The sequence below is a fragment of the Pedobacter suwonensis genome (assembly GCF_007833675.1).
GTDB lineage: Bacteria > Bacteroidota > Bacteroidia > Sphingobacteriales > Sphingobacteriaceae > Pedobacter > Pedobacter suwonensis.
The window spans coordinates 1441555-1672240 of the sequence record NZ_CP031708.1; the positions used below are offsets into that span (position 1 = coordinate 1441555).

Genomic DNA, 230686 nt, shown 5'->3' on the forward strand with positions numbered 1-230686 from the left:
AAAGACAAACAGTTCGCTATCGAGGTCGATGTTACCCCTGCTGTACTCAGCCAGTATATTAACAATCACCGAAAGCCCAAAGATGAATTTGTGATCAGACTCGAATTACATTCAGGAGGCATGATTCCTGCAATCAGCTGGTTTAAAGTTTTACAAAAAGATAAGGAACATGATATCATCACCAATCAAAAATTAAGGCTGGAAGAAAGTAAACATGTAAAAAACAGACTCGAATTCGCCTATTGATTTTAAAGATAAAGGAATCAAATCTGATTTGGATCTTACTCCCTTACTAGTCATTACTAGCAAATAATTATTTTCTAGGCTAGCGGGGGTACTAAAAAATTACCGAAATAGTTTGTAATGCTAAACTTTGATTAGAATCTATTCAAAAAAAGTAAAATTATTCCTAACCCTCTCTAATGACAACCGACTAACTAACCATTGAAGTTTTAGCAGACAGAGCCTTATCTCAATTTGATAGCAAGAAACTGGTAACATGGGCAGTTAATGTTTTAGAGTTGGGTTACGAAACCGAGAATTTACTTATCCTTGCAGGCTTAGACTTTGATTCTACAGCAGAACGGGAATATTATTTTTGGAAAAGTATTGAAGATTTAAAAATCAATGTTGAAAAAACCGAAGAGGAATTGCTTGAAAAATATGCACTGGCAATTGCCAATAGCGCAATAGATAAAAAGATCAGTATTGAATATGCCTTTCAGCAAATGAATAAAATAGTTTCGGCAAGCGGATATAACAGTAAATACATGGCCTTTTACGAAATAAATGAGGATTTAGATTACTTGAAGTACGAGAATAAGACAATATTTAACCCAGGGCTAACTATTGAAAATGCAAACGACTTTATCTTTGAACAGTTCAGGATTTTTACCATAATAGAAGATTTAAAAATTCCACAAGAATTAAGAAGTAAGTGTTATTGTGAACGATGCAAAAAGCTTAATACTCCAGTACGAGGAATAAGTTCCAATTAAAAAGACCTTTTAGATATGCAGCCTGGGCTTGTAGCATTTGTGGATCTGAAAAACTTAAATACAGCAATGATCACGAAGTGAAATGGCTCATAATCGATGAGTATAAAAAAAGCAGTTTAAATACCTAAAAATAAAACATCACGTCTCATTTATCGCAATACTAAAACCATAAAACTGCACAAATGATCTCAACAAAAAATCTCAGTTTACTACCAGACAGAAAAACACTCGAAGCTATTTGTAAAGCCATTTCAGTTTTAGACGCAATAATCTGTCAGGAATGGCAGTACCGCTATTATTCATTCAATTCGGAATGGGATACCAATGAACAGTGTTTGCAAATGCGAAATGGTTTTATCAATTGTTGAGGAACTGGAAGATTGGCAACAACTTGAAACTGATCTGAAAGAAATCAACTACCCTTATCACTTTGAATAGCAATAAAACCTTATAAATGAGAGAAGAGGAAAAAAAATTATACTTTGAGAATGTAGACAACAATATTGAAACACATGGCTATCATATCACCTATATTCCCGAAGAACAAGAGGTTACTCCTTATGGTTATTCAAGCGGACTATATAAAAGTTTTGGGATACCAGAAGCTTTTGTTTCCGGCCTACCAAATGGGTTAACCAATACGCTGATAACCAACTATGCCCAGGCATTCAGGAACCAGAAAATACCTTTGAATGAAAAATTAGATAATCTGATTGATCGTTTTACTGTATATATTATTCCGGTAAAAAATGAATCCTTAGATAAAAAAATCTTGAGTACGTTAAGGCTGTATGAAAACGGCTACTTCAAATCAGTTCAAATCATTTTTCCCGATTTAGATGGCAAGTTTCCCGGAGAAACTGGTTATGATTATGATCAGGAAATTTTTGGAGACTACAAATCAAAATCAAAGCAATCCTAAATAATCACAAATCAAGCCAATACCCGAGGCTATGCACACTGAGACTTGCGCTAGAATGGTATAACACCTAATCTGCCCGTAGAATTCCGAAGGGCTCTACGGATTAATAATCGCAAAGAATCTGTGACTCGTTTTAGTTGAGTTTATACACTCAATTTATTATTGTATACTTAAAGACGCTATGCTTAACGCTACGGATACCGGGGCAAATTGTATACATTTAATAATATTATATATTTGCTTTACATCTAGATCATCAATATGTTGAAGCTGAAATACCTCATTCTCACAATAGCTGTATTGTTCTTTTTCAATAGAGTTAAAGGATAAACCTCTGACTGTCTAAAATTCAAACAGGGAAAGTTTAAAATGATTTATAACGGGAAGTTGTTAATAATAAAACGCAACGCAAACCATCAATATGAATATTACGATAATGCTACCGTTCCGACTTCCTACAACATTAAATGGATTAGCAATTGCTCTTACACCTTAAAGCCTGAAACTAATAACTTTAAAAAATTTCCTAATACGCCTCAAAATGCCCTAATCACGGTTAATATAATTAGTTACAGTGGAAATACTTATAAGATAAAGGCGACATCAAATTTTAGCCCCATGATACTAAAAAGTGAAATTACTAAAATCAATTAAGGAACATTTTACAAATCTTACGTCTAGAACATTACGTTTTTGCCCGTAGAGTTCTACGAATTAATAATTGCAAAGAATCTGTGACTCGTTTTAATTGAGTTTTTAAACTCAATTTTATTCTTGTATCCTTAGAAACGCTATGCTTAACGCTACGGACAGCGCGGGAGTAAAAGTGAAGCCTCCGGACTTGTTACTGATATTGTTAAGAAAGTAAGCCACTACCTGTATTTAAGGAATAAGCAGCCTTGCTTAGAACCTACCAGGTGTAATTTTAGAAATTGGCAAATTAATGGGATGGGTAATCTTAACAATTTAAGTTAAGGTTACCCATTGTTTTGTTATAGAATTTGCAACATCCAGCCAGGCAGATCAGAGCAGCAGTTTTAGCCGGCAGCTTTTGTATTCAAACCAAAATCTGAATTAGCCTTAAGCTGAAGCCGCAAAAAATAAATTCTGTGCTGCATTTTATATCTTAATTTTATAACGGAATAAAAACAAAAATTTTCTTCAACTTCTAAAATGATAAAAGAATTTTCATACAAACAATTTGGCAATATAGCGTTCAGTAAAGCATCAATGCAAAGCGATTCCCTAAACCTGATACATGAACACATCAAAATCTTGTTTATTCCTCAAAAAGCAATTATCCAGGTTGATTTTCAGGAAATAGAAATGAAAACAGATGCCTTATTATTCATTAACCCCAATGTTATTTTAAAACCTTGTGAAACTATCGGTGGTCAGCTGCTGCATTTTAACATAGATTTTTACTGTATAGAAATTCACGACCAGGAAGTTGCCTGTGATGGTATTTTATATAATAATGTATTTGAAATACCCTTTATTAATTTAAACGCAGAGCAGTCGAATGATATTCAAAAACTGATTAAAGACATCCAGTCTGAAATGGAAAATGAAGATTCCAGCACTGAAGAAATGTTAAGAATACTCTTAAAGATGATTATTCTGAAATCAACACGAATTTGGAAACAGCAGCATCAGTTAACGGAAAAAGAACAACACGCTGACGTACAATTTTTGAGAAAATTCAGCAAACTTGTAGAGGTGCATTATAAAACGCTACATACTGTTGCAGATTATGCAGACCTGCTTTGCATTACGCCAAAGAATTTAAGTAAAAAAATAGGCCTGTTAAGTAAAGAAACCCCAAACGAAATTATTAAAAACCGAATTATCCTGGAGAGTAAGCGCCTCTTAGCCCATACTACAATGTCAGTGAAAGAGATTGCTTACACCCTGAACTACGAAGACGACGCTTATTTTATTCGTTTTTTCACTAAAAATACCGGCCTCTCGCCTATCACTTTCAGAAAACAGTTCTAAAAGATTCGGTTACTCCACGATTAAAAAAGCGCAATCTGCAGATTGTGCTTTTTTTGTTTAAAACACATTCAGCGACTGGTAAAACAACCAAACAGATCCAAAAAATAACATCTACCCTCTCAAAGGAGAAAAAAGTGCAATTCAAAGCGGAAACCATCCATTGTGGAGGGCGTAAAATTGGGGCAACTTTGTACTATCAAAACAACGATAACAATTAAATAATAAAGACATGAACAAATTCACAGTAAAAGACGGAACAGAAATTTATTTCAAAGATTTAGGAACAGGACAGCCAATTTTCTTTCACCATGGATGGCCACTATCTTCAGACGATTGGGACGCACAAATGATGTTTTTCCTGGAAAAAGGATTTAGGGTAATTGCCCACGACAGAAGAGGACACGGAAGATCTACCCAGACATATAAAGGCAACGACATGGACACTTACGCAGCTAACGTAGCAGAATTGGTTGAATTCCTGGATCTTAAAGATGCCATTCACATCGGCCACTCTACCGGTGGTGGTGAAGCAATAAGATACGCCGCAAAATATGGTAAAGACCGGGTTGCCAAAGTGGTTTTGATCAGTGCCATTACACCTTACATGATTGCTGATGAAAATAACCCTGAAGGCGTTCCTCTGGCAGTGTTCGACGATATCAGACATAATACACTTCACAACAGACAGCAATTCTATCAGGATTTAACCATACCATTTTACGGCTACAACAGAGAAAATGCTATCGTAAAAAAAGGAATACAAGACAATTGGTGGAGACAGGGAATGATGGGAGGCATAAAAGCACAGTACGATTGTATAAAAGTATTTTCGGAGACAGATTTTACGGAGGATCTAAAAAGTGTGGAAATGCCAGTACTGGTACTACATGGAGACGACGACCAAATTGTTCCTTACCGCACAACCGCCGTTAAAGCAGCAGAACTTTTGAAAAATGGCAAGCTGATCATTTATCCGGGTTTCTCGCACGGCATGCCAACTGTTAATGCAGAAGTCATCAATGAAGACATTTTAGCTTTCATTAACGCATAAAAATACCGGGGTAAAAAATGCAGTTCAAAGCGAAAGCCATCCATTGTAGTGCTTTCCGGATTACCCCAACTTTGTAATACAAAAAATAACAACAATATAATATTAGCAATCATGAAAAATTTAATTTTAGCAATCACATTCTTTACCACAATAATTTCTGGCGCAGCATTTTCACAAACCAAAAGAACTCCGGCATCATTAGGCCGGGAAGAATATATAGAAGTAGAGAAAAATGTTCGGCTCCATGTAACCGACCTTGGAGAGGGACAGCCCATCGTTCTAATTCACGGCTGGCCTTTAAGTGATGCCATGTACGAATACCAATATGCCGATTTTATACAAAAAGGATTCCGTGTAATCGGTATCACCTTGAGAGGGTTTGGACTTTCGGATAAACCTGCAGGAAAATATAATTATGATGTTTTTGCAGATGACATCAAAGTAGTTCTGGATAAACTGAACATCGAAAATGCAACTATAGGGGGCTTCTCCATGGGTGGTGCAACAGTTATCCACTATGTGGCCAAATACAATGCAGCCCACGTTTCTAAAATGGCACTGTTCGGAGCTGCTGCACCTATCTGGACAAAACGTGCAGACTTTAACTATGGTTTTTGGACAAAACAGGATGTTGACGGACTAATTAACCTTAATAACACCAACCGCCCGGCACTATTTGATACCTTTGGTAAAATTTTTCCGGCCAATGAAAACAGCGTATCTCCGGGGCTTGGTGCCTGGTTAGGCACTATTCAAGCTCAGGCTTCCCCTTACGCAATGGCTGAAGGACTTAAAACTTTGCGTGATACTGATCTGCGCGGTGATTTGAAAAAAATCACACTACCTACACTTATCCTCCATGGTAAACTAGACAAAATCTGTTCTTATGATCTTGCTGAACAAATGAAAGCGATGCTTAAAAATGCAACCTTGGTACCATTCGAAAAAAGTGGCCATGCACTCTTCATTGAGGAACTGGAAAAATTTAATACCGAACTGCTGAACTTCATTAAAAAATAAGAAAAAAACTACAGGAAGGTTGCTTTAAAAAGGCAACCTTCTTTATTTTAAAATAAACCAAAATGAATAAAATTGCTTTCTTTCTGCTTTGTGTAACACTGGTTTCGTGTGGTATAAAAAAAGAAATCGTTACTGTAAATCATTCTAATTTACCGAAACCGGTAGGACCTTATAATCATTCAACACGTTATGGGAATTTGATATTTGTATCAGGTCAATTAGGTCTGGATCCGAAAACAAACAGTTTAAAGTCTGCTATTGAAGAACAAACGGTACAGATTTTCGAAAACTTAAAAGCTATCCTTGAGAACAATCACTCTGATTTTGATCATATAACGAAGACAACCATTTTCATTACAGATATGAAACAGTTTGAGATCGTTAATAAAATATACGGACGTTATTTTGATAAGCATTTTCCAGCCCGGAGTACAATTGAAGTGACCTCTTTACCCAGAAATGCAGTGGTAGAAATAGAATGTATTGCGGTGAAGAGAAATTGAGATATGTTTAGCTAAAATTGGCCCGAAAATAAAATCGCATTATTTTAATAACCAAATTGCTAGTTTGGAAGATTGAAATATCTATTCTTATTCTGTTTCTTAGGTTTTTATGTAACCCCTACGGCTCAAAACAAGCCAAATGCTATTATCAATTGGAACAAAGTTAACCCTTGATTACAGGTTAGTTTTGCCTCCTCAAATGTCCGTTTTGCAAAGGAAGCGCTTTTGATAAAGCAATTAATTGAGCGTCTTCTTTAAAACTAATTGGTTCTTAACTTTTGGCTTGGGCGCTGAGATTTGAATCAGATTAAGAAGTGAAAACTTGACCCCTAAAAAATCTGGTTTGAAATTTACGCTCGTATTAGCGCAAATCTTAGCGTCTAGGCTAGCGGGCTGGATGACTTATGCTTTGAATGATGTAATTAATCAAGAATCTTTTTTTAACACAATTGAGGCCAATGCTCGAGGCCACGCGCTAAGACTTTCACTAGATTGGAAATCCGCACTATATCGTATTAACGAATTCCAGTCTTAACCCCTCAGCCTACCCGGCGTTACTGCAAACTTCTTTCTAAATTCGTTAATGCCGCATATTTTAGCCAGTTCTGCAACCGATGGTGGCTGGTGGATATTCTGGATCAGGTAATCTCTGGCCTGATAAATGCATTCCCGATCATAATTAGAAGATAAAGCCGCTGGCTGCTTTTGGCGAATGCTCCGTTCAAAAGCTTCGGCCTGGAGTACCAGTAACTCAATACATTTCGACTCGATAAACAGATGCTTCAATCCTTCAGGATAATCACAATCAAGAATATCTCTGATGCATTGCTGCATAGGCCATGAAATAGGCAGGTTATGGTCGCCTAGCTGCATGTAATATCCGGTATCAATATGATCCGCCAAAACCTGTAATGCTTTGGTAGAGTGCTCTGCCAGTTGCAAAAACTTTTCTTTAGCAAAATGAACCTCAAAAAAGCGATAACATTGGCCGGTATCATATTGGCCTATCCCATCCAGCTCAGGCATGTAAATAATATTTTGTTGGTTGGAATTAAAGATGTACTCTTGCTTGTTAATGCGGTTAAAAATAGTACCACTGCCAGACAGCGTAAAGCGCATCTTAATCATATCAGGTACTTCATTGGTTGGGCTAAAGTACATCTGCTGCTGTTTAAACATGATATCGCCGTACACCATGTAAATACCCGGAATATTGATCTGTATAAATTCGGCTTCGCTTAGAAAAACTGTATTTATTCTTTTTTTTTGTAACCAATCCGTTCTGAACACGAAGATCATCAAAACTACCCCCTACGTTTTTCCAGGCACCATAATTCTTACCAACATTGATTCCCATAAGCGCAATAATTACAAAAAAAGCCGAGATAACATGCTGGGATTATCCACATTTCGGTTTTTTGTAAAAGAAAATCCTTTTTGTGTAAAAGCATGAAGCAGGTATTTTTCAATTTTGCCCGAATTGCGAAATGCACCGCAAGAGATTAATTATGATATTATGGAAGAGCAAGAAGACCCGATTACCTTAACGCTTGATGAAAAAATTGATGTTCTCCCACCTAAAAACACGCTAATTTTTAAACTTTTACAGGATTTACCTTTAAAAAAGGAAGAAAACATATTGGAAATCGGTCCTGCAGATACCGAACACCTATCGTATCTATTGCAGAAAGCAAAAAATATCACTTACACTGGAACTTATTTCTCAGATGCTGGAATAAAAAATGTCTTTTCCGCTTATAAAACCGATGGCAACAATGTAGAGTTTGCTAAAATAACGGATAATGAACTCGATTTACAGGATAATTCCTTCGATTGGTGTTTTACAGCCAATATCATATATTTCTGGCCGGATCCTTTAAAATACTTATCTGAAAGCTACCGCGTACTAAAATCAGGCGGAAAACTGAATCTTGCCTTTGTTGAAAAAAACTTTGGCGTCCACCTACCCTGGACACAGCTCGACTTTACATTTTACGAAGTTGACGAAGTAAAAACATTTTTCAAAAAATCGGGATTTGTAAATATTGAAGTCAAGACGATGACAGAAACGATTATTGATCAAACCGGAAAGGAGATCACCAGACCTTTTATCATCGTATCAGGCCAGAAAAAATAGTTGAACTGGTTAAATTTACATCCTGGTGGAAGCCCAATATCATTAAGTTGAGGGATAAATCGCAAGAAGATTCGTTCGACTAAAGCTGTCAATGAAAGATTTACAAAATTACCGTCATTTCGACTGAAGCGCAGTCCCGAACGTTCGGGAGAGAAATCTTTGAACTGGAATTGCAATAAATCCTTAAACTATTTCAAAAGATTTCTCCACTGCGGTCGAAATGACGATATTTCGAGACCATTTCCTGTATGTCCGTAGCGCTCCGAAGAGCGCTACGGATTAATGATAGAAAAGTCTGTTACTCATTTTAATTAAGTTTATAAACTTAATTTTATTCTTATATACATAGAAATGCTATGCCTAATGCTACACAGAGCAGGATAAAAAAAATCCGGACCGCCCTTATTGTTTCTTCAATGGAGCCGCTCCGACACAATTATACATCAACAATACTTTAAGATAACTTCCACTTTACCTTTTATTCGGTTATTATTAACCTGCCGATCTAAAGCGAGTCAAATCTTTGATCTACCTGATCTCCAACAGCGGTATCACTCAACCAAAGCAAGGGTTAAGCAGTGTGCAGGCAGGTGTAAGGCAAGCCTGGGCGAAAGGTGGCTAAAACGTGGGGTAAAGGTGGCGTAAAGGTGGACTTTGGAATATTTTTCCTGGAGATTTTTAATCAGACAGATTGATTTGGGTTATCATCGCTTTTGATTAACCTAATATAAAAAATTATGGTGAAGCGGGCAAAAAAAGAGCTTCGTAATTGTAGGTATGGGCATCATAAATGCAATTGTTCGTGTCTGTCCATAGCGTTCCGAAGGGCTCTACATATTAATAATAGAAAGAGTCTGTGACTCGTTTTAGTTGAATGTTAAACTCAATTTTATTCTTGTATCCGTAGGAGATGCTATACTTAACTCTACGAACAGAATGGGATAATTTATTTTATAAAAATCAATATAAATGACGTAACAGATTTTTTATGCCATACAGCTCAGTCTTGACTCGGCTCGCCGCCGCCGAAAGGCTCTTACTTTTTGACATCAAAAAGTAACAAAACCGAGGCATTGCCGAGCTCATTAATACAAATAAAACAATAGACAACAACCATTAATAAAATGCCGGCTGAAAATTTATTCATTTGTTGTTTATAACTTTCAGCTGCATTCATGAGGGCTTCGCCGTTTTCTTTCAAAGACAGTGTTATGGCTAGAACAGTGCAGCCCGAAAAATTTATTAGGCCGGTTTTAAGTAGAACGGTGATACGGTGCTATGGCCTAGCTATACGGAAATGCATGATACTAAAATCTACTCATTAACAATTAATTATAAAATAACGTCAATAGTTGCGACAGACTCGAAAAAAGTCGTCATTGCAAGGAGGAACGACGAAGCAATCTTTCTTGCTAATGTAGAATTACAATGGTGATACTTGCTGTAAAGATTGCTTGCCCGAAAGTAGGGACAGGCCGTTGGCTGAAAAAGACTTCTTACAATGACAATCTCTCGAGGGGGCTTAGTGCCAAAGCGATAATTGGAGAACTTAAAAAAGCAGATTAAGCGCTAAATCAGCACCCAATCTGCTTAAAATTAAATTGGTTAAACCCGAATATTATTTCACCACCTTAATCTGCCCTTTCATCACCATATAATGGCCCGGATAGGTACAAATAAAAGGATATACACCAGGTTTGTTAGGCACAATAAAATAAATCGTATCCGATTTTCCGGGCTGTAACAAAGACGTATAAACCAATACCTTAGGTGTTGCCGGAACAAAATCAGACTTTTCACCATCAAGGCCCATTTTCAAAGCCATTTCTCCTACTGCATTACCCGATGCTGGCATAGTGAGCACGAAATTGTGCAACATATCATCCACATTTTTAAAGGTTAGTTTTACTTTGGTACCAGCCTTAAGAGTAATATTGGTGAGGTCGAATTTCAAACCTGGCTTGGTACCCAGTATAATGGTTTCTTCAGGTCCCTTAGTCCAGGCTTCGGGCTGTTGCGTAACGTGTTTTGTCACATCGGTATTGCCTTTAACTGCGCCACCCGCTGCAGGTATATTGCCCATTTGGTGATGCTCCATCCCTTCCATATGGTGTGCTGCCTGTGCATTGCCTGTAGGTTTATTTTCTGCAGTTAGTGCCAGCTTTTCGCCATCCGGAATTTTTTTCACTGTATAATATCCGTAATTGTGCAACAAAGGAATACTGCCATTTTCAGCCCGCAATCCTTCCATTTTGATTTCGTGGATATACCCCTCTTTCAAACTATCCAACACCAACCGTACCTTTTTATGATCAGGAGAAACCACTATCGCTTTGATGCTACGTGCCGATTGATTAATTACCGGACTACCATAAATGTGGTGGTATTTATAAATAAAAGTAGAAAGTTGATAAGCACCGGCATCGCGCGCAGTTTTTTCATCAACCGGCATGGTAAACTCCAGTTCGAAACCATCGGGCTGGGCCTTTACCGTTTGCACCTCGAATGGCATAATACCCGACCAGGTTAAACGCTGCAGCCCGTACTCGGCTTTGCCTGTCGATGACCATCCTCTTGAAGTCATCCCCACCAGCATACTGCCGTCCGATCCCCAGTTCATCCGGAGGATCCCTGAAGAAAATCCCCGGCGGAATGGAAATACCACACCTTGATACACGCCTTTAACTTTCTCTAAAAATACCCTGTTGATATTACTCTGCGATTGGTCGCCCACAAAAAGCTGCCCTTTAAAAGGCCCCATATTCCCATTATTGGTATAGTTAAGAATACCCGATGTGGAGTTACCCATAATAGAATGCGGAATCCATACCGAAGGTGTTTTAAGCCCAGGTACTCTTTTGGCCACCTCGAATTCAGGTTTTCCGGTATCAGGAATATCCTTTTTGTGAAGCTTAACTGGTGAGCCAGGCTCATTTGACCATATTAAGCCGGCAGGATTACCTACAAAATCGCCTTCTTCTACGTGGGTAATGCTGCCCGAGCCTACCCAGTCGCCCTGATTTTCGGCATAAAATATTTCTCCGTCGTTATTCAGCGCCATTGCTGCAGGCGAGCGGAAACCGGCTGCAAAAGGTTTTAACTTAAAATCGGGTGTAAATTTGAGCATCCAGCCATGCCATTTAGATAAACTGGCGCCGTAACCGATCCAACCCAGGTTCAATGTAACCACCATGTTGCCATCTTTATCCAATATCGGACCATAAGCATATTCGTGGTAATTGCCCGATAAAGGCCAGGAATACATGGTGCGGTATTCATCGGCTTCGCCATCACCATCCAGATCGCGTAGCCTCGTAATTTCAGCGCGTTGGGTAAGGTAAATATCTCCTTTGATGTAATTTAAGCCCAATATTTCGTGCATGCCATGCGCAAATAAACGATATTTGGGCTGTTGTCCGTCTTTCATATACGGATTGGTGATCATCCAAACTTCACCTTTACGGGTAGCTACTACCAGCTCATCGTTAGGTAAGAAAGTCATTCCACCCACTTCAAGTGCAATTTCTTTTGGAATGGGAACGGTTACGATGGGATAAATCTGTTTTTCTGTTTGTGGTTGTGTTTGTGCTTTTAACGTCACCAGACCAGTGCCCAGCAACAAAAGAGACAATAAGTATGTTGATTTTTTCATGTTTTGATTACCAGGTGATGGAATAGGTTAACGAATCGGCAGTATTGGCCAGTTGTACCAGCAGTTCTTTGCCACTTTGGGTTTTCCTGATGAAAGCTTTTGCACCATCAGCTACTTTGATGGTATAAGCTTTATCGCCAACCACATAACTGTTGTTTTTATGCGATTCTATATTTGCCCCAGCCGCAATACGACAATAAAGCGGCTGCTTGCCATTGCTAATGCTAATGGTGCGGCTAAGTCCTGCGCCGCCATCTAAAACGGCTATTTTATCAGTTATATCGGCACCGTTAGCCGTATATAAAAATGCAGGCATTTTGCTTTTATCTAAAACATAACCCTGGGTTTGCAGATCGTCAAATGCGATGGAATCTGGCCAGGCCGCGTCTTTATCTGCCAATATCGCAAGAGTCGGTGCCGCAGAAAGTGGTAAAACGGTACCCAGAGGTTTAGCCAGTTGAGGTTCTCCCCTATCTTCCCACATTTCTCTGGCATCTATAAAATCTCCACGCCATACTTCCAGCAAAGCGCCCTGTTTTAAATCGTAAGCATAGTTTACCTTTTCTGGAGTACCTACAGAAATCACGTGAGTACGTTTTTTGCCTTCAAACATCAGGAAGCTTCGCAATAAATATGGTTTAGTTGTTGCATTGATGATATAAGGGTTGGCGTTTTGGGCCATAGAATAAGCTGCGCAGCTGGTCAAGAGTGCCAGGCAGCACATCACTCGTTTGTAGATCATAATTTTGATTTGGTTAAAGTACAACAAAACAATCGGTTGCATAACAAATATATCATTAGCAGATCAGTTTACAAAAACAATCGCCCATAAAGCATACAATTAGTTAATTTACAACCAGATAAAGTTAAATTTTAATCAGACAAACGATAGCATAATCAGGTGGTAGAATAATAAAACCTTTTACTAAACGTATAGATTTAACCTACTGATCCGTTTGTTTTGCTTTTATGTGAGGACAAGCTCATCATTTCACATTTAGCCGAAAAAGCAAGGTCAATTACCAGGATTGAGGGCAGAAAGATGCGCTGTAATTTTTGAAAGTTTAATTAATGAACAATCTTAAACACCAGTTCTTTTAAGAGTTCACCATCATCAACATTCCCGGTACTATCCAAGCCTTTGCTTTTTAAATCGTATTCGCGAAGTAAGCTGATTACCTGGAAAACTTTCCCTGTATTGTAATTTCTTGCTGCTACCTCATAATCTTTGATAAAAAACGGAGGCACGCCCAACGCGGATGCCGCATCGGCTTTATTGGGGATATAATGATATTTGAGGAGCTTGGTAAAATAACCACCTAAATTGGCCAAAACCATTACAGTTGGGTTTGCTTTAGGATTGCTGGCGAAGTAATTGATGATTTTATTACATTTTAACACATCGCGGATGGCCAGGGCTTTCTGTAATTCGAAAACATTATATTCTTTACTAATGCCGATGTTTTTCTGAACCAGATCGGTATTGATGGTTACTTCCTTCGAAACATTGAGCATCAGCTTTTCGATCTCGTTGGCAATTTTGGAAAGATCTGTACCTAAATACTCAGCCATTAGCGCCGATGCCTGCTGATCGATCTTATACCCTTTCTCTTTAACAAATTCTTCAATCCAGGGTACCAGTTTATAATCGCGAACAGGATCAGACTGAAAAATCAGTCCGCTTTTATTGATGGCTTTGTAGATTTTTTTACGCTTATCGAAATTGGCATATTTATAAGCCAGCACTAAAATGGTACTCGGTAGTGGTTTTTCAAAATAATTGAGTACGAATTCGCCCTCTTTAGAACTGTCTTCCTTACCCCACTTTAAATCCTGCGCTTCTTTAACAATTACGACCTGATACTCAGACATCATGGGATAACGCTTTGCAGCTCCCAAAACCGTTGCCATATCGGTATCTTTCCCGTACAAAACCGTTTGGTTGAAGCCTTTTTCGGCATCGTTCAGCAGCTTATCTTCAATATAATCCGTTATTTGATCGATATAGTAAGATTCTTCACCATGCAATAAATACACAGGTTTGAACTTTCGGGCTTTGATATCTTTAATAATTTCGGCAGCAGTCATTGCCTGTAAAATTACAATTTAGGTTTAAGGATTTGGTAAATGTTTTTAAATTAAGAGATGTGAGAGGTTAGATGTGAGATTTGAGACTGGATTTGAAAAAGTAGATATGAGATTTGAGACACGAGATTTGAGACATTAAGCAGGAGACTGCTTTAGCATCATTCAGAATTAATTAACTTTGAGGCTTCAAATTGATAAATTGTTGTATTGTTAATTGCAAACTGACAATTGCGAACTGCCAACTGAAAACTGCAAACCGAAAACTGCCAACTGAAATGTTCACTCCTACTCCGCTTAACCTGCCACCTTATCCATTTAAAATAACCAAAAAAGATGATGTGGTTTTTATTTTCGATGAGTTGAGGAAGAAACACCTGGTGCTTACACCCGAGGAATGGGTGCGTCAGCATTTTATTCAAAGTTTGATCCTGGAAAAGAAATTTCCGCGTACTTTGATCCAGATTGAAGGTGGTTTGATCTTAAACCAACTGCAAAAGCGAAGCGATATTTTAGTCTACAATACTGCCGGCGAAAAACTGATGCTGATTGAATGTAAGGCACCAAAAGTAAAAATTACCCCATCGGTTTTTGATCAGGCCTCGCGGTACAATTCGATACATCAGGCGAAATGGATCGTGTTAACCAATGGTCTGCAGCATGTTTACGCCAAAATGGATCTGGAGAAAGGCAGCTTTAACTTTGTAGAAGAAATGCCGGATTATTTGAAGTTGTAGTTCAAATTGTTAAAAACTGGAGAATAAAATCCGTCATTCCCAGCATGACTGGGAATCGTAATGCTGTAGCTAAATCTGCAAATAAGATTCTTCCTGATCACGTGCTCTATGTTTTCACAGATCACTTTAAATATTCCATTTCGTGCTTCGCGAATACAATTGATTATCGTAAAAGTATTTTTATTATAGGGAGCGCAGGGTTAATGCAAAACACTAAATTTCTTCCCGTTTTCCGCTATACGCTTCGCTGCCTCGTACCTCGTTGCTGCGGGGTATCGCTGCAAGCGGGGCTATATGGCAAAAATATTATTCATTTTTTAAGCTGGAATATGCAAAAAACCTTTGTTCCTGAACCCGATCCGATGGCTATTGGATGCAATGGAAAGCCCGGAGCGTAGCGAGGACTTGTAATGGAAAGCGGGGCTGCAGACCGCCAAGAACTACTGTATGCTCATTTCCAAATACCAAACAAGAACCAAATCAGGAATACTCCACATGATAAGCTCACCTGATTGGCAGAATTTAACTTTTTGTGTTCCCATACCTGATAAAAAAATTAAATGCTTTTACCATATCAGTTTTTGCTGTTTAAATTATATTCTTCAATGCGCCGATTGTAGAATTAATAAATAAAACACCAACAGAAGAAAAAAATAAATGTACATATAACGTTTATTATGTTAAATATTTTACTTTTACTTTTAGAATCTTCCAGATATAAAACCGTATGAAATTAAATTACCCAATAAAAAGTATTTTCTCTGCATGTATAGCTTACGCTGCCATCGGAGCTGGATACACAACAACAGCGCAGGCACAAACTGCAAAAGTAATTAAAGTTAAAACAGACCAGCCTATTGCTAAAGTGCAACCTAATATGTGGGGTGTGTTTTTTGAGGATATTAACTTTGGTGCCGACGGTGGTATTTATGCCGAACTGATTAAAAACCGCTCTTTCGAATTTACAAAACCGCTGATGGGCTGGAGCATCCAGCGTAAAAATCCAAAGGAAGGAGAAATATTGGTGGTAAACCGCAAAGAGGTAAATACCGCCAACCCCAGATATTTACAGGTAAAAAAACAAACTGACGATTTTGAACTTATAAACGAAGGATTTAAAGGTATCGGCGTTAAAAAAGGATTGCGTTATGATTTTTCATTGATGTACCGCCAGTTAACTCCAGGGGTTAAACTGGTACTGATGTTAAAAGATGCGAACAATAAAATCATCGGACAAGGCACTTTGACTCCTGATCAAACAGGAAACGACTGGAAAAAACAATCAGCAAGTTTTATCGCTACTGAAGCCGATCCTAAAGCTAAATTTTCCATTCTGTTTCAGGGAAATGGAAATATTGACGTGGATATGATCAGTCTTTTCCCAGGCGATACCTGGAAAAACCGTCCGCAGGGATTAAGGGCAGATATGGTGCAGTTATTGGCCGATATGAAACCTGGTTTTATCCGCTTTCCGGGCGGCTGTATCGTAGAAGGCACCGACCTGGCAAACCGTTACCAGTGGAAAAAAACCATTGGCCCGATTGAAAACAGACAGCTGATTATCAACCGCTGGAATACCGAGTTTCCTTACCGTGCCGCACCAGATTATTTTCAAAGTTTTGGCCTGGGCTTTTTTGAGTATTTCCAACTGGCTGAAGATATCGGCTCAGATGCCCTGCCGATATTAAATTGCGGTATGGCCTGCCAGTTCAACTCTGCTGAAGTTGCTTCGCTTGATGAACTGGATCCTTATGTACAGGATGCTTTAGACCTGATTGAATTTGCCAATGGCGATGTAACAACCAAATGGGGCAAAATGCGTGCTGATTTAGGTCATCCAAAACCCTTTAACCTAAAAATGATGGGTGTGGGAAATGAGAACTGGGGTCCGCAGTATTTAGAAAGACTTGCAATTTTTACCAAAGCCATCAAAGCAAAATACCCTGATTTTAAAATCATTAACAGCTCCGGAACGGATCCGGAAGGCGACCGTTTTAACCTGCTTAACACCACATTAAGAAATAATCATGCTGATTTTATAGATGAACATTATTACCGTCCGGCTGATTGGTTCTTAAAAAATGCAGGCCGGTATGACAATTACCCGCGCAACGGCTCGAAAGTTTTTGTGGGTGAATATGCGGTGCACGCCGATAGTAAAATTGAAGGCAGCAATAGAAATAATTGGGAAAGTGCATTGGCTTCGGCTTCGTTAATGACCGGCCTGGAACGTAATGCCGATGTGGTTCAGATGGCTTCATACGCACCACTTTTTGCGAATATCGACGCCTGGCAATGGGCGCCGGATATGATCTGGGTAGATAATTTAAAATCGTATGGCACACCAGATTATTATGTTCAGAAACAGTTTTCTACCAACAAGGGAACGGATGTGGTTTCGATTACACTTGATAATAAAAACATTATCGGACAGGATGGACTTTACGCTTCTGCCGTAACCGATCAGGTAAAAAAAGAACTCATCATTAAAATTGCCAATAACGCTAATCAACCGCAGCAGATCGATTTCGACCTTGAAGGAAAATTGAAATTAAAAAGCAAGGGCACCAATGAGGAAATAGCAAACAGCAACCTTAAACAGGTTAACTCATTCGAAAATCCTGAAGCGGTAAGTCCGAAAAAAAGCACGATTAACCTAAAAGGCAAGAAATTAAATATTTCGTTAAAACCTTATTCTTTTAACGTCATCAAAATTCCATTTACCACATAGATTTAACGAGATCAACATGAAAAAATTTGTATTATCTGCGGCTTTATTCTGTAGTTCTATTTTAGCACAAGCCCAAAACGAAACCCAGCTCACCATTAAACCTGCAGGCGACCAAGTAGTGAGCAAACACATTTATGGCCATTTTTCAGAACATCTGGGCCGTTGTATTTACGATGGTTTTTGGGTAGATGAAAATTCGACCATTCCAAATAAAGGTAGAATAAGATTAGACATTGTAGAGGCATTAAAAAAAATAAAAGTTCCGAACCTGCGCTGGCCCGGTGGTTGTTTTGCTGATGAATACCACTGGAGAGATGGCATTGGTCCCAGAAACCAGCGCCCGAAAATGGTCAACACCAACTGGGGCGGCGTAACTGAAGACAATAGCTTTGGTACACACGAGTTTTTAGACCTTTGCCAGATGCTTGATTGTGAACCGTATATTGCCGGGAATGTGGGCAGCGGAACCGTTGAGGAAATGGCTAAATGGGTTGAATACCTAAATTTTGACGGCGTAAGCCCGATGACAGCCATCCGCAGCCAAAATGGAAGAGAAAAACCATGGAAAGTTTCGTTTTGGGGGGTTGGTAACGAAAGCTGGGGATGTGGAGGCAACATGACACCGGCCTATTATTCTGATTTGTACCGTAGATATGCCACCTATGCCCGCAATTATCCGGGCGCTCCGTTAAAAAGAATTGCCAGTGGCGCTAATGCGGGAGATTATAACTGGACTGAAACCTGTATGAAAAATATTGGCGACCAAATGTGGGGATTAACCTTGCATTATTATACGCTTCCAACCGGAAATTGGAACGCAAAAGGGTCTGCCACTAAGTTTGATGAAGCTCAATACTTTTCGACCATGAAAAATTGCCTGCACATGGGAGAACTGGTAAGCAAGCACGCTGCAATAATGGATAAATACGATCCTAAAAAGAAAGTTGCTTTGGTGGTTGATGAATGGGGAATATGGACTGATGTGGAGCCCGGAACCAATCCTGGTTTCCTGTATCAACAGAATAGTTTACGCGATGCTTTAATTGCAGGCACTACCTTAAATATCTTCAATAACCATTCTGATCGTGTTAAAATGGCTAATCTGGCCCAAACTGTGAATGTTCTACAGGCTTTAATCTTAACCGAGAAAGATAAAATGATCCTCACCCCTACTTATCATGTTTTTGATCTTTACAAGGTACACCAGGATGCCAAATATTTACCAATTGCTTTTACCAGCCCTGATTATGTAGTAGGAGACCAAAAAATACCAGCGCTGAATGTTTCTGCTTCGCAGGATGCCAGCGGCGCGATCCATATTTCGTTGGTTAATTTAGATCCAAATAAAAAAATTGCAATCAGTACGGTGTTAGATGGTTTGAAATGGAATTCGGTTACCGGGCAGATTTTAACCTCTGCTAAACTTACTGACGTAAACACTTTTAACGATTTGAACAAAGTACATAATGCTAAATTTACAGGCGCCAAAAAATCGGGTAATTCACTAAAAGTAGAGTTACCGGCGCAATCTGTTGTGGTTCTGGAATTGAAATAATTTTATAAGAAAGATCAAATTTTCTGCCTGAAGTGAAGTTTTTGAACGGCATGCGATCGTTGTTAAATAAATTAAAAATCATGAAAAAACTAGGATGCCTTTTTGTATGGTTGATATCAGCATGTTTAAATGCTGAGGCGCAATCTGAAAAAGGGCCATACCTTTTTGCTTATTTTAAAGATAATGGCCAGGATGGCTTGCACCTTGCTTATAGTAACGATGCCTACAAATGGACAGCACTGAAGAATGATCAATCATTCTTAACCCCAACAGTAAGCCAAGATAAGCTGATGAGAGATCCTTGTATTATACGAGGCGCCGACGGCCTATTCCATATGGTCTGGACGGTGAGCTGGAATGATAAAGGAATTGGTTATGCCAGTTCGAAAGACCTCATTAGCTGGAGCGAACAACAGTTTATACCTGTAATGCGTAAAGAAGATGGTGCCAGAAATACCTGGGCTCCTGAAATCACCTATGATAGCGCGACCAAAACCTATATGATTTATTGGGCTACAACCATTAAAAATAAGTTTAATGAAACGGCCTCAACGGAGGAAAACGGATATAACCACAGAATTTATTACGTTACGACAAAAGATTTCAAAACTTATTCGGAGACCAAGTTGCTTTACGATCCGGGATTTAACGTAATTGATGCCACTATAGTAAAAGATGGTAAAAGGTTTATCATGTTTTTAAAAGATGAAACCCGCCAACCTGTCCAAAAAAACATTAAAATAGCGTATGCCGATCAGTTGACCGGTCCGTATAGCCAAGCAGGAAATCCGATTACCGGCAATTACTGGGCTGAAGGCCCAACCACCTTAAAAATCGGCGATAAGTGGTTGGTGTATTTCGATAAGTACGTCGACCATAAATATGGGGCGATAGAATCTGCAGATTTAAAAAACTGGACTGATGTTTCAGACCAGATCTCCCTGCCAAAAGGCTTAAGGCATGGCACCATATTAACCATTAAAGAAAAAGAACTGGAAGTCTTATTAAGGCAATAAATAAGGCTAAAGCAGTATAAAATTTCTCCAACAAGATCCTGAACCATGTTCAGGAGGACGATTGCATTTAAATAGCGCTAGTGAGCTGCGAGGACACAAACCACGGAATAGTACATACCATTTAAATCAACATTCCATGGTCTGTGTCCGCACAGACCATTAAGATAAATCTCCATCAAGCACCATGCTGAACTTATTTTACGGTGCAGCTTTCTGATTAGCTACGACAGAAGATTTTATCGTTGGTGCAATTCGCTTCAAAAACCTTCCTCATAGATCCTGAAAAAAGTTACCATTCACTGAATTTAAAAGAAAAACCATTATTGCAATTACGATCATTGGAGTTAATTTATTTCTTTAAATCCTGTCACTCATATTTATTTTATATAACAAATTAGTGCTCAGGATGAAAAATCGCATTTGAAAATGCCAGTGGTCTGTGAGGATACAGAACATGGAACAAGAATGTCGTACTCTCGACCGGAGCAATGCGAAGTGGAGAGGTCTTTGGATCAGATTATAAGATTAGATCTGATCTGATCCGTGGTCTGTGAGGACACAGACCATGGAACAAGTTAAAGAAAAACCATTATTGCAATGACGATCATTGGAGGTAATTTATTCCTTTAAATCCTGTCACTCATATTTATTTTATATAACAAATTAGTGCTCAGGATGAACAATCGCATTTGAAAATGCCAGTGGTCTGTGAGGATACAGAACATGGAACAAGAATGTCGTCCGACCGAGCAATGCGAAGTAGAGAGATCTTTAGATCAAATTGTAAGAATTAGATTTAATCTTAATCCGTGGTCTGTGAGGGCACAGACCACGGGAGTGAAAATTTACTTCACCAACCTGACTTCATAAATATTGGCAATCGCTGATCCCTGATCGGCAACAAATTTCACTTCTAAGTCTGCTTTCAATAGCGCTTTTGGAATCTGATATTGCTGGGTGTAAAAAACAGCTCCCTTACTTCCATCTAACTTTACATTTTCAATTTTAACTCCATTGATCAGGATAGCGAAGCTTTTATCCTTTTCTTTTCCAAAATAAGTTAAACTCAGCTTATTTCCAGATAAATCTTTGTTTTTAAGCATATAACTAAACCATGCTTTCCCATTTCTAAAATGCCTTTCCTGGTAGGTTCCGTTATCCGTTTGTTCACCTTTAAAATTATGATCAGATTCTGGTTGTTGTTCACCAGGATTAACCAGATCAACTGTTTGCTGTTCAATCTTCATCTTTTCTTCTTCGGCCAGTTTAATCGCCTTTGCACGTTCCGGCAAAGCCTGTTCACTGCTGTAAGGAAAGTAAACGACATAACGCTTTTCGGCAAGGGTGTAAAAAGGAACCAATTTTAAGGATTTGTATCTGGGCTGATAGACCGCATTACGGGCACTAAAGGTTAAAGTTTTTTTATCGGTCAGCGTAATTTCATCAGCAAGCGTATTTTTCGGCCCGGTAACCAGGGGCGCATCACTAATCGGCAATAAAGCACCGGAGGCAATATGTCCCATCCGGCTGCCATCAGCGGTTAAATTAGGTTGATTCAAAGTATCCATCTCTGCAGCAAGTACAATTGGTCCACGCAGAAAGGCAACCCAATCAGAACCATCAGGCATAAATTCTGTTGAGGTACGCATCGGTAAGGCTATATCAACTACATCGCCCGTACTCCAGGTGCGATCGATACTGGCATAACCATTTGCTTCACTTTTAGCCATTGCCTTTTTTCCGTTTACCATTACAACCAATTTCCCTTGTCCTACCCAGGAAGGCTGACGGAAATGTAAGGCAAAACGCTGTTTTTGCTTTAGCTGAAGTTTGATCGTTGTTTTCTCTGCATCTGGAAAAAGCGTTTGCTGTGTAAGCTGAATACCTTTTTCTTTCCAGTTTAGGGTTGAAGGGATAAAAAGATTCACAAATACATCATTCGCACGGTGTGCATAAATCAGTTCCCCATATTTGCCATGGTTTTCCAATCCCGAACCTACACAGCACCAGAAACTTTCCTGCGGATTCGAATAGGTACGGTAATGCCCTGGACGCATCGGCGTAAAATATACAAAACCACCTTCCGGCCTTTGCGATGAAAGAATATGATTATACAGTGTACGTTCATAATAATCGAGATAAGTGTTTGAAGGATCTGCAAGAAACAGTTGCTTAGTCAACTTCAACATGTTGTAAGAATTGCAGGTTTCAGGTCCCTCCCGCGATTCTGTCATCGAAGAAAAATCATTTGCAGGATGAAAATGCTCTCTAACGCTATTTCCTCCGATGGCTACTGTTCTGCGATCGACTACTGTTTTCCAAAAGAAAGCAGCGGCATCAGCCCAGGCCGGATTTTTATCCAACAGCGCAATCTGCTCAAAACCAATTACTTTCGGAATCTGTGTATTGGCATGTAAGCCATTTAAGGCATCGGTATTTTTTAAAAGTGGATTGAGAAGAGATTGATCTGAAAACCGTTTGGCCAATTGAAGATACTTTTTATCGCCTGTTATTGCATAAACATGGGCAAAAGCTTCATTTAATCCACCATGTTCGCTCTTTAATAATTCCTGTACCTGTTGATCGGACAAATTGGAAACCAGATCTACGCACCAATCTGTTAATTTGATCAGCATTTGCTTCGCTTTTGCATTGCCGGCAACTGCATAGGCATCGTACAGGCCTGCATAAATTTTATGAATATTGTACAAGGGTACCCATTTTCCATTGAGCGAAAAACTGGATGATCTGATGTTACCGGCTTTAATCTCTTTCCAGATTTCCTTACCTCCGGGGATTCCGGCAAGATAACCATCACCATTTTGACGCTGGCATTTGTCCAACTCGGTAATCATATAATCTATCCGCTCCTTCACCTTTGCATCGCCGGTAGCAGCATACATCAACGAAAGGGCCGATAGGTAATGTCCGCCGATATGCCCGTCTAAACCTGTGTTTTCCCAATTACCGTAGGATTCAGCTTTAGGTTTTAACCCTGCTTCTCTTAAATAGGGCGCCAAAAGCCGATCTGCATCCAGCGATAGCATATACTTTTTATCAGTTTCCTGTGCCTGTTTAAAAGGCCCATCAAGCAGGCGGACTTCCGTTAAACTAAATGGCTGCAAGACAGTTTGCCCAAAAACAGTTCCGCATAAAGCGGATAACAAAACGGCGGTAATTATTTTTTTCATTTTTAAAAACTTCTTCATAACAAAGATGATTGATCGTAGTGGGTAAAGTTTTGGTAGACCGTTAATAACCTTTGGCGATAAAATAATCTGTTTTACGTGCCTTCTATTGATGATTAAACCCAGGATAAAAAACGGCCTGGTATAATTGATTGCTCATAAAATTAAAGGTTTAGTAAACCATTGGCTAGCGGATTATACCGTCCAAAAGCAGTATTTATAAAATTTGGTTAAAATAAACGTCTTAAAGACATTTATAAAACGAAGATATAAAAAAGAATTGCCAATTAGGTTATGATTGAAACAAATCATTTAGCGCCCGGGAATTTTTTATCAATTTCAGGAACATTAAAAAGAACGTTTGAATGCCTGCCAACAGCTTACCCCAGTGCATTTTGTTCATTTTTTATTTTTCCATAAAAAAACCGTTACATTCCATAACTTAATGAGGAATTTTAAAATCAAACACTTTGCATCCAATACTCATCAGAAATAATGTAAAAATACTTGGCGAAGGCAGCCAGGTACTTCTGTTTGCTCATGGCTTCGGCTGTGCGCAAAATTCATGGAAATATATTACAGATGCTTTCCTGGGAAATTACAAAGTGATCTTATTTGATTACGTAGGCACTGGTGATTCGGACCTTAGCCAATACAACCAAAAGAAATATGCTACATTAGAAGGATATGCCTGTGATATAATTGACATCATACAGGTACTTGACCTCAAGAATATTATATTTATTGGACATTCGGTTAGCAGCATGATTGGCATGATTGCCGCCCTGCAGCTTCCGGATGTATTTAAAAAACTGGTTTTTATCGGTCCATCACCAAGATATTTAAACGATGGTGATTATATCGGCGGATTTAACACCGGAGATATAGAAACCATCTTTACCCACATCGCCCAGGATTATGTAGCCTGGAGTAAACAATTGGTGCCACGAGTGATGGACAGCCTTTGTAAACCTGAACTATGTGATTTTTTACAGGAATGTTTTGAAGCCACTGAGCCAAGTGTGGCCCTTGCTTTTGCAATGGCAACCTTTAAAGCCGATTACAGAGACCAATTGAAAAACCTCGAAGTACCAAGCCTAACGCTGCAATGTACAGATGATGAAATAACCCCAAAATCAGTTGGAGAATACATTCACAAAAATACGCCTGACAATTTCCTGGTTGTAATGAAAGCTACCGGGCATTTCCCACACATCAGTGCGCCCGACGAAACCATCAGGGAAATCAAAGACTTTATCGAAAATGCCGGTTCGAAATCAGCATCAGATCACCTCTATACTTCAGGAGATTTTGCACACCAATAACCTATTTTTAGCTTAAAATGTAAACATTGAGCACAAAAATGCTTTTTCAACCGCCAATCGGCATGAAACAGCGCTGACCGCGCAACAATATTTTATTTCATGAAAAGTAAAGGAAAGTTAAATGTTAAGTTGATAACCATTAAAAACGCGCCATGTCATTTATGACTAACAAGCCATAAAATAACCCAAAAGGCAGATAATTTTGAAAAAAACTTATTTATGATATATATTAAGCGGTACAACCTGTGAAAGAAAGCTAAGACATGAAAAACGCATCCGTTATTGCATCACCTATTGGCCAGATTACCATCCTTGCCGATGATGAGTTTGTACACGCCGTAACTTTTGCTGAAACAGATATTACAGGACTTACTGAAAATCCGCTCACACTAATAGTTGCTCAACAATTAGGTGATTATTTTAATGGCAGGTTACAGCAATTCAATTTTCCAATTAAACAAAATGGCACCGAATTTCAGCAGGAGGTTTGGCGGAATTTATTAGCCATACCTTTTGGCGAAACCATTTCGTATGCTAAATTTTCTGCCCACCATCCATTAGCGATACGGGCTATTGCTGCCGCAAACGGAAAAAACAATATCGCCATTGTTGTGCCTTGCCATAGGGTTATTGGCAGTAATGGCAAGCTGGTGGGTTATGCCGGCGGTTTATGGCGTAAACAATGGTTACTGCAGCACGAACGCGAAATTGCCTGGAGAGGACAGACTGAATTAAAATTTTAATCCATATTTTTGAAGATGAATAGAGATCAAGCCGTAACACCAAAAAATTACCTTAAAGCGATCCGTTTAATTAATATTGAAGGCGACAAATGTGCTTTCGAAATTGGCAAAGTCCCTATCCGCCAGCACATCAATGCCAATTACTTTTTCGCCCAAACAGATGTATCTAGTTTAGAGCGCATCCCACACCCCGCACCGCGCCGTCAATATGTAATTACTCTAAAAGGGAAACTCCGTTTCACCGTGAGCAATGGCGAAACCTTTATCATTGAGCCGGGGATTATACTCATTGCCAATGATACCGCCGGAGAAGGCCATACCTGGGAAGTTGTGGATGGCGATGAATGGGAAAGAATTTATATTCCGCTGGAAGATAGTGTTGAGGATTATTTTATAGCTGAATACTAGTATTTAAATTTGATTTCTAATACGTACTTTGAAAATACTTTTTTAATTTTGAAAGATACCAAACGCTCAATGACCTATACCCCTGGATTACACATTTTAGCTGAATTTTCTTCTAAAAAAGCTGAACAACTTTGTTCTTATCAGGCTTGTAAAGCTATTTTTAACCAGCTAATTAACCAAAAAAACCTTGAAAAAGTTGGCGAAGTTTACCATAACTTTCCCAATGGAGGTTTTACAGCCGTTATCTGCCTAACAGAATCTCATTTATCCATCCATACCTGGCCAGAATTTAAACTGGCTACTTTCGACATTTTTTTATCTAATTACAAGAAAGACAATACCCAAAAAGTTAGGGAGATCTATGAAGCCGTACTTCACTTTTTTGAAGGCGAAGAGATACAGAAGACTGAAATTGTACGTTAATGAAAAAACCGGCTCAATCATTTTTCAAATCAAAAACAATTCCCTGCTCAGTATGCAAACAAAATATTGTTCTTTACGATTCAGCTAAGAGTGAGTACATCGCTTGTTCTTCATGTTATTCCTATTTACATATTGTTAACCGGGTAGAATGCAGGTTAAATAAAAAATTAAATCAGCCAGAAAAGGTTATTGTATTGAAACTGGGTTCAACGGCAAACATACATGGTACTGACTTTCAGGTTATCGCCTATTTAGAAAAAAAGGAATCGAATACGATTTATGCCTGGCGGGAGTATATTTTAAACAGCCTTGAAAAAGGCTACGTTACTTTATCCGAATTTAACGGCCATTGGAATTTTATTGCAGGTAAGGAGTTTCTGCCTGATTACAAACAGCCTACCAACTGCGGTCAAAATGTCAATTATAAAGACATTGAATACAAACTTTTTAACAAATACAGCCCCATAGTAACGGCTATGCTTGGCGAAGTGGATTGGGATGTTGTTAATGAGCGGGTCAAAGCTACCGAATATATTGCGCCACCATTTATGATTGTAAAGGAGGTGATGAATAAACCTAAACACCATACTGATTACTACATTGGCGAATACCTTAGCAGCGATGAAATTGCTACCGCATTCAATCTTGATAAAAGTAGTCTTCCGGAACAGATTGGTATAGGCGCCAACCAGCCATCTCAAGCTTATGACCGATGGATATCCTCTTTAAAAGCAACTTGTATTGCCACAATTGTAGTCTTACTTTTGCATGTGCTCTTTAGCGTAGTAAAACCAGAAAAGGAATTAATAAATGATAATTTTTTAATTACATACGATGCCAAGGCGGGTGCCGATGCTTTCAAACCCTTCATCACACCTTCATTTGTTATGGAAGATGAATCATCAAATATTGAATTTGACATTGCTTCTGGTGTTGACAACAACTGGCTGGAAACGACCATTGTATTGGTCAATGAGGCTAATAACCAAACCTGGGAAGTAAGCAAGGGAATAGAATATTACCATGGCATAGAAGATGGCGAAAGCTGGCAGGAAGGCTCAACCGAAGAATCGATTCTTCTATCCGATATACCCAAAGGCAAGTACCACTTAAATGTATATCCGTCATCCGGGGATACATACCGAAATAACTTGTTTATCAGGGCAACTGCAAACGTAAGCATGCTGCGCAATACATTGATTACAATAATGATACTTTGCCTATTCCCGGCAATTTGCTGGTATCTGATGCGGAATTATGAAAAAAGAAGATGGGATAACAGTGATTTTTCACCTTTTGTAAAAGCAGATTAAATGGATTTAAAACCAATTAAATATTACCTCATTCTGCTACTCATTATTTTGGGTTTTTATGGCTATAGTGGCCTCCACGGGCATGCCTATTACCAAGACAAAGTAGAAAAAAACACCGAGTTCAATGAAAACAAAAGCCATGGCGGCCATGTAAACAGATTTTACCATAAATAAAAAATTATGAGCTTAAACGAATTAATCAACATCAAGTACATTATTGCATCTTTGGTTTACTCTATATTGGGTATTGTTGTTCTTTTTATCGCCTTTTGGGTTATCGAGAAAATTACGCCCGAAAACCTCTGGAAAGAAATTCTGGAAAAACAAAATTTAGCCTTAGCCATTGTTTTTGCAGCCTTTATTATTGCTATCGCGATTATTATAAGTTCAGCCATTCACAGCTAGCATGAACAAAAAGTTACCAGCACTTTTATTGATTTCAGTTTTTGTTGTAGCAACTTGTGGCTTAATTTACGAGTTAATAGCAGGCACACTGGCCAGCTACCTGCTTGGAGATTCGGTAACACAGTTTTCTACCATAATTGGAGTTTACCTATTTTCGATGGGTATAGGATCCTGGGTTTCTAAATATTTTAACAAAAATATCCTTTCCTGGTTTATACAGATTGAAATTCTGGTTGGATTGGTCGGCGGTTTTAGTTCAACTGTTTTATTCCTGGTTTTCGAGAGCATTGCCTCCTTCAGGATTGTGCTGTATGGCTTTGTAAGCTTAACCGGTATTCTTGTAGGTTTAGAAATCCCTTTACTGATGCGCATCCTCAAAGATCGGTATGACTTTAAAGACCTGGTCTCTAAAGTTTTTACTTTTGATTATATTGGTGCATTACTGGCTTCTTTAATTTTCCCATTGCTGCTCATTCCACATCTGGGCTTAGTAAAAACTGCCTATTTGTTTGGAATGCTCAATGTTGCTGTAGCATTGATTGTCTGCCTGAGCTTTAAAAGAGAGATTAAGGCTGCAAAATACCTGCAAGGCGGTTCTTTTATCAGTATGATCGCTTTACTTGCAGGTTTTATCTATGCCGACAAAATAACGAGTTTCTCAGAAAGTCAAACCTATAGTGATACCATTATTTACTCGAAAAGTACACCTTACCAGCGCATTATCCTGACCAAAAAAAATAAGGTTATTAGGCTTTTCCTAAACGGAAACCTTCAGTTTAGCTCTGACGATGAATACCGCTATCATGAAGCTTTGGTACATCCCGGATTACAGGCATTACCTTTTGCAAAACAAGTTTTGGTAATGGGAGGTGGGGATGGACTGGCTGTTAGAGAGATTTTAAGATATCCAAATGTGGATTCTGTAACCCTCGTTGATTTAGATAAGGGAATGACACGCCTCTTTCAGTCGAACAAAATTTTGCTGGGACTCAATAAAAATGCACTTCTATCGCCAAAGGTTAAAGTGATTAATGCTGATGCATTTAGTTGGGTGAAAGCGCAACGCAAGAAGTTTGATTTTATCGTGATCGATTTTCCCGACCCATCTAATTATGCTGTTGGGAAACTCTACACCAATGCATTTTATAAACTGGTTAAAGGCATCCTTGCTCCAAAAGGCTTAATCGTAGTCCAGTCTACCTCGCCCTTCGTTGCACCAAAGTCTTTTTGGACGGTAAACAAAACTTTGGAAAGTGTGGGTTTGAAAACCATCCCTTATCATAATTATGTGCCTTCATTTGGCGAATGGGGCTATATTATGGCTACAGAGCCTGATAATTTATATAAAAAGCCGCTACAATACTTGCCAGACCTAAGATTTATTTCCAAAGAAAGCTTAGATTTAATGCTCTATTTTCCGAAAGATATGGGTAAGGTAGAAACTGAAGTAAATAAGCTTAATAACCAGATTCTGGTTAAGTATTTTGAAGATGAGTGGGCAAATGTTTTATAAGGATGAGTTCTCGGCCTATCTGAAGCGTCGCTCTTTTTTATTGAGGATCGGATTAATTACGGGCGGCATTTTTCTAAATAGCTGCTACAAAAAAATCAGGTCGGCTAAATATAACATCCAGGGTGCTTTGCAGGGCCCTGACGCCAACGCAGGTCATCTGTTACGTGATAAGCTTAAACTACCTTCGGCAAAGAATACAAGAAAAGTAAAAACGCTGATTGTTGGCAGCGGTATTTCAGGACTATCGGCCGGAAGATGGCTAAAAAAGAATGGCGAAACTGATTTCGAAATTCTGGAGCTCGAAAAACACATCGGCGGCAACTCCTATTTCGGAAGCAACAAAATAGCTTCATATCCCTTAGGTGCACATTATATCACCATAGCCAATAACGACGATGCTTTATTGATTGATTTTTTAAAGGAAATTGATGTGATCACGCATTTTGAGGGGCAGTTACCCTACTACAACGATTACTATTTAACTTTTGATCCTGAAGAAAGGTTATTAATAAACGGCGCATGGCAGGAAGGTTTAATTCCGGATTTTGGTGTACCCGTTGTCGATAAAAAGGAAATCAGGCGTTTTTTAGCAGAGGCAGATCAGCTAAAAAACACCAGGGGTAACGATGGTAAATTTCTATTCAATATACCTTTAAATTCTTCTTCTACTGATGAAAACTACAGAAAACTGGATAAAATAACTTTTGAGGCTTATCTGAAAGAAAAGGGGTACCGTTCCAAATATCTGCTGTGGTATTTAAATTATGCCTGTAAAGATGATTATGGTCAAAAAATCAGTCATGTATCGGCTTGGGCCGGCCTACATTATTTTGCATCACGCAGAGGCATGGCAGCAAATGCAGCGCAAAATGCGATTTTAACATGGCCAGAAGGCAATGGCTGGATCATGAAAAAGCTTGCTCAACAGCTCAAAGCGCATATAAAAACCTCAAACCTGTGTTACGAATTAAAACCGATAAGCAATGGCAATACTTTAGTAACGGTATGGAATACGAAAACGCAGCTTACCGAAAATATTGAGGTTGAAAAAATTATTTTATGTGCTCCACAGTTTGTAAACAACCGCTTGCTGGAAAATTTTAACCGCAATATTGATTACAAAGCTTTTAATTATTCTCCATGGCTCATTGCAAATATTACTACCAACGAATTACCGGAATCGAAAGGAGTAAGCCTTTGCTGGGATAATGTGGCCTACAATACCCCATCTGTTGGCTACGTAAATGCTGCGCAACAACATTTAAATCTTTCAGAAGATAAAAAGGTAATTACCTATTATCTCCCACTCTGCGATTTTGAACCTGCAATTGCCCGTTTAGCCGCATATTCCAGAAATTACGAACAGTGGCTTGATATCGTTATTCCAGAACTGGAAGTGATACATCCGGGAATTACCAAAGCCATTGAGACTATCGATTTTTGGGTATGGGGGCATGGTATGATCACTCCTGCTAAAGATTTTATCTGGAGTAAAAATCTGGAAAAAGCAAAGTTGCCCATCGATAATAAAATTTTCTTTGCCCATAGCGATTTAAGTGGAGTTTCAATTTTTGAAGAAGCTTTTCATCAAGGCATCAACGCCGCAAAACAAGTAATAAATGCCACATCATAATCAAAATCAGCCATGGTTAAATTCGCGGGTTAGCGATACTGTTTTCATCCTGTCACCTTCGTTTGTTTCTTTGCTGCTGGTGTTCCTTTTTCCATCACAATTTCAAAATACCGAAGGAATTCCTATAACCTATTGGGTATTTTTAATTGTTTTTATTGATGTTGCCCATGTCTACAGCACTTTGTACCGCACCTATTTTAACCCTGTTAATTTTAAAAAACAATATGCTTTACTCACTGCCATACCCCTATCCTGTTATATCGTAGGCGTAATAATTTACCGCTTTGATGGCCTATGGTTTTGGAGAATTCTGGCCTATCTGGCCGTTTATCATTTCATCAGGCAACAATACGGATTTATGCGTTTATATTCCCGCAATGAAAAGGTTTCCCCTGTTGAGCGACTCGTCGATAAAGTAGCCATTTATACCGCAACCTTGTACCCACTACTATTCTGGCATCTTAGCACGGCAAGAAATTTCAATTGGTTTATAGAAGGCGACTTTTTTTCATTTAAAAATGATGCATTGCTTAAAAGGTTCGGAGATTGTATATATGGCCATCATTGCAATCTACCTTGTTAAAGAGCTACTGACTACAATCAAGCGAAAATGGATGAATATCCCGCGAAATTTAATTGTAATCGGCACATTCCTGTCTTGGTATTTTGGTATTGTTTATTTTAATGGCGACATGGCCTTCACCACACTTAATGTAATTTCGCACGGTATTCCATACATGGCCTTGATCTGGTTTTTTGAAAAGATAAAAATAAACAAAACCACTATTAAATCTAAGATTATGACGCTCAGCTTTACGAAATGGGGAATATGTTACTTTCTGATCATTCTGATATCTTTGGCTTATTTAGAAGAAGGGTTGTGGGATGGACTAGTTTGGAGAGAACACCTGTCTGTATTTAAACCATTTTCTACTTTACCGCAAATTGGCAGTAGCGAACTGCTTTCCCTCATAGTTCCATTATTGGCATTACCACAGGCTACGCATTATGTGTTGGATGGTTTTATCTGGAAAGCGAAAAATAAATTCTGACAATCTGTTTTCCGGGTGCTTTCGTAAATCAAAACAAACCCTGTTGAGATGAAAACAATCTGCTCCATACTCTTTATTCTTTTCGCCCTTTTACCTATAGAAAAAAATGTCCCTATAGCCAAATTAGACTTAAAAAAATATGCAGGAACATGGTATTCATTATATTCTATCCCTACGATTTTTGATAAAGGCAGCAGGGAGACTACTACAAATTATACCTTAAATCAAAATGGCTATTATAACGTTGTAACCACTTACAAAAAGCCTGGGGATGAAAAGGTTTATTCCAGAACATCGAAGATGTTCCCATCAGAAAACGGTAGTAAAGGAGCATTACAGGTGCAATTTATCTGGCCGATCAAGGTAGACTATTGGATTATCGAGCTTGCAGATGATTATTCCTATGTGGTAGTAGGTCATCCCGATCATCGATTTTTATTCATCATGGGCCGTAATCCGGAAATGCCGAAGAAAACCCACGATGAAATTGTGGCCAGGTGCAAAGCTAAAGGATACGATGTAGCTAAATTAACATCGCAATTGCATTAAAAAACCTAAGCTGTTATTTTTTCTCCACGTTTAACACTGAAGAGCATCAATATAACACCTACTAAAAGTACAATCCATCCCCACTGGAAATGGACCACTTTGCCGATCAGTTTATTCGCAAAACCATATTTAGTATAATTATGAGCGGTAAAATAAACAGCAATAACGGCTAAAATATACCAGATAGCCATGATGAAACTCAAAAACCGGAATGCCCCAACTTTTCTGATAAAAAGGAATAACACCGAAATAGCGATGATGGCATATGTGATCAAAAATAAACGTGCATCAGATTGATATAAGTTCCAATTACCCTTGATTGGCACTTTCAACATTGGGCAGAAACCAGCAATAACGCATAACAAAATGCCTAACCAAGCCATGAATTTATTTAATACTAACATAGTTTTAAGATGATTAATTTAATTTTAATAATTGAAAGGTTTACGAAATAAGGCAATGATTGATTACTAGCTTGCATGGCAATTTTTCAATGACCAATGACCAATGACCAAAAAACCAATGACCAATGACCAAAAAACCAATAACCAGCCTACTGTCCTTCAATAATACCCATCTTATCAGCAAAGTGGGCGCAATAGTCGCGCAAGTCTTCTACAATCAGCGTTTCGCCTGTTGCCTTCAAAAAACTATCGCCCATGGTTTGCAGGGTTTCATAAAAAAAACGCTTCATCTCATCTACAGGCATGTCTTTTGTCCAAAGATCTATTTTTAACGTATTTTTATAATTATGATCCCAAACGGATAAAAACAAAGCCTTTGCAGGCACTTTATCAGCATTTCCTGAATCTGTACTTTCCCAAAGTATGTTCTCCGGATTGTTACCTTCATCTAACTCAACGGTTAATTTTATTTCTGCTTTTTTCATATTTTCAAAATGGGTTTCACCGATAAACGGAATTCACCAATTTACCGGTATTTTATTCGGGGCAAAGATGATGATTTTACCAAATACTTTGCTTTGATATTATACTAGTTTTTGTAATATTAACATCAATATTGCCGCAATAACTATGAATAACAGTTCTACCATCCAGATCCGTTTAATATCTTTTAAAGTAAAGCGAAAGATAAGATCTGTAACGAAAGTAACCAAAACCAGGCACCCCAGAATAAGCAAATAAAAGCCACTGAAGTTAATCTCCCCTGGTGCCGTACTTTTTTCAGAAAAAAAACCAGTAACCATTAAACCTAAGCCAATTGCACCAACAATGTTTAATGGCGTAACGCGAAGTTTAATCATTACTTTTTCTTATCAAAACGTTTACCCTTTTTAAAACTTTTAACTGCCTTACCCGCCTTTGCCTTAGCCTTATCCCTGGCCTTCTGTTCTATGGCTTTTGCGTTTTTCTTTTCATGGAAAGCCCCCTTAAAGTCAGGATCTTCCTTGCGTTTCTGCAGATCAATCTCTTTTGCGATCTGCTGGCGCTCTTCATAGGAGGTTTCCTCTATAAAAACCCCCTGCGGGATGGCTGCAACCGGTATGGACTGGCGGATGAGCTTTTCAATTTTACGTACGTAGTATTTTTCGCCTTCGGTAGCAAAAGTTATGGCGTCGCCCTTGGCAAAAGCCCTGCCGGTACGGCCAATACGGTGTACATAATCCTCAATGATAATGGGTACATCAAAATTGATCACATGACTTACATCACTTACATCAATCCCCCTACTGGCTACATCTGTGGCGACCAGAAACCTTACATTTCCTTCTTTAAAGCTATTGATGGAATTGATTCTGGTATTTTGACCTTTATTGGCGTGGATTACACGAACATGATCAGCACCATATTTACGTTCAATAAAACTAAAAATATTATCGGCAACTGTTTTGGTTTTACAGAAAATGATTAAACGTGTAAATGCCTCATCATTCTTCAGTAAATGTTGCAATAAATTCAATTTCGTTTTAAAATTCGGAACATCATACAGGGTTTGGCTTACATTAGCTGCAGGAGTTGCCTGTTGTGCCGTTTCGACAACAGTTGGATTTTTCAGGAAATCGCCGGCAATTTTTTGAACCAAATCGCTCATGGTTGCCGAAAACAGTAAATTTTGGCGCTTTCGCGGTACAACTTCCAAAATGCGATGTATAGAGCCAATAAAACCCATGTCCATCATTTTATCGGCCTCATCCAGCACCAGAAATTTTAAGCTTTGCGTATTGATATCGCCGGCCAGGTATAACTCAAGGAAACGGCCAGGCGTAGCGATCAGAATATCTACACCTTTTGCCAATTGTTCTTTTTGTGTTTTAGGGCCTATACCACCAAAAATTACTAATGAACGCAGATCGGTATAAGTAGAAAACAGTTTTACCTGTTCTTCAATCTGCATAGCCAGTTCGCGGGTTGGCGATAGGATTAAAGCACGTATATTTTCACCCTGCGCATATTTAAGCTGCATTAAAATCGGCAACACGAACGCAGCAGTTTTTCCGGTTCCGGTTTCGGCAATACCAAAAATATCCTGACCGGACAATATAGGTGCAATTGCTTTTTCCTGTATCGGCGTTGCAACGAGGTAACCCGCATCGGCCACAGCATTTAAAATCTGCCTGTTTAACTTAAATTCTTCGAACGGTTTCGCCATAGCGTACAAAGATAGTGATTAAGGTTGAGGGTTTGAAGGTGTAAGGCAGAAGGTTTAAATCAAACCTGACTGAAAGCGCAGATCTAAAAGATAAGGAGGTTAGTTTATTAACCGTGTTGACATATAAACCTGTCCTAATTTCTCAAATCTCCTATTTAACTTCTCAAATCTATTTTTACCTTTGAAACCATGAATACTTACCTGATAAAGGCTGCCACCATTGTAAATGAAGGACAAAAAATTGTAGCCGATGTTTTAATTAAAGATGGATTGATCGATAAAATCGGACAGAATCTTGCTGCGCCCGGTGCACAGGAAATTAATGCCGAAGGTCAGTATCTTTTGCCAGGTATGATTGATGACCAGGTGCATTTCCGCGAGCCTGGACTTACGCACAAAGCCGATATTTTTACCGAAAGCATGGCTGCCGTTGCCGGAGGGATTACTTCTTTTATGGAAATGCCCAACACCGTACCCAATACCTTAACGCAGGAATTGCTTGCAGATAAATATAACATTGCCGCGCAAACTTCTCTGGCCAATTATTCTTTTTACATGGGCGCCAGTAACGATAATATTGAGGAGGTTTTAAAAACCGATCCGAAAAATGTTTGCGGAATTAAGGTTTTCATGGGTTCATCTACCGGGAATATGCTGGTTGATAATGAAAAAACATTAGAAAACATCTTTAGCAAAGCACCGATATTGGTGGCAACACACTGTGAGGATGAGGCAACTATCCGTCATAACTTAGCGGAGTATAAAGCCAAGTACGGTGATGACTTAACCATTGACATGCACCCGTTGATCCGTAGTGCAGAAGCCTGCTATAAATCGTCTTCGCTGGCCGTAGAGCTGGCTAAACGCTACCAAACACGTTTACACATCCTTCATATTTCGACCGCTAAAGAAATTGCGTTATTCGACAATACCATTCCATTAAAAGATAAAAAAATTACCGCCGAAGCCTGCGTTCACCACCTTTGGTTTAATGATAAAGATTATGCTTCAAAAGGAAATTTCATCAAATGGAATCCTGCAGTAAAAACCGAAGATGATCAGAAAGGAGTTTTAGCTGGTGTTTTGAATGATCACATCGATGTTATTGCTACTGATCATGCTCCGCACACTTTGGCTGAGAAGCAACAGGCTTATGCGCAGGCCCCTTCGGGTGGCCCGTTGGTACAACATGCTTTACCGGCTTTATTGGAAATGCATTTACAGGGTAAGATCTCTTTAGAAAAAATTGTCGAAAAAACGGCGCACAGCCTGGCCATTTGCTTTGATATCGAAAAGCGGGGCTTTATCCGTGAAGGTTACTGGGCTGATTTGGTGCTGGTTGACCTGAATGATCCCTGGAAAGTAACCAAACTGAATAATTTCTACAAATGCGGCTGGAGCCCTTTTGATGGCGATACTTTTAAAGCCAGTATTACGCACACTTTTGTATCTGGTAACCTCGCTTATGTTAAAGGCAAATTCACTACCGACCAGATTGGCAAGCGTTTAACATTTACCAGATAGATTTGTTATATTTGTTTAGATTAACAAATTTGCAATGACGGATGCACAGTTATTTTCTGAAATTTCAGCCCTTCCTGCTAACATGAAGCAGGAGGTGATAAACTTTGTTGCGAGCTTAAAAAGCAAGAATAAAAAAAATAATTCGATAGCTATTGCTGAGGAACCTACTGTAAAATATGGCATAAAATTTTCAGATTTACTTCTAAATGGACCTGTTTTTTCTGATACGCAAATTCAAAAGATCGAAGAAACAAGAAAATCATTAAATGAATGGCGAACCAAGTAATAATGGTTGATACATCTATTTTAATTGACTATTTCAGAAAAAAGGATAAATCAAAAACAAGATTATATGTTTTGTCTCAGCAATCAATAATCTTATGCATTTCTACCATAACTGAATTCGAAATTTACACAGGTGCAAAAGGTGAGCAAATAAATTTCTGGAAAGCCATGCTATCAAACTTTATTGTATTCCCATTCAATAGTGAAACCGCTTTGATGGCTGTAGAAATACAAAACAAACTCAAAAGACATCGCAAAAGTATTGATAAAGCAGACCTGTTTATTGCAGCTACCGCTATTGCCCATGATGTACATTTCGATACGCTTAACCATAAGCACTTTGAACATATTGAAGACTTAAAGATGACTAAGAGTGGTACCACTAACTAAAGAAGTCTTAATTTACTTCTGCCATAAGACCGTTTCAGAAAGTTATGACTAAATCTATAATTATTAAATCAACGGTACTTCTGGGTTTAGCTGTCCTGATGTACGCTTTCGGCTTCTTCCCTTCCCTTGTCCAAAAATATTTCTCAACAGGTTTTTATCCTTACATCTCTTCAGCTTTAAGGTTTATATCAGGTATTTTCCCTTTTGCTATCGGCGACCTAATTTATATTTTACTTATTGGCTTTATACTGTATAAAATTATTAGATTTTACAAAAGGCGTCAATCCTTAAAAAAACGCGATATAATTATTATTTCCTTACAGATTTCAAACTTTTGTTTAATACTTTATATCGTTTTCAAAATAGTTTGGGGTTTAAACTATAGCCGGCCAAGCATAAGCGAAGAATTGGGAATTGGCAACGAAAAGTATAATGCTAAAGAACTGGTCGTTCTGGGCAATTATTTCGTTGATAAAACCAACAGCTTAAAATTGATGCAAGTTAAATTGCCTGCTTACACAATTAATGAGCTCGAATCTAAATCTGCAGCAGCGTATTCAATTATGACGAAAAGAAACAAGGTATTCAGGTATAATAATCCTTGTTTAAAGGCCGTTTTAAATTCTTGGATAATCAGTAAAATTGGCATAGAGGGTTATTATGCCCCCCTTTCAGGTGAAGCCAATATGAACATGAACTTGCCTGATTTTGTTAAACCTTACGTTTCCTGCCATGAAATTGCTCACCAGCTTGGTATTGCTTACGAAGATGAAGCCAATCTTTTAGGCTACCTAACGGCAAGCAATAGCCCTGATTTGAATTACCAGTATTCAGCCAATTATGAAATGCTCAGGTATATTCTTTTCGAAATCAGAATGAAATCGGCAGATGACTACAAAATATTACATGATAGGCTCTTGCCGCAGGTTTTAGCCGATTTTAAGACAGAAAAAGAATTCTGGCGCAAATACAACGGTGATATGTTCGGTTATATGGACGCCGCTTTCGATCGTTTCTTAAAATTGAATAACCAGCAGAAAGGCATTGATAGCTATCAGGACATTGTAATTTGGTTATGGAATATTTATAAGTCAGAAAGTCTGAGGTCCGAAAGTCGGAAGATTGAGCGGTAAAAGGCATTCCATTTTTATTTATAAAATTCAGTTAGCGGTTATAAATAACAGTTGTCTGTTTAATATAGCCCACTCTAAAACTGAAAATGAGTAGTTAACATTAAGCATAGCCAATTGAAAATTGTTTAACTACCAACTGAAAACTGATCTAGCCGTGTATCGCCTCCCTTGTACCAAAACTCTGAATCAGTTCGCCTTCAAAATCAAGCCACTCTTTCCAGCGTTTATCCACATCTACATCGGTACTATATTTACGGGCAAAGTTTAAGAATGTGGTGTAATGGCCTGCTTCCGAAACCATCAATTCATGGTAAAACTTGGCCAGTTCTTTATCCTGAATGTTTAAAGAAAGTACGCGGAAACGTTCGCAACTTCGGGCTTCAATCATGGCCGCAAAGAAAAGCCTGTCGATAAAAGCCTGGTTACGGCTGCCGTCTTTTTTACTGAATTTCACCAGTCTGCCTACATAATCATCTTTACGTTCGCGGCTTAACGTATAGCCACGTTCTTTAATGATATTGATCACCATTTGAAAGTGCTGCATTTCTTCAATGGCAATAGCCGTTAACTCATCAACCAGTTCCTGATGCTCTGAATTTTGTGTAATTAATGTAATGGCATTACTCGCGGCTTTTTGTTCGCACCAGGCATGGTCAGATAAAATCTCTTCTAAATTCGATTCCGCAATATTTGCCCAACGCGGGTCTGTCAATAATTTTAATCCTAACATCCGATGCTTTGTAATTGAGCTGCAAAATTAGAAATAATCGGCACGGTTTTAAAATTGTGAGCTAAAAACCATTTATTTTGCAGAAAATTAAATCATGACCACAAAGAAATTATTAATTATTGGAATGGTTTGGCCCGAACCCGGATCGTCGGCAGCAGGCACAAGAATGGTCCAATTGGTTGATTTATTTCTGGCTAATGGCTATCAGGTCACTTTTGCTTCGGCAGCATCAAAAAGCGAATTCAGTTATGATTTTAGCCATACAACAGTTACTGAACAGGAAATTAAGTTAAACGACGAAAGCTTCAATACTATTTTAAAAGCGCTTAACCCTGATATTGTGCTGTTCGATCGTTTTATGATTGAAGAACAATACGGCTGGCGCGTACAGCAGGAATGCCCGGGTGCCTTGCACATTTTAGATACCGAAGACCTTCATTTTTTACGGCAGGCCCGACAACAAAGCACCAAAAAGCAGGAAATAATAAACCTGTTTTCAGATATTGCCAAACGCGAAATTGCAGCCATCCTCCGCTGTGATCTGTCTTTGATTATTTCGGAAGCGGAGATAAAGCTGCTCCAGGAAAAGTTTAAAATTGATCCGGGCTTACTGTATTATCTGCCTTTTTTGGAGCAGCAAATTACTGCAGACATGACCCGAAAATGGATTCCATTTGCAGACAGGGCCGATTTTGTTTTCATTGGAAATTTTCTACATGAGCCCAACTGGCACACCGTGCAAACCTTAAAAACCAAAGTATGGCCTTTGCTTCGGAAAAAACTGCCCGAAGCCAGCTTGAACATTTACGGAGCCTATCCTACACAAAAGGTATGGCAGCTCGAAAATAAAGCAGAACGTTTTTTCATTAGAGGTAGAGCCGCAAACGCAAAGGAAACTATTGCAAAACACAAAATTTTGCTTGCACCGATCCAGTTTGGTGCTGGGGTTAAAGGCAAATTTATTGATGCCATGTTAACCGGTACGCCATCCGTTACCACAACTATTGGCGCCGAAGCAATGAAAGGCAATCTACCATGGAATGGCATTATTGAAGATGATTTAACTGCTTTTGCCGGGCAGGCTGCTCAACTGTACCAGCGCCAATCCGAATGGCAGTCTGCACAGCAACATGGCATCCAAATTATCAACCAACGTTATGCCTCCACTGCTTTTACGGATGCTTTTCTGTTGAAAATAACCGAACTTTTATTGTCCTTAACGAAACACCGCCAAAACAACTTCATTGGCCAGATTTTAAACCACCATACCCTTCAAAGTACAAAGTACATGAGCCTTTGGATTGAAGAGAAAAATAAATAAGTTGGAAGTCTGGAAGTCGGAGGTCCAATGATATAGCAACTGAAAATATTGACATTTTAAATCCTTTTATGTTCTTAAATGGTAAACACAGCTAGGCCCGGAAGTTAAAGGTCAGAGGTCCATAGATATAACGGTACAAAACCTCAATTCACAACTGAAAACTCCGAACTCCCAACCAATAACACGCCTAGCCTTCCGACTTCGTCTCCAAACTCCTGACTAAAAAACTATTGACTTTTAAAAAACATTCAGGTTCTGAAACCTAGGAACAATATTGTAAATTTGCGGCTATGGCAAAAATATCGATTAACCTTGCTACAGGTTCGTTTCAAAAGGAAGAAATTATCGTCGGAATAGATTTAGGTACCACCAACAGTTTGGTTGCGTTTATTAACCCTGATAAAAATCCTCAGGTGATTAACGATTCGGGCAAGGGCGTATTGGTGCCATCAGTAGTTTATTTCAATAATCAGAACGAAGCCGTTGTAGGTAACGAGGCAAAGGAATTTTTAACCACTGACCCTTCTAACACCATATTTTCTGTTAAAAGACTACTAGGACGTTCGTATAAAGATGTAGCCGATCACGCCGCTACTTTTTCTTACAAAATTATTGATGATGATACCGATGCATTGGTAAAAATTCAGGCCGGAAACCGTTTCTATACCCCGATTGAATTATCTGCCGAAATATTAAAAGAGCTAAAAGCCAGGGCCGAACATGCGCTAAAAACACCAGTGAACAGGGCTGTAATCACTGTTCCGGCTTATTTTAACGATAGCCAGCGCCAGGCCACCCGCGATGCCGGAAAACTGGCAGGTTTAGATGTGATGCGCATTGTTAACGAACCCACTGCGGCCAGCTTGGCTTATGGGATTGGTTTAGACCCTACACAGCAGAAAACTATTGCCGTTTACGATTTAGGAGGAGGTACTTTTGATGTTTCCATCCTGCAGATTCAAAACGGTATTTTTGAAGTGTTGGCTACCAACGGAAATACCTATTTGGGCGGCGATGATTTTGACCGGGCCATTTTAGATTACTGGCTCGCCCAGAATAAACTTGATGTAACGGCGCTGGCTCAGAATAACATTTTGATGCAAACACTAAGGCTACAGGCCGAGGCAGCAAAAAAAGCATTATCGAACCAAAATTTATATAATGAACAGGTAGGCGAAATCTGGTGTACACTTGATAAGCAAACTTTTGAGCAATTGATTGCTGCGAAAGTAGAGGAAACGATTACAGCCTGTAAAAATGCATTAAAAGATGCAGATTTGTCTGCTACCGATATAGATGAAGTAATTTTAGTAGGAGGTTCTACCCGTACACCCTATGTAAAACAGGCAGTCGAAAATTTCTTCGGCAAAAAACCTCAGGATGACATTAACCCCGATGAAGTAGTAGCCTTGGGTGCGGCCATCCAGGCTGATGTATTGGCCGGAAACCGCTCAGATATCTTACTGCTTGATGTAACCCCGCTTTCTTTAGGTATCGAAACCATGGGTGGGTTAATGGATGTCATTATTGCACGCAATAGCAAAGTGCCAACCAAAGCTGGCAGGCAGTATACCACTTCAGTTGATGGCCAGGTAAACATGAAAATTTCCGTTTACCAGGGCGAACGCGATCTGGTTAAAGAAAACCGTAAACTTGCTGAGTTCGATTTAAAGGGAATTCCGGCTATGCCCGCAGGTTTACCTAAAGTAAATATCAATTTCCTTCTTAACGCAGATGGAATTTTAACCGTACAGGCAATTGAATTACGTTCTGGTGTAAAACAAGAGATTGAAATAACGCCAAGCTACGGCTTAAGTGACGACACCGTTGAGAAAATGCTTTTAGACAGCATTGAGCACGCACAAAGCGATGTACAGCAAAGGATGTTGATTGAAGCCAGAAGTGAGGGTGAGCAATTGCAGTATACAGCTGAGCGCTTCATCGAAAAACATGCGGAGCATTTAACCGAAGCAGAAATAGCTGAAACGAAAACACATATCGAAGCGCTTAAAACGGCTTTGACCACTCAGGATAAGGATACAATCCTTAAAAAAGCAGATGAACTGAATGAATTTACCCGTCCTTTTGCCGAGCGTGTAATGGATGCTGCTATTTCCACCGCGATGAAAGGCAAGAAGATAGAGTAGTTTTCAGCTCGCGGTTGGCAGTTTTCAGTTTTTAATTAGCAGTTGGCAATTTCGATACGTCATTCTGAACTCGTTTCAGAATCTTTTTGGGTATAAGTTGATATTGATCTTATGTTCCTTAATGGCTTAAACCTGCGAAGATTCTCACACGATGGAATCCTGGATTTTTTGAAAACAAGCAAAGTAATTGATGAAGTTTATAGTGGATTGAGTTCTTTGAAGTTGCAATAAATATTGTTGGATATGGTTAAATCGATCAAAGTTAAAGATAATGGAAACATATTTATGATGATTTATATCTTCAGCATTTTTCCATTGTTCTTTGTTGCACCAATATTTATGTTTGATCTGAGTTATGTTCAATCAGCTATAATTTCAATGTCCATATTAACTATATTCTTTATTTTCTACTTTAAAAACCTAATCGCCAGGCAGGATGAATACGCCATTATTGCGGATGAGAATGAAATCACCTTACTAAACCAGGGAACCTTTAAATGGAGTGAAGTTAAGCTTATAAAAGCATTTGAAGAGTCGTTTGGACGCAGAAGCTATTCTTACCTCAATATCGTTTTGGAAAATGGAAAAAAATTTAAGATAGAATCCACAAATTTTGATTATCCCAATCAAGAGCTCGAAACCATTTTAAATGCTTTGGGCAAATTGACCGTTTAATATTCAATTCAACTTTTTTCTTACCATACATCAAAAAGCGACAAACACAAACACCTTACTTTTGTTAAAATTATTTAACAATATGGAATTAGGTATCGGAATGTTTGGCGATTTGCAGATCAATGCCAAAGGAGAAATTCAACCCGCACAGCAAAGGCTTCAGGAAATTATAGCAGAAATAAAACTAATGGACGAAGTTGGTTTGGATTTCTACGGCATTGGCGAACATCATCGCCCTGATTATGCAGTATCCAGTCCAGAAATTATACTCGCCGCTGCAGCTACGGTAACCAAAAATATCAAATTAAGCAGTGCCGTTTCCGTTTTGAGTTCATCTGATCCGGTTAAATTATACCAAAACTTTGCAACCATCGATTTAATTTCAAACGGAAGAGCCGAATTAATGGCTGGTCGTGGAAGTTTTATTGAATCTTTTCCGCTATTCGGCTATAACCTGCAAGATTATGATGAACTTTATGAAGAAAAGCTCGAATTGCTTCTTAAAATAAACAAGGAACCTAAAATCAGCTGGAAAGGTAAATTCAGGCCAGAATTGAATAACCAGGAAGTTTTACCAAGAGCGGTAAATAACAATTTAAAGATTTGGGTAGCCGTTGGTGGAACGCCAGAATCAGTAGAACGTGCCGGCAGATTGGGACTACCCGTAATGTTTGCCATTATCGGAGGCCAGCCCATACAGTTTAAACCACTTTTTGATTATTACAAAAAAGTTTATCAGGCCTATGGGCATGATATGAACAAGTTTGAAGTGGGCGTGCATATGCATTCGCTATTTGGCGAAAACAGTAATGAAATTGCAGATTATTATTACCCGCTTTATTCAGCACAGATGAACCGCATTGGCCGGTCGCGTGGTTGGGCACCTTACCAACGCAAACAGTTTGATGGCGGCCGAGGCAGTAGCGGAGCGCTAATTATTGGCGATGCAAATGAATCGGTAGATAAAATTCTCGCCATGGAAGAAACCTTTGGTTTAACCCGTTTCTCTGCACATATGGATGTTGGCGGACCATCTCATAACGCAATGATGAAGTCAATAGAAATTTTTGGGACAAAAATTGCCCCGGAAGTGAGAAAAGCGCTGAACAGATAAAGCTGATGATTAGCAGTAGAATATCCTCACTAAACTTAGCAGATTAAAAATGAAAGATACTGCTGAAATTAGTTTTAAAAAAAGCAATATCATCATTAGTATTCTTTTATGTGTGCTAGGTTTAGGGGCTTCTATATTTTTACTTTTTCACACTTATTTGCCAGCTAAAATAATATGCCTTGCAGGCATAATTCTGCTTTTAGTTATTCTTTCTGAACGAATTTTACAGTTAAAAAAGTCGATAAAGGGAGAGGTAGCTTTAAAGCTGAGTAAGGAGGGATTAATAAATTTTACACTTGTACAAACTGTAAGCATTCCATGGAACGAAATTGAAGATTTTCATACAGGCTTTTACAGAACCAATTCAATTTTAGTAAATGTAAGTAACCCTGCTCAATACAAAACCACAGCAATTAAAGATTATGTTTCCTTAATCTCATACCTCAATGATATGTTCAGTTCAAAACCATATTTATTATGGATAGATGCGGATGTGCTAGACATTAAAAAGGCCGAGCTAATGTCAATTTTGCAGCAGTGGAAACTGCATTCTGCTTAAAAATCAAAGCACTTAAACTTACTTTACGTGATTAAAGTCGAATCTGAAGAGCTGGTTTGTGAAGCGATTAGAAGCCATTTTAAAAACAAATACCCCCCCAGCCCCTCCTTGATAAGGAGGGGAGCTGACTCACCCAGTAAATTACATACAGAAAATGCATACCAAAAATTAAACAGTACATACATCTGATCAAGAAAATAACTAATTCATCATACAGAAACATAGCCAGTGTCTCCCAACTACAAACCTTAACATTCCCAACCAATTTGGCCAAAGCAATTCCTACTCACCTTCTATTTTAGGAGGTGTAAGGGGTGGTAAACTGAATAAAATAAATTTCGAACAGTTAAAAAATTAATACAGCCACCTGGAAAATAATGTTAACCGAGAGAAGAACTACTTCATCTAATAAAAATATAGCCAGCGCCTACTGATTACAAACTTAAGCACTCTAAACTTACTTTGACCACCCCCGGCCCCTCCTTATCAAGGAGGGGAGCTGACTCACCCAGTAAATTACATACAGAAAATGCATACCAAAAATTAAACAGTACATACATCTGATCAAGAAAATAACTAATTCATCATACAGAAACATAGCCAGTGTCTCCCAACTACAAACCTTAACATTCCCAACCAATTTGGCCAAAGCAGTTCCTACTCCCCTCCTATTTTAGGAGGGGTAAGGGGTGGTAAACTGAATAAAATAAATTTCGAAACAGTTAAAAAATTAATACAGCCACCTGGCAAATAATGTTAACCGAGAGAAGAACTACTTCATCATACAGAAACATAGCCAGTCCCTCCAACTACAAACCTTAACACTCCCAACCAATTTGGCCAAAGCAGTTCCTAATCCCCTCCTATTTTAGGAGGGGTAAGGGGTGGTAAACTGAATAAAATTAATTTAAAAATATTTATATTGAACTATGGTAATCCATAATCTCAAGTATCTAAAAGAAAAAAGAAGGGAATTGAGAAATAACCTCACCCCAGCTGAGGCGACCATGTGGAGGTACCTCCAAAACTCAAAACTTGACGGCAGAAAATTCAGGAGACAACATAGTGTTGGAAATTATATTTTAGATTTTTACTGCCCCTCTGAAAAATTAGCTATTGAAGTTGATGGAAGCAGTCATGATGATTATTCAGCGGAAATATATGACAAGGAAAGAACTGATTTTTTAGAGAGCAAAGGAATTAGGATGATCCGGTTTGACAATATTGACGTTTTTGAATCTGAAGAGCTGGTTTGTGAAGAGATTAGAAAGCATTTCAAAAACAAATAACCACCCCCAACCCCTCCTTGATAAGGAGGGGAGCTAATTTATCCAGTAGATACAACTAGTAGCCCCCAATTACAAATCTTAACACATTTTTCCCGATTTTATTTATTAACTTAAATTGATAATTTTAAACATAATTGATCATTAAATACAGATCTAAAAGTAACCCTCCCAAATGAAAATCAAAAATAAGTTAATCGTATCCCTAACTATTCTGGTGTTTGGTTTTGCTTCATGTAAAAGCAAAACCAAACAGATTGAAATAATGCAACAAGCCAATTTTGATCAGGCTGTAATTAATGACTTAACTGCATACAAAAAACTAAACAATCTTGTGGTTGAACACATGGATACAATCATTAATTTTAGGAAAGCTCAAGTTGATCACCCCGAAGAGATTGAAGAGTTTGCCTTTTTACATGATGATGAGAAGGAAAACCATTTTATCCAAAAAGAGATTAACTTCAATAATGTCCCTGAATTTATTTTACCTAAACTCGATAGTGCTTTTTATGCTATAAAAAGAGGTAAAATTACCGGTTTTAGCATAAACAGAAACGGAATGATTGAGATGTCTGTGGGACATAGTTTTGATGAGAAAAACAATTCTGATATTTACGAAAGCCTTGTTTGGAATGCTCCGGAAAATTTGCCACTAAAATCAACAGCGAAAGATACCTTGATAGATGATGAATGGAGGTATATTATTCATGTAATGCGACGTGGAAATCCTTAAATATTCGTATTCAATCTCGGAAAGCCATTTCTTTTTCAAGAATCTTAATGTTTAAAAGCCTATTTCAAATAATATAGCTGATATCTATTTTGATAACATAAAAAACAAATTAAATTCTTTTTTTTATATTTGAGTATGAAAAGATTAACGATTTTAGCCGCGTTAATCATCCCTATATTTCTTTGTACCTCCTGGGGCTTCTTTGCACACCAAAGGATAAACAACCTTGCTGTCTTTACTTTACCGGCAGAAATGATCGGTTTCTATAAAAAGAATATTAAATACATTACCGAACATGCCGTTGATGCCGACAAACGCAGATATGCGGATACCCTGGAAGCGCCACGGCATTACCTTGATGTGGAGAACTATGAACAAAACATTGATAGCATTCCGGAAAAGTGGGATGATGCCCTGGCTAAATACGGACTGAAAAAGCTGAATACTGATGGTATCGTTCCATGGCAGATACAGCGAAGCTATTATGGTTTAGTTAAAGCCTTCAAAACGCGTGACTCGATAAAAATCCTAAAATATTCTGCAGATCTGGGGCATTACATTGCCGATGCACATGTACCCTTACACACTACCGCCAACCATAACGGGCAACTCACCAACCAGGTAGGCATCCATGCCTTTTGGGAAAGCCGTTTGCCCGAATTATTTTCAACTCAATACAATTTTGTGGTAGGCCGGGCTCATTATATCGAAAACCCATTGCAGGAAATCTGGAAAGTACTTAAACATACCCATGGTTTGGTTGATACGGTACTTAGCTTTGAAGCAACTTTAAATGCATCATTTCCCGCTAGCGAAAAGTATAGCTTTTCAGAACGAAACCATACCGTACTTAAACAATACTCCAGAGAATATGCAAAAGCCTATCACAATAAGATGAACAATATGGTCGAAAAACAAATGCGTGCTTCCATATTAACCACAGGTTCGTTTTGGTACTCTGCCTGGGTAGATGCCGGACAGCCAGTACTTAAAAACCTGATCAAAACCGAACTATTGCCTGATGAACAAAGCGCAGAAAAAGAGATTGAGAAGCAATATCAAAAAGGAATACTGATCGGAAGAGAACTTTAGTTAAGCGTTCGGCTCCTCTCCTTCAATCATTTTTTCCACCTTTTTAGGCTGTAAGCGACTTCTGATAGCAGCCCAAATGGCAGGAACAAATGTAACTACCGCAATAAAGATGATAACCAATTCGAAGTTATTTTTAATTGCCGGAATCTGTCCCAACAGATAACCACCGATTAACAGGGCAAAAATCCAGGCAACCCCACCAATAATATTGTAATAGGTAAAGCGGCCGAAAGGCATTTTAGCTATACCGGCAACAAAAGGAGCAATTGTCCTGAAAATTGGTAAAAAACGGCTCAGCATAATGGCTTTACCGCCATGTTTTTCGAAAAATTCGTGAGATTGATGGTAATATTTGAGTTTTAAAATTTTGTTTTTTTCTTTAAATACTCCCGCCCCCAAAACGCTTCCTAATTTATAATTAACGGTATTTCCTAGAATCGCAGCTACAATTAATATCAGGAGCATAATCCAGATATTTAAACCTGTTTCATGTTCGCCCGCAATTAAAGCACCCATGGCAAAAAGCAAAGAATCACCAGGAAGGAATGGAGTTACCACAAAACCGGTTTCGGCAAAAATGATCAGGAATAAAATAAGATAAGTCCAGGTACGATATTCGTTAACAATCTGTGCCAAATGAACATCAATGTGGAGAATAAAATCTAAAAGCTGCTGTAGTAATTCCAATTTATTTGATTTTGGGCAAAAGTAAGCATAGTAAAAGAATAATATGCTTTAAATTTTAATAAATAATTAGTTTGCCGAAATGATGCGATTTTTAAGTTCTCCCTTTTTATCACCATCAAATAAAATCAGATAAACCCTTCCCCTATTAATCGTAAGCGAATCTAGACGGGTTACCGAAGGCGGTGGATTTGTTGCGGTGGGGTTAGCTAACTTAAACGCATACTTCATTACCTTATTAACCTTTACCTTAAAAGTTTTGGTTTCACCATAGCCAAGTAACGATTCAATTGGTTTAGCTGTATTTGTACTATCTGTAATTACTACTTTAGAACCTAGTGTATAACCCAGATTTAAAAATGTCAGCTTAGCGGAATCCAGGTCGGGCTTTACATCATCCTGATAAACTTTCAACTTTGCAGGCTTATCAATTGCTTCTTTCAGATAAAAAACCGAATAATTTTGACCGATTTTAAATTTTTGTTCTGTCAGAGATGCCGCATCTACGCCAGTTCCAATATTTTTGCTTGTGATATTAATAATAGAATCGCCAGGTATAACTACATAACTTGTATTGCTATTATAAGCTACAGAAGCGCCGATCTGCCTGCCGTTTAAATAAAAATTTTGAGTGGTATCGGTAGAAGCTGCCTGAAAAAAGCGGATTTTAGCATCACCTTTAATGAAATTATTGTTTTTGATGCAGGAGCTAATTAAAAAGACGCACACCACAAGAAAGAATATTCTGGAAAACAATACTGTATTTTTCATATAAATTACCAATGCTACTAAAACGTAAAGATAGCAGAAAGCGCAAAAACTGCGAAATTAATTATCGGTAATGATATGTGCCGTCAAAGTTGCAGCGGCAGCACCACTAAACCAAATGGTATAAATTTTCCCTGCCTCCAGGCTTTTGGCATCAATGGTTTTGATACTGCCTGAACCAACCACTGAATACCTCAGGTTTACTTCAGGATCAACCGTAAAATAATTCGATGCTTCTTTAAAAGCCAGGCCATTAACAAATTGTGTGCCGCCCTGTACCGTCACATTTATCCCTGTGGCAAAAGCAGGGGTAAGATTTATTAATTTAATCTTTGCTTTGGTTGATTCTGTATTGCTCAGGTTATCTTCATAATTGACAATTTCCAGTTCACCTTTTTTATTGGTAACCAAAAAAGCAGTATAGGTAATAGATGGCGTAAAGTTTAGCGAAGTATCTGTAGCCGTACTATTCGTTCCCGTGTAAGAAACACTTCTATTACCTGAAGGAATTTTCACATAATCACTGGTTTCACCAAAAGCCAGAGCCGAAGTGGTGAGTTTTTCATTATCGAGATAGAAATCCTGATGAACATCGGCAGTCGAAGCATTAACCATTTTTAACTTGGCTTGCCCCTTTGCTACTTCAGCCGGATTATCCTTTTTGCATGATGATAGACTTATGCTGCAAACAGCAATGAGCAAAATCAATACTGTAGAGCGTTGGTTATAGATTTTCATTGGTTTTGGTTGGTTGATATAAAACAAAAATGGCTCGGTCAAAAACCAAGCCATTTCCTTATTAAAACTAATAAACTAGTTTTTTTTTAATAACTGTTATTCAGCATCACCGGCATTACCAACATTAGAACGTCTTCATTTTCGTCATTGGTTTGCGGAATTAAAAGCCCTGCCCTGTTCGGAGTAGAAAGTTCTAAAGTAACCTCATCACCACTTAAATTGCTCAACATTTCAATTAGAAAACGGGCATTAAAGCCAATTTCAAGGTCTTCACCATCATATTGGCAACTTAAGCGTTCATGTGCCTCGTTCGCAAAATCCAAATCCTCGGAAGAAATATTTAATTCGCTTCCGCTGATTTTTAACCTTACCTGATGCGTCGTTTTGTTGGCAAAAATTACAACCCTACGGAGCGTATTTAAAAACAAGCCCCTGTCAATAACCAGTTTATTAGGATTATTGGTTGGAATAACTGCCTCATAATCTGGATAGCGCTCGTCTATTAAACGACACACTAAGTTTATATTTTCGAACTTGAAGAAAGCACTTGTAGCATTATAATCTACTGATACATTTATATCAGTTGAAGGCAAGGCAGCTTTCAAAAGTGTTAAAGCTTTTTTGGGAAGAATAAATGAGGTGGCTTTATCAGCTTTGCTATCCATACGGCGGTATCTTACCAGTTTATGTGCATCGGTGGCCACAAAAGTGATGTGCTGAGGAGACAGCTGACAAAATACCCCTGTCATTGCCGGGCGCAGCTCATCGTTACTTACCGCAAAAATAGTTTTGGTAATGGCTTCGGTTAAAACCGATGCGGGTAAATTTACAGAAGATGCATTTTCAACTACGGGAATCTTCGGAAAGTCATCGCCATTTTCACCACTTAATTTATATTTACCATCACCCGCACTGATCTCAATGGCAAAGGTACTATCATCAATATTAAATGCAATCGGTTGATCTGGTAACGTTTTTAACGTATCTAATAAAATTTTAGACGGAACGGCTACTTTACCTTCTTCCTTTGATTCTACAGCCAAAGCGGTTGTCATACTGGTTTGCAGATCGGTAGCAGAGATCGTTAAGTTTCCATCTTTAATTTCGAAGAGAAAATTTTCTAATATAGGCAAAACCGTACTGCTGCTTGATGCACCATTTACGGTTTGTAAGTGTTTTAACAGCGTTGATGTGGATACAATAAATCTCATGATATTATTTAGTATTCTTCAAAAATATAAAAATTATTTAGCGTACTTGTATTTGCGGTAATAATGTTGAAAAATCGCAAAGAATATTAACAATAGCAATGGCGCCAGAACATTTATAAATTGCCATTTCGTTTTTTCAAGCTTAATTTTGGCTTTATCCAGTAATCTGATTTTTACTTCTTTATTCCGCAGCGCAATTAAGTTATCATTATCCGTAAAATAATCAACGATGTTAAGTAACAAGGCTTTATTACCAAAGGTGCGCTGCGAATATCGGTCAAAACCCAGGGGGAAGGGTGATCCGTTCTGTTCAGATACCTGGTTTTTAAAGATATCGCCGTCGCCTATCACAATCATTTTAGCGGGTTTTCCTACACTGGCTGAGGTATAGGGTTGCTTAATCGTTGCGGGTAAGGGGCGCCCGGCAAAAACAGACGGAAAATTACCTTCCAACATCAAACCAACATGCTGTGGTTTACTTTGAAAAGAACGTGGATCCAACTGCTCGCTTAACATTTGCAAGCTGAACAGCTTCGGCACATTAAATACTTTGTTATAAGGAGAAGTACTTAAAATGTACGATTTCTTTACTCCTTTAACTCCGATCGTATCTACCGTGCTCGGAAATTCAGATTTTACTCCATCCAGCTTCTTCACCACACTTTCAGCCGTATCGGGCAATAAAATCGGGTAATAAATCCATGGAACCAGCTGCATCTGGTTTTGTCCACCTACCACTCCCGTTGAGACCGGAATTTCGGCACTGTTCGCAGGATCAGCTATGATATTATAATTAACCCTTGAGCCATACATAAATAGCATATCGTCCAGGTTAAGGTTGTTATTAATGGCCATTTGCCCGCTTTTACCACGCAAACTATCCAGTTCGGCATTTACCTGATCGATACTCCACAACACCCGCCCGCCATTCATTACAAAATAGTTGATTTTGTATTTCTCCGCTTCAGTAAAAGGTTTCCTGGGCTTGGCTATGATGAGCATTTTCAATTTATCCAGTCCTGCTTTGTCGATACTATTTAAATCGATACGGCCCACCAAATAACTGTTTGACAGGGTATGGATCGCATCTGCCAGCTGCAGATCAGAAAGCTCACCATTTGACTCAGAGAACCCAATCCTGGGGTTATCACCCAATATCACCTTTTTTAAACCTGAAGTAAATATATATTCCAGATTTTCAATCGCACGGTTGATATTGTCTTCATAATTCCCCCGGGTATCTAAATTCTGGAAAAGTTTAATCGGGAATTCCTTACCTCCGCTTTCCATCATGGCCATCGGAAATACAAGCTTCTGCGTTAAGCCACTTTCTGTTTTAACACTTAAATTGGTGGCTTCTATGCCTCTTTCATACAAATTATTGATCACCGTATCCTGATCGGCCTGGTTAAGACCGGCTAAGGGGTCGACAAAAACCACCTTTACGTCTTTTTTGGCATAGGCTTGATAGTCAGATAAGATATCAGAAACTGCAGCCTGGAGACGCTTAAACGCGGGTGGCAGTTCTCCGGCTAAAAAAACGGTAATCATTACCGGCTTTTCGTTATCCTCCAGCAAGGCTTTTGTTTTTTCGCTTAGTGTGAAACGTTTATCGGCCGTAAAATCAAAACGATAAAAAGCGTATTGACCTACAATTAAAATGATCAATGCCGCTATAACGATGATGAAGTTACCCCATTTATGCTTTAGTTTCATTACCTTTTCCCTCCTATCATCAATTTAGTGATTAATAAAAACAGAACGGAAAACGTAATAAAGTAAATCAGATCCCTGGTATCTAAAACACCACGGCTTATCGAAGTATAATGTTGATTGATCCCTAAATTCCTAATGATATTCCCGATACTTTGAAATGCAGCCAGCTGACTGCTATAATCAAAGCCTAAAAAAGCGAATGCACATAAGGCCGCGCTGATTACAAAGGCAATAACCTGATTTTTAGTTAATGCAGAGGAGAAAATCCCCATTGATGTAAAGGCAGCGCCTAATAAAAACAGGCCAATGTATGAGCCAATAACCGATCCCGAATCGATATTTCCTTCAGGAAAACCCAGCTTTGAAATACTATAATAATAAATTAAGGTTGGGATCAGGGCAAATAACACCAAAACCAGGCTCGCTAAATATTTTGCCACAACGATCTGCCAAATGTGGATGGGGCGGGTAATTAAAAGTTCAAAAGTGCCCTCTTTCCTTTCTTCAGCAAAAGCGCGCATCGTAATGGCCGGAATGAGAAACATAAAAAGATAAGGCACTAAACTAAAAAAGCCATCGAGTTCGGCATAACCATAATCGAGTATCGAAGTATCAGGAAAAAACCAAAGTAACAGGCCAGAAACCAACAGAAAAATGCCAATGGTGATGTAAGCCACCATCGAACTTAAAAAACTGAATAACTCGCGTTTAAAAACTGCGTACATAGTTAAATTTAAATACCGAAGTTAAGAAATATTTTTTCGTTAGGCTATCCGGGGCAACATCGCTCAACTTTACTTAGATGCTAAATAAATAGGCAAACCTAATGCCTACAAACCCTTTGGTATTGGTTTTACTAAGGCCAAAAATATCGCTTTTACCCGTCCAGCCTTCGTATCTGATGCCAAGATCGAGTTTATTACCTCCTGATAATTTAAACTGGTTACCAATGCCAGGCGACCAAATGAACAGTTTTTTTTGTTCGTTATTTAAAGGCAGTGCGGCACCCAGTTGACCTTCTGCATAAAAGCTTTCGCTCAACTGATATTTTAATCCGGCTTTTGCAGGAATATAGGTTAAATCCTGTACATTAAACAATTGATTTCTTTTGCCAAAGAAATTCATAAAACCTGCATTTAATGTTACTGCGAGATTTTCTGCAACCGGCAGATCAGCTTTTACCGAAACGCCCAGGCCAATACCGGATAGGTTAGAGAAATTGCCTGATGGTAAACCAATTTCTGCCGCAATACCAATGCTGGCGTTATTTTGAGCCTTTAAAAATGATGGGCTTAAGAATAAAAAGCCAATAAGTATGGTTATGATGTTGATGCTACGCATGAATTTAAGCGGTAAGTTTTCTGAAAATATCTTCTAATGATTGTTGTTGGTGCATTTTTTTAAGTCCCTCTAACGAATCGTTTGCTACCATTTTACCTTTGTTCATAATAATAATATCATCACAAATGGCTTCAACCTCTTGCATAATGTGGGTAGAAATCACAACCGTTTTAGCTGTACCAAGCGTTTTGATAAGCTGCCTGATATCCACAAGCTGGTTAGGATCTAATCCGGAAGTAGGTTCATCTAAAATTAGAACCGACGGGTTATGGATGATCGCCTGGGCCAGGCCTACCCTTTGGCGATACCCTTTCGATAACATCCCTATCTTTTTATGCTGCTCTGGCGTTAACCCCACCATTTTAACAACTTCATCAATCCGGGCAGGTAAATTGACAATTTTATAGGTCTGTCCAACAAAACTTAAAAATTCCTTTACATACATATCGGGATAAAGAGGCGTATTTTCAGGAAGGTAGCCAATGTGCTTCTTGGCTTCAATGGCATCAGAAAAAATGCTTTTACCAGCAATTTCAGCCTCGCCTGATGTAGGTTCCAGATAACCGGTAAGCATACGCATCGTGGTCGATTTACCAGCGCCATTTGGTCCTAAAAAGCCAAGAATACGTCCCGGCCTAGCTTCAAAACTAATCGCATCTACTGCTTTTTGCTTATCGTAATGTTTAGAAAGATTTTTAACTGAAATACTCATTTTGCATGTTTAAAATCAAATTTTCTACAAGTTATTGAAGTTAAATTAAGAAATATCGTCATTGCGGGAGGAACGACAAAGCAATCTTATAATGACGAACAAACTAATTAATATGCGCTGAACTTAACTTTTTATTATACCTGAACTTATCCAGCTCTTCTGCTGCCTGCGGCAAATTATCGCCAGATAATATATCTGCACCATTATTAACCAAATGATAATAAATATTTTTTACCGGACTGGCTATGGCACTTTTATCAATATTACCCATGGTACCTAAAATAGTAGTAATGCCTTTATTGTGTAAGTATTGATATAATTCTTTGTCTGGTGCGGAAACACCGACAAAAGCTACAATGCGGTTATTCGGGATCCCCAGTCCATTTAACCGTTTCAATTCTGCTTTTTTCTGAACAGATGCCGAAATCATTAATTCTGGCGCCAACTGATGCACCTCCTTTGCCTGATCTGCTGTGTAGGTGATGATAATGGAGTTACTTTCCGCTTTATACTGCCTAACTTTTTCAATCACTTTTGCATAAGAAACGCCTTTTTTCAAATCAATAGTCAAGAGCACTTTTCCTTTGCTCCAGCTGAGTACGCTATCTAAAGTGGGAATTTTAAATTTTGTTTCTTTGCCTTCATTATCTTTAAGGTTAAAGGCTTTCAGCTCTTCATGAGTATAACTGCCAATCGGCCCTTTCCCTGTAGAAGTACGGTCGAGCAGATCATCGTGCATAATCACCATTACGGAATCTTTACTGTAAGCAATATCAAATTCGATTACGACCGGATTATAAGTAGTGGCATTATCGAATGTTTCGATGCAGTTTTCGGGATAACCTGGCATTGGCCCTCCGCGGTGCGCGCTAATTAGCGGAAAACGGTTCTCTGGCGTCCACTTCAATAATTGATATAACTCCGTAATGGTATTGAATTTAATATAGTGATGCTTTTTCTCCTTTGGCGTGCATGAGGTAAACAGTATAACAATAACCAGTAATAACAAATGATGGAATTTCATGATTCAAAAGTAGGAAAAAATGAAAGATAGAAGCGGTAAAATAGCATGTTAAATATCTACTGGGTTAAATGAATAGCTATTAAAGGGTTAATGGGTTAATTGTTGAAATCGGTTAATTGGATTACCCTCTAACCCATTGATAAAATTAGCATTGCATTTGATGATAACTATCCTTTTGTAATTAATATTTAAAAAATTATGGCCACAAATTGGCCATCTAAACCTGATTGCAGCGGACACGATCCCGATTTTTCATCAACAGAAATAAAGCAGAAAACAGGGCATCTGAAACCCATTAGCACTGACCCTGCTTTTCAAAATGCCTAAACCATATAAATGATTTAAGAAAATATGAGCTGATTGGCCAAGCATCTGATTCTTTAAAAAGATGCGGGAAGAATTCTGATAGTGATTAAACCAACACAACGATAGCATTGCCTTTGCGTTGGATCAAAAACCTTCAACCTTATACCTTTAAACCCTCCGCCTTTTTATTATCTTTGCTGCATTATGGCTCAAAAGAATAACGACGAACAATTTAAAAATGTAATATCACATGCTAAAGAATACGGTTTCGTATTTCAGAGCAGCGAAATATATGATGGCTTAAGTGCTGTTTATGATTACGGCCAATTGGGTGCCGAGTTAAAAAACAACATAAAAACCTATTGGTGGAAAGCCATGGTGCAAATGCACGAGAACATTGTAGGGATTGACTCTGCAATTTTTATGCACCCAAAGGTTTGGAAGGCCAGCGGACACGTGGACGGCTTTAACGATCCGATGATTGACAATAAAGATTCGAAAAAACGTTACCGCGCCGATCAGTTACTGGAAAACAAAATTGATGAACTATATTCGGAATTAGCCAGCTTCAGTGCGGAAAACAAAGCCAAATTTGAATCGTTTCAACAGGAGATATTGGGTTTAAGTGACGAAGGACAAGCTGCCTGGATCCCTGGTTTTAAAGATGAAGAAACGATTTTAGATAATACAAAATATCCATTTGTTGATGAGGCCAGCTGGAGATTTGTTAGAAAGGGTTTGGCGCTTGAAGTAGAAATGAACCTTGCACTTAAATCTGAAAACCTAGCACAGTTAAAAGATCTAATCGTAAACTATAAAGTAATCTGCCCGATTTCTAAAACTTCAAACTGGACCGACGTGCGTCAGTTTAACCTGATGTTCAGCACCCAATTTGGTGCTATGGCCGAAGGCAGTGATGAGGTTTATCTTCGTCCGGAAACCGCCCAGGGAATTTTTGTAAACTTTTTGAATGTTCAGAAGTCAGGCAGGATGAAAATTCCTTTCGGTATTGCGCAGATTGGTAAAGCTTTCAGAAATGAGGTAATTGCCCGCCAGTTTATTATGCGTATGCGTGAGTTTGAACAAATGGAAATGCAGTTTTTTGTTCGCCCGGGTGAAGACAAAAAATGGTTCGAATACTGGAAAGAAGCACGTTTAAAATGGCATAAGGCTTTAGGCGTAAACCCAGAAAAATACCGTTACCACGACCACGTTAAACTGGCGCACTATGCCAATGCCGCTACCGATATTGAATTCGAATTCCCATTCGGGTTTAAAGAAGTTGAGGGTATCCACAGTCGTACAGATTTCGATTTGAAGCAGCACCAGGAATACTCCGGCAAAAAAATGCAGTATTTCGATAATGATTTAAATGAAGATGGTAAACCTTACGGCAATTATATCCCATATGTAATCGAAACGTCTATCGGTTTAGACCGTATGTTCTTGTTAACGATGATCAATGCGTTTGAAGAGCAGGATTTAAGCACTGAAGATAAGCAAGACAGCCGTACTTTATTGCGTTTACACCCTGCTTTGGCACCATACAAAGTAGCTATTTTCCCATTGACCAAAAAAGACGGTTTACCGGAAAAAGCACGCGAAATTATGGATGAACTGAAATTCGATTTCAACTGTATTTACGAAGAGAAAGATGCCATTGGTAAACGTTACCGCCGTCAGGATGCAGTAGGTACGCCTTTCTGTATCACAGTTGACCACCAGAGTTTAGAAGACAATACGGTTACGATTCGCCACCGCGATAGCATGGAGCAGGAACGTGTAGCCATTGCCGATTTAACTGGTATTATTGGTAAAGCAACCAGCTGGAAGGCATTGTTGGCTTAAAAGTATAAATTCGTCATATAAAACGGAGTTCAACAAAGCCGAGAACCAAGTAAGTACGCCGCGAAGCTAGATCTGCATTGAATAGATCTCTCCACTCCGCGATGCTTCGGTCGAGATGACGATCATTTTATTCAGTCGCAGGTTTTACCCCTGCGACTTTTTTTATTCGAAGTAAACTGGTTGAGCTGTTTATAACTATTATACGAGCGGGAAAAACATGTGAAAAAGCTCTATACCTTTTTATTAGCAGTTGACTAAATTCATTCTACTTACACCAATATTGAATAAATCACTTAAAGGAATGATATATTTGTTTAGCGATCAACAGCATTGATATGAAAATTCCACAGAAGTTTTTTGCCCGTCGACATGAAATTGCGGCAGATTATTTAAAAGAATTAGACAAACACCTTGACGACATTGTATCTGGCCGTGCCACAGAAATGTTTGAGGTAAGAGATTTTGCTGAGCTTATTCATGTTCACCCTACACATTTAAGCAATACCATAAAAGCCGCTACCGGGCACTCGCCCTGTTATTTTTTCGAAGAGCGCTTAATGGAAATATCCAAATCGATGTTACATCATGTAAGCATGCCTATTGCCGAAATTGCCAGGATATTAACTTACGATCCATCTAACTTTACCAAATTTTTTAAACACTTCGCTGGCCAGACGCCAAAACAGTATCGCGAGGCTTATTTCGAATCTTTAGCTACCAGTAAGGAAATCGCCACCACATAAAACTTAAACAGTCACCATTTTTACTTAAGCTGTCACCATTTTTGCAGCCGATTTCCATCTAATTTTGTTAACAAATAAAAAGAAAATGGAAACACAAAATAAAATTGCCCTGGTAACCGGCGGTAGCCGTGGATTGGGAAAAAACGCAGCCATAAAAATCGCCTTAAAAGGAATCGGTGTAATTTTAACCTATCAATCTAAAAAAGAGGAAGCAGATGCTACCGTAAACGAAATTAAAGCACTGGGTGTACCGGCAGCAGCAATTCAGTTAAATGTTGGCGATGCCAAAACTTTTGACGCTTTTTTCAGTGAGGCTAAAAGTGTATTAAAATCTGTCTTCAATGCCGAAAAATTCGACTTCCTGATCAATAATGCAGGGATTGGCATCCACGCTTCATTTGCTGATACTACGGAGGAACAATTTGATGCCCTGGTAAATATCCATTACAAAGGCGCTTTCTTTTTAACCCAGAAAGCCTTGCCCTTATTAAATGATGGCAGTGGAATCATTAATATTTCATCGGGACTGGCTCGTTTTGCAACCCCGGGCTATGCCGCTTATGCTGCTATGAAAGGTGCGATAGAAACCTTAACCAGATACCAGGCCAAAGAGTTAGGTGCAAGAGGAATCAGATCGAACGTTGTGGCTCCTGGTGCAATTGAAACTGATTTTGGTGGTGGAATGGTACGGGACAATGATCAGATTAATGCCGCAATCGCCGCCAACACTGCTTTAGGCCGTGTGGGCTTGCCAGATGATATTGGGGGTGTAGTTGCATTTCTATGTACCGAAGAGGCAAGATGGATTAACGCCCAGCGTATTGAAGCATCAGGCGGTATGTTTTTATAGACTTTTCGCTATTTTTAACCACCGAGGCAAAAAGACCACACAGAAATTAACTTTTGTGAACTGGTGTCTTGGTGGTTATTTTTTCGATATAGCTTGTAAAGGCCGAACATTGCTTCAAATCCCTCATCAGAAAATAATCTGCATCAAACGGCGTTATTCATGAAAACCATCTGATGCGTAAAATAATTTTACCTATTCTTTTATCCTTATTCTTCGTTACCGGCGTAAATGCCCAAAAGTGGACAGATGCCGAGTTCCGAAGGGCCAATACCGCAGTAAATGCTAATTATTTAACTAACGAGGAAAAAAATGTAGTGATGTATATGAACCTGATCCGCATTGATGGCGAAAAGTTTTATTGTACTTTTTTAGAAGATTACATTAACAACTATAACGCTAAGGTAAAGCAATATAGAAATTTCAACCAACTGCGGATTGCCCGCAACAACAGTTATTATACCTCTTTATTAAAGCACTTGAAGGGCATAAAAAATCTACCGGTATTTTACCCCAACGGTAAATTGACTGATTTGAGCCGTAGTCATGCGCAGGATCTTAACCGAAACAACCTCAGCACACATGAAAGCAGCAACGGGGATCGGTTTTCGAAGCGTATATCCAAATATTTCCCAAACAAAGCCATGAGCGAAAATATCGACTTTGGTTTCTCAAACAGTTTGGACATAGTATGTCATTTATTGTTGGATTGTGGCGTACCTTCCCTTGGTCACCGGTTCACCCTGATCGATCAGAAATACAAACTAAATACTGTTGGTATAAGTATCCAGCCCCATCCGTCTTACACATGGTGTGCAGTAATTGATTTTGTGGCCCTACCCTCTGCTGATGTTGAGGAGGAGTAACACATCAATGATCTTTTACCCGGGCAATAAAAATTTAATTGTAAATTGCGCCTAAAAATAATAACGAATAATTTAAGTAATGCGCAAAGCAATTTTAGCCATAATTGATTTTTTTTACCCCCCTTTTAAAAAGTTTATTTCCCTCCATAATTTCAGGTATATGGCCACTGGCGGCGGCACCTTGCTACTGGGTATCCTGAGTTATTATTTTGCCTATTTTGTTATTTTTAAAACAGAGGAAGTAAATTTTGGGACATTTGTGCTTCAAAGAGAAACTGCCTCATTATTAATAGACTACGTTGTTGCCATTCCAACCAGCTTTTTGCTCAACAAATACGTTATATTTACACATAGCGAATTAAAAGGAAGGGTGCAGCTTTTCAGGTTTTTGAATCTTCAGTTTATCAATATACTGGCCACTTATGTTTTTCTGAAATTTTTATTGGAACTTTTAAGAGATTATCCAACTTTATCCATTTTATCAAGAATACTTGTTTCAGTATCAATGGCTCTTTTCAGTTACCTGTATCAACATTATTTCACTTTCAGTGTGAAGAAAATCGGAGATAAAACAGGCAAGCAGGATTAATCAACCGCAGCAATTATTGGCCACGGAAGCGCAGAAAGCACGGAATTAATGTTGCCAAAAAATAAAGCTCAGGGGATAAGCACAGGCCTTCGTAACTAAACGGGATGGAAGCGACATCCTCCGATTTTTTCATCGGGGATATTGTGAACAGCCCGGCCGGAGCCTACCGATAAATTACTATAGCACCTTTCCAAATCATCAATCTATTTACTCTTTTTGAAAAGCAGTTGCACAAGCATTTGGGTTTCTTCAGTCCCGCCTTCGCTTCAAGTCCTCACTCGTGCCTCGCTCCGGGCTTTATGCACCAGTCGGGTTTAGGTAGGCATGATAGTACGGCTATTTTCGTTTTATAGCTAATCGCAGAGAAACCCGGTTTCATATGCATAAGCACCTGTAAATAAACGGGATGGAAGCGACATCTTCCGATTTAAGCACTATTTTTTGTCTTTTTTTGGAGTACTTGGTTGTTTCACAGGTTTCATTGGAGATATAGCGAACAGCCCGGCCGGAGCTTCCAGATAAAACGCTACAGCACCTTTCCAAATCATCAATCCCTCATTTTAGTCACCAGAAAACCTTTATTACCTTAACCTGTTAATTTATGCAGCTGCTTTCTTGTTAAGATAAAAACAACATCCTAACTTAGCTGCCGACCAACTTATTTCATAAACAAAGCATGAGCCATTTTAATGATTTTAATAATGCGCAGGTAGCTAAATTGCCCAATCACTTAAAGCAGTTTATTGTTGCACAAAATTACGAGAAATACACACCTGTAGACCAGGCCGTATGGCGGTACGTAATGCGCCAAAATTATAGTTATCTTAAAAATGTAGCTTATTACCCTTATATAAAAGGCTTACAACGAGCCGGTTTGAGCATCGAATACATTCCTGATCTGCAAACGATGAATGATAATCTGGGTAAGATTGGCTGGGGTGCCGTAACGGTTGATGGATTTATTCCACCCGCAGCTTTTATGGAATACCAGGCCTATCGGGTATTGGTAATTGCTGCCGATATCCGCCAGATTAACCACATCGAATACACCCCGGCACCAGATATTATACACGAAAGTGCCGGCCATGCACCCATTATCGCCGATACCGATTACAACAATTATTTAAGTTATTTTGGTTCTATTGGTGCAAAAGCCATGTTTTCGGCAAAAGATTTTGAGCTTTACGAGGCCATCAGAAAATTATCCATTCTGAAAGAAGCGGTAGATGCGGATGAATTACAGATTGCCCGGGCAGAAAAGGAACTGCGCTATATTAGCGAAAATATGGGCGAGCCCTCTGAAATGGCATTACTGGGCCGCTTACACTGGTGGACAGTTGAATATGGCTTGATTGGCACTTTAGAAAACCCGAAAATTTATGGTGCCGGCTTACTTTCATCTATTGGAGAAAGTGCAACCTGCATGAAAAATGATGTAAAAAAACTTTGGTACAATATTGATACGGTTAACTATGCTTACGATATTACCAAGCCGCAACCGCAGCTTTTTGTAACGGAAACATTTCAAAACCTGATTGATGTTTTGGAAACCTTTGCCAATACCATGGCCTTTAGAAAAGGTGGCGCTGAAAGTATAATGAAAGCCATTGCCTGTAAAAATGTAGCCACTGCTGTTTACAGTTCCGGCTTACAGGTTAGTGGGATTTTTACCGATATGGGCATTAACCCTAATGATGAAGTAACCTTTATTAAAACTACAGGACCATCTTCACTGGCCTTTAGTAATAAACAACTTACCGGACATGGAAAAGATTACCACGCAGATGGCTTTTCATCACCTGTTGGCCGTTTGAGGGGATCAGAAAAACCATTAGAGGATTACAGTCTACCGGAACTACAATCACTGAACATCATCAAAGGTGAGAAAACCGCATTAACATTTGAAAGCGGCATCAGCGTAAGGGGTACGGTTAAAGATATGATTATAGAAAACAATAAGCTCCTTTTAATTGCCTTTGACGATTGTACGGTTACCGAAAGTAACGGAAATATATTATTTAAACCAGAATGGGGTACTTACGACATGGCTGTTGGGGAAAAAATCGTATCTGTTTTTAATGGCGCTGCAGATAAAGATGCTTATGAAGAGATTACCTTAATCAGTAAAGAAAAAACGCATCATATTACTTATGATGATAAAACGCTAAAACTGCATGGTTTATACCGGGCAGTCAGGGCGATTAGGGAAAGTGGTGAAAACCTGGATCAGCTTGGCGAAATCTTCTTTAAACTAAAAACAAGCCACAGGCAAGACTGGCTTTGCGCACTGGAAATTCTGGAGATTATTTACCATAAAGAGATTTATCCTCAGCTGGAAAAGGAAATCCAGGTCTACCTTGAAATTAAGGCCGGTAAAGAACCAGATCACACCAAATTAATCAATGATGGTTTACATGTGATTAAAAATCCGGTAAGTCAGCTGCTTGTGGAAGATTGATTTATAGCAATTCTTTTATGATAAGCATGAAGTAAAAATCACAGGTAATGTGATTAACACCATTTAAAAAGTATTTTTTAATTACTAATTGGCGATAAAATCGCCAGTTTCAATAATCCTCGTTACAAACGAGGACTATGACAAAGAACCTTTTAACTTTACAACAATTTTTAACATTTCTTAATGAACATTATAATTACAGGTGCCAGCAGCGGAATCGGTTTCGAAACCGCTTTAGAGTTTAGCTTACAGAAAGAAAACAAGATTGTTGCTATTGCCCGTTCGGCAGATAAGCTGCGTAAACTGCTGGAGATTGCCCGCGGCATTAATCCCGACTGTACCCTTTTACCGGTAGAGTTTGACATTGTAAACGATGACTATGCCGCACTGATTCCTTTTTTGAAAGAGCGTTTAGGCACGGTAGATATCCTGATCAACAATGCAGGAGCTCTAATCAACAAACCGTTTTTAGAAACTACGGAAATTGATCTGGGCGAGATGTTACAGAGCAATGTGATTTCCCATTTCAGAATGATACAAAATATTTTGCCTTTAATGCAAAGTGGAAGCCACATTGTAAACATTGGCAGTATGGGTGGTTTTCAAGGGAGTGTTAAATTCCCCGGACTTTCAGCATATTCAGCTAGTAAGGCAGCCTTACACACCCTAACAGAATGTCTGGCTTTTGAATTGGCAGAAACCGGAATCAAAGTGAATTGCCTTGCCCTGGGATCTGCACAGACAGAAATGCTGGAAGCAGCTTTTCCCGGATACCAAAGCCCTGTGATGGCTTTTGAAATGGGAAAATATGTTGCTGATTTTGCCAAAACCGGGCATAAATTTTTTAATGGAAAAATTTTACCTGTAGCAGTTACCACACCGTAATCTTATATTTTTTAGTAATTTGCAATATCGAAAAACTAAAAAACCTATGGAAACAAATTCTCCTTTTAAAACAGCAGATAGCGGCAAGAATGCGGCAATAGTAAGCTACTTTTGGTTTATTGGCTGGTTAATTGCCTATTTTGCCATGTATAAAGACAACCAGACTGAACTAAGCAGGTACCATTTAAAACAAACACTGTTGTTCCATCTGGTGTCAACCGTATTGAGCTGGGCATTAAGTCTACTGTTAATTCCATTAATTTTTTCAACAGGCTTTGGAGGCAGTTATTATATTCTGCGTATCGTTCAGATCGGACTTTTCGTATTGTGGATAATCGGATTAATTGCCGCCATCCAGGGAGAAAAGAAACCAATTCCTTTAATTGGCGACAAAGCTCAAACCATGTTCCCAAATATTTAATCGAAGCTAAATATTTAATTTAAGTCCGGGTTAATGCAACCGGACTTTTTTGTTTTAACTGGTTTTCAACATTTTAATGCACTTTATATATTTTTCATATCTTTGGTTCCAACATATGAAGAAAATAATAGTCCCGATTTTGTTTTTCATTTTGTCTGCCACAGCAGGAAAAGCCCAAACAATCTTACCCGCACAGTACCAGGAACTGGTAAAGAAATTAGTGGCCAGTCTTCCAAAAAATACTACGGTAACAGAGAAAAGTTCTTCCACAAATTCGACTACGCTTATCGATTTTGCCAAAAGTATGCTGGGTATACCCTATCGTTATGCCACAAGCAACCCAAAAGTTGGTTTTGATTGTTCCGGCTTCGTGAGTTATGTATTTAGTAATTTCGGTTTCAAAGTTCCACGTTCTTCCAGAGAGTTTAGCTATGCGGGTAAGGAAACCAGTTTAGAAAATGCAAAAGTGGGCGATGTGCTGATTTTTACCGGCACTAATTCAAGAATAAGAAGGATCGGTCACGTAGGGATTGTTTATTCGATTGACGAGAACGGGATCAAATTTATCCATGCTTCCTCGGGTAAAGCACATCAGGTAACCATTACCGATCTGAACGGCCATTATAAAGATCGTTTCATGAAAATTGTAAGTATCCTTTAATTACTTTTTATACTTCCACATTCTTGTCTTGCCCTCTGCAAGCCATGCTAAAGTGGTTTCCAATCTTTTTAATCTGGTCGCTTCGGTTTTGGCTTCTTCAAGCCATAATATATAATCTTTTTTATTGGAAGGACTAAAATTCTGGAATACCGCTAACGCTGTGGGATCTTCTTGTAAAGCCTCCATAAAATATTGCGGTATAATAATTTCTTTTTTCTCTGTAGATTTTGGTTTTGAAGGCCGCTTTATATTATCCTCATTTAATTGAATAGCCTGCTGAATGTAAGCGATCAGGATTTCATCTGAAGGCAGGTCGTCAAAAGATTTTATTTTGCCCAGTAAGCCCATGGATTCAGACCGTTCTTTAAAAATACCGTACTCATCATTTATTAAAGCTCCTTTCCAGAAACCAAAGGCGCAATGATGTTTGAAGGAAGCCATGTGGCAAACCGTACCTTTATAATCAAAGAACGGCATCCCCCATTTAATTTTTTCTTCAATCCGCGCATCAGCTTTATGTACCAGATTCCTTAAATGATCTAAAATAGGAATAGCAAATTCTGCCGAATTGATAATGTATTGATCTACTTGAACACTGGTATGCATAGCCGAAAATTTAGTTCATAAATCTACAGCAAAACAACCTTTAAAGCAAGATCCACATCCCCCGTATGCAGAAATTTCTTCGCCAGTTCATGCAATTCCCTTTCGCGGTTGGTGCTGTCGCCAATAGTAGCATCGAGTATTTCTTTTACTCCCGGATTTGTGCTGATCAGATCAATTTCTTCATCAGTTGGTAATTGCTCCACGTTGCCGAGCATACCCAAATCGTTTCCGGTTAATACTTTCGAAAAACGGACTGCTTGTGGTAAACGGTCTACACCAATACCCAGTTTAGCTAAAGGTTTAGCCACCTTAAACAAATTATCACTGGTTACCCGGCAATACCAATCGCCACCCAAACGGGCAACGAGGTCCATTTTATGCTGATCTATTTTGCCATTTTCATCTAAAACCGCCTCATTAATATGAATCACTTTTATTTCAGCCAGTACGAGGTTTCCGGCACCGTGGTGATCACCTAAAGCAATCACTTCATTCACCACACACTCAAACTGCACTGGCGCTTCTGCAACTCTTGGTGGCCGAACCAGATCAGATTTTAACATCGTAAATCCCGCCTTCTCAAACTCATTTACGCCTTTGGCATATTCAGTACTGGCCAAACTCATCTGCTGCACCATATCGTAATTTACAATATTGATCACGCATTCTTTAACCTCCAGAACATTTTCCAGGCTATGTTTAGTGGTATTATCGCGCACTCTCCTTGATGGCGAAAAAATACAGATCGGTGGATTGGTGCTGAACATATTAAAGAAACTGAAAGGGCTTAAATTTATATTTCCTTCAGCATCAATAGTAGAGGCAAAGCAGATCGGCCGCGGGGCGATAGCATATTGCAGGTAGTTTTGTAGTTCTACCGGGGTTAAATCGGATATATTTAAAGTTAGCAAGAGTATTTTGTTAAATGTTGATAAAAGGTTAAAAACTGAGATTACAATAAAGAGTGTCCGTCATTTCGAGCGAAGTGCAACGAAGTCGAGAAATCTATCTCTAGGAAGATCTCTCCGTTGCGCTACGCTTCAGTCGAGATGACGATCCTTTCATTAAACTGTTATTCTGTTTATTTTACTTTTTCTTCAAAGCCAGGATAGAAAAATCTGTATCGGCCTTTGTAATCGTATTGGTTAATGCACCCAAACCCGTTATCTCCATCTCTACCACATCACCCGGCTGCAGCCATTGCACTTTATAATTCGGATCGTTAAGTAAACCGGTACCGTTTAACTCCAGGAAACAACCTGTCCCAACTGTTCCTGAACCAATTACATCTCCGGGCAGAATATCTACACCGTAGGCACAACGCTCTATAATTTCGGCAAAAGTCCAGTCCATATCGGCAGCGTTTCCTTTTGATACCTCAATGCCGTTTACCCTGCAGGTCATTTTAAGGTCGTAAGCGTTACCCACATGTCCTTCTTTAGGTGCAACTTTATACTGCAGCAATTCATCTGGTGTTACCAGCCATGGACCAATTACGGTAGAAAAATCTTTTCCTTTTGCAGGGCCTAAATTCAACAACATCTCTTCCATTTGCAAAGTACGGGCACTCATATCGTTCATTACCATGTAACCTGCAATATATTCATCTGCTTCGGCAGCTTTAATGTTTCTACCTTTTTTACCAATAACAACGGCGAGTTCCAGCTCGAAATCCAGCTTGTCAAAATGATCTGGCATGCATTCAATTTCACCTGTTCCCTGAATAGCATTATGATTGGTAAAATAAAAGATCGGATACTCATCAAATTGAGGAATCATATCTACTTTTCTGTTTCTGCGTGCCGCAGCAACATGCTGCCTGAAAGCGTAACCATCACGGCAACTGGTAGGATGCGGAACAGGTGCTAAAATCTCGTAAAAAATTTCTTCTTTAGCGGCTAAACTACCCTCTTTTATCTGGTCATCTATCCTTTTTGCTCTTTCCATTAACACTTCGCCACCTTGTAAGAACATATTCATATTATCCGGAAGCAATTTATCGCAGCTATTTAAATTATAAATATGCCCCTCGATAAATATGCCCAGATGCTCCCTGTCTTCGGTTTTATAAGATACTAATTTCATATATGATTTGGTTAAATACGCGGTAAAGCTAAGCAATTAGCCCATTCAAAATAAAACTTAAGCGTGATTATTTTAATAAGGTATTCTTGTGAAGATGTAACTAAAGATAATTAAAATTTTAACTTTTAAATAAAATACTTACCTTGGTACCATTAAAACCATGATCTTAAAAGCATTACATATTAATTTGGTAAACGACGCCATTGCAGCCCGTCGCTACAGTATGCTATCCAAGCTGATCATGGCTCAGTATTCACTGTAACTTTCATCTACCTTTCTTTTTATTTGAAACGCATTGCCGTTTTAATTGTTCAATTATTAGGATTTTTCTTTCTAACCATAACATCATTTAATTATGCCTGTTTATCATAAAATGGGGCAGATTCCAGCTAAACGTCACACGGTTTTTCGTAAGCCTGATGGGAATCTTTATGCCGAAGAACTGGTATCAACCGAGGGTTTTTCCAGTTTATATTCATTGGTTTATCATTGCCATCCGCCAACCATTGTAAAACACTTAGGCGAGCCATATAGTGTTGAGCCAAAAATAGCGCGCGAAAAGCACTTGAAACACACCAGTTTAATCGGTTTTAACATTAAACCGGAAGATGATTTTCTACAAAGCAGAAAAGCTGTTCTGGTAAATAGTGATCTGCATATCGTTCTGGCTGCGCCAAGAAAGTCAATGACCGATTATTTTTATAAAAATAGTCAGGCCGATGAGATGATTTTCGTACACGAAGGTTCCGGAAAACTGAAAACAGGATTCGGAGAAATTAAATTCGCTTATGGCGATTATCTGATTATCCCCAGGGGCACTATTTATCAGATGGAATTTGATGCGGAACAAAACAGGTTGTTCATTGTAGAAAGTTTTAGTCCGCTAAGGCCGCCAAAAAGATATTTAAATCAATATGGGCAGTTAATGGAGCATGCGCCTTATTGTGAACGCGATTTGAGACTGCCAGAAAACCTGCAGACACATGATGAGTATGGTGATTTTAAAGTACTCATTAAAAAGCAGGGCTTAATATATCCTTATACGTATGGCACACATCCTTTTGATTATGTAGGCTGGGATGGTTATCATTATCCCTATGCTTTTTCTATACACGATTTTGAACCGATTACAGGCCGGTTACACCAGCCACCTCCGGTCCATCAAACTTTCGAAGGGCACAATTTTGTGGTTTGCTCTTTTGTTCCACGTAAATACGATTACCATCCTGATTCGATTCCTGCGCCTTACAACCATAGCAATGTAGATAGTGATGAAGTGCTTTATTACGTTGATGGTGATTTTATGAGCCGCAAAAGCGTGGTTAAAGGACAGATTACGCTACACCCGGGCGGTATCCCGCATGGGCCACATCCGGGTACAGTGGAAAAATCAATCGGAAAGGAAAAAACCGATGAGCTGGCGGTAATGATCGATCCTTTTAAGCCTTTAATGCTTACGCAGGAAGCCTTGGATATTGAAGATGAAAGCTATCATAAAAGCTGGCAGGAAGGATAGCCAGGAGTCTTGAGTCCTTAGTCTTCAGTCGGAAGTCTGGAAACCGAAGATAGAGTTCATTTAAATAGTCAGAAGTCGGGATAAGACCAAATTCCGAAGATAAAATGCATAGAAATATTCAGGAGGAACATAGACCGAGGATAAAGTGCAAAGGGAATAAATGGTGAGCAATTATCCAACATTTAAACTTTACAACATTCAACCTTATAACATTTAACAACAACATATCATATCCGACTTCGGACCTCCGACATCGGACTTAAATAATAAACAAATGGAAACACAAACATTCGCAGAAAAAATATCAAAAGCACCAGATTTTCTGCCTATTAACGGAACAGATTATATCGAATTTTACGTGGGTAACGCCAAACAGGCCGCTCACTATTATAAAACCGCATTTGGTTTTCAAAGCTTAGCCTATGCAGGGCCAGAAACAGGCGTACGCGATCGTGCATCTTATGTATTGCAACAGGGTAAAATCAGGCTGATCTTAACCACAGCACTAAAATCAGATCATCCAATATCAGAACATGTAAAAAAGCACGGAGATGGTGTAAAAGTACTGGCGCTTTGGGTTGATGATGCTTATAGTGCTTTCGAAGAAACCACAAAACGTGGTGCCAAACCTTACATGGAGCCAAAAACCTTAACAGATGAACATGGTGAGGTGAAAATGAGCGGCATTTATACATACGGCGAAACGGTACACATGTTTATTGAGCGCAAAAATTATAATGGCACTTTTATGCCAGGTTACCGTGTATGGGAAAGCGATTATCAACCCACAGATACCGGCCTGTTATATATTGATCATTGTGTAGGAAATGTGGGTTGGAACCGCATGAACGAAGCCGTACAATGGTATGAGGATGTGATGGGCTTTGTAAATATTCTTTCTTTTGATGATAAGCAGATCAATACAGAATATTCTGCCTTGATGAGTAAAGTGATGAGCAACGGGAATGGATATTCGAAATTCCCGATCAATGAGCCGGCAGAAGGTAAAAAGAAATCGCAGATTGAAGAATACCTGCAATACTATGAAGGAGAAGGCGTTCAGCATATTGCCGTAGCTACAAAAGACATCGTTAAAACAGTTAAAGAACTAAAATCACGTGGTGTTGAATTTTTAAGTGCGCCACCAGAAGCTTATTACGACATGATGCCGCAGCGTGTAGGCAAAATTGACGAAGAAATATCTTTATTAGAGAGTCTGGGCATTTTAGTCGATTGTGATGAGGAAGGTTACCTATTGCAGATTTTTACTAAACCGGTTGAAGACCGCCCTACCCTTTTCTTCGAGATTATTCAACGTAAAGGTGCACAAAGCTTTGGCGCAGGTAATTTTAAAGCACTATTCGAATCGTTGGAGCGCGAGCAGGAATTAAGGGGTAATTTATAGTGTAATAGTAATTCCGTCATCTCGAGCGGAGTGCAACGTAGTCGAGAGATCTGCTCATATAAATCTCTCCATTTCGCTTTGCTTCAGTCGAGATGACGGCTAATTATCACTATAACACCTCTCCCAAATGCTTGTAATTCGATTTTATCGTATCCAGAACCTCACTCATTTTCCCACCCAGCATTAATTTCGCCATCGATTCTGTCATGCCTTTTATTTGCTCCCATTCTATTTTTGGTGGCATTGCCAAAGCATTCGGATTGGTCATGATATTTAACAAAACAGGCCCGTTTTCATTCAGCGCATAACTAATTGCAGTTTCCACTTCTTCGGGTTTGGTTACGCTCATTCCTTTAAATCCCATAGCCTGTGCTACCAATGCAAAGTCTGGATTAACCATATCAGTTTCATTATCTGGCAAACCATCAACCTCCATCTCCAGTTTCACCATTCCCAGGGCCATATTGTTAAAAACAATCAGTTTTACAGGCAGGTTATATTGTTTGATAGTAGCCAGATCGCCTAAGAGCATGGATAAGCCGCCATCACCACACATGGCAATGACCTGTTGTTCAGGATGTGCCAATGCAGCACCAATGGCCATTGGCATGGCATTCGCCATAGAGCCATGGTTGAAGGAACCCAGCATTTTACGTTTGCCTGTTCCATCAATAAAACGTGCTCCCCAAACGCAGCACATACCGGTATCAACAGTAAAAATGGCATCATCAGCCGCTAAACGGTTTATCGTTTCGGCTACAAATTCGGGCTGGATTTTATTTTCCTCACCCTGATCTTTAACATAAACCTGCTGCCTTTCCTTAACCTTCTGATAGAATTCTAATTGAGATTGCAGGAAACTATCGTCTTTTTTCTCGGAGATGATTGGTAATAAAGCTTTTATGGAATCACTGATGTTTCCACATAAACCCATGGTCAGTTTAGCCCTTCTGCCCAATCGTTCAGGCTTTTCATCAATCTGCACAATTTTGTTCTTAACCGGCATAAAATTAACATAGGGAAAATCTGTTCCCAATAAAAGCACTACATCAGCATCGTGCATGGCATGGTACCCTGATGGCTGTCCTAAAAGACCTGTCATCCCCACTTCATAAGGATTATTGTATTGTATACCCATTTTCCCTCTGAAAGAAAATCCCACCGGTGCCTTTAATTTGGCTGCTAATGCTACTACTTCATCATGTGCTTCGGCTGCACCGATACCGCAATAAATCATAATTTTCTTTTCACCATTAAGCAGGTCTGATAAATCTCTCAACTCCTGATCAGATGGACGGATCATCGGTTTATTGTTGAATAGTTGCATAGAAGTTACACTTTCCACCGCATCCAGTTGTGCCACATCGCCGGGCAAGCCAAAAACGGCAACGCCTTTTTTATGAATGGCATGCTGAACAGCCGTTTGAAACATCCTGGGCACCTGCTCGGCAGTGGTGGCTATCTGGTTATAGTAACTACAATCGTCAAATAATTTTATGGTATTCGTTTCCTGGAAAAAGTCCATTCCAAATTCGCCTGTTGGAATGGTTGATGCTATGGCAATAACCGGAACATGACTTCGGTGTGCATCATAAAGACCGTTAATTAAGTGTACATGACCGGGACCACAGCTACCCGCACAACACGCGATTCCGTCAAGTTCGGCCTCGGCGGCGGCAGCAAAAGCCCCCACTTCTTCATTGCGTACGTGGATCCACTTTATCTTGCCATTTCTTCTTACAGCGTCGTTGAAATAATTCAAACTGTCTCCGGTAACGGCGTAAACTCTTTTTACGCCAACCTCAACCAGCATGTCTACCAGTTGTTCTGCAACATTTTTACCCATGAAAATACTTTTTAATGATGGATTTGATATACCTAATAAATAGTAGAAGCTGGTGGATTGTTTTAGGCTAAAAGCAAAAAGAACCAATCTGACCCTGAAAAGACTTTAGATCGATGGTAACATCTGTAAGCAACAACAGCTGAATGAAGTTTCTTCACTAAAACTTCATAAATGAAGTGCACCTTTGAAATAACAAAACACGAAGCGATTTCAATTTTGTTAAATTCTAAAAACTCATAATTAGTTTTTTAGTTTTCCGGTTACCCTTATCTGATACCTCATGTATTGCAAAATACATGAGGTTTTTTTGTTAAATTATTCAATAATGCTCCATTTAGAATTATGAAATATCTGAAGGTTTTTTATAGATCTTTTTAACAGTATTCGTCACCCTGAACCGAGCCTCGCGAGTTCACCGATGGTAATTTATTTCAGGGTCTATCTAACAAAAAGATGCTGACCACGAAGTAGCTACAAGGCAATTGAAAATACTATTTCCACTTGTAAAACAAGTTCAGCATGGCGACCTCATTAAGACCAGAAGTTAATACGAATAAATATTAATCGAGCCTAAGTAAATTTCTGCTATCTAATTTTTATAAAAAGTGGACTAAGCCACCTACTCATGCTGATTTCACTGATATTAATTGCATTACAAGGGCAAAAATCAGATATGCCCAAGCTGTTTTTTGAAAAAGAAAGAGATTCATCTCTGAAAAAGAGAGGTCAACTTTAAAAACCGGAGTTCTCTAAATCACCCCGCACTTTCTTTAAGCATCTGGTACAAATCGGTTGCACCGCCGTCAAACTTGGTTCCGTTAACATAAAATGAAGGCGTTCCGTTTACGCCACTTCGTACGCCGCTATCAAAATCATCTTCTATTTTTTGTTTAATCTCTTCTGAAGCACTGTCTCGCTGAAACTGCTCCAAGTCTAAACCAATCGTTTCTGCCAATTCGTCAAACAGCTCAACATTTAGGCGGTATTGATTTTCATAAAGTGCATCGTGCATCTCCCAAAACTTGCCTTGTAATCCAGCCGCTTCTGCAGCTACAGCAGCCGGAAATGCGAACTCGTGTGCATTTGCTAAAGGAAAGTGGCGAAAAACAAATCTGATCTGATGGCCAAAAGTCTCCTCAATTTCTTTCATAATCGGGTAGGCATCACCGCAATACGGACACTGATAATCGCCAAACTCCACAATGGTAATACTTGCCGTATCATCCCCTTGAGTATGATCCAGATTGCTTATTTCAGGTTTTAATGTACTCATCGCTTTTATTTCTTGCTTAATTCTTCCAATGCATCCAAAATACCATCCGCACCAGGATTAACGGCTACGGGTGATAAATAGCTCCATGCAATTTTACCTTCTTTATCAATCACAAACAGTGCCCTTTTACTTTCGCCAACTTGATCATCATATACGCCATAAGCTTTAGAAACCGCGCCCTTCGGTTCAAAATCAGCCAGTAACGGAAAATGAAGTTTTCTATTTTCTGCAAAGGCTAAGTGGCACCATACACTGTCTACAGAAACTCCAAAAATCTGTGCGTCATATTTATTAAAATACTTTAGCATTTCGTTATAAAGTGCCATCTGGTCGCTGCATACCGGACTCCAATCTGCAGGATAAAAAGCCAGGATAACATTTTTACCCTTAAAATCCTTGAGTTTTATTTTTTGGTCGGGGGTGGCATTTAATTCGAAATCTGGTGCAGTATCGCCTTTTTGTAACATATTACGAAGCTTAAAATTTAAATCATGAATAAAACAGTACTAATGCCTTCTTGTTTTGTAACAAAAATCAACCTAATTTTTGCCGTTTGATTAGATAAGACTGAAGAATCGGGTAAAAACCCTCATTCATATCGGCATCGATTAAATCGATTTTATATTGAGCACATTTCAGCGCAATCTCTTGTCGATAAGTAGAAACTGCTGTTATATAATTCTCCTTTACCTGATTGGCATGTACTTTAATCATCTCTCCGGTTTCCATATCAATAAACTGGTACGGACGGTTTTCAAAATTGAAATTGACCTCTTTTCTTTTATCAACCACGTTAAAAACCACCACCTCATGTTTGTTGAATTTCAGGTGTTGCAGGGCATCGAAAAACTGATCAGTTTTATCTGTACTTATTTGGGTAGTGAACAGATCGCTAAAGATAATCACCAGGGAACGTTTGTGGATCAGTTCTGCTACCTGGTGCAGTGCCTCACTTAGATTGGTCTTTGCGTTTACCTTTGGTTTCTGTAGCAGCTCTTCCAATTGGGTAAATAAATACTTCTGATGTACTGTGGTCGATTTTGCAGGAGAATTGAACAATATCTCATCGGCAAACAAGCTAAGCCCGAAAGCATCACGTTGTTTCTTCAACAGGTACATTAGCGATGCTGCAGCCTGTATAGAAAATATCAATTTATTGTTTTTAGGCTCGGGAAAGTACATGGACGAGGAAACATCAATCACAAACTGACAACGCAAATTCGTTTCTTCTTCGAAACGTTTGCTGTAAAGTTTGTCGGTTTTGGCGTATAATTTCCAATCTATATTCTTAACGTTATCACCATTATTGTACTGACGGTGTTCGGCAAACTCAACCGAGAAACCATGAAAAGGGCTTTTATGCAAACCTGTAATAAAACCCTCTACCACTTGCTGCGCGAGCAATTCTAAATTACCATAGCTAGTTTCGTTCTCGTAGTTTACAGCCTGCATATCGTAAAGCTAATGAAAGATTTAGAAAATACTCGTAAAAACCGATCAGATTTTGACGGCAAAACGATATTCAGTTAACGAGCACAGCTTTGGGCGCATTAATATTGTTATGAGTGACTTGGAAAGCAATTGCGTTACTTAGCCGACCATGCAGCCCCGCCCCCGCTTCTGCCGATTGAAAAAACCGGCATCTCGCTACGGTCGGGTTTAAGTGGCGCCGACTGTGCTACTATCTTTGGTAATTCAACCCGATTACAATGAACATTCCGATCCTTCATCGGAATAAAATGGAAAACGGAACAGCAAGCCACCATGAAAAAACGCCCCTCCATCTCCGAAAACAAATAGATTTATTTGAAGGCTGAAAGCAAGCCTTCGAGTTTTTAGAATATAATAAAAAAGACCCAAATATAAATACACCTATTTTTCATCTAAGAGAGCCATAATTTGCTCTAGCTCAGCTTTCATTTCTGAACATGATAATAGTAAAGAGGTATTGGGCTTTATGATTGTTTTAATCACTTTACTTCCAGACAAATAATACCGGGCTTCTGTAGTATTTTTAATTTTAAACCCTTTTAAAGAATTGCTTATGCACTGATTATATTCGGGTTATTGTCGTTATGGGTTTATTCTTGTGAGAAAAAGGAAAATCGGAAACAGGAACAGGCTTACAATACAACCCAACATTTGTAACGACACTATTTGCCAAATGACAAATAGTTTAATTTTAAAACGGGCGACCTTCACTGTTAAATTAAAAACAAAAGAAATGAAAACAGTATTAGTTACAGGTGCCTCATCGGGAATAGGTAAAGCAACAGCAATTTATTTGGCACAAAACGGCTACAACGTTTACGGTGCAGCACGCAGAATAGAGAGAATGCAAGACTTAAAAACACACGGGATAAAACCAATTTCTTTGGACATTACCAAAGAAGAAAGCCTTGTTGCTTGTGTTGAACAAATTTTGAAAGAAGCAGGAAGCATTGACATTTTAATTAACAATGCGGGGTCAGGATATTACGGTGCGTTGGAAGATATGCCAATATCTGATGCAAAATATCAGTTGGAAGTCAACGTTTTTGGTGTGGCACGTTTAATACAATTGGTATTGCCCAATATGCGAAAAAACAATTACGGTAAAATTGTAAACATTTCATCGGTTGGCGGAAAAGTAACGCTGCCAATGGGCGTATGGTATCACGCAAGCAAATTTGCTATTGAAGGATTGAGTGATGCGCTTCGTAAAGAAGTAAAGTCGTTCGGAATTGACGTAATAGTCATTGAGCCGGGCGGCACAAAATCAGAAATGACGGGACTTGGAACTGAATATATGTCAAAAGTCTCGGGCGATACTGCATATAGCTCTTTGGCAAAAGGCGTAATCAATATGTATGCAGCACTAGAAAAAGATGCTGCCGACCCAATTGTAATTGCTAGACTTATCAAACGAGGCATTGAAGCAAATAATCCGAAAACAAGGTATGTTGGGGCTTCGGGAGCGAAAATGATGTTATTTTTCAAGAAAATTCTGTCCGATAAAATGTTTGACAAAATGATAATGAGCCAAATGAAATAAAACTATGGAAACATTGATCAATTATTTATTGCAATTCGGAAATTTGAACAAACAGCAAATGGACTTCATCACAAGCAAGTCAACAGAATTAGCACTTCGCAAAGAAGGCTATTTTTCAGAAGCAGGCAAAATAGCAAAACAAGTTGGGTTCATTTTGGACGGCATTCTTCGGGTTTGTTATTACAACAATAAAGGCGAAGAAATTACCAGTTATTTTATAGACGAAAACAATTTTGTAGTAGATCTGGACAGTTTTGATAACAAGATTCCCTCTTCAGGCTATGTGCAAGCCGTTACGGACTGCAAACTAATTGTGTTTTCTAAACAAAATTGGGAAGAAATTGCCAATACCATTGTCGGTTGGGAGAGTATTGTCAATAAAATTGTCAAAAAATCATTAATACAAAAAATAGAGAGAAGAAGTCCATTGGTTTCAGAAGATGCTACAACGCGTTACCTGGCGTTTATGGAAAAATACCCGCAGCTTGCCAATCGTATTCCGCTTTCTTATTTGGCTTCCTATTTGGGAGTTACACAATCGTCATTAAGCCGAATTAGGAAAAATATTCGATAAACATTTTAAATTTTATTTAAGGACTACCAAGACGAATAGCCTCATGATTATCCGTCTTTTGGGTGTCAAGTAGCAGGGCAAAAAGAAAAGTAGCGGTAAAGTCTAGATAGCTTTTTTAGCCAATAATTCATTATTGCAATAAACATTTCGGGTAATGGCGATGGTAGGGCAATCGGAGCAATTCTGTAAATGTACCAAAGTTTAATAGAAGCACAAAAGCTAAAGTGCGCACTTCAGCTCCGTTTTGACAATAACTTGTTACCTGTTCCCCTTTTTAGAATATAATAAAAAGACCCAAATATAAATACACCTATTTTTCATCTAAGAGAGCCATAATTTGCTCTAAATCAGCTTCTATTTGTGAATATGATAATAGTAAAGAGGTATTGGGCTTTATGATTTTTTTAATCACTTTACCTCCAGACAAATAATACCGGTATTCCGTACTATTTTTAATTTTAAACCCTTTTAAAGAAATCGGCTTATCGTATACCGTTTCCTTTTTATATAAAAAAAATAAGTTTTTATTGTTTAAATAGTAATCTGCCTCAGTCTTTCCTGTTTCACCATAAAAAACACAATGTATTTTTTTAAGCGCACCTTTATTATAATAGCCAGTTACCACACCACCTTCTGCCGACATCCCGAAAGCATCTCTGGTTCTTTTCCTAAAAAACTTGAGTTGTTTATTAATTAGCGCAAAATCCGACTTGATTTTTTTGATTGCGGCTACGCTATCTATCGTATTGTTAGTTGGAGTTTTGTCACCTGCAAAAGTATTGTGGCTGCTGCAGATCATGGCTATTAATAGCACAAGCCATTTTAAATAATTTTTCATTGTTAAATCTTTGATTACCAAAAGTAGGCGGTAAAATTTATACACTTAAAATAGTCAAAATTCTCGGCGCCTCAAATCTTTAGCAATCCAATCTTTAAAGAATAATAATTAGTGAGCGTATGCATTCAACATCTGCCGATAGGAAAACGGCATCACCCGAAGATCGGATCTAAGTGGGGCCTGATGGCCATTTCCCTTGGTAAATAAACCGGATTCAGCGGAATAGCCGGATACCAACAATCCGTCAGGAGAGGACTGTAAGCGGGACAGCAAGCCACCATGAAAAACCGTGCCTCCATTTCCTAAAACAAATAGATTTATTTGAAGGCTAAAAGCAAAGCCTTCAAGTTTTGAAATATAATAAAAAGACCTCACAGGTTTTTGAAACCTGTGAGGTCTGAATAACAAAAATTAAAATTAATTACTTCTTCGCTATCTTATACAAATGTCCGTTATCGGTTACAGAATAAAGTGCTCCATCTTTTTCTACCATATCTCTGAAACGTTCGCCTTTACCTTCCAGTAATCTTTCCTCGCCTACAATTTTATCATTTTTTATCACCAATCGGATAATATGCGAACCGCCTAAACCTCCAACAAATAAATTTCCTTTCCACTCAGCTATGCTGTTGCTGTTATAAAAAGCGATACAACCCGGCGAGATACTCGGATTCCAATAATAAACGGGCTGCTCCATCCCTTCTTTTTGCTGAATGCCATCCCCCACTTTTTTACCGCTGTATTCTGTTCCGTAAGTAATAATTGGCCAACCGTAATTTTTGCCTGGCTTAATGATGTTTACTTCATCACCACCTTTAGGCCCAAATTCTGCTTCCCATAAATCCCCGGTTTGTGGATTGATAGCCAAGCCATCCGGATTGCGAAGGCCATAAGCATAAATTTCAGGTCGGGCATCGGCTTTACCGGCAAACGGGCCATTTGCCACAGCTTTTCCTTCAGGAGTAAGATGCAAAATTTTGCCTAATGAAGAATTTAAATATTGTGCCTGTATCCTGATGTCGTTGCCGGAACGTTCGCCTGTACTTACAAATAAATTTCCATTTTTATCAAAAACAATTCTTGATCCGTACTGAAGTTTACCAGAATAAGCTGGTGTAGCACGGTAAATAACGGCTTGGTTTTCTATCGCAGTTTCACTTGCCGCCAATTTACCTTTCGCAATGGCCAATAATACGCCTTTATCCTGTGGCTCTGAATAAGCCCAGTAAACCATCCTGTTTTTAGCGAAGTTAGGATCTAAAGTTACATCCAATAAACCACCCTGACCAGATGGATCTACTTTTGGTAAACCTGTAATCTTTTTGCTCAGTTCCCCGTAGGCATTTAAAATAACCATGGTTCCCTGTTTCTGGGTAATTAAAAATCGGCCATCAGGAAGTACCGAAATAGCCCAGGGATTCTCCAGTTTCTCATTGATTACCGTAATATCCAAAGGAGTTTTGGTTTTTACACCTGCAATACGGGTCTGCCCGGTAAAGGCTGGTTTATAATCTGCAGATGGCGGGTTAGTTTCAACCGGACTTTGGGCCGATACACAAGCAATATTAGCACAGTTTAAAGCTAAACCAGCTAATAAAATCGATAAAGTTTTATTATTAAATAAGTGATTACACATGATTGTTAGTTTTTTTGATTAAAGAAACAAAATTATGTTTGCATTAAAAAACCCAAATTCTTGTTATGAACCTGGGTTTTAAATATGTTACAAGCCCTTAGGCTGATCTTTTTGCTTTAAGCTTAAACTAAGCAAGTTGCTTGTTCAATTTTTCTGCCAACACTGATTTTGGAACAGCACCAACTTGTTTGTCTACCACTTCACCACCTTTAAAGTATAATAAAGCCGGGATGTTGCGGATACCAAACTGCATTGAAATTTGTGGATTGTTATCAACGTTTACTTTTCCAACTACCGCTTTGCCATCATATTCTTTAGCGATCTCTTCTACAACTGGACCAACCATGCGACAAGGGCCACACCATTCTGCCCAAAAATCTACTAATACGGGTTTATCTGATTTTAATACAAGCTCCTCGAAGTTTGCATCTGTGATTTCTAATGCCATAATTATTTTTTTTATGTTCAAATATATGTATTCAATTATAATGCCACCAATTCTGTAATGCCAATTTGACATTATTTTGGTAAATATGGAGAGCGCTTAGCGGCTAGCGACGAGCGTAAAGCTCATCCAAAAACGCCAAACGCCAAACGCAGAACGCTAGTTCAATTTATAATTTACAACATTCATACCCATTAATTGTTCTAAGAACTTGTTGTTGGGGTTAATTTTTAAATTTTTAGAAGGTAAATCAAGCATAATCTGCTTTTCACTATCAAAAACAGCAAAATTGAGTTGGCAGTTTTGCTGCTCCGAATTTGCCTTATTGTCTGCTAATATGGCCTCAATTTCTCTCATTAACTGATCGTTAACCCGCTCAATAGGCACCTGGATTGTTAAACTCTTTGCTAATTTATCGCGCAGTTCAGACATCAGGTTAATTGCCGTGATTTTAAATTCCCAATCGCCTGCTTTTCCGAAGCGCTCGCCTACCCTACCCCTGATCTGTAAGAAATATCCTTCGGTTAAAAATGATTTGAACTTTAAAAAATCTTCACCAAACAAGGCCATTTCGCAGGCATCATCATAATCTTCGAAAACAAAAGTTCCGAAAGGTTTACCGGTTTTGGTAATCCGCTGCGATGCCGTTACCACCAGGCCGCCTACACAAAGCTCGCGGTTTTTTAGTTTTTCAAATTCGGCCAAAACCTCCTCGTTGCTATCGCCCATCCGTACCTTATTGATGATACTGAGCTGCCGGACACTATTGGTACAGAATTTATCAAGTTCGAGTTTATAGTTATCCAAGGGGTGACCGGAAAGGAAAATCCCGATTGCATCTTTTTCATATTTCAACCGGTCCATTAAAGCCCACTCGGGTGAGACAGGTAAACTTGGCTCTAAAATCAGATCGGCCTTTGAGCCACCAAAGAGTGAAGCCTGCGAAGTGCTTTCATTGTTCTGAAAATCATTGGCATATTTAATAATCTTTTCAATGCCATTCATTTTATCATTCGGGCCAATATAAAAATACTGTGCCCTATGCCCGCCAAAGGCATCAAAAGCACCGCTATATACAAAACTCTCGTAAGCTTTTTTATTTACAATACGCGTGTTGGAACGCTTGGCAAAATCGTACACGCTGGCATAAGGTCCGTTGGCCGTGCGTTCTTCGATGATACTCTCTACCGCTTTCTCGCCCACTCCTTTTACTGCCGACATCCCGAAACGTACTTCTCCTTTGGCATTAACCGAAAATTTAAGATCAGATTCATTTACGTCCGGACCTAAAACAGTCACACTCATCTGACGGCACTCTTCCATAAAGAAAGCCACCTGCTTAATATCACTCATGTTATTGGATAATACCGCAGCCATATATTCGGCAGGATAATGTGCTTTCAAATAGGCCGTTTGATAAGCAATCCATGCGTAACAGGTAGAGTGCGATTTATTGAAGGCGTAAGATGCAAATGCTTCCCAATCTTTCCAGATTTTTTCTAAAACGGTAGCATCATGGCCTTTTTCCGAAGCTTGTTTTACAAACTTAGGTTTCATTTTATCCAACACGTCTTTTTGTTTCTTACCCATGGCTTTACGCAAAACGTCGGCCTCACCTTTGGTAAAGCCAGCCAGTTTTTGCGATAAAAGCATTACCTGCTCCTGGTAAACAGTAATTCCGTAAGTTTCCTTTAAATATTCTTCACAGGCATCCAGATCGTATTTAATTTCTTCCTCGCCATTTTTACGGCGAACAAAACTCGGAATATACTCCATTGGTCCCGGGCGGTACAAAGCGTTCATGGCAATTAAGTCGTCAAAAACCGTTGGTTTAAGCTCTTTCATGTATTTCTGCATACCCGGACTCTCGTACTGGAAAATACCAATGGTTTCACCGCGCTGGAAAAGTTCGTAGGTCATCACATCATCAATCGGGAAATTATCGGGATTGAGATCAATACCATGTCTTTTCTTAACCAGTTTCACGGTATCTTTAATCAGGGTTAAGGTTTTTAGCCCCAGGAAGTCCATTTTTAATAAACCGGCGCTTTCTACAACCGAGTTATCAAACTGGGTAACATATAAATCTGAATCTTTGGCTACCGATACGGGAACAAAATTGGTAATGTCGCTCGGGGTAATAATCACACCACAGGCATGGATACCTGTATTACGCAACGATCCCTCTAAAACCTGTGCCTGTTGGATGGTTTCGGCACTTAAATCTTTCTGGCTGCCCAGGTTTTTCAGTTCTACAACTTTCTCATATTCATCAGGACGTAAAGCATCTTTTAAGCTTTTCTCGTCGAGGTTAAATATTTTAGCCAGCTTCATATTCGGGATCAGCTTGGCAATTTTATCGGCCTCAAACAGGGGCAAATCCAATACACGCGCTGTATCGCGGATAGACGATTTGGCCGCCATGGTACCATAAGTAATAATCTGCGCTACCTGGTTGGCACCATATTTATTAATTACATAATCCATTACACGTCCACGCCCCTCATCGTCAAAGTCGATATCGATATCGGGCATGGATACACGGTCGGGATTTAAGAAACGCTCAAAAAGGAGGTCGTATTTGATCGGATCGATATTGGTAATCCCCAGGCAATAAGCCACCGCTGAACCGGCAGCAGATCCCCTGCCGGGCCCAACCGATACATCGAGATTGCGCGCCTCTGCGATAAAATCCTGTACAATCAAAAAATAACCCGGATAGCCGGTTTTTTCAATCGTGGCCAATTCAAAATCCAGACGTTCAATTACATCGTCAGTTAAGGTTCCATAGCGACGTTTTGCACCTTCGTAAGTTAAATGCCTTAAAAATTTATTCTCACCACGTTTACCACCATCAACTTCATCTTCAGCCACCAAAAATTCTTCAGGAATATCAAATTTAGGTAACAGTACCTCACGCGCCAGTTTATAGGTTTCAATTTTGTTCAGAATATCCTGAATGTTCAAAATCGCTTCGGGCAGATCAGCAAAAAGTGCCTTCATTTCATCAGCCGATTTGAAATAATACTCCTGGTTAGGTAAACCGTAGCGATAACCACGGCCACGGCCTATTGGTGTAGCCTGCTTTTCACCATCTTTTACACAAAGTAAAATATCGTGCGCATTGGCATCTTTTTTATTTACATAATAAGTATTGTTGGTTGCCACCAGTTTAACGGCATGTTTGCGGGCAAAAGCAATTAATGTTTCATTAACACGGTCTTCATCTTCCTGGTTGTGGCGCATCACTTCGAGATAGAAATCATCGCCAAACATTTCCTTCCACCAGATCAGCGCTTCTTCCGCCTGGCTTTCGCCCATGTTTAAGATCTTGCTGGAAATCTCACCGCCCAGGTTACCGGATAAAACAATGATATCTTCCTTATACTGCTCTATAATCTGTCTGTCGATACGGGGCACATAATAGAAGCCCTTTGTATAGGCAATCGACGACATTTTGGCGAGGTTGTGATAGCCATTTTTGTTTTTCGCCAGCAATACCATCTGGTAGCCATTATCTTTTGCGGTACGGTCTAAATGGTTTGCGCATACGAAAAATTCCACCCCTACTATCGGTGTCATTACCACCTCGGTAGGACGTTCGCCGGCTTCTATTGCCGCAGCATTTTTGGCTTCGGCTGCTTTATTGTGATTAAGTACGTTGTTTACAAAATGGAAAGCCCCCATCATGTTTGCATGATCGGTCATGGCTACAGCGGGCATTTTTTGTGCGGCAGCGGCCTTTACCAGATCAGGAATGCTGATGGTACTCTGTAATACCGAAAACTGCGTATGGTTATGCAAATGCACAAATGTTGCAGCGGCAAGTTCTTGTTTATTATCGGCAAGTTCCTGTTTAGAAATTCCACTGCCTTCGGTTTTTTGCTGGCGTTTACGGATTTCATCAGATGCAGCCTTTAAATTAATATGCTTTAATCCTATGCCCTGAATTAAGCCTGGGTTTACTTCCCTAAAGCGTGGAAAATATTCTACATCAACAAGCAGTTCTTCTTTTTTGAACACCTCTCTTTTTATCAGTTCCAGAAAACAACGCGTGGTCGCTTCAACGTCGGCGGTAGCATTGTGGGCTTCATTAAAGGGTTCACCAAACAAATAAGAATGTAATTCTGTCAAGGTTGGCAATTTAAATTTACCGCCCCTACCTCCGGGCAATTGCAAAAGTTGTGCGGTAACTTCGGTACAGGTATCTAAAACGGGCATTTCTGCCAGGCGGTTAGCCACACCAAAGCGGTGAAACTCGCAGCCCATAATATTCACATCGAAACCGACATTTTGCCCAACAATAAATTTGGCTTTGTTTAAAACCTCATTAAACCTGGCCAACATTTCGTCGAAACCTATACCTTGTTCCGTTGCCAGTTCCGTAGAGATCCCATGGATCCGTTCTGCATCATATGGGATATTAAATCCTTCTGGTTTTACCAGATAATCCTGATGTTCAACCAATCTCCCCATCTCATCGTGCAGCTGCCAGGCAATCTGTATACAACGCGGCCAGTTATCTGTATCGGTAATAGGTGCATTGTAATTGCGGGGCAGCCCCGTGGTTTCAGTATCAAAAATTAAGTACATATTGTGCGGCAAAGAATTAACCGTTGTAAAACAATAACGGTTCTTCAAAAATAAGGATTTTGAGGGTTGAAGTTGTCAGGATTTTATCAACAAAATATGACAGTCAAACTGAGTTTGGATTTGAAATGACAAGAACCGAGGCGCATGAAAAGTCGTCGGCCTTAGTTAAGGTGGAACCAGGATATTTAGCGAAGAAGATTTCTTTTTTTTGGAAATGAACGGTCAGTTTTCCATAGGGTGATTAAGCCCTGCTATCCGCTTTACTTCGTTGCACTACGTGTTCGCTCCTATCAGGTTTACAAACTAGGTAAGTGCTTCGATGGTCAAGAGCAAACGGTTTGGTTCGTGAAGACACGAACCACGGCTTGAGGATTTTATCAACAAAATCTTTCGACAAACCTTACAGATTTTTAAAACCTGCAAGGTTTAAAATAGAAAAACGCTTATCCACATTTCCAAACGGGTGCATCCATATCAAAACAATTCTATCGTTTTTAGAAACAAATTATTCAGTTAAATATTTACTTTTTTTTCGGAAATGAATGATTCAATTTTTATAGCCTGTTTCTGGCCCTGCCCACATATTTTATTCCGATAGAGATATGGAAATGTTCACTACAATTGGGTTATTACCAAAGATAGTAGCACAGTCGGCGCCACCTAAACCCGACAGCAGCGGCAGCGCCTGATTCTTCATCAGGCCTACAGCGAATGGCGGGACTGCATAAACCCAAACGCTTCTGCACTTGCTTTCCATAACAAATGGATAATCTATAGCACTTAGAACAATGACAAAATTCTTGGCTGCGACCATTGACAGCCCAATAGAAAGATCGTCATTGCGAGGCACGAAGCAATCTTAAAGCGCTAGCTACCAGCGATAGTTGTAAGATTGCTTCGTCGTTCCTCCTCGCAATGACGATACCTCTGCGAGATTTATTTCCATTAAATTCTACTGTCATTTATATTGATTTTTATATCATAAATTATCCCTCAGAATTACAAACCTTTTTTGGAGCCAGCACACACTGAAAACCGCCAATTGCGAACTTATCAAAAATGCTCCTGGCTTACCAGCTCACTTACTTCATACCCTTTCTGCCTGCATCTTTCAATAATATGCACCAATAAATCGGCTTCCATTTTGGGCTCACGAGCCATAATAAAGAGATATTTTTCATCCGGATGCCCTACCACGACATAACTGTAATCATCAGCCAGCTCTATAATCCAGTAGCCAATTTTAAAAGGCCATAAAAACTGGGCTTTCATATCTCCATCGGCTTTTTCCTTGTCGAAAAATAGCTTTGAAGTGATCGATTTTTCTTCAGGTTTCCCATCCTTATGGTAAGTGGTATATACATCAAAATGATCATTATCTATTAAGGTATAGGTCTCAGTAGTCTGTTTCCAATGTTTATCCAATAAGGTTGGTATAGAATATAAAGAATACCATTTTCCCTCGAAGGCTTTATAATCGATATTTGAGATTGGCTTGTTTTCCATATTTATTAGCACAAAAATTGCTGATTAGTAACGATTAATTAAACCCCGATTAAATTATAAAGTTTTGAAAAGCATTTTTTAACCTTATATTTATTTATACCTTCGATAGGTATTTAACGAAAGCGAACCAAAAAATATAAATATATGAAAGTAACCGTTGTTGGCGCAGGCGCAGTTGGTGCCACTTGTGCAGATCATATTGCCCGCAAAGAATTGGCGAACGAACTTGTATTATTGGATATTAAAGAAGGTTTTGCCGAAGGTAAGGCAATCGACATGATGCAAACTGCAACCCTTTTGGGCTTCGATACCAAAATTACAGGGGTAACGAATGATTATAGCAAAACCGCAGGTTCTGATGTAGTGGTAATTACTTCGGGTTTGCCACGTAAACCGGGGATGACCCGCGAAGAACTGATTGGCATTAATGCAGGTATTGTGAAAGGTGTTGCCGAAAATATTTTAAAATTCTCTTCTGAAGCCATCTTCATCGTGATCAGTAACCCTATGGATACGATGACCTATCTTGCGTTAAAATCTTTAGGACTGCCGAAAAACCGTATTATTGGTATGGGTGGAACGTTAGATAGCGCACGCTTCAAATTTTATTTATCACAAGCTTTAAATTGCAGCCCTAATGATTTACAAGGGTTTGTAATTGGTGGCCATGGCGATACCACGATGATTCCATTGACCCGTTTAGCTACTTACCAAAGTTTACCAGTAAGCCATTTATTGGATAAAGCTAAGCTTGATCAGGTGGCGGCAGATACCATGGTTGGCGGCGCTACTTTAACTGGTTTAATCGGAACATCAGCCTGGTATGCTCCGGGTGCGGCAGGTGCAGCATTGGTTGAAGCCATTTTACGCGATGAAAAAAAACTATTTACCTGCTGCGTTTCCCTGGAGGGAGAATACGGACAACAAGATATTTGTTTAGGTGTACCGGTAATAATCGGTCGCAATGGTTGGGAAAAAATCGTCGATTTTAAATTAACAGAAGATGAACAGGTGGCATTTAATAAAAGTGCTAATGCAGTGAGGAACATGAACAGCGTACTGGCAGAAATGAAGTTGGTTTAACCATCTATCTTTAATGATATCGTCACCCTGAACTTGTTTCAGGGTCTTTTAGTCAAGATAGATTTCTCCTCGGCTGTACTGACAGGCCTGTCCGCACAAGGAGGCATCCTGCATTGCTCCAGTCGAGAGATAAAGATTATTTTTCAAAATATCAAAAGAATCTTTAACCATTGAATATCAAAGGTATAGATAAAATAGTAGCTGAGACGCATAACATCAGTACCTACCATAAAATCCCGATTTTAGATGGTCTGGAGTTGTTAAATGCTAAAAAACACACCATTGATTTCCCCTTTCACACGCACAATAATTTTAATATTACGCTGATTTTAAATCAGACTTTTTATACTAAACTCAACGATAAATTTTTACAGGCACCGATCGGTACAATTTCAATCACCAACCCAAACGAAGTACATGCAACCCCCTGCGATAATAAGCTAGGCAATTCTTTTTTTACGTTTTACGTTGCTCCAGACGTGCTTAAAACCTTAAACAAAGGCCATGATGTTTTTTTTGAGGATAAAATCATTTATGATCATAATCTGGTTAACCGCTTACATTATTTGTCAGAACACTTTAACCATCCGGCGCTTAATCTAGAAAAAGCGTTACTATCTGTTTTAGAACAACTGGTTTCCCGTTATGCCTCCAGTATGTATTTTAGTGATCAGAAAACGGTGTTGTTTCAGGATTTTATCAGCGAAAACCTTTCAGAAAAATTTTCATTAACAGATACTGCAAAACGCTTCGGATTAGATAAATACAAATTTCTGCGTCTATTTAAACACGAGACTGGTTTAACGCCAAATAATTATATCCTTTTACAGCGGATAGAAAATTGCAAAAAGCTGCTCACTAAAGAAACAGATTTGATGGAGGTTGCCATTAAAACAGGTTTTTATGATGTGGCACACCTATCAAGGCATTTCAAAAGATTTACCGGTGTAACACCTTCTGAATATAAAAGGGCTTAACCCAATTGCAATATCGTACAACAGATCCCGGCATGTAAGCCTTATTTTTGCTATCATATCTCACAAAAAATGAAAAAAGATAGCTTTACCATCCTTATTATTTTATTTTTCGGTTTCTCGGTGCGTGCACAAGTGGGCCATAACCCCATTCCGATTAAAATAGACAAAACTACAGCCGATTTAAACATCAAGCAGGGCGAAGAAACTTCATTTAGTTTCCGGTTAATAAAAGATCTTTACTACTCAATCACTGTTGAACAAAAAGGAATAGATGTTACAGTAGGATTAAAAGACCATAACGGGAAAACCATACAGGATATAGATTCTCCCAATGGCCGGTTCGGCAGCGAAAAAATCATTTATTCGCCTGATAGTAGCGGTTATTTTATCCTTACGGTTAAACCACTGTCCGAAAGCAGCAATGCGAAAGAGGGTAACTATTCAGTCATCATACAAAGCCCGCCAAAGAAATTAAAAAAACTGAGTTCAAAAGCCCTCGAACAGGATTTCGACATCCTTAAAAATGCTTTCATTGAAACAAATATTGGCCTGTGGTATAATACCTATAAGCAGTTCGACAGCCTATGCAAGGCACAAAAAAGTAAGATAAAAGATCGAATGAGTGCTTTGGATTTTTATCAGATCGTTGCGCCGGTGGTTACCTACACCAAAGAGGGCCATTGTGCAATCCAGACGTCCGAAGAAACGGGTAATTACATCAGGCAACATGGCAAGTACTTTCCATTTCTGGTAAAAATCCTGGATAAAAAGGTTTATGTCCTGAACGATCTTGATCATTACAAAACCAAGGGAATGTTACTTTCGAAAATCAATGGAAATAGTATCGATAGCATCATGACGCAATTTCTAAAAATAGAGCCGGCAGACGGCTATAATACCACAAGCAAATACCGTTGGATAGAAACAGCGTTCTCTAAATATTACCTGCGTTTTTTTGAACAGCAACCGAATGTTTTCGATATCGAACTGATTAACCCAAAAACCAACGATAAGGTTCATTATAATGGAGTACCAGCATTAAGTTTTAAACAATACGGAAAATTTGTTTCTAAAGAAATCCAATCTATCCCTAATTACCGCTATAAAGAACCCGCTGCATTAAAGATCGACACACTGCTCAGCACGGCTACACTAACAGTAAATACATTTTCAACCAACGATTATACAGGTGGCAGAAAGGGTTTTAAAGAATTCTTGGCCAGGGGTTTTCAAGACATTGCTCATCATAAAATAAAGCATTTAATTATTGACATCAGGAAAAATGAAGGCGGTGCACAGGCCATGGAAGACCACTTAATGTCGTATCTGGTCGACAAAGAATATCCAAAATACCAATATGCTGAAATTCCGTCCTTTACCTATTCTTTTTTAGATTATACCGATTACCGGAATAAAGAATCGCAGGATGATTTTGAAAAGGAGTTAAAAGCTGAATTTTATCGCAGCAACGACGGGCGTTACCTGGATCTTCCCGGGAAATACAAAAGTGATACACCCCAAACCAACCGTTTCAAAGGCGATTTGTATATACTCATCAGCGGTTTATCTTTTTCCGGAGGATCAGAATTTGCTGCTTTAGCAAAAAATTATACCCACGCAAGTTTTATAGGTGAAGAAACAGGCGGAGGTTATTATGGCAATACCAGTGGTTTTTTCATCAATTATACCTTACCTAATTCCAAATTAACCGGCCGGATCCCACTCATTAAATTTGTTGTTAAAGAAAAACAAAACAATATTCCATTTGGTCGCGGTGTAATGCCCGATAACGAAGTGCAGCCAACAATTGAAGAGTACTTAAGCGGATATGATACAGAAATGGAATTTGTAAAAGACCTGATCAAAAACAAATAACCCTTACCTGACATGGTTTTTAGGTTAATTAGCCTAATTTAGGCTTCTAAACATTTGTTATGAAAGCCATTTCCATTCCAATAAAAATAATAAACTTACAAGACGATGGCTTCCACCTTTTAGTGGAAGTTATTGTTTTTAAGGAAAAACACCTCGCCGTTTTAGATACCGGCGCTTCACGGAGTGTTTTCGATAAATCATTGATCGAAAAACATATATCAGAAACACTTCAGGTTTCTGATGAAATTAATGCTGCTACACTTTTTACCACCACCACTACCATACAGGCTACTCTTCCTCAATTAAAAATCGGCACCTTAAAGATCTATAATTATGAAACAGTGGCTTTTGATCTGCAGTCGGTAAGCGAAACTTACCAGCAGTTTGGTCACCCGCCTATTATGGGGATTATTGGCGGAGATATCTTAATGCAGTATAAGGCTGTGATTAATTACCAGAAAATGATGCTGAGGCTTTATAGATAAAGATAATTTTTCTTTATGACACCGATCATTTTTAACAAAGCCATTTTAAGTGATATTTGACCTTAATGAAGAAGTTAATCGCAATCTTTTGTATTATTTTTTGGGCCGGATTAATTAGTGGAATTAGCTTTTTGGAAGCCCCGCTAAAATTTCAGGCGCCAGGAATTACCATCCCGCTTGGTTTAGGTATCGGGCAGTTGGTTTTTCAGGCACTCAATAAAATAGAGGTTATATTACTTATGGTGATTTTAGCCTGCTCCTTGCCGGCACCGTTAAAAAACATCAGCAGTATTTTACTTTTTTCGGTTACCATCCTGTTGATGATCGATACCTTTTGGTTATTGCCATTACTTGATGAAAGGGCAAAACTGGTTTTGGCTGGTCATGCCCCGGTAAGAAGTTACCATCATATCTTATATATCATTGCCGAAGCCATTAAATTCCTGATATTGATTACAATGGGTTTCTTAAATTTAAAATCATTAAACCATGAAAAAGGATATTGATAATAGAGCAGATATTATCGTTTTAGTGGATACTTTTTACGAAAATGTTGCGATAAATCCGCATATAGGCCCGATATTTACCGATGTTGCCAGGGTGGATTGGACACACCACCTACCGAAAATGTACGATTTTTGGGAAAGTATACTTTTCGGTAAAGCCATTTATAAGGGAAATCCGATGCTAAGCCATTTTGCACTGAATAAACAAACGCCATTGCAGCAGGAACAATTTGAGATATGGAAAAATCTCTTTTTCCAAAACGTAGACGATTTGTTTACGGGACCTAATGCAGAACTGATTAAACAAAAAGCCCAATCCATTGCTGATTTAATGCACTTTAAAATCAATGCCCCCTTATCGAAGATCAAGATTGTTTAGTTCAATCCGCTTTGATTTCAACTACTTTCTTTATAAATTTAGTTAACCAAACTAAATTTATGTTATGAAATTTCTCAAAATCTTTTTAGGCATTATCGCCGTACTGGCAGTAATCATTATTGGAGGTAGTTTCTTTCTTCCAAAAAGCTATTCCGTTAATCGGACTATAACCATTCTTGCTCCAGACAGTATTATTTATAAAAACATTGCCGATTATCATGAATTTTACAAATGGAATGCATGGTCTAAAATGGATCCAAAAGCGAAGATTACCATTACCGGTACAGCTGCTCAGCCGGGTCACCTGTACCAATGGAATGGTGAAAAAAGTGGTACCGGACAAATGCTGATCAATAAAGCAGAGGCAAATAAAATGGTCGATATGGAATTAAAATTCATCAAACCCATGGAAAGCATAGCAAACACCCGCTTTGACATCGAAAAAGCTGAAAATGGAAATAAAGTAACCTGGACCATGAGTGGAGATAGCAAAGGCATCATCAACAAATGGTTTTGCTTATTTATGGATAAAATGATCGGTAAAGATTTTGAAGATGGATTGAAATCCCTCAAAGAGAAATCAGAGAAGGAGATTTAATTGCATTGTCATTCTGAGAGATAATTTATTGTTTAAAATCAATATAAAATGGCAGTTTTTTTTGCCAAATGGTGAGCTGCTAGCGTCCGTAATTGCGGGAAGGCTTTTTCAGCCGACGAAGCAATCTTACAACGATAGCCACCAGCGGGCGTATTAAGATTGCTTCGTGCTTCGCAATGACGACCCTTTCTTGTTTAAATCTGTCAACGGTAACGAAGTCGAAGCCCCTATTGTGCTTCAAAGATCTCTTCATTCCGCTTTGCTCCAGTCTAGGACGTGCGCCCTGGAAACTTTGCATTCTCTGTGCCTTAACTTCATGATCTTTTTGGTTAAAAAAGCAAGTAATATTTCCAGGCTCTCGAAGAGAGCCTTTTTTTATTCTTTGAAACACCAACCAAACAATTATCCCTGCTTTGGGTTAAAAAAGTATCAAAAGTGGTCTAACCATCAATTAATATTTTGTAATTTCCTGTTTTTTAGATTACTTTTCCATCAAATGAATTTATTACTTGTAGAAGATGAACCAAGTGTTGTATCTGTAATTTCGAGGGGCTTAACAGACGAGGGATTCACCGTAAGTATTTCTCCTGATGGTTTAATCGGGAAACAGATGGCTTTGGATAATCAGTTTGATCTGATTATCCTTGATATTATGCTACCTGGAATAAATGGCCTGGAACTCTGCAAGATCATTAAAGAGCAAAAACCCAATACGCCCATTATCATGCTTACAGCCTTAGGTACTACCGAAAATGTGGTAAACGGACTGGATAATGGCGCAGATGATTATTTGATCAAACCATTTAAATTTGCTGAACTTTTTGCAAGGATCAGAATGCTGCTGAGGCGATACCATGGTGTGGTTTCGCAAGATCAGATTATTGCTGTAGGCGACCTGCAGCTAAATTTAAGCGCAAAAACCGTAAAGCGAAACCAACAGGAAATCATTCTTACGGCAACAGAGTATCGGCTACTGGAGTATATGGCTAAAAACAAATCCAAAATTTTATCCCGGATAGATATTCTGGAAAACGTGTGGGATATCGATTTTAACCTGGGCACCAATGTAGTTGATGTTTATGTTAACTACCTTCGTAAAAAAATAGATAAGAATGCTGATCAAAAGCTGATCCATACTGCGGTAGGTTTAGGTTATATATTGAAAGAAAAATAGATGGAGATCGCCAAGAAAATCACTTTACTTTTTGCCATTTTATCGGCAGTTATTATTTCCTTATTAAGTGGTTTTGTTTGGTATTTTTCTAACGAATTTGCCTTTGAAGATTTTTACAAACGCCTGGAAGCAAGGGTTAATATTGCTGCCCAGATTAAACTTTACAAAGACGACAACAATAAGGTTTATGCTAAAATGCGCAACAGATACCTGGAGCGGTTGCCTTCTGAAAAGGAATACATCATTCAAGCAGGAAAACCAACCAATAAACTGGATCGCGAATTGCCAGCAAGTTTTTATAACCGGATAAATGCAGGTTACGTAGCCCGCTATCGCACGGAAAACCACTTTTATGCCGGCAAATATTTTAAAAATCCGAATGGAGGATATATTGTCATTGTTTCTGCAAATGATCCTGTCGGTTTCCGCGAGTTAAAAGACCTGCAAAGAATTTTAATTATTGGCTTTTTTCTTTCGGTCATATTATCATTTGTGGTAGGCTGGAAATTTTCCAATTACATGTTGATGCCCCTGCGAAATATCATTAAAAGTGTAAAAAGAATAAAGGCCGAAAATTTGCACCTAAGGCTGGATGTTAAAAAAGGTAATGATGAAATGTCGCAACTGGCGCAAACCTTTAATAATATGCTCAACCGTTTGGAAACGGCTTTCGAGACGCAAAATAATTTTATCAGCAATGCCTCACATGAGCTGAGAACACCTTTAACCATCATTAGCGGAGAGGTTGAGCTGGCTATGAAAAACATTAAGGATGCGGACAAACAGGAAAAAGCATTATCAAAAATCAAGAATGAAGCAGAACGGCTGGAGCATATTTTAACCAGTTTATTAGGCCTGGCACAATCGGGTTTCAATGGAAAAAACCAGCCCTGGGAAGAAGTACGAATGGATGAATTGTTATGGGAAATTAAAGATTCGGTAAACCAGGTTCATCCGAACAGTAAAATAGAAATCGATTTTAGTAAACTTCCCGATGATGATGAATTGCTTTCGTTGCGGGTAAATAAAAACCTGATGAAACTGGCCATCAGTAATATTGTAAATAATGCCTGCAAATATTCTAATGAAAAATTGGTAAGCATTAGTATAGAAAGTAACGTCAATATGCTTTCGATCTCGATAACCGATCGGGGTATTGGCATCCCACAAACCGATATCCAGCATATATTTGAACCTTTCTACCGGGCTTCAAACACCAATGATTTTAAAGGTTATGGAGTTGGGTTGCCACTTTCGTTAAATATTATCCGTTTACACAGGGGGAGTATTGCCATCAAATCGCAGGAAGGCGTTGGTACGGAAATCAAAGTATTGTTACCTGTGTCAGGTTGATTGTTTACCTCGTTTAAACTGGTTAATTGTAAATCGGCCTTAATAATTATCAACTACATAACAATTCGTCAATTACTTTAAACTATGCTTTAGACTTCTGCATAGATGAGCATGGCTAACGCACTAATTAACTATTCTAAAAAGGAGTGCATTCTAATCTCGTTTTAATCTCGCTCTTATTTCGCTATAATAATATGCGGTTAAACTTGTATAAATAATATTTCAATTCATTTAAACAAGATAAAGAGATGAAAACAGTATTAATTCCAACCGACTTCAAAGTAGAAAGTATAAAAATTATTGATGCACTTGTTCAACATCAACAAAACGAAATATTAAACATCATTTTCGTACATGCCTTTAAATTGTCTGATTCCATAACTGATATGTTAATGTTGAGTCGCCGCAGCCGCGATTATGAAAACGTCAGCGACGAATTTTATCAGCAAATCAATCAGGCCAAGGGAAAATATCCTACTCAGATCAATACCATTGGGATTGAATATTTCTACGGAAGTACAGTAGCGGCTTTTAAAAATTTCATCGAAGCTTTTGATGTAGAATGCATTGCCTACTTAAAGGGATACAATTTTACGCCAATCAATAAATATAGCATCGACCCTAAAATATTAACAGAACGGGCAGGCTGTGAAGTAATTTTACTAAATACTTTAACCGTTCATGCCAACGAAAATTTAATCGATACAAAAATACACGAAACGCAGCTGCAGGAAGCAAATTCTTAGTTACCAACCATTAAACTTTATATTATGCTATTACGAAATAATATTCCGCTCACTTATATATTTGGAAAGATCAAAAAAGAGCTTCTGTTTGTTATCGGTTACTCTATAGGTATTGTGATATTATATGAGAACCTTCATGTTACCCGTATTTCCATTCCTGTTGCAGTACCTGCTTTACTAGGAACAATCATTTCGCTTTTATTGGCATTTCGTTCTAACCAGGCTTATGACAGGTGGTGGGAAGCAAGGATTCTTTGGGGCGCAATAGTTAATGATTCGAGAACCGTGTCGCGCCAGATCTTGTCATTCGTTGAAAATCCCTATGGAATAGACGAAATTGAGGAGTTCAAGGCAAGCTTTGTAAAACGGCAAATTGCCTGGTGTTATGCCTTAAGTCAGGCATTGAGAGGTTTTAATCCTCGAAAAGGTTTAGAAGAATACCTTTCGGTTGAAGAATTTGAATTCATCAAGAAACGCAAAAATGTAACGGCCAGCATTTTAGAGTTGCATGCCATGGCTTTAAAAAGAGCACTGCAGGAAGGCTGGATCAATAAATATCAACAGATAGAAATAGACAAAACCATAACCGGTTTATGTAACCATATGGGCGGATCCGAAAGAATTAAAAACACCGTTTTCCCGGTTACTTATAGCAAGTATATCAACATGTCTATCCATTTATTCATAGTCTTGTTACCTTTCGGATTGCTGGAATACTTTGGTTACATGGAAGTTCCATTAGTAGTGGCCATTGCTGCCTTCTTTTTACTGGTTGAAAAAATGGCTGTTCATCTTCAGGATCCTTTTGAGAATAAACCGACAGATACACCAACTACGACCATCTGTAGAACCATTGAACGAGATCTTTGCCAGATGTTAGATGACAATAAAATTTATGAGGATAAACCTCAAACCGAATTGGCCCAGGTGGGATCATATTACATTTTGTAAATCACCCCAGGAAGCCTAAAATAAATCTCTTTGCTGAGATGGTTAGTTAAGCGCAATGGTTTTTCTTTGGATAAAGTATGGCCATTTGCGATAGTTGTATAATACAAAAGCCATTCATTTTTTTTGAATGGCTTTGTTTTTTTGCGCTGTAATCAGGCATTATCTGATACACACTTAATTGATAAGAAAATTTGCTGCAGTTTTAGCTAATATCCTTTTACACTACTATGTTGAAAACAACTGACGCCACCGATAACCCCGCTAAGAAAAAAACCCTCCCAAGTTTTCGCTTGAAGAGGGTTTGTATATTAAAGTCCCCTGAAGGAATCTAAGGATTAAGCATCAATTTTTGCATATTTCGCATTACGCTCAATAAAATCCCTGCGTGGTGCAACTTCATCGCCCATTAACATCGAGAAAGTATGATCGCATTCCGCTGCACTTTCGATGGTGGCCTGCATTAAGGTACGTGTAGCAGGATTTAGGGTGGTATCCCAAAGTTGCTCAGCGTTCATTTCACCCAAACCTTTATAACGTTGTATGTGCACGCTATCTTCTTTACCTGCACCTTTTAAACGCTGTACAGCGGCATCACGTTGTGCATCATTCCAGCAATATTCAAAATCTTTACCTTTTTTAACCTGATAAAGTGGTGGAGATGCAATGTAAACATATCCTGCCTCAATCAGGGCACGCATATAACGATAGAAGAATGTTAAAATCAACGTGGTAATGTGCGACCCGTCGATATCAGCATCCGTCATGATTACAATTTTATGGTAACGGAGTTTGGTTAAATTTAAAGCTTTATTATCCTCTGGTGTACCAATACTTACCCCAATAGCGGTAAACATATTTTTGATTTCGTCGTTTTCATAGATCTTATGCTCCATTGCTTTCTCCACATTCAGAATCTTACCTTTTAAAGGTAAAATCGCTTGAATATTACGATCACGACCTTGTTTAGCAGTACCACCCGCAGAATCTCCCTCAACCAGGAAAATTTCACATCTTTCGGGATCGCTATCCGAGCAATCGGCTAATTTACCAGGCAAGCCCGAACCGCCCATTACGCTTTTACGTTGCACCATTTCTCGTGCTTTACGGGCTGCAGCACGTGCAGTAGCCGCCAAGATTACCTTGTTGATAATCATTTTGGCTTCTTTAGGGTTCTCTTCCAGATAATTACCTAAAGCCTCTCCTACCGCAACATCAACCGATCCCATCACCTCACTGTTTCCGAGTTTGGTTTTGGTCTGTCCTTCAAATTGTGGCTCCTGTACTTTTACCGAAACTACTGCGGTTAAACCTTCCCTAAAGTCATCACCGGTGATTTCCATTTTTACGTTCTTTAATAAACCTTCCTTATCAGCATAGGTTTTTAAAGTACGGGTTAATCCCCTACGGAAACCGGCAATATGCGTACCGCCTTCGTGGGTATTAATGTTATTTACGTAAGAGTGAACATTCTCTGCATAACTGTCATTATACTGGAATGCCAGCTCAACAGGAACACCATTTTTAATTCCTTCGATATAAATAGGCTCGGCCAGAATAGAGGTACGGGTATCATCCAAAAAAGCTACAAACTCTTTTAAACCACCTTCAGAATGGAAAGTTTCTGAAAAGAAAGTACCATCCTCCAGTTGCTCACGTTCATCAGTTAACGTTAATTTAATACCTTTATTTAGAAAAGATAACTCGCGCAAACGGCCAGCCAAAGTATCATATTTGTATTCGGTAGTTTGGGTAAAAATGGTAGGATCAGGAGTAAATGTTACAATCGTACCACGTTTGTCTGTATTTCCAACTTCTTTAACATCATACTGCGGAACACCAATTTTATACTCTTGCATCCAGATTTTACCTTCGCGGTGTACTTCTGCTTTTAAATCTGTAGACAAGGCATTAACACAACTTACCCCTACACCATGCAAACCTCCGGATACTTTGTAGGTATCTTTATCAAATTTACCACCTGCGTGCAAAACCGTCATTACGATTTCAAGCGCCGATTTATTTTCTTTTTTATTAATTCCTGTCGGAATACCACGTCCATTATCTTCAACCCTGATGGAGTTGCCTTCTAAAATGCGAACGTCAATGGTATCTGCATGACCGGCTAAAGCCTCATCAATAGAGTTATCTACAACCTCATAAACCAAGTGGTGCAAACCCTTTACACCAGTATCACCTATATACATCGAAGGGCGCTTACGCACCGCTTCCAAACCTTCTAAAACCTGTATATTATCTGCCGAATAATTTGACTTTAAATCCTGTTCTTCGCTCATATTTTAATTAAAAACAATAAGTATCAAAAATACGGAAATTTTGCCACTTAAACTAATATGTGGATAATTTTTGGGCTGTTAAGAGATTGATGCAAAAGCCTCTTCCATTGAGTTAACAAGGATTTGAAATGTAAATCCTGTATTACCAGCAAGCTTGTCTCTCTACTTCTACTGACCCCGGTTTTACCCCATTCCGTTTGGGCTTACAGCCGCTAAAGAACATTTATTTTTCTTTCGGGCATCATCCCCAATATCAGAAGCTTCATTTTGAGAAAGAACGTCCCGTTAGGGGCGATTCGTAAATATTCAATTGGTGTTTTCTTTCCTTAGGATTATTTGCTATTGCCAATTTGCCACGCAACATACAACCCCAATAGCAGCATATGCTGCGCCACCTAAACCTGATGGAAGCGGGCATGCAATAAAGCGGACAGCAGGGCAAACAACCGTTTGAAAAAAAGGTATTGCTTTTCAAATCATCGCTATCTGGTTTGAGCGGCCGGCAAGGTGCTTAGCAACGCGTAAAATTAACGCTTGATGCTCCGCGCCAAACGTAAAACACCTTTCGATGACAATAGGCTTTTCTTTAAATTGCATATCAAAACTAATTTATATAAGTTTGCTAAAATTTATTAAACAAGAATGGAAAGAAGAACCTTTAAAACCTTTGGTTTACTTGCAACTGCAACTTTGATAACTGCTTTCTCTGCATGTCAGAACAAAGACACTAAAACTACTGAACCTAAAAAAACAGAGGGTACTACTGCACCGGTTTCTGCAACTGAGAAAATTGTGTTTGTAAACTCCGACTCGTTACTTACAAAATATGAATACTTCAAAGATCTTAAAGTAAAATTTGAAGGGAAAAGCAAAAGTGCTCAGGCAGATATCCAGGCAAAAGGTCAGGCTTTTCAGAGAGAGGTAGCACAATACCAGCAATCGGCACAAACATTATCAGCCGATCAACGCAAAAGTACTGAAGAACGTTTGGCACGTAAACAACAAGAGCTTCAAACTTACCAACAAAACGCTGGTGGCGCTTTACAGAATGAGCAGGCTGCCGAAAATGAAAAACTTTACGATAAAGTAGCTGATTATCTGAAAGGTTATGCTAAAGAAAAAGGTTATAAAATGGTTTTAACTTACTCAAAAGGTAACAGTGCCATCTTATTTGCCGATGAAAGTTTAGATGTGACTTCAGAAGTAATTAAAGGCTTAAATGCAGAATACAGTAAAAAATAAACCAAAAGACATTGAAAACTGGATGCCCCGACAAAATCGGGGCATTTTTTTTGTGTTACATTGAAAATCAGCACCGAAACCATTTACCCAAATAAAATAAATATGGAAAAACAACATCAGGAATACATGCAGATGGCCATCGACCTATCGGTACAAAATGTAAGCGAGTGCATTGGCGGACCATTTGGCGCGGTAGTGGTAAAAGATGGACAACTCATTGCTAAATCAGCTAACAAGGTTACTTTAACCAACGATCCGACGGCACATGCAGAGGTTTCGGCCATCAGACTGGCCTGTACCGAATTAAATACTTTCGATTTAAGTGGATGTGTAATCTACACCAGCTGCGAGCCTTGTCCGATGTGTTTGGGGGCTATTTACTGGGCAAAAATTGATACCATATATTACGCAAATACCAAATCAGATGCTGAGCATATTGGTTTTAGCGACAAATTCATTTATGATGAACTTGACAAACCAATGGAAAACAGAAGCCTGCCTGTAATCCAGTTGATGCGTGATGAAGCGTTGTCGGCATTTAAGCTATGGGAAACATCGCAGATGCGGATTAATTATTAAACTACGAAAGGTGCCGATCACTCAGCACCTTTGATTGTAAACTGAAGTTTATTTACCCGATTCTTTAGAAGCCAACAACCCCACCATAACATCTATCTCTTTCACTACACCATCATCCGTTCCTGAGAAACCCACGGCTTTAAACCTGATGTTACCATCGCCGTCTATCACAAATTTAGTAGGGATTCCATCCACCTTATAAGCACTTACAACATCGAATTTTGAGGGATCTTTAGCGTTTTTGGTATCGTAAAGCACATTAAAATTGTATTTCTTTTCAGCAATAAAATCGGTAACCACTTTCTCCCTGTTATCCTCATTTTGCCAGGTGTTTACAAACAGGAATGCCACATTGGGGTTGGCTGAATATTTCGCCATGGCTTTTTGCATACCGGGAAAAGAAGCTACACAGGGGCCACACCAGGTTGCCCAGTAATCCAAAATCACTATTTTACCTTTTAAGCTGGCCAGGCTAACCTTTTCACCTTTTAAATTCATCAGTGAAAATGCGGGTGCAGGGATATTGATCATTTTTTTGGTCCACTCCGCTCTTTCTTTTTCTAAAGCTTCTTTTTCCAGACTGGCGATATACGTTTCGTAAGTATCTTCTTTCTTTAAAGTGGCGTAAAGCCTTTTAAAATCAGCTTTTAACGAATCGGTTGCTTTACCATCTCTGATGAGTTTTTCTGCCTCTGTATAGGCTTTATTGTTCTGCCCATCTTTAATCAGGTAGGTAACATAACGCTCAGAAACATCTGGCGGAACACTAGCATACATCGGTAAAGCTTTTTCCTGTGCAGCCAATGCTTCCTTAAATTTGCCCTGATGATAAAGCAATAATGCATAGGTATCGGCATACATGCCATAAGCACCATCTAAATATTTGAGATAATCTTCTTTAGTATTGTAATATTTTGGCAGCTCATCACTTCTTGATGCTTCTAAAAGATCGAGCGATTGCCTGGAAAGCTTTAAGGCTAAATCTATATTTTCCTTTTTTTCGGCAGCTGGCCAGGCAAAATTATTATAGAGACTTGCCCTTGTCATTTTATCAGTTACTTTACCCGCATAATATTGAAACTTATCCAGATCTTTGGCTTTTACCGCGCTATTTGCCATCATGCCATAAACAGCATTTAGTTTGCCCACATCAGCCTTTTTGTTTTGATCGAGTTTAAATCCTGCGATCAGTTCTTCCGCTTTCTTTATTTGCACAGCAAAATCTTTTGTACCGTAAAGTGCATTCATTCCATCATTCCAGGCATAATTCCCGGTTGGATATTTCTTGAGCAAAATCCCTTTAACTGAATCGGCCTGTGTTTTTTTCTTCAGCAGCGAATACAGTCCGATAACAGTGCTTAAATCTTCTTCTTTAGGTTCTTTTAGTTTAGACAATGCCGAAATGTTCTCGTTGATGAGCTTTGTTCCCTTATCTTTATCTGCTTTATACTCGAGCGAAAGGTATTGCTGCAGGTTTTTCTTTTTCAACCCTGGCTTTAGCGCAAGTGCCTGATTGTATAATGATACTGCCTTTTCAGGATCAATGGTAAGTCCCAGATAATAATTTCCGGCTAATCCATATAAAAAGGCTTCGTTAAGATACGCCTCAGCAGGTACTTTTCCACCCTTGGTAAATTCAATGACGTAACCGGCCGGTGCTTCATCTTTCTGGTCGCCAACAGAAAAGGAAAGCCCAACCACAGTAACGCTATCCGGAGTTGAAATCTCCCCTTTGTAAACCGTCCCTTCTTTTACCAGTTCAACTTTCTTACTTTTTGGATTAGTTGTACTAAAAAAAGTATAACCGGTACATTTTACATCGGCCAGGTTTTCCAGGTTAGTTCCTTTTGGATCGTAGGTAAATTTAACGATACTCCCTGCAGCTGGTTGAACAGCAGAAAATTTCACCCCTTGAGCATTAACCGCTCCCGCAGCCAACACCAGTAAACAGAACAATTTTAAGGTTTTCATAATGAAAGGATTAGGTTTTAATTAGGTAAACTAAATATATAGTTTAATCACCATTATTCCTAGTTATTTTTTGTTAAATTTTAAGGAATAATTATTGTATGAACATAATCATGACCTACGAACAAAAAATAAAGAGTGAACTGGATTTCTGGAAGTTTAAAACTTTGCAACAACCTTCACTATTAAACAAGGTGACTGATAAAGTTCAAAAGAAAATAAACAGCTATATACCCGATAAGGTTCATGATGCCATAACCTCAGCCATAAAACAAATGGTTAAGGCGGTACTTTTTGGTTCTACCTTTACCACTTCGAAACCCATTACCGATTTGACTTTGATGCACCGAGAGGCATTAATTAGGCAAAAGATCGAAAATTATAAAAAAACAGGGGCTGCAGAAGGTGGAATTACAGGTGCGGGTGGTTTTTTAATGAGCCTGGCTGATTTCCCGTTATTATTGGGCATCAAAATGAAAATGCTTTTCGATATAGCGGCAGTTTACGGATATGATGTTAAAGATTACCGCGAACGTTTATATATTCTACACATCTTTCAACTGGCCTTTTCAAGTAAAGAAGAAAGTCAGCATGTTTTCAGCAAAATGCTGTCCTGGGATGATCAAGCGCATTTATTGCCGACCAATATTGATGAATTTGACTGGCTCACTTTTCAGCAACAGTATCGCGATTACATCGATCTGGCTAAACTGGCCCAGATGCTCCCTTTTGTAGGTGCAGCAGTTGGCGCCATTGCCAATTATAAATTAATTGAGAAATTAGGTAAGACAGCAATGATGAGTTACAGAATGAGGTATTTCAGTTTGCAGTACGCAATTTCCAGTTCAGAAGAAACTGAAAACCGTAAACTTAAAACCGGAAACTAACTACTCTTCATCAAACATCCCATCCAATAAATCATCTGTTTCCCTTCTGTCTTTCTTAGTTGGACGTCCTGTTCCCCGATCGCGTTTAAGTGTTGGTGCATGAAAAGCTGATTTAAAAGCATGCGTTTCTTCTGGCGGAGTAAGATCTTTATATTTGGTTAAGGCGGTTGGCGAATCTGTTCTGTTATACGAGAGTTCAACCACCTCTATAATTTTTTTCTCAATGCCTTTTGAAACCTGGTAAACGTCGCCAACTTTCACAATAGCCGAGGGTTTAATATTCTGCCCCTTGAGTTTCACCCTACCCGCTTTACAGGCATCGGTAGCCAGGCTCCTTGTTTTAAACAGCCTGATTGCCCATAAATATTTATCTATCCTAAGTTTTTCTGTCTCTGTCATAAAAATACAAAAATACGTAATTAGGTTAACTGTATAAACTGGTTGATCGGTTAATTGTAGATACGGCTTTCAACAGTTAACCGATTGAAACAATTAACCTTTAACCTAGGAACAAAACAATTTATACAATAAACCCTTTAATAAACAAAAATTGATTTATTTTGCGTAAAATTAAAAAACATCATGTATTCAGATTTAAAGAAATTAATTGAAGCCGCTTGGGAAGACAGAACACTTTTACAATATAGCAACTATTGCGAAGCCATTGAAACGGTAATTCAAGGTTTAGATAAGGGCGAAATCCGTGTAGCTGAACCAGTTTTAAACTCTTGGGGCATTAATGAATGGGTAAAAAAGGCAGTAATTTTATATTTCCCGATCCGCGAAATGAAGGAAATTAAAAGCGGTCCGTTTGTTTACCATGATAAAATGGAATTAAAAACCGATTACAAAACAACTGGTGTTCGTGTGGTGCCTATGGCAAGCGCACGTTATGGTTCGTTTTTGGCAAAAGGTGTAATCATGATGCCATCGTATGTAAATATTGGCGCTTATGTTGACGAAGGCACCATGGTTGATACCTGGGCTACAGTGGGTTCTTGCGCACAAATTGGTAAACGTGTACATTTAAGTGGTGGTGTGGGTATTGGTGGTGTTTTAGAGCCTGTACAAGCAGCTCCGGTTATTATCGAAGATGATGCCTTTTTAGGTTCAAGGGCTATTGTAGTAGAAGGTGTTAAAGTAGAAAGAGAAGCCGTTCTTGGTGCCAATGTGGTTTTAACAGCATCGACCAAAATTATTGATGTTACCGGTCCAACCCCTGTTGAATATAAAGGTATTGTTCCGGCTCGTTCAGTGGTAATACCAGGAAGTTATACTAAAAAATTCCCAGCTGGCGAATTTCAGGTTCCCTGTGCTTTAATTATCGGTAAACGCAAAGAAAGTACAGATAAGAAAACTTCACTTAACGATGCGTTGAGAGAAAATAATGTAGCGGTTTAAGCTGAAAGCAAAAAGGTGAAAGCTGAAAGCGAAACTAAAAATCAAAAGGCCGATAGTACTGAACTTGATCAATCAAGCTTTGGTCTTTCGGCTTTAAACTTTAAGCTTAAAATAGGGTTTGACGGCAAGCGTGCTGCCAATAACTTAACCGGACTTGGTAATTACAGCCGTTCTTTAATTAAGCATCTGGCGGATCAGTTTCCTGAACACGAGTATTTGGTTTATGCACCAAAAGTAAAATCCGCCAGACAGATAGATGCTTTTTTTGAAAAGGAAAACATCAAATTAAGGCTTCCTAAAAGCGGGCCTTTTTTATGGAGGATGTTAAATATTCTAAAAGATTTAACCCAAGACAAATGCCAGATTTTTCATGGCCTTAGTCATGAAATTCCGTTAGCCATACAACATACCAGAATTAAATCAATTGTAACCATACATGATTTAATTTTCCTTCGCTATCCACAGTATTATAAATTGATCGACCGGAAATTATACGAATGGAAAAGTAAATCGGCTTGCAAACGTGCCAATAAAATTATCGCCATCAGCGAAAAAACAAAGGAAGATATTATCAATCTGTACGGGATTAACCCTGAAAAGATTGAAGTCATTTACCAGAGCTGCGATGATAGTTTTAAAACAGCGTTCCCAAAAGAAAAATTAAGCAAGATTAAGGCAACCTATAAACTACCTGATAAATATCTGCTGAATGTTGGCACCATTGAAGAGCGTAAAAATCTAAAACTGGTTGTCCAGGCTTTAAAAGAAGTTGATGAAGAATATAAATTGGTAGTGATAGGGAAACAAACTGCCTATTTCAACAGCGTTGAGAAAGAAATAGAAAAGCTCGGTCTGAAAAACCGCATCTTATTTTTAAAAAACATTCCTTTTACCGACCTGCCTGGCATTTACCAAATGGCCAACGTTTTTGTTTACCCTTCTTTTTACGAAGGTTTTGGTATCCCAATTATTGAGGCTCTTTACTCTGGTGTTCCAGTTGTTGCGGCAACAGGCTCATGCCTGGAAGAAGCGGGTGGTCCCAATAGTCTGTATGTTTCGCCAAATGATGCAACAGGATTAGCAAAAGCCATTAATCAGATTATAGAAAATCCTCAACTTCAAAAAGAAATGAAAGAAAAGGGGTTGGAATTTGTTCAAAAATTCAATAGTTCTGTAGTTACGGAGCAACTGATGTATTGCTATCTGTCTCTTTAAAAGGCTATTCCTTTATGCCAACATTCCCTTGTTATAACGTGTAATGTGCCGTAATTTAGGTTAATTACAGAAATTTGGCTTTTATATTCGAAAAGCAAGGATACTGCTACTATAAACGTTAGTCCTGCCAATGCTACAAGTCCTCATCCGATGAAGGATCGGATTCCGGGCTTTCCGCGAATGTCAGGTTTAAGTTGGAACTGACTGTACAAAGGCAAAAGGGCTGGAATTATTTAAAATTCAACAGCCCTCTTGTTATCGTTAATTTCTACTGCTTATTTTGCAGTTACACCGTTCGATGGATATTGTGCTAAGATTTCTTTCACGCCAGTATACAAACGTTGTTCTCTTTTATTAAAGTTATCAAGGTTAAAACCTGATCCTTGTCCGTGCCAGAATAGAATCTTTTTTGCCGGATCCAGAAAATCGATAATAATGGTACCATCAATATACTGGTTCACATAGGTACCGCCGCCCCAGAAAGGATTTCCCCAACCGCCGCGCCAGCCCCATCCCCAGCCACCGTAGTAACCCGGGCCATATACATCGGTTTTTTCGCGGGCAACCACTACAAGATTAACCAGCATATCCGGACGATCCGATTTTGTAAAGCCTTTCGCATTCATTTCAGATTCAACCGCCGCCATCAACCTGCGCTTATCTAAATTGTTGAGCTTAATCCTGGCGATACCTTTATCGTAAAAATTGTAAGTTTTATAACACCTTAAATCAACATCTTTATCATAATCTGATGCGGTACGGAGTGTTGTACATCCTGCTAATGCCAATACCACTGTAAAAAGCATTAATAATTTTTGTGCTGTTTTCATTTTGTGCGTTTCTTGTATAAATAACCTGACATAAATATAACGATCTTGCAAACCAAATAAAATCATTTAACATTTTTTTACAATCAGATTTTTATCTATAAAACGATTTCTATTTGATTATGTTTTGACCTTATATCACTCAGACTAAATATTTTACAATTGGATTAAATGGATCAGATCAATAAATTGGAGGATATTGTGACAAGATCTGTTTAACAGCAAGATTTATCCTGTTTTCTCTATCGTTATAATCATCCAAATTAAAGCCTGACCCTACCCCGTGCCACATAATTGCCTTGGTTTCCGGATTCAAAAAATCAATGATAATAGTCCCCGTTTGATATGGTTTGTTGCTGTTAAGCGGTCCGAATTGCGAATCTCTCCATTGATACGACAATGAGGCTGCATCCCATTGATAACCACCTCCGCTATAACCCCAATCTGCCCTTGCATTAATGCTGCTTAAAACTACTACATTAACCAAAAAATCCGGTCGGCCAGCTTTGCCAAACCCTTTTTTTGCCATAGTGGCTTCGATGGCATCTAACATCCTGGGCTTGTCCAGGTTGTTTAATTCCAAATGTTCAATGCCTTTTTCATAATAAGCAAAGGATTTCAACTTCGAAAAATCGATCTTTTTGTCGTAATCTGATGCCGTAAGCACAGAAATACAACCGGTAAATGCCATTACAATAGTAAACAGCATACCCCATTTAAGTGTGTGTTTCATTTTATGTTTTATTTAATAACCTATTACTAAAATACGGGTTTATTGCCGTAAAACACATCAGTCCAGCTAAATGAACGATAAAGAATATGTTACGATCATAACATCACTTTATCAGTATGATAAGTGCCAGATAGGAACATATGGCGCCAGAGGAAATCGTTGAATCATTAAGGATAAACATTCCTATTGTAAAATGTACTTCATTTAATAACCAGTGATTAGAAATTGATTTATTGATCCGAGCGTATCAGTCAATAGAATAAAGAATATATAATGCTAAAATTCTTTTATGAGTACGTTACTTAACTTAAGCTTTATCGATTAACTTTGCAGAATGTTAAAAGATGAGATTAACAAAGCTTTAGAAGTATTAAAATCGGGCGGGGTAATCCTCTATCCTACCGATACCATTTGGGGAATAGGTTGCGATGCCACCAATCCGGAAGCGGTAGATAAAGTACTGAAAATAAAAAACCGGCCGGCCGAAAAGAGCTTAATCGTCTTATTGGATATTGACAGTAAACTGCAGAGTTATGTTGCCGAAATACCCGACGTGGCGTATGATCTGATCGAATATGCAGAAAACCCACTTACCGTTGTTTTTTCGAATGCCAAAAACTTGGCTAAAAATGTAATTAATGCCGATGGCAGCGTAGGCATCAGAATTGTTAAACACGATTTTTGTACCCCATTGATCCAGCGTTTTAGAAAACCCATCGTATCTACCTCAGCAAATTTAAGCGGGCAGCCTTCGCCAAAATTCTTCGATGACATTGATCCTGAAATCATCAATGCTGTTGATTATGTAGTAGATTTTGAACAGGAAAACCGGACCAGCAAAAAGCCATCAACCATCATGAAACTTTCTCCAGGTGGACAGTTTGAGTTTATCAGGAAGTAAGCCTCAATAGTTTTTATTAATTTCGCATCATTAAGTAATTCGTCACCAGGTTATTTTTTAATAGATGCTGAAATAAATCCAATAGCCAGCTATCGGATCAGCATGACGAAATCATTTTTATGCAGCAACACCTACAACATCCAATATTTAAAACCTTATCACAAATTGCCGATAAGCACCAAACCGAAGCATATGTAATCGGTGGCTTTGTTCGCGATTTATTTTTAAATCGCCCTTCAAAAGATATTGATGTGGTTGTTGTAGGCAGCGGAATAGCCTATGCTGAAGCTGTAGGTAGAAAACTGAACACCAAGGTGGCTGTTTTTAAAAATTTCGGTACGGCAAACATCAAATTTCAGGATTTAGAAATCGAGTTTGTGGGCGCCCGGAAAGAATCTTATCGTTCTGATTCGCGCAAACCTATTGTTGAAGATGGTACTTTAGCAGACGACCAGCTCCGCAGAGATTTCACCATCAATGCTTTGGCAATTAATTTAAATGCTGATCGTTTTGGTGAATTACTGGATCCTTTTGAGGGCATTAAAGATCTCGAAAATAAGCTGATCCGTACACCACTCGACCCGGAAATAACCTTTTCTGACGATCCTTTGCGCATGATGCGGGCCATACGTTTCGCTTCACAACTTAATTTTGATATTGATCAGACTGCGCTACATGCCATAAAAACACAAAAACAGCGCATTAGTATTGTATCAAAAGAGCGGATTACGGATGAGATGAATAAAATCATTCTTTCCAAAAAGCCATCTGTAGGCTTTAAATATCTTTTCGATACCGGATTATTGCATATCATTTTCCCCCAGATGGCACAACTTCATGGCGTGGAAATTATTAAAGGAAAGGGGCATAAAGACAACTTTTATCATACACTTGAGGTATTGGATAACATATGCGCGGATACGGATGATTTATGGCTACGTTGGGCGGCTATTTTACATGATATTGCCAAACCGGCTACCAAACGTTTTGAAGAAGGCCACGGCTGGACATTCCACGGCCATGAAGACAGGGGTGCGCGCATGGTTCCGAAAATTTTCGCACAGCTGAAACTTCCTTTAAACGAAAAGATGAAGTATGTGCAAAAACTGGTGCAACTTCATTTACGCCCAATTGTGCTTGCACAGGAAACGGTTACAGATTCTGCTGTAAGGCGATTGCTTTTTGATGCCGGAGAAGAAATTGAAAGTCTGATGTTGCTCTGCAATGCCGATGTGACCACCAAAAACGAATATAAGAAAACAAAATACCGAAACAACTTTGAACTGGTAAAGCAAAAGCTCAGGGATGTTGAAGAACGTGATAAAATCAGAAACTGGCAACCACCAATTACCGGCAACGACATCATGGAAACTTTTGGCCTTGATGCAGGCAAAGAAGTCGGCCTGATTAAAAACGCCATTCGTGAGGCCATATTGGAAGGTGAGATTACAAATGATTATCAGGAAGCGTTTAATTTTATGCTTAATCAGGCAAAACAAATGGGATTATATCCTGTTAATAAATAATTTGATTGCCGTAACAATCTAAATACGGTGTCTTTTAAGACGCTCCATGCTTGCGGCAGTTATAAATTAACTTTATTTTTACGATTCCAAAATAAAATAATGGCTATTTATAAATTTAGAATTACTTTCGAAGATTTTGATGATGTTGTGAGAGAGATCGACATTAAATCAAACCAAACATTTGAAGATCTGCATAAAGCTATCCACAGATCGACAGGTTATAATGCCGAAAAGCCTTCATCTTTTTATGTAAGTACCGATAATTGGCTAAAAGGCGATGAAATTGCCTATTTACCAAACGAACGAAAAAAAGACCGTGTAGTTTTAATGGAAAATTCCAAATTGAGCGGTTTCATTGAAGATCCACATCAAAAGTTTTACTATATCTATAATTTCGACCGCCCCTACGATTTCCACGTAGAGCTTGTAAAAATCATACTTGACGCCGATCCGAATATCGAATATCCATTTTTAGCCAAAAGCGTTGGTGAAGCACCAAAAATTATGGAGCAGAATAGTCCGCAGGCTGTTGATCCCCGGGAGCTGCTGCGACTGCAGGTGAATTTGATTTCTTAAACGAAATGAACTTTGTACCTGAAGATACCGACGAATTAGAAGCCATGGGCGATATGGGTATTAACGAGGAAGAACGGGAAGAAGATGAAGAGAGTGAAGACGACGAATTTGGAGATGAATTTTCTGATGACGATCAGTTCGAAGATGATAGCCATAAAGATGACTATTAATTAGCAACAAAATAATAAATGCAAAAAGCTGCCAAATATTTAAATTTGGCAGCTTTTATTTTATACCAATCTTCATGCCTCAAGCCCCGAAAACAAAAACTTTAATATCCGTAGTTGGCCCTACTGCCATAGGCAAAACGGCTTTGGCTATTCAACTGGCTCAACATTTCGGCACAGAAATTATCTCTGCAGATTCGCGGCAGTTTTTTAGGGAAATGGCAATAGGAACCGCAAAACCCAGTGCAGCTGAATTAGCAGCGGCAAAGCATCATTTTATTGATTCACATTCAGTATCGCAATTATTCAGTACCGGCGATTTTGAAGTTGAAGGGCTAAAGAAGCTGGATGAAATTTTCAGGAAACATGATGTAGCGATTATGGTTGGAGGCTCAGGGTTATATGTAAATGCATTGATAAATGGTTTAGATGACATGCCCGATATCGATTTATCGATCAGGGAAAAATTAAATAAACAATTCGAAGAAGAAGGTTTAAGTGTTATCCAAAATCAACTGGCCGAAGTGGATCCTGAATACTTTGCCAAAGTAGATCAGCAAAATCCACAAAGAATGATCAGAGGTTTGGAAGTATATTTATCAACAGGTCAAAAGCTTTCTTCAATGCTTTCGGCAACCAAAAAGGAAAGACCGTTTAGTATCATCAAGATTGGATTAAATACCGATCGCGCTTTTCTTTATGATCGGATTAACAGAAGAGTTGATCAGATGATGGCTGATGGCTTAGTAGAGGAAGTAAAATTGCTCATCCCATTTAGAAAATACAATGCTTTAAATACGGTAGGTTATAGTGAGCTGTTCGATTACCTGGACGGCAAAATTGCCCTTGAGGATGCCGTTGCTGCCATTAAACAAAATACCCGGCGCTTTGCCAAACGCCAGCTTACCTGGTTTAGAAGAGACGAAGAAGTGACTTGGTTTGAACCTGACCAAAGTAAACAAATTATCGACTTTGCAGAGAATAAAATAACCCTGTAAATAAAAAGGGGAGCATACAAAACTATGCTCCCCTTTTTTTAAACTTAAACCTTACTTTGTGTCAGGAAATTTTACTCCTCTGTATTGTGTAACATCAACCGTCGGAATAGTAGAGCCATATTTTGCATTAATGGCATCGATAAATACATTCGCAATTACTGCATTTCCACGAGGGGTTAAATGAATTCCATCTAAAGAGAAAGCACCACCTGAAATAAAAGCAGCATTGATACCAATACCTTGTACTACTACACCAGCTTTTACCTGATTAAAATAAGCATAGGTATCTGCTATAGCTAAACCTTTGCTTGTTGCGATAGATTTTATGCTGCTGTTATAGCTGTTTACATAATCTTTTACCTTAATTACCTCATCTTTATCCAATACCCAGTTGTTTGCGATAGGATTTAACGGGTGTAAACCATAAGGAATAGTACCCTGACCAAATAAACCAGCCGATTGAAAGGGTAAACGAATTAAATCTTCATCCGTTGCTACCCTTACCGCGCCAGTACCCGTTTGAATAAATACGGCCTGAGCAGCAGGATTAGAAGCCTTTGCTGCAGCGAGCAGCAGAGAAGGCTTAACAGTATTGAAGTAAGGAATAGCTGTTACATCAGGAATAGTGGCTACTATTCCTTTCTGACCACCAGCGGTTAAGGCATTTAATAAATTAGCATATAATGATGAAAAGGTTACTTTATCTGTTAATACGGTGGTCGGATCACCAGCAACGGTTACCGCACCATTTAAAGCATAACCCAATACATCGTTATTTCCCAACCAGATAGAGAAAAAGGTATGGTTTCTCCCCTGGATATATTGAAAATAATTGGTTTTACCAACTTGGGCATCCGTTAATAAACGCTCAAAAAAAGGATTTGCAGCGCTAAAAGTAAGTGTTGGATCGAAAGATAAATCGACACGCATGCCGGGAATACCTAAATTTTGGATTTCACCACTGTACTTATCCAAATGCTTTGCAGCATCCCTTATTGCTAATTTATCTGTTACAGGAGTTAAAGTTGGGGTTCCATTTACCAAAGCTGTTAAAGAGATATAACCCGAGCCATTTAAACGATCTTCATTGAAAAATGGAGAAGTAAAAGCTCCTCCCCCTACTGAAGACATCTTCGCTGCAATTAAGTTTGGATAGGCTACTTTTTGTCCTTCAAGGTACAATCCACCATCAGCATAACCTGATGTTAAAGAGTTACCAACAGCAATGTATTTGCTGAAATTCGCTTGTCCTGCCGTCGTGCCCGCAGGTGTTTCAATCTCAGGTTTGCAGGCTGCTGTGAAAAGAATGGCAGCAGCAATGAAACTATTTAATATATATTTTTTCATCTTAAATTCTCCTACCATTTATAAGTTAATGAAATACCTGGCGCATAAACCAATGTTTTAAAAGTACCATCCAGGCCTGTTTCTATGTTCTTTTGCTTACGTGATTTAACATCTTCAAAAAAGAACGATGCATTAACTTCGAAATGGCTGGTAGGTGTATAACCTAAACCAGCACTTAAAATATAACGATCAGCATCTGGTGCTTCAGGTGTTACATAGCCATCCTGTACAGGTGAAAGCGCATAACCAACACCAGCTCGTAAAGCTAATTTTTCTGATGCCTGGTGATTAATACCCAGTTTGAAAGAAGAACCATCCCGATAATTACGAGCCGATTTGGTATCCGCAAGTGCTGGAGTATTGGTCGCATAATCAAATGATAAATCCTGATAAATATGCCATTGCACCCAACTGGCATCAAATGCCAATGTAGTACTTTGTGATAATGGAATGCCTATACCCAGGCTTGTGGTTGACGGTAAAGGTAATTCCGCATTGAATGTATTTCCTGCTGGGAACGAAGACCTTAATGAACCTGGCACATCAAATTCAGCAGTACCATTATCTAATTTCGTAACTACTTTTGATTTGTGAACAAGCGCAAATGAAATATTGCTTAGGGTCTTAATATATAAACCTGCATTCCAACCATAACCTTTTCCGGTTCCCTCTAAAGTAGCATGTCCGGAGCGCCCATCAGGAAAATTTACCGGAAGCGCTCTTTGAAGATTCACATCACCATGATTATACACAAAACCTGCACCAATACCAATACGGTCCGTAATCTTGATACTTAAAGTAGGTTGGAAATAAATAGCTTTTAAATTTAATGAGGTTAGTGCATATCTGCCAGACCAGTCATTTCCCCAGTCAACCAAACCTCCGAATGGCGTATAAACGCCCAAACCCAGTTTCCATTTATTTGATTTTGGACCCCAAACCGCGTAAAATTCGAATGGAGGCGCAATTTTATTTTTAACATTCTCCGTAACGTTTGAGCCTGTTTGTTGAAACGCTGATTTAAATAATAATGGGTTTACTCCTGCTGAAACTGAGTTTTTCTCTAAGAAAGATACCGCACCCGGATTATAAAATACAGAAGCTTCATCCAAAGCCAATGCAGAACCTGCACCCGCCATACCTATTTGCTTCTGACCTTGTAAATTAACCTGGAAACCCTGCCCCAAAACCCATAGTGGAGCAGAAAGTAATACGCTCAATAAAATTTTTTTCATTTATAAATGGTTATATACAAATATATACTATGCTAACATAGTAAGCAAATATTTGTGTGTAAGAATTTTGAGGGTTCTAGGCTTGGGCAGTCGGTCCACCAAAACCCATCGGAAAAGGCGGTTCTTCCTGAGTCTTAATACGTCCGTTTACGGCTTCGAATTTTTGTATATTATCTTCCAATGCTGATAATAAGCGTTTTGCGTGCTCCGGAGTTAAAATAATTCTCGACTTTACCTTTGCTTTCGGAATACCCGGCATTACGCGGATAAAATCCAATACAAATTCGGTATTAGAATGGGTAATAATAGCCAGGTTAGAAAAAATCCCTTCAGCAATCTCTTCTGATAACTCTATGTTTAATTGATTCTCGTTTTGTTGTTCTTCCATAATGATTCAAAAATAAAAAATTCCGCTGCTTAATGGCGGAATTTAGAATATAATATTAAAGAAAATCATCGAAACTTTTAACTTTTATTTTTTCAGGTAAGTTAATATTATACCTACCGTAGCTGCAATCTGACCGATCCAAAAAATAAACATCCACTTAATAATTTCAGCTTTGGCATTAGCCAGTGCTTCCTTAGTATTGCCAATATCTTCTTTTGTTGCTAAAATCTCTTTCTTGTTATCCAATTCAGGCATAACTCTATTGTGTTTATTCTTATTTACTGACTGAGTTCAATTATTTTTGTTCTTCCTAAATCGTCACCCTGAATTTATTTCAGGGTCTACTTGGTGAAAAGATGCTGAAACAAGTTCAGCATGACGATCGAATTAGGTATTGGTGCTAAAAACCTGACATCATAAATTATCACTAATACAACTAAAGTTACAAAATCTATTCCAAACAAAAAACTCCCTCAATATGGAGGGAGTTTTAAAACAAAATATCAAAAAATATTAAGCTTCTACTTCTTCTTGTTTCGAAGCTAATAATTTATCGTATTCTTCTTGTGAACCAACGATGATTCTTTCGTAACCACGTACACCAGTACCTGAAGGGATTAAGTGACCAACGATCACATTCTCTTTCAAGCCTAACATATTATCGCGTTTACCTGCAATAGCTGCCTCATTTAATACTTTCGTAGTTTCCTGGAACGAAGCCGCAGAAATGAACGATTTAGTACCTAATGATGCCCGGGTAATACCCTGTAAGATAGAACTTGCAGTTGCTGGTCTTGCATCTCTAACTGTGATCTGTCTCAAATCTTTACGTTTCAATTGAGAATTTTCGTCTCTTAATTTACGTAACGATACAATCTGACCTGGTTTGAATTCGGTTGAATCACCTGCATCTTCAACAACTTTCTTGTCGTACATGGCATCGTTTTCTTCTGAGAAGTCCCAACGGTCTACTGCATTGTTTTCCAAGAAAATAGTATCTCCAGGATCTTCGATGTGAACTTTCTGCATCATCTGGTGAACAATCACCTCGAAGTGTTTATCGTTAATTTTCACACCTTGTAAACGGTAAACCTCCTGGATACCATTTACTAAGTATTCCTGAACGGCAGCAGGCCCTTTAATAGCAAGGATATCAGCAGGAGAAATTGAACCATCTGATAATGGCATACCTGCTTTCACAAAGTCGTTATCCTGTACAAGGATGTGTTTCGACAATGGAACAAGGTATTTTTTAACTTCACCATCTTTAGATTCGATGGTAATCTCGCGGTTACCACGTTTAACACCACCTAAAGTTACCACACCATCAATCTCAGTTACTACAGCTGGGTTAGATGGGTTACGGGCTTCAAATAATTCTGTTACACGAGGTAAACCACCTGTAATATCCCTGGTTTTACCAGTTGCACGTGGGATTTTAGCAATAATCTGACCGGTTTGGATCGCTTCACCTTCATCAACTGAAACGTGCGCACCTACCGGAATGTTATAACCTTTGATAAACTCACCTTTCTTGTCAACGATTTGAATAGAAGGGTTTTTCGTTTTATCACGGGTATCAATAATTACTTTTTCTCTGTGACCAGTTTGTTCATCAGATTCCTCACGGTAAGTTACACCATCAATAATGGCATCGAATTGTGCTTTACCGGCAAATTCAGAAAGGATAACCGCGTTGTACGGATCCCATGAACAAATTTTGTCGCCTTTGGTTACTTTATCACCTTCTTTAACAAATAAGAAAGCTCCGTAAGGGATGTTGTTGGTTACGATCACGCGACCGCTTCCTGGCTCAACAATTCTAAACTCACCTGAACGACCCAATACTACCTGTACGGTACCATCTTCTGTTTGTGTATCCACAGTACGGATGTTTTCGAATTCGATTACACCATCAAACTTAGCTACGATATTTGATTCTGCAGCAATGTTTGATGCAGTACCACCCACGTGGAAAGTACGAAGTGTTAACTGTGTACCCGGCTCACCGATTGATTGTGCTGCAATTACACCAACTGCCTCACCTCTTTGAACGCGTTTACCAGATGCTAAGTTACGTCCATAACATAATGCACAAACACCACGTTTAGACTCGCAGGTTAACACCGAACGGATTTCGATCCCTTCAAGCGGCGACTCTTCAATCGCTTTAGCTACATCCTCATCAATATCCTGACCAGCAGCTACCAATAACTCGCCATTTAAAGGATTGTACACATCATGTAATGATGTACGGCCTAAAATACGCTCATATAATGGCTCAACAATATCTTCGTTATCTTTTAATGCGGTTGTGTACATACCTCTTAAAGTACCGCAATCATCATCGTTAACAATCATATCCTGTGCCACATCATGTAAACGACGGGTTAAGTAACCCGCATCCGCCGTTTTTAACGCCGTATCCGCCAAACCTTTACGTGCACCGTGAGTAGAGATAAAGTACTCTAATACCGATAAACCTTCTTTAAAGTTTGATAAGATCGGGTTTTCGATGATATCGCCACCTGAACCTGATTTTTGAGGTTTAGCCATCAAACCACGCATTCCGCAAAGCTGACGAATCTGCTCTTTAGATCCACGTGCACCAGAATCAAGCATCATGTAAACCGAGTTAAAACCTTGGTTATCTGAAGATAACTGAGTCATAACGAAAGTAGTTAACCTGTTGTTGATACGGGTCCAGATATCGATAATCTGGTTGTAACGCTCGTTGTTGGTAATGAAACCCATGTTATAGTTGTTTCTTACCTCTTCAACTTCAGCTGCTGCCTGTTCTAATAAAGTATGTTTTTCAACCGGAATGTTTACGTCTTGTAAGTTGAACGATAAACCTCCCTGGAATGCCATTTTGAAACCTAATTCTTTGATATCATCCAGGAATTGTGAAGCACGGGCCATACCAGTCATTTTCACTACTTCACCAATAATATCTCTTAAAGATTTTTTGGTTAATAACTCATTGATATAACCAACCTCTTCAGGAACCATCTGGTTGAACAATACCCTACCTACAGTAGTTTCAGTTAATTTATTAACGATAGAACCATCGGCTTGTTTAACATTTACCCTTACTTTGATAAATGCATGCAAGTCTAATTCTTTCTCGTTATAAGCAATAATAACCTCTTCTGGAGAATAGAAAGCAGAATCCTGTCCTTTAACCACTCTGGTTTCATCCGTTCTACGGCCTTTAGTAATATAATAAAGGCCTAAAACCATATCCTGTGATGGTACTGTAATCGGCGTACCGTTTGCAGGGTTTAAGATGTTGTGAGCAGCCAACATTAACACCTGGGCTTCCAAAATTGCTGCGTTACCTAATGGTAAGTGCACAGCCATCTGGTCACCGTCAAAATCGGCGTTGAATGCGGTACAAACTAATGGGTGTAACTGGATCGCTTTTCCTTCGATTAATTTTGGCTGGAAAGCCTGAATACCTAGTCTGTGTAGCGTAGGTGCACGGTTTAATAATACCGGGTGACCTTTTAATACATTTTCCAAGATATCCCAAACCAATGGATCTTTTCTATCAACGATTTTCTTAGCAGATTTAACTGTTTTTACCACACCACGCTCAATCATCTTACGGATAATGAACGGTTTGTAAAGCTCAGCAGCCATATCTTTAGGAATACCGCACTCGTGTAATTTAAGGCTAGGCCCTACAACAATTACCGAACGAGCTGAATAATCCACACGTTTACCTAATAAGTTCTGACGGAAACGACCTTGTTTACCTTTCAAAATATCAGAAAGTGATTTCAAAGCACGGTTACCTTCAGTTTTTACCGCGTTAACTTTACGTGAGTTATCGAATAACGAATCTACAGCTTCCTGTAACATCCGTTTTTCGTTACGTAAAATTACCTCTGGTGCTTTAATCTCGATCAAACGTTTTAAACGGTTGTTACGGATAATTACACGACGGTATAAATCATTTAAATCTGAAGTAGCGAAACGGCCACCTTCTAATGGAACCAAAGGACGTAATTCTGGTGGAATAACCGGAACGATTTTAACAATCATCCATTCAGGGCGATTCTCGATACGTGTATTGGCACCACGGAAAGCTTCAACAACCTGAAGACGTTTTAAAGCCTCATTTTTACGTTGTTGAGAAGTTTCGTTAGCAGCCTGGTGACGTAAGTCATAAGATAAAGTATCTAAATCAATACGTTTTAATAAATCTTCTAATGCTTCAGCACCCATTTTGGCGATGAATTTATTAGGATCTTTATCATCTAAATATTGGTTTTCTTTAGGTAATTTATCTAAGATATCTAAATATTCTTCTTCAGTTAAGAAGTCCATATAGTTGATACCTTCTTCAGCCATTAAGCCTGATTGGATAACTACGTAACGCTCGTAATAGATAATTAAATCTAATTTTTTAGTAGGTAAACCTAATAAATAACCGATTTTATTTGGTAAAGAACGGAAATACCAGATGTGCGCAACAGGAACCACCAAAGCGATGTGTCCCATACGCTCACGACGTACCTTCTTTTCTGTTACTTCAACACCACAACGATCACAAACAATCCCTTTGTAACGGATCCGTTTGTATTTACCGCAATGACATTCGTAATCTTTTACCGGACCAAAAATACGCTCACAGAACAAACCATCACGCTCAGGTTTGTAAGTACGGTAGTTAATGGTTTCTGGTTTCAACACCTCACCGCTTGAACGTTCCAAAATAATTTCCGGAGACGATAAGCTAATTGTGATGGATGTGAAATTGCTTTTTAATTTATTATCCTTTTTGTAAGACATACTTATGTAAGGTTAAAGGCGAAAGGCGTAAGGCGGAAGGCGGAGGGCGTTTGAACCCTCAACCTTCTACCTTTTAACCCTCTACCTTAATTAATCTAATGTAATATCTAAACCTAATCCGCGTAACTCATGTACCAACACGTTAAACGATTCTGGTACACCTGGCGTTGGTAGGTTTTCACCTTTAACAATGGCTTCGTAAGTTTTGGCTCTTCCGATTACATCATCCGATTTAACGGTTAAGATCTCCTGAAGAATGTTAGCTGCACCGAATGCCTCTAATGCCCAAACCTCCATCTCACCAAAACGCTGACCACCGAACTGGGCTTTACCACCCAATGGCTGTTGTGTAATTAATGAGTATGGTCCGATTGAACGGGCGTGCATCTTATCATCAACCATGTGACCTAATTTCAACATGTAGATAATACCTACAGTTGTAGTCTGATCGAAACGCTCACCTGTTAAACCATTGTACAAGTAGGTTTTTCCTGAAGCAGGAACACCCGCTTTAGCAATCCACTCTTCCACCTCATCGTGCGTAGCACCATCAAAAATCGGAGTGGCAAATTTAACACCCAATTCTTTACCGGCCCATGCCAATACGGTTTCATAGATCTGGCCAAGGTTCATACGTGAAGGTACACCCAGCGGGTTCAACACGATATCAACCGGGCTACCATCAGCTAAGAAAGGCATATCTTCATCACGTACAATACGTGCAACAATACCTTTGTTACCGTGGCGACCTGCCATTTTATCACCTACTTTTAATTTACGTTTTTTAGCCACATAAACTTTTGCCATCTGTACGATTCCTGAAGGAAGCTCATCACCTACACTGATCGCGAATTTATCGCGTTTGTAAGCACCCAGCTCTTCGTTAACACGGATACCGTAGTTGTGAAGCAACATTTTAATCAGCTCATTTTTATCATCATCAGTAGTCCACTTGTTAGGGCTAATGTGCTCGTAATTAAGCTCGGCTAAAATTTTCTGCGTAAACTTAGCACCTTTAGCAACTAACAATTCTTTGTAAATGTTGTATACACCTTGTGATGTTTTTCCATTTACGATAGCGAATAATTTGTCAACTAATTCTGCCTTTAGCTTCTCAGTGATATTATTATATGCCTTGTCTAATTTCTCAATCGCTGATTTTTCTTCAGCTTTTGTAGTTTTCTTAGCACGGCTGAATAATTTGGTATCAATTACCACACCCTGGATAGAAGGAGGAGTTTTTAAAGATGCATCTTTAACATCACCTGCTTTATCACCAAAAATTGCGCGTAGCAATTTCTCTTCCGGTGAAGGATCAGACTCTCCTTTAGGTGTAATTTTACCAATTAAAATATCGCCTTCTTTTACATCAGCACCAATACGGATAATACCGTTTTCATCAAGGTCTTTAGTAGCCTCTTCAGAAACGTTCGGGATATCAGGTGTCAATTCCTCCTCTCCACGTTTAGTATCACGTACTTCCAATTCAAACTCTTCAATATGCAATGAAGTGAAAACGTCATCACGAACAATACGCTCGTTGATTACAATCGCATCCTCAAAGTTGAAACCCTGCCATGGCATGAACGCCACTTTTAAGTTTCTTCCTAAGGCCAATTCACCATTTTCAGTAGCATAACCTTCACAAAGCACTTGTCCTTTAGTTACTTTCTGACCCTTCTTAACGATTGGTTTTAAGTTGATACAAGTATTTTGGTTTGTTTTTTTGAATTTAATTAAACGGTAAGTTTTGCTATCACCTTCAAATGAAACTAAACGATCATCTTCGTTACGCTCATATTTAATGGTAATTTCGTTGGCATCAACGTACTCTACAACACCGTCACCTTCTGCATTGATCAAAGTTCTTGAGTCACGTGCAACGCGACCTTCCAAACCTGTACCCACAATCGGTGCTTCAGGACGTAACAATGGCACGGCCTGACGTTGCATGTTTGATCCCATCAACGCCCTGTTCGCATCATCATGTTCCAGGAAGGGAATTAACGAAGCAGCAATTGAAGTAATCTGGTTAGGTGCAACGTCCATTAAGTCTAATTTCTCAGGCTCAATAATCGGGAAGTCACCCTCGTAACGGGCTTTAACACGTGGTGTAGTAAAGTTACCATTATCATCATACTCTGCATTAGCCTGTGCAATGGTTTTACCATCTTCATCTTCTGCAGATAAATAAATAACGTCTGAATCTACAACTACTTTACCATCTTCAACACGTTTGTATGGTGTTTCAATGAAACCTAAATTATTGATTTTTGCATGCACACAAAGTGATGAAATCAAACCAATATTCGGTCCCTCTGGTGTTTCAATCGTACATAAACGACCATAGTGGGTATAGTGAACGTCACGTACCTCGAAACCCGCACGCTCACGTGATAAACCACCTGGACCTAAAGCCGATAAACGGCGTTTGTGCGTAATCTCTGCCAATGGATTGGTTTGATCCATGAACTGAGATAACTGATTGGTACCAAAGAAAGAGTTGATTACTGATGATAACGTACGTGCATTAATCAAATCAGTTGGTGTAAACACCTCGTTATCGCGAATGTTCATACGCTCACGGATGGTTCTGGCCATACGGGCTAAACCCACACCAAATTGTGCGTACAACTGCTCACCTACCGTACGTACACGACGGTTAGATAAGTGATCGATATCATCCACCTCTTCTTTAGAGTTGATCAACTTGATCAGGTATTTTACAATCGCAATGATATCTGCTTTTGTTAATACTTTAACCTCATCAGGGGTATTCATCTTCAATTTACGGTTAATGCGGTAACGACCAACATCTCCTAAATCGTAACGTTTATCTGAAAAGAATAAACGATCAATGATACCGCGGGCTGTTTCCTCATCAGGTGGTTCTGCGTTACGCAAAGCACGATAGATGTTTTCTACAGCCTCTTTTTCTGAATTTGAGGTATCCTTTTGTAAGGTATTATATATAATGGTATAATCAGCCTGACTTGCGCCATCTTCTTTTGATAAGATGATGCTTTTTACGCCAGCTTCGATAACCATATCAATGTGTTCGTCTTCTAAAACGGTTTCTCTTTCGAGAATCACTTCATTACGGTCGATAGAAACTACCTCACCAGTATCTTCATCAACAAAATCTTCTACCCATTTTTTCAATACCCTTGCCGCCAGTTTACGACCGATGTATTTCTTTAAACCTGATTTACTAACTTTTACTTCGTCAGCAAGATCAAAAAGTTCCAAGATATCTTTATCAGAATCGTAACCGATAGCACGTAATAAAGTGGTAACCGGGAATTTTTTCTTACGATCGATATAAGCATACATCACGTTATTAACGTCTGTTGCGAACTCGATCCATGAACCTTTGAAAGGGATTACACGTGCAGAGTACAATTTGGTTCCGTTAGTGTGACGGCTTTGGCCGAAGAACACGCCCGGAGAACGGTGTAATTGCGAAACGATAACACGTTCTGCACCGTTGATTACAAATGTACCTTTTGGTGTCATATACGGGATTGTACCTAAGTACACATCCTGGATAATGGTTTCAAAATCTTCATGTTCTACATCATTACAAGAAAGCTTAAGCTTTGCTTTTAATGGAACATTGTAGGTTAATCCACGCTCAATACACTCGTGTATATCGTAACGTGGCGGATCAACAAAATAATCAAGAAACTCTAATACGAAGATATTTCTTGAATCTGTTATTGGAAAGTTTTCAGCAAACACTTTGAACAAACCTTCGCTAGAGCGATCGTCTGATGTGGTATCTATCTGGAAAAATTCTCTGAATGATTGCAATTGCACATCCAGAAAATCCGGATAGTCTATAATGTGCTTACTTGTTGCAAAATTTACTCTTTGTTCGACTGTCTTTGCCAATGGACTAAAAGATTTTAGTTTAAGAATAAACTATTTGTTTGGTTCGAATTTCAAACAGGCTCATTAACCAAACAAAATGAGGTGTTTATAAACAGGTAAAGACACCGACATTTTCAGTCGGTGTCTAATACATTTTTAGCTTAGCTAAGTTAAGTGATTACTTAATCTCAACTACTGCTCCAGCTTCTTCTAATTGTTTTTTAAGAGCTTCTGCTTCGTCTTTAGCAACACCAGCTTTTAATTCTTTTGGTGCACCGTCTACTAAGTCTTTAGCTTCTTTCAAACCTAAACCAGTTAAGTCTTTAACAAGTTTTACAACTGCTAATTTCTGACCACCAGCTTCTTTTAAGATTACATCAAAAGATGTTTTTTCTGCAGCAGCAGCAGGTGCATCACCACCAGCAGCAGGACCAGCAACTACAGCAGCAGCTGCAGGCTCAATACCATACTCATCTTTTAAGATTTGAGCTAATTCATTAACTTCTTTAACTGTTAAGTTTACCAATTGCTCAGCAAACGCTTTTAAATCTGCCATTTTATTAAGATTTTAAAAATTTACGTAAAAATAATTGTGTTTAATTTGCGAACTTAAGGTGTCCGTTAACCTTCTCTTTCCTGAAGAGTTTTAACAATTCCTGCAATTTTGCTACCGCCTGATTGAAGCGCAGATAGAACATTTTTAGCTGGTGATTGTAATAATCCAACGATATCTCCGATAAGCTCTTCTCTTGATTTCAAGCTTACTAAGTTATTCAATTGGTCATCGCCAACATATACTGATGAATCTATGAACGCTGCTTTAAGCACTGGTTTATCAGATGTTTTTCTCAAAGCTTTAATCAACTTAGCCGGAGCATTAGCTGTTTTTGAGAATAATAATGATGATGAACCTTTAAGCGCTTCGTATATCTCAGAAGCATCGCCATCTAAACCTTCAATCGCTTTACGGATTAAAGAATTTTTAGCAACCTTCATCACGATATCGCCTTCAAAACATTTGCGACGGATGTTATTGATCTGCTCAACAGAAAGGCTGGAAGTATCAGCAATATAAAAATTGCCAAATTCCTGCATTTGTCCTTGTAGTTCTAAAACTACTTCGTTTTTTTCTTCTCTGTTCATGATTAGATCCCCGCTACTGATTTTGTTTCAATTGCAATCCCAGGACTCATTGTTGAAGACACGTGAATGCTCTTAAAATAAGTTCCTTTTGCAGCAGATGGTTTTAATTTAGAAATTACTTGAATAATCTCAAGTGCGTTCTCATAAATTTTGTCTGCTGGGAATGATACTTTTCCTATCGAGGCGTGTATGATACCCGTTTTGTCTACTTTAAAATCAATTTTACCTGCTTTAACCTCTGTTACAGCTTTACCAACTTCGTTAGTTACTGTTCCTGATTTTGGGTTAGGCATTAAGTTCCTTGGACCTAAAACACGGCCCAATTTACCTACCTTAGCCATACAAGCTGGTGTAGTGATAATAATGTCTACATCGGTCCAACCACCTTCAATTTTAGCTACATACTCGTCTAAACCTACGAAGTCTGCGCCAGCTGCTTTTGCTTCTTCTTCCTTATCAGGAGTTACCAAAGCTAAAACACGTACAGTTTTACCTGTTCCGTGTGGTAAAGTAGCAATACCACGTACCATTTGATTGGCTTTACGCGGATCTACACCTAAAGATACATCAATATCAACTGAAGCATCGAATTTAGTAGTAGTGATTTCTTTTACCAAAGCAGCAGCATCCTTCAAAGTATAAGCTTTACCAGCTTCTATTTTAGCATGTGCCTTTTTTTGATTTTTAGTTAATTTCGCCACTGTTGTAAACTGTTTTTTAATTAATTGTTCCAGGGTGCGTCACCAGAAACGGTGATTCCCATACTGCGTGCTGTTCCAGCAACCATACTCATTGCTGATTCGATTGTAAATGCATTTAAATCAGGCATTTTATCCTCAGCAATAACTTTAATCTGGTCCCAGGTCACCGACCCAACTTTTTTACGGTTAGGCTCAGCAGAACCACTCTGTAATTTAGTAGCATCTTTTAACTGAATAGCTACCGGAGGGGTTTTGATGATGAAATCGAATGACTTATCAGCATAAACAGTAATTACAACTGGCAATACTTTACCTGCTTTATCTTGGGTACGAGCGTTGTACTGTTTGCAAAACTCCATAATGTTCACCCCTTTAGCACCTAATGCAGGTCCTACTGGTGGCGATGGATTTGCCGCTCCGCCTTTGATCTGTAATTTGATCATTGCACTGACTTCTTTTGCCATTTTGTGTTTTTTGTTTATTTAAAACTCAATGTTAAATATTGGAAGCATGTAACATTTAATTCCTTAGAGTTCCTATAAAACTTAAAGGACTGCAAAGATATGGATTAACTTACAGTAAAACAATAGTATTAATAAATTAATTTATTGTAGTTTTTATTCAGAACCAGTATCTGAGTTCGATTATTATATGTTTAACGAACAAATACTAAAATTTATTACTTATTACAACATAACCTCAGCAAATTCATGATCATAAAAAAAGCCCCGGTAATCCGGAGCTTTTAATGTTTAATATTTTTATTATTCTTTTTCTACCTGCATGTAGTTAAGTTCCAGTGGTGTTTTACGACCGAAGATTTTAACCATTACTTTTAGTTTTTTCTTCTCTTCGTTTACCTCTTCAATAATACCGGAGAAACCATTGAAAGGTCCGTCCATTACTTTGATGCCTTCGCCAACGTAGTAAGGAACATTCATCGTTTCGCCCTGCTCGCTCATCTCATCAACCACACCTAAAATACGGTTAACTTCTGCCTGGCGCATTGGGATTGGATTACCGGCTTTATCGCCTAAGAAACCAATTACACTGTTTATCCCTTTAATGATATGTTCTAATTCTCCATCCAATGTCGCTTCGATTAAAACATAACCCGGATAAAAGTTACGTTCTTTAGCAATTTTTTTACCATCTTTCATCTGGTAATATTTTTCCATCGGTATTAAAACCTGGGGAACCAAATGAGAGAAACCTAAACGGCTGATCTCAGCATCAATGTACTGTTTTACTTTCTTTTCCTTACCGCTAACCGCCCTTACAACGTACCACTTTAGATCGCTCATTAGTAAATATTAATTAGAAAGTGATTTATAAAAAGTATCTAACACAAATGTCGATCCTTTATCCATTGCAAAAATAACCAATGCAATAATTAAAGAAGCCACCAATACGAGAATTGCAGAACTTTGCAGTTCGCCCCAGGTAGGCCAGGTAACCTTTTGGGTCATTTCATCGTACGATTCTTTTATAAACTCAACTACTTTAGCCATATCAAATTATTGAATGAATGAATGAGTAAATGAGTGGATGATATTACTTGAAACGAAGCTTCAAATTCAATCATTCACTCATTCTTGTACTCAATCAATATTAAGCACGGGAACAAGGATTCGAACCCTGATCAAAGGTTTTGGAGACCTCTATTCTACCGTTGAACTATTCCCGTGTATTTAAAAGAGAGCTAGCCTTAACCAGCTCTCTTTTGTATTGTTGTAGCTTAAAATTAAGCTAAGATTTCAGTTACCTGACCAGCACCTACTGTTCTACCACCTTCACGGATAGCGAAACGTAGACCTTTTTCCATTGCAATCGCGTTAATTAATTTAACAGTGATTGTAACGTTATCACCTGGCATAACCATTTCAGTTCCTTCAGCTAGTGAGATCTCACCAGTTACGTCTGTAGTACGGAAATAGAATTGAGGACGATATTTGTTGAAGAATGGAGTGTGACGACCACCTTCAGCTTTTGATAATACATAGATCTCAGCTTTGAAATCAGTGTGAGGAGTTACTGAACCTGGTTTACAGATTACCATACCACGACGGATATCAGTTTTCTCAATACCACGTAACAATAAACCTACGTTATCACCAGCTTCACCGTAATCTAAGATTTTACGGAACATCTCGACACCAGTTACTGTAGATTTTAAGTTCTCAGCACCCATACCTAAGATCTCAACCGGATCTCCAGAGTTGATTACACCACGCTCAATACGACCAGTAGCAACAGTACCACGACCAGTGATTGAGAATACGTCTTCAACAGGCATTAAGAAAGGAAGATCAGTTAAACGTGGAGGAATTGGAATGTAGCTATCTACAGCATCCATTAATTCCATGATTTTTCCAACCCATTTAGCATCTCCGTTTAATCCACCTAGTGCAGAACCTTGGATTACAGGAATATCATCACCTGGGAATTCGTAGAATGATAATAATTCACGAACTTCCATTTCTACTAATTCTAATAATTCAGGATCATCAACCATATCCACTTTATTCATGAATACAACCAATGAAGGAACACCAACCTGACGAGCTAATAGGATGTGCTCACGAGTTTGTGGCATTGGACCATCAGTAGCAGCAACAACGATAATTGCACCGTCCATCTGAGCAGCACCAGTAACCATGTTTTTCACGTAATCCGCGTGACCTGGACAGTCAACGTGTGCATAGTGACGGTTAGCTGTTGAATACTCAACGTGAGCTGTATTGATTGTAATACCTCTTTCTTTTTCCTCTGGAGCAGAGTCAATTGAATCGAATGAACGTGCCTCAGTTAAACCAGCATCAGCTAAAACTTTTGTAATAGCCGCTGTTAAAGTTGTTTTACCGTGATCCACGTGACCGATTGTACCGATGTTTAAGTGCGGTTTACTGCGGTCAAATTTTTCTTTTGCCATTTTATTTATAACTAATTAGTAGGTTAACTTTTTATTATTTTTATTAATTGTTTTGATGCAATGCAACACAAAAAACCTTGTCTACCCTGCATATTAAACAGATTTAACAAAGCTTTATTATCCTTGAGCCAAAGATGGGACTTGAACCCACGACCTCTTCCTTACCAAGGAAGTGCTCTACCGCTGAGCTACTTCGGCTTTTTAGTTTCTAGTTTCAGCATTCAGTTTTAGCAAAACCACCAAACTGACAACCATTAACTGCTCACTTTATTTTTAGAGCGGAAGACGAGGTTCGAACTCGCGACCTATAGCTTGGAAGGCTATCGCTCTACCAACTGAGCTACTTCCGCTTTTAAAACTAGTGATTGATTGAATGAAAGAATGAGAGATTTATTCTGCCATTAAAACATTTGGTCATTCATTTAAAGTGTGGGGAGAGAAGGATTCGAACCTTCGAAGTCTTACGACAACAGAGTTACAGTCTGTCCCATTTGGCCGCTCTGGTATCTCCCCGTTTTTTACTTTAAAATGCTAACACTTTAACATAAAAAGAGCCTCCTATCGGAATCGAACCAATGACCTACTGATTACAAGTCAGTTGCTCTACCAGCTGAGCTAAGGAGGCTTTAAATTTTCTGCAATGATACGAAAAATCTTCATTTTTCATACTATTAACGTGTTTTTTTAAAACTTTTATCTTTTCACAGAACTATCCTTTTCTTCCTGGCCTAACACCGTTTCCGAAAGGGAATGCAAATATACACACTTATATTTCACTTCAAAATAATTTTGAAAAAAAATAATGAAGTTATTCAGATCAAAGCCCGTCATCTACCTGAAGAAGCTTCATAATCAATCTCTTAAAATTGAATATTTTTTTCATTTTTTTTATGGCCATTTTCAACCTTGACAAGGTTATAAACTGTAATCACAATTATTAGCGGTGAATAAAAAATAAAATTAAGCCAAATAAAGGTTAAAATTTATGCGTCGAAGACTGTTTTTCGACGGCGAGGGAACTTGGAAAATTAAATTAGATCCATAGAACTTGTATGAATAGCCTCCTGTTTCCTTAAATTATCATCACCCTAATCTGATAGCTACCCACCTCAATTCGATTAATATTGCTTTAATTTGGATTATTAGGCGCATTGCATGATGGTCGTCACCCTGAACTTGTTTCAGGGTCTTGATAGTAAGACGGTTTAACAAGAAAGATGCTGAAATAAATTCAGCATGACGATCTCATTAATACAAACATTTAGAAATAAGCATTTATATTTAGCGGATAAACGAACTTAGGTTATCTGATTTATTTCAGGGTCTATCTGGCAGAAAAGATAGTGAGACAAGTTCAGCATGACGAAAACTATAAAAACTAAACAAAAAAAGCGACGCATTAAACTGCGCCGCTCTGTTAATCATACTTAGGAGATTTACTAATAATCAGTAGCTTCAATCTCACTTAAAATTGCCTTATGCTCACTTAATTTTGCACGCGTTTTATCTTTATGTTTAGTAATCTGCTTTCTTAACGACTCGATGGCCAGATCGGTGGCTTCTTCAAATGATTTACATTGTTCCTTCGCGAAGAGGGTGCCTCCGGGTACAATGAGTTTTATCTCACTGATCTTATTCGCCTCGTCCTCTACGTTCTCTAACTTTAAATACACTTCTCCGCTAATGATCTGGTCAAAAAACTGATCAAGCTTATTTGCTTTTTTCTGTATAAAATCTAACAACTTACTATCTGCATTGAAGTGGATTGATTGAACTCCGATTTTCATTTTTCCTCCTTTTTTTATGCCTTTGGATGGGCTTGTTTATAAATTGTTTTTAATCTTTCGATCGAATTGTGGGTGTAAACCTGGGTAGCCGCTAAACTGGAATGGCCCAGGAGTTCCTTAATAGCATTTAAATCTGCGCCTGCATTTAACAGGCTGGTTGCATAGCTGTGCCGCAACACGTGGGGGCTTTTCTTTTCATTGGTTGATACATGGTTTAGGTATGAGGTAACAATGCGGTATATTAATTTCGGATATGCCGCTGCACCTGCATTGGTAACGATTAATATTAGTGAATTGTTATTAAAGTTTTGCAACTTTTTTAATTCAATATAGGTATTTACCTGATTGATAAGCTGTTTATTTATAGGCACTATTCTTTCCTTGTTCCTTTTGCCCAATACCTTTATCGTTCCTGAATAAAGATCAATATCAGTATCTTTTAACTGCAATAGTTCGGTTAAACGTATACCCGTTCCGAAAAGCAGTTCGATAACCAAATGATCGCGGACAGAAGGGAAACTTTCATCGAAATAACGCTCAGAATCCAACAGTTGGTCCATTTTCCGGGCGTCTACAAACACAGGTAGTCTTTTCGGTATTTTAGGTGCTTTAATTAAAAGGCTGGGATTTTGATCGATTTTTCCTGAGCGGTGCAAAAACTTGTAAAAACTTCTTAAAGCAGAAATTTTTCTGTTGATGGTATTTTCTGAATTTTCCTTTTCCATCAGCTCCACCAGGTAACTGCGCAGGTGAGTATGTTTTACTTCAGAAAAATCAAGTTCCAATGCTTTAACAAATTCGTCAAACTGATCTAAATCGGTTTGATAAGATGTGACAGTGTGCTGAGAATAGCGCTTCTCGTGAGTTAAATAGGTAATAAAACTTTTTAGCAACATTCAATATCTTTTATGGGGCATTGATATGAAGTTACAAATTGTTTTGATATAAAGAAATCATTAATTAATTGTTTATTGTAAAGTTTTAAATGACCCCAAAAACAAAAAAGTCTCCCGATGTTAAATCGGGAGACTCTAATATATTATATCTTAAACAACTATGCAGTTGTATCTTGATTCATATTCTGAATGTAAACAGCATGTTTAATTTCAGTACGGCGTGCAACGGATTTTTTCTCGTATGCCTGGCGGCTACGTAATTCTCTCAATACACCAGTTTTTTCAAACTTTTTCTTGAAACGTTTAAGGGCTTTATCTAATGATTCGCCGTCTTTAATGTTGATAATGATCATAACGCTGAAATACCTCCTCTCGTGGTTTTTAAATTTTCCCGTATTATCGGGGCTGCAAATGTAAGCAAAATATTGAAAATGAGAAAGATTTTATAAAAAGAAATATTATTTAAATCATTGATTAAACTAAACTATTGTTTACCTACATTTATATATACATTATACTTTATGACAACAGGTAAAAAAGTAGGCTCGATTATCGCCGTTATCGTGGTTATTATATTAATAGCAATTTGTTACTATAGGTATTTCTTTGTCTTTGGTGAAGGTGTTAAAGCAGGCGAATTAAACTATGTGGTGAAAAAAGGCTACGTTTTTAAAACCTATGAAGGCAAATTAATCCAGAGTGGCATAAAATCGCGACAAACAGGAACACTGCAGAACAACGAATTCGAATTTTCTATTGCCAACAAGGAAATTGCTGAAAAAATGATGGCCAATAGTGGCAGGTTTTTCGAATTACACTACAAAGAATACAAACACTCCCTGCCATGGCGCGGATTTAGTGTTTACGTAGTTGATAGCATTTTAACTTCGAAGGATATACCGCAATAAGCGGTTTAGGGTTTAGGGTTTAGGGTTTAGGGTTTAGGGGAAATTATTATTTTGACGTTTAGTTTTAACCTTATACCATAAACCTTCCACCTCCTAACCTTTTTTAGGCACCTTGGCTCCTGCTTTTCTGGCTTCCGATAATCCGATAGCAATTGCCTGCTTTTTGGAAGTCACTTTTTTACCTGATCCGCTTTTAAGCTTACCCTCTTTCATTTCGTGCATGGTTTTTTCTACTTTCTCACCAGCTTTTTCTGAATATTTTGCCATTTTATAGTTCATTAGTTCAGTAGCCATTTGGTCATTGGTAACTGCCAGTTGCCAACTGAAAATTATTAATTCCTTTAGTCTTTAGTTAAACATTACATCTGGACGGGAGGTTTTAAAATTTTCAGCAAAAAAAATCCGGAGGTAGTTAAACCGTCCGGATTACTCATAAAATATTTGGTTTGTTGTTTCCTTACAAATGCATCAATTTGCTTTGGTCTTTAAGCTTTCTGCTTTTATCTTAAGTCAATATTTCGCGGGCAATTACAATCTTTTGTATTTCTGATGTGCCCTCGCCTATTGTACATAATTTACTATCACGATAAAATTTCTCTACCGGAAAATCTTTGGTATAACCATAGCCACCAAATATCTGAACGGCATCTGTAGCTACCTTTACCGAAACCTCTGAAGCAAAATATTTTGCCATAGCCGATTCTTTTGTCATAGGTAAATGCCTGTTTTTTAAATCAGCGGCCTGGCGGATCAATAGTTCCGCAGCTTCAATCTCTGTTGCCATATCTGCAAGCTTGAAACTAATGGCCTGGAAACTGGAGATGGGTTGGCCAAATTGCTGCCGTTGTTTTGAATAAGCCACTGCAGCATCAAAAGCCCCCTTTGCAATTCCTAAAGCCAATGCAGCTATAGAAATCCTTCCGCCATCCAAAACCTTCATGGCCTGTTTAAAACCTTCGCCAACATTGCCCAACAGATTGGCCTTTGGTACCCGGCAATTATCAAAAATCATCTCCGTGGTTTCTGACGCCCGCATTCCCAGTTTATTTTCCTTTTTTCCAGCGGTAAAACCCGGCGTACCACGTTCTACCACAATGGCCGAAATTCCTTTAGAGCTCCCCTGTTCTCCAGTTCTTACCATCACTACTGTAATATCGCCGCTTTTGCCATGGGTAATCCAGTTTTTTGCACCGTTTATGATGTAATCATCGCCATCTTCAACAGCAGTAGTCATCATTCTTAAAGCATCCGAACCGGTATTGGCCTCAGTTAATCCCCACGCACCGATCCATTCAGCTGTAGCCAGTTTAGGAAGCCATTTCTGTTTCTGTTCTTCGCTGGCAAATGCGAGGATATGCCCCGTACATAAAGAGTTATGTGCTGCTAACGACAAACCGATTGAACCACAAACCCGGGCTACTTCTACAATGATGTCAACATATTCCTGATAGCCTAATCCTGAGCCGCCATATTCTTCGGGAACCAAAACACCCATCAACCCTAATGCTCCAAGCTGCTTAAACAAATCTATAGGAAAATGCTGTGCTTCATCCCATTCCATGATATGCGGACGGATGTTTTTCTCTGCAAAATCGCGGACCATGGCCTTTACACTTTGCTGAGTTTCTGTTTCTGAAAAATCGAAGCTTACGCTCATTAAATATATATTTTTATAGTTAGTTGAGGCAATTATAAACAATTATTTGATAGTTAGTTACCATTAAATATTTGTGCCATTACAGAATGAAATGGTATTCGGTTCAATAAGTTTCCAGGTTAATTTTAAACATCGAAAATTAAGGAGGAAAGTTTTTTATGTTTTTTTTAAAACGGTAACCGAATGTTTTGGAAAATAGCTTCATTTGAATACGGATAAAAGATTAACAGCTTAAAATACTTAAACGTATTTTTTTAGGAAAGCAGGTTTAGAAGCATTAGGATCACGCAGTCCCACTGTCCGCTTTACTGCGTGCCCGCTTCCATTGGGTTTAGGTGGGAAGGCCAGTAATCAGATTTGGGTGCAGAAACAACCTGCCTTTAGTTATGCGCAAAGGCTTGCAGCACTGTCCTGCGTAACTAAACCTGATCGCAGCGAACACGAAGTGCAACGGAGTAAAGCGAAGAGCAGGAAGAAACCTGACTATGGAATACAGGTTTTGCTTTCCAAAACAACAGAACTCTTAAATACGCTTTTTTTAGGAAAGCAAGTTGGAAGCATTCAGGATCACGCAGTCCCACTGTCCGCTTTACTGCGTGCACGCTTTCCATTGGATTTAAGAGTACAGCCAGTAATCAGATTGGCGGTTGCAGGGTGCAGAAATAAGCTGCTTTAATTATGTGCAAAGGCTTGCAGCACTGTCCTGCGTATCTAAACCTGATCGCAGCGAACACGGAGTGCAACGGAGTAAAGCGAAGAGCAGGAAGAACCTTGGCTATGGAATACAGGTTTTGCTTTCCAAAATCAAAAATTAATATTCTTTCTAGAAAGAAATATAAGGCGTGATCTTATCGATCACTTCCTGATTTAATAAAATGATCTTTTTTAAATCAGCTACACCTGTATAATGGCCATGCTGCCTGCGATATTGAATAATGGCATTAATCTGCTTGAAACTCAGATATGGACTACGCTTTAAATCATTAAAACCTGCCGTATTGACATTGATTGTTTTTAGCGGTGTGTCGCCAATTTTAATCTGATCTTTAATCTCCGCATACTTAACGGAGTCTAAGCCATAAACTTCAAGAAGCTGCTCTTTCTTATAAAAACCACCCAAACGCTCCCTATATTTAATAATTCTACGTGCAAAAGTTTCGCCTATACCTTTAATCTCATCCAATTGCGTAGAATCTGCCGTATTAATATCAACAATTACAAAAGCTTTTTTAACATATTCTTTTCTTTCAGAAAGCTGATCATTTTTGTACACCTTAGTTGACTCGGGTATATGAGCATAAGGCAATATCTTTTTATACATTTCCGGCGAAATGGTATACATTTTCTGAAGATCTTCGGGTTTGTAAAATCTGCCACCCTTAGCCGTATAGTTTACAACCGATTGGGCCTGTTTTGCCGATAAGCCTAAAGTTTCCCAACCTTCCTTATTTAAAGTGTTGGGGTTAAATTTAAAAAGTCTGCCTGTTTTCTTATAGCTGGAAGCTTCAATCCTATCGCGAACAACATGATCATACGCCTTGTCTGTTATACTAATCTGTTGAATCTGCGCCAAAAGATCAGGATCATCCTTCGAAACCGGCTGGAAACGGGTATACAAAATCGGGATAGCCTTAATCACAATAATAATAAAGACCAGAAACAACAGCCCGTTGAATTCACTTTTGCTAACACCAAAATTTTTGTTAAACCAAATTCTCATTGATGCGATATGACATGTGGATTATAAATATAAATCTTATTTTTGGAATTGCAAAACTGCATAGGTTTTGCCTATCAACAATCTAAGAATTATATGAAAATCATAACTACATCTGAGTTTGCGAAAGCAACAAAGATAGATAAGCTAGGTGTGCCAGGTTTAGCAGGTTTGATGATGGAGATCATGAAACTGAACGACATTAATGATGTATTTGCTCAAAATCAACACTTTAAAGGCTTAGAATTTGTAGACAAGATATTGGAAACCATTGGTGTTTCTATAGAATTCGACGATGATGACTTAAATAGTATCCCGAAAACAGGACCTTTTATAGCTATTGCAAATCACCCTTATGGCGGTGTAGAAGGTTTGGCCCTGGTTAAACTATTGTGTACGGTTAGGCCAGATGCCAAGGTAATGGTCAATTTTATTCTGAAAAAAATACCAAACCTGGATGAATTTTTTGTGGCGGTTAATCCTTTCGAAAATGTGCAGCATTCTTCCAGCATCAGCGGATTAAAAACTACTTTTGACTTGCTCAGAAATGGAACACCGATTGGAATTTTCCCTGCCGGAGAAGTATCTACTTTTAAATTAGATGCGCAGCAGGTAACCGACAGGATGTGGCACCCTGTTGTTGGAAAACTGATTGCTAAAGCTAAAGTACCCGTTGTACCGATTTATTTCCATGGTAATAATGGCGTTTTCTTTAATATTTTGAGCTTTATACACCCTACCCTGCGCACGGCAAAACTACCTTCAGAATTTTTAAACAAACATGGACGAACCATCAAGGTCCGGATTGGTAAGCCAATAGCCGTTTCTGAAATTTCGCACATGAACAGCAGCAATAAGCTGATGGACTTTTTAAGGGCCCGTACCTATGCGCTTGGTATTGGTTTAGATACAGAGAAAAAACTCTTTAACCCGTTAAACCTGTTTAAAATTAAAAAGAAACCTGCGGAGGTAATTGAAGAAACCTCGAGGCTCCTGATTAAAAATGAGGTGGCAGCTCTGGAAGATTTCAGGGTTTGGACGGAGAAAAATTATGAGGTATACATTGTCCCAACTCTAAAAATACCGAATATTTTAAGGGAAATCGGCCGCTTACGCGAAATCACTTTCCGTGAGGTTGGCGAGGGTACCAATAAAAAAATCGATCTGGATAATTACGATATCTACTATAACCATTTATTTATATGGGATAAAGATTTAGAAAATATTGTAGGTGCTTACCGGATTGGAAAAGGTGATGAGATTTTAGAAAGCATGGGACGCCGTGGTTTTTACCTTTCTGAACTCTTTAAAATGAAAGATCAGTTCTACCCGATGTTGAGACAGGGTATTGAATTGGGCAGATCATGGATCAGGAAAGAATACCAGGGTAAACCACTTCCGCTATTCCTGTTATGGAAAGGGATTTTAAAATACCTGATCGATAATCCACAGTACCGCTATATGTTCGGTCCTGTAAGTATCAGTAATAATTTCTCGAAATTCAGCAAGGCTTTAATTGTAGATTACATCACTAAGAACCATTTCGATTACGAAATGGCCAAATACGTTAAACCGCGAAACAAATTTAAAGCCGATTTATTGCCTATTTCTACCGATACCCTGGTTGACAGCAGCGAATCTTTTAAAGATCTGGACAGCATCATCGGAGACATCGAAAACACGCACATTAAAATCCCGGTATTGTTGAGGCAGTACATGAACCTGAATGCAAAGATTATCTCATTCAATATCGACCCTAAGTTTTCTGATTGTTTAGATGGTTTCTTAGTGGTTGATACCCACAGTATTCCAGCAGAAATTTTGGAAAAACTCGGCAAAAACCTATAATTTAAGGCAATAAAAAACCCAGACATCCATCTGGGTTTTTTATTATCAACTAACCTAAACTTTATAAATACTAACCAAATATTTATGCCACAAAGATGAACCTTCTATATTAAGACAACATCAAGTAAACATTATTAAATCTGCGTTCTTAATATCAAAAAACAGCCTTTCAGGATCAATTAAAGTTTATTGCTGATAAAATTTTGAATGTTATTTAAAATTTAACGATTTTGTCACTATTTATTACGAAACATGAGCTGTTTACATTTGAATACAACTTTTTTGTAGATTGGAATTTCTTATTAACTCTCTAAAATGTATCAAGAAAAAAAAAGTACATCATCATTAATCTTTTTTACTTTACTGTTTCCAATAATGAATATCACATTCAACATGATATTTATTCCACTCTTTAGTATAATACAGCTTCTTGTTGATAAAACCTTTAACATAGAACGATTGGGCTTGAGTATTCAAGGGATGCTTTATTTTGGCTTAATATATTTCAACTATCATTTAGCAAAGACACCAGCAGAATCAGCAGATAACCTATTTGAGCGTTTTGCCCCAAGTGTTAAAAATCTATTAATCTATTTACTTGTATCAATCCAATATATTTCTATAGCAATTGGGATAAACTTTTTGGTAACTCGTCAAGCACTATATATGTATGATATTCAATTGGTTCAGGTGCTTGTGCCATCATTAAGTATTGCCCTTGTTGCCACTAATAGATTCATCGCAGATCTCAATAAAAAGCAACGGGGCTATTAATTTTATTCAGCAATGATAATATTTAAAAGTAGTCGAAGATCACCAGCATTGTACTCGTCATTAGGTGCTTGAAAAGCAACACGACAGCCATAGAGTTGAATTATTATATCCAACGAAATGTATTAAATATAATCAGATAGCCACAACCTCAGCTACCATTAGTCATAGAGATTTCAACCTCTTTATCCCAATCTGGAAATGCACTTATAAATTTAATTGCGATAAGTAAATAAATCAGTTCCACGTACTGGTGTATTTTAGCGAATATCAAATCATGAATTTTTACTATCATCAAGTTTGTAATAATTTATTAATGCCATACAGACTAAAATTATAACGCTATAATACTCTACAAAGCAGCGATTTCAAGTTTCTTAATTTAAATCTTAATATTAACACTATATTAAGCAATGCCGCAATTGTTCACATAAAGAAATTGTTGATTTTATATTAATAATAAGTAAATTTAATGTAACCAAATATGGCGCGGTTTGAAAAGAGGAATTTACATCTACATTTTGAGGACTATTTTGTTCGCTGGCCTGATGACAAATGCCATCAGCTCAAAGGGACAACATTACGCTTTCGATTTTTATGAAGAGACTTTTAATTTCAATGTCGATTCCACAATAGTTTTTCCCATACCTCAAACGGCAACAACTTCAGCAGTTTCGAACTTTTATCATCAGATCTCTTCCGGACGATACGCTTCCCTTATCTCATCTTTAGAAACCTACCAGAAAAAATTTAATTTAAACGACTGGATCTATTATCAACTGATCCGCAAAACAGCAGAACAGATTAGTCCCAAAGCCAACAACTATTTTGGATATACATTATATAAATGGTTTTTACTAAGTAAATGCGGCTACGATGCAAGGTTGGCGGTAGGCAACGAGCAGGTCATTTTCTATGTAAGAAACGAAGAAGACATCAGCGATATTCCGTTTTTTATGATTGACGGGCAAAAGTTTACATGCCTGAACTACCATGATTACGGCAAACTATTTAAACAGGCCGATGCTTACAAACCGATAAAGATATCAATACCAGAAGCCAAGAATCCATTTTCCTATAAGGTAACCAGAATGCCCGATTTTAAGCCTGAAAGTTACGAGGAAAAAGACATTGAATTTAGCTACCGACAGAAAATACATCATTTTAAACTTAAAGTTAATCAGGATGTACAGACCATTTTTAAAAATTATCCGGTAGTTGATTTTGAGAGTTATTTCAATATCCCGCTGAGCAGAGAAACGTACAGTTCTCTTATTCCTACACTGAAAGAAAATCTGAAAAACATGGATCAGAAAAAAGGTGTGGATTACCTGATGAGATTTACACGTTATGGCTTTCTATATGAAGATGACAATGAAAACTATGGTAAGGAAAAACGCTTTTCTCCGGAACAAACCTTATTGAGTACATATAGCGACTGCGACGACCGGGCCGCATTATTCTTTTACCTGGTAAAGGAAATATATAACCTGCCAATGATTGCATTACTATACCCCAAACATTTAACCATTGCGGTACAGTTTGACAAACCAGTGGGTGAAGCAGTTACTTATAAGGGCAAAAAATATTCTTATTGTGAACCTACCCCTCAGGCACAAAACTTAAAAATAGGGCAAATTGCCACCAACCTGAAAAACCTGAAGTATGAGGTGGTATATGCTTATGAGCCTGGCAACAAATGAAAGACCGGACAGGTTAAGCTAAGGTTAACCATAAGTTAAGATGATGTTATCTTATCGATAAGAAGTATATTAACACTTTATTTACCGTATTTTTAAGGGTTAATCTGAAAAAACACATGGCCGCCATCATCTATACTGTTATTAAGGAATTCTTTGTCGAAATTCACGGCTATCCGGTAAAGGCCAGGATTCTATCTCCAATTAATGACGACAAAACCTTTACATTTCAGGTCAGTTCGCACTTTAAAAATACCAGCGGACAGGAAGCCAATGTACCGGCTTCCACATTTACCTCTTATGCCAATGCAGAACGCCATTTGTTGGGCTACCTGGAGGCCTTTCAAAATACATTGGATTTAGGTGGTGAAGTAGCACCAGGAAATGCTTTTTAATTATTTTCTTTATCGTCTTTCTCCGCGGGAAGTTCTGATTGGATTACCTCCTCCTCAAACTCCTTTTTGTCTTTTTGGTTTCTGACGACCAGATAAATAATTAAAATAATGACCAGAACTGCAACGCCTATTACTATTGGATAATTCATATTTGTTCGATTAAATACCAGTCTATGCAATTTAACCTAAGTTATGACAAATATTTTGTATGTTAAGCAGCTATCTGAGTGTTAACATAATCATAATATTAACTTAACTTTCTGTTTTTCTACTTTTGTAAAAACCCATAAGTAGATGAAAAAGAATAAATCCAAGTCGAAAAATCATTCGACCAATAAAAAGCTACGTAAAGAATTAGAATCGAAATTAACCTTTGCATTTAATGAATTAGTTAATCAATATGGCAAAGCAAAAAAAATCGACAAAGTAATTGAGAAGTTTGCCAAACAACTTGCTAAAAAGGTAACTATTCCTGCTGTAGATGATTCTATTGTGCCGTTTATCAAGGAAGAAGAACAAGCTGCACCAGCCGTTAAAGAAAAGCCAACAAAATCATCAGTAGTAAAAACCGTTACCAAAAAAGCAAAAGTGACCGAAAAAGAAGAGGCGGAATTAAAATAGATTACAAAAGAGTCCTGTTAGTTATTAGCAGGACTCTTTTTTGCTTTTAATTGAAGGTGATGGTTTGTCTGGCCCATTCTCCCGCACATTCTAGTCCAACCAAGCGGCATTCTAAGTAATAGGTTCCGGGTGTGCTATAACTCCATTCTTGCTGCGCAGCATTGGAGAAGCTACTTGTAGGCAGTACAACAGCTAAACTTTGGTTAAGCATTCTCCATTCGTAATAGCCGCCATCATACATAGCCCCAGCGGTACTGATCACCGTACTGCCGGTACTTACTGAAGACAAGCCATTGATTAAATTTTTAAAAGTACTCACAAAAGGTGTAGTTACCGGTGGATATAAATACTGTGCAGCGATTACATCATAAGAAGAAAATGCTGACCAGTTATTTGAAGTTCCTAAACGGCCTGAATTCATTACCGAATTAGGATCGTTAGAAGGTGCTCCGTTATTGGGTGTGCCGGGTATTGGGTTTGCACCAACTGCACTTCCACCCGTACCTTCAGCTGCCCAGTCGGTATGCCTTAAACCAAGGCAGTGGCCAATTTCATGTACTAACATATACACATCTTGAGCATGGCTCCTCGGAATACCATTATCTTGCCCATTACTGTTCACATTATTGGTATAAGGGTTTACCAGAAGCGTTGCCCCAGGTGTACCTGAACTGGTTGGAAATTGACCTTGCCCGAATGCACCTGTACCTAAATTTTGTTTTTTAACCGTGATGTTCGGCGTAACTGAGCTCGCGTAAGGTGGATAAAACTGGCTATACGAATGAATCAGATTGATGCGGCAATTGCCAATAGAATTCCAGGCTGTTACAGCATCCCTTATGGCATAAAACCACCGGGTATCGTAATCTTCGGTAGTAATAATTACATTCGTTAAATTTCCTTGAATCAAATTATTGGTGTTAGCCTGCGATATCTTCCCTCCGGTGTTCTGCGGCCTTACAGTAGTTTTGGAAGAAGATAGAGATACTTTAGAAATCAGGATGTCGCCCTCCACGATATAATAATCGCCAGATTCTTTAATACCATCGGTGCTCAAACCCATTTCTTTGATTTTTGCAATTGTAGCCGATGCAACTTCAGCTTTGCTATCAGTAGTGATAACAGGGGATTCAGATTTTTTACATGAATAGATGCTTAATGTTAGCAGTAAAAATGCTAAGCACATTGTCCTTGAGAATGCGCTAAAAATAGATGTTTTTTTCATAGCTTTTTTATAATCCAATATAATACATTGACTATTAAGCTATCATCATCAAATCATTAATATTATAGTACAGAAGAGTCATATAAATAAGTAGTAACATGTCATTATCTACTTCGAAAAAGCTAAAGAAAGGCTATAAATTAAAGCTTATTAGCCCATTAGAAAAATCTCAAGATTGAAATTCAATTAAATACACGGGCTCGACACAATGGATCATTATTTAATATAGGCTTTGTATGAACGAAAAAAGGGCACCCATTTATGATGGGTACCCTTTTTTTCTGCTGTTTCAGAAAAAATAATACTATAAATTTGCTAACAAATCTACACCATCTACAGTAGCCCATTTTCCTTTGGTTAAAGAAGCACCGGTTGCTGTGGTTGAAGTTGTCCAATTGGTACCAAAACTAGCTGCAGTTACATTAACAGTAGATACACCATTGATAAATAAAATAGGAGTGTTGGTAACCTTAACATTTGTTAATTTAATTTTACCAGTTAATACCTGATCGTTATAAGTTACCAAATCACGGATTTGAACGGCACCACCATTAAAAGCGGTTGGTGTAGTTTGGCTGCCATATCCATCAATTACAATGTTGCTATAATCACCGTTTCCTTGTGCTTTAAATTGGAAAGCATCTAACTGGATTTCACTTTGTGCTTCGGTAGTCGTACCAGCCGCTCTTTTTAAGGTGATATTTTTTACTACTGGCCAAAAAGAATTATTTACACCTTTAGCTTCTATTTCCATACCATAGTTACCCACGCCTGTTTGATAAGCAAACCAGTTTGTGTTATCTTGACCTCTCCAGCCATCTTGCCAATCGAAAGAATCATCAGCATTACCATATGAAATTAAGTTTTTAGCACTTACAGTACCGCCATAGAATTCAAAACCATCATCATTTCCTTTATAAGAAACCAGGTTTTCCAAAACTGTTCCGCTACCTACTGAATAGAAAGAGAAACCGTTTTGTTCTTTAGAGTTGGTGGTAATTACACGGCCTGCATATTCTACCCTTACATATTTTAATGAACCACCGTTATGGGTGGGATTAGAGCCACCGTATGTTAATGATAAACCATCTTCAGATGTTGAAGTTTGTGGAGCAGGAGCAGTAGATGAGTTTACAATCGGAGCATCACCATACATGATAATGCCATTCCAAGAACCACCCACTTTTGATTTTTCTGTTAAAACAATCGGGTTATCGGCAGTACCATTAGCAATTAACTTACCACCGTTTAAAACTACTAAACCATCATCACCATCAGATTTATCAGCAGTAAAAGTAGAACCAGCTTCGATAGTTAGGGTAACACCCGACTGGATTTTAACAATGCCTTTTAATGTGTAATTACCAAAAGCCAATGTTCTATTAGCCGTAATATCACCTGAAATCTCACCTACTACCGGAACTTTTGTAGGAGTTTCCTCATCCTCATCTTTTGAACAGCCTGTAAAAATGGTAGCTGATACCGCAATTGCATAAAGTAATTTTTTCATTTGAACTCTTTTTTAATTTTCCTTTGAATTGTAAATTTAGTTTTCCTATGTTTTGAATATATTAACCCAGGTTTAACATTGCATTAACCGGGGATTAAACTTGGGTATTGATTAGAATGTATAGCCAAGACCTAATGACACTCCAATCCCTCTTTTATAATCTTTAACGGTTAAGTCGTTCTCGTATATTTTAACTACACTTTTTTCGCCTAAATTGATTCTGTATGTAGGATTTAAGATATTTTCTACGCCAAATTTCAAGTCCCATTTACCAGCGATTTTGTTGCTCCAGATCAAATCCAGCTTTCCAAAAGGCTTTTCGTAATAGTTATCTAAACCATTGGTACCTACTGCATAAATACGTTCGCCATAAATATTGTACGCTAAAGTGAACGTACTTTTCCAGTTTTTACTGAAATTACTTTCGTGTTTGATATCGGCATTGATCAACCATGGAGATGCTCCTTGAAGCTTGCGGGTATTGTCGTTACCGATTGCCGCAGTTTCTGCGCTATTTCTTACCTTATCAATAGTTGTTTTCGTATACATTAATGAGGTATTGAAACCCAATGAAAAGTTAGAGAGTGATTCGCTGAATCTCGAAAGCTGTAGTAAGAACTCCAATTCAGCACCATATAAAATAGCTTTCTTAGAGTTATCATAGGTAATAGCCAAACCGCCACTTCCTGCTGATTGTATAAATAAGCGTTCAATAGGATTTTTCAAATACTTAGCAAATCCAGTAATAGCAAACATTTCAGTATTTGATGGAAAAAACTCATATTTCACATCTAAATTATAGTTTTCGCTATTTACTACGTTAGGGTTACCATTTTCAATAGTTCCATCGGGATTCACAAACTCCAAAGGGAAAGCTTCCATGATAACTGGCTTGGTTAAGGTTTTAGAAAGTGATAACCTTAAGTTGGTTTTTTCCGTAACTGAATATTTAAAGTTTAAAGCTGGTAAAATGTCAGTTCTGTTTTTAGTTACCTTTAAAAAAGGATCATCAAAAGTACCTTGGTTTCTAAATCTTGTAACCCTTTCCGATTGCTCTACCCTTAGCCCACCATTAATATTGATTTTATCGCTCAACACCAGTGATAAATCTGCATAACCAGCGTTAACGCTCTCTTGCATGCGGGCAATATAGGTTGCACCTGTACCTTCATAATAAGTAAAACCACCATTAGCAATCTGTTCTGCCAACGTAGGATCGGGTTTGTTGGTATTGAAAGTAGCGTTGTTTGAAGCTAAGTTCTGTGATACCAAAAACCTGAAATTAGATTCGATTTTATTGAAAGAGCCATTATAACCTACTGTAAGTTTATGGGCTTTTGCGATATCGCTATTTCCAAACTTCCAGTTGTATTCCAATAAACCAGATCCAAAGAAATCGCCATCGAAATCCATATACTGCCTGGTAATACTGTTACCAGTATAACTGATTGATGTGGTGTTTTTATCAAGCATTGCACCTTTAAACGATTTTCTGTCTGGAAGCTCATAACCTGTTTTTGAATAAGATGCTCCTGCCCTTACACTATGCTTATCATCTTCGGTTATTTTGTAGTTGGCAAATAATTGTCCAGTAAAGAAATCGGTTTTTTGCAATTGATTTAAGCGGATAAATGAGTTATTGGCAGTAGCCTGACTATTGGTATAACCCAACTGATCTTGGATCATAGTTTCTGTTCCTTTTAAATAAAAGGCATTTAAATTCAGGTTTAACCTATTTGTAACATAGTTAACCGCCCCTAACAAAGATGAGTTGGTAGAAAACCTATATTTAGTAGTATACAAGTTATTATCGTAAATACCCTGTACAGTATTGAAGAAACGATCTACACCTTCTCTGATTTGAAAATTATTATCAGTATTAACAGACACCAGATACTGTAAATAACGATTGTTCTCGAACCGAAATTTCTGCGTGTGCAATATCCCAATATTGGTATTCAAAGGTGCCTTTCCTTCTTCTACATTAAAGCCTGAACCAAATTTCGAATTAGCCTCATCAGCTGTCATGGTGTAAGAGGAAGGTCTTTTACCAAAAACTTTTGGCAAATCGCGACCGCTACCTGTAAAACCGAAGTAATCTCCAATTGAAGTCTCTCCTTCTGGCCTTAAAAATTTTTTAAAGCTGCTGTTAGAGAGAAAACTCGTACCAATATTTATTTTAGTTACGGCTTTTTCACCTTTAGCCGTTACAATATTGAATGTTCCACCAGCGAAATCGCCATACAAACCTGCGTTAAAGGTTTTGTAAGTTTCCAAAACACTTACAATATCCGTTGGGAAAAGATCTAGTGGAATAATTTTTTTAAAAGGGTTATTCGATGGAACTGCCAAACCATTAATTAGTAAATTATTGTAGCGATCTTCCAAACCGCGCACGAATAAACCACGTCCGTCAACCTTGGTAATACCTGTAATTTTGGTCAGGCCCTCCTCCACATCACTAACACCTTTTCTTGATAACTCCTGAATACCAATACCCTGTTTAATTTCGACAGCATTTTTTTGAAGCGAAAGCAATGCGGTTTCAGATTCTCTGCTCGCCTGACCTTTAACCTGCACATCAGCCAATTTCTGGGAATTTGATTCTTCAAGTGCCAGGTTCAAAGTAGTAGTTATACCTCCGGTTACCTCTACTGCTGGTACTTCTTTCGTAGCATATCCTACATAAGAAGCTTCTATTACAAATTTACCATCTTGTAGTGCAGGAATAATATATTTACCATCAGCACCTGTTGAAGTACCCTTAGTTGTACCTTTAATTTTAACGGTTACACCAATTAGGGTTTCGCCTGTTTTTTTATCGGTAACTGTTCCAGAAATTTTTCCGGTCTGTGCATACGAAAGTATGCTGATCGTTAGCGCGAACACAGTAAGTGCCGCCCTTTTAAAAGAGTTTAGTAAGTCCAATTTGCCTTTATTTGATAAGGGCAAAATTATTACCACAGTGTTAACTGTAAGTTAGATGTTAATTAAGATTGTTTTACTTTAAAGTTAATTAAATATTAACAAGTATTTTTGATCAGTAACGGATGCCTGTTTTTTTGCAAATAAAGTGCAGTAACCAAATCGGACCAATTAGTAAGAATTTAACATCATCTAAGAATGATGGTTTTTTTCCCTCTATTTTATGCCCGATAAACTGACCAACCCAGGCCACTACAAATATTGCAGCATAAATGACATAAGCGGTTCCGGTCCCTAAACCTACAGCCTGTTCAATTTTGACGATAACGTAACTCATTATTCCCACCACCCAGATCATCATGAAAAACAGTACCGGAGACAATGTAAAATAATAATACAGGCTAAAGGCCAGTAGAAAGGAAGCCCAGTTAAAGAAGCCATTATAGCTGCCCAGAAATCCCAAATGCGGAAAAGGAATCTGCCATACCAAACCCAATAAGCTAAATACAATTAATGGAACACAGATCCAGTGTACCAGTTTGTTAGTCGGATTTTGATGACTTTCGGCGTACTTGTCAAAAAGTACATCAACAGGTCTCTTAGGTTCAATTTTAATGGTTTGCTTGCTCATTATGTAAAAATAAAAAAAGCGATGGAATATCCATCGCTTTATATTTTGTTTAATTCATAGACCTTATAGGTTTTGAAACCTATAAGGTCTTAAAAATATTACTTCGCAAAGGCTACAGAACGGGTTTCCCTGATTACAGTAACCTTAATTTGTCCCGGATAGGTCATTTCTGTTTGGATACGGGTAGAAATATCAGCAGCTAACAATTCAGCCTGTGCATCGGTAATGCGCTCGCTTTCTACAATTACACGTAGTTCTCTACCGGCCTGAATGGCGAAAGTCTTCTCAACACCCGGATAAGAAAGAGCCAACTCTTCTAAATCCTTAAGGCGTTTAATATAACTTTCCACTACCTCACGGCGTGCACCCGGACGGGCGCCAGAAATGGCATCACAAGCCTGTACAATTGGTGAAATCATTGAAGTCATCTCAATTTCATCGTGGTGGGCACCAATGGCATTACAAATTTCAGGGTGTTCTTTATATTTTTCGGCCAGTTGCATACCTAAAATGGCGTGTGGCAATTCAGGATTGTCATCAGGCACTTTACCAATATCATGTAATAAACCTGCACGTTTAGCCATTTTAGCGTTCAGACCTAATTCTGCGGCCATGGTAGCACAGAAATTAGCTACTTCACGTGAGTGATGTAATAAGTTTTGCCCATAAGATGAACGGTAACGCATACGTCCAACCATGCGGATCAGTTCAGGATGCAAGCCGTGAATACCCAAATCGATTACGGTACGCTCTCCGATCTCTACAATCTCATCTTCGATCTGTTTTTTGGTTTTGGCTACAATTTCTTCAATACGAGCCGGGTGGATACGACCATCTGTTACCAAACGGTGTAAAGCCAAACGGGCTATCTCTCTCCTTACCGGATCGAAACCTGATAAAATGATGGCTTCCGGCGTATCGTCTACAATAATTTCGATACCGGTTGCTGCTTCCAAAGCACGGATATTTCTACCTTCTCTACCAATAACGCGACCTTTGATCTCGTCACTCTCGATGTGGAAAATAGATACAGAATTTTCAATTGCCGCCTCTGTAGCAGTACGCTGGATGGTTTGAATAACTACTTTTTTAGCTTCTTTGCTCGCCGTTAATTTGGCTTCATCCACAATATCCTTCACCTGCATCATGGCCTGGGTGCGGGCTTCTTGTTTCAGATTTTCTACCAATTGTTCTTTGGCTTCTTCGGCAGAAAGGCCGGCAATGGTTTCCAATTGCTTTAGATGCTGGTTTTTGAGTACCTCTACTTCTTCCTGCTTTTTAACCGCAAGTTCAGTCTGTTTTTCGAGGTTAATTTTATGCTTTTCGAGTTCCTGCTCTTTTCTATTAAAATTTTCCATGCGCTGATTTACCGATTGCTCTTTTTGCTTAATGGTATTTTCGCGCTGGTTAATGGTATTGTTTCTGGCACTAACTTCTTGTTCGTGCTCGGCTTTTAACTGTAGAAATTTCTCTTTTGCTTCTAAAAGTTTATTCTTTTTTAAAATTTCTGCATTGTTTTCCGCATCTTTTAAAATCTTTTTCACTTTGTTCTGTGCGGCAATTTCCTGCTGTTTAAGCAAGTTACGCAGGAGAAATCTTCCTATTACTACTCCGATAGCTATACCCGCTATCACGGCAAATACGTATCCTAATATTTCAACTATTTCCATTTTATTTTTTATGTAAAAAAAAACCGCAACTAATTTTTAAAGTCTCATACATTTTAAACCTCAACTAAGCATAATTAGGGTTTAAGCCATTTTCAGGTGCAATAGCAAATGAAATACGCCCTCTTAACCCTATAGATATTGAAGTGTTAAGTTTTATAAAATTTGAAACTCAAAAACCAGCCGCGGCTATGTTTTTATGCTAAATATTGGCATCATTTAAGCGCTGAACAGGTCAGCGTAATGAAATGCCGAAAGAACGAACCTTATTTTGCAAAGAAATTACTGAGTAAAACATCCAATTCTTCAACTTTATCGGCAACAGCAGTATCCTGGCTCTGTACTTTGTTTTCTGTTCTTAACACGGCTGTTGCATAATGCAATACGGCCATAGAAAGAAGGTCTTGCTTATCTCTAACCGCATAATTATCCTGGTAATCTTTTATGCGCTCATTGATCATTTTCGCTGCCCGTCTCACAATTTCTTCCTCTTCCATGTTCACCTTTAATGGGTAAATACGGTCGGAAATGGTTATTTTAATCGAGATTTCTCCCATTTGTTAGCTTAGTTTCTGATTTCCTTGCATCACTATTTTTTTAATAATGCAATACTTTTATCAATCTCCCGCACAAAATCGTTAATTTTTTGTTTAATGTCAAGCGATTTTTCACTTGTCCCCTCGATACTTTTAGCCAATTTTGTAACTCTCAATTTTTCATCAAGTTCTACATTTTTTTCTTTCGCTGTATCAAGTGCTACCTTTAACGATTGGTTTTCAAGCTTTAATAAATCATTTTCTTCCTGTAGCGCATTACATAACTCAATTACCCGAGCCGTTTTTTGTAATACTTTATCTAATTGATCTGCAACAGAAGCCATGAATTTATTTCTAAAAATACGAATTTATATTTTATTTCCTAATTTCTGCACCAGCTTGTGCCGTTAAATTCGTAATAAGCTTCTGCATGGTATGCTCAATCTGCTTATCGGTCAGGGTTTGTTCCTCATCCTGCAAGATGAAATTCAGCGCATAAGATTTTTTCCCTTCCGGTAATTTATCACCAACATACACATCAAATACCCCCACTTCCTTAATCAGCTTTTTATCCGTTTTAAAGGCAATCCCCTTTAAGGTATCGAAAGTTACATTTTGGTCAATTAATAAGGAAAGATCACGACGTACCTGCGGATATTTAGCAACATCTTTGTGCACGATTTTATTTTTCCTTACAATATCCAACAAAACAGCCCAATCAAAATCCGCATAAAATACTTCAGTATTCACATCAGCTACTTTACGATCAGCTTTTGAAACAGCACCGAAACTTACCAAAGTTTTATCTCCACGGAAATATTTAATTCCATAAGCAAAGTTTTCATCGTTTAAAACATCCGACTGATAACTGGCAATCCCCAAACGTGATACAACTGCATCAACAGCTGATTTTAAATTATAAAAAGTTGCCGGTTTAGCCTGGTGGTTCCATTGCTCACTTTGCTTGGCACCAGCAATTAACAATAACAACCTTGGCCGCTCAACATACTTTTCGTTAATCAAATGATAGGTTTTACCAAATTCATAAAACTTCACATCCGAGTTCTTCCGGTTTTGATTGTATGCTACACTTTCCAGCGCCGGCATCAGTAAATTCTGGCGCATTACATTTAGATCACTGCTTAACGGATTTAAAATAAATACGGCTTCGTCTAGATTTTTCGAATAGGCCGATTTGGTTAACGAGTTGCACATAATCTCGGCATAACCATTCGCGGTAAGCATATCTGCAATTACATTATGAGTATTTTCCTTTTCAGGCTTAACACTGTAAGAAAGTGATGCGTTTACCTTTGAAGGAATTTCAACATTGTTATAACCGTAAATACGCAGCACTTCTTCTGTAATGTCGCATTCGCGGGTTACGTCTACTTTAAATGATGGCACCCTTAAAGCCAAAGTATCCTCAGCGGTATTGGTAGCGGAAATACCTAACGCAGTTATGATGTGTTTGATTTCGGCAGATGGGATATTTGCACCGATCAGTTTATTGATATTGGTATAACTTACCTCAAACTCAAAGGGCTTGATGTGGTTTGGATAAATATCAGCAACCGGAGAGGAAATTTCGCCGCCAGCCAGTTCTTTAATCAACATGGCTGCATATTTTAATGCGGTAACCGTAATCTCAGGATCAGTACCACGCTCATACCGGAAAGAGGCATCGGTTTTTAAACCATGTCTTTTCGACGTTTTACGCACAGAAACAGAATTGAAGTAAGCACTTTCGAGGAAAATATTTTTGGTACTCGTATCTACACCAGAAGATTTGCCACCAAACACCCCTGCAATGCACATTGGTGCTTCAGCATTGCAGATCATCAGATCATCTGCACTCAACTTTCGCTCCACATCATCAAGCGTTACAAAAGGAGTTCCTTCTTCCGCTTTTTTAACGATTACTTTTCCACCGGTAATTTTATCAGCATCAAATGCATGTAATGGTTGCCCCAAACCATGAAGCACATAATTGGTAACATCTACCACATTATTAATCGGACGTACACCAATTACCTTTAATTTGTCTTTTAACCAGTCAGGCGATTCTGCCACGGTAACGCCCGAAATGGTAACGCTACTGTAACGCGGGCAAGCGGCCAAATCTTCTACTTCAACCGGAATAACCAGATTTTCGTTGTCCGTTTTGAATGCAGAAATATCGGGCATTTCATACTCACTCCTGAAATAAGCAGCAACATCTCTCGCCACGCCCAAATGCGAAGCCGCATCGGCACGGTTAGGTGTTAATCCGATTTCGAACACAAAATCGTCATCCATTTTAAAATGATCTTTTGCACGGATACCAACTTCGGTATCTTCAGCCAGGATCATAATCCCATCATGTGATTTACCCAAACCGATTTCATCTTCGGCACAGATCATTCCCTGCGAAAGTTCTCCTCTGATTTTTGATTCTTTTATCTTAAAAGGTTCTCCCTCTAAGGGATATACCGTAGTACCCACGGTAGCTACCACCACTTTTTGGCCGGCGCCTACATTTGGCGCACCGCAAACAATCTGAAGATTTTCTTTACCACCAACATTTACAGTGGTAATACGTAACCGATCGGCATTGGGATGCTGAATACAGGTTAATACTTCGCCAATAACCAAGCCCTCTAAACCGCCCACAACAGGCTGCACTTTTTCTACACTTTCTACCTCCAAACCTACATTGGTAAGAATTAAAGAAAGCTCCTGAGGTGTTTTTTCAATTTGTACGAATTGCTTTAACCAGTTATATGATATTTTCATTTTAGAGAATCAAGTAATGAGTATCAAGTATCGGGACAAGCCCGGATGATGATCAATTTTATTAAAACGCAAAGATATTATTTAAAGGTCAAAGGAGGAAGTTAATTATTGAGATTTGAGACTGGAGACGTGAGATATGAGATGTGAACTGGAGATGTGGGATATGAGACATAACAAAACCTAAAAATGGTGCAAACACACCAAAAAGTAACTAATGGCCGATTTTCAGATTGGATAGAATGACCGCACATGCCCCTGCTCCTATTACCAGCATAATAACCGAAGCGATAACTAACTGAAGTCCAGGTTTAATGGGCTGATTTCTTACAGCTTTCATGATAATCTGCGCGATGCCAATTACAAACAACACCACCGCAATTACCCAATATATAATAAAAATTCCCATGCGCTTATTTTGATATTAACTGTTAAAAAGCAATACGGCACAAGCACCAAAACCGATTACAGCCATTATTACCGAAATAATAAGCAGTTTCAATCCGGGTTTCACCGGTTCGTTCCTGGAAGATTTAATGATAATCTGAATGATCCCCACTACAAAAAGTACAATCGCAGTAAGAATGTAAATCACAAATAGTCCGAATAAACCATCCATATTAATTCATATTTAATTTTTCCCTGATCAGATCTATTTTATTATCGCGGTAAAAAATATTCATAGTCTCGAAAGGCACCATTTTATATTTATCGCTTACAATGTGGACGCAAGATTTTTTCACAGCCCGCACATCAAAATCAAGCGGATCCATAAAATTCATGATAATGATCCGAAATAAATTATCGTAACTCAAACTATCTGATTTTACTCTTGGCAGGCAGCACATCAATTCGCCAAAAGTGTCTTCGGCACAATCGACCGAAACACCTGTGCTAAACAAGTTGAGCATATGTTCTTTCAATTTTTCATCATGTTCGAACACGATGGTATTTTTTGAATTATTGAGCAAATCTTCAGGGTTGATCAGGTGTGTCATCGGGATGACTTCATCGCCGATTTTTAAAGCATAAGCCATACATAATGCATCAGGATTGCAGGGTACGGGAATCAAATCCTGCGGGGTGAAGGTTGGATATTGCTCATAAATCTTTCTGCGCACCTCGGTTAAGGTAATCCTTCCCTGCTGATCATTATAATCATCGTTTCTTCCGGCAACCTGGGTCGGTTGGAAAGTAACCCCACGTACACATTTCTGTTTGAGCGCATAATCTAAAATATCGCCAATTTCATGATCGTTTAGTCCTTTTTGCAAAGTAACAACCAAGGTGGTCGATACATTAAACTGATTTAAATGATCAATGGCTTTTTTCCTTACCTCAGTAAGGTCTTCGCCTCTTAGCCTCGTCAATACATCTGCATTAAAACTATCAAACTGCAGGTAAATTTCGAAATCGGGCATATAAGTAGCCAGCTTCTCTACAAAATTAATATCCTTGGCAATCCTGATACCGTTGGTGTTCACCATTAAATGTTTTATAGGTTTGGTTTTGGCGAGATCTAAAATCTTAAAAAACTCAGGGTGCACGGTTGGTTCTCCGCCTGAGAGCTGAACCACATCAGGTTCGCCTTCGTTGGCCACTACCACATCCATCATCCGCTCTATTTCTGCCAAAGTTCGGTGCCTGCCATAATTTGGTGACGACATGGCATAACAGGTTGGACAGGCCAGGTTGCAACGATCAGTAACCTCTATTACCGTTAAACACGAATGCTGTTCATGATCGGTACACAAACCACAATCGTAAGGGCAACCGTAATGCACTTTGGTATTAAACTTAAGTGGCATTTCAGACTGTTTATTGTAATTCCTGATCTGTTTATAATATTCAACATCATCAGCAATCATCACTTTACTATCACCATGTTTCCTGCAATTTTTCAGCATAAACACCTTACCATCTTGAAAAACAATTTTCGCATCGCAAAGCTGTAAACATTCAGGACAAAGGCTTTTGGTATAATCGTAATATATGTAATCTCTGGTATTGGCCATCATGTTACAGGTTAGGTAAGATTCTTTTAGAAATTCTAAAAATGAATCTATAATAATAAATAAAAATAAACAATGCAGACCAATGAATGCTGCTTAAATTTAAAAATAACGAATGGTAAGGCTTTATAAACTCTATCAAAAACCTAAATAAGAAATAAAGCACCATAAATAATTTAAAACGGTCGCCGTTAATCAATTCTTTATGTTTCAAACCATTAAAAAGAAAAATCAAAAGTACCAGATAGATCATTTCATAGAGCATGATCGGATGTCTGGGTATACCGTCACCAAGATCCATCCCCATAAAAAAGCGGGTAGGAATACCATAGGTCGGTTCATCGATTCCCATTGAAAAGCAACCGATCCGTCCTATAATCAATGCAACTAAAATCGGGACTACATATACATCTCCCGAGGCGATATTTACTCCAATGATCTTTTTAATCAGCTCAACGCCAAATAAGCCGCCAAGCAAACCGCCAACAATGGTTTTACTTTGATAAAGAACCGAAAACGTAAGATGATTGACTACTTCTGGCGTTTCCAGCACGGCCACTACCCGCGAGCCAACCAAGGCACCAAGCATGGCCCCTAACATAATCCATAATCTGTTTTCGTCAGATATCGGATCTGCAATTCCTTTTTTATAACGGTAATATAACCTCACGCCGATGATAAAAGCGAGGGTTTCGAAAATGTAATGATAATGGTATTGATGACCAAAAAGCCCGAATTGAAAAGGAAATGGTGATACAGATTTTAACAGCATCTATTAAAAGAATAACCGGCAAAAAACGGGTAAATGATCTGAATAATACCTTTTATCCTTACTATCTGTTAACACGGCAAACTTTTGCACTTTAAAACCTTTGTTTACGAAAACATAATCGATCCTGTCTTTCAGGTCGCTATCGAAATGAAAACCATTAAAGGTACCAGTTGGCCCATATGGAGGCTCTACAGAAACGTCTTTTGCATCAATGAGAAAAGATTTTATGGTTGCAATGGCTTCTGTTTCTGGCGTCACGTTTAAATCACCCGTAAAAATAACCGGTAAATTTGGTGCAATCTGCTGTATCTTTTGTTTCAACAATTTAGCTGATTCAATTCTCGCTTTCACCCCAATATGATCGTAATGGGTATTGAAAACGATAAATTCCTTTTTATTCAGCTTATCGTAAAGTTTCACCCAGCTACACACGCGGTTGAGTGCAGCATCCCACCCTTTTGAAGGCACATCAGGCGTTTCCGATAACCAGAATGTACCACCATCTTTTTTACTGAAACGGTCTTTATTAAAATAAACTGCCGAAAATTCTCCTTTTCTTTTGCCGTCATCGCGCCCAACACCCACTACATCAAAATTGGAATTTTCCAGCAGGGCATCAAATTGTTCAGGCAGGGCTTCCTGTACGCAAAGGATATCGGCATCGTGAAACTTAACCAGTGCTTTGACATTGTCTTTTCGGTTTGGCCAGGCATTGATTCCATCTGATGCAACATTTAAGCGGATATTATAGGTAATGAGATTAATTGGAACGCCTTTTTTCTGAGCAAAAGCCGCAATGGTTAATAAAAGAAAAATAGGGATGATTTTTAAAGCATTCATAAAATGTAATTTCACTGTTTAATTAATAAGGTGAATTGTACCACCTATTTCTGAGCCGCTATTATACTATTTTAACTTTAATTGCAGCTTAACATCCAAATATCTTTTAAATTAAATCTTCGTCTCTGTAACTATAATAGCGGTTATTGGCAAAAATCAGGTGATCGACCACATACAAACTCAACAAATTACCTGAAGCGACCATATCTCTGGTCAATTTATCATCACTCTCGCTGGGCTTTAAATTTCCGGAGGGGTGATTATGTGCCAACACAATATTAGCCGCATTGTTTTCTAAAGCCGTTTTAAAAATAATTTTCGGATCGGCTACCGTACCAGCCTGTCCGCCTTTGCTGATCAAGAATTTACCGATCACGCGGTTGGACCTATTTAACAGTAATATCCAGAATTCTTCATGATTGAGATTGGCAAAGGTTTGATGCAAATATTTATATACATCGTTAGAGGTCGTTACATGCGTAATCACTTCCTCTGTGGTTTCTTTCCTTCGCAAGCCAAGCTCTAAAGCAGCAATAATCGTTAATGCTTTGGCTTCTCCGATTCCTTTAAACCTCGAAAGTTCCAGAATGGAAGCCTTACCCAACTTGGTTAAATTGTTATCGTAAAAAGATAAAATTCTTTTACTTAAATCAACAGCGGTTTCGTTTTTATTACCGGAGCCAATTAAAATGGCGATGAGTTCAGCATCTGTTAAATGTCTTCTGCCATGCAACAAAAGTTTTTCACGGGGCCGATCTTCTTCAGCCCATAACTTTATACCTAGCTTCTGTTCGTAGTTTTCCATTTTTGAAGATAAAAAAAGGCATCCTAACTTATCGTTGGGATGCCTTCCTAATATCGTAAAAAAATGGCTTATTTTAAACCGTTAACGAATTTCGTTAATTTTGATTTGTTATTTGCCGCTTTATTTTTGTGAATGATGTTCTTTTTAGCTAAACGATCTAACATAGAGATTACTTTAGGCAATAAATCCGATGCAGATTTTTTATCTTCTGCAGCACGTAATCTTTTAATGAAAGTACGCGTAGTTTTTGCCTGATATCTGTTACGTAAACGTTTTGTTGCGTTTGCTCTAATTCTTTTTAATGAAGATTTATGATTTGCCATTTCTATTTAGCCTTTTATTTTTCTTATTCGTTTCCTATAATTCGGGTTGCAAATATAGGATTAATGTTTTTAAATCACAAAACACTTTTAACTTTTTTTTCATTAAAACCAAACCCTGTTTTCGAACAGCAAAAATAAGTTAAAATTATTCATTAATAATACTTTAACCTGATTGAATAAAAATTCTTTTACATAGAGAAAACAGTCTTAAAAATACTATTTTTGGGCAAAACGATTTTGAGTGAAAAAGAGAATAGCCATCTTTGCATCAGGTTCCGGCTCTAATGCCCAAAAGCTGATGGAGCATTTTAAGCGGAGCAATGAAATAGAAATATCTTTGGTATTAACCAACAATGCCGATGCATATGTATTGCAAAGAGCTGATAATTTCGAAATCCCCACCCATATCTTCGATCGAAATGAGTTCTACCAAACCGATGAGGTAGTAGACCTGCTGAAAAATCTTGAAATTGATTTTATCGTGCTGGCAGGTTTCCTTTGGCTGATTCCTAAAAACCTGATCCATGCTTATCCAGGCAGAATTGTGAATATCCACCCTGCAATCCTTCCTAAATTTGGCGGAAAGGGCATGTACGGCGACCATGTTCACCAGGCGGTAATGGCTGCTGGCGAAACTGAAGGCGGGATAACCATTCATTATGTTAACGAAAATTACGATGAAGGCGAATACATTCACCAGGCCCGCTACCGGATAGACAAAAACGACAGTCTGGAAATGATAAAATTTAAGGGACAGCAACTGGAGCACCTGCATTATCCGCGCGTGGTGGAAAGCATTGTCAAAAAAATCAGCAAATAGTTAAGTTGTTAAAGCATTAACACAGTACTGGTAAAAGATCCGAATTAACACAGTTTTTAAATGTGATACATCATTAATTGGTCGCAAGATGTTTCCTACATCCGGGCAGCTACCCTGTCTTATTGATCATCCGCTTTTTTACCGAATTATACTCAAATTTATAATTTATAAGTGCCAGCAACAGGCAACAATTGCTTTTTTGTTTGTCGTCTTAAAAGACGATTAGTGACCAATCGCATTTAAAACTAAGCAAGTCTTTCTTTCCGGCAAATCCTAATGCATCTTCTATAAAAGAGTAGATAAGCATGAACGATGCAATCTGCTATTTAAACAATCAAAAAATCTCGCTGAGAACTGAAAAATTTTAAAGCGGGGTTTCGATAATGGATTCAGTTACCCCGATCAACTAATCCAATTAAAAATCGGAAACACAACCTCTTTAATGTTTAGCGCTTTTATTTAAAACATTAACGAATGTAAGTTCAACTCTACCATATATCAATTCCCTCTTGTATCGGTGTTCCTTTTTAGGGAAGTTTAAATGTGGTTAAGCAATAACGCGTGCTTGCTTCCAAATCACAAAATGAAATAGGCTATGTATATATTTTTTTGTAGACGTACAAATCATAGTAATAAAGCCTATATACAAAAGCCCAAACGCCAGGGTGAGATGGCGGGTTTACCTAATCAATAAAACTGTATAAAATGAAAAACTTAAAAGGAATGCAGAAGAGCCTTTCTTCTTTGGAAAACAAAAGACTCCAAGATTTAAGCACAGTACAAGGTGGTTTGTATCTTATCAGATCAAACGTTGCCTGTCCGGGCCAATACCCAAGTGAAACTGTGGAATATGACGCTTACGAAAGCAATGGCGGCAAGTATATCGGAAGAACATGTCAATCTGCTGTTTCAGCCCCAAGTTCTGACATAGGAAACTGGAACGGCGCTAACTAAGCAAATTTAAGTTGAGCCTTCACTCGTGTCATTTATAAACGACTGGGGTTTAAAAGGAAAATATACAAAATCTGCAGAACAGGATTTTGGATTCTGCTCACAATAAAAACTAGTAAAATGAAAAACTTAAAAGGAATGAAGAAAGACTTTTCTTCACTTGAAAACAAAAAACTTACTGATTTATCTTCAACCAACGGCGGAAGAGCAATGGGAGGCTACACCTCTATTCAATCCAATGTATTTGTGGGTGAAGGATGTATAGAGTATGATCACTATGAGGGACCGAATGGTACAGGTGGATATATTTACAGGGAAATCCGTCGTCTTGCACCTGGTGAACCTGTTCACAACTACTAAAATTGTTTAAATGTAATTTCTGCCATCACTTCTGCAGAAGTTACATCTAATCAAACCCTATGAAAAGATATGGGCTGCCTTCTTAACGGGGCGCCCTATCAAAATCATTCACTGGCCAATTAAATAAAGATGATTTTAATTATATCCAAGAAACAGGAGACCACCACCAATGAAGTGATCAAATGGCTTTTGGCAATGGGTAAAAAATTTATCCGGGTACAGGAAGACGAAATTTTTGAGATCAAAACCAAAGAGAAAAGGATTTATATAGAAAGCGATAGGAACTGTTTTTACCTCGATGAAATCAGTAGTGTATGGTACAGAAGAGGGGGGTTAAAATTTAAAAATTTCCACTACGACAATCATTCGGTAAACATTCACATGCAGGAGCACCAACATTGGCTGCATGACTATGTAATCAAAACACTTGAATCCAAAAAGCACATTAATAAGCAAAGCAATAGCGCTGTAAACAAGCTGTATGTATTAGAGCAGGCAAAAAAAACAGGGCTGGATGTTCCCGAATATTACCTTGCGGAGAATACGTGTGATGTGGTTTTGGATAAAACAATAATAAAGCCATTGACCGGAAATATAACGATTGACGCTTACCAGAATTATGGGGAAAGCATTATGTATACGCATGTTATCGATCACCAGGAAGAAGATAGCTTTTTTATTACCTTTTTTCAGGAAAAAATTGAAAAGGATTTCGAAATCAGAAGCTTTTACCTGAACGGAAGATTTTTTTCCACGGCAATAATTTCTCAAAATGATGAGCGAACCAAAACCGATTTCAGAAAGTACAATCTTGAAAAACCCAACCGAAACGTGAGATACAATCTTCCTATAGAAATTGAAGGGAAAACCCGTCAATTAATGGAGTTACTGGATATAAACTGTGGCTCAATAGATTTCATAAAAAGTGAAGAGAAATTTTATTTTTTGGAGGTTAACACCGTTGGTCAATTTTTAGGAGTCAGCTCCATGTGTAATTATGGCGCAGAGAAAGCTATAGCCGAATATTTATGAGATATAAAATAGAAGATAAAAATAAGCTTCCACTAACATTCAAATTTGTAGATGAATATAGGGGTAAAAAAAATAGTCAAAAAGGTAATGATGTGCTTTATGCTCCGTGCAAGCGGTATCAAACCAATTTCCTTATGCTGGTAAAACCATATAAGCCCATTAGCAGGTTATTATGAGGTACTTCAACTTATTTAGCGATATCCTGATCACAAAAGGCGTTAACAGAATCTTAATTTCTGATTTACAACGTAACTATTCTGAGTTGCAGTCTTTAGAATTGAATAATATAATTGAAGAGTTAAAATCGAATTCCATTGAAGAAGTATTTGCCCTTTATGATCAGGAATCAAAAGAAATGCTACAGGAATACCTAGACTTTTTAGTAGAAAAAGAGTACGGTTTTATTACTGAAAACAGTTGGGACGAAAACTTTCCACCATTACAAACGGGCTTTAGCGACAGCAGCACCATCTCTAATATATTTATCGAAACTGCTGATTTAATGTTTTCGCCACAGTTGGTGCAATCTATTGAAAATTTAGGAATAAGACATTTGGTAATCTATTGTGAAAGCAAACTTTCATTGATGGATTTTTTGACACTAGAAGACACATTTAACGACTCGTGCTTAGAAAGCATAGAAATTTTTTCGTTGTACCATGAGGACGTAACTGATGATTTCGTAAAAAAACTGGATGAAAAATGTTTAAGAATCTACAGCCTGATATTCCATAAGTGTGATAATGCTGCTTTCGAAGTTACAGATACTTTTAAATTCAACCTGGTTTTTACCGATCAATATTTAAAAATAAATTCTTGCGGAAAAGTAGATCTAAAATACTTTGAAACAAACATGCTGAAGGTTTTAGAAGCCCTTAACCATAATTCTTGCCTTCATAAAAAAATAGGTATTGATATAAATGGCAATATTAAAAACTGTCCTGCAATGTGCAATAGCTTCGGAAACATCAACACGACCACTTTAGAAGAAGCAATCCTCCATGAAGATTTTAAAAAATACTGGAACCTAACCAAGTCCGGAATTCAGATTTGCAAAGACTGCGAGTTTCGAAACATCTGTACAGATTGCAGAGCTTTTACAGAGCAAACCCATAAAAATAATGATGGCTTAGACATTTCAAAACCCTTAAAATGTGGTTACAACCCCTATACCAGCCAGTGGGAAGAATGGAGCTTAAATCCGCTTAAGCAAAAAGCAATACAAAGTTACAGCATGCAGCAATTAAACTACGATGCCTAAAAAATTCCCTTTTTATAAACAACCCGATGCAAAAGACTGTGGCCCTACTTGTTTACGTATTATAGCTAAAAACTATAATAAAAGTATTCCGCTTCAGCATCTGAGAACACTTACCGAAACAACCAGAGAAGGTAGCGGCCTTCAGGGGCTTAGCAATGCAGCCGAAAATTTAGGTTTTAGAACTTTAGGGGTTAAAATAGATTTTAAAACCCTGGTTGCAGATGCGCCTCTACCATGCATTGTACACTGGAACAAAAATCATTATGTGGTGGTTTATAAAATTGACAAAGCCGAAAAAGTTTATATTTCAGACCCTAGCTATGGCTTAATTACTTATAAAAGAGAGGAATTTATTAAACATTGGATTGGTGAAAATGCAAACGACGAGACCGAGGAAGGCATTGCACTTGTTCTGGAAACAAGCCCCTCATTCTATCAGGATGACTTTGAAGATGAAGAAAAGAAGACAAGTTTCGCTTTTCTATCCAGATATCTGTTAAAGTATAAATCGCTCGTTATACAGCTTGCCTTTGGCTTACTTGCCGGAAGTTTGCTATCGCTGATTTTTCCTTTTCTTACCCAAAGTGTGGTAGATGTGGGAATACAAAATCAGGATATCAATTTTATTTACCTGGTTTTGCTGGCACAGGTAATGCTCTTTATAGGTAAAATGGGCATTGATATTATCCGTAGCTGGATCTTACTGCATCTTTCTACCAGAATAAATATCTCTATCGTTTCCGATTTCTTCATCAAGTTAATGAAACTTCCCATCAGTTTCTTTGATACCAGAATGACGGGAGACATTATGCAGCGCATCAACGATCACCATAGGATAGAACAATTGCTGACAAGCTCTTCGCTAAGCACACTGTTTTCTATGGTTAACCTGATCATTTTCAGCATTGTATTGTTAATGTATGATTATCGCCTCTTTGCAGTTTATTTAATCGGCGCTATCCTATATGTGGCATGGATTACCTTTTTTCTCAAAAAAAGAAAAGAACTGGACTACAAAATGTTCTCACAGGTTTCGCAAGAGCAGAGCACAGTAATTGAGCTTATTAACGGCATGCAGGAAATAAAAATGCATAATGCGGAGAAGCAAAAAAGATGGGGATGGGAATTTTTACAGGTAAAGTTGTTTAAAATTAGAATAAAGGCCCTTTCCTTAGAGCAGTGGCAATCTGTTGGTGGTGGTTTTATCAACCAGATTAAAGATATTTTAGTGAGTTTTCTTTCGGCAAAACTCGTACTGGATGGAAATCTCACACTAGGTATGATGCTTTCTGTGCAATACATTATCGGTCAATTAAATAGCCCCTTGTTACAATTGATCGATTTTATCAAACAGACTCAGGATGCCAAAATATCTTTGGAAAGACTTGGTGAAATTCATGATAAAAAAGACGAAGAAAGTACTGATGAGCAATATATTACAGAAATCCCACAAAAAGACATTACACTAAATAAGGTATCCTTTAGATATGTTGGCTCAGATACATTCATTTTCCAGGATTTGAACCTGGTTATCCCCTATCAAAAAACCACTGCAATTGTGGGCACCAGCGGCAGCGGCAAAACCACGCTATTAAAACTGCTTACCAAATTTTACGATCCGGAGAAAGGTGATGTTCAGATTGGCGGAGCAGACCTCAAAAGTATATCGCCCAGCCATTGGCGAAAGCACTGCGGCGTAGTGATGCAGGAAAGTTATGTGTTCAATGATACCATTGCCAATAATATAGCCATTGGCGAAGATATGATCGATAAGCAAAACCTGAGAAAAGCGGTCGAGATAGCCAATATCAAGGAGTTTATTGAAGATTTACCCTTAAGCTACAACACTAAAATAGGCAACGAAGGTATTGGCATGAGCGGTGGCCAAAAACAAAGATTATTTATTGCCCGGGCAGTTTACAAAAGCCCCGATTATATCTTTTTTGATGAAGCGACGAGTGCATTGGATGCCAACAACGAAAAAATCATTATCGAAAATTTAGCGCAGTTCTTTAAGGGAAAAACTGCGGTAGTTATTGCACACCGGCTATCAACGGTTAAACATGCCGATAAGATTATTGTGCTGGATAAAGGGATAGTGGTAGAGGAAGGCAACCACCATCAACTGGTGGCAAAAAAAGGTGAATATTACCGATTAATCAAAAATCAGCTCGAACTTGGAAACTAAAAAAGATAAACTAGATGAGATACAGCTCCGTTCTGAAGCTGTTCAGGATGTATTATCAGCCCCTCCACATTGGATGTTCCGCTGGGGCAATGCGGTCATACTGGGTATTCTTTTCATGATTTTGCTGATGAGTTACTTCATCAAATACCCGGAATTTGTACCTGCTACCATTGTAATAACCTCACAAAACCCGCCAGAAAAGCTTGAAGCGAGAATAGATTCTAAACTGGAAAAAATTTTGATCAAAGATCACGAACGGGTTCATAAAAACCAGGTTTTAATGGTGCTGCAATCGACTGCAAACTATGAAGACATTTTGCAACTCAGCAAAATAATCGACTCAACACCTCCGGCCCAGATGGCGTCTTTTCCGGTAAATAAGGTATCAACATTTAAATTGGGCGAGCTCCAGAGCGATTATAACAGTTTCGAAAAGGCATTCCAGGACGAAAAGTTATTTGCATCACTTAAACCCTACGAACCAGAAAACAAAGCGACCGAGCAAAATATTACAGCCAACAGAAGCAGGGAACTTGCGCTAAAAAATCAAAAAAAACTGGAGCTGGCCAAATTTGAACTGATTAAGAAAAATTATCAGCGAACGTTGCAGCTTGTTAATCAAAAAGTAATCTCTACCGCCGAATTCGAAAATGAAAAAATTAAATTTATACAGGCCGAACAAAGCATACAAAACATAGAAATTTCCCTATCACAAACACAAGAAGCCATTGCAAACCTTAATAAAACCAGAAGTGGAATAAACATCAATCATGAGAAAGACAAGAGTAATTTTGCTTTACAAACCTTACAGTTATTTGAACAATTAAAAAAATCGTTGAGGCAATGGCAGCAAAATTATTTAATCACTTCATCAACAGATGGTATCGCAAGTTTCCAGCAGTTCTGGGGCGAAAATCAGTTTTTAAAACGGGGCGATGCCATATTAACCATTCTTCCGGATAATAAAAAGGCGCTCATTGGAAGGCTACTTGTTCCAGCCACCAACTCAGGTAAAATAGCACGGGGCGAAAAAGTGCTGATCAAACTGGACAATTACCGTTTTCAGGAATATGGGATTTTAGAAGGCAGCGTGCAGAACATTTCTTTCACCCCAGATGAAAAAGGAAACTACTATGTAGACGTGAACTTACCAAAAGGTTTAACCACCTCGTATAATAAAACCCTTACTTTTGACAAAGAATTAAAGGGCAATGCAGAAATTGTAACCCAGGATTTAAGGTTAATAGAACGGTTTTTATACCAAATCAGAAAGTTACTGGGATACCAAAGTTAGCGTAGAAATTTTGATCAGATAAAAAGATGATAATATAACCGCAACCAAACTTCTGCAGATTGGCAATTAACTGTTCTTCTAACATTTGCTCGCTTTGTTTAGCAATTTAATTCCAAAGTGCTTCGTTTTTCCAATCTGCCTTAAAGCCTAATGCATTTGGATCTACCGATGGGTATTTGATTAATAATTCTTTCATTTTTAGCGCAAATGAATTTTCTGGCGCTATGATATTAAGCATGTACCTGATAATACATAAATGAAGGTACAACTTTTGTGTATCTGTTGGAACATCAATCAGCCAACGAAAAGGAGGCTTAGACAATATTTTAGGAGTTCCAGGAAGATTTTTATTCCATAATCTACTGTGATGTGCACAGTAATTTCTTATTTGTGCAATAGATTGTAACCAACTGGGAAGGTAAGTATGGTTTACGGCTCCTAATTCTTCGGCAATAACATCTTTTGATTCGACAGTATTTTTAAGATTGCCATACAGTTTAGAAAGTTAACCGAAACTGGTCATTTCTAAAGATTTCCAGGCTGGAGGAAACCTTAAATCTTCTTTATATTTCTTTTTATGTTCTTTGATGAAAATGTCTTTCGATCGGTCTATTTCCTCTTTCAAACTGGCAAGTGTTTCTACAAGAGCGCCGCTATCTTTAAATATATCTATGTTTTGGAACCACCAGGGATCAAATTCATGAGACAAGTGGTAAATTAACTTTGTACGTAAACTAATCTCAATCTTTTCGATCGCGTCAAAAATTAAAATCCGTAGTTCCCTATCAAAATTATAAAGGTGAATAACATCTTCAAATTTACTATTTGGTTTAAATATATGCTGTTCTTTATCCAATTGCATGGGCCACCAATAGCCTGCTAAACGATAATAACTTACATGCGACAGGTAATGGGTAGCTAGAGCATGGTCTGCGATGACCAATCCCCTTTCTTTAAGTTGTGCAATGTGCTCCTCAATGGTAAATGTTTTTTTATTATAAATCATGGAGAGATAGTTTTACAACAAAAATAGAAACCCGTTAAAAAACGCTTTTAAAACCGAACCAGGGAGTTCATTTTGAAAGAATGAAAACGCCATAAAAAGCAAAAGACCCGCCCTGGGACGCTGTTCTGACGGGTAGCGTGGCGAGTACTATTAGCACAAATATAGTATCTTTTTTTGGCATGATAAAAATATACTGAAATATTTTTGTAAAGGTAAATACTGTTCAATATAGATTAGCTTGAAAACCACTGCCATACTTTTTATATACTTTCGCCTCAAACCCAATGACCTATCGATTAGTTTATCATTTGGCAGAAATGAGCATTAATCAATCGAATGGAACATTTCGACTAAAAATAAGGCTATGGAAAACCTTAATTTTAGAATAATAAAACCCTACAATCTATTTATTAATTTTTCTTAGTAAAAAGTCTATACAGCCCCGCTATTCCCAATTATTAAAATAGATCTAACTCAAAGGTTTACCGTAATCCTTTAAACATTTGATCTATCAGTTTCTTTCTCTGTGTTTTGAAGTAGCTAGTATCAACTCGACCTTAAACAAAACCGAAACAGCCGTGGCAAACCTTATTGTTTTTTTGCCTATCCAACATAATAAAAAAACCATCCGATTTTACTACCTTTGCGGCTCAAAATTTTCAGTAGAATGAGTCAATCCATTAAAATCAAAAACGCTTTAATCTCAGTATATTATAAAGATGGTTTAGAGCCATTGGTAAAATTGTTGGCCGCACAAGGGGTACAATTATTTTCTACGGGCGGAACAGAACAATTCATCAAAGATTTAAACCTTCCTGTTACGGCGGTTGAAGATTTAACCGGTTATCCATCTATTTTAGGCGGACGTGTTAAAACCTTACACCCAAAAGTATTTGGCGGAATCTTAAACCGTAGGGCGTTAACTGGCGACCAGGAGCAGATTGCTGAATATGAAATTCCTGAAATTGACCTGGTTATTGTTGACTTATATCCATTTGAAGAAACTGTAAAAGCAGGTGGAACACCTGAAGAAATTATCGAGAAAATAGACATAGGTGGTATTTCACTGATCCGTGCCGCAGCAAAAAATTTCAATGATGTGGTGATTATCGCATCAAAAAATGACTATCCTACTTTAGAAGCTCAATTGGCAGAACAGAATGGCGAAACCACTTTAGCACAGCGTAAGGCATATGCTAAAAAAGCATTCCATACTTCTTCTCATTACGATACTGCCATTTTCAATTATTTTAATACCGAAGAGCCACTTGATGTTTTTAAACAGAGTGTTACGGAAGCCAAAACTTTACGTTATGGCGAAAACCCCCATCAAGGTGGTGTATTTTATGGCGATTTAGATGCCATGTTTACCAAACTTAACGGCAAAGAACTTTCTTATAATAATTTGGTTGATGTAGATGCAGCTGTTGCTTTAATCGACGAATTTGATGACCCAACTTTTGCCATTTTGAAACACACCAATGCCTGTGGTATTGCCTCACGTCCAACGGTTAAACAAGCATGGATTGACGCTTTAGCCTGTGATCCGGTTTCGGCTTTCGGTGGGGTACTGATTACCAACGTTGAAGTTGACCTTGAAACCGCAGAAGAAATCAATAACCTGTTTTTTGAGGTATTGATTGCGCCTTCTTATCAGGCAGAAGCAGTAGAGCTGTTCAGCAAAAAGAAAAACCGTGTTATTTTACAGCGCAATGAGGTTGAATTGAGCAAAAAACAATTTAAAACCTTATTAAACGGTGTGATTGAGCAGGATAAAGATTTAATTATCGAAGGTCCGGAGCAAATGACAACGGTTACCGATAAGGCGCCAACCGAACAGGAACTGAAAGACTTATTCTTTGCCAACAAAATTGTAAAACACACCAAATCGAATACCATTGTTTTGGTTAAGGATGATGTGTTAATTGCAAGTGGTGTGGGCCAGACTTCGCGTGTTGATGCCTTAAGACAGGCGATTGAAAAAGCGGCTTCTTTCGGTTTCAGCGTTAAAGGTGCTGCAATGGCTTCTGATGCTTTCTTCCCTTTCCCAGACTGTGTGGAGATTGCTGCCGATGCCGGAATTACAGCTGTTCTGCAACCAGGTGGATCAATCAAAGATGCAGATTCTGTTGCAAAAGCAAACGAAAAAGGTATCGCAATGGTAACCACTGGGGTAAGACACTTTAAACACTAAGAAAGGTAGAAGGTTAAGGCTTTGAAGGCGAAAGGTTATATATCCATACCTTACCTTCACAAGAATCCGAAACTAAAAATGATGAGCTTTATTTTCCCAATATTTTAATTGCCTTAAAAACAATTTAATAACAGGAGAAAATAAAACTTAAAACAATAAAAATCCTATTTTTACATTAGGAATAGTATAGATTTGATCAAATAAAGAAAACATACCTTATACATGGGATTATTTAACTGGTTTACGCAAGAAGTTGCCATTGATTTAGGCACCGCGAATACCCTGATTATACATAACGACAAAGTAGTGGTAGATGAGCCATCTATTGTTGCTTTCGATCGTACTACAAATAAAGTTATTGCAATTGGCCGCCAGGCTATGCAAATGGAGGGAAAAACCCACGATAATATTAAAACTGTCCGTCCATTAAAAGATGGCGTAATTGCCGATTTTAATGCTGCTGAAGCGATGATTAAGGGAATGATCCGGATGCTTAACGGCGGTAAAGGCTGGATGTTTCCTTCTTTGCGTATGGTAATCTGTATTCCATCTGGTATTACTGAAGTAGAAAAACGTGCCGTGCGCGATTCTGCCGAAATTGCCGGTGCAAAAGAAGTTTATTTGATCCACGAACCAATGGCCGCTGCCGTAGGTATCGGGATTGATGTGGAAGAGCCAATGGGTAACATGATTATTGACATAGGTGGCGGTACTACCGAAATTGCAGTTATTGCTTTATCAGGTATTGTTTGCGATCAGTCTATCCGCGTTGCGGGAGATAACTTCGATTCGGATATCGTAAATTATATCCGCCGTCAGCACAATATCATGATTGGAGACCGTACCGCTGAAAAAATTAAAATTGAAGTTGGTGCAGCTTTACCTGAATTACAGGATGCCCCTGCTGATTTCGCCGTTCAGGGCCGCGATTTAATGACGGGTGTACCAAAGCAGATTACTGTTTCTTACACTGAAATTGCACACTGTTTAGATAAATCAATCTCTAAAATTGAAGAAGCGATTTTAAAAGCTTTAGAAATTACCCCTCCTGAGCTTTCAGCAGATATTTACCAAACAGGTATTTATTTAACCGGTGGTGGTGCATTGCTTAGAGGTTTGGATAAGCGTGTTGCTGCCAAAACAAAATTACCTGTTCACGTTGCAGAAGATCCACTTCGGGCAGTAGTGCGCGGCACCGGCATTGCCCTTAAAAACATTGGCGGATATAAATTTTTAATGCAATAACATTCAGTTTGGAGTTTGGGGTTGTGAGCTTGGAGTTTCCACTCATACACCAAACGATTAACTCCCAACTCCGAACTTTTAACTCCAAACTCAAATGCGTAACCTTTGGATTTTCATCAGCAGATACAACGCATTTTTCTTGTTTATCATTTTTTTCTTCGTTGGCATCTATCTCACGGTTAAAAACAATGCTTATCAGCGGAGCGTAACCCTAAACTCTAGCAATGAGATCGTGGGTACGGCGTATGAAAGGTTAAATGTTTTTAAACGGTATTTAAACCTGGGAATGGTTAACGATAGTCTGGCCGCAGAAAACGCTAAACTTAAAAGTCAGTTACTGGGATTAACTACCGTAGATACAGCCAAAGATGTTAAAGTGGTGGATACGGTAACCAATCAACAATATACTTATCTGGCAGCCAAAGTGGTAAAAAACTCGGTTACTTTGCGCAATAACATCATGACGATTAACAAAGGCACGGATGATGGAATTAAAAGTGGTATGGCCGTTATTGCACCTCAACGTGGAGTAGTTGGTTTTATCCGTGATGTTTCCGCACATTTGGCTACCATTCAGTCTTTACTGCATAAAGATACCAAGATCAGTGTCACCCTGAAAAAGAACCATGCACTCGGCTCATTGGTTTGGGGCGACGGGAATTTCGATATTAAAAAGGCATTTGTAAAAGAGGTACCCAACCATATTAAAATGTACGTTGGCGATACTGTTGTTACTTCCGGTTATGGCTCTTTTCCTGCAGGGGTCCTGGTTGGAAAAATCAGCAAGGCGAATGTGGCCACAAATGATAATTTTTTATCGGCAGAATTAAATTTGTTTACTGACTTTAGCACGTTGCAATATGTATATGTAGTTAAAGATAAAAGAGCTGATGAGCAAAAAGCTTTAGAAAGCATGGCTAAACCGAATGAATAGTAGAATCATAATTGTAAATGTGATCAGGTGGTTTTTACTGCTTTTTGTGCAGATTTTTCTGCTCAAGAATATGGGTTTTTACGATCTCTCCACTCCTTTCATCTACGTACTGTTTTTACTTCTGCTTCCATTTGGCATCCCTAATATTTTATTGTACGTACTGGCCTTTGCAACCGGATTGGCACTTGATGCCTTTTACGACACCATGGGCGTACATGCCACAGCTTGCGTAGTTTTGGCGTTTGTAAGGATTTCTTTTATTTCCATCAGTTTAAACCGCGATGCTATTGACGACCCGGAGCCATCCTTAAGTTATATGGGTTTCCAGTGGTTTTCTCTTTATGCTTTTCTTTGCGTTGCAGCACACCACCTGGTGTTGTTTTTTCTGGAAACATTTAGGCTCACCGAAATTGGTTATACCTTAATGAGATGCGGCTTAAGTTGTATCTTTACACTGCTTATTATTTTTCTGGTAGAGTTTATATTCTATAAAAGAACACCACGCTAAATGGATCAGTTATTTAATCGAAAATATATCGTTCAGGGATTATTTATTGTAGTCGCCCTGATTTTATTGGGAAAGCTATTCTATATCCAGATTATTAGCGATAAAGCCTTTAGCTCTGCCGAGAGTAACGTACTCCGTAAAATTTACAAATACCCTGCCCGCGGTGCGATCCTCGATCGGAACATGAAAGTAATTGTGCAGAATGAACCTGTTTACGATTTAATGGTGATCCCAAACGAGGTTAAACCTTTTGATACCCTCGGACTGGCCAACGCTTTAGAAATTACCATAGAGGATGTTCGTAAAAAGTTAAAAAAAGCAAAAGCGCAATCCCCTTACCAGTCTACATTTTTTGAAAGGCAGATTTCGGTACAGAGTTATGCCCGTTTACAGGAAATCATGTACCGTTTTCCGGGTTTCAGAACGCAGGATCGAACCATCAGGCATTATCCTGATAGCATTGCCGGACAGCTTTTTGGCTATGTTAAAGAAGTGAGTCCGGATGATATTGAAAAATCAGAAGGTTATTATAAACCGGGCGATTTTATTGGAAAAAGTGGACTGGAACGCTCATATGAAGATTTTTTGAGAGGTGAGAAAGGCGTAATCAATACACTGTACGATGCTAAAAATGTTGCTCAAGGGAGTTATGCCAATGGTAAATATGATATAAATGCTGTTTCAGGTGACCGATTAATTTCTTCATTAGACATCAGGATCCAACGCCTTGGCGAAGAATTAATGAAAAATAAGGTAGGGGCTATTGTGGCCATTGAGCCTTCAACAGGAGAAATTCTGGCATTTGTGAGCAGCCCGGGTTATGACCCTAACCAGTTAGTGGGTAAAGATTGGGGAAAAAACTACATGAGCCTGATTGCAAACCCCTACCGCCCGCAGATTGTAAGGCCTATTGCCGGACAGTATTCTCCTGGCTCATCATTTAAACCGGTTGACGCACTGGTTGCCCTGCAAGATGGCGCAATTGATCCAAATACGACTTTTTTCTGCCCGGGTTATTACATGGCCGGAAACCATAAAGTAAAATGCGAACACGTTGATGGTACCATTAACATGCAACGTGGTATTGCCCGCTCCTGCAACACCTATTTCTGCCATGTTTTTCAGAACATCATTACTAAAAACGGCATGAAAAACCAGCGTCAAACCTACGCGAAATGGCATGAGCAGATTTCTAAATGGGGTTTTGGCCAGAAATTAGGTATCGATATGCCTTTTGAAAAAAAGGGTATATTCTATCAGGCCGATCATTACGATAAGATTTATGGCAAACGCTGGGATATACCACTGTAATTTCGCAGGCCATTGGTCAGGGTGAGATTACCTCTACCCCATTACAAATGGCCAATGTAATGGCCGCTATCGCCAACCGTGGTTATTATCTAAAACCGCATTTGATTAAAGGCATAGGTGATAAAAATGTAGTAAAAAAAGAGTATGTGGTTAAAAATTATGTGGGTGTAGATGAAAAATACTTCCCTATCGTAATTGATGGCATGCGGGATGCGGTGAACAGTCCTTGGGGAACAGCAAAAGAATCGCAGATTCCCAACATTCTGATGTGCGGTAAAACCGGAACCGTGCAAAACCCACATGGTAAAAATCATTCTGTTTTTATTGGTTTCGCGCCTATGAACAATCCTAAAATTGCCATAGCCGTAATTGTAGAAAATGGCGGCTATGGAGGCTCTTATGCGGCACCGATATCAAGTTTCATTGTTGAAAAATATCTAACCGATAGCATTAAGCCACGTGCCAATGGCTATACGGTAAAAGCATTCGCAGAAACCAATCTTTTACCTGCTTTAATTGATAAGACAAAAAAGTTTAAACCGACCAGATTGGATAGTTTAAAACTGAAAAGGGCCGATTCACTAAAAAAAGTTAAAGACAGCCTCAAAGTAGAACCGGCCTTACTTAAACAAACCGTTGCTAATAAGCTAAAGGTTAATCAACCCGATATAAACCATAAACCTGTAACCCCTAAATAAGATGCAACAACAGGGAAACCGTTTCTTTTTTAATGTAGATTGGATTACTGTTTTAATCTATATTGCCTTGTGTGCAGTTGGTTTTATCAATGTTTATGCTTCTATCTACAATCCAGATAAAGCAACGGGCTTCGATTTTGGAAGCAGTTATGGAAAACAGTTAATTTTTGTTATTACCAGCTTAATATTAGGTCTATCAATCTTATTGTTTGACGGCAGGTTGTTTAATGTATTTGCACCATTCATTTACGGAACCACTTTATTTTTACTCGTTGTGGTACTTTTTGTAGGGCGAAATGTAGGTGGAAACCAGGCCTGGATCCCAATAGGCTCTTTCAGGCTGCAGCCTTCAGAATTCGCCAAGTTTGGTACAGCCTTACTTTTAGCCAGGTATGTGAGCACATTTAATCCAAAATTCAGGGATATAAAATCAATCGTTATCGCCGGTTTAATTGTATTGGCTCCGCTTTTACTGATTATGCTACAGCCCGATACAGGGTCTGCTCTGGTTTTCCTGGCCTTTATGTTCCCATTATACCGGGAGGGATTATCGGGTTATTTCCTGTTGATCTTTCTAGGCATGATTGTACTATTTATAGCTGATTTCCTGGTACCAACTTACATCTTAATTCTTATCCTAACCACAATCGGCGGACTTTTTATCTATAATAACAGGCGGAAACAGAAGATTATTATTTCGACCGTATTGGTCACCGTTATTGCAATCGCCTATTTATTTGTAGTTAAAATTGCTTATGAAAAGGTTCTAGCACCGCATCAGCGTAGCCGGATTGAGCTCATGTTAGGCCTTAAAGCCGACAATAAGGGTGCCGGTTATAACGTCATCCAATCGCAGATTGCCATTGGCTCCGGTCAGGTAACGGGACGCGGTTTTTTACAGGGTACACAGACCAAATATGGTTATGTACCTGCGCAGAGTACCGACTTTATATTTTCTACCATTGGTGAGGAATGGGGCTTTGTGGGTTGTTCGGTTGTAATCGGCTTGTATATGTTTTTATTGCTCAGGTTGATCAATCTTGCAGAAAGGCAGCGATCTACTTTCTCAAGGGTTTATGGCTACAGTGTGGCCTGTATCCTTTTTTTCCACGTATTCATCAACATCGGAATGACCATCGGAATCATTCCCGTAATCGGGATTCCCTTACCTTTTATCAGCTATGGCGGTTCCTCATTATGGAGTTTTACCATCCTCTTGTTTATATTTTTGAAACTGGATTCTAACCGGATGGGATTTATTTAGTCTGAAGTCTTTAGTCTAGAGTCCGTAGTCAACACACCTACTCGTAAGTACCCTTATTAAAATACGTCATTTCGAGCGGAGTGCAACGCAGTCGAGAAATCTATCTTGAAAAGCGCTTTTGATTTAGATTTCTCCATTTCGCTACGCTTCAGTCAAAATGACGACTTTTTTTAATAGTACGATTATAAATTTACCCTAAACGCCCTCCGCTAAACACCTAATGCTTAACGCTTTACTTACTAAACCTCCTATTTAACAGTTCGTAAAACTGATCAACCGTTGCCTGTTTATTGGCCCAGTTATTTTTGGCTGCATAATTATGTTGCAGGTAACTATCTGCGGCTTCGAAACTGCTCATTTTGTTAATGATATCAATGACTTCCGAATAGGCCAAGTTGTAACCGTTAAAAAGATCTTTAATAAAAAGTAACTTCTCATTTAAATTAATAGCCTGTTTTAAATCGGCAATTGGCGCTTTAACAGGCTCATTGCTTTTTGCGTTTGTTTTGGCAAGCAAATCGTTTAAACTTGGTGCTGGCTTAATCACTTCAGGTTGCAGAACAGGTTTTACAGGAACAGCTTCAGGTGTGAATATGGGGCGCTCCTTTTCCACCGGAGGCGAAATAATTGGATCATCCAGTTTTACATCCTTTAGTGCGTCAATTGGCTGGGTAGTCGCTACCGTAATGGGTTCTTCTGCTTTAACGGCCCCAACAGGCTCTTCCACCTTTTCAGTCGCGATGGGCTCCTCTTTAGCAATTGTTTCAGCGGCTGCTTCTTCATGCGGAATTAAAAAAGGCTCAGGACCAATTTCATCTTCTTCAGTTTGCAATGGCTCCTCTTGAACCCCTAAGGTAGCTTCCTTATCATGAATAATCTTTTTACGTGCCAAAATTTCTGCTTCTTCCATGCTTAGCGGGCGATCAAAAATTTCGTCAACAGATCCATGCGCAACCGGATTTGCCTCATAATCAAACTGATCATTTTTATGATGTGTATTCAGCACAAATTCGAAAGTATGGTCGTCCTGGTCAGGCTTAAAAAAATCCTTACTCAAAAGTGAGGCAGCCTTTTCCTCTTCAATCATTTCATCATCAAGCACTTCCTGCTCAGGTTTTACATCAATCCGTTCCTCCTCTTCCTGTGCCGTTACCACTTCTTCCAGCTCCTGCGGATCGAAAGACTCATCTTCTTTTGCATAACTTTTTTCAGGTTCTGGCAATACAATGGTATTTTGTTCGGCCAATAAGGTATGCTTTACATTTTCAGTGGGCTTATTTTCGATTGTGGCATTTAATTTTTTGACGATGTTGACATGATCAGAAAGGAAATGGGCATTGGCCAGAAAAAGTTCCAGTTCCAATTCATTTAATTGTTGAGGGTTTTGAGCTAAAAACTGGTATTGCTCATTCAACTCTGTTAAAATACTACCGATCTTTCTGAAAATATCCTGTTGGTTCATCATAAAATTAAAACGAATTTTTAGTCGATTTATGTTGGTAACTATGTGTTCAAAAATAAGATATAATTTTCATATTTATTTTATCTCTGGTATCCTTGCGTGGGGATGTTTCAGTACCTTTAATAAACATCTTTTTTGCTAAAATAGGTCATTATATATCACAAACCCAATAATATCTTTTATTGTTTGCCAATGATTAACGATAATGATGAATAATTATATTTGGCTTATGGGTATAATAGAAATATTACTTATTTTAATAACTGTCGCTATCTTATACGCGTTGGGTAGGTATGGAAGAGATACCTGGTTTGGTTTTGGCGGCTCCATACTATTGGGGATACTTACTACACCCCTTATTGCATTTATCATTATTTCCTTTTTCTTTAAAAAGCATTATTAAAATTTGATCCAACTTCACCCAAAAGAATTTCAGATCTTTATTGCGGAAACAATTAAAATTTTAATCAATCATGTTGGTAACTAAGTAGCCAAAAATCATGCATAATTCTCATATTTGTTCGGTTTAAAAATTATAGAACCGACTAAGGGAAATAAAAAGCAGCATGTTATTTAGCGAACAAAATTTTAGGAGAAGGGGCGAATTTTCAGGAAGTATAGAAGTAGTGTGTGGCTCTATGTTTTCTGGTAAAACGGAAGAACTGATCAGGAGGCTAAAGCGGGCACAGATTGCTAAACTCAATGTCGAAATTTTTAAACCCCGTACCGATACCCGATACCATGAAACAGCTGTGGTTTCGCACGATTTAAATTCGATCAACTCTACTCCCGTAGATAGTGCTTCGGCCATTTTATTATTGGGTACCAATACCCAGGTGGTGGGTATAGATGAAGCACAGTTTTTTGATAATGAATTGCCTGAGGTTTGCAACAAACTGGCCCTTAAAGGCATACGGGTTATTGTTGCCGGCCTGGATATGGATTTTACCGGGAAGCCTTTTGGTCCCATGCCTGCTTTAATGGCCATTGCCGAACATGTAACCAAAGTAAATGCGGTTTGTGTTTGCTGTGGTAACCCTGCACTATATAGTTACCGCACAGTTGCTGATGAAGCTACAGTTTTATTAGGCGAAAAGGAAAGTTACGAGCCACGCTGCAGGGCCTGTTATAATCTGGACAAAGGTTAGCCATAATTGATTAATCCGTATCTTTAAGCCAGTTAATTACCGATATGGATAAACAAGCTCAACTGGAAGCATTTAGAAAAGGTATTGCCCAATTTGTAACGTTTAACGATACAGAATGGGAAGTTTTTACTCCGTACCTTAGTTTTTCCAGCTTAGGCAAAAAAGAACATTTTGCAGTTGAAGGAAAAGTATGCGACTACATGTGCTTTATTACCCGTGGCGCCGTTCGTTACTACCATATTAAAGATGGGCAGGAAATTACCGGATATTTTAGCTTTGAAAATGAGTGGATGAGTGCTTATAAAAGTTTCCTGAAACGCACACCCAACACCAACTACATTCAGGCACTTGAAGAAACAGCATTGGTTATGATCTCCTATCAAAATCTTCAGCAAATGTTAAATCACCCGCTATTGGCTTTAAAAATGGAGCGTTTTGGTCGTTTAATTGCTGAATATTACATCTGCTGTTACGAAGACCGCGTAACCGCCTTTATTACGCAAACACCAGAAGAGCGTTACATTATACTCGAAAAAACAGCGAAAGACATTTTTCAGCGTATCCCACAACATTTTATTGCCAACTTTTTGGGTATCACGCCTGTCTCACTTTCCCGTATCCGTAAAAGAACACTTTTGCAATAAAGGCGCGGACAACTTTTTTAGCAAATGAGCTATAGAAGTTCTCAATCCTGAATAATCCAGAATCCTTATCTTTTGTTAACGTTTTCGTCGTTCTAGGTCGCATAACTTTGAACCAATCAAAAAACAAAGATATGCATACGATACTTGGCGCCGGCGGACCAATCGCAAACGCAGTTACTAAAGAATTAATCCATGCTAACGAAACCATTAGGCTAGTTAGCCGAAAACCAGTAGCCACAAACAACTCAAAAGTAAGCTGGGTTAAGGCTGATTTATTAAATGAAGCAGAACTTTTCGCTGCAGCCGAAGGTTCGAAAGTAATCTACCTGTGCGCTGGTCTGGTTTATGACATCAAAATATGGCAACAACAATGGCCGGTTATTATTAAAAATGTAATTAACTTAACTAAACACACCGGAGCAAGGTTAATTTTTTTTGATAATGTTTATATGTATGGCCTGGTAGATGGCCCTATGACAGAAGATACGCCCTACCGTCCATGCAGTTTAAAAGGAGAAGTTAGGGCAAAGGTAGCTGAACAATTAATGAGCGAAGCTAAAATGGGACAAATAAACGTCACCATTGCCCGTGCTGCAGATTTTTATGGAGCAGATTCCATGAACAGTTTTTTCGATATGATGGTACTTGATAAGTTTGCCAAAAAAGAAAAAGCGCAATGGATCGGAAACCCAGATACCCTACACAGTTTTACCTATATTGAAGATGCAGCAAAAGCTTTATTCCTGTTGGGACAAACTCCTGATTCGGGCAACCAGATCTGGCACCTGCCCACTGCCGCTCCTATGAAAGGGAAAGCTTTTATAGAAATGGCCGCCAAGATTTATGAAACCAAACCTCAATATTTAGCCATTAACAAACTAATGTTACGCCTGGTCGGTTTATTTAAAAAAGTAGTTGCGGGTACTGTAGAAATGTATTACCAGTATGATCACGATTATCATTTCGATTCTACCAAATTTGAAAAGGCCTTTAACTTTAAGCCTACTCCTTATGATGATGGGATTTTAAAACTATCAAAAACAATGTATAAAAAACAGAATTAATGTAAGTAGGTGCTAATTATAACGCTAACTGCCTATCTTTAGCGCAAATGATTCAAGATATTATAAAGGATAGCAATATTAAAACCGTATCGATTTTGGGATGCGGCTGGTTTGGCCTGGCCTTAGCCAAAAAACTGATCGGATTAAATTATACCGTTAAAGGTTCTACCACCAGTCAGGAGAAATTAGCAATCCTTCAAGCGGAGCAGATAAAACCCTTTATCGTTAATTTTACGGCAGAATCGGTTGTTGCCAATGCTACTTTCTTTGAAGCTGATGTGCTGTTTATCTGTATTCCGCCGAAGCGTAACTCTGCTGAACTAATTGACTATCCAAATAAGATCAATTCTATTCTGGCCGCAGCGGAAAAAAAAACAAAACATGTGGTATTGATCAGTTCGACCAGTGTTTATGCTGATGACAATAAAATAGTAAATGAAAACAGCGAAACCATTCCGGATACGGATTCAGGAAAGGTTGTTTTAGCTGCCGAAATGTTATTTAAGGAGTTACTTCTTGAAAAAGGCACAATCATCCGTTTTGCAGGCTTAATTGGCCCAGACCGTAATCCCGGAAGATTTTTCGCCGGAAAAACCGATATTCCAAATGGTTTGGCTCCGGTAAACCTGATTCATCAGGCTGATGCTGCAGGCATTGCGGTAAAACTTTTGGAAAAACAGGCATTCGGGCAAACATACAATGCCTGCTCTCCAAACCATCCTGCAAAAATGAATTTCTATGTGGAGGCGGCCAAAACATCGGGCTTAGCTATCCCTGAATTTATTGCCGAAAAGAAAAACTGGAAGATTGTGGAAAGTAAAAATGTGCCCGAGTTTTTGGGGTATGAATTTGAAATTTGGATTTGAAAATACATTTATACGTCATTGCGAGGAGGAACGACGAGGCAATCTGTCCTGCTAGCTATGTATGCGCTGTAAAGATTGCTTCGTCGGCCGAAATGGCCTTCTCGCAATGACGAATCCCATGATTAACTCAACAAGCCCAAAAGATCTTTTTTAGTTAAATTTTTAAAGAAACTACCCTCTGTTTGGATCAGATTCTTAACCAAATCCTTTTTAGTCGCCTGAAGTTTCATGATCTTTTCTTCAATAGTATCAGGACAGATTAAACGTACGGCCATAACATTTTTATGCTGGCCTATCCGGTATGCTCTATCGATAGCCTGGTTTTCTACTGCAGGGTTCCACCAGGGGTCAACCAGATAAACATAATCGGCTTCAGTTAGATTCAGCCCGGTACCACCGGCTTTTAAACTGATCAGAAAAACCGGAATATCTGCATTTTCCTGAAAAGAGGCAACCGCTTCAGCTCTTTTTCGCGTTTGTCCGGTAAGGTATTCATACCTGATCCCTTTATTTTCCAATTGTTTTTTAATCAGATCGAGCATGGTTACAAACTGAGAAAAAACAAGAATTTTATGTCTTCCGGCCTTACTTTCGATCTGTTCCATCAGCACATCAATTTTTGAGGAAGCCTGTACATAAGATTTTCCGTCGGCCAGTAAAGCGGCCGAATTGCAGATCTGCCTTAAGGTGGTGATGCTTTTCAATACATGCATCGAACTTTTAGGCAGTTCATCTTCCTGTTTACCCAAAATGTAATCCTGGATTTCCTTTTTATTGGCTTCATATACTTCGCGCTGCTCTTCACCCATTTCGCAATACAGCACAATTTCAGTTTTATCCGGAAGCTCTTTCGCAACCTGTTCTTTCGTTCTGCGCAGAATAAACGGCCTTATTTTTTTCTGGAGTTCCTCTGCTCTTTTACTATCTTTAAACTGATCGATCGGGGTAGAATATAAATCGGCAAACTGTTGTTTACTTCCAAACAAACCCGGGCAGGCAAATGACAATTGCCCGTATAAATCAAAGGTATTATTCTCGATCGGCGTTCCCGTCATTACCACTTTATTACGGGATTGCAACATCCTAACCGCTTTATAACGCTGCGAATCCGGGTTCTTGATCAGTTGCGATTCATCCAAAAAGATATAATTAAAGCGATAATCCTTTAGGAAACGGATATCAGAAAGCAAAGTTCCGTATGAGGTTAAAATAATTTCATAATCATCAAAAGTGTCCGTGGTTTTCGTCCTTTCGCCAGCATAAATGGTTTTCACTTTTATGGATGGTGCAAACTTCTTTACTTCTGCTTTCCAATTAAATATCAGAGAGGCGGGTACGACCACCAGATTGGTATTGTGTTTAACTTTTTCACGCTGTGATAAAATGAAAGCCAAAACCTGAATGGTTTTACCCAATCCCATATCATCGGCCAAACAGGCACCAAAGTGAAAGTCATCTAAAAAGTTGAGCCAGTTTAAACCATCTTTCTGGTAATGACGTAAGCTTGCGGCTAAACCTTTCGGCACCTCAACCTCCTGGATGGAATTGCTTCCTTCAAATTTCTGCTTATATAGTATTAATTCATTTTTAACTTCCCCATCCAACAAGGCATCCTCGTAAAGCTCATTTATTGAAGCAAACTTAATTTTTGGTGTGAGAATGGCATCTTCCGTTACTTCACCTGCGCTGAAATAAGCTGCAAATTTCTCTATCCATTCTTGTGGCAGTATGCCTTGGGTTCCGTCATCAAGTGTTACAAACTTACTTTTGTTTCTGATCGATTTATGGAGGTATTTAAGTGCCACCTGTTTTTTGCCAAACTTCACTTTTACCTTGGTTTCGAACCAATCTGTTCCGCTTAACACCTCAATATTAATTTTAGCCTTAAATTCACTCAGTTTATTGTTTTTGAGTTGATTGAACCCTAAAATATGAATGCCTTTATTCCTCCATTCTTCAAAAGCGTTAAGGAACCAGGTTTCTTCCATAAAACGTTTGCGGTGCAGATAAAAAGAATCATTGGTTTCCTGCTCGTAGAAATACGGATGCTGCTTCAAAACGTTACCAACAAACTGAAGCTCAGCCGCTTCATCACGTTGCAAGGTAAATAGATTCCCTAATTTATCCTGTGCCTGAATCTGCTTTTTAGAGCGTACGGGAATCTCCAGGTTTCCATAACGCATTACCGGTGTAAGGAGAATATAATCTTCAGATTCCGAAAGGTAAATCAATTGTTCGTTTTCGAGATCAAAACCTTTTTCTTCAATCTGATTTTTGGTGGCGGGCTTTAAATAAGAATAATCCACGCGGATACTTCCTTCTAAAGGCACCAGAATAATTTTTTGAAACTCCAGATATTTCGTTTTGTGCAGGATAAGCCTGTTACTCTGTTTTTTGAAAAAACCGATTACCCGCAAAAAATCTAGTCTGCCAATTAAATAAAGTTGATGGTGTAGTTTTACAAAATACTGGTGAACCAATACCAGGCTATCCAACTCGTATGATTTTCCCTCAATAATTAACCTGCCTGTAATTTCGTAATAATCATCACGTTGGTTCACCGAAAGATGTAAATCCACATCCAGCAGATATGCCTCAACTGCGCTGATGGTATTGGCCTGAATCGTCCCGGACTGCTTACCATTCTGTAGATAAAAAGGAATCTTTAGTGGATTTTTCACAATCGATTTCAAAGCTTCAATTTCTACCTCGCTTTGTTCTTGATTATAATGCTGCTGAAAAGTGGTTATACCACTATAAAACTTTAACTGGTCAAGATCACTGGTTTTGAACAGCAAATCGGTCGGATTAATTCCTTTAAGAGGATTTTTAACCTTACCGCTTTTGGTGGTGTTGGCTTCGAATAATTCTACAGTTAAATTATTATAATAGCGATGCTGACCAAAAACCAGAATCATTTTATCGGAATCGTTTTTGATCGGGACTTTTGCCTTGTATTTACTTACCGGCAATAAAAGTTCCTGTAGATTTTGCTGAACTTCTTTGTTGAAAGGCTGAAGTGAGTCCATTTTTGGCCTGATGGCAACCTGACCGTTTTCATAACGGAGATTGAATAGGAGATCAAGATTCGCTTCTTTTTCTAGTCCGTAATCGATTGCGATTTTGGCAAGCTTTTGTTGCCGCAGGTTACTGTCGAAAAAAATGAGCAGCTCCTGCCTTTGAAGGATGTTATACAAAACCCTCGCCTGGTGCTCGCAGAGCTTATGCTTAGGTGTAGTACATCTGCAGGAGAGTTTTACAGTATTTTCATTTTGCTGAACCTGGACAATCGGAAAAGGTAGTCCAGAAGCCTCATCGCTAAAGGCGGCAAAATCAATCTCAATCTGTTCCGGATGAAGCTGATAAAAGCCTTTAACATCGGTATGGACCACTCCACTCAAATGTTTAAGGATCACAATCTGGCTCAGATTCTTCAGGTTGAAATCCTTTAAGATATAATCATAAGGATTTTGTTCTGCTACCGGATGCGCTGTTACCTGTTCACTCATTAAACTAAAATAGGATAATTGACTTTATAAACTCACGCTGAGATCCAAATGTCCACCTAAACCAACTTTGATAATTCTCATTAAAGTGGAAAGTCTAATGTCGCTTGCGTTATTCTCAATTCTTGAAATATAGGTTTTTGTAGTACCACATTTTTCAGCGAGTTGCTCCTGTGTCATACCTTTTTCCTTTCGGAGCTCCTGTAGCATTGCGCCAAGTTTAAAACTTTCGAATTCTTGTTCATAATTTTCTCTACTTTCAGTACCGCGCTTACCATATTCGCTGTCTAGATGATCAGCAAATGATGTCAATTTATTCTTTTTCTTTTCCATCGAAATATTTCTTTTTAAGTTTCTCTGCTAATTCGATCTCACCTTTTGGCGTTTTTGGACTTTTCTTCTGAAATCCATTTACCAGGATGATCAGTTGACCCTTATCAAAAAAACTGAACACCCTGTATATATCAGAACCAACTTCAACCCTAATTTCAAAAAGCCCCGTAGATCCAGTAATATGCTTAAAATATTTTTCGGGGATTTTTTCAAGCGTAGCAATTAATTGCAAGGTCCAGTTAAATTTCTTCTTTACATTCGGCTTTAGCTTTTCATAAAAATCCAAATAATACGCTTCGAAATAGAGAATATCCCTGATAAATCCTTCTTTCATTACCCAAATTATGCTAAAACAAAGTTACCTAATTAGGTAACAACTTCCAACTTTTTCAGTTTAATGTACTATGTTAAAGAATTTTGGCTATGTTACAACGATTTGCGTAGGTTCAGATAGAAAGGAACCTCTACCCTTTCAGTCTTACCGCTTAATACAAACTCAGCAGCCTGGACACCGAGCTCGCTAAAATCAGTCGAAATGGTGGTAATACCATCCAGTATGATCTTCTTTAAAGGTGTTTCATTATAGGAAATTACCCCAACATCTTTCCCGATTCTGAGTTGCTGTGCAATTAAGCGTTCAATCAGTGTCACCAGATCATCTTCCATTAGGTTAATATATACATCACCTGGACTAATTTCCTCGTCTTTGATGTTATGAATTACTTTATGATCAAAAGCATACTGCTGGCAAAACCGGTAAAAACCGGTGAGTATTTCGTGCGGGAAATAACTGTTTTTTGGAAAAATAATTTTCAAGGTGCGGTAATGCGAAAGGCGGTCTAAAGCCTGTTCTAAAGCTGCATAAATATCCAGAGCGAAATTTTCATAGGCCGCAGCATAATCGCCCGTTACACCAGGTAACAGTTTATCAAGGATAACGAGTTTTTCTTTTGGTATGGTATTGATAATTTCGTGCGCATTTTCTCCTCCCTCCAAAAAATGCGGAATGATTACGAAGTGTGAATAATCATCACGTTTGGCCACGATCATTTTTTTAAACAGGACAAAATCATTGTTGTAGATATAAAAATCAACGGCAGCGCGCTCACCCAGGGTTCTGGTAAAAGAATCGTAAATAATCTTTTTGTGTGTGCTGAGTTTATTAAAAAGCAGACAAACCTTTAATTTACGGGAAAAATCGGTATTGACAATAAAATAACCCTTGCCAGGTACAGAATCTACTACGCCAAGTTTCTTCAGGTTACGGTAACCTTTTTCAGCAGTATCTCTTGATATTTCCAGGCTAAAACTCAATTCATTTATAGAGGGCAACAAACTATTTTTAAGCAATTTACCACTTTCAATGGCGGCAAAAATGGCATTGGTTAGTTGCTTATATTTTGGGGTTGACGAATATTCGTCAACATTAAGGTAGGGGATTAAATCTTCTGGCTTCAAAATGGCGGTATGGATGTTGCAAATTCTAAGATAAGTAAATTCCTAAACATGTGTCGTACGCTGTATCGCCGAATAATATTTTAACTGGATCATATCCGTTGGAGCAGGATTTTTGTTCCATGCATCATTTATTGCTAAAGCTGTACCTATTGCCGTAGCTTGCGAAACGGAAGAGGCATAAACCTCAATTTCGGGGATAGCGATAGCCAGAAGATGCATATATATAGCATTTTTACCGAAGCCACCATCTACAAAAACTCTTTTCACCCCAGCATTTAAAACAAGTTTTAACGAATAAACCTGCTGTTTGATAAGGTCGAAAATCAGTTGGTGATAGGCTTCCTCTGCAGTTTGGAAGAGGCTGAGATCACGAGCCGGAAACGCGGAATTTGCGGAAAACTCTTGCTGTTCGACTGAGTTTTCAGGAATTTTATTGGCCAGTTTCAAAATAACGGCAGGATTAAACTTCAAATGTTTGAACAAATAAGCCGCACGATCGAAATGCCCGGCAATGCGCTTAAGCTGAACCTCATGCTCGTAACCAGCAAAAATTCGCGAGGCCTTAATTGCCTTACCTTTAAAATGCATGTAACACAGGCAATCCTGTTTAAGCTCTTCGGCAGTTAAAGGTTCCTGGTTAAAAGGGTTTAAACTGATGCACCAGGTACCGGTTGAGATAAGTACAAACGGCGCGTTAAAATTGGCCAGATAAGGGATCAATGCTGCAGAACTGTCGTGCAGGCCTACTCCAACCTCAATACTTTTTCCTTCAAAATCAGTTTTCAGACTCGAATCGGCAGGCGCAAAGGTCCCGAACTTACCATCAATCTCTTCTGCAGAAACCCACTCGTGGTATTGGTTTTTATTAAAATCCCAAAGCTGGGTATGGCAACCAATGCTGGTGATATCGGCTACAGCCTTGCCTGTAATCAAATAACTTAAATACTGAGGCAGGTGTAAAGCCCACTTCACTCTGTTAAATATTTCGGGCTTTTCATTTTTCAATCGGTACAATTGCATACCGGAATTTAAGCTACCTAAAACCGGCGAGGCGGTTTCCAACGAAACCTTCTCTTCACCTCCATATTTTACATAGAAAGAATTTTTAAGTGCTTCGGGGTACGATTTTAAGTAGTTATAAAGTGGGGTCAACGGTTCAGCATTTTCATCAAGGTAGACAAAACTGGCCCCATAGGTAGAAAAATTAACGGCCTTAACATCAAACTCTTTTAACTGCAAAACCTGATGCAAGGAATCGTAGACGGAAGAACGCAGGCTCTCGAGATTCTCGCATGGTTCTCCATCTTCATCAACAGTTTCTACAAAACGCGCAGAACGCTCGTAAACGATCTGGTAATTTTCATCGATCAGAAAGAGTTTTTTATTCGTTTTCCCAACGTCAAATATCGCAATAACAGGTTTAGGCATTTCTATCTCTTTTTATAAACCGGTAGCAGTAGTTTTACCACGGTGATTTACCAAAGTATTGCGTACATTCAAATAACGGTATAAACCAATTGGCGATAAAGCTGCACCTGCTCTTAACCTGGCTTCAGCCACTAATGCCCTTAAATCGCTACGGAAAGTATTTTGCAAAATTTCCTGTGCTTTGGCTACATCGTTATTCTGCTGTGCTTCGCTTAATGCTTTTCTATCAACCAATAGCGCTTGCGCATAGGCAATCATAATGGCTTCAACTGATTGTAATAAATCTTCTAATGGATCTTTGACATTGTGCGAAGCATCGATCATCCATCCTAAATCTCTTGCATGGTTCATGCCTTTTGCATCCATACCTTCTACCAGTTCGTTAAAAATCAAGAACAACTGGTAAGGTTTAATGCTTCCGGCAGTCAGGTCATCATCACCATATTTAGAATCGTTGAAATGGAAACCACCTAATTTTCCTTCCATCAACAATAAAGCAACAATCTGCTCAATGTTGGCATTAGGCAGATGGTGACCCAAATCAACAAGCGTGTAAGCTTTTTTACCCAGCTTGCTGGCATATAATAACGATTGACCCCAATCACCAACTGTTGTTGAATAAAAGTTAGGCTCAAAAGCCTTGTACTCTACAAACATTTTCCAATCCTCAGGCAAAGCTGAATAAATTTCTTGTAGGCTCTCTAATGTATTCTCAAAAGCCCTGCGAAAATTAAGCTGACCAGGGAAACAAGATCCATCTGCAAGCCATACGGTTAATGCCTCAGAACCGAGCGCAATACCGTGCTTAATTACTTCAATATTGTGTTCAATGGCCTGCTTACGGACATCTTTATTTATATTTTGCAGTGAACCAAATTTGTAACTATGTGCTGAACCGGCCTGATCTTGAAAGGTGTTCGAATTCATGGCATCGAACTTAAGGCCATAACCTGAAGCCAGTTGCCTTAATTGTTCTGCATTTTGTGGAATATCCCAAGGAATATGAAGTGAAATAGCACCACTTGAACCATTCAGCGCATGTAGCAGTCCCACATCTTCAATTTTTTCTTCGATATTACGCGGCTCACCACCGGCAATGGCAAAACGGCCGAAGCGTGTTCCACCTGTACCTAATGCCCAGCTTGGAATGGCAATCTGAAAATCGACCAGTTTTTGGATTACGCTTTCGAGATCAACATGCTCCCATTCTTCTTGTAAAAAAGCAAATTTGCGTTGATGCGTTGTTAAAAGAGAATCGTTATGTTTTTCTATTTGGTTCTGCTCAATATTCATGAGGGTATTTAGTTTTTTTCAGGTTAATTATTGGGACGATGCAATCGCCATTCTCGCTCATCCCGTTTTTACAAAGGGATTACTTCTTTTTCGGTCGGTGAGACACTAAACGATATTCTCTACCGGCGAGGTCTGTGTCCTCACAGACCACCATTTTTATTAAGTTTCGGTTTATAGGGACACAGACCTGGTAATTAAATATTACCGCACAAATGCCATGGCCACACCGCCATCAACATTTAAAACATTTCCGGTTGATTTTTGCAACAAACCACCTACAAAAGCGAAACAGGCATTGGCAATATCATCCGGTAATATGATCTGGTTTAATAAGGTACGTTTTGCATAATAAGCCGGCAGTTCTTCAACCGTAACGCCATAAGCTTTTGCACGGCCTTCGGCCCAGCCACCAGCCCATATATTGCTATCGCTAATCACGGCATCAGGGTTAACCACATTTACGCGGATATTATCGGCACCTAGTTCAGCCGCGTTTAGTCTGCTTAAATGTAACTGTGCAGCTTTTGCACTGCCATAACCTGCATTATTTGGTCCACTTACCAAAGCATTCTTACTTACAATATTAATGATATCGCCACCAATATCCTGCTTTTGCATCGTATTTGTTGCAGCCTGGGTTACAAAAAACTGGCCTTTTACCAAAACATCATATAATAAATCCCAATCTTTTTCAGTGTGATCGGCAATGGTTTTAGAAATGGATAATCCTGCATTATTTACCACAATATCTACCCCCCCAAATGCCAGTGCAACGGCATCAAATGCATTTTTAATAGCGGCGTCACTGGTTACGTTTAAAATAACAGTACTGTACGAATCTTTACCATACAGGCCTTCAAATTCCCTACCCGCTTCTTCCAGACGCTCGGCATTCATATCATTTAAAATCACTACGCCACCTTCTGCCACAAACTTTTTAGCAATCGCTTTACCAATACCTCCGGCGCTACCTGTAATTAGTGCAATTTTACCGGTAAGCGGTTTAGGTTTGGGCATACGCTGTAATTTTGCCTCTTCCAGTAACCAGTATTCGATATTAAAAGCTTCCTGGTGCGGCAAAGATGTATATGCCGAAATGGCCTCAGCCCCTTTCATTACGTTTATGGCGTTGATGTAAAATTCTGCCGCAACCCTCGCCGTTTGTTTATCCTTCGAGAAAGTAAACATCCCAATACCCGGATATAAAATTACCACCGGGTTGGTATCGCGAATAGCCGGACTGTTTGGATGCTTACAGCTTTCATAATAATCAGTGTACATCGCCCTGTAAGCTTCAAAAGAAGGTGTCAAGCTAACTTTCAATGCCTTAATATCTGATAAATCGGCATCGCTGGCTAAATCTAAAACCAGGGGGCTTATTTTAGTACGTAAAAAGTGATCAGGACAGCTCGTACCCATTGGTGCCAAACGTTCCAAATCATTAGAATTAATGAATTCTAAAACTCGGGTATCATCAGTAAAATGACCAACCATGTGCTGTTTTGAAGAACACAGCCCCCTTAGTACAGGTGCTATTGCAGCCGCTTGTTTTTTACGTTTACCGGCTTCAGCGCTTTCTATTTTCTGTCCACCGAAAACAGGCCCTTTTTTGCCATAATTCTGATGGAGGTACTCTGAACAGATTTCGATTACTTCCAGGGTATTCAGGTAACTTTCGTAAGCCGTATTACCCCAGGTAAACAAACCATGCGATCCCAGCATAATACCACGGATACCCGGATTTTCGTCTAAACACTGCTTTAACTGCAAGCCCAGTTCGAAACCCGGTTTTTTCCACTCTACCCAGCCAATCGTACCATTAAACAATTCCTGAGTAATGCGTTTACCATCTTTAGCAGCCGCAATAGCAATGGCCGCATCTGGATGCAGGTGATCGATGTGCGCAAATGGCAGAAAACCATGCAAAGGTGTATCTATTGATGGTGCTTTAGAACTCAAATCGAAAATGCAGTGGTTAAATAGTTCAACCATTTCATCTTCATGTTCTACACCGCGGTAAATATTTTTCAGGCTACGTAAACGATCAACATATAATGCTGCAAGCCCGTTTTTCTTTAAGGTACCTAAATCTCCTCCCGAACCTTTAACCCACATTACTTCTGTTTCTAAACCGGTAAGTGGATCCTTTTCCAATAGCTTACATGAGGTATTCCCGCCACCATAGTTGGTTAGACGTAAATCTGCACCCAATAAATTAGAGCGATATATCAAGAGGGCAACTTCATCGCCAGCCAGTTTCGCGGCTTCCTCTTCATCCCACAGATAACTTACGTGTTTATAACTTTTCGTATTGATTGACATTCTTATATTTTTGTTTAAATTTTAATTTTTTATTGAATTACCATAACCCACAATAAACACCGAAATGATGATGGTTAAAATACCAGCCAAAATCGTTATCAGTGTTTTACGAGATACACCTTTCCACTCTTTTAATATCAGTCCCCAAACATTCGCAATTAAAATAATAAAGGCCATATGCAATATCCATGAACTGGCTCCGTTACCCATTTTGCTTTCGCCCATACCATAGAAAAAAAACTGCAAAAACCAGGTGGTACCTGCCAGTGCGGAAAGAACATAGTTTTTAAGCAGCGGACTCTTTGCATTGGTGTAATCGCCAAAAGTTTTATTCCTGGCGTTTAGCACCATACACCAGATAAAATTGGTGGTTAAACCGCCCCAAAGCACAACCACATAAGTAACATTATTCTGAAATAAAAAATTACCGTTTTCAGCAGGATTTGCCGCTTTCCAAATCGAGTTGGCTGCATCAGCCATTGGTTTTCCCGCTTCGATACCAAAGTTGAAGCAAGCACTTAAAATACCCGAAACAATTCCTACAAGTAAGCCCAGACCGAATTTGTATTCGGCTTTAACCTCCATACCATGCGGATCAGCAACAACAGATTTTATCTCTTTCTCTTTCATCACACCTGCTTTACCGCAAATGACGATTCCAACTATGCACACTAAAAGTCCTAACAGTACCATACGCCCCCAATCGGTATGCAAAAACATCGTAAAAGTATCTTTACCTTCCTCTGGAAAAAAATCAAAATAGATGGAAGGTAAAATAGAGCCCAGGACCATACATAGTCCAAGAATGATGCTACTGCCCAACGACACGCCAAGATAACGAACGCCTAAACCATAGGTTAGGCCACCAATGCCCCAAAGCACGCCAAAAAAATAGGTCAGCCATAAAATGCTTCCGTTAGTGCCGGCAATAATTGCCGTAAAATTTGGGATGGTTAGAAAAGCAGCCAATGGAGGAACGATTAACCAGGAGAAAATTCCGCCGACAATCCAGTAACTTTCCCATGCCCAGCCTCTGACTTTTTTGTAAGGGATATAAAAACTTCCGGAGGCAAACCCGCCGAAAAAATGAAAAATTACACCTAAAATTGCCTGCATGTGCTGATTGTATATTTGGTTGCTCTAAAAATAGGATATACACCAGCTTTAACTGTTATGCACTGTTATGGATGAGAAATAATATGGAAGATGTATAATGATGATGGAAGATGTAGGATGGAAGATATAGGATGGACGATGGAATTAGATAAGTCCGAAGACAGAGGTTGGAAGCAATAGTTAGTAAAAAAATAACCTTAGTGCACTTTCCAATTAAATGAAGATTTTGGTCTGCGTTGATTACCTAAATCTGCGGGCCAAAATGGTGTTATAGTTATTAACGAATTGAAGAAGATAAGCGCAGATGATTGTTTTGGCATTAAGAGATTTCTCCATTCCGCTACGCTTCAGTCAAATTGACGTTTATTTATTAATTCTCTCCACAATAGCTTCAATCACGTCAACCGATCTGAGGATTTTATAATGTCCTACCTCTTCAAATGATTTAGCGTTTACTGCAGGATTTTTATCTAAGAACTCTTTAAGAAACTGATGGGTTGATATATGATCGGCTGGATCATAAGCCAGCAAGTGTGTTAAATCAACACCTGGCTGATAAAGTTCTGTTAGGTTAAAGTATTCAGCCGGAACTGGAAATTCTTTCGCAAAGTTGCTAAAAAAAATCTCCTGATCTTTTGCAACTACGTTTACCGAATGTAAGCTCTGTTCAAAGTTCTCTTTCAACCTGATCAATGGTGCAATGCTAACGAGCAATTCAGGAGTTATCTCTAATTCCTGTAAAGCAATTACATTAGCCATACCACCAAGCGAATGCCCGATAAGAACATCAGGCTGCGCATAGTTTAAAGAAATCGCTTTTACCGAATCTGCATATAACATCAGGTTGGAAAACTCTGAAATTGAACTCCCGTTACCAGGAGCATCAAAGGCAATAATTTCCAGGTCTTCGATTTTTCGGAGTTCAATAATCAGCTCATAAAAATCTAAGGCTTTGGAGGCCCAGCCATGTGTTAGTAACACTTTGCGTTTTCCATTTCACCAGCTAAAACAGTTAACGATTAGGTTGGCTTTGGTAAAATAGGTATCAAAAACCTGAAGGCTAAATTGTTTTGATTCGGCAATAAGTTGTTCCTGATGCATGCGTAAAGGCATTTTAGGCGAGTAAAAAATAAACTCGCGCATTAAAGCAGCATCAGGCCCGGCCTGTGTTAGTTTAAGCTCATTTACGATTTGTTTTAGCCTTTTCAATGGTAACTAATCTGTAGTTAAACCAAATGTGATTTTAAATCAGCTGGCGAATAATTAATCGATTTCAAAGTCTTGTCATCAGATTTTCTGAACACAAGGAACAGTCCATCTACTTCTTTATAATAAGATTCGGTCCCATCTTTTTCTAAATAAAACCGGATGGTTTGCTCAGCCTCTTCTACTGTTTTACAAGCTTTGCTCATATTAGAACGGTGAACTTCGTCAAACAAAGTTTTAAATTTTCCACCCAAACCAAATTCGTGGATGGCACCTGCCAAAACATATTGCAAATCGCAAAGGGCATCGGCAACCTCTACCAGATCGTCATTTTCTACCGCTTCCTGCAATTCTTTCAGTTCTTCTGCTAAAAGCGAAATACGCAAATTTGCCCGCTGCTTTGAAGGAATTATCGGATTTTCCAAAATGGGATGTTTAAACGTAGTGTGAAATTCTGCAACCTGATTTAGCGAATTGGTTTCTTGCATGATGGTGATTGATTTGATCTTTATGCAGCAAACTTAAAAAAAACCAAAGAAATATTGGGGAGAATTTATACACAGGTTGGTTAACCGGCTAACTGTTTAAATTGGCCAACTGCAATTATGAATTGCTAAAAGATTGTTCAATTATTGCATTGCTTAGCGATTAACTACAAATTGCCAACTGAAATCTGTTCAGAATGGTTAATCGGTTAATTGTTCAAACTGGTTAATTGAAAGATGAATCTTAACAATTCAACAATATTTAAATTCCTCAATTAACCAGTTAACCGATTTATACAATTAACCAAACTACCCTACTTCTTCCCTTCCCTCACCACTTTAAAAAATTCTTCTTTATAAGTTTCACCAATGGGGATAGCCTGATCGTTGATATAAACTGTATTGCCGTCTATCATCTTGATTTTTTCAAGAGAAATGATATATGATTTATGGATACGGTAAAAGGGTGGCTGAGGCAGTTCGGTTTCCAGCTCGCGCAGTGCCTGGTAAGTGACAACCCGTTGAGTAGCGGTATAAACCGAAACGTAGTTTTTTAAACCCTCTATATAAAGAATATCTTCATAATTAACCTTAATAAACTTGTTTTTAGTATCCCCCTTGATAAAAACAAAATCATTCCCCTGGGTTACCGGCTTTAAAGCAGTTTCCTGCTGAGCAGGCATTACAGGCATTAAAATCTGTTGTGCTTTCGTAGCAGCCTTATAAAAACGTTCATAGGAAATCGGCTTAAGCAGATAATCTACCACATCAAGTTCAAACCCCTCTAAAGCGTACTCGGGGTAGGCCGTGGTTAAAATCACTTTGCATTTACCACCACAGATCTTCAAAAACTGGATCCCTGTTAACTCTGGCATCTGTATATCTAAGAAAACAATGTCTACCTTACCCTCCTGAACGAGATTAAGTGCTTCAAAAGCATTGGTAGTGGTTCCAACCAAATCTAAAAATGGGGTTTTGCTGATAAAGCTAGCAATAATATCTGAAGCATATGATTCATCATCAACGGCAAGGCAACGGATCATGGGTTAGGGTTTAGCGGTTAGCGATTAGCATGAATTAACATTAGAATAGTTTTCAATGATACAAATTATACATCAGAGATTTAAGATCAAAGTACTTTTGTAAGTATTGCCGTTGTTTGAAATTAACAACTCATGCTTATCGGGATAAATCAGATCTAACCTACGGTGGATATTTACCATACCTACACCGCTTGAGTGGTCTTTCTGCGCATGGCTGATCTTATTGCTCACTTCAAAACTTAGTCTTTTTTGTTGCACCTTCAACCTAATGCGTACTGGTTGCACCGCATCATTAACCACGCCATGCTTAAAAGCATTTTCAACAAACGGGATCAATATCAGCGAAGCTATTTTTTGATCAGCGATGCCATCTGCAATAAAATCGACATAAAAATTGGGTTCAAAACGCATCCTGAACAACGCCACATAACTCTCCAAATACTCAACTTCTTTATCTAAACCTACTTTACCATCCGGGCTGTCGTTCAAGGTGTAACGCATCAGGTCTGACAAACGCAAAACAGCATTGGCCAGCTTGTTGGAAACAGGAATAGCCAGCGAATAAACATAATTTAAAGTATTGTACAGAAAATGTGGATTGATCTGCGACTTCAAAAAGGAAAGTTCCGCCTTAACCACTTCTTCCTTCAATTTGCGGTTAACCTGCTCCGATTTAAAGCTCTGTTCAATTCCATATACCGCAGCTGGCACCACAATAAAAGCTAAACTCCAATAAATATTATCAGATATATAGTTCCATGCCGTTACGCCATCATCATAATTATGAAAACCAAACCATTTTCGATAGAGAATCTCCTCTATTAAATACCGAAGTGATATAAAAACGGCTATGGTAAATAAAATACCACCAATTATCTGGGGTAATTTGTTCTTTTTAAATATTTAGGATAAATCCACAGATAACAGATATAGAATTCTATCAACTGGATAAAATTCATGGATATATTGAATGCCGATTGCCTTAAGGTAATTCCTTTTATAATTGCTCCGCCGTAAAAATATCCCAAAACAAGTACCCAGCAAACTATGTGAATGGAAATGATTTTGATTGTTTTCATGCACTAAAACTAGACAAAGCTTTTTTAACTGCCTATTTTCTTATTCCAAACGTGCAAATAATTATCCCAACCCGGGTAAATTAAGGATGAATGCCATTTATTCCCTAAAAATGGATTGGGATAATATTTTAAAGGGTTGGGATTATATAATTTCAAACAACTCACCAGCACATCATCTTTGAATCATCAATATAAAACAAACACAATGATGAACCTCTTTTTTAAATCTCTACTTCTTGTCCTATTTATTTTCAATTTTCAAACTACTCTTGCTCAAAACACTAAGGTATCAGGAACCATTACCGATAAAAGAAATAAAGCCCTTGATTATGCTTCAGTAGCCTTAATCCAGTTACCCGATTCTTCTCCGGTGACTTTACAGGTTACCAACCAGCAAGGTTTATACGAATTTAGTAATGTTAAACCAGGCAGATATCTTATTAAAGCTTTAATGATGGGTTATAGAAAAGCCCTGTCTGCACCATTTGAAGTAAAAGATATGGCCGTAAAAGTCCCATTAATTGTACTGGCAGATGAAACTCAAAACCTGAAAGAAGTAAATATTATATCAAAAATGCCCGTAATTGACCAAAAGGCAGACCGGGTGATTGTAAATGTAGAACAGATGAATACCGCTGGCGATAATGCATTGGAAGTAATCAGCAGGTCGCCAGGCGTAAAACTGGATAAAGACGATAACATCGTACTTAAAGGTAAAAAAGGCATTATTATAATGATTGATGGTAAGATGAGTTATATGACGGGCCTGGAACTGACCACTTACCTAAAATCATTGCCCGGATCTGTATTAAGCAAATTAGAATTAATTTCTAATCCCCCATCTTCTTTTGATGCCGCGGGTACAGCAGGCATCATTAATATCAAACTGAAAAGAAATAAAATGCAGGGATTTAACGGAAACATGAATCTGGGCGGTGGTTATGGGCGTTATGAAAAAGTTTTTGGAGGTACCAACCTGAATTACAATATCGGCAAGGTAAGTACTTATCTGCGCCTAGACGCCGGACATTATAACTCCTATAACAGGCTAACGTTAAACAGAACCATAGGCGATGAACAGTATAATCAGCTTAATTTTTGGCATCCGGTAACCAACAGCTTAAATTATTCTACCGGTGCCGATTATTTCATCAACGGGAAACATACATTAGGGCTGATGGTAAAAGGCTTCACGGCTCCTGAGGAAACAAAGGTTAATAGCAATTCGGTAAATTATAATGCTGTAGGTGCAAAAATGGGCAGTACATCAATGTTCAACCCACAAAGCAATACCGAAAAAAACCATGCATTTAACCTGAACTACCGTTTTAAAACGGATACACTTGGCGGAGAATTAGGCTTTGATGCTGATTATGTGAGGTTCGATAACACCAAAAACGAAACTTTTACCAATAATTATCTTGATGCAAATGAACAGCTGATCGACAATCCAATCGATTTGCGTAACAAAGGGATGGGAAACGTTTCTATCTATTCGATCAAGGCCGACTATAGCCTAAATTTTTCAAAAACATTAAAAATGGAAACCGGCTGGAAAAGCAGCTGGGTAGAATCGCAGAGCGATGTTCGTTTCGATTCGCTCAAAACCGCTGGCTGGATCACCGATCCCCGCAGAACCAACGCCTTTTCTTACAACGAAAACATTAATGCAGGTTATCTTTCCCTTGATCAAAATTTTAAAAACCTACAGATCAAAGCCGGTTTACGTGCAGAACAGACTTTAGGCAATGGCAGTTCTTCCGGTACCAATACCCTGATCAACCGAAAATACTGGAAGCTTTTTCCAACAGTTTTTGTATCCCTAAAACTCGACTCAAACAACCTGATAACAGCTGCATACCGTAAGAGTATTAACAGACCATCATACAGCAGCTTAAATCCGTTTACATTTTATTCCGATCCCTATACTGCCCTACAGGGAAATCCGTTACTACAGCCCTCTTACGCAAATAGTTTCGAATTGAATTATTCCATTAAAAACTTCAGGATATTGACTTTAAGTTATTCGGTTAACAATGGTTCGATATCGGAGGTGGTTTATCAGAACGATATTACGAAAGAAAGCATTTCCAGACCAGAAAACCTGAACCGTACCACAAACTTTTACATGGCAACGGGGAATCCTTTCGATATAACCAAATGGTGGAACAACAGTACCGAAGTTTCGGCGGGATTTAACCGAACCGAATCAGCTGTACAAGGTAACGGATTTAATGCTTTCTCCTGGAACTGGTCGGTGGTTATGGATAATACCATTACTTTACCTAAAAACTATAGCTTAACCACCTATGCCTTTTACGATTCCCCATCGGTTAATGGTCTTTTTCGTAACTTAGAAAGTTATCAGCTCAATATCGGTGTTAAAAAATTATTCTGGAATAAAAATGCCACACTGGCACTAAAAGTAAACGATATTTTTAACACTAGTAAATTCAGGGCAAACCTCGAGTACAACAACATTAAAACCTACTGGCAAAATGAATGGGAAAGTCGGAGGGTGAACCTAAGTTTCACTTATAAATTCGGAAATATGAAAATCAAAACCGCCCGCAAAAGACAAACCGGAACCAGCGAAGAAGAAAACAGGGTTGGCAAAAATTAAAAAAGAAGATAAAGCGTTAATCGGTTAATGGAGGTGAATTTATTCATTTATGCTATTAACCGATTAACCATTTCCAACAGTAAACCAGCTACAAAACCAGTAACATCCAAATATTACAGGCATAGTGGCCAGAATTACCCATCGGACCTGCGAGTTTTTTAAACCCAGCCTTTTCGTACATGGTGATGGCTTTGGCTAGTTCCGGAAAAGACTCCAGATAAATCTCATTATAACCAAATTGCTGAGCAGATTCTATGCTCTTTTCCATCAGCATCCTACCGATGCCTTTGCCACGTGAAGCTGGAAGGGCATAAAATTTTACGAGTTCAACACAGCCATCCGGCAGGCCATCTGTTGGATAAATGCCGCAGCCACCAATAATAGCTCCGTCTTCTTCCGCAAGCCAGTAAGCCGATTTAGGTTGCTCAAAAAGTGTGGACAATTCGTCGGTTGTCGGATCGGTATAAACAGTGCCTGGCCTGTCTACTTTAAATTCCCTTAACACCGTTCTGATCATTGAAGCTGTAGCAATATTATCTGCTGGTGTTATCTTCCTAATGGTTATGGCCATATCTTATCATTTTGTGCAAAATTAACAAACGACCAGTTGTTTTAAAATAAAAGCAAACAAAATACTATTGAATTCCATTATAACTATAAAACAGATTTATCCCATGGAAAATAAAAAAGCAATGACGCCAAACAGTGATCATCCGAAACCAACAGATGATGTACAACTGGAAATAGAAACCGTTACGCCTTCAACTGAAAAGGAAAAGGTTCAACCAAACGAACAAGAGCAAAAAACCAGAGAAGATGAAGTTGACGAAAGAGCAAAACCAGCTGATCAGGCTGAAAAAGCAGACATGACGGAAAAACCGGTTGAAAAAAGTAAAACAGACGATGAGGAAAAACGCGATGACATTGAAACCACTACCCCAAGCGCTTAAGTTAATTTTGGTTAAACCCATATTGTGGCTGAAATAGTTTTAGTATTTTGCCGTTATGAATGATATGAAAAATAAAGTATTGCTTTTCTTGTTGACCATAAGCATTTTTGGCTGCGGAATAAACAGGCAGGCACAACAGATAAAAGCCCTGGAAGACTGTACCTATAAAATTACCGGAGTAAAGCAGGTAACAATAGCAGGAACAGACGTAAAAAAATTAATGGATCAGCAAAGCTTCAGCCTAACCAGCTTACCAGGGGTGGCCTTAGGCTTGTTAAGAAAAGACATTCCTCTAAAAGCAAACCTGAATTTGGAAATAACCAACCCGTCAGGCAATTTAGCAGCCATCAACCAGTTTGAATATAAAATACTGGTTAATAATACCGATCTGGCAGAAGGCATTGTTAATCAAAATGTGAGCATTGCACAAGGTCAAACCGTTACTCTTCCGGTACAGTTGATGAGTAATATCTACGGATTGATTTCTAATGGGAATGTTTTTAACGACATCATAAAGGCGGCTCAAAAAGGATCATCATCAAAAGATGAAAAATTAGGCTTGTTAACTATTAAAATACGACCGACTTTTATGCTGGGCAGTACACCTGTTAAATACCCGGGCTATATTACCATTAACAAAGATATCAGCAGTAAAATACTGTTATAAATATGATCTTAAACAAAAAATGCCCGCTTAACATATTTAGTCAAGCGGGCATTTTTATTAAAGCTTCATTAAAATTTCTTGTGAGGTGTCATAACCATTCCTTTAAAGCCATTTGGATCCAGTTTTTCATCCAACTCCCTTAATTGAGCTATTGACAATTTGGGTACTGCTGTAGTGATTGTACTTAAACTGGATGTCTTTTTCGCCGTAATCACAAAATTGCCGTTCTTCGCATAAGTCAAAGCGTAATTCAGCAAAGTCTCGGTTTCATCGCCCCATGCCTTACTTAAATCCTCCGGCGATTCTTTATCAGCCGTAAGACCACTATAATAGCCACCTTCACCCAGTTTATTTTTGGTTTCAAATTCTGGGATATACATATCTACTTTGTCTATCCTGATGGGAAAGAAGCCCACTGGTTTACCATAAGTTGTTCTCCCGATTAACTTTACATCCATTACTGGTTTTAAGCTGTTAATGGTGAGTTCGCTGGCCGATGCAGTAGCGCCCGTTACGATGAAGTAAATTCTATTCAATGTTAAACTACCCGATTTTGCAAATTTTTCAACATTGTCTGCAGCTGTTGGCGAGTAATTTAAATCAGCATAGGTAGCATATTTTCCGTTTACCCCCGTGGTAAAAGTCTGCAATTTACCTGCATCATCCAACAGGGGTTGGTGCGCCAGAACTGAGGCTTTGCGCTGGGCAGTAGTAATGTTTTGCAAATAGTTATTATAATAAGAAGTAAACATCGTATTACCGTTTTCTCCTACTGGCGCCATCAGATTGATCATTTCAATAGCTGTAGAAACATAACCACCGCCATTATAGCGTAAATCAACAACTACTTCGCTTACGCCCTGCGTGGCAAAATTAGAAAAAACCGCATTTATGGCTGAAGAGGCATTATTTGTAAAACTATTAAATACAATGTAGCCCACCTTCTTTGTACCAACCGTATAAACATTTGTAAACAATATCGGATTAACCGTGTATATACCGCTTGTTACAACAGCTGTTTTCGGATTGCCGGCTAAATCATTAAATGCTAAAGTAACCGTAGCGTTTGCACCGAAAATAGCATTGTTTAAAAAATTAACCGCACCTGGATAGGTCAGATCGGTTCTTCCGTTTACGCTGGTTATCCTACAACCCCGTGTTAAACCCTGCAATGCCGCTGACGAGTTTGGATATACGTATTTTACCCTTAAATCTGTAGTGCTATCATAATTATACTGAACAGAAAAACCATAATCATTTGCCGAGCCATTTACATCGGCTTTAAGCGCCCCTGTTTTGCCTGTTGTGGCTGCCGTATAATCGAAAAATGAATATTTGGGTTCACCAGAATTGCTTACATATTCATATGGTTTGCCTGTCGACGGATCTACGGAATACTGCGTCAAAGCATATAGTTCAGCCTCATTCGAACTGAATCTCCTTGGATTAAATACCTCATAGGTTGGTAGCGAAGTATTCCAGTAATAAAGTTCCTTACCGTATAAAAATATAGAATCTTTGGTCAGTTCATCCCGCGTTCCGCTAGGTGTTGTGACAACAGGGGGTGTTTCAGGCTCTTCAGGCACCGTACTGCTTTTTTTGCAGCCACTTATGGCTATAAAGCTTAAAAAGCTTAATGCGGCCAGATGAAGGAATTGCTTATTTCTCATAGAAGTTATCGTGGTATAATGTTCAATATACGTATTGGGCAATGTTAGGGTTGTTCCAAAATAAACTTTTATCTATCCACAACTCCTTCCCATGCAGAATATTGTGTACTCATGCCCAGCTATTGATGAACTACGTAAATCTACCGATTAAATTACTTTCCACAACGATAATTATTAAATTTAGAAAGATATTTTAAAGAGGTACCAAGAAGTTATCCCTTATGCCCCCTAAATTGTCGCCTTTGCACCGCTATAATCAGGCCGTTTAGTTGCAGATTTGAGCTAACAAATTAATAGTCAACCATACTGAATACATTCTTAATTAAATTTAGTAAAGAATCACAAAACTTAAACTTCAACTTATGAGAAAAACTCAATTTAAAATCACGATTAATGCTCCGAGAGAGAAAGTTTGGGAGGTACTTTTTGGTTTAAAAACTTACCCCGAATGGACCGCTGTATTTGCTGAAGGATCGCAAGTGGAAACCGACTGGAAAAAAGGAAGCCGGGCCATTTTTGGAGATGGCAAAGGAAATGGGATGCTTGCGGTGATCCACGAAAACATACCCAATCAACACCTGTCTATCAAACATATTGGCGAAATCAGAGATGGTAAAGAAGCATTGCACAATTGGGGCGAAGCTTTCGAAAATTATACCTTGAACGAAAAAAATGGCGAAACTGAACTACTGATCGATATGGATATGGTTGAAGAATGGGTAGAATTTTTTCAGGAAACATGGCCAAAAGCTTTAGCAAAAGTAAAAGAAATAGCCGGGCGATAAGATTTACAGAAACATATTAAAACCAAAAAAGCCTTTCATTACTGAAAGGCTTTTGGAAGTGGTGCCACCTGGATTCGAACCAGGGACACAAGGATTTTCAGTCCTTTGCTCTACCGACTGAGCTATGGCACCATCCGTTTGGGATTGCAAATGTAGTGTTCTTTTTCTCAAATCCAAAAAAGGATTTCAGTTTTTTTTATACAAACGCAAAGATAAAACGTCAACTTTTTGATAAGCAGAAAGATATATTACAAATATTTTTATTCATTTATGTAAAATTCTTTGTGCCAGGGAATATGTATTTCGTATTTCAAAAACCGTCAAAAACCAAAAAAGCCTCTCATTTCTGAAAGGCTTTTGGAAGTGGTGCCACCTGGATTCGAACCAGGGACACAAGGATTTTCAGTCCTTTGCTCTACCGACTGAGCTATGGCACCATCCGTTTGGGATTGCAAATGTAGTGTTCTTTTTTCAAAAGCAAAATTTTTTTTCCATTATTTAACTGTAAAGCTGATTATCAATTAATTAATTTTCAATTTTTCAAAATCTATAAGATCATCTCTGCTTAGAATGAATACAAACAAAAATTTTTTGCCTTTTTTTTATGCATGCATAGTAATTTATTTGGATTAATATCCTATTTTAGCATTACAATCTAATATTGCATGGTAGCACAGATCATTTTTCTAGTACTTACACTTGCAGCAATTGCGCTGTTTACAGTTAACCTGCGTAAAATAATTCGCAATATCCGCCTTGGCAAACCGGTAAATCGACAAGATCAACCGCAAAAAAGATTATTAACCATGCTTCGGGTGGCTTTTGGGCAGTCTAAAATGGTTGTTCGCCCTATCCCTGCCTTTCTACATTTTTTTGTTTACATCGGCTTCGTCATTATCAACATCGAAGTATTGGAGATCATGATTGACGGGTTATTCGGCACTCATCGTATTTTTAACGGTTTGGGCGGTGTATATAATTTTCTGATCGGGTCTTTCGAAATCCTGGCCTTTACCGTTTGGGTTTCCTGTGCTATTTTTCTGGTACGCAGGAATATTCTGAAAATCAAACGCTTTAGTGGCGTAGAGATGAAAAGCTGGCCAAAATCTGATGCCAACTATATCCTCATCACCGAAATTTTATTAATGAGTGCTTTCCTGTTCATGAATGCAGCAGACGCAAAACTCCAGCTTATGGGCGCCAGCCATTATGTTACTGCTGGTGCATTTCCGGTAAGCCAGTATTTAATGAATATTTTACCAGCATCAGAAAGTGCCCTGGTCATGATAGAACGCAGCTGTTGGTGGTTTCACATTATAGGTATCCTGGCCTTTCTAAATTACCTGCCCTATTCAAAACATTTCCATATTCTTTTTGCCTTTCCAAACACCTATTTTTCCAATCTGGAACCTAAGGGGGAGTTTACCAATATGGCTTCGGTTACCAATGAGGTAAAAGCAATGCTAGATCCTTCTTTTGTACCGGCAGAAACAGAAGCAGGTAAATTCGGTGCAAAAGACGTAACTGATTTAAGTTGGGTAAACCTGATGAATGCCTATACCTGCACTGAATGTGGAAGATGTACTTCGGTATGTCCTGCAAATATTACGGGCAAACTTTTATCGCCAAGAAAAATTATGATGGATACCCGCGACCGGATCACCGAAGTGGGCCAGAACATTGATAAACACGGTGCAGAACACCAGGACGGAAAATCCTTATTGGACGATTACATCAGCAGGGAAGAAATCTGGGCCTGCACCAGCTGCAATGCCTGTGTTGAAGCCTGTCCGGTAAATATTGATCCCTTACAGATTATTATGGAGCTCCGCCGTTTTGCTGTGATGGAAGAATCGCAGGCACCAGGCAGTATTAATGCGATGCTGGGCAACATTGAGAATAACCAGGCCCCTTGGAAATACTCCCCTGCTGATCGTTTTAACTGGGCGCAAGAGAGTTAGCGGTTTTCAGTTAGCAATTCGCAATTGGCAGTTTTCAGTTAGCAAAAATTAAATAATTACATGAAGTCTTGATACCCGATACTTCATACTTGATACTAGATAATAGACAAATGGAATTTAAAGTCCCTACTATGGCCGAGTTAATGGCCGCAGGTGAAGAACCGGAAATATTATTTTGGGTAGGCTGTGCCGGAAGTTATGATGAAAGAGCGCAGAAAATTACCCGCGACATTTGTAAGATCTTACATCATGTAGGCATTAAATATGCGGTTTTAGGAACAGAAGAGAGTTGTACCGGTGATCCCGCTAAAAGGGCTGGTAATGAATTTCTTTTCCAAATGCAGGCCATTGCCAATATTGAGGTATTGAATGCTTATAACGTCAAAAAAATTGTTACAGGCTGCCCGCATTGCTTCAACACCATTAAAAACGAATATCCGGGTTTAGGTGGCGCTTACGAAGTGATCCACCATACGCAATTGATACAGGATTTGATTAACGAGGGCAAACTGAAAGCCGAAGGTGGTGAAAGTTTCAAAGGCAAAAAAATTACTTACCACGATCCATGTTACCTAGGCCGGGGGAATGGAATTTACGAAGCGCCCAGAAAAGCTTTAGAGGTACTTGATGCGCAGCTGGTAGAAATGAAACGCTGCAAAAGCAATGGGTTATGTTGCGGTGCCGGCGGTGCCCAGATGTTTAAAGAACCAGAAAAGGGAAATAAAGACATCAACGTAGAACGTATTGACGAGGCTTTAGAAACCGGGCCACAGGTTATTGCCGCAGGATGTCCATTCTGTATGACGATGCTAAGTGATGGTGTTAAATTAAAAGATAAAGAACAGGAAGTGAAGGTATTGGATATTGCGGAGATTACGGCAAGGGCAAACGGACTTTAACCATTGTTGAACCTACGTAACGAAGCTGTATCATTAGCGTAATTGTCATCCCAGGGGTTAGGTTTTGTCATTCCTACCCCGATTTGTACCCTTTTAATACTCATTAGCACTAATTCAAAACAAAAAATTAATGAGTAATCTTAATGCAAATGTTTTAAGATACCCGCCTTCGCGAAGAATGACGCCCAGCGAGACTGCGCTCCTAAAACAAACAATTATCTTAAAATTATCCCCTGCTGCTTTATTTCCAGGAAAGCAATTGCAGTTCTCCATAGGCTAATTTCTTCCCGCTCTACTCCTGCCATGAAAAATGGCATCCGTTCGATCAGGTTTAATTTACTCATTTTTTGCTACTATGTTGGTTTTCCGTACAACAGGCCCAAGTTCATAGCCCTGATCGGAGCGGGCATCCCCCGATCCTTCATCCTACCGTGTTGACACATCTTTTGCTAAGTTTCAGGGATATTTTTGATTCTCCATCCAATATTTATTTCAGCGAATTTTTGTAGACCAATCCATAATGTTGTTATTCCAGGCGGTCTTTCGCTTGCATAGCCTTTCCAGCCCCCCAGTCTGGCTATTGTCCAAACATGTCTTTTTAGGCTCTGCTTTTTATATAGATTTTTTTGTTTTTCAGTTTTTCCCTCCAATATTTTGATAAGATCTTCGCTGCACTCCTGTTCCTGTTTGGAAAAGCAGCTTTCGGCACAGAGGCCTTCTTCCTCTGGAACAGCATATGAGAGCTGCATCATAAAAAGCTTTAGTATCACATCCAACATTAGAAGGCTTAATTTCCTAATACTCTGACCATATTCGAGTTCGCTGGCCTCAATATTGAATCCTTCTTTTTTTAATATCCTAAAAACTTCTTCTATAGTCCAACGCCAGCTGTACCACTCTATACAACATAACGCCATATCAATATTTTCTAAAGGTATTGTCGTTAAGATCCTCCAACAAACAGGGTTGTTGCAGCCTTTTGATACTTTCTCCTTTGCCTCGATATAGAATAGCTTAACCGTATCGGGGCTTTCTTTTGAACTTGTGCCGGTTCTTTTGATCTCAACCTCTTTATACCTTACTTCTATATCGGCTATTCGGGTAGATCTCTTCTTTCTCTTATCGCCCTCAACCTTAATCTGATAACTGCCCTGGGCAGGGTGACCATCAAACACGTCGAAAAGCTTTGTTTTATCCGTAAGGGTACGGTTGGTGCTTGCCCGCACCAGCAAATCCGTTCTTTCATCGGGTATGCAGGAAAACTGTTCATAAATATCGCCTTCCCTATCCTGTACAATAATGATGGATTCAGCTTCTTTCAAAGCCTCTTTGCTCTTCTTGGACGATTCTATCCATTTATATGACTCCTTTTCCTGTATGGGAAGCGTGCTGTATTTACGCACATGTTTATTGACCCGAACCTCGGGCCTATTCCAAATTTTGATATAGGAAAAGCCATAGGGAACACAGCTTTGGGCATCCACAACCAGGGATGGATGGAGTAAATAGCCCAAACCTTGGAATTTTGCATTGGTAGTACCTAAACTACCATCTTTTTGCAATCGGTTTCTATGTTTGTACATATTGATTTCTGTACTATCCTGGATGCATAAGACTGTTTTTCCCTTGCAACTTACTCCACAACGGGAGGATATATCGGAAATGATGCTATCTTCTTCAACCCGCTCATTCTTCAGGAATCTATAAAAACCTTTTGCCTGTGAAAGGCTATCGGACAGTTGGCGTATGGAATGGACACCTTTGGTAAACAAATTATTTATAACCTCGACACAACGGTTATTTAAACGCTTGTCTGGAAAACAATCTCTATACCCATTTGATAATAACATCTACAAAACTAAAAATATTTGTGTCCACACGGTAGGATCCTTCATCGGGATAAAGCGGAGAGCAGGAATAACTTTAAAAAAAGCGAATGACATTGCGCTCCAAAAAACGATCAACAATTCTAATTTTTATTTATTAATTTTTGACCAACAAGAGGTTTAGTGCTTCCTTACTTTTCAGGAAAGCAATTGCAGTTATCCATAGGCTAATTTCTTCCTGCTCTACCTCCTGCCATGAAAAATGGCATCCGTTCGATCAGGTTTAATTTACTCATTTTTTGCTACTATGTTGGTTTTCCGTACAACAGGCCCAAGTTCATAGCCCTGATCGGAGCGGGCATCCCGGCTTTTCGCCGGGATAAAGCGTAGAGCAGGAATAACTTAAAAAAAGCGAATGACACTGCGCTCCAAAAACAATCAAAAATCTTTACATCGCCATTTAACTCATGTTTATTCTTTCAAAGCAATTGTAATATCACCAATATTAATTCTTTACCTATGGCTTCTGAAGAATCGAAACCGCTGCATTAATTTTATTCAGGTTATCGCGGATCAGGTTTAAATCTTCGGCTTCAATATTTTTTAATGGAATAATAATCTGTGTCGCCATCGAGTCTACATCACCTCCCCTGTCTTTATAAGTCTGCACAATCACATCATCACCCCTGGTATGGATATATAATTTTCCTGCGGTGGTTGTGCCATAATAGTCCATATCTTTAAATTTCGACAGCTTAAATGCGAAATACTCCGTTTTACCGTTATTAAAATATCGCTTGTACCTGCAAAAGCCGTTGTTGGTAACATTTAATTCGTAGCGTTTTATCCGGTCACTTTCCTGGCCGCTATCGTAGTGGTCGGTAAAGGTTTTTTGAAGATAGCTGGCACATTGCTCCATGGATTCGGGGTCAGAAAAAGAGCATAAAAACAGACAAGAAGCCGAAATAAGGGATATTTTCAAGCAGCATGTAAACTTTTTCATCGGGCTAGCGTTTTTAACACAGCAATTTAATTAAAATCGTAAATTTGTATATGAGTTTTTCTCCACAATCAAGAGTTTGGATATACCAAAGCGATCGCAAATTTACTTCAGGCGAAGAAACTGAGATCTTAAACAAGCTAACCGCCTTTACTAACCAGTGGAAAGCACATGGAAATGAGTTATTAGCCAAGGCAGAAATACGCTATGGCTTTTTTATCATTCTGATCGTTGATGAGCGTAGGGCTGGCGTTACCGGCTGCTCTATTGATAGCTCTGTTCGGTTAATGAAAGAAATTGAACAGGAATACCATGTGGATCTTTTTAACCGCTTCAATATTGCCTATAAAGTAAATGGAGAGGTAGTGGTAAACAACAAAGAGGACTTTGAAACTTTGGTAAATATTAAACAGGTTACGCCAGAAACTACCGTATTCAACAATATGGTACAAAACCTGGCCGAGCTGGAAACGAAGTGGGAAGTTCCCTTTAAAAACAGCTGGCATTCTACCGTTTTTGCGCATTTGTTATAAGTATTATGTTTATTGTTGATCTGAAATATATTGTTCCTTTAGAAGAACTGGATGAGCATATGGGGGCACATGTTCGGTACCTTAAAAAATATTATAAACAGAACGTTTTTGTGGCCTCGGGCAGAAAGGTTCCGCGAACCGGTGGAATCATTTTGGCACTTGCCAAAGATGAGGCTGAATTAAAGAAAATCCTGATGGAAGACCCCTTTTATAAACACCGTTTGGCCGATTTCAAGATCACTCATTTCCTCACATCACAATACCACCCGGATCTGGAATCTCTTCTGGGCTAACTGATTGATAATAGCTGTTACTATTACAGCTATTTTTATGTTAGCCAAACAATTAGCTGGCAAAAAACATTATATTGGTTTAATCAAATCTTGTTTATGAAGCGCTGGCTTAAAATCTCTTTAAAAATTGTATCGGTTTTAGTTGTACTGATTATATTAACCTGGCTGGCGGGTGCTTTTTACATCAGCAGAAATAAAAAAGAAGTATTGGCTTCTATCCTCTCGCAATTAAATAAAAACTTAAACGGACAGATTACCGCCAGCAGCATGGAGCCTACGCTTTTGAAAAGCTTTCCGGGGGTTTCTGTTTCTTTGAATGGCGTTTTGTTAAGGGATAGCCTGTGGGCGCAGCACAAACACGACCTGTTAAAGGCACAGGATATTGATGTATCTTTAAACATACTCTCCCTTATTACAGGCAACATCAATATCAGACAGATTTCCATTAACAATGCTTCCATTTACATCTATACTGATTCAACAGGCTATAGCAATACCAGTATCTTTAAAAGCAAACCTAAAACAGATAAAAAATCGTCAACGAAATCTTCAGCACTTGAGTTGAAAAAAATTGATTTTAACAAGGTGAGTTTGGTTTTAGATAATAAGAAAAGATTTAAGCTGTTTAATTTTAATATTGATCAGATTAAGGGCAGGATGGAATATCCGGATAGCGGCTGGACAAGTAACATTAAGTTAATAACCAAAGTAAACAGTTTTGCCTTTAATACCCGAAAAGGTAGCTTTTTGAAAGATAAAACCCTGGAAGGCACTTTAAATGCACATTATAGCAGAGATCTGGATGCGATAATCCTGAGTCCCGAAATCCTTAACATTGGTGGTCACCCTTTTAAAATTGGCGCCAAAATAGAACTCGCAAAATCTGCTTTTGCCATTAGCATTGCTGTTGATGATATCCTCTTCAGAGACGTTGCTTTACTCTTATCACCCAACATTTCTTCCAAACTGCTAAAATTTGGAATTGAAAAACCGATCAATATCCGCGGAAATATTGTTGATGACGGATCAGGAAAATATGGAGATCCTTTGATCAATGTAGGCATAACCGTGAGGGATAATGTGGTTTCCATCCCGGCGGGTAAACTAACGGCGTGTAATTTCGATGGTTCATTCACCAACCGCGATACCGTTGGCGGCATTATTGGCGATGAAAACTCGTCCATCAAATTTCACAGGCTTACGGCAAAATATTTTAATGCACCGCTTAAGATCGATACGTTTACAGTTAACAATCTCTCCCGCCCTATTGCAACCGGATTGGTTACCTCGCAATTTCCACTAACGAACTTAAACCATTCATTGGGTACGAACGACTTCGATTTTAAAAGCGGAACAGCCGACTTAAGGCTTTATTGCAAAGCCGATATTGATAATTTCAGGTTCACCAAACCGGTGGTTTCCGGTAAAATACGAATTGCAGACGCCGATATCGTTTATATCCCAAGAAAACTTCATTTAGTAAAGAGCGCTTTAAATATCGATTTTAACCAAAATGATTTATCCATACAAAATGGGCATTTTCAACTGGGCAAAAGTGAGTTGAATGTGAGCTGTAGTATCGCCAATTTTGCCAACCTATACTACACAGCACCTGAAAAAATATTGGTGAACTTAAAAATGTCGAGCCCGCAGCTTTACCTAAAAGAGTTTTTACCTTTCTTAGGTCCGAGAACGGCTAAGAAAAAATCGGGCAGCAATAAACAAGTTGTTTCGAAAGAACTAAGCAATGTGCTGGAACTTTCTAAAATGGATATCCGCTTAACGGTAGATAAAGCCATTTATGATCATTTTCTGGCCAAAAATCTTGACGCCAACATTTCGCTACGTGGCGGAGGCATATTCTTTAACAAAATCAGTGTAATGCATGCAGGAGGTCAGTTATCCCTAAATGGAAATATTATGCAGGAAGCAGCATCAAATAGTTTTAAGGTCAACTCAAAGATCAGCCATGTAAGCGTGAAAGATTTTTTCTATTCGTTTGATAACTTCGGTCAAAATACCATTACCAATAAAAATTTAAAAGGTTACTTATCATCGTTGGTTAACATTTCGGGAAGAATATCGCACGCAGGAAAAATTCTTCCGCGATCAATCAATGGTAAAGTGGTATTTAACCTGAACAACGCTGCCCTGGTTAATTTCGAGCCGATGGTTAAGGTAGGTAAATTTGCTTTTGCCAACAGAAACCTGTCAAACGTGGAGATCAAAAATCTTGATGGAACCCTTAATATCCGTGGCGATAAGGTAGAAATCAGTCCGATGCAGATCAACTCCAGTGCTTTAAACTTTAATGTAAAGGGTATTTATGCTTTGGGTACCGGTACAAATGTTCAGATGGACATTCCACTCAGAAATCCAAAGGGAGATGAAAACCTAACCAGATCAGAAAGAAGAGAAGCCCGTATGCGTGGCATCGTGTTGCACCTGAAAGCCATTGACGACGAAAAAGGCGGAATAAAAATCAGGTGGAACAAAGATCATGACTAGTGTTAGTCCATAGTCTCAAGTCCTAAGTCGAAAAATGGACTGAAGACTCAGGACTTTAGACTTCAGACTAAAAATCAAGCGGTCCCAACCTGTTCATATTTCTTAAAATCAGGTATTGACGGTGCCTGATGTATGGAGTTGCATTTTGAGGCGTCCATCTTCTGGGGTTTGGAAAACAGGAAGCAATTAAAGCAGCTTGTTTTTTGGTTAATTTTGTGCACGATTTGCCATAATACTCCCGGGCGGCAGCTTCGGCACCATAAATCCCGTCGCCCATTTCAATAACGTTCAGGTAAACTTCTAATATTCGCTCTTTGCTCCAGAACAGTTCTATCAATAACGTAAAATAAGCTTCAAAACCTTTTCTGATCCACGATCGGCCAGGCCAAAGAAAAACATTTTTAGCAGTTTGCTGCGAAATGGTACTTCCACCTTTTATCTTCTTCCCTTTAGCATTACTCGCAAAAGCTTTTTCAATGGCTTTCATATCAAAACCGATATGGGTTAAAAAAAGCTGATCTTCTGCAGAAACGGCAGCCCTTTTCATGTTATCAGAAATATCATCAAATTTTACCCATTTTTTTCTGTCTTAAAAGGTTTTCCATCTGCTTTACGCTCAATATTCCGCAGTACCATTAAAAGGGTAATAGGCGGGTTGATGAAGCGAAGGGCAATGACCCAAAATACAGAAACCAATAAAAAATATATAAATACTTTTGTAGCCACGTTAGTAATCCTCTTGAGCAGGGGATGTTTTGCTTTGCCTTTGGTCTTGGTTGCCCGTGTTTTTGCCATGGGTACAAAGGTAACTAAAGAGACGGAAATGACATTGTCAATAATAGTCTTAATTATAACGATAATAATCATCACCAAAGGCACATGACAGCAATTATTTTATACCAGACTTAACTTATAACCGATAAATAAGTTTGTTTATGTATTTTAGTCACGTGACTGTGAATTAACCATTCTCGATTCACTAAACCACAAAAACCAGATAGCAGAACCACCAATAATTATATAAATGAAAATACCAAGCTACCTATTGCTTGCCCTTTGTTTTTGGGGCTGCAGCACCATTAAAAACACCAATAACAAACCTGAAAAGTGGGTAACACTTTTTAATGGAAAAGACATTAAAGACTGGAATGTTAAAATCCACCACCACGATTACAATGTAAATTTTGGAAATACTTTTAGGGTGGTTGATGGTATAATACAGGTGCGGTACGACCAATACGGTGATTTCAATGATCAGTTTGGCCATCTTTACTACAAAACGCCTTTCTCCTATTACCATTTAAAGTTAAAGTACCGTTTTGTAGGTGAGTTGCAAAAAGGGGCACCCAGTTATACGCTACGTAATAGCGGTTTAATGTTCCATTCGCAGGATCCGAAAACAATGCCTAAGGAACAAGACTGGCCAATTTCGATTGAAATGCAGTTTTTAGGTGGTTTGAGCGACGGTAGGCCGCGCCCGACAGGAAATATGTGTTCGCCAGGTACCGATATTTTTTATAAAGGTAAATTGTATGATGGCCATTGCCTGGATTCTAAATCAAAAACATACGATGGCGACCAGTGGGTATCTGCTGAACTGATTGTGCTTGGCGATTCGCTGGTTACGCACATCATCAATGGCGATACGGTGTTACAATATAGCAAACCCCAAATTGGTGGAGAGGTGGCTAACCGTTACGACCCCAAAATTAAAATAGATGGCAAAGCACTTCAATCTGGTTTTATTGCTCTACAGAGCGAAGGTCAGCCTGTAGATTTTAAAGATATCCAGATCATGGAACTTCCTCACCACAATATGAAAAAATCTAAGTAAACATTTTTCAATATCATACGTTACAACAACATGAAAGTTGCATTAATTACAGGCGGAAGCAAAGGAATTGGTTTCGGCATTGCCGAATCACTTTTAAAAGAAGGCTATAAGGTAGCCATTACAAGCAGAACGATTGCCAGCGCAAATCAGGCTGCATCTCAATTGGTAACACATGGAGATGTATTGGCTATTGAAGCAGATGTTGTAGATTTTAAATCTCAGCAGGATGCTGTAGATCTGATACTCGAAAAATGGGGACAATTAGATGTACTGATTGCCAATGCTGGTATTGGTCATTTTGCACCGGTTGACGAATTAGACATTAATTTGTGGAAAGAAACGATTGATACTAATTTAACGGGTGTTTTCTATAGTATCAAAGCTTCAGTTGAAGAGCTTAAAAAGACCAGGGGCCATATATTTACCATTTCGAGCCTGGCAGGCACAAACTTTTTTGCAGGAGGATCTGCTTATAATGCCAGTAAATTCGGCTTAACAGGCTTTACCCAATCAGTGATGCTTGATTTAAGAAAGTATGGTGTTAAGGTAAGTACCATTATGCCTGGATCGGTTGCGAGCCACTTTAATGATCATCAGCCTGACAGTGAAAACGATGCCTGGAAAATCCAGCCAGAGGATATGGGGAAACTGATTGTTGATTTATTGGCCATGCCGGCAAGAACGCTGCCCAGCAAGGTGGAAATCAGACCTACTACACCGAAAGGGTAAAAAGGAAGGATGATGTGTGATGGAAAATGTAGTTAAGTTTAAACAATTTATTGAATAAAACTTAATAGATCAGTAATTATGGCTAAATTAATCTTCACCATCATCCATCTTACATTCTTACCTCTTACATCCAATAAAAAAGGCCTCTTGATTTGATCAAGAGGCCTTTTTTATTGATTAAAGAATGCTTATTCAGCGATTACTTCAAAAGGAACCTGAACTTTAACTTCTTTGTGTAAGTTTAAGTTAGCAACATATTCGCCAACAAACTTAGGTTCAGTTTCGAAAGTAATACGGCGACGATCTACATCAAAGCCTTGGGCTTTTAATGCTTCAGCAATCTGGATGGTGTTAACCGCTCCGAAGATTTTTCCGCTTTCGCCTGCTTTGGCACCGATTGAAAGTTTAACCTCAGCTAAACGCTCAGCAACACCTTCAGCATCTTTCTTAATTTTATCTTGTTTAAAAGCAGCTTGCTTTAAGTTTTCTGCCAATACTTTTTTAGCAGAAGAAGTAGCTAATGCAGCAAATCCTTGAGGGATTAAATAGTTACGGCCAAAACCTGGCTTTACTGTAACTACATCATCTTTCTCACCAAGGCCTTTAATATCTTGTTTTAAAATAATTTCCATATCTCTAGCCTCCTATTTTAATTGATCAGCAACGAAAGGTAACAAACCGATATGACGGGCACGTTTAACAGCCTGAGCCACTTTACGTTGGAATTTTAACGAAGTACCGGTTAAACGGCGTGGTAACAATTTACCTTGATCGTTAATAAATTTCAACAAGAAGTTTGCATCCTTGTAATCGATGTATTTAATTCCGTTTTTCTTGAAACGGCAATATTTTTTACGGTTATCCTCTACTTTAGGGGCAGTTACGTATTGTATTTGTTCTCTTGCCATTACGCTGCAACCTCCTTAGTTTTTTTGTTAAAAGCACCACTACGCTTTTTCTCATTGTAAGCAACAGCGTGTTTGTCTAAACGGATAGTTAAGAAACGTAACACACGCTCATCGCGTTTTAATTCAAGCTCTAATTTTGCGATCAAATCTCCTGAAGCTTTGTATTCAGTTAAGTTGAAGAATCCATTTGATTTTTTTGCAATTGGATACGCTAATTTTCTCAAACCCCAATTATCTTCCTGGATAATTTCGGCTCCGTTATCAGTTAGAACTGCTTTGAATTTAGCTAATGCCTCTTTCGCAGCCTCTTCAGATAACAACGGGGTTAGAACGATAACAGTTTCGTACTGATTCATTGTTATAATTATGTTTTTAATTTTTTAATCCCGAGGTATATTACGGGGATGCAAAAGTAATAATATATTTCTTAAAATCAAATGATTAATTGGATTTTATATCCTGAAAAACATTGAGGTAAAACGGATGAAAGAAAATGGATGAAGGAAAATGGTTAAGGGAAGACGGAAAATGGAAGATGGAAAGCGAATTGAGAGAAGAAAATGAAAATAAAAAAAGTCGCATAACATCTTACATGCCCATTTTACATAAAGGTAATCAGATTTTTATCTATCGACAGGAGTCTTGCAACATCATCCATCTTACATACCCCATCTTACATAAAGGTAATCATTTTATCCATCGAAAGCAGTCTTGCGACATCATCCATCTTACATACCCCATCTTACATAAAGGTAATCAGATTTTATCCATCGAAAGCAGCCTTGCAACATCATCCATCTTAAATACCCCATCTTACATAAAGGTAATCAGATTTCATCTATCGATGGCAGTCTTGCAACATCATCCATCTCACATACCCATCTTCCATAAAAAAGGGAGTTCGTCTATCCGACAATCTCCCTGGATCAATTAGCTGTAAAGATTTTAATACGTTTCTATCGTTTTTACAAAACTGTCATCATTGTATTTAACCACAAAGGTTAATTCTTTAGAATCAGTTTTGCTGATATTGAATTTTTTTACCAGTTGCGATTTATCCTTGAACACCTCATTATAAACCACATCATTGTATTCGTTATACACGCTAACTTCTACCGGATTGTTTTCCAGGTTTTCAAGATTAAGCGTAATGACCTGATCTTTTTTGGTATAAACAGGTTTAAATACGTTAGATATCTTTGGCTCAGAAACAATTGCTTCACCATTTTTAATCACAATATTATATTTAGCAACCTTTACATCCGATTCTGCCTTTAACGTATACTTTCCATCGGGAAGTTCATTCAGGTCATAGATTTTGCTGGATGCCGCCGGAGCATGGATACTTTCTTCAAACAAAACCTCATCGTATGCATCAATTAATGATAAATTGATATTTTCTGCTTTATCTACAGAGAAACGGATGAATTTTTCCTTTTCACCTTTTATCTTCAATGTAAAATCACCATCGTTAGCGTGTACACCCGTAGCAGTAAAAATTAACGCTGCTATTAAACCGATTTTTAAGAACTTTTTCATAACCAATATTTTTAAAGAGTTAATCATTATATGACACCACTAAGGTACGGAGGCAGTTGAAAGATAGGTGATTGCATATTTTCCAATATCTATGCTATATTACCCTCCATTACCTGTTATTTTAACAAAACCTATAATAAAGCATATTTTTTATTTATTTTAGAAACGTAATCCAGCAAAATATGAAGCCAAGCTTTGAGGTTGTTGAACCTTCTTTCGGAAGTTCATTTTATTATTCAAAATATATGGAGAATGCTAATAACATGGCGCATCTCTGGCATTACCATCCTGAAATTGAAATGGTGTTTGTTAATGGCGGTGCCGGAAAAAGACAGATCGGAAGTCACGTTTCCTATTATACCGAAGGCGACCTGATTTTAATTGGCAGCAACCTGCCCCATTGCGGCTTCACCGACACCAATACAGGAAACAAAAACGAAACCGTCATCCAGATGAAACCCGATTTTTTGGGCAGTATTTTTTTGGGGCTGCAGGAAATCAGAGGCATACAAGACCTGTTTGATAAAGCAAAGGCGGGAATAGCTTTTGGCAGGGAAACCATGCTGGCAGTTGGCCACCGGATAGAAATGATGGACGAGCAGTTACCTTTCGAGCGACTTTTAACCTTATTGAGTGTCTTAAAAGCACTTGAACTGGCTAAAGATTATAAAATATTAAACGCCGATGGTTTTTCGATGGAAATGCAGGTGCAGGATAACGACCGTATTAATATGATTTTTAATTTTGTAAAAGATCATTTTCAGGAGCAGATCAGTTTACAGTATGTTGCCGAAATGTCGAGCATGACCGTTCCATCCTTTTGCCGTTATTTTAAAAAGATTACGAAGAAAACATTCACCCATTTCGTAAACGAATACCGTGTGGTGCATGCCTCTAAACTTTTGGCAGAAAAGCAGACCAGCATTGCCAATATTTCTTACGAAAGCGGATTCAATAACTTTAGCCATTTTAATAAATTATTTAAAGAGTTTACGGGCAAAAGCGCTTCGGAATACAGAAATGAATTGAAATCTGTAATTAAATAATTCATACTGCTTATTTAACAGAATTTAACAGGCAATAGCCGTTTTTTTAGTTATACTTGTTTTTCGATCTAAAGCAATGAAAAACAGTTCTCTCCATCAAAAAATCGCACTGGCCTTTTTTCTGTCCATAGTTACATTTAGCCTCCATGCTCAAAAAACAATCAACAATCCCTCTGTTGGATTTAATAGCACCGCAAAAAATCTGAACATCAAAAAAATAGTAATATCAGATACCGCTACCGTAGTATGGTTTACCACCACTTACCCTGCTGGCCAGTGGATTAGAATACCAAAAGACACCTACATACAGGACAATATCAGTTCGACTAAACATTATATTAAAAAAACGGTTGGCATACCATTAGCACAATATTTTATGCCAAAAACAGGCATAGTATCTTATCAGCTTATTTTCCCAAAAGTAAGTGCAAAGGCAACAAGCATTGATTATGGAGAAGCGGGCGATAATGCGTGGAAAATTTACGATATCGCCCTGCAGGAAAGCAGAACTTTACTTCCAAAGTTTATGTATTCAAGCTGGTTTAATAAACTCACCGGTGATCTCGAAATTGCATTTTTCAATAAAGAGGTAGTTTACAAAAACAAGGTTTGGTCGTATAAAAATATCGTTAAAACAAACACTGCAAATACGGCGATATTGATTGCTAATGGAAAAGAAACCAGACAACTTTTGGTTAATGAGTTAAAAAACGAGAGGATTAACCTTAATGCTGATCATAAAACCATCCAACTGAGCAAAAAACAAGTTGATTGCAAACGAACGATCAGCAAAGAAACTTATAAGCTTCCAATCTTTAAAAATGATAGTGCAACTTTTAGTGGTTACATTAAAAACTACAGCCCCAAACTAGGCATCAAAACCATGATGTTATCTATAGATAATATTATTACGGGAGGACAGGAAAATCAGATCATAAATATACAGCCAAACGGTTACTTCACCACTAAAGTAGGAATCTATCATCCAGAAACCGTTTTTCTTAGGTCAGGACTCTTCAATGTAAACGACATTTACCTTGAACCGGGTAAACCTTTGTTTATCATTTTAGGCGATGAAGAACTCATATATGAAGGTCCTTTGGCGCAATTAAATGAAGATCTTAGCCTGTTAAATAAAATTGATTTATTCAATTACGATGATATGAAAAAGAAGATCGTTAATATGAAACCTAACGATTACAAAACTTATTTACTAAACCTTCAAAAAACTGAACTTACTAAGTTAGATTCCATCCGTCAATTGGGAATGCTTTCGGAGAAAGCTTACCAGATCAAAAAAATAAATATCATCTGCAGCTATGCCAACCATATCATTGAGTATAACTGGAATTACGAATCAGCTGATAAAGAAAATAAAAAAGCGGTCGAAAAATACCCAAATGATTACTATAATTTTTTCAACAAGAAAATCATTAATGATGAACTTTCAGTAATCAGTGCAGATTACAACACTTTTATTAACCGATTTAAATTTTTACCGGGAATTAAACCTGAAAGCTATAGCTATACATATAATTATGCTGCGATGTTTCGTGTGCTAAGAGAAAATAATATTACACTTACCGATCTGGATAAATCTTTCGAAAAATTCATTTCAGCAGATGGACTTTCGTTAAATATAGACAGCGTGGATAAATCCACACAAGATGCCTGGCTCGAAAAACGTGGTGATTTTATAAAAATCTTTAACAATAAATACGCTTCAGACTTTTACTTCAAAAAAATCGATTCAGCATTTAATATCAGCAAAGGGATTTTGTTTGATATCATGAGGGCACAGGATATTTCAGAGCCGATTGTTGATGAACTCTCTCCAATTCAGGACGACAATCTGGATTACGCCCTATCAGATATCAGGAATCAATTTATAAAAGATTATATTAAGCTCAAAAACAATGAGACCCAAAAACAGATTATCGCCAATAAACAAAATGGGGGTTATTTTGTAAATGAAACGCCAAAAGTAGAAGCAGATAAAATTTTAGATACTATTGTTAGCAAACATAAAGGCAACGTTATTTTAATTGACTTTTGGGCAACCTGGTGTGGCCCTTGTCTTAATGGAATTGCTCAAATAAGACCTTTAAAAGAAGAAATGAAAGACAGGAATGTGGTATTTGTTTACATCACTAACGAAAGCTCCCCTTTAACTACCTACCAAAATCTAGTACCTACCATAAAAGGGCAGCATTATCGGTTAAAAAGCGATGAATGGCGTTATTTAGCTGATAAGTTTAAAGTTACAGGTATTCCGCACCAGGTATTGATCAATAAAGAAGGTAAAGTGGTAAACCCAGCTTTGAAATTTATGGATAACGGAGAAGTCAAAAAACTATTGGAAAAATACTTGTAAAAAAGCAGATAGCGAGATGAATAAATTCCTGCTACCAGCTATAATAATTACTATCTGCGCATCGCTTTTATGCTCAATATGTAGAGAACAAACTTATTAATTTCAAAAATAAATGACAATGCCCATAAGAAAATAGAGAAACTAATTACTTATGGGCGTCTGTTCTGCAACGAGATTTTTGAAACCGGCCAAACATTACGGTTCCTGTTAAAATCAACCATTATGGGAACATTTAAAAAAAAACCATAAAAAATAGTATAATGCACCATCATCATCAACCTAATTCTACATGCCGGCCAAACATGAGGCTGTTATCATGAAGGGTAGCGATTTTTCACCGCAGTTAAAAACATCATTAAATAACTGCAGAAAGATATGATATGTAAAAATAGATAGCACCACTTATGGCAACTTTAATGCATTTGAAGCAAGCCATAAACAGTTTTATAACCTGCATAATTAATACTGCTTCACTTTTATACGATAGCTACCTTTATAATATTCCTTCATTTTAATTACCTCTTTTGATTTCTCGGTTAGCCAGAAAACGGCATAACTATCCGGGCTATAATTAATTTTTAGCAGCCAGCATTTAGCTGTTAAATCTGCATTCAATTTCAGATCATCTTTACCGACCACTTCATAACGATGGTAGGTGGCTGCCTTTTCGTTGGTATCGAAAAAGGAAATATCAAACTGCTGACCAACTTTTTTAATTGGCAATAAGGCATAGGTTTCCAAATCCAGCTCCCATGAAATAACCGGTATATCCAGTTTAACAGAACCTCTTTTTGTTGCCTCATTGTTTTTTACGGTGTCAGATGGCTGCATCAAGCCATTTTTATAATCATATGCCAAAATACCCCTGCGTTTATAATTGGCATAATGATAAATCGGAGACATTGTTTTACGGTCGCATATATTTGTTATTGTAGCGAAAAGAGAATCGTTGTGAAGCCATTTCCAACCAAATTCCACAACTTCATTTTTATCCCTTTTTGTAAAGGTGGTTGTCCTTTCCCATATATCTCCGACAGTCCGTTTTGTTTCAAGAGAATCGGTCATATAAACCAAATAACTGTTTTTTCCCTCTTTCAGATTGCTCATGACCAGTTTATGGTTTTGTGCATTTACAGTATCAACCTGTGCCTTCGAAGTGCCTGAAAAAGATAATACTATCGCGCTAATAAAAATTAATATTCTCATATATAAAACTTTACGGTTAGATAAAATCTCTTATTAAATGTTACGTAATCTTTGATAAACTATTTCAATATTTCAACTTTTCCACATTCCAACTTTTCAATCTCACAACACCTAAATTTTTCCTATTTTCGTGCCGATGGAAAATTTTATCGTTTCTGCCCGTAAATACCGCCCAGCCACCTTCGAAACCGTTGTTGGTCAGCAGCATATTACCGGCACGTTAAAAAATGCCATTAAAAACAACCAGCTTGCCCAGGCATTTTTATTTTGCGGACCACGCGGAGTCGGTAAAACTACCTGCGCACGGATCCTCGCGAAAACCATCAACTGTACCAACCCTACAGCCGATATGGAAGCTTGTGGCCAATGTGACAATTGCCAATCTTTCCAGAACGGACATTCATTTAATGTACACGAATTAGATGCAGCCTCCAACAACTCTGTTGATGATATCCGTAGTTTAATTGAGCAGGTTAGAATACCGCCACAAGCGGGAAAATACAAAATCTATATCATTGATGAGGTTCACATGTTATCGCAAAGTGCATTTAATGCCTTTCTGAAAACTTTGGAAGAGCCACCATCTTATGCTATTTTTATCCTGGCTACAACCGAAAAACATAAAATCCTGCCAACTATTTTATCGCGTTGTCAGATTTTTGATTTCAACCGTATCCAGGTAGAAGACATTGCAAATCACCTGTCAAAAATAGCTCAGCGTGAAAATATTGCTTTCGAGAGCGATGGTTTACACATTATTGCGCAAAAAGCAGATGGAGGATTACGTGATGCCCTTTCCATGTTCGATCAGATTGCCAGTTATGCAAACAAGAACATTACCTATAAGGCGGTAATTGACAACCTCAATATTTTAGATTACGACTATTTTTTCAAGCTTACCTCCTATTTAACCGCAGCAGAAGTGAGTCAGACACTGCTTTTGTTCGATGAAATTCTGAACAATGGTTTTGATGGCAACAACTTCATCAATGGTTTGGCCAGCCACTTCCGTAATTTATTAGTAGGTAAAGATGCCGCTACCGTTAAATTGTTAGAAGTTAGCGAAAATATTAAACAAAAATATCTTGAGCAGTGCAGGCAAACCGAATTATCATTTCTGTTAACCGCATTGAATTTAGCCAATACCTGCGATTTAAATTATAAGAACTCTAAAAATCAGCGTTTACAGGTAGAGTTGGCACTCATTAAAATGTGCCATATCCGATCGGTCGTCAATCTAGCACAACAGCCTTTAAACACTAGTAACACAGCAACTGACGCAGATCAGGATAAAAAAAAAACTAATGTCGTAGCTGAAACAGCCGAAAACCCAAAACTGAAAGCTGAAAGCGAAAAGATAGTTTTAGTACCAACACCAACCGTTAACATCCCGGTTCAGCCCGCCGCCCCATTAGAAGAAAAAGCGAAAGAAAGCGCGCGGATGAGTGTTCCTCCTCCATCTGCAACGTCCATTAGCATCAATATCCCAAAGGCTAAAGCAACGGGCATGCTAATTCCGTCTTTAAACGATTTCGACCGCATTGCGCAGGAGGAAGAAGATAAAGGACCAAAAAAAGCAACCGGTGAAGCCCGCGAGGTTTTTAGCTATGACCGCCTACTGGAAATCTGGAGCATATATACACAAAAACTTAAAGCTGCTGATAAAATTAACCTTTTTACCATTTTAAACAATTTTGCCCCTACCCTGCTAAACCCCGAACTGATTGAGATCTCGGTAGAGAGTAAAACGCAGGAACATCTTGTGCAACAGGAATCTGTTGAGCTTTTAAATTTTTTACGGAACGAACTCCGGAACTTTGGTATAGAGGTTACCTATAAACTGGTAGAACGTAAAATAGAAAACAGGCTTTATGGTAATCGGGAGAAATATGATTATCTGGTAAACAAAAATCCTAAGCTGGACGAATTACGCCGGAGATTTAATTTAGACATTAACCCTTAGTCAGTTTACAGTGGGCAATTTTCAGTTTACAGTGGGTAGCTTTTAGATAAACTTAACCTTAAGATGCCCACTGTAAACTGTATACTGTTAATTATTGCTCAGCATCATTAACCGGATAACCTTCTTCATCTAAATCGTCACGGTTATCTTCTGGTGTACGGGCAAGAATTTCATCTTCAGGACTAAGTTTTACACTTTCCCCATTATCTACGTGCATGCCGAGTTCCTCTAAATTATCTTCAGCAATTTCCTCATTTCGCGCATACTCATCGCCAACATAAGGGTTAGCCTCATCATAGGTAGAATCATCATCTCTGGCACCTGCTGCAACCGTTTCATATCCCATCGGATGATCGTATTCTTTATCTGTTCCCTTTACATCGAGTTCAAAACTCTGCTTAGTTTCATCATAAGCAAGATTCTCTTTATTAATTTCGCTATTTTCTGTGGTGCTATGTATTTTATCCTGCGATCCTTTATTTTCGTTAATTTCCATGATATAAGTTTACTTTAATTTATACTGTATAACAAAGCGGTATAGATATGGTTTTTCTTTAACCGTAAATTCTGTTATTATTTGGGCGTGCCCCAAGCTGCGCAAGGGTCGGGCTATACACTACAAGTCCTCGCCATTCGTTCCTCATGGCTGTGGGCTTTCCGTTGCTATCCCTCACGCATGGAAAATGCGATTTATAAGTCGGTTAACTAATAGAGATTGATATATCTTAATCACGTTTTATTTCTCTAATAATTGTTACCCATCGGTCGTCATCCCGACTGGAGCACAGCGAAATGGAGGGATCTGTATAGATGATTTCAGAGAGCAATAACAATTTTATATTTTATAAAAACAATATCTATCACATTTCTGCTAAACCAGACCTGCCCTTTGCTAAGGAAAACCGTAAAATATATCATTATCAAGTATATAGTTTTGAATATAATAACAAAAAACAAACTATGGCATTTTTAGATCACAATGGGGAAAGTGAATTTCCAATGTCGAAAGACAAAGTTTTTGAAGCAATGTTAATTGCAGTTCCAACAATTAAAGGATTACAGATCGAAAACGCAGATAAACTACAAGGTCGGTTTATGGTAAAGGCAGGAGTTAGCTTATACAGTTGGGGCGAAAATATACCCATACAACTAAGTGAGATTGCAGAAAACAGAACCAAAGTTCAAATAACCTCATCGCCTAAAACAGGGATTATGTTTGGTGGAGCATTCGACATGGGGAAAAACAGGAAAAACATTGAAAATATTCTTTCAAGTACCTCCAGAATATTATCATCTGAAAATCAACCAAAAATATATGAAACAAATTTATTGTCTTTTCAAACAGATGATTTCCAGACAAAGTTAAATCCAAACTTTACACGTCCCGGCAATTCAAATCCCTGGTACGAAAAAACCTGGTTAACAATAATTTTATGTATAATCTTTTTCCCTGTGGGCCTTTATGCCTTATGGAAAAACTCATCTATATCTAAAGTATGGAAAATTGGAATAACTATAATAATATCGTCAATTGTATTATCAAATTTAGGTGATAAAGCTAAACCCCAAACGGAAACTCAAAATAGAGTTGAAAAAGAACAACCAAATCCTTCTATAAAAGCTGAAACAGTTAAAAATACAGAAAAGGACGTGATTGACGTAGCAAAAGAAGAAATTATCCAAAAATTAAAGGCAAAAGCGAGAAAAGATTGGCCTGATGATTATACCACACAGGAATTTTGGATTAATGAGCAAATTAATGCTTATGAATATATGTTAACTATCGAAAATAATTCAATAAAAGCCAAGGCTCAACAAGATTGGCCCCTTGACTATACAACTCAAAAATTTTGGTATGATGAACAAATCGAAGCTCAAGAACGTATGAGATAAAACCAACTCATTATTCTATCGGTTGATGCCTCGCAGGAAGAAACAATATAAAAGAGTTGTCAACTTCCATACAAAAGGCATATTAAAGTTGACAACTCACAAAAAAGCGTCCCGATTTTTACATCAGGACGCTAAATATTTCAAGAGTTGCCAACTTCCATGCTGGAAGCCTGTTAAGCTGACAATTGGGTTTACAAACTTGCCAAAGCCGTATTTAATGTTTCACTTGGACGCATCGCTTTGCTGGCTAATTCATCATCAGAGTTATAGTAACCGCCAATGTTTTGAGGTTTACCCTGTGCACCAATCAGTTCTTCATTAATTTTTGCTTCATTTTCTAACAAAGCTTTTGCCAATGGGGCAAATCTAGCTTGTAAATCAGCATCTTTACTTTGTGCCGCCAAAGCTTCGGCCCAATATAATGCCAAATAGAAATGAGAACCACGGTTATCGATGGTACCTAATTTTCTACCAGGTGATTTATCAGTTGCCAAAAATTTAGCATTAGCCTCATCTAAAGCATCGGCCAAAACCTGCGCTTTTGCGTTATTTTGGGTTTGCGATAAATGCTCTAAAGAAGCCTGAAGCGCCAGAAACTCGCCTAACGAATCCCAACGCAAATAACCTTCCTCAATAAACTGCTCAATATGTTTTGGCGCAGAACCACCGGCACCGGTTTCGAACAAACCGCCACCGTTCATCAAAGGAACGATAGATAACATTTTAGCAGACGTTCCTAATTCTAAAATCGGGAATAAATCTGTCAGATAATCACGCAGTACGTTACCGGTAACCGAAATGGTATCTAAACCTTTGCGGATACGCTCCAAAGTAAATTTAGTAGCTTCGATCGGAGCTAAAATGCGAATATCTAAACCTGTGGTATCGTGATCTTTTAAATAAGTATTTACTTTAGCGATAATCTCTCTGTCGTGTGCTCTTTGCTCATCTAACCAGAAAACTGCCGGCGTTTCTGACAAACGCGCCCTGTTTACGGCTAATTTTACCCAATCCTGGATTGGCGCATCCTTAGTTTGGCACATGCGGAAGATATCGCCCTTTTCTACTTTCTGATCAAAAAATACCTTACCATCAGCATCAGTAACACGGATAGTTCCTGCGCCGGTAGCCTGGAAAGTTTTATCGTGCGAACCGTATTCTTCAGCTTTCTGTGCCATTAAACCAACATTTGGTACCGAACCAATCGTGGTTACATCGAAAGCGCCATGGGCTTTACAGTCATCGATGGTTGCGGTATAAACACCGGCATAACAACGATCTGGAATCAAAGCGATAGTATCCTGAAGTTTACCTGCCGCATTCCACATTTGTCCAGAAGTACGGATCATTGCCGGCATAGAAGCATCAACAATCACATCACTTGGCACATGTAAATTCGTAATTCCTTTATCAGAATTAACCATAGCCAAAGCGGGACCATTTTCAATAGCCTGCGCTAATGCAGCTTCTACTTCAGCCTGTTTTGGGTTGCCTGCAATTTTTGCATACACATCACCTAAACCGTTGCGGGTATCAATATTTAATTCTTTAAAAAGATCGGCATATTTGGCAAAAACATCTGCAAAATAAACCTCAACAATGGCTCCGAAAATGATAGGATCAGAAACCTTCATCATGGTTGCCTTTAAGTGTGCAGATAATAAAACACCAGCGGCCTTGGCTTCAGCAATTTCTTTAGCTACAAAAGTTTTCAAAGCAGATAAGCTCAATGCCGAGCTATCAATCACTTCTCCTGCTTTTAATGGCGATAAACCTTTTAATTCGGTTACAGTACCATCAGCAGCCACAAATTCTATTTTAAACTGACTTGCTTCAGCAACAGTAGTCGACTTTTCTGAACCATAGAAATCGCCTTCAGTCATGCTGGCTACTCTGGTTTTCGAATCTGCAGACCATTTACCCATGGAGTGCGGGTTTTGTTTAGCGTAATTTTTAACCGCTTTAGGCGCTCTGCGATCGGAGTTACCTTCACGTAAAACCGGGTTTACAGCCGATCCTAAAACTTTGGCATATTTAGCTTTTATTGCTTTTTCTTCATCGCTTTGTGCATTATCAGGATAATTTGGAAGAGCAAAGCCCTGCGACTGAAGTTCGGTTATTGCACCTACCAGTTGTGGGATAGAAGCAGAAATATTTGGTAATTTGATAATGTTTGCTTCTGGCGTGGTTGCTAAAGTACCAAGCTCTGCCAGTGCATCACCAATTTTTTGATCGTCTTTTAAATACTCCGGAAAGTTGGCCAAAATTCTTCCTGCTAAAGAAATATCTCTGGTTTCTACATCAATACCCGCTGACGCAGTGAAAGCTTGTACGATAGGTAAAAGTGAGTAGGTTGCCAGCATTGGCGCCTCATCGGTTTTGGTGTAGATAATTTTTGATGTATTTGACATGTTATATTGATTTTGCTTATTAAGTTTAATTATTCGATCGGTTTATTGCATTGCAAACCAATCTTTTTAAAATCGCCTAAAGATAAAATAATCGAATGAATTAAGGAACACAGTAATGTTATTTATGGTTTGGATGTGCAATTCATTTATTAAAAATCCATAATCCACTATAGCGTAAAAAGATGTAAAAAGATGATATCTTTTTTTGGAGCGCAGGGTCATTCGCATTTTTTAATGTTATTCCTGCGCTCCGCTTTATTCCGGCGAAAAGCCGGGATGCCCGCTCCGATCAGGGCTAGAAACTTTGGTTTGTGCTACGGAAAATCGGCATAGTAGCAGAAAAACAACCAGGCTAAACCTGATCGAACGAATGCCATTTTTCATGGCAGGAGGTAGAGCAGGAAGAAAATAACAAATGGAATACTACAATTGCTTTTCTAAAAACAGGAATCATAAATTTAAGATGGCCGGTATTTGGAGCGCAGGGTCATTCGCATTTTTTAATGTTATTCCTGCTCTCCGCTTTATCCCGGCGAAAAGCCGGGATGCCCGCTCCGATCAGGGCTATAAACTTAGGTCTCTGGCACGGAAATCTGGCATAGCAGCAGAAAAACAACCAGGCTAAACCTGATCGAACGAATGCCATTTTTCATGGCAGAAGGTAGAGCAGGAAGATATTAACCTATGGAATGCTGCAATTGCTTTCCAAAAAAGCAACTAACATCAATTCTTTATCATTCTGATTTACTGCAACATTCTCAATTATTTTAAATTGCTCAAATTCTTTGGCTAAACTTTTGTAGCAGAAACTGCCAGTAACTATCTATTTTAAATATTTTAATTGAAATGAGCGAAACGACCTTAGATCAACTATTAAATGCCCGGAAATTTGACGAAGCCAAAAGCTTCATGCAAAACGGCGAAAAACTCTCCAAAAACCTGCAGGACTATCAGAAGTCATCCATTTTCGATAACCTTATTAAAGAGAAACAGTACGAAATCCTGAATATGATGGTGAAAGATAAAACCATCGAAACCGACATTTATGAATTCGACAATTTTGATAAAAGCATTTTCCAGAGTATTGTCCGCAATCTCGGCAATGATGAGGAAGATATCAGTTTCTTCAACGAATTTATTGGCCATTTCGATAACCTGAACGATGAAGTGAATGCAAAAACCTTATTGGGTTATCTTTTAGAAAATGGTGTTGATTTAGGTGTAATCAAAGCCTGTATCGACGCCGGATGCAATGTAAATTTTAAAAACAATGCAGAAGAAAACTATATCCACCAGGTAGTAAAAAGCAATTTGCGCCGGTATAACCTGAACGATGAACAAACTACTGATTTATTAAAAGGATATATCGACATCCTTATTAATGATGGTGTTGATATCAATGAAGGTAATATTGTACAGGAAACCCCTTTAATTATTGCAATAAAGTTTAACAAGAAAAATTTAATCGAATACTTGCTCGAAAAGGGTGCAGATCCGAACCATACCGACCGCGATGGTAATTCGGCATTCTTCTATGCTGTAGCACATGCCCAAAGCGAAAACATGTACGATACCCTTCGCAATTTTGACGCTCCGGCATTTGATCAGGTAAATAAAAAAGGAGAAACACTGTTGTTTGAATATGTTCGTATGATGTCGGAAAGTGAAAGCGGAATCAGCTTCCTTAAAAAACTGTTAAATGATGGTGCCGATTTATATCAACCCAGTGCCTGGTATGGTGCAGATAAAATTCCTTTAGATGTAATCGCCGAGAAAAAAGCCGGTATTTTGGAGGCCGTTTTAGAAAGCGGACAGGTAGATATTAACAGAACTGATGACAAGGGTTATACCTTGCTGCACAAAGTTTGCGCATATAATGTAAACTATGAGCCTGAAAAAGCAAAAGAAACTTACCGGAAAGTGAAACTCCTGATCGAAAATGGCGCTGATACCAACCTGAGCAATGATAAGGATCAAACAGCTTTAATGCTGGCATCGGATGATAACCTGAAAATAAAAACTGTTGAACTACTCATGAAACAATCTTAATATGTCGATGTCATTTATTATTGCCTGCGAAAGCGGCAAACGGAAAATCGCCGAACTTTTATTGACCAATAATGAAGTAGAAGTAGGTTATACGGATGAGAAAGGCCGAACTGCATTGCATTACGCTGCACATCATGGCTACTTAGATCTGGTAAAAATTTTAATCGAACGCGGTGCAGATTTAGATTACGAAGACCACGACGGGGAAACACCTTTTTATTTTGCCTGCCTGCAAAAACAGAAACAAACCGCGCTGTACCTATTAGATAAAGGAGCAAGGGTTGACATTAAAGACCTTAAAGGAAATAGTTTATTGCATTTAACTGCCCAAAACGGACAGATTGAAGTTTTAGAAAAGTTGCTTGATAAGGGCCTGGATGTTGACAATGAAAATAACGAGGCAGAAACGCCCCTGCTTATCGCATCGGCCTGGAGAAACAAAGAAGTTGTACAAAAATTATTGGATTTTGGTGCCAATATTAATACCACCAATAAAAATGGCGATTCGCCACTGGTTTTTGCGGTTAAATCTAAAAATGTGCCAATGGTTGAGCTATTAATTGATAAGGGCGCCAACATCAACCACGTTAACCATGCTGGTGAATCAGCACTTTTGCTGGCCTGTTACGATGCTAACCGGATGTTAACCAAAACATTGGTTGAAAAAGGTTCAGATGTTTTTGTATCTTCAAAAAATGGCTTGTCGCCGATCTGGTATGCCTGTGCCAATAATCAAAAAGAGATTGTTGATTTATTTTTGGCCAATGGTGTGGATGTAAATTACTCCAAGCCTATTTCTGGCAACGATGATTCCATGTATTCGTATCTGGAGTGGGTAGAAACAGCTAACAACATATCCATTTCGGCCAGTTTCTCTTTTGATAACAATTACAATTACGGAGGCGAAAGCATGTTACATGTAGCCGCGAAAAGTGGACATTTGAGCATGTTAAAGCTGCTGATAGAGAAAGGTGCAAACGTAAATATTCAGGATGAAAGCGGGAACACAGCACTACATTATGCCGCAGCAAATGGTAAAAAAGATGCCGTTAAGTTTTTGCTCGAAAAATCTGCGGATCCATCTATTGTAAATGTGAAAGAGCAAAAAGCCATTGATTATTCGAATATTAAAGGCTTTAATGAAATTACGGAGCTCCTTTTAAAATACGGTCCTGCCGCTAATCCATACGTTCAGGCTTCAAATATAAAATCTGCAGAAAATGTTGTTGAAGTTCCGAAAAACGATATAGCAACTAAAAAGCAAGCCTTATTGGATTTAAAAGAATTATTAGATGCCGGAATTTTATCACAGGAAGAATTTGATGCAGAGAAAGCGAAGATTTTGAAAGGTTAAGTTAATCCCGCAGTCATCATTTCGGGTTTAAATTTATTTCATAAAAATATAAACGACTTAAAATTGTAAAGATTACTCCCATAGACGCCGTCTCGAGCGGAGAGCAACGTAGTCGGGAAATCTATAAAGCTGAATTTATCCCCGCCTGCACAGGCGGGCGTTTCGCTGCGCCTAGCAAGGTTTAAAATTTCTACTGAAAGATATTGTCGGATAAATTTTTAGTTCTAAATTTAT

General features: G+C 38.5%; 209 protein-coding genes, 7 tRNA genes and 2 pseudogenes (1 of these 218 cut by a window edge). 112 read left to right on the plus strand and 106 right to left on the minus strand.

All coding sequences use genetic code 11. The features are described 5' to 3' along the window. The 7 genes from DV942_RS05810 to DV942_RS05840 form a co-directional block, all read left to right on the plus strand. Window positions 1–246, plus strand: partial view of a hypothetical protein gene (locus DV942_RS05810; RefSeq protein WP_145856011.1) — the end only. Its footprint begins 306 nt before the window's first position; only the last 246 of its 552 coding nucleotides appear in the window; its start codon lies beyond the left edge, outside the window; it ends in the stop codon at window positions 244–246. A 275-nt stretch (window positions 247–521) separates the two neighbouring features. Continuing rightward, window positions 522–998, plus strand: coding sequence for a hypothetical protein (locus tag DV942_RS05815; protein ID WP_145856012.1), 477 nt, complete (start codon window positions 522–524; stop codon window positions 996–998). A 454-nt stretch (window positions 999–1452) separates the two neighbouring features. After that, window positions 1453–1920, plus strand: a complete 468-nt coding sequence (locus DV942_RS05820; protein ID WP_145856014.1) for a DUF4262 domain-containing protein — start codon at window positions 1453–1455, stop codon at window positions 1918–1920. 1173 nt (window positions 1921–3093) lie between these two features. Next, a complete protein-coding gene (locus DV942_RS05825) occupies window positions 3094–3918 on the plus strand; it encodes a helix-turn-helix domain-containing protein (RefSeq protein WP_145856017.1) in 825 nt (274 codons plus the stop codon). Between the two features lie 229 nt (window positions 3919–4147). After that, on the plus strand, window positions 4148–4969 hold the full coding sequence (locus DV942_RS05830; protein WP_145856019.1) for an alpha/beta fold hydrolase: 822 nt from the start codon (window positions 4148–4150) through the stop codon (window positions 4967–4969). Window positions 4970–5080: 111 nt separating this feature from the next. Beyond that, window positions 5081–5989, plus strand: coding sequence for an alpha/beta fold hydrolase (locus tag DV942_RS05835; RefSeq protein ID WP_145856021.1), 909 nt, complete (start codon window positions 5081–5083; stop codon window positions 5987–5989). A 62-nt stretch (window positions 5990–6051) separates the two neighbouring features. Further along, entirely contained in the window at window positions 6052–6492 is a 441-nt protein-coding gene (locus DV942_RS05840; RefSeq protein WP_145856022.1) for a RidA family protein, read from the plus strand. 531 nt (window positions 6493–7023) lie between these two features. Here the strand turns inward: DV942_RS05840 and DV942_RS05845 are convergent. After that, window positions 7024–7794 (minus strand): helix-turn-helix transcriptional regulator, encoded by a 771-nt coding sequence (locus DV942_RS05845; protein ID WP_145856024.1) that lies wholly within the window; start codon window positions 7792–7794, stop codon window positions 7024–7026. A gap of 214 nt (window positions 7795–8008) precedes the next feature. Here DV942_RS05845 and DV942_RS05850 point away from each other — a divergent pair, with 214 nt between their 5' ends. Then, window positions 8009–8629 (plus strand): class I SAM-dependent methyltransferase, encoded by a 621-nt coding sequence (locus DV942_RS05850; protein WP_145856026.1) that lies wholly within the window; start codon window positions 8009–8011, stop codon window positions 8627–8629. Window positions 8630–10247: 1618 nt separating this feature from the next. Here the strand turns inward: DV942_RS05850 and DV942_RS23760 are convergent. From DV942_RS23760 to holA, 3 genes are all read right to left on the minus strand, one after another. Next, window positions 10248–12281: a plastocyanin/azurin family copper-binding protein gene (locus tag DV942_RS23760; protein ID WP_145856028.1), complete on the minus strand. Its 2034-nt coding sequence runs from the start codon at window positions 12279–12281 to the stop codon at window positions 10248–10250. 7 nt (window positions 12282–12288) lie between these two features. Further along, window positions 12289–13023: a hypothetical protein gene (locus tag DV942_RS05860; RefSeq protein WP_145856030.1), complete on the minus strand. Its 735-nt coding sequence runs from the start codon at window positions 13021–13023 to the stop codon at window positions 12289–12291. A 326-nt stretch (window positions 13024–13349) separates the two neighbouring features. Beyond that, a complete protein-coding gene (gene holA, locus DV942_RS05865; protein WP_145856032.1) occupies window positions 13350–14369 on the minus strand; it encodes a DNA polymerase III subunit delta in 1020 nt (339 codons plus the stop codon). Window positions 14370–14644: 275 nt separating this feature from the next. Here holA and DV942_RS05870 point away from each other — a divergent pair, with 275 nt between their 5' ends. From DV942_RS05870 to DV942_RS05885, 4 genes are all read left to right on the plus strand, one after another. Then, on the plus strand, window positions 14645–15103 hold the full coding sequence (locus tag DV942_RS05870; protein WP_145856034.1) for a type I restriction enzyme HsdR N-terminal domain-containing protein: 459 nt from the start codon (window positions 14645–14647) through the stop codon (window positions 15101–15103). Window positions 15104–15830: 727 nt separating this feature from the next. Further along, on the plus strand, window positions 15831–17834 hold the full coding sequence (locus DV942_RS05875) for an alpha-L-arabinofuranosidase C-terminal domain-containing protein (RefSeq protein WP_145856036.1): 2004 nt from the start codon (window positions 15831–15833) through the stop codon (window positions 17832–17834). A 16-nt stretch (window positions 17835–17850) separates the two neighbouring features. Further along, window positions 17851–19389: an alpha-N-arabinofuranosidase gene (locus DV942_RS05880; RefSeq protein WP_145856038.1), complete on the plus strand. Its 1539-nt coding sequence runs from the start codon at window positions 17851–17853 to the stop codon at window positions 19387–19389. A gap of 80 nt (window positions 19390–19469) precedes the next feature. Further along, the gene (locus tag DV942_RS05885) at window positions 19470–20405 is read left to right on the plus strand and encodes a glycoside hydrolase family 43 protein (protein ID WP_145856040.1); all 936 of its coding nucleotides are present in this window, start codon (window positions 19470–19472) and stop codon (window positions 20403–20405) included. Between the two features lie 845 nt (window positions 20406–21250). Here the strand turns inward: DV942_RS05885 and DV942_RS05890 are convergent. After that, entirely contained in the window at window positions 21251–23596 is a 2346-nt protein-coding gene (locus DV942_RS05890; RefSeq protein ID WP_145856042.1) for a glycoside hydrolase family 127 protein, read from the minus strand. A gap of 467 nt (window positions 23597–24063) precedes the next feature. On the opposite strand from DV942_RS05890, the gene DV942_RS05895 reads away from it, so the two are divergent. From DV942_RS05895 to DV942_RS05940, 12 genes are all read left to right on the plus strand, one after another. Then, entirely contained in the window at window positions 24064–24918 is an 855-nt protein-coding gene (locus DV942_RS05895; protein WP_145856044.1) for an alpha/beta fold hydrolase, read from the plus strand. A gap of 263 nt (window positions 24919–25181) precedes the next feature. After that, window positions 25182–25661, plus strand: coding sequence for a methylated-DNA--[protein]-cysteine S-methyltransferase (locus DV942_RS05900; protein ID WP_145856046.1), 480 nt, complete (start codon window positions 25182–25184; stop codon window positions 25659–25661). 15 nt (window positions 25662–25676) lie between these two features. After that, window positions 25677–26069, plus strand: coding sequence for a cupin domain-containing protein (locus DV942_RS05905; protein WP_145856048.1), 393 nt, complete (start codon window positions 25677–25679; stop codon window positions 26067–26069). 48 nt (window positions 26070–26117) lie between these two features. Then, window positions 26118–26492, plus strand: coding sequence for an S-adenosylmethionine decarboxylase family protein (locus tag DV942_RS05910; RefSeq protein WP_244950836.1), 375 nt, complete (start codon window positions 26118–26120; stop codon window positions 26490–26492). Next, window positions 26492–27805 carry a DUF4178 domain-containing protein gene (locus DV942_RS05915; RefSeq protein WP_145856050.1) on the plus strand — a complete coding sequence of 438 codons (1314 nt, stop codon included), beginning with the start codon at window positions 26492–26494 and terminating at the stop codon, window positions 27803–27805. The genes DV942_RS05910 and DV942_RS05915 overlap by 1 nt, the downstream gene beginning before the upstream one ends. Continuing rightward, window positions 27806–27979 (plus strand): hypothetical protein, encoded by a 174-nt coding sequence (locus tag DV942_RS23420; protein ID WP_186462433.1) that lies wholly within the window; start codon window positions 27806–27808, stop codon window positions 27977–27979. Between the two features lie 6 nt (window positions 27980–27985). Further along, on the plus strand, window positions 27986–28210 hold the full coding sequence (locus tag DV942_RS05920) for a DUF350 domain-containing protein (RefSeq protein ID WP_145856052.1): 225 nt from the start codon (window positions 27986–27988) through the stop codon (window positions 28208–28210). Between the two features lies 1 nt (window position 28211). Beyond that, the gene (locus tag DV942_RS05925; protein WP_145856054.1) at window positions 28212–29723 is read left to right on the plus strand and encodes a polyamine aminopropyltransferase; all 1512 of its coding nucleotides are present in this window, start codon (window positions 28212–28214) and stop codon (window positions 29721–29723) included. Further along, window positions 29701–31356: an NAD(P)-binding protein gene (locus DV942_RS05930; protein WP_145856056.1), complete on the plus strand. Its 1656-nt coding sequence runs from the start codon at window positions 29701–29703 to the stop codon at window positions 31354–31356. The genes DV942_RS05925 and DV942_RS05930 overlap by 23 nt, the downstream gene beginning before the upstream one ends. Beyond that, window positions 31343–31939 (plus strand): hypothetical protein, encoded by a 597-nt coding sequence (locus tag DV942_RS23645; protein WP_222431165.1) that lies wholly within the window; start codon window positions 31343–31345, stop codon window positions 31937–31939. The genes DV942_RS05930 and DV942_RS23645 overlap by 14 nt, the downstream gene beginning before the upstream one ends. Window positions 31940–31970: 31 nt before the next feature. After that, window positions 31971–32408: a hypothetical protein gene (locus DV942_RS23650; RefSeq protein ID WP_222431166.1), complete on the plus strand. Its 438-nt coding sequence runs from the start codon at window positions 31971–31973 to the stop codon at window positions 32406–32408. 48 nt (window positions 32409–32456) lie between these two features. Next, window positions 32457–32957, plus strand: a complete 501-nt coding sequence (locus DV942_RS05940) for a lipocalin family protein (RefSeq protein WP_145856058.1) — start codon at window positions 32457–32459, stop codon at window positions 32955–32957. A gap of 5 nt (window positions 32958–32962) precedes the next feature. Here the strand turns inward: DV942_RS05940 and DV942_RS05945 are convergent, their stop codons facing one another. From DV942_RS05945 to DV942_RS05960, 4 genes are all read right to left on the minus strand, one after another. Next, entirely contained in the window at window positions 32963–33361 is a 399-nt protein-coding gene (locus DV942_RS05945) for a hypothetical protein (RefSeq protein WP_090987905.1), read from the minus strand. A 149-nt stretch (window positions 33362–33510) separates the two neighbouring features. Next, window positions 33511–33846 carry a gliding motility protein GldC gene (gene gldC / locus DV942_RS05950; RefSeq protein WP_090987907.1) on the minus strand — a complete coding sequence of 112 codons (336 nt, stop codon included), beginning with the start codon at window positions 33844–33846 and terminating at the stop codon, window positions 33511–33513. Window positions 33847–33945: 99 nt separating this feature from the next. Then, window positions 33946–34221, minus strand: coding sequence for a hypothetical protein (locus DV942_RS05955; protein ID WP_145856060.1), 276 nt, complete (start codon window positions 34219–34221; stop codon window positions 33946–33948). Next, window positions 34221–35567: a DEAD/DEAH box helicase gene (locus tag DV942_RS05960; protein ID WP_145856062.1), complete on the minus strand. Its 1347-nt coding sequence runs from the start codon at window positions 35565–35567 to the stop codon at window positions 34221–34223. The genes DV942_RS05955 and DV942_RS05960 overlap by 1 nt, the downstream gene beginning before the upstream one ends. A 189-nt stretch (window positions 35568–35756) precedes the next feature. Here DV942_RS05960 and DV942_RS05965 point away from each other — a divergent pair, with 189 nt between their 5' ends. From DV942_RS05965 to DV942_RS05980, 4 genes are read left to right on the plus strand one after another with little or no spacing between them, the layout of a single operon-like run. Further along, on the plus strand, window positions 35757–37091 hold the full coding sequence (locus tag DV942_RS05965) for a dihydroorotase (protein WP_145856065.1): 1335 nt from the start codon (window positions 35757–35759) through the stop codon (window positions 37089–37091). A gap of 34 nt (window positions 37092–37125) precedes the next feature. Next, window positions 37126–37377 (plus strand): hypothetical protein, encoded by a 252-nt coding sequence (locus tag DV942_RS05970; protein WP_145856067.1) that lies wholly within the window; start codon window positions 37126–37128, stop codon window positions 37375–37377. Further along, on the plus strand, window positions 37362–37766 hold the full coding sequence (locus DV942_RS05975; RefSeq protein ID WP_145856069.1) for a type II toxin-antitoxin system VapC family toxin: 405 nt from the start codon (window positions 37362–37364) through the stop codon (window positions 37764–37766). The genes DV942_RS05970 and DV942_RS05975 overlap by 16 nt, the downstream gene beginning before the upstream one ends. Before the next feature lie 44 nt (window positions 37767–37810). Continuing rightward, window positions 37811–38899, plus strand: coding sequence for a DUF3810 domain-containing protein (locus tag DV942_RS05980; protein ID WP_145856071.1), 1089 nt, complete (start codon window positions 37811–37813; stop codon window positions 38897–38899). A 148-nt stretch (window positions 38900–39047) separates the two neighbouring features. Here the strand turns inward: DV942_RS05980 and miaE are convergent, their stop codons facing one another. Further along, window positions 39048–39629 (minus strand): tRNA-(ms[2]io[6]A)-hydroxylase, encoded by a 582-nt coding sequence (gene miaE, locus DV942_RS05985; protein WP_145856072.1) that lies wholly within the window; start codon window positions 39627–39629, stop codon window positions 39048–39050. Between the two features lie 94 nt (window positions 39630–39723). On the opposite strand from miaE, the gene DV942_RS05990 reads away from it, so the two are divergent. The 8 genes from DV942_RS05990 to DV942_RS06025 all read left to right on the plus strand — a co-directional run bounded on the left by DV942_RS05990 (window position 39724) and on the right by DV942_RS06025 (window position 48559). Further along, complete coding sequence (locus DV942_RS05990; protein WP_145856074.1) at window positions 39724–40950, plus strand: glycosyltransferase; 1227 nt, start codon at window positions 39724–39726, stop codon at window positions 40948–40950. A gap of 290 nt (window positions 40951–41240) precedes the next feature. Beyond that, on the plus strand, window positions 41241–43097 hold the full coding sequence (gene hscA, locus DV942_RS05995) for a Fe-S protein assembly chaperone HscA (protein ID WP_145856076.1): 1857 nt from the start codon (window positions 41241–41243) through the stop codon (window positions 43095–43097). Window positions 43098–43340: 243 nt separating this feature from the next. Then, complete coding sequence (locus DV942_RS06000) at window positions 43341–43772, plus strand: hypothetical protein (protein WP_145856078.1); 432 nt, start codon at window positions 43341–43343, stop codon at window positions 43770–43772. A gap of 82 nt (window positions 43773–43854) precedes the next feature. Next, window positions 43855–44886, plus strand: a complete 1032-nt coding sequence (locus tag DV942_RS06005; RefSeq protein WP_145856080.1) for an Atu2307/SP_0267 family LLM class monooxygenase — start codon at window positions 43855–43857, stop codon at window positions 44884–44886. A gap of 49 nt (window positions 44887–44935) precedes the next feature. Then, window positions 44936–45445 (plus strand): STM3941 family protein, encoded by a 510-nt coding sequence (locus DV942_RS06010; protein WP_145856082.1) that lies wholly within the window; start codon window positions 44936–44938, stop codon window positions 45443–45445. A gap of 929 nt (window positions 45446–46374) precedes the next feature. Further along, entirely contained in the window at window positions 46375–46734 is a 360-nt protein-coding gene (locus tag DV942_RS06015) for an endonuclease domain-containing protein (RefSeq protein WP_145856084.1), read from the plus strand. Between the two features lie 172 nt (window positions 46735–46906). Further along, window positions 46907–47467, plus strand: coding sequence for a hypothetical protein (locus DV942_RS06020; protein WP_145856086.1), 561 nt, complete (start codon window positions 46907–46909; stop codon window positions 47465–47467). Window positions 47468–47602: 135 nt separating this feature from the next. Further along, window positions 47603–48559, plus strand: coding sequence for a zinc dependent phospholipase C family protein (locus tag DV942_RS06025; protein WP_145856087.1), 957 nt, complete (start codon window positions 47603–47605; stop codon window positions 48557–48559). Here the strand turns inward: DV942_RS06025 and DV942_RS06030 are convergent, their stop codons facing one another. The 9 genes from DV942_RS06030 to DV942_RS06070 all read right to left on the minus strand — a co-directional run bounded on the left by DV942_RS06030 (window position 48560) and on the right by DV942_RS06070 (window position 56753). Then, window positions 48560–49246, minus strand: a complete 687-nt coding sequence (locus tag DV942_RS06030) for a DedA family protein (RefSeq protein ID WP_090988086.1) — start codon at window positions 49244–49246, stop codon at window positions 48560–48562. Between the two features lie 66 nt (window positions 49247–49312). Then, window positions 49313–50014: a DUF4397 domain-containing protein gene (locus DV942_RS06035; protein WP_145856089.1), complete on the minus strand. Its 702-nt coding sequence runs from the start codon at window positions 50012–50014 to the stop codon at window positions 49313–49315. Window positions 50015–50071: 57 nt separating this feature from the next. Beyond that, complete coding sequence (locus DV942_RS06040; RefSeq protein WP_186462434.1) at window positions 50072–50749, minus strand: DUF4397 domain-containing protein; 678 nt, start codon at window positions 50747–50749, stop codon at window positions 50072–50074. Between the two features lie 86 nt (window positions 50750–50835). Then, window positions 50836–51960 carry a DNA polymerase III subunit beta gene (gene dnaN / locus DV942_RS06045; protein ID WP_090988080.1) on the minus strand — a complete coding sequence of 375 codons (1125 nt, stop codon included), beginning with the start codon at window positions 51958–51960 and terminating at the stop codon, window positions 50836–50838. A gap of 33 nt (window positions 51961–51993) precedes the next feature. Next, window positions 51994–53676: a gliding motility-associated ABC transporter substrate-binding protein GldG gene (gene gldG / locus DV942_RS06050; RefSeq protein WP_145856093.1), complete on the minus strand. Its 1683-nt coding sequence runs from the start codon at window positions 53674–53676 to the stop codon at window positions 51994–51996. Beyond that, complete coding sequence (gene gldF / locus DV942_RS06055; protein ID WP_145856095.1) at window positions 53676–54401, minus strand: gliding motility-associated ABC transporter permease subunit GldF; 726 nt, start codon at window positions 54399–54401, stop codon at window positions 53676–53678. Before gldF ends, gldG begins: the two co-directional genes overlap by 1 nt. Before the next feature lie 73 nt (window positions 54402–54474). Further along, window positions 54475–55017 (minus strand): hypothetical protein, encoded by a 543-nt coding sequence (locus tag DV942_RS06060; RefSeq protein ID WP_145856097.1) that lies wholly within the window; start codon window positions 55015–55017, stop codon window positions 54475–54477. Between the two features lie 4 nt (window positions 55018–55021). Beyond that, on the minus strand, window positions 55022–55729 hold the full coding sequence (locus tag DV942_RS06065; RefSeq protein WP_145856099.1) for an ATP-binding cassette domain-containing protein: 708 nt from the start codon (window positions 55727–55729) through the stop codon (window positions 55022–55024). A 103-nt stretch (window positions 55730–55832) separates the two neighbouring features. Beyond that, entirely contained in the window at window positions 55833–56753 is a 921-nt protein-coding gene (locus DV942_RS06070) for a glycerophosphodiester phosphodiesterase family protein (RefSeq protein WP_145856100.1), read from the minus strand. Window positions 56754–57263: 510 nt separating this feature from the next. On the opposite strand from DV942_RS06070, the gene DV942_RS06075 reads away from it, so the two are divergent. The 9 genes from DV942_RS06075 (at window position 57264) to DV942_RS06115 (ending at window position 66377) form a co-directional block, all read left to right on the plus strand. Beyond that, a complete protein-coding gene (locus tag DV942_RS06075; RefSeq protein ID WP_090988068.1) occupies window positions 57264–58907 on the plus strand; it encodes a glycine--tRNA ligase in 1644 nt (547 codons plus the stop codon). 335 nt (window positions 58908–59242) lie between these two features. Continuing rightward, window positions 59243–59650, plus strand: coding sequence for a helix-turn-helix domain-containing protein (locus DV942_RS06080; RefSeq protein ID WP_145856102.1), 408 nt, complete (start codon window positions 59243–59245; stop codon window positions 59648–59650). A gap of 85 nt (window positions 59651–59735) precedes the next feature. Next, window positions 59736–60500, plus strand: coding sequence for an SDR family oxidoreductase (locus tag DV942_RS06085; RefSeq protein WP_145856104.1), 765 nt, complete (start codon window positions 59736–59738; stop codon window positions 60498–60500). Between the two features lie 173 nt (window positions 60501–60673). After that, a complete protein-coding gene (locus DV942_RS06090) occupies window positions 60674–61363 on the plus strand; it encodes a CAP domain-containing protein (protein WP_145856106.1) in 690 nt (229 codons plus the stop codon). A 79-nt stretch (window positions 61364–61442) separates the two neighbouring features. Next, complete coding sequence (locus DV942_RS06095; protein WP_145856109.1) at window positions 61443–61952, plus strand: GtrA family protein; 510 nt, start codon at window positions 61443–61445, stop codon at window positions 61950–61952. A gap of 676 nt (window positions 61953–62628) precedes the next feature. Beyond that, window positions 62629–64410: an aromatic amino acid hydroxylase gene (locus DV942_RS06100; protein WP_145856111.1), complete on the plus strand. Its 1782-nt coding sequence runs from the start codon at window positions 62629–62631 to the stop codon at window positions 64408–64410. 183 nt (window positions 64411–64593) lie between these two features. Next, window positions 64594–65295, plus strand: a complete 702-nt coding sequence (locus DV942_RS06105; protein WP_145856113.1) for an SDR family oxidoreductase — start codon at window positions 64594–64596, stop codon at window positions 65293–65295. 46 nt (window positions 65296–65341) lie between these two features. After that, a complete protein-coding gene (locus DV942_RS06110) occupies window positions 65342–65716 on the plus strand; it encodes a DUF4870 domain-containing protein (RefSeq protein WP_145856115.1) in 375 nt (124 codons plus the stop codon). Between the two features lie 115 nt (window positions 65717–65831). Then, window positions 65832–66377, plus strand: a complete 546-nt coding sequence (locus DV942_RS06115) for a C40 family peptidase (protein ID WP_090988050.1) — start codon at window positions 65832–65834, stop codon at window positions 66375–66377. Here the strand turns inward: DV942_RS06115 and DV942_RS06120 are convergent, their stop codons facing one another. The 3 genes from DV942_RS06120 to DV942_RS06130 all read right to left on the minus strand — a co-directional run bounded on the left by DV942_RS06120 (window position 66378) and on the right by DV942_RS06130 (window position 69068). Next, window positions 66378–66983, minus strand: a complete 606-nt coding sequence (locus DV942_RS06120) for a YdeI/OmpD-associated family protein (RefSeq protein ID WP_145856116.1) — start codon at window positions 66981–66983, stop codon at window positions 66378–66380. It abuts the gene before it with no gap. Between the two features lie 23 nt (window positions 66984–67006). After that, entirely contained in the window at window positions 67007–67894 is an 888-nt protein-coding gene (locus tag DV942_RS06125) for a flavin reductase family protein (RefSeq protein WP_145856118.1), read from the minus strand. Between the two features lie 175 nt (window positions 67895–68069). After that, a complete protein-coding gene (locus DV942_RS06130; protein ID WP_090988044.1) occupies window positions 68070–69068 on the minus strand; it encodes a fumarylacetoacetate hydrolase family protein in 999 nt (332 codons plus the stop codon). A 355-nt stretch (window positions 69069–69423) separates the two neighbouring features. Between DV942_RS06130 and DV942_RS06135 the strand changes: the two genes are divergently transcribed. Together DV942_RS06135 and hppD are read left to right on the plus strand one after the other, a co-directional pair. Beyond that, on the plus strand, window positions 69424–70584 hold the full coding sequence (locus tag DV942_RS06135) for a homogentisate 1,2-dioxygenase (RefSeq protein WP_134203951.1): 1161 nt from the start codon (window positions 69424–69426) through the stop codon (window positions 70582–70584). Between the two features lie 274 nt (window positions 70585–70858). After that, complete coding sequence (gene hppD, locus DV942_RS06140; protein ID WP_145856120.1) at window positions 70859–71989, plus strand: 4-hydroxyphenylpyruvate dioxygenase; 1131 nt, start codon at window positions 70859–70861, stop codon at window positions 71987–71989. 109 nt (window positions 71990–72098) lie between these two features. On the opposite strand, the gene DV942_RS06145 is transcribed toward hppD, so the two are convergent. The 4 genes from DV942_RS06145 to DV942_RS06160 all read right to left on the minus strand — a co-directional run bounded on the left by DV942_RS06145 (window position 72099) and on the right by DV942_RS06160 (window position 76560). Beyond that, entirely contained in the window at window positions 72099–73835 is a 1737-nt protein-coding gene (locus DV942_RS06145; protein WP_145856122.1) for a thiamine pyrophosphate-dependent enzyme, read from the minus strand. 754 nt (window positions 73836–74589) lie between these two features. After that, window positions 74590–75108 (minus strand): DsbA family protein, encoded by a 519-nt coding sequence (locus tag DV942_RS06150; RefSeq protein ID WP_145856124.1) that lies wholly within the window; start codon window positions 75106–75108, stop codon window positions 74590–74592. A 5-nt stretch (window positions 75109–75113) separates the two neighbouring features. Continuing rightward, window positions 75114–75575 (minus strand): redoxin domain-containing protein, encoded by a 462-nt coding sequence (locus tag DV942_RS06155; RefSeq protein WP_145856125.1) that lies wholly within the window; start codon window positions 75573–75575, stop codon window positions 75114–75116. 67 nt (window positions 75576–75642) lie between these two features. After that, the gene (locus DV942_RS06160; protein ID WP_145856127.1) at window positions 75643–76560 is read right to left on the minus strand and encodes a DUF58 domain-containing protein; all 918 of its coding nucleotides are present in this window, start codon (window positions 76558–76560) and stop codon (window positions 75643–75645) included. Window positions 76561–77332: 772 nt separating this feature from the next. On the opposite strand from DV942_RS06160, the gene DV942_RS06170 reads away from it, so the two are divergent. After that, entirely contained in the window at window positions 77333–78142 is an 810-nt protein-coding gene (locus DV942_RS06170; protein ID WP_145856129.1) for an oxidoreductase, read from the plus strand. Between the two features lie 4 nt (window positions 78143–78146). Continuing rightward, window positions 78147–78716 (plus strand): Crp/Fnr family transcriptional regulator, encoded by a 570-nt coding sequence (locus DV942_RS06175; protein WP_145856131.1) that lies wholly within the window; start codon window positions 78147–78149, stop codon window positions 78714–78716. A 310-nt stretch (window positions 78717–79026) separates the two neighbouring features. On the opposite strand, the gene DV942_RS06180 is transcribed toward DV942_RS06175, so the two are convergent. The 5 genes from DV942_RS06180 to DV942_RS06200 form a co-directional block, all read right to left on the minus strand. After that, window positions 79027–79554, minus strand: a complete 528-nt coding sequence (locus DV942_RS06180; RefSeq protein ID WP_145856133.1) for a hypothetical protein — start codon at window positions 79552–79554, stop codon at window positions 79027–79029. Between the two features lie 421 nt (window positions 79555–79975). After that, the gene (locus DV942_RS06185) at window positions 79976–81190 is read right to left on the minus strand and encodes a PQQ-dependent sugar dehydrogenase (RefSeq protein ID WP_145856135.1); all 1215 of its coding nucleotides are present in this window, start codon (window positions 81188–81190) and stop codon (window positions 79976–79978) included. A gap of 127 nt (window positions 81191–81317) precedes the next feature. Continuing rightward, a complete protein-coding gene (gene trxA, locus DV942_RS06190) occupies window positions 81318–81638 on the minus strand; it encodes a thioredoxin (RefSeq protein ID WP_039482143.1) in 321 nt (106 codons plus the stop codon). 156 nt (window positions 81639–81794) lie between these two features. After that, window positions 81795–86228: a DNA polymerase III subunit alpha gene (gene dnaE / locus DV942_RS06195; protein WP_145856137.1), complete on the minus strand. Its 4434-nt coding sequence runs from the start codon at window positions 86226–86228 to the stop codon at window positions 81795–81797. A gap of 1053 nt (window positions 86229–87281) precedes the next feature. After that, entirely contained in the window at window positions 87282–87734 is a 453-nt protein-coding gene (locus DV942_RS06200) for a lipocalin family protein (RefSeq protein WP_145856139.1), read from the minus strand. Window positions 87735–87878: 144 nt separating this feature from the next. Here DV942_RS06200 and mdh point away from each other — a divergent pair, with 144 nt between their 5' ends. The 11 genes from mdh to DV942_RS06255 all read left to right on the plus strand — a co-directional run bounded on the left by mdh (window position 87879) and on the right by DV942_RS06255 (window position 97861). After that, on the plus strand, window positions 87879–88817 hold the full coding sequence (mdh, locus tag DV942_RS06205) for a malate dehydrogenase (RefSeq protein ID WP_145856141.1): 939 nt from the start codon (window positions 87879–87881) through the stop codon (window positions 88815–88817). A 170-nt stretch (window positions 88818–88987) separates the two neighbouring features. After that, a complete protein-coding gene (locus DV942_RS06210; RefSeq protein ID WP_222431168.1) occupies window positions 88988–89794 on the plus strand; it encodes an AraC family transcriptional regulator in 807 nt (268 codons plus the stop codon). 69 nt (window positions 89795–89863) lie between these two features. Then, window positions 89864–91669, plus strand: a complete 1806-nt coding sequence (locus tag DV942_RS06215) for a S41 family peptidase (protein ID WP_145856143.1) — start codon at window positions 89864–89866, stop codon at window positions 91667–91669. Window positions 91670–91728: 59 nt separating this feature from the next. Continuing rightward, window positions 91729–92154: an aspartyl protease family protein gene (locus DV942_RS06220; RefSeq protein ID WP_145856145.1), complete on the plus strand. Its 426-nt coding sequence runs from the start codon at window positions 91729–91731 to the stop codon at window positions 92152–92154. A gap of 65 nt (window positions 92155–92219) precedes the next feature. Then, the gene (locus DV942_RS06225; RefSeq protein ID WP_145856147.1) at window positions 92220–92660 is read left to right on the plus strand and encodes a hypothetical protein; all 441 of its coding nucleotides are present in this window, start codon (window positions 92220–92222) and stop codon (window positions 92658–92660) included. Continuing rightward, the gene (locus DV942_RS06230) at window positions 92644–93039 is read left to right on the plus strand and encodes a group III truncated hemoglobin (protein ID WP_090982827.1); all 396 of its coding nucleotides are present in this window, start codon (window positions 92644–92646) and stop codon (window positions 93037–93039) included. Before DV942_RS06225 ends, DV942_RS06230 begins: the two co-directional genes overlap by 17 nt. A gap of 64 nt (window positions 93040–93103) precedes the next feature. Beyond that, window positions 93104–93637, plus strand: a complete 534-nt coding sequence (locus DV942_RS06235) for an SRPBCC family protein (RefSeq protein ID WP_145856149.1) — start codon at window positions 93104–93106, stop codon at window positions 93635–93637. 496 nt (window positions 93638–94133) lie between these two features. Beyond that, entirely contained in the window at window positions 94134–94811 is a 678-nt protein-coding gene (locus DV942_RS06240; RefSeq protein ID WP_090982821.1) for a response regulator transcription factor, read from the plus strand. Then, window positions 94812–96164 (plus strand): sensor histidine kinase, encoded by a 1353-nt coding sequence (locus DV942_RS06245; RefSeq protein ID WP_145856151.1) that lies wholly within the window; start codon window positions 94812–94814, stop codon window positions 96162–96164. Window positions 96165–96412: 248 nt separating this feature from the next. Then, window positions 96413–96910, plus strand: coding sequence for a hypothetical protein (locus tag DV942_RS06250; RefSeq protein ID WP_145856153.1), 498 nt, complete (start codon window positions 96413–96415; stop codon window positions 96908–96910). Window positions 96911–96934: 24 nt separating this feature from the next. After that, on the plus strand, window positions 96935–97861 hold the full coding sequence (locus DV942_RS06255) for a bestrophin family protein (protein WP_145856155.1): 927 nt from the start codon (window positions 96935–96937) through the stop codon (window positions 97859–97861). A 335-nt stretch (window positions 97862–98196) separates the two neighbouring features. Here the strand turns inward: DV942_RS06255 and gyrB are convergent, their stop codons facing one another. Then, window positions 98197–100155 carry a DNA topoisomerase (ATP-hydrolyzing) subunit B gene (gene gyrB / locus DV942_RS06260; protein WP_145856157.1) on the minus strand — a complete coding sequence of 653 codons (1959 nt, stop codon included), beginning with the start codon at window positions 100153–100155 and terminating at the stop codon, window positions 98197–98199. Window positions 100156–100797: 642 nt separating this feature from the next. Here gyrB and DV942_RS06265 point away from each other — a divergent pair. Next, on the plus strand, window positions 100798–101397 hold the full coding sequence (locus DV942_RS06265) for an OmpH family outer membrane protein (RefSeq protein ID WP_090982809.1): 600 nt from the start codon (window positions 100798–100800) through the stop codon (window positions 101395–101397). A 102-nt stretch (window positions 101398–101499) separates the two neighbouring features. Further along, the gene (locus DV942_RS06270; RefSeq protein WP_090982887.1) at window positions 101500–101976 is read left to right on the plus strand and encodes a nucleoside deaminase; all 477 of its coding nucleotides are present in this window, start codon (window positions 101500–101502) and stop codon (window positions 101974–101976) included. Between the two features lie 48 nt (window positions 101977–102024). Here the strand turns inward: DV942_RS06270 and DV942_RS06275 are convergent, their stop codons facing one another. Continuing rightward, window positions 102025–103947, minus strand: a complete 1923-nt coding sequence (locus tag DV942_RS06275; RefSeq protein WP_145856159.1) for a redoxin domain-containing protein — start codon at window positions 103945–103947, stop codon at window positions 102025–102027. 110 nt (window positions 103948–104057) lie between these two features. Between DV942_RS06275 and DV942_RS06280 the strand changes: the two genes are divergently transcribed. Beyond that, the gene (locus DV942_RS06280) at window positions 104058–104831 is read left to right on the plus strand and encodes an EcsC family protein (RefSeq protein ID WP_145856161.1); all 774 of its coding nucleotides are present in this window, start codon (window positions 104058–104060) and stop codon (window positions 104829–104831) included. Here the strand turns inward: DV942_RS06280 and DV942_RS06285 are convergent, their stop codons facing one another. Further along, window positions 104832–105230: an RNA-binding S4 domain-containing protein gene (locus tag DV942_RS06285; protein WP_090982803.1), complete on the minus strand. Its 399-nt coding sequence runs from the start codon at window positions 105228–105230 to the stop codon at window positions 104832–104834. It abuts the gene before it with no gap. Between the two features lie 183 nt (window positions 105231–105413). On the opposite strand from DV942_RS06285, the gene DV942_RS06290 reads away from it, so the two are divergent. Further along, window positions 105414–106232, plus strand: a complete 819-nt coding sequence (locus DV942_RS06290; RefSeq protein ID WP_186462435.1) for a 2,3,4,5-tetrahydropyridine-2,6-dicarboxylate N-succinyltransferase — start codon at window positions 105414–105416, stop codon at window positions 106230–106232. A gap of 15 nt (window positions 106233–106247) precedes the next feature. Beyond that, window positions 106248–107447: a glycosyltransferase family 4 protein gene (locus DV942_RS06295; RefSeq protein ID WP_145856163.1), complete on the plus strand. Its 1200-nt coding sequence runs from the start codon at window positions 106248–106250 to the stop codon at window positions 107445–107447. Window positions 107448–107722: 275 nt separating this feature from the next. Here the strand turns inward: DV942_RS06295 and DV942_RS06300 are convergent, their stop codons facing one another. Next, complete coding sequence (locus tag DV942_RS06300; protein ID WP_186462436.1) at window positions 107723–108277, minus strand: DUF4136 domain-containing protein; 555 nt, start codon at window positions 108275–108277, stop codon at window positions 107723–107725. A gap of 178 nt (window positions 108278–108455) precedes the next feature. Further along, window positions 108456–109007 carry a DUF4136 domain-containing protein gene (locus DV942_RS06305; RefSeq protein WP_145856168.1) on the minus strand — a complete coding sequence of 184 codons (552 nt, stop codon included), beginning with the start codon at window positions 109005–109007 and terminating at the stop codon, window positions 108456–108458. Between the two features lie 334 nt (window positions 109008–109341). On the opposite strand from DV942_RS06305, the gene DV942_RS06310 reads away from it, so the two are divergent. The 5 genes from DV942_RS06310 to miaA all read left to right on the plus strand — a co-directional run bounded on the left by DV942_RS06310 (window position 109342) and on the right by miaA (window position 113175). After that, a complete protein-coding gene (locus DV942_RS06310) occupies window positions 109342–109908 on the plus strand; it encodes an L-threonylcarbamoyladenylate synthase (protein WP_145856170.1) in 567 nt (188 codons plus the stop codon). A gap of 119 nt (window positions 109909–110027) precedes the next feature. Beyond that, on the plus strand, window positions 110028–111434 hold the full coding sequence (locus tag DV942_RS06315; protein ID WP_145856172.1) for a CCA tRNA nucleotidyltransferase: 1407 nt from the start codon (window positions 110028–110030) through the stop codon (window positions 111432–111434). Between the two features lie 99 nt (window positions 111435–111533). Then, window positions 111534–112010: a plasmid pRiA4b ORF-3 family protein gene (locus DV942_RS06320; RefSeq protein WP_145856174.1), complete on the plus strand. Its 477-nt coding sequence runs from the start codon at window positions 111534–111536 to the stop codon at window positions 112008–112010. A gap of 5 nt (window positions 112011–112015) precedes the next feature. After that, entirely contained in the window at window positions 112016–112180 is a 165-nt protein-coding gene (locus DV942_RS23765) for a hypothetical protein (RefSeq protein WP_244950837.1), read from the plus strand. 74 nt (window positions 112181–112254) lie between these two features. After that, complete coding sequence (miaA, locus tag DV942_RS06325; RefSeq protein WP_145856176.1) at window positions 112255–113175, plus strand: tRNA (adenosine(37)-N6)-dimethylallyltransferase MiaA; 921 nt, start codon at window positions 112255–112257, stop codon at window positions 113173–113175. Between the two features lie 51 nt (window positions 113176–113226). Here the strand turns inward: miaA and DV942_RS06330 are convergent, their stop codons facing one another. The 21 genes from DV942_RS06330 to rpsU form a co-directional block, all read right to left on the minus strand. After that, complete coding sequence (locus DV942_RS06330) at window positions 113227–114522, minus strand: SGNH/GDSL hydrolase family protein (protein ID WP_145856178.1); 1296 nt, start codon at window positions 114520–114522, stop codon at window positions 113227–113229. An 11-nt stretch (window positions 114523–114533) separates the two neighbouring features. Further along, window positions 114534–115757, minus strand: coding sequence for an OmpP1/FadL family transporter (locus DV942_RS06335; protein WP_145856180.1), 1224 nt, complete (start codon window positions 115755–115757; stop codon window positions 114534–114536). Window positions 115758–115833: 76 nt separating this feature from the next. Next, complete coding sequence (locus DV942_RS06340) at window positions 115834–116145, minus strand: DUF3467 domain-containing protein (RefSeq protein WP_029279713.1); 312 nt, start codon at window positions 116143–116145, stop codon at window positions 115834–115836. Between the two features lie 84 nt (window positions 116146–116229). Further along, window positions 116230–116400: a hypothetical protein gene (locus tag DV942_RS23425; protein WP_166672316.1), complete on the minus strand. Its 171-nt coding sequence runs from the start codon at window positions 116398–116400 to the stop codon at window positions 116230–116232. 258 nt (window positions 116401–116658) lie between these two features. After that, entirely contained in the window at window positions 116659–120945 is a 4287-nt protein-coding gene (gene rpoC / locus DV942_RS06345; RefSeq protein ID WP_090982783.1) for a DNA-directed RNA polymerase subunit beta', read from the minus strand. Between the two features lie 90 nt (window positions 120946–121035). Then, window positions 121036–124839, minus strand: a complete 3804-nt coding sequence (gene rpoB, locus DV942_RS06350) for a DNA-directed RNA polymerase subunit beta (RefSeq protein ID WP_090982781.1) — start codon at window positions 124837–124839, stop codon at window positions 121036–121038. Between the two features lie 157 nt (window positions 124840–124996). After that, window positions 124997–125374, minus strand: coding sequence for a 50S ribosomal protein L7/L12 (gene rplL, locus DV942_RS06355; RefSeq protein ID WP_010601097.1), 378 nt, complete (start codon window positions 125372–125374; stop codon window positions 124997–124999). 65 nt (window positions 125375–125439) lie between these two features. After that, window positions 125440–125961 (minus strand): 50S ribosomal protein L10, encoded by a 522-nt coding sequence (rplJ, locus tag DV942_RS06360; protein WP_090502367.1) that lies wholly within the window; start codon window positions 125959–125961, stop codon window positions 125440–125442. Window positions 125962–125963: 2 nt separating this feature from the next. Continuing rightward, window positions 125964–126662: a 50S ribosomal protein L1 gene (gene rplA, locus DV942_RS06365; RefSeq protein ID WP_025143259.1), complete on the minus strand. Its 699-nt coding sequence runs from the start codon at window positions 126660–126662 to the stop codon at window positions 125964–125966. A 20-nt stretch (window positions 126663–126682) separates the two neighbouring features. Further along, window positions 126683–127126 (minus strand): 50S ribosomal protein L11, encoded by a 444-nt coding sequence (gene rplK / locus DV942_RS06370; RefSeq protein WP_010601094.1) that lies wholly within the window; start codon window positions 127124–127126, stop codon window positions 126683–126685. Between the two features lie 300 nt (window positions 127127–127426). Beyond that, on the minus strand, window positions 127427–127966 hold the full coding sequence (gene nusG, locus DV942_RS06375) for a transcription termination/antitermination protein NusG (protein ID WP_025143263.1): 540 nt from the start codon (window positions 127964–127966) through the stop codon (window positions 127427–127429). Window positions 127967–127975: 9 nt separating this feature from the next. After that, window positions 127976–128173, minus strand: coding sequence for a preprotein translocase subunit SecE (gene secE, locus DV942_RS06380; RefSeq protein WP_029279332.1), 198 nt, complete (start codon window positions 128171–128173; stop codon window positions 127976–127978). 105 nt (window positions 128174–128278) lie between these two features. Beyond that, window positions 128279–128349 (minus strand) — tRNA-Trp (locus DV942_RS06385). Between the two features lie 57 nt (window positions 128350–128406). Continuing rightward, the gene (gene tuf, locus DV942_RS06390; RefSeq protein ID WP_010601091.1) at window positions 128407–129594 is read right to left on the minus strand and encodes an elongation factor Tu; all 1188 of its coding nucleotides are present in this window, start codon (window positions 129592–129594) and stop codon (window positions 128407–128409) included. A 126-nt stretch (window positions 129595–129720) separates the two neighbouring features. After that, a tRNA-Thr gene (locus tag DV942_RS06395) sits at window positions 129721–129792 on the minus strand. 79 nt (window positions 129793–129871) lie between these two features. Beyond that, a tRNA-Gly gene (locus DV942_RS06400) sits at window positions 129872–129944 on the minus strand. A gap of 80 nt (window positions 129945–130024) precedes the next feature. Next, window positions 130025–130107: transfer RNA gene (locus tag DV942_RS06405), tRNA-Tyr, on the minus strand. A gap of 39 nt (window positions 130108–130146) precedes the next feature. Beyond that, window positions 130147–130219, minus strand: a tRNA-Thr gene (locus DV942_RS06410). An 814-nt stretch (window positions 130220–131033) separates the two neighbouring features. After that, a complete protein-coding gene (hpf, locus tag DV942_RS06415; RefSeq protein WP_090982779.1) occupies window positions 131034–131381 on the minus strand; it encodes a ribosome hibernation-promoting factor, HPF/YfiA family in 348 nt (115 codons plus the stop codon). 14 nt (window positions 131382–131395) lie between these two features. Continuing rightward, window positions 131396–132277, minus strand: coding sequence for a tyrosine-type recombinase/integrase (locus DV942_RS06420; protein WP_145856183.1), 882 nt, complete (start codon window positions 132275–132277; stop codon window positions 131396–131398). Between the two features lie 158 nt (window positions 132278–132435). Continuing rightward, complete coding sequence (gene rpsU / locus DV942_RS06425; protein ID WP_086549247.1) at window positions 132436–132630, minus strand: 30S ribosomal protein S21; 195 nt, start codon at window positions 132628–132630, stop codon at window positions 132436–132438. Window positions 132631–132798: 168 nt separating this feature from the next. Here rpsU and DV942_RS06430 point away from each other — a divergent pair, with 168 nt between their 5' ends. Next, on the plus strand, window positions 132799–133185 hold the full coding sequence (locus tag DV942_RS06430) for a hypothetical protein (RefSeq protein WP_145856185.1): 387 nt from the start codon (window positions 132799–132801) through the stop codon (window positions 133183–133185). 93 nt (window positions 133186–133278) lie between these two features. Here DV942_RS06430 and DV942_RS06435 read toward each other — a convergent pair whose 3' ends face one another. Both DV942_RS06435 and DV942_RS06440 read right to left on the minus strand, forming a co-directional pair. Next, on the minus strand, window positions 133279–133479 hold the full coding sequence (locus tag DV942_RS06435) for a DUF6496 domain-containing protein (RefSeq protein WP_145856187.1): 201 nt from the start codon (window positions 133477–133479) through the stop codon (window positions 133279–133281). Between the two features lie 211 nt (window positions 133480–133690). Further along, a complete protein-coding gene (locus DV942_RS06440) occupies window positions 133691–134842 on the minus strand; it encodes an acyl-CoA dehydrogenase family protein (protein WP_145856189.1) in 1152 nt (383 codons plus the stop codon). Between the two features lie 361 nt (window positions 134843–135203). Between DV942_RS06440 and DV942_RS06445 the strand changes: the two genes are divergently transcribed. Further along, window positions 135204–135518, plus strand: coding sequence for a hypothetical protein (locus tag DV942_RS06445; RefSeq protein WP_145856191.1), 315 nt, complete (start codon window positions 135204–135206; stop codon window positions 135516–135518). A 147-nt stretch (window positions 135519–135665) separates the two neighbouring features. On the opposite strand, the gene DV942_RS06450 is transcribed toward DV942_RS06445, so the two are convergent. Beyond that, window positions 135666–136562: a ComEA family DNA-binding protein gene (locus tag DV942_RS06450; RefSeq protein WP_145856193.1), complete on the minus strand. Its 897-nt coding sequence runs from the start codon at window positions 136560–136562 to the stop codon at window positions 135666–135668. Between the two features lie 93 nt (window positions 136563–136655). On the opposite strand from DV942_RS06450, the gene DV942_RS06455 reads away from it, so the two are divergent. The 4 genes from DV942_RS06455 to DV942_RS06470 all read left to right on the plus strand — a co-directional run bounded on the left by DV942_RS06455 (window position 136656) and on the right by DV942_RS06470 (window position 141273). After that, window positions 136656–138407: a lysophospholipid acyltransferase family protein gene (locus tag DV942_RS06455; RefSeq protein WP_090982762.1), complete on the plus strand. Its 1752-nt coding sequence runs from the start codon at window positions 136656–136658 to the stop codon at window positions 138405–138407. 315 nt (window positions 138408–138722) lie between these two features. After that, window positions 138723–139181, plus strand: a complete 459-nt coding sequence (locus DV942_RS06460; RefSeq protein WP_145856195.1) for a hypothetical protein — start codon at window positions 138723–138725, stop codon at window positions 139179–139181. A 491-nt stretch (window positions 139182–139672) separates the two neighbouring features. Then, window positions 139673–140881: a hypothetical protein gene (locus tag DV942_RS06465; protein WP_342354906.1), complete on the plus strand. Its 1209-nt coding sequence runs from the start codon at window positions 139673–139675 to the stop codon at window positions 140879–140881. Window positions 140882–140997: 116 nt separating this feature from the next. Continuing rightward, window positions 140998–141273: a hypothetical protein gene (locus DV942_RS06470; protein ID WP_090982758.1), complete on the plus strand. Its 276-nt coding sequence runs from the start codon at window positions 140998–141000 to the stop codon at window positions 141271–141273. Here the strand turns inward: DV942_RS06470 and DV942_RS23430 are convergent. Next, the gene (locus DV942_RS23430; protein WP_167543440.1) at window positions 141270–141422 is read right to left on the minus strand and encodes a hypothetical protein; all 153 of its coding nucleotides are present in this window, start codon (window positions 141420–141422) and stop codon (window positions 141270–141272) included. The genes DV942_RS06470 and DV942_RS23430 overlap by 4 nt on opposite strands. Before the next feature lie 145 nt (window positions 141423–141567). Here DV942_RS23430 and DV942_RS06475 point away from each other — a divergent pair, with 145 nt between their 5' ends. Further along, window positions 141568–141894, plus strand: coding sequence for a hypothetical protein (locus tag DV942_RS06475; RefSeq protein WP_145856196.1), 327 nt, complete (start codon window positions 141568–141570; stop codon window positions 141892–141894). Between the two features lie 46 nt (window positions 141895–141940). Here DV942_RS06475 and DV942_RS06480 read toward each other — a convergent pair whose 3' ends face one another. The 15 genes from DV942_RS06480 to rpsT all read right to left on the minus strand — a co-directional run bounded on the left by DV942_RS06480 (window position 141941) and on the right by rpsT (window position 157912). Then, window positions 141941–143119 (minus strand): M57 family metalloprotease, encoded by a 1179-nt coding sequence (locus DV942_RS06480; protein ID WP_145856198.1) that lies wholly within the window; start codon window positions 143117–143119, stop codon window positions 141941–141943. A 304-nt stretch (window positions 143120–143423) separates the two neighbouring features. Beyond that, entirely contained in the window at window positions 143424–144629 is a 1206-nt protein-coding gene (locus DV942_RS06485; RefSeq protein WP_134203966.1) for a hypothetical protein, read from the minus strand. 111 nt (window positions 144630–144740) lie between these two features. Then, the gene (locus tag DV942_RS06490; RefSeq protein WP_186462437.1) at window positions 144741–147557 is read right to left on the minus strand and encodes a TonB-dependent receptor; all 2817 of its coding nucleotides are present in this window, start codon (window positions 147555–147557) and stop codon (window positions 144741–144743) included. Between the two features lie 112 nt (window positions 147558–147669). Then, window positions 147670–148185 carry an Mpo1 family 2-hydroxy fatty acid dioxygenase gene (locus DV942_RS06495; RefSeq protein ID WP_145856202.1) on the minus strand — a complete coding sequence of 172 codons (516 nt, stop codon included), beginning with the start codon at window positions 148183–148185 and terminating at the stop codon, window positions 147670–147672. Between the two features lie 98 nt (window positions 148186–148283). Continuing rightward, window positions 148284–149855, minus strand: a complete 1572-nt coding sequence (gene rny / locus DV942_RS06500; protein ID WP_090982748.1) for a ribonuclease Y — start codon at window positions 149853–149855, stop codon at window positions 148284–148286. Between the two features lie 263 nt (window positions 149856–150118). Further along, window positions 150119–150409 (minus strand): cell division protein ZapA, encoded by a 291-nt coding sequence (locus tag DV942_RS06505; RefSeq protein ID WP_090982746.1) that lies wholly within the window; start codon window positions 150407–150409, stop codon window positions 150119–150121. A gap of 32 nt (window positions 150410–150441) precedes the next feature. Continuing rightward, window positions 150442–150732: a hypothetical protein gene (locus tag DV942_RS06510; protein ID WP_090982743.1), complete on the minus strand. Its 291-nt coding sequence runs from the start codon at window positions 150730–150732 to the stop codon at window positions 150442–150444. A gap of 31 nt (window positions 150733–150763) precedes the next feature. Continuing rightward, window positions 150764–153163: a phenylalanine--tRNA ligase subunit beta gene (gene pheT, locus DV942_RS06515; protein WP_134203969.1), complete on the minus strand. Its 2400-nt coding sequence runs from the start codon at window positions 153161–153163 to the stop codon at window positions 150764–150766. A 211-nt stretch (window positions 153164–153374) separates the two neighbouring features. Continuing rightward, window positions 153375–153569, minus strand: a complete 195-nt coding sequence (locus DV942_RS06520) for a hypothetical protein (RefSeq protein WP_145856204.1) — start codon at window positions 153567–153569, stop codon at window positions 153375–153377. 15 nt (window positions 153570–153584) lie between these two features. Beyond that, window positions 153585–153779 carry a hypothetical protein gene (locus tag DV942_RS06525; RefSeq protein WP_090982737.1) on the minus strand — a complete coding sequence of 65 codons (195 nt, stop codon included), beginning with the start codon at window positions 153777–153779 and terminating at the stop codon, window positions 153585–153587. 1 nt (window position 153780) lies between these two features. Continuing rightward, a complete protein-coding gene (locus tag DV942_RS06530; RefSeq protein WP_244950838.1) occupies window positions 153781–155178 on the minus strand; it encodes a radical SAM protein in 1398 nt (465 codons plus the stop codon). A gap of 1 nt (window position 155179) precedes the next feature. After that, window positions 155180–155944: a prolipoprotein diacylglyceryl transferase gene (locus tag DV942_RS06535; RefSeq protein WP_145856206.1), complete on the minus strand. Its 765-nt coding sequence runs from the start codon at window positions 155942–155944 to the stop codon at window positions 155180–155182. A gap of 3 nt (window positions 155945–155947) precedes the next feature. Beyond that, window positions 155948–156784, minus strand: coding sequence for an endonuclease/exonuclease/phosphatase family protein (locus DV942_RS06540; protein ID WP_145861633.1), 837 nt, complete (start codon window positions 156782–156784; stop codon window positions 155948–155950). Window positions 156785–156890: 106 nt separating this feature from the next. Continuing rightward, entirely contained in the window at window positions 156891–157589 is a 699-nt protein-coding gene (gene radC, locus DV942_RS06545) for a RadC family protein (RefSeq protein WP_090982731.1), read from the minus strand. Between the two features lie 68 nt (window positions 157590–157657). After that, a complete protein-coding gene (gene rpsT / locus DV942_RS06550; RefSeq protein WP_029277289.1) occupies window positions 157658–157912 on the minus strand; it encodes a 30S ribosomal protein S20 in 255 nt (84 codons plus the stop codon). A 241-nt stretch (window positions 157913–158153) separates the two neighbouring features. Here rpsT and purN point away from each other — a divergent pair, with 241 nt between their 5' ends. The 7 genes from purN (at window position 158154) to DV942_RS06585 (ending at window position 165818) form a co-directional block, all read left to right on the plus strand. After that, the gene (gene purN / locus DV942_RS06555; protein ID WP_090982729.1) at window positions 158154–158732 is read left to right on the plus strand and encodes a phosphoribosylglycinamide formyltransferase; all 579 of its coding nucleotides are present in this window, start codon (window positions 158154–158156) and stop codon (window positions 158730–158732) included. A 705-nt stretch (window positions 158733–159437) separates the two neighbouring features. Next, window positions 159438–159686, plus strand: a complete 249-nt coding sequence (locus DV942_RS06560) for a hypothetical protein (RefSeq protein ID WP_090982726.1) — start codon at window positions 159438–159440, stop codon at window positions 159684–159686. A 117-nt stretch (window positions 159687–159803) separates the two neighbouring features. After that, window positions 159804–160043: a TIGR04139 family peptide modification target gene (locus DV942_RS06565; RefSeq protein WP_145856209.1), complete on the plus strand. Its 240-nt coding sequence runs from the start codon at window positions 159804–159806 to the stop codon at window positions 160041–160043. 129 nt (window positions 160044–160172) lie between these two features. Continuing rightward, complete coding sequence (gwsG, locus tag DV942_RS06570; protein WP_145856212.1) at window positions 160173–161075, plus strand: grasp-with-spasm system ATP-grasp peptide maturase; 903 nt, start codon at window positions 160173–160175, stop codon at window positions 161073–161075. Window positions 161076–161247: 172 nt separating this feature from the next. Next, the gene (gene gwsS, locus DV942_RS06575) at window positions 161248–162336 is read left to right on the plus strand and encodes a grasp-with-spasm system SPASM domain peptide maturase (RefSeq protein ID WP_145856214.1); all 1089 of its coding nucleotides are present in this window, start codon (window positions 161248–161250) and stop codon (window positions 162334–162336) included. Next, window positions 162329–164524, plus strand: a complete 2196-nt coding sequence (locus DV942_RS06580) for a peptidase domain-containing ABC transporter (protein WP_145856216.1) — start codon at window positions 162329–162331, stop codon at window positions 164522–164524. Before gwsS ends, DV942_RS06580 begins: the two co-directional genes overlap by 8 nt. Further along, the gene (locus DV942_RS06585) at window positions 164514–165818 is read left to right on the plus strand and encodes an HlyD family secretion protein (RefSeq protein WP_145856218.1); all 1305 of its coding nucleotides are present in this window, start codon (window positions 164514–164516) and stop codon (window positions 165816–165818) included. Before DV942_RS06580 ends, DV942_RS06585 begins: the two co-directional genes overlap by 11 nt. Before the next feature lie 409 nt (window positions 165819–166227). On the opposite strand, the pseudogene DV942_RS23660 reads toward DV942_RS06585, so the two are convergent. Beyond that, window positions 166228–166824: pseudogene (locus DV942_RS23660) on the minus strand (Abi family protein); the annotation flags it as partial. A 667-nt stretch (window positions 166825–167491) separates the two neighbouring features. Here DV942_RS23660 and purH point away from each other — a divergent pair. The 7 genes from purH (at window position 167492) to rodA (ending at window position 174978) form a co-directional block, all read left to right on the plus strand. Beyond that, window positions 167492–169018: a bifunctional phosphoribosylaminoimidazolecarboxamide formyltransferase/IMP cyclohydrolase gene (purH, locus tag DV942_RS06595; RefSeq protein ID WP_145856220.1), complete on the plus strand. Its 1527-nt coding sequence runs from the start codon at window positions 167492–167494 to the stop codon at window positions 169016–169018. Between the two features lie 222 nt (window positions 169019–169240). Then, the gene (locus tag DV942_RS06600; protein WP_010601761.1) at window positions 169241–170263 is read left to right on the plus strand and encodes a rod shape-determining protein; all 1023 of its coding nucleotides are present in this window, start codon (window positions 169241–169243) and stop codon (window positions 170261–170263) included. A gap of 94 nt (window positions 170264–170357) precedes the next feature. After that, window positions 170358–171197, plus strand: a complete 840-nt coding sequence (gene mreC, locus DV942_RS06605) for a rod shape-determining protein MreC (protein ID WP_145856222.1) — start codon at window positions 170358–170360, stop codon at window positions 171195–171197. Further along, window positions 171190–171705, plus strand: a complete 516-nt coding sequence (locus tag DV942_RS06610) for a rod shape-determining protein MreD (protein ID WP_090982708.1) — start codon at window positions 171190–171192, stop codon at window positions 171703–171705. The genes mreC and DV942_RS06610 overlap by 8 nt, the downstream gene beginning before the upstream one ends. After that, window positions 171706–173016 (plus strand): penicillin-binding transpeptidase domain-containing protein, encoded by a 1311-nt coding sequence (locus DV942_RS23975; RefSeq protein ID WP_280525556.1) that lies wholly within the window; start codon window positions 171706–171708, stop codon window positions 173014–173016. Window positions 173017–173063: 47 nt separating this feature from the next. Beyond that, a complete protein-coding gene (locus DV942_RS23980) occupies window positions 173064–173714 on the plus strand; it encodes a penicillin-binding transpeptidase domain-containing protein (RefSeq protein WP_280525557.1) in 651 nt (216 codons plus the stop codon). A 1-nt stretch (window position 173715) separates the two neighbouring features. Further along, window positions 173716–174978, plus strand: a complete 1263-nt coding sequence (gene rodA / locus DV942_RS06620; RefSeq protein WP_145856224.1) for a rod shape-determining protein RodA — start codon at window positions 173716–173718, stop codon at window positions 174976–174978. A 232-nt stretch (window positions 174979–175210) separates the two neighbouring features. Here the strand turns inward: rodA and DV942_RS06625 are convergent, their stop codons facing one another. Beyond that, window positions 175211–176443: a hypothetical protein gene (locus tag DV942_RS06625; RefSeq protein ID WP_145856227.1), complete on the minus strand. Its 1233-nt coding sequence runs from the start codon at window positions 176441–176443 to the stop codon at window positions 175211–175213. Window positions 176444–177006: 563 nt separating this feature from the next. Between DV942_RS06625 and DV942_RS06630 the strand changes: the two genes are divergently transcribed. The 4 genes from DV942_RS06630 (at window position 177007) to DV942_RS06645 (ending at window position 180162) form a co-directional block, all read left to right on the plus strand. Beyond that, window positions 177007–177588, plus strand: coding sequence for a thymidine kinase (locus tag DV942_RS06630; RefSeq protein WP_090982699.1), 582 nt, complete (start codon window positions 177007–177009; stop codon window positions 177586–177588). A 44-nt stretch (window positions 177589–177632) separates the two neighbouring features. Next, window positions 177633–178232, plus strand: coding sequence for a Crp/Fnr family transcriptional regulator (locus tag DV942_RS06635; RefSeq protein ID WP_145856229.1), 600 nt, complete (start codon window positions 177633–177635; stop codon window positions 178230–178232). Between the two features lie 131 nt (window positions 178233–178363). Further along, a complete protein-coding gene (locus DV942_RS06640; protein ID WP_145856231.1) occupies window positions 178364–179296 on the plus strand; it encodes an NAD-dependent epimerase/dehydratase family protein in 933 nt (310 codons plus the stop codon). 47 nt (window positions 179297–179343) lie between these two features. Further along, window positions 179344–180162 carry an NAD(P)-binding domain-containing protein gene (locus DV942_RS06645; protein ID WP_145856233.1) on the plus strand — a complete coding sequence of 273 codons (819 nt, stop codon included), beginning with the start codon at window positions 179344–179346 and terminating at the stop codon, window positions 180160–180162. A 122-nt stretch (window positions 180163–180284) separates the two neighbouring features. On the opposite strand, the gene DV942_RS06650 is transcribed toward DV942_RS06645, so the two are convergent. From DV942_RS06650 to DV942_RS06710, 13 genes are all read right to left on the minus strand, one after another. Further along, a complete protein-coding gene (locus DV942_RS06650) occupies window positions 180285–183671 on the minus strand; it encodes a DEAD/DEAH box helicase (protein ID WP_145856234.1) in 3387 nt (1128 codons plus the stop codon). A gap of 24 nt (window positions 183672–183695) precedes the next feature. Next, the gene (locus DV942_RS06655; RefSeq protein ID WP_090982688.1) at window positions 183696–184001 is read right to left on the minus strand and encodes a helix-turn-helix domain-containing protein; all 306 of its coding nucleotides are present in this window, start codon (window positions 183999–184001) and stop codon (window positions 183696–183698) included. Next, a complete protein-coding gene (locus DV942_RS06660; RefSeq protein WP_145856236.1) occupies window positions 183982–184335 on the minus strand; it encodes a type II toxin-antitoxin system RelE/ParE family toxin in 354 nt (117 codons plus the stop codon). The genes DV942_RS06655 and DV942_RS06660 overlap by 20 nt, the downstream gene beginning before the upstream one ends. A 92-nt stretch (window positions 184336–184427) precedes the next feature. Next, window positions 184428–185459, minus strand: a complete 1032-nt coding sequence (locus DV942_RS06665; protein ID WP_145856238.1) for a GntR family transcriptional regulator — start codon at window positions 185457–185459, stop codon at window positions 184428–184430. Window positions 185460–185501: 42 nt separating this feature from the next. Then, window positions 185502–186887: an FGGY-family carbohydrate kinase gene (locus DV942_RS06670; protein ID WP_145856240.1), complete on the minus strand. Its 1386-nt coding sequence runs from the start codon at window positions 186885–186887 to the stop codon at window positions 185502–185504. Between the two features lie 12 nt (window positions 186888–186899). Then, window positions 186900–188180, minus strand: coding sequence for a sugar isomerase (locus DV942_RS06675; protein WP_145856242.1), 1281 nt, complete (start codon window positions 188178–188180; stop codon window positions 186900–186902). 201 nt (window positions 188181–188381) lie between these two features. After that, entirely contained in the window at window positions 188382–190502 is a 2121-nt protein-coding gene (locus DV942_RS06680; RefSeq protein ID WP_145856244.1) for a bifunctional aldolase/short-chain dehydrogenase, read from the minus strand. A 21-nt stretch (window positions 190503–190523) separates the two neighbouring features. Then, window positions 190524–191618, minus strand: a complete 1095-nt coding sequence (rhaT, locus tag DV942_RS06685) for an L-rhamnose/proton symporter RhaT (protein ID WP_145856246.1) — start codon at window positions 191616–191618, stop codon at window positions 190524–190526. A 363-nt stretch (window positions 191619–191981) separates the two neighbouring features. Then, window positions 191982–192599, minus strand: a complete 618-nt coding sequence (locus tag DV942_RS06690) for an alpha/beta hydrolase (protein ID WP_145856248.1) — start codon at window positions 192597–192599, stop codon at window positions 191982–191984. 15 nt (window positions 192600–192614) lie between these two features. Then, window positions 192615–192827, minus strand: a complete 213-nt coding sequence (locus DV942_RS06695) for a hypothetical protein (RefSeq protein ID WP_145856250.1) — start codon at window positions 192825–192827, stop codon at window positions 192615–192617. 17 nt (window positions 192828–192844) lie between these two features. Then, a complete protein-coding gene (locus tag DV942_RS06700) occupies window positions 192845–193312 on the minus strand; it encodes a pyrophosphohydrolase domain-containing protein (protein WP_145856252.1) in 468 nt (155 codons plus the stop codon). A 311-nt stretch (window positions 193313–193623) separates the two neighbouring features. Then, window positions 193624–194352 carry a LytR/AlgR family response regulator transcription factor gene (locus DV942_RS06705; RefSeq protein WP_145856254.1) on the minus strand — a complete coding sequence of 243 codons (729 nt, stop codon included), beginning with the start codon at window positions 194350–194352 and terminating at the stop codon, window positions 193624–193626. Between the two features lie 72 nt (window positions 194353–194424). Continuing rightward, window positions 194425–195063 carry a sensor histidine kinase gene (locus DV942_RS06710; RefSeq protein ID WP_186462438.1) on the minus strand — a complete coding sequence of 213 codons (639 nt, stop codon included), beginning with the start codon at window positions 195061–195063 and terminating at the stop codon, window positions 194425–194427. 573 nt (window positions 195064–195636) lie between these two features. Here DV942_RS06710 and DV942_RS06715 point away from each other — a divergent pair. Beyond that, window positions 195637–198054: an outer membrane beta-barrel family protein gene (locus DV942_RS06715; RefSeq protein ID WP_145856257.1), complete on the plus strand. Its 2418-nt coding sequence runs from the start codon at window positions 195637–195639 to the stop codon at window positions 198052–198054. A gap of 88 nt (window positions 198055–198142) precedes the next feature. On the opposite strand, the gene DV942_RS06720 is transcribed toward DV942_RS06715, so the two are convergent. Beyond that, entirely contained in the window at window positions 198143–198625 is a 483-nt protein-coding gene (locus tag DV942_RS06720; protein ID WP_145856259.1) for a GNAT family N-acetyltransferase, read from the minus strand. 103 nt (window positions 198626–198728) lie between these two features. Here DV942_RS06720 and DV942_RS06725 point away from each other — a divergent pair, with 103 nt between their 5' ends. Together DV942_RS06725 and DV942_RS06730 are read left to right on the plus strand one after the other, a co-directional pair. Then, complete coding sequence (locus tag DV942_RS06725; RefSeq protein WP_145856261.1) at window positions 198729–199004, plus strand: hypothetical protein; 276 nt, start codon at window positions 198729–198731, stop codon at window positions 199002–199004. Between the two features lie 64 nt (window positions 199005–199068). Then, a complete protein-coding gene (locus DV942_RS06730) occupies window positions 199069–199671 on the plus strand; it encodes a hypothetical protein (protein WP_145856263.1) in 603 nt (200 codons plus the stop codon). A 68-nt stretch (window positions 199672–199739) separates the two neighbouring features. Here DV942_RS06730 and DV942_RS06735 read toward each other — a convergent pair whose 3' ends face one another. Then, a complete protein-coding gene (locus tag DV942_RS06735) occupies window positions 199740–201341 on the minus strand; it encodes a S41 family peptidase (protein ID WP_145856265.1) in 1602 nt (533 codons plus the stop codon). Between the two features lie 362 nt (window positions 201342–201703). Between DV942_RS06735 and DV942_RS06740 the strand changes: the two genes are divergently transcribed. Next, window positions 201704–202126 (plus strand): SRPBCC domain-containing protein, encoded by a 423-nt coding sequence (locus DV942_RS06740; protein WP_145856267.1) that lies wholly within the window; start codon window positions 201704–201706, stop codon window positions 202124–202126. 59 nt (window positions 202127–202185) lie between these two features. On the opposite strand, the gene DV942_RS06745 is transcribed toward DV942_RS06740, so the two are convergent. Continuing rightward, window positions 202186–202258 (minus strand) — tRNA-Phe (locus DV942_RS06745). A gap of 232 nt (window positions 202259–202490) precedes the next feature. Next, window positions 202491–202563 (minus strand) — tRNA-Phe (locus DV942_RS06750). A 228-nt stretch (window positions 202564–202791) separates the two neighbouring features. On the opposite strand from DV942_RS06750, the gene DV942_RS06755 reads away from it, so the two are divergent. Both DV942_RS06755 and DV942_RS06760 read left to right on the plus strand, forming a co-directional pair. Further along, window positions 202792–204087: a 4Fe-4S dicluster domain-containing protein gene (locus DV942_RS06755; protein WP_145856269.1), complete on the plus strand. Its 1296-nt coding sequence runs from the start codon at window positions 202792–202794 to the stop codon at window positions 204085–204087. Window positions 204088–204197: 110 nt separating this feature from the next. Further along, on the plus strand, window positions 204198–204986 hold the full coding sequence (locus DV942_RS06760; RefSeq protein WP_145856271.1) for a (Fe-S)-binding protein: 789 nt from the start codon (window positions 204198–204200) through the stop codon (window positions 204984–204986). A gap of 215 nt (window positions 204987–205201) precedes the next feature. Here the strand turns inward: DV942_RS06760 and DV942_RS23985 are convergent, their stop codons facing one another. From DV942_RS23985 to DV942_RS06770, 3 genes are all read right to left on the minus strand, one after another. Beyond that, window positions 205202–205330, minus strand: a complete 129-nt coding sequence (locus DV942_RS23985) for a hypothetical protein (RefSeq protein ID WP_280525558.1) — start codon at window positions 205328–205330, stop codon at window positions 205202–205204. A 105-nt stretch (window positions 205331–205435) separates the two neighbouring features. Next, the gene (locus DV942_RS06765; RefSeq protein WP_145855910.1) at window positions 205436–206836 is read right to left on the minus strand and encodes an IS4 family transposase; all 1401 of its coding nucleotides are present in this window, start codon (window positions 206834–206836) and stop codon (window positions 205436–205438) included. A gap of 493 nt (window positions 206837–207329) precedes the next feature. After that, complete coding sequence (locus tag DV942_RS06770) at window positions 207330–207815, minus strand: hypothetical protein (RefSeq protein WP_145856273.1); 486 nt, start codon at window positions 207813–207815, stop codon at window positions 207330–207332. Between the two features lie 50 nt (window positions 207816–207865). Here DV942_RS06770 and DV942_RS06775 point away from each other — a divergent pair, with 50 nt between their 5' ends. From DV942_RS06775 to DV942_RS06785, 3 genes are all read left to right on the plus strand, one after another. Further along, a complete protein-coding gene (locus tag DV942_RS06775) occupies window positions 207866–208345 on the plus strand; it encodes an ABC transporter ATPase (RefSeq protein ID WP_145856275.1) in 480 nt (159 codons plus the stop codon). A 5-nt stretch (window positions 208346–208350) separates the two neighbouring features. Further along, window positions 208351–208638, plus strand: coding sequence for a YciI family protein (locus tag DV942_RS06780; RefSeq protein WP_134203987.1), 288 nt, complete (start codon window positions 208351–208353; stop codon window positions 208636–208638). A 96-nt stretch (window positions 208639–208734) separates the two neighbouring features. Further along, a complete protein-coding gene (locus DV942_RS06785; protein ID WP_145856277.1) occupies window positions 208735–211146 on the plus strand; it encodes an AsmA family protein in 2412 nt (803 codons plus the stop codon). A gap of 67 nt (window positions 211147–211213) precedes the next feature. Here the strand turns inward: DV942_RS06785 and mtgA are convergent. Beyond that, window positions 211214–211941: pseudogene (gene mtgA / locus DV942_RS06790) on the minus strand (monofunctional biosynthetic peptidoglycan transglycosylase). Window positions 211942–212170: 229 nt separating this feature from the next. On the opposite strand from mtgA, the gene DV942_RS06795 reads away from it, so the two are divergent. Together DV942_RS06795 and DV942_RS06800 are read left to right on the plus strand one after the other, a co-directional pair. Then, the gene (locus DV942_RS06795; protein ID WP_145856279.1) at window positions 212171–212980 is read left to right on the plus strand and encodes a 3-keto-disaccharide hydrolase; all 810 of its coding nucleotides are present in this window, start codon (window positions 212171–212173) and stop codon (window positions 212978–212980) included. Window positions 212981–213010: 30 nt separating this feature from the next. Beyond that, window positions 213011–213709 (plus strand): SDR family oxidoreductase, encoded by a 699-nt coding sequence (locus tag DV942_RS06800; RefSeq protein WP_145856281.1) that lies wholly within the window; start codon window positions 213011–213013, stop codon window positions 213707–213709. Between the two features lie 188 nt (window positions 213710–213897). Here the strand turns inward: DV942_RS06800 and rplI are convergent, their stop codons facing one another. From rplI to DV942_RS06820, 4 genes are all read right to left on the minus strand, one after another. Then, a complete protein-coding gene (gene rplI, locus DV942_RS06805; RefSeq protein WP_090982638.1) occupies window positions 213898–214341 on the minus strand; it encodes a 50S ribosomal protein L9 in 444 nt (147 codons plus the stop codon). A gap of 12 nt (window positions 214342–214353) precedes the next feature. Then, the gene (rpsR, locus tag DV942_RS06810) at window positions 214354–214617 is read right to left on the minus strand and encodes a 30S ribosomal protein S18 (RefSeq protein WP_010599582.1); all 264 of its coding nucleotides are present in this window, start codon (window positions 214615–214617) and stop codon (window positions 214354–214356) included. Next, window positions 214617–214973, minus strand: coding sequence for a 30S ribosomal protein S6 (gene rpsF / locus DV942_RS06815; RefSeq protein ID WP_090982636.1), 357 nt, complete (start codon window positions 214971–214973; stop codon window positions 214617–214619). The genes rpsR and rpsF overlap by 1 nt, the downstream gene beginning before the upstream one ends. 589 nt (window positions 214974–215562) lie before the next feature. After that, entirely contained in the window at window positions 215563–216156 is a 594-nt protein-coding gene (locus tag DV942_RS06820; protein ID WP_145856283.1) for a hypothetical protein, read from the minus strand. 182 nt (window positions 216157–216338) lie between these two features. On the opposite strand from DV942_RS06820, the gene DV942_RS06825 reads away from it, so the two are divergent. Both DV942_RS06825 and DV942_RS06830 read left to right on the plus strand, forming a co-directional pair. Continuing rightward, entirely contained in the window at window positions 216339–217202 is an 864-nt protein-coding gene (locus tag DV942_RS06825; protein ID WP_145856285.1) for an AraC family transcriptional regulator, read from the plus strand. Between the two features lie 76 nt (window positions 217203–217278). Next, window positions 217279–219576, plus strand: coding sequence for a TlpA family protein disulfide reductase (locus tag DV942_RS06830; RefSeq protein WP_145856287.1), 2298 nt, complete (start codon window positions 217279–217281; stop codon window positions 219574–219576). Between the two features lie 459 nt (window positions 219577–220035). On the opposite strand, the gene DV942_RS06835 is transcribed toward DV942_RS06830, so the two are convergent. Next, window positions 220036–220782 (minus strand): DUF3108 domain-containing protein, encoded by a 747-nt coding sequence (locus tag DV942_RS06835; RefSeq protein ID WP_145856288.1) that lies wholly within the window; start codon window positions 220780–220782, stop codon window positions 220036–220038. A 136-nt stretch (window positions 220783–220918) separates the two neighbouring features. Here DV942_RS06835 and DV942_RS06840 point away from each other — a divergent pair, with 136 nt between their 5' ends. Further along, window positions 220919–222745, plus strand: coding sequence for a DNA polymerase III subunit gamma/tau (locus tag DV942_RS06840; RefSeq protein WP_145856290.1), 1827 nt, complete (start codon window positions 220919–220921; stop codon window positions 222743–222745). A gap of 91 nt (window positions 222746–222836) precedes the next feature. On the opposite strand, the gene DV942_RS06845 is transcribed toward DV942_RS06840, so the two are convergent. Further along, window positions 222837–223241 carry a hypothetical protein gene (locus DV942_RS06845; RefSeq protein ID WP_145856292.1) on the minus strand — a complete coding sequence of 135 codons (405 nt, stop codon included), beginning with the start codon at window positions 223239–223241 and terminating at the stop codon, window positions 222837–222839. A gap of 314 nt (window positions 223242–223555) precedes the next feature. On the opposite strand from DV942_RS06845, the gene DV942_RS06850 reads away from it, so the two are divergent. After that, entirely contained in the window at window positions 223556–224638 is a 1083-nt protein-coding gene (locus DV942_RS06850) for a hypothetical protein (RefSeq protein WP_145856294.1), read from the plus strand. A gap of 191 nt (window positions 224639–224829) precedes the next feature. Here the strand turns inward: DV942_RS06850 and DV942_RS06855 are convergent, their stop codons facing one another. Next, on the minus strand, window positions 224830–227049 hold the full coding sequence (locus tag DV942_RS06855) for an NADP-dependent isocitrate dehydrogenase (protein WP_145856296.1): 2220 nt from the start codon (window positions 227047–227049) through the stop codon (window positions 224830–224832). A gap of 846 nt (window positions 227050–227895) precedes the next feature. On the opposite strand from DV942_RS06855, the gene DV942_RS06865 reads away from it, so the two are divergent. Then, window positions 227896–229098: an ankyrin repeat domain-containing protein gene (locus DV942_RS06865; RefSeq protein ID WP_145856300.1), complete on the plus strand. Its 1203-nt coding sequence runs from the start codon at window positions 227896–227898 to the stop codon at window positions 229096–229098. 1 nt (window position 229099) lies between these two features. After that, window positions 229100–230452 (plus strand): ankyrin repeat domain-containing protein, encoded by a 1353-nt coding sequence (locus tag DV942_RS06870; protein ID WP_145856302.1) that lies wholly within the window; start codon window positions 229100–229102, stop codon window positions 230450–230452. The last annotated feature ends 234 nt before the right edge of the window (window positions 230453–230686 follow it).

What these genes read in the sequence shown, in the direction of transcription:
- DV942_RS06835 (WP_145856288.1), bottom strand. Translation starts at nt 220,782, where the DNA reads ATGAGAATATTAATTTTTATTAGCGCGATAGTATTATCTTTTTCAGGC.
- DV942_RS06635 (WP_145856229.1), top strand. Translation starts at nt 177,633, where the DNA reads ATGGATAAACAAGCTCAACTGGAAGCATTTAGAAAAGGTATTGCCCAA.
- DV942_RS06840 (WP_145856290.1), top strand. Translation starts at nt 220,919, where the DNA reads ATGGAAAATTTTATCGTTTCTGCCCGTAAATACCGCCCAGCCACCTTC.
- DV942_RS06430 (WP_145856185.1), top strand. Translation starts at nt 132,799, where the DNA reads ATGACAACAGGTAAAAAAGTAGGCTCGATTATCGCCGTTATCGTGGTT.
- rpsT (WP_029277289.1), bottom strand. Translation starts at nt 157,912, where the DNA reads ATGGCAAATCATAAATCTTCATTAAAAAGAATTAGAGCAAACGCAACA.
- DV942_RS05925 (WP_145856054.1), top strand. Translation starts at nt 28,212, where the DNA reads ATGAACAAAAAGTTACCAGCACTTTTATTGATTTCAGTTTTTGTTGTA.
- DV942_RS06155 (WP_145856125.1), bottom strand. Translation starts at nt 75,575, where the DNA reads ATGTTACAAAAAGGCGATACTGCACCAGATTTCGAATTAAATGCCACC.
- gldF (WP_145856095.1), bottom strand. Translation starts at nt 54,401, where the DNA reads ATGTACGCAGTTTTTAAACGCGAGTTATTCAGTTTTTTAAGTTCGATG.
- DV942_RS06035 (WP_145856089.1), bottom strand. Translation starts at nt 50,014, where the DNA reads ATGAAAAATACAGTATTGTTTTCCAGAATATTCTTTCTTGTGGTGTGC.
- DV942_RS06850 (WP_145856294.1), top strand. Translation starts at nt 223,556, where the DNA reads ATGATTTCAGAGAGCAATAACAATTTTATATTTTATAAAAACAATATC.
- DV942_RS06065 (WP_145856099.1), bottom strand. Translation starts at nt 55,729, where the DNA reads ATGAGTATTTCAGTTAAAAATCTTTCTAAACATTACGATAAGCAAAAA.
- DV942_RS06255 (WP_145856155.1), top strand. Translation starts at nt 96,935, where the DNA reads ATGCTATTACGAAATAATATTCCGCTCACTTATATATTTGGAAAGATC.
- DV942_RS06565 (WP_145856209.1), top strand. Translation starts at nt 159,804, where the DNA reads ATGAAAAACTTAAAAGGAATGAAGAAAGACTTTTCTTCACTTGAAAAC.
- DV942_RS06340 (WP_029279713.1), bottom strand. Translation starts at nt 116,145, where the DNA reads ATGGAAGAACAACAAAACGAGAATCAATTAAACATAGAGTTATCAGAA.
- DV942_RS06160 (WP_145856127.1), bottom strand. Translation starts at nt 76,560, where the DNA reads ATGCAGGCTGTAAACTACGAGAACGAAACTAGCTATGGTAATTTAGAA.
- DV942_RS06865 (WP_145856300.1), top strand. Translation starts at nt 227,896, where the DNA reads ATGAGCGAAACGACCTTAGATCAACTATTAAATGCCCGGAAATTTGAC.
- DV942_RS06630 (WP_090982699.1), top strand. Translation starts at nt 177,007, where the DNA reads ATGTTATTTAGCGAACAAAATTTTAGGAGAAGGGGCGAATTTTCAGGA.
- DV942_RS06470 (WP_090982758.1), top strand. Translation starts at nt 140,998, where the DNA reads ATGGCCGCCATCATCTATACTGTTATTAAGGAATTCTTTGTCGAAATT.
- DV942_RS06870 (WP_145856302.1), top strand. Translation starts at nt 229,100, where the DNA reads ATGTCGATGTCATTTATTATTGCCTGCGAAAGCGGCAAACGGAAAATC.
- miaE (WP_145856072.1), bottom strand. Translation starts at nt 39,629, where the DNA reads ATGTTAGGATTAAAATTATTGACAGACCCGCGTTGGGCAAATATTGCG.
- DV942_RS23975 (WP_280525556.1), top strand. Translation starts at nt 171,706, where the DNA reads ATGGATCAGTTATTTAATCGAAAATATATCGTTCAGGGATTATTTATT.
- rplK (WP_010601094.1), bottom strand. Translation starts at nt 127,126, where the DNA reads ATGGCAAAAGAAGTCAGTGCAATGATCAAATTACAGATCAAAGGCGGA.
- DV942_RS06735 (WP_145856265.1), bottom strand. Translation starts at nt 201,341, where the DNA reads ATGAGAAATAAGCAATTCCTTCATCTGGCCGCATTAAGCTTTTTAAGC.
- DV942_RS06700 (WP_145856252.1), bottom strand. Translation starts at nt 193,312, where the DNA reads ATGCAAGAAACCAATTCGCTAAATCAGGTTGCAGAATTTCACACTACG.
- tuf (WP_010601091.1), bottom strand. Translation starts at nt 129,594, where the DNA reads ATGGCAAAAGAAAAATTTGACCGCAGTAAACCGCACTTAAACATCGGT.
- DV942_RS06120 (WP_145856116.1), bottom strand. Translation starts at nt 66,983, where the DNA reads ATGCATACCAGTGTTCAAGTAGATCAATACATTATCAATTCGGCAGAA.
- DV942_RS06280 (WP_145856161.1), top strand. Translation starts at nt 104,058, where the DNA reads ATGACCTACGAACAAAAAATAAAGAGTGAACTGGATTTCTGGAAGTTT.
- DV942_RS06025 (WP_145856087.1), top strand. Translation starts at nt 47,603, where the DNA reads ATGAAAAGATTAACGATTTTAGCCGCGTTAATCATCCCTATATTTCTT.
- DV942_RS06010 (WP_145856082.1), top strand. Translation starts at nt 44,936, where the DNA reads ATGAAAGATACTGCTGAAATTAGTTTTAAAAAAAGCAATATCATCATT.
- DV942_RS06240 (WP_090982821.1), top strand. Translation starts at nt 94,134, where the DNA reads ATGAATTTATTACTTGTAGAAGATGAACCAAGTGTTGTATCTGTAATT.
- DV942_RS06855 (WP_145856296.1), bottom strand. Translation starts at nt 227,049, where the DNA reads ATGTCAAATACATCAAAAATTATCTACACCAAAACCGATGAGGCGCCA.
- DV942_RS06085 (WP_145856104.1), top strand. Translation starts at nt 59,736, where the DNA reads ATGGAAACACAAAATAAAATTGCCCTGGTAACCGGCGGTAGCCGTGGA.
- DV942_RS05965 (WP_145856065.1), top strand. Translation starts at nt 35,757, where the DNA reads ATGAATACTTACCTGATAAAGGCTGCCACCATTGTAAATGAAGGACAA.
- DV942_RS05940 (WP_145856058.1), top strand. Translation starts at nt 32,457, where the DNA reads ATGAAAACAATCTGCTCCATACTCTTTATTCTTTTCGCCCTTTTACCT.
- DV942_RS06300 (WP_186462436.1), bottom strand. Translation starts at nt 108,277, where the DNA reads ATGAAAACAGCACAAAAATTATTAATGCTTTTTACAGTGGTATTGGCA.
- dnaE (WP_145856137.1), bottom strand. Translation starts at nt 86,228, where the DNA reads ATGTACTTAATTTTTGATACTGAAACCACGGGGCTGCCCCGCAATTAC.
- dnaN (WP_090988080.1), bottom strand. Translation starts at nt 51,960, where the DNA reads ATGAGATTTATTGTATCCACATCAACGCTGTTAAAACACTTACAAACC.
- DV942_RS05980 (WP_145856071.1), top strand. Translation starts at nt 37,811, where the DNA reads ATGACTAAATCTATAATTATTAAATCAACGGTACTTCTGGGTTTAGCT.
- radC (WP_090982731.1), bottom strand. Translation starts at nt 157,589, where the DNA reads ATGGAAAACTACGAACAGAAGCTAGGTATAAAGTTATGGGCTGAAGAA.
- DV942_RS05900 (WP_145856046.1), top strand. Translation starts at nt 25,182, where the DNA reads ATGAAAAACGCATCCGTTATTGCATCACCTATTGGCCAGATTACCATC.
- DV942_RS06070 (WP_145856100.1), bottom strand. Translation starts at nt 56,753, where the DNA reads ATGAAATTCCATCATTTGTTATTACTGGTTATTGTTATACTGTTTACC.
- DV942_RS06220 (WP_145856145.1), top strand. Translation starts at nt 91,729, where the DNA reads ATGAAAGCCATTTCCATTCCAATAAAAATAATAAACTTACAAGACGAT.
- DV942_RS06505 (WP_090982746.1), bottom strand. Translation starts at nt 150,409, where the DNA reads ATGGGAGAAATCTCGATTAAAATAACCATTTCCGACCGTATTTACCCA.
- DV942_RS06275 (WP_145856159.1), bottom strand. Translation starts at nt 103,947, where the DNA reads ATGAAAACCTTAAAATTGTTCTGTTTACTGGTGTTGGCTGCGGGAGCG.
- DV942_RS06650 (WP_145856234.1), bottom strand. Translation starts at nt 183,671, where the DNA reads ATGAGTGAACAGGTAACAGCGCATCCGGTAGCAGAACAAAATCCTTAT.
- DV942_RS06040 (WP_186462434.1), bottom strand. Translation starts at nt 50,749, where the DNA reads ATGAAAATCTATAACCAACGCTCTACAGTATTGATTTTGCTCATTGCT.
- DV942_RS23430 (WP_167543440.1), bottom strand. Translation starts at nt 141,422, where the DNA reads ATGAATTATCCAATAGTAATAGGCGTTGCAGTTCTGGTCATTATTTTA.
- DV942_RS06115 (WP_090988050.1), top strand. Translation starts at nt 65,832, where the DNA reads ATGAAGAAAATAATAGTCCCGATTTTGTTTTTCATTTTGTCTGCCACA.
- DV942_RS06270 (WP_090982887.1), top strand. Translation starts at nt 101,500, where the DNA reads ATGGAAAAACAACATCAGGAATACATGCAGATGGCCATCGACCTATCG.
- DV942_RS05885 (WP_145856040.1), top strand. Translation starts at nt 19,470, where the DNA reads ATGAAAAAACTAGGATGCCTTTTTGTATGGTTGATATCAGCATGTTTA.
- DV942_RS06845 (WP_145856292.1), bottom strand. Translation starts at nt 223,241, where the DNA reads ATGGAAATTAACGAAAATAAAGGATCGCAGGATAAAATACATAGCACC.
- DV942_RS06775 (WP_145856275.1), top strand. Translation starts at nt 207,866, where the DNA reads ATGAGTTTTTCTCCACAATCAAGAGTTTGGATATACCAAAGCGATCGC.
- DV942_RS23985 (WP_280525558.1), bottom strand. Translation starts at nt 205,330, where the DNA reads ATGAGTAAATTAAACCTGATCGAACGGATGCCATTTTTCATGGCAGGA.
- DV942_RS06450 (WP_145856193.1), bottom strand. Translation starts at nt 136,562, where the DNA reads ATGAGAATTTGGTTTAACAAAAATTTTGGTGTTAGCAAAAGTGAATTC.
- DV942_RS06740 (WP_145856267.1), top strand. Translation starts at nt 201,704, where the DNA reads ATGAGAAAAACTCAATTTAAAATCACGATTAATGCTCCGAGAGAGAAA.
- DV942_RS06625 (WP_145856227.1), bottom strand. Translation starts at nt 176,443, where the DNA reads ATGATGAACCAACAGGATATTTTCAGAAAGATCGGTAGTATTTTAACA.
- DV942_RS06150 (WP_145856124.1), bottom strand. Translation starts at nt 75,108, where the DNA reads ATGAGTACATTAAAACCTGAAATAAGCAATCTGGATCATACTCAAGGG.
- DV942_RS06680 (WP_145856244.1), bottom strand. Translation starts at nt 190,502, where the DNA reads ATGTCAATCAATACGAAAAGTTATAAACACGTAAGTTATCTGTGGGAT.
- DV942_RS06610 (WP_090982708.1), top strand. Translation starts at nt 171,190, where the DNA reads ATGAATAGTAGAATCATAATTGTAAATGTGATCAGGTGGTTTTTACTG.
- DV942_RS05955 (WP_145856060.1), bottom strand. Translation starts at nt 34,221, where the DNA reads ATGATTAAACTTCGCGTTACGCCATTAAACATTGTTGGTGCAATTGGC.
- DV942_RS23425 (WP_166672316.1), bottom strand. Translation starts at nt 116,400, where the DNA reads ATGCCTGAATTGGATAACAAGAAAGAGATTTTAGCAACAAAAGAAGAT.
- DV942_RS23765 (WP_244950837.1), top strand. Translation starts at nt 112,016, where the DNA reads ATGAACTTTGTACCTGAAGATACCGACGAATTAGAAGCCATGGGCGAT.
- DV942_RS06105 (WP_145856113.1), top strand. Translation starts at nt 64,594, where the DNA reads ATGAACATTATAATTACAGGTGCCAGCAGCGGAATCGGTTTCGAAACC.
- DV942_RS06495 (WP_145856202.1), bottom strand. Translation starts at nt 148,185, where the DNA reads ATGAGCAAGCAAACCATTAAAATTGAACCTAAGAGACCTGTTGATGTA.
- DV942_RS06315 (WP_145856172.1), top strand. Translation starts at nt 110,028, where the DNA reads ATGCAGCAACACCTACAACATCCAATATTTAAAACCTTATCACAAATT.
- rplJ (WP_090502367.1), bottom strand. Translation starts at nt 125,961, where the DNA reads ATGAACAGAGAAGAAAAAAACGAAGTAGTTTTAGAACTACAAGGACAA.
- miaA (WP_145856176.1), top strand. Translation starts at nt 112,255, where the DNA reads ATGCCTCAAGCCCCGAAAACAAAAACTTTAATATCCGTAGTTGGCCCT.
- gwsS (WP_145856214.1), top strand. Translation starts at nt 161,248, where the DNA reads ATGAGGTACTTCAACTTATTTAGCGATATCCTGATCACAAAAGGCGTT.
- DV942_RS06330 (WP_145856178.1), bottom strand. Translation starts at nt 114,522, where the DNA reads ATGAAAAAATATATATTAAATAGTTTCATTGCTGCTGCCATTCTTTTC.
- DV942_RS06080 (WP_145856102.1), top strand. Translation starts at nt 59,243, where the DNA reads ATGAAAATTCCACAGAAGTTTTTTGCCCGTCGACATGAAATTGCGGCA.
- DV942_RS06225 (WP_145856147.1), top strand. Translation starts at nt 92,220, where the DNA reads ATGAAGAAGTTAATCGCAATCTTTTGTATTATTTTTTGGGCCGGATTA.
- DV942_RS06170 (WP_145856129.1), top strand. Translation starts at nt 77,333, where the DNA reads ATGAAAACAGTATTAGTTACAGGTGCCTCATCGGGAATAGGTAAAGCA.
- DV942_RS06000 (WP_145856078.1), top strand. Translation starts at nt 43,341, where the DNA reads ATGGTTAAATCGATCAAAGTTAAAGATAATGGAAACATATTTATGATG.
- DV942_RS06525 (WP_090982737.1), bottom strand. Translation starts at nt 153,779, where the DNA reads ATGGATGGTTTATTCGGACTATTTGTGATTTACATTCTTACTGCGATT.
- DV942_RS06335 (WP_145856180.1), bottom strand. Translation starts at nt 115,757, where the DNA reads ATGAAAAAAATTTTATTGAGCGTATTACTTTCTGCTCCACTATGGGTT.
- DV942_RS05930 (WP_145856056.1), top strand. Translation starts at nt 29,701, where the DNA reads ATGAGTGGGCAAATGTTTTATAAGGATGAGTTCTCGGCCTATCTGAAG.
- DV942_RS06075 (WP_090988068.1), top strand. Translation starts at nt 57,264, where the DNA reads ATGGCTCAAAAGAATAACGACGAACAATTTAAAAATGTAATATCACAT.
- DV942_RS06730 (WP_145856263.1), top strand. Translation starts at nt 199,069, where the DNA reads ATGAAAAATAAAGTATTGCTTTTCTTGTTGACCATAAGCATTTTTGGC.
- DV942_RS06440 (WP_145856189.1), bottom strand. Translation starts at nt 134,842, where the DNA reads ATGAGCGTAAGCTTCGATTTTTCAGAAACAGAAACTCAGCAAAGTGTA.
- DV942_RS06320 (WP_145856174.1), top strand. Translation starts at nt 111,534, where the DNA reads ATGGCTATTTATAAATTTAGAATTACTTTCGAAGATTTTGATGATGTT.
- gwsG (WP_145856212.1), top strand. Translation starts at nt 160,173, where the DNA reads ATGATTTTAATTATATCCAAGAAACAGGAGACCACCACCAATGAAGTG.
- gldC (WP_090987907.1), bottom strand. Translation starts at nt 33,846, where the DNA reads ATGAAAAAAGCAGAAATAAAATTAACCGTTGAGTTAGATGAAGGTAAC.
- DV942_RS06480 (WP_145856198.1), bottom strand. Translation starts at nt 143,119, where the DNA reads ATGAAAAAAACATCTATTTTTAGCGCATTCTCAAGGACAATGTGCTTA.
- hscA (WP_145856076.1), top strand. Translation starts at nt 41,241, where the DNA reads ATGGCAAAAATATCGATTAACCTTGCTACAGGTTCGTTTCAAAAGGAA.
- DV942_RS05915 (WP_145856050.1), top strand. Translation starts at nt 26,492, where the DNA reads ATGAAAAAACCGGCTCAATCATTTTTCAAATCAAAAACAATTCCCTGC.
- DV942_RS05880 (WP_145856038.1), top strand. Translation starts at nt 17,851, where the DNA reads ATGAAAAAATTTGTATTATCTGCGGCTTTATTCTGTAGTTCTATTTTA.
- DV942_RS05970 (WP_145856067.1), top strand. Translation starts at nt 37,126, where the DNA reads ATGACGGATGCACAGTTATTTTCTGAAATTTCAGCCCTTCCTGCTAAC.
- DV942_RS06110 (WP_145856115.1), top strand. Translation starts at nt 65,342, where the DNA reads ATGGAAACAAATTCTCCTTTTAAAACAGCAGATAGCGGCAAGAATGCG.
- DV942_RS06600 (WP_010601761.1), top strand. Translation starts at nt 169,241, where the DNA reads ATGGGATTATTTAACTGGTTTACGCAAGAAGTTGCCATTGATTTAGGC.
- DV942_RS05870 (WP_145856034.1), top strand. Translation starts at nt 14,645, where the DNA reads ATGTTCACTCCTACTCCGCTTAACCTGCCACCTTATCCATTTAAAATA.
- DV942_RS06780 (WP_134203987.1), top strand. Translation starts at nt 208,351, where the DNA reads ATGTTTATTGTTGATCTGAAATATATTGTTCCTTTAGAAGAACTGGAT.
- rplI (WP_090982638.1), bottom strand. Translation starts at nt 214,341, where the DNA reads ATGGAAATTATTTTAAAACAAGATATTAAAGGCCTTGGTGAGAAAGAT.
- mdh (WP_145856141.1), top strand. Translation starts at nt 87,879, where the DNA reads ATGAAAGTAACCGTTGTTGGCGCAGGCGCAGTTGGTGCCACTTGTGCA.
- DV942_RS06310 (WP_145856170.1), top strand. Translation starts at nt 109,342, where the DNA reads ATGTTAAAAGATGAGATTAACAAAGCTTTAGAAGTATTAAAATCGGGC.
- DV942_RS05920 (WP_145856052.1), top strand. Translation starts at nt 27,986, where the DNA reads ATGAGCTTAAACGAATTAATCAACATCAAGTACATTATTGCATCTTTG.
- DV942_RS06645 (WP_145856233.1), top strand. Translation starts at nt 179,344, where the DNA reads ATGATTCAAGATATTATAAAGGATAGCAATATTAAAACCGTATCGATT.
- DV942_RS06060 (WP_145856097.1), bottom strand. Translation starts at nt 55,017, where the DNA reads ATGCGTAGCATCAACATCATAACCATACTTATTGGCTTTTTATTCTTA.
- DV942_RS05975 (WP_145856069.1), top strand. Translation starts at nt 37,362, where the DNA reads ATGGCGAACCAAGTAATAATGGTTGATACATCTATTTTAATTGACTAT.
- DV942_RS06825 (WP_145856285.1), top strand. Translation starts at nt 216,339, where the DNA reads ATGAAGCCAAGCTTTGAGGTTGTTGAACCTTCTTTCGGAAGTTCATTT.
- gldG (WP_145856093.1), bottom strand. Translation starts at nt 53,676, where the DNA reads ATGAAACTAAAGCATAAATGGGGTAACTTCATCATCGTTATAGCGGCA.
- rhaT (WP_145856246.1), bottom strand. Translation starts at nt 191,618, where the DNA reads ATGCAGGCAATTTTAGGTGTAATTTTTCATTTTTTCGGCGGGTTTGCC.
- DV942_RS06785 (WP_145856277.1), top strand. Translation starts at nt 208,735, where the DNA reads ATGAAGCGCTGGCTTAAAATCTCTTTAAAAATTGTATCGGTTTTAGTT.
- DV942_RS06435 (WP_145856187.1), bottom strand. Translation starts at nt 133,479, where the DNA reads ATGGCTACTGAACTAATGAACTATAAAATGGCAAAATATTCAGAAAAA.
- DV942_RS06015 (WP_145856084.1), top strand. Translation starts at nt 46,375, where the DNA reads ATGGTAATCCATAATCTCAAGTATCTAAAAGAAAAAAGAAGGGAATTG.
- DV942_RS05875 (WP_145856036.1), top strand. Translation starts at nt 15,831, where the DNA reads ATGAAATTAAATTACCCAATAAAAAGTATTTTCTCTGCATGTATAGCT.
- DV942_RS06250 (WP_145856153.1), top strand. Translation starts at nt 96,413, where the DNA reads ATGAAAACAGTATTAATTCCAACCGACTTCAAAGTAGAAAGTATAAAA.
- DV942_RS06510 (WP_090982743.1), bottom strand. Translation starts at nt 150,732, where the DNA reads ATGGCTTCTGTTGCAGATCAATTAGATAAAGTATTACAAAAAACGGCT.
- DV942_RS06560 (WP_090982726.1), top strand. Translation starts at nt 159,438, where the DNA reads ATGAAAAACTTAAAAGGAATGCAGAAGAGCCTTTCTTCTTTGGAAAAC.
- DV942_RS06660 (WP_145856236.1), bottom strand. Translation starts at nt 184,335, where the DNA reads ATGAAAGAAGGATTTATCAGGGATATTCTCTATTTCGAAGCGTATTAT.
- DV942_RS06530 (WP_244950838.1), bottom strand. Translation starts at nt 155,178, where the DNA reads ATGATGGCCAATACCAGAGATTACATATATTACGATTATACCAAAAGC.
- nusG (WP_025143263.1), bottom strand. Translation starts at nt 127,966, where the DNA reads ATGAGCGATCTAAAGTGGTACGTTGTAAGGGCGGTTAGCGGTAAGGAA.
- DV942_RS06145 (WP_145856122.1), bottom strand. Translation starts at nt 73,835, where the DNA reads ATGGGTAAAAATGTTGCAGAACAACTGGTAGACATGCTGGTTGAGGTT.
- rpsR (WP_010599582.1), bottom strand. Translation starts at nt 214,617, where the DNA reads ATGGCAAGAGAACAAATACAATACGTAACTGCCCCTAAAGTAGAGGAT.
- DV942_RS06135 (WP_134203951.1), top strand. Translation starts at nt 69,424, where the DNA reads ATGCCTGTTTATCATAAAATGGGGCAGATTCCAGCTAAACGTCACACG.
- rpsF (WP_090982636.1), bottom strand. Translation starts at nt 214,973, where the DNA reads ATGAATCAGTACGAAACTGTTATCGTTCTAACCCCGTTGTTATCTGAA.
- DV942_RS05990 (WP_145856074.1), top strand. Translation starts at nt 39,724, where the DNA reads ATGACCACAAAGAAATTATTAATTATTGGAATGGTTTGGCCCGAACCC.
- DV942_RS06820 (WP_145856283.1), bottom strand. Translation starts at nt 216,156, where the DNA reads ATGAAAAAGTTCTTAAAAATCGGTTTAATAGCAGCGTTAATTTTTACT.
- DV942_RS06675 (WP_145856242.1), bottom strand. Translation starts at nt 188,180, where the DNA reads ATGAATATTGAGCAGAACCAAATAGAAAAACATAACGATTCTCTTTTA.
- secE (WP_029279332.1), bottom strand. Translation starts at nt 128,173, where the DNA reads ATGGCTAAAGTAGTTGAGTTTATAAAAGAATCGTACGATGAAATGACC.
- DV942_RS06005 (WP_145856080.1), top strand. Translation starts at nt 43,855, where the DNA reads ATGGAATTAGGTATCGGAATGTTTGGCGATTTGCAGATCAATGCCAAA.
- DV942_RS06285 (WP_090982803.1), bottom strand. Translation starts at nt 105,230, where the DNA reads ATGACAGAGACAGAAAAACTTAGGATAGATAAATATTTATGGGCAATC.
- DV942_RS06245 (WP_145856151.1), top strand. Translation starts at nt 94,812, where the DNA reads ATGGAGATCGCCAAGAAAATCACTTTACTTTTTGCCATTTTATCGGCA.
- DV942_RS06760 (WP_145856271.1), top strand. Translation starts at nt 204,198, where the DNA reads ATGGAATTTAAAGTCCCTACTATGGCCGAGTTAATGGCCGCAGGTGAA.
- DV942_RS06520 (WP_145856204.1), bottom strand. Translation starts at nt 153,569, where the DNA reads ATGGGAATTTTTATTATATATTGGGTAATTGCGGTGGTGTTGTTTGTA.
- DV942_RS05835 (WP_145856021.1), top strand. Translation starts at nt 5,081, where the DNA reads ATGAAAAATTTAATTTTAGCAATCACATTCTTTACCACAATAATTTCT.
- rpoC (WP_090982783.1), bottom strand. Translation starts at nt 120,945, where the DNA reads ATGTCTTACAAAAAGGATAATAAATTAAAAAGCAATTTCACATCCATC.
- DV942_RS06095 (WP_145856109.1), top strand. Translation starts at nt 61,443, where the DNA reads ATGCGCAAAGCAATTTTAGCCATAATTGATTTTTTTTACCCCCCTTTT.
- DV942_RS06175 (WP_145856131.1), top strand. Translation starts at nt 78,147, where the DNA reads ATGGAAACATTGATCAATTATTTATTGCAATTCGGAAATTTGAACAAA.
- DV942_RS05905 (WP_145856048.1), top strand. Translation starts at nt 25,677, where the DNA reads ATGAATAGAGATCAAGCCGTAACACCAAAAAATTACCTTAAAGCGATC.
- DV942_RS06715 (WP_145856257.1), top strand. Translation starts at nt 195,637, where the DNA reads ATGATGAACCTCTTTTTTAAATCTCTACTTCTTGTCCTATTTATTTTC.
- gyrB (WP_145856157.1), bottom strand. Translation starts at nt 100,155, where the DNA reads ATGAGCGAAGAACAGGATTTAAAGTCAAATTATTCGGCAGATAATATA.
- rny (WP_090982748.1), bottom strand. Translation starts at nt 149,855, where the DNA reads ATGGAAATAGTTGAAATATTAGGATACGTATTTGCCGTGATAGCGGGT.
- DV942_RS06460 (WP_145856195.1), top strand. Translation starts at nt 138,723, where the DNA reads ATGTATCAAGAAAAAAAAAGTACATCATCATTAATCTTTTTTACTTTA.
- hppD (WP_145856120.1), top strand. Translation starts at nt 70,859, where the DNA reads ATGGAAACACAAACATTCGCAGAAAAAATATCAAAAGCACCAGATTTT.
- DV942_RS06830 (WP_145856287.1), top strand. Translation starts at nt 217,279, where the DNA reads ATGAAAAACAGTTCTCTCCATCAAAAAATCGCACTGGCCTTTTTTCTG.
- DV942_RS06235 (WP_145856149.1), top strand. Translation starts at nt 93,104, where the DNA reads ATGAAATTTCTCAAAATCTTTTTAGGCATTATCGCCGTACTGGCAGTA.
- DV942_RS06455 (WP_090982762.1), top strand. Translation starts at nt 136,656, where the DNA reads ATGAAAATCATAACTACATCTGAGTTTGCGAAAGCAACAAAGATAGAT.
- DV942_RS05860 (WP_145856030.1), bottom strand. Translation starts at nt 13,023, where the DNA reads ATGATCTACAAACGAGTGATGTGCTGCCTGGCACTCTTGACCAGCTGC.
- DV942_RS06200 (WP_145856139.1), bottom strand. Translation starts at nt 87,734, where the DNA reads ATGGAAAACAAGCCAATCTCAAATATCGATTATAAAGCCTTCGAGGGA.
- DV942_RS06305 (WP_145856168.1), bottom strand. Translation starts at nt 109,007, where the DNA reads ATGAAACACACACTTAAATGGGGTATGCTGTTTACTATTGTAATGGCA.
- DV942_RS05825 (WP_145856017.1), top strand. Translation starts at nt 3,094, where the DNA reads ATGATAAAAGAATTTTCATACAAACAATTTGGCAATATAGCGTTCAGT.
- DV942_RS06420 (WP_145856183.1), bottom strand. Translation starts at nt 132,277, where the DNA reads ATGTTGCTAAAAAGTTTTATTACCTATTTAACTCACGAGAAGCGCTAT.
- rodA (WP_145856224.1), top strand. Translation starts at nt 173,716, where the DNA reads ATGCAACAACAGGGAAACCGTTTCTTTTTTAATGTAGATTGGATTACT.
- DV942_RS23980 (WP_280525557.1), top strand. Translation starts at nt 173,064, where the DNA reads ATGGCCAATGTAATGGCCGCTATCGCCAACCGTGGTTATTATCTAAAA.
- DV942_RS06130 (WP_090988044.1), bottom strand. Translation starts at nt 69,068, where the DNA reads ATGAAATTAGTATCTTATAAAACCGAAGACAGGGAGCATCTGGGCATA.
- DV942_RS06540 (WP_145861633.1), bottom strand. Translation starts at nt 156,784, where the DNA reads ATGAATGCTTTAAAAATCATCCCTATTTTTCTTTTATTAACCATTGCG.
- DV942_RS06265 (WP_090982809.1), top strand. Translation starts at nt 100,798, where the DNA reads ATGGAAAGAAGAACCTTTAAAACCTTTGGTTTACTTGCAACTGCAACT.
- DV942_RS23645 (WP_222431165.1), top strand. Translation starts at nt 31,343, where the DNA reads ATGCCACATCATAATCAAAATCAGCCATGGTTAAATTCGCGGGTTAGC.
- DV942_RS06640 (WP_145856231.1), top strand. Translation starts at nt 178,364, where the DNA reads ATGCATACGATACTTGGCGCCGGCGGACCAATCGCAAACGCAGTTACT.
- holA (WP_145856032.1), bottom strand. Translation starts at nt 14,369, where the DNA reads ATGACTGCTGCCGAAATTATTAAAGATATCAAAGCCCGAAAGTTCAAA.
- DV942_RS05840 (WP_145856022.1), top strand. Translation starts at nt 6,052, where the DNA reads ATGAATAAAATTGCTTTCTTTCTGCTTTGTGTAACACTGGTTTCGTGT.
- DV942_RS05890 (WP_145856042.1), bottom strand. Translation starts at nt 23,596, where the DNA reads ATGAAAAAAATAATTACCGCCGTTTTGTTATCCGCTTTATGCGGAACT.
- DV942_RS05960 (WP_145856062.1), bottom strand. Translation starts at nt 35,567, where the DNA reads ATGGCGAAACCGTTCGAAGAATTTAAGTTAAACAGGCAGATTTTAAAT.
- rplL (WP_010601097.1), bottom strand. Translation starts at nt 125,374, where the DNA reads ATGGCAGATTTAAAAGCGTTTGCTGAGCAATTGGTAAACTTAACAGTT.
- DV942_RS06725 (WP_145856261.1), top strand. Translation starts at nt 198,729, where the DNA reads ATGGAAAATAAAAAAGCAATGACGCCAAACAGTGATCATCCGAAACCA.
- rpsU (WP_086549247.1), bottom strand. Translation starts at nt 132,630, where the DNA reads ATGATCATTATCAACATTAAAGACGGCGAATCATTAGATAAAGCCCTT.
- trxA (WP_039482143.1), bottom strand. Translation starts at nt 81,638, where the DNA reads ATGGCATTAGAAATCACAGATGCAAACTTCGAGGAGCTTGTATTAAAA.
- DV942_RS06670 (WP_145856240.1), bottom strand. Translation starts at nt 186,887, where the DNA reads ATGCCTAAACCTGTTATTGCGATATTTGACGTTGGGAAAACGAATAAA.
- DV942_RS23760 (WP_145856028.1), bottom strand. Translation starts at nt 12,281, where the DNA reads ATGAAAAAATCAACATACTTATTGTCTCTTTTGTTGCTGGGCACTGGT.
- DV942_RS05945 (WP_090987905.1), bottom strand. Translation starts at nt 33,361, where the DNA reads ATGTTAGTATTAAATAAATTCATGGCTTGGTTAGGCATTTTGTTATGC.
- DV942_RS06020 (WP_145856086.1), top strand. Translation starts at nt 46,907, where the DNA reads ATGAAAATCAAAAATAAGTTAATCGTATCCCTAACTATTCTGGTGTTT.
- DV942_RS06655 (WP_090982688.1), bottom strand. Translation starts at nt 184,001, where the DNA reads ATGGAAAAGAAAAAGAATAAATTGACATCATTTGCTGATCATCTAGAC.
- DV942_RS06755 (WP_145856269.1), top strand. Translation starts at nt 202,792, where the DNA reads ATGGTAGCACAGATCATTTTTCTAGTACTTACACTTGCAGCAATTGCG.
- DV942_RS06765 (WP_145855910.1), bottom strand. Translation starts at nt 206,836, where the DNA reads ATGTTATTATCAAATGGGTATAGAGATTGTTTTCCAGACAAGCGTTTA.
- pheT (WP_134203969.1), bottom strand. Translation starts at nt 153,163, where the DNA reads ATGAAAATATCATATAACTGGTTAAAGCAATTCGTACAAATTGAAAAA.
- DV942_RS06720 (WP_145856259.1), bottom strand. Translation starts at nt 198,625, where the DNA reads ATGGCCATAACCATTAGGAAGATAACACCAGCAGATAATATTGCTACA.
- DV942_RS06180 (WP_145856133.1), bottom strand. Translation starts at nt 79,554, where the DNA reads ATGAAAAATTATTTAAAATGGCTTGTGCTATTAATAGCCATGATCTGC.
- DV942_RS06215 (WP_145856143.1), top strand. Translation starts at nt 89,864, where the DNA reads ATGAAAAAAGATAGCTTTACCATCCTTATTATTTTATTTTTCGGTTTC.
- DV942_RS06290 (WP_186462435.1), top strand. Translation starts at nt 105,414, where the DNA reads ATGTATTCAGATTTAAAGAAATTAATTGAAGCCGCTTGGGAAGACAGA.
- DV942_RS05820 (WP_145856014.1), top strand. Translation starts at nt 1,453, where the DNA reads ATGAGAGAAGAGGAAAAAAAATTATACTTTGAGAATGTAGACAACAAT.
- DV942_RS05830 (WP_145856019.1), top strand. Translation starts at nt 4,148, where the DNA reads ATGAACAAATTCACAGTAAAAGACGGAACAGAAATTTATTTCAAAGAT.
- DV942_RS06705 (WP_145856254.1), bottom strand. Translation starts at nt 194,352, where the DNA reads ATGATCCGTTGCCTTGCCGTTGATGATGAATCATATGCTTCAGATATT.
- DV942_RS06475 (WP_145856196.1), top strand. Translation starts at nt 141,568, where the DNA reads ATGAAAAAGAATAAATCCAAGTCGAAAAATCATTCGACCAATAAAAAG.
- DV942_RS06580 (WP_145856216.1), top strand. Translation starts at nt 162,329, where the DNA reads ATGCCTAAAAAATTCCCTTTTTATAAACAACCCGATGCAAAAGACTGT.
- DV942_RS23420 (WP_186462433.1), top strand. Translation starts at nt 27,806, where the DNA reads ATGGATTTAAAACCAATTAAATATTACCTCATTCTGCTACTCATTATT.
- hpf (WP_090982779.1), bottom strand. Translation starts at nt 131,381, where the DNA reads ATGAAAATCGGAGTTCAATCAATCCACTTCAATGCAGATAGTAAGTTG.
- purH (WP_145856220.1), top strand. Translation starts at nt 167,492, where the DNA reads ATGAGTCAATCCATTAAAATCAAAAACGCTTTAATCTCAGTATATTAT.
- DV942_RS06795 (WP_145856279.1), top strand. Translation starts at nt 212,171, where the DNA reads ATGAAAATACCAAGCTACCTATTGCTTGCCCTTTGTTTTTGGGGCTGC.
- DV942_RS06535 (WP_145856206.1), bottom strand. Translation starts at nt 155,944, where the DNA reads ATGCTGTTAAAATCTGTATCACCATTTCCTTTTCAATTCGGGCTTTTT.
- DV942_RS23650 (WP_222431166.1), top strand. Translation starts at nt 31,971, where the DNA reads ATGAATATCCCGCGAAATTTAATTGTAATCGGCACATTCCTGTCTTGG.
- DV942_RS06100 (WP_145856111.1), top strand. Translation starts at nt 62,629, where the DNA reads ATGAGCCATTTTAATGATTTTAATAATGCGCAGGTAGCTAAATTGCCC.
- mreC (WP_145856222.1), top strand. Translation starts at nt 170,358, where the DNA reads ATGCGTAACCTTTGGATTTTCATCAGCAGATACAACGCATTTTTCTTG.
- DV942_RS06185 (WP_145856135.1), bottom strand. Translation starts at nt 81,190, where the DNA reads ATGTGTAATCACTTATTTAATAATAAAACTTTATCGATTTTATTAGCT.
- DV942_RS06090 (WP_145856106.1), top strand. Translation starts at nt 60,674, where the DNA reads ATGCGTAAAATAATTTTACCTATTCTTTTATCCTTATTCTTCGTTACC.
- DV942_RS06230 (WP_090982827.1), top strand. Translation starts at nt 92,644, where the DNA reads ATGAAAAAGGATATTGATAATAGAGCAGATATTATCGTTTTAGTGGAT.
- DV942_RS05850 (WP_145856026.1), top strand. Translation starts at nt 8,009, where the DNA reads ATGGAAGAGCAAGAAGACCCGATTACCTTAACGCTTGATGAAAAAATT.
- DV942_RS06800 (WP_145856281.1), top strand. Translation starts at nt 213,011, where the DNA reads ATGAAAGTTGCATTAATTACAGGCGGAAGCAAAGGAATTGGTTTCGGC.
- DV942_RS06770 (WP_145856273.1), bottom strand. Translation starts at nt 207,815, where the DNA reads ATGAAAAAGTTTACATGCTGCTTGAAAATATCCCTTATTTCGGCTTCT.
- DV942_RS06485 (WP_134203966.1), bottom strand. Translation starts at nt 144,629, where the DNA reads ATGAAAAAATTACTTTATGCAATTGCGGTATCAGCTACCATTTTTACA.